The following is a 227,377-nucleotide window of genomic DNA, read 5'->3' as shown; positions in this document are numbered from 1 at the left end:
TGCGCCCGAGTGGATGCAGTTCCTCGACGGCTTCGTATCGGCCGTCTTCGAGTTCCTGTCTCGTCCGTTCGACCTCTATCCAGCCCGGATTGACGGTGTTCGCCCGGATTCCAAGCGGTCCGAGTTCGAGCGCCATCGCCCGCGTCATACCGTCGATCCCGGCCTTCACCGCGTTGTACGGGAAGTGCTCGGGCATCGTGACGAACGCGTGATTCGAGGAGACGTTGACGATACTTCCGCCCGCAGGCATGTGGTCGATGGCGTGCTTGGCGGCCAACCAGTACGCGCGGAAGTCGGTTTCCAGGACGAACGACCAGTCGTCGAGCGTCGCGTCTTCGACGCTCGTCTCGGTTTGGACGCCAGCGTTGTTGACGAGCACGTCGACGCCGCCGAACTCGTCGACGGCTCCCTCGACGAGCGACTCGATGGCTTCCGGGTCACGCACGTCGCACTGGATGAACGTCGCGTCGCCCGCCGTCGGTGCGTTGTGTATCTCTCGGGCGACGGCCTCGCCCGCCGCTTCGCTGCGACCGGAGACGACCACGTCCGCTCCTTCGGCCGCAAAGCGGCGACAGATTCCGGCCCCGATCCCGCGGGTCGAGCCGGTGACGATGGCGACTCGGCCGCTGAGGCGACCGTCGCGCGTCGGGAGACCGACGCTGCCGTTTTCGCCGCCGTCCGGGAGGTTCACCATTCGGCGACGCTCCCGTCGTCGTTACGCCACACCGGGTTGTGCCAGTCGACCGTCTGTTCGGCCTGCTGTTCGACGTACTCCTCGTTGACCTCGATGCCGAGACCGGGCGCGTCCGGGATGTCGACGTACCCGTCGTCGTAGTGGAACACGTCCGGATTCTGGAGGTAGTCGAGCACGTCGCTCGTCTCGTTGTAGTGGATGTTGAGGCTCTGTTCCTGGATGAGCGCGTTCGGCGAGCAGGCGTCGACGTGGATACAGGACGCGAGCGCGATGGGGCCGAGCGGACAGTGAGGTGCCACAGCGACATCGTACGCCTCGGCCATCGCAGCGATCTTCTTCACTTCGGTGATGCCGCCGGCGTGCGAGAGGTCCGGCTGGATGACGTCGACCGCCTGCGACTCGAACACCTCCTTGAAATCCCACCGCGAGAACATCCGCTCGCCCGTGGCGATGGGAATCGTCGTGTGGGCGGCGATCTCGGGGAGTGCGTCGTTGTGTTCCGGCAGTACGGGCTCCTCGATGAACATCGGGTCGAACGGTTCCAACGCCGCTGCGAGGCGTTTCGCCATCGGCTTCGAGACGCGGCCGTGGAAGTCGACGCCGATGTCGGTCTCCGGGCCGACGCGTTCGCGGACCTCTCGGAGTCTGTCGACCGCGGAGTCGACCGACGCGGGGTTGTCGACCCGACGCATCTCGGAGGTGGCGTTCATCTTCAGCGCGGTGAACCCCTCCGAGACTTTCTCGGCGGCGGCGTCGCCGACCTCGGAGGGTCTGTCGCCGCCGATCCACTGGTAGACGCGTACTCGACTCCGCGCTCGACCGCCGAGCAGTTCGTAGATGGGCGCGCCGAAATACTTGCCCTTGATGTCCCACAGCGCTTGGTCGATACCCGCGATGGCGCTCATCAGGATGGGACCGCCGCGGTAGAAGCCGCCGCGGTACATCCGCTGCCAGTGGTCCTCGATGGAGTGCGGGTCCTCACCGAGGAGGTAGTTGTCCATCAGCTCCTCGACGGCTCCCTCGACCGTCTTCGCGCGACCTTCGACGACCGGTTCTCCCCAACCGACCGTGCCGTCGCTCGTCTCGATGCGCAGGAAGAGCCAACGTGGCGGTACTTCGTACAGGTCGTAGTCGATTATCTTCGTCATAGTCTCTGTGTCGTTGTCGTGGGTTATCGTAGTTACCGCGAGCCGCGTCGCGGTGAGCCGTGGTGAGATGCGTGATCGCGAGTCACCGTCAGTCGGCGCATGCTCGGCCGAGCGCCGGCAGATACGCCTCGTTCGCTGCGATGAGCTCCTCGGTCATCTCGTGGATCTCGTCGAGGTTCAGCGCTGCGGCGGTGAGCGGGTCGAGTTTGACCGCGCGGTGGACCGCCTCGCGGTCCCCCTCCAGCGCACCCTGCACCGCGAGCTGCTGGACGCTGACGTTCGTCCGGACGAGGCCGACGAGCTCCGGTGGGAGTTCGCCGACCGAACACGGGTGGATGCCCGTCCCGTCGACGAAGCACGGCACCTCGACGCACGCTTCGTCGGGGAGGTTCTGTATCGCATTTGTGCGGTTGCTCACGTTGAGGTTGAACCGCCGCGGCGTATCTGTCTCCAGCGAGTGAATGATGCGTGAGGCGTACTCCTCGGAGCGCTCGATGCTGACCGTCTCGAGGTCGACGTCGGAGAACGCGCCGTCGCGCTCCGCCGAGCGCTCTTTCCAGCCTTCGAGATACGTCGCCGTCGCCATCCGTTCGGCGTAGTCGGTGCCCCGCATCCGGTCGATGGTCTCGCTCTCGGTCCGGAAGTAGGGGACGTACTCGCTGAGGTGGTGGCTCGACTCGGTCGGGAACGCGCCGAAGTGTCGCAGCATCTCGAAGCGGACGGTGTCGCGTCGGTACGTCTCCGGGTCTTCCATCGCCCCCTCCAGCCGCGGATAGAGGTCCTCGCCGTCGTGTTCACAGCGCAGGAACCAGGCCAGGTGGTTGATGCCGGCGACCCAGTAGTCGAGTTCCTCCTGCGGAACGCCGACGTAGTCGGCGATGGCCTCAGCAGTGTGCGGGACGCTGTGACAGAGGCCGACGGTTTCGACCTCGGTCGCCTCGAACAGCGCCCAGCAGAGAATCGCCATCGGGTTCGTGTAGTTCATCAGGAGCGCGTCGGGACAGAGCTCTTCCATATCCGCCGCGATGTCGAGCATCACGGGAATCGTTCGGAGTGCCCGGAAGATGCCGCCGGGGCCGAGCGTGTCGCCGATAGCCTGTTCGACGCCGTATCGCTCGGGGATGCGTATCTCGTTCTCGAACGGTTCGGTGCCGCCGACGTTGATCATGTTGAGGACGTAGTCCGCGCCGTCGAGCGCCTCGCGACGGTCGGTCGTCGACTCGATCGTCGCGTCGATGCCGCCGTTCTCGACCATCGCCTCTGCGACACGGGTCGTCCGTGCGAGACGGTGCCCGTCGACGTCCATCAGCGCGATAGTGCTGTCCGATAGGGCCTCGAACGAGAGGATATCGCCGACGAGTTTTCGGGCGAAGACCATACTTCCAGCGCCGAGGAACGCGACCGTAGGCATGTAATACCGTTTCACAAACGAGGTAGCATAAGCGTATCGTCGACAGAGTGCTGGAGGAACGTCGCCCGTGGACGGTAGCGGAACCTCTTTGTGTTGGATTACCACATTACGAGTACCACAGAAGTCGAAGTCTGTTACTTTCCAAAGCACGGGGACCCGAGTCGCTGGACCGGTAGTGCCGAACGAACATTCAAAGGCGGTATCGAGTACGTTCGTATGGGCAAGTTCGACTTCGCGTGGCTCGACTCGAGCGAAGCGACCGACGCGGGCGAATACGGGGTTGGAGGAATCACTGCGGTCGACCGTAGTCTTTCGCGACGCCGGCGACGAGAGCGTGACCTACATACGGTACTGGCCCGGCACAGGACTCGCGACACGCTTGACGAAGCGGACATCTCGCACACCGAGCATCTCCCGGACGGTGTTCACCTCACGGAGCACGGGGTACGTTTGGATGATATTTTTCCAACGACGTGCACACTCTCAATGTCCTCATAGACGCTGAGTAGGTAGTCGGCGAACCTAATATCGGTGGGTACGACGTGGCCCTCATCAACGCGGGCGGAGAGGAACGCCTCGAACCGAACGTTTGAGTGGGTGGACACGAGAGGTAAATCGAACTGGATGCCGCGAATAGGCCAACCAGCGACACCGGCGACCATGACTAACAGCTCGAAACAGACAGCGCACGCGCGAATCGTAGAGAACGGCGTCGTCGGTATCGTCCGCGGCGTCAACCCCGACCGAACCATCGAAGTCGTCGACGCGCTCGTCGAAGGCGGCGTCGACACCGTCGAGATAACCGCCGACACGGCGGGCGTGCTCGACACGCTCGGAGCCGTCGCCTCGACGTTCGACCGCTCGGAGGCGCTCGTCGGCGCCGGAACCGTGTTAGACAGCGAGACGGCGCGGGCGGTACTGCTCGCGGGCGCATCGTTCGTCGTCACGCCGAGTTTCGACCCCGGCGTCGTCGAGACGTGCAACCGCTACGGTGCGGTCGTCGCACCGGGGGTACAGACGCCCACCGAAGCCGTCCGCGCGCACGAGGCGGGCGCGGACCTGCTGAAGATCTTCCCGGCGTCGTCGCTCGGCCCCGACTACGTCCGCAGTCTCGGCGGGCCGCTCCCGCAGTTGCCGCTCGTCCCGACCGGCGGCGTCTCGCTCGACAACGTCGAGGCGTACGTCGAGGCCGGAGCCGCGGCCGTCGGCGTCGGCAGCAGCCTCGTCGATTCGGAGGCTATCGCTGCGGGGGCGTACGACGTGCTGACCGAGCGCGCAGAACGGTTCCGCGCAGCCGTCGACCGGGCACGGACGGAGTGAGACGCCGGCGGGAACCGGAACCAACCGGTTCGGGCGGTAGCTTTTCGGAGTCGTCGCCCCCTCGTATCGTATGGCGTTCACAGACTGGTTCACGGAGTACGCCGAGCGGGACTGGCAGCAGTCGACCGAGGGGACGGTTCGCTACGCGCTCGTCGGACTCGGGTGGTGGACGACGGACGTCGCACTGCCGGCACTCGAAGCGGCGGAACTCTGTGAGGCCACGGTTCTCGTCAGCAGTTCCGCCGAGAAGGCCGGTCGACTCGCCGACGAGCACGGTGTCGACCACGGCATCACCTACGAGGAGTACCACGACGGCGCGGCCGCGGACGCGTACGACGCGGTGTACGTCGCGACGCCGAACGCGTACCACCTCGAGTACGCGGAGACCGCAGCGGAACTCGGCAAGGGCGTCCTCTGCGAGAAACCGATGGAGGCGAGCGTCGAGCGCGCCGAACGGATAGTCGACGCGTGCGAGGACGCGGGCGTCCCGCTGATGGTCGCCTACCGGATGCAGACCGACCCGGCGGTTCGGCAGGCGCGCGAACTCGTCGAGGACGGGTTCCTCGGGGAGCCGGTTCAGGTGTACGGAAACAACTCGCAGCCGCTGTTGGAGATGATTCCCGACGAGAACCAGTGGCGACTCGACCCCGACCTGACCGGCTACGGGACGTCGGTGATGGACCTCGGCATCTACTCGATAAACACCACTCGCTACCTGCTTCGGCGCGACCCCGTGGCGGTCGAAGCCCGGATGTCGTCGCACCACGACGCGTTCGACGCCGTCCCCGACGAGCGGTCGTCGTTTCTCGCCGTCCTCGAAGGCGACGTACAGTTGGTCTCGACCGCGAGTCAGCGAGCGCACACGGATACGCAGTTGAAGATCACCGGCACCGACGGCCAACTCGAACTCCGGCCGGCGTTTCACGGCGAGTGTACGCTGTACGCCTCGGACGGCGACCTGACCGTCGAACTGTCGCACGACTCGTTCGGGGCGGTCGAAGAGACGACCGAGGAGTTCGACTACTTCGCCGACCGACTGCTCTCGGAGGCGAGAATCTACCCGGACGGCGAACACGGCCTGACCGATATGCGAATCATCGAAGCCATCCACCGAGCGGCCGACGAGGAGACGGCGATAGAACTCGATTGAGTCGGTCCAGCTGCGGTCTCCCCCGAGCATTTAGAACAAAAGTAATTGTACACATATCGCGACCCATCTTCCGGCTTCGACGTTCGCTCCGTTCACCCGTGTCGCCGAAGTAGCCGCCGGACGTGGCCTTCGGAGTACGTGACACCGTACCGCTCCTCGATGTACTCTCGAAACATCGCCGTCGTCCACTCGTCGGCGTCGTACCCCCGTTTCGACGGAGACGCGGCCGCGTCCGCTCGGAGTTCGGCGAGCGCCTCCGCCGCGAGTTTCGGCGGGCGTCCCGGTCGACTCTCGTCGACGACCGCCGCCTCGACTGGATCGCTCTCGAACCGCTCCAACCAGGAGTACAGCGTCGAACGGGGAATCCCGTACCGCTCGCTCAACTCGTCTACCGATTGGCCGTCTTTGTAGTCGAGGGCGACGACGAGCCGTTTCGCCTCCTTCGCGTCCGCGGCGTTCGAGAGCGCATCTCGGAGACGGTCCGTCGACACCTCGTCGAGTTTTCCCATGGAGTCGATACTCCCTCCTGTGTCTAAATACTTATGAACGATTTCCCTCCTCGACCTTTCAGATACGGAGCCGCCCGTACGCCGCGCCGTACTCGTGAACCGGTTCGCTGATGAGAGGATTCAAGACGCTCGGTCCGTTATTTATCGCTCAATGGAGGCGGAACGCCGACACCACGCTCACGTCCGCGTTCTCCGAGATGTCACACCCTCGCTGACGGGCGCGTCGACTCCGACGACGTTCCCGACCGAGCGGCGACGGCTCGACGTTCGCTGCACGATACCGACGGCCCGAGAGGATGTCGTCCGGAGCTACGACCTCCACGCCAACGCCAACTCCGTGAAGCTGGTCGTCTCCGAGGAGTTCGTCGACCTCGCCCGGGCGTTCGAGGAGTTCTGGTCACGGCTCGTCGAACTCCCGCTGCCGAATCGTAACTGAGCATGTCGGACGAAGATACACTCGAGGTGCTCCTCGTCGAGGACAACCCCGGCGACGTCCGACTCATCGAGGAGTTGCTCGACGAGGCGACCCGGCGGGCGGCGACGCTCTCCGATTCCGACTCCGTCGGCACGCCGCGACTGCGACGAACCGCTCGCTTGGCCGACGGACTGCAGCAGCTCGAAGCGTCGCGGGTCGACGTGTTGCTTCTCGACCTCGGACTCCCCGACAGCTCCGGAATCGACACGCTCGAAACGGTCCGCGACCGAACGAACGAGGTTCCGGTCGTGGTTCTCACCGGGCTTCACGACGAGAGCGTCGGCGTGCAGGCGGTCCAGCGGGGCGCACAGGAGTATCTCGTCAAGGACGAGCTGACGCCCCCGTTGCTGTACCGGTCGATTCGACACGCCATCGAGCGGAAAAAGTTCGACCGAACGCAGGCGGCGCTGCACGACGCGAGCCGAGACTTGGTGCAGGCCGAGTCGAAAGCCGAGGTGAGTCAGTTCGCAGTCGACGCCGCTGCCGACGTGTTCGAGCACTGCTGCATCGGTATCTTCCTCTTCGACGCGGAGACGAACGCGCTCGAACCGACGGCGGTGTACACCGACCACTTCGAGATGGATTCCGGCGACGTCCCGACCCTGCACCCGAACGAGGCGACGATCACGTGGCAGGCGTTCGTCGACGACGAGACCATCGTCTGCGAGGACCTCCAGGAGATCGATTACTTCCGCCGGCTCGACGTCCCGCTGCGGAGCGGACTCTGGGTTCCCCTCGACGGGCACGGCGTGCTCGTCATCGTCTCGGAGGAGGCCGGAGGTATCGACCAGCAGACCCAACAGCTGGCCGACCATCTGGCGGCGACGGCCGAGGTCGCGCTCGACCGCGTCGAACGCGAGGAGTCGCTTCGGAGACAAGAGCGCGAACTGGCGACGCAGAACCGACAGTTGGAGGAACTGAACCGGACGAACGACCTCATCCGCGAAATCGACCAGGTGCTCGTACAGGCCACGACGCGCGACGCGATAGAGCAGGCCGTCTGCGAGCTTCTGACCCGGACCGAGCGGTTCGCGTTCGCCTGGATCGGGGAAGTGGCGGACGGAGAGATCACCCCGCGCAGTTGGGCCGGCGCGGGCCCGGACTACCTCGATATCGTCTCGCTGTCGGTCAGCGACAGCGCCTCGCCGGCGGCGACGACGGCGTCGACGGGGGCCACGACGGTCGTCTCCAACGTCGCCTCGGGGCTTCGCGACGAACCGTGGCGAAAAGCCGCCATCGCGCGAGGGCTCCAGTCGGCTATCAGCATCCCGCTTCAGTACAACGAGCTGCCCTACGGCGTGCTGACGGTGTTCGCCACCGAACCGGACGCCTTCTCCGACCGTTCGAGACGCGTCTTCGAGCAGTTGGGTGAGACTATCGCCTACGCGATGAACTCCGTGGAGACGCGCCGGACGCTGCTGACCGACACGGTCGTCGAACTCGAACTGGAGATTCGCGAGACCGGTGGACAGTTCGAACAGCTCGCGCGCGAGGCGGGTTGTCACCTCCGCTACGGCGGTCTCGTCCCGCAGACGGACGGGACGACGCGAATCTTCTTCGACGCGACCGACGCGTCGTCCGACGTCGTCGTCGACGCCGCGGCCACCATCCCCGGAATCCGCGACATCGACTACATCGGCAGCGGAGACGACGCCGGCAGACTCCGCTTCGAGGCGGTCATCTCCGGGCCGACGGTTCCGTCGGTGCTCGTCGAGTGCGGCGGCATCGCTCGCTCGATTCGGGTCGAGGACGCCGTCACGCACGTCGTCGTCGAACTCCCGGACGCGACGGACGTTCGTTCGTTCGTCAACCGGGTCGAAGAGAAGTACCCCGAGACGAAGCTCCGCGCGCGACGGGACAAAGAGCGGACCGACCGACCTCGGCAGGCGTTCGGCACGACGCTCGAAGCCGAACTCACGCGTCGGCAGTTAGAGGTGCTCCAGACGGCGTATCACAGCGGCTACTTCGAGTGGCCGCGCGACCGAACGGGCGAGGAAGTTGCGACCGCGCTCGGTATCACGCAACCGACGTTCAACGCCCACCTCCGAACCGCGGAGCGAAAGCTCTGTGCGATGCTGTTCGACGACGGCCCCGTCTCCTCGGAGCGGGTGAACCAACACACGTAGTGTTCACCTCTCGGTGACACTACGAGTGTAGGAGCAGTCGATTTCCCCGAACGTCCCGATAGCTGTAGTATGGATGGAATCTCGACTCCGGCCGCCGGAGTCCGACAAATTCGCGGGGACCAAAACGCCACCGACGCGGTCGTTCTCGCGGTCGCGGAAGCGCGAAACGTCGACCCCCTGGAACTCGAACCGCTCTACAACGTCATCGACCCCGACGCCCTTGACGCGATCTTCTCCTCGGCCGGTCCGACGCACGACTCGGTAGAACTCGAGTTCGCGATGGCGGGCTGTCAGGTCACCGTTCGCGGGACCGGCGAGATACGCGTCGCGTTGCCACCGACCGAGGCGACCGCCGTCGTCGACCCGCTCGAGAACTGAGATGCAACGGTCCGAATCCGCCGACTCGACCCGTTCCGACAGTTTGGTTCGAGAGGCGTCCGACGCGGAAGTGGCTCCCGACGCAAACGGCGGGCGCAGCGACGACTCCCTTCGTGAGAGGGGCGTCGTCTCGCACAGGAGAAAGTGGTGCGAGTACTGCGGGGCCGCCATCGACACGAGCGAGTGGTACCCCGTCGTGACAGTGGGAGACGGCAACAGCGTGCTCCGAATCTATCCGCTCTGCGGCGACGACTGCCGCGAGCTGTGGGAGGAGGCGCACCACGGGGACTCGTCCGCGCCGTAGCGGACGACGCAGTCGACGCGTTCCGAACCGGGGGCGTCGGCTTCGACGACGCAGTCGACGCGTTCCGAACCGGGGGCGTCGACGCCCCGCTCGACGCCGGTGCGACGACCACAACCTCCGTTGCCACCTGCCGTAACCTGAAGTGCGTCGGCGGTTGAGTGCCAGCATGGATGTCGTCTCGAATCTGGTGTATCTTCTGGTCCTCCTGGCCGTCGGGCTCGGCCTCCGACGACTCGGCCTCCTCGACGACGCCCGCACGGACCGCCTCACGCAGTTCGCGTTCTACGTCGCGCTTCCCGCACTCGTCTTCACGTCGACGGCCTCGCAATCGCTCGGCGAGGTGCTCGAACCCCGCCTCGTCGTCGGATTCTGGGCCGTCCTCCTCTCGGCGGCGGCGGTCGGGTGGGTCGTCCATCGCCGGGAGTCGTCACCGGCGGTCCGGAGCGTCGCCGTCGTGCAGTCGTATCACTGCAACCTCGGCTTTCTCGGTCTACCGATAGTCGCGGCGACGTTCGGCGACGTCGTCACCGCGAAGGCGAGTCTCCTCCTCGGTGTCGGTGCGCTGACGCAAGTCCCGCTGACTATCGCGGTTCTCGTCTTCGTCAACAACGCCGACGCGGACCTGCGGAGCGAACTCCGGAATCTGTTCGCCAACCCCGTCCTCGTCGCGCTCTCCGTCGGGCTGCTCGCCTCGGCGTCGGGCGTCTCGGTACCGAGCCCCGTCTGGTCCGGTCTGGAGGCGCTCGCCGGATTTGCCCTCCCCGTCGCGCTCCTCGTCGTCGGTGCGTCGCTGTCGCTGGACGACACCGCCGTCGACTTCTCGACGGTGGGGTCGGTCGTCGCGCTCAAGATGCTGGTGATGCCCGCCATCGCGCTCGCGACGTTCTCCTTGCTCTCGGCGGACGTGTCGACCACCCGCGCGGGCGTGTTGATGTTGGCGATGCCGACGGCCGTCTCGACGTTCATCTACGCGACCGAACTCGGCGGCGATGCGAACCTCGCCTCCGCGAACGTGTTCGCGACGACTGTCGCGTCCGTCGGGACGATTCTCGCCGTGCTGCAGTTCGTCGGGTAGCTCCGCTTCACCCATCCGAGCGCGCCCGCGTCCGCGTTCGACGGACGCCTCAGAGCCTCCCGGTGACGATGTCGGCGACGCGCTGGCGGTCGAACAGGCGCTCGGATTCCGGAATCTCCGGGTACGGGTCGCCGTTCTCGTAGCCGGGCCACTCGCCGAACTGGTCGGGGTACAGCTGTTTTGCGGTCATCTCCAACTGGAAGAGGTTCATCAGCGGCCCCTGAACGGGGTTGCCCGAGGGGTAGACGCGGTCGTTCTGGACGGCCGTCAACTGCCCGCCCACGGGATGCTCTTCGAGCGTCCGTCGAATCTGTCCGACGTCGTAGTAGGAGGCGATTCCGAAGGGGTGCAGAATCGCGTCGGGGTCGATTTCGAGCATCGTCTCGTAGTCGTAGGTGGTCTCGTACGTCACGTCGTCGGCTGCGAACGCGTCATTCGCTTCGAGCGGTCGGGTGTGGGCGGCCGCGAACCCCGGAGCGTTGAGCTTCGAGGGGTAGAACGTCTCGTCCATGAGTATCACCGTACCGACCGAGGGTCGCTGGTCGGCGGGCGGGAGGTTCGACCGGATTCGTTCGAGCATCTCGTCGTAGACCGACCGGAGCGCCTCGAACCGCTGCCGCTCTCGGAAGACTTCGGACACCCTCCCCGAAATCTCCCAGAGGATGTAGTACTCGTAATCGTCCCGATACTCCTCGGGCGGCGGGCTGTGCGCCCGACTATAGGCGTTGCCGAACCACGGCGCGACGTTCGTCCGAATCTCGTCGACGTCGGACTGCTCCCAGCCGTCGAACGAGAGGACGAGAGACGGGTCGACCAAGTGGAGGTCGGAGTTCAGCTCGTAGACCAGCTCTTTGTCGACGTTCGCGCTCCCGGAGCCGGTGTTGAGCTGTTCGAGCCCGCTACGGTCGAAGGAGACGCCGTCGAGACGAGCGTAGTAAGCGTCCAACGTCCTGCCGCCGGCGTCTGCGTCGAAGCCGAGCGAATTCACCGCGTCGCCTCGCCCGTAGGCGACGGCCATGTCCGCGTACAGCAGACTGTACACCATCACGTTCTGGGGCACGCTGTCGAATTCGACTGTCCCGACCGGGGCCATCGACACCGAGTACGACCCTCCCGAATCCGTCGTTTCGGAGTCGGCTCCCGTATCCGTCTCTCCGACACTGCCGTCTCCGGACCCCGTCGTCTCCGGCGATTCCCCCTCGGCTCCGTCGTCGCTCGCACAGCCTGCGAGCAGTCCGGCACCGACGACTGCGCCTCCGTACTTGAGGTACGCACGACGCGTCGACTGGCTCCGGTCCGCTGAACCACGTTCCATGGATTTAGGCTAACCTAAAGAATGAAACCTGTTTCGGATTCCCCCCGCCGGTCGTCGCGCCTCGTCCCGCCTTGACGAGATTCGGCTGGGTCGTCAGCGAACGCGTTCGACGACTTCCTCGGCGAATCGCGTCAGTTCGGTCTCCGGGTTCCGACCGGGCGTCGAGACGAGCACGTGGTCGACGCCCATCTCGTCGAGCGTCGAGAAGTAGTCGGCGAACCAGTCGCTGCCGGCGCGGTAGCCGAGGTGGAGCGGTTCCGGTCCCGCCCGCGGGTCGTCGGCGAGTTCGGTTCGGACCGCCATCGCGTACGGTTTCCCGTCGGCGACGGTCCGCCACTCGTCGAGGTACGATTCGAGCGTGTTCGTCGGGAGGTGATAGAAGAACCAGCCGTCGCCGTGGTCGCCGATCCACTCGACGGACTGCCGGGCGTAACCGGTCGGGAGCAGCGGCAGCGTTTCCGTCGTCGGTTTCGGTACGAGGTCGAGCGACCCGTCGAGCGTCCCCCACGCCGAGTCGAGTTCGGGGAACTCCTCGCGCCAGACGGTCCGGAGTACGTCGACGCTCTCGCGGAACAGTTCGCCGCGCTCGTCGGCGTCGACGCCGAACGCCGGAAACTCGGGGTCGCGGTCGCCCGTCGCTACTCCGAGGACGAGGCGGCCGTCGGAGAGGCGGTCGATAGACGCCGCGCTCTTTGCGACGTGCAGGGGATGTCGAAGCGGAAGGACGACGCTGGCGGTGCCGAGTGCAATATCCGAGGTGTGGGCGGCGACGTGGCTCAGCCACGTCCACGTCTCGAACGTCTGGCCCGCGTCGCCGAACCGCGGCCAGTAGAGGGGGACGTCGCGCGCCCACAGCGCGTCGAATCCGACCCGCTCGGCGTGTGCCGCGAGCTCCATCTCCCGCGCGACCGGCGGGCTCGACTCCCGCGAGTCGGTGAGCGGGAAGCTGACGCCGAAGCTCAGGGTATCGGTACCGAACAGCCGGTCGTAGCCCGCGTTGCGGTGGTCCATCGTCACGTGTACAGTTCGGCCGAGCGCGTATTGGGGCTCCGGTCGGGGCGGCGTTTTCCGGTCCGCGGACGCGGAGACGAGAGAGAGCGAAGGACCGTCCGAGGGGTTCAGGCGTACGCTTCGAACTCCTTTCCGAACACCAGGAAGTACCCAGTTCCGACGAGACCGACCGCGGCGGCGACGGTGAACGCGAGTTCGGGACTGACGAAGTCCCAGAGATAGCCGCCGAGCGCGGCGCTGGGGATGACGATGGTGTTTCGCAGGAGGTAGTAGGTGCCGGTGACGCGACCACCCGCGCCCCGTTCGGCCGGACCGACGATGAGCGCCTTGTGCGAGGGGAGTCCCGCGAAGCGCAGTCCGGAGAAGGCGAAGACGAGCACCAGCGCGGGAGCCGTCTGCGGCGCGTAGATGAGCACGACCGGGAAGACGGCGTAGACGGCGAAGCCGAGGGCGACGACGGGCTTGAGTCCGACGCGCTCTGCGACTTTCGCGGCCGGAATCATCGTGAGCAGCGCGACGACCATCTCGACGCCCAAGAGGTAGCCGAAGAAGGCCTGCGGCGACAGGTCAACCGCGTACGAGAGGCCGCCGAGCGAGACGGTCGTGTCGAGGCCGACCCCGAATATCCGCGTTACCACGAGCACGAAGAACACGTAGACCATCCCGTTGGCGAAGCGGACGAGCGTGTCACCGACCAGAAGCGGTCGCAGTTCCTCGGGCATCTCTCGGAAGTCGCGGACGATGCGGTCGACTCCCTCGAAGGAGTCGCCGATGGTGTCGGAACCGGCGTCGTAGAGGAAGTGCTGGACGACCGTGCCGAGGACGCCGAAGACGACGGCGACGGCGAGGACGTACCGGAAGCTCACGGTGAACTGCGGGTGGAGACCGATGAGCACCGCCGCCAACACCGGTCCGACGAGGAAGGCGGTCCGGCGGAACGTCTCGGTGCTCGCGAACCCCTCGGCGAGGCGCGAGGGCGGCGTCGCTTGCTTGACGACCGCGAACGTCGCTCCCAGGCCGAACGATTTCCACGCCTGTGCGAGGAGCAGCCCGACGAAGATCCACATCCAGGGGCCGAGCGTGACGGAACCCACGGAGAGTCCGCCGATTCCGGGTGCGACGAGCCAGAACACGAAGCCGACGGTCGAGAGGAGGCCGAACAGCGTCAGCGCGTACCGCGAGCCGATTCGGTCCGAGACCGCACCACCGGGGTACGGATAGACGGCCGAGATGACGTTGCCGAACGTCCCGAACAGGCCGACGACGAAACCCGACGCGCCGAGCGCCACCATGTACTCCGGGAGAAAGCGGTTCGTCATCTGGAAGCCGAGACTGAACGCGAACATCGCCACCGAGAGGACGAGCACGTCGCGTTCGAGCGAGAGAAACTGGCGGAGCGGGTCGAGTACGTCGACGGGGTCCTCCTCTGCGGCCATGTGTCGCTCTCGCTGCTCGGTTGGCACGTCTCGTAGATAGGTTTTATCTATAGACGGGCGGGGCGAGCGTCTCGGGCTACGCCCGACAATGGCGAGAATGCTCGGTTTTCTCGAACCGCTTGGCTTCGAAGTGAAACCGACGATTTCCGGGGCATCAACCGTAATCCGCGCACCTGGCCGTAACGGGGGCCGCCGAGGCCCCACCCTTCGACGAGTGACGAAAGCGCGAGGCTGGAACGACACAGCACCTGTACAAGCCGTTTACGCGTTCCCTTCACGCTCACCGTCTCGGGAGTTGAACGAGGTAGTAAGATACTCACCACGTCCGTCCGTTGTTCGAACGTGACAAGATGCGTGCATCGGACGTGTGGCCCGGGTGTCGGCTCGGGAGGAGAGGGACACCCCGAACCACCCGTGGAGGGAAGTCGACCGCGGAGTCTGGACCCGCTGTGCCCGCGTCGGGTGCAAGCGCCGGCGGAGAGAGTGGATACCCTATCCTCGACGAGCGAGGGACGAGCGGCCCCGAGCGCGGTAGGGCGGGGTCGCTCACGGCGCCCTACTCGGTCGAACACCGTCCGGAGGAGTCGCCCGCGGAGACCGCTGCGTGACACCGTCCCCGCCGCGAGGCCCGACCCGTGAACGACCGGAAGCAGTCGCTCAGGCTCGTTTTGGCGACGCTCGCCGTCCTCTCGATACTCGGACTCGGACTCGGGTACGTTACCGCCGAGAGACCACTCGTCGACGAGGTTCGACCGGACGACGGCTGGCAACACGATTCGAGCCGAGTCGCGTCGGCGGACTCGGTGACAGTCATCGGCACCGACTCGAACTCGTGGCGCGGGCGACCCGGAGAGGTGACCACTCCGCGCGGGCGCGCGGAACTCGTCGCGGTCGACGGCGACGGAACGGTGCTCTACTACAACGACTCGCGCGACGTGTACTGGGACGTCGACCCGGTTCCGGGCACCGACGCGACGGTCGAAGCCGCGTTCGCCGACCACTTGGACGCGGACGCCTGTCCGACCGACTGGAACCACTCGCGGTACGCCGTCGACGAGACGACGTGGGAGCGCTACTACGATGTCCACGGCGAGAGCGGCCGCTGTACGCGAAACGGCGTCGACCGAGTGAATCTCACGACCGGCGAAACGACGACGGTCTGGACGGCGACGACGCCCGGACAGGAACTCACCCGGTTCCACGACGTCGACCGCGTGAACGAGACGCACCTCGCCGTCGCGGACATCTACCTCGACCGACTGTTCGTCGTCGAGCAGTCCAGCGGGGACATCGTCTGGACGTGGAACGCCTCCGACGAGTTCTCGACCGACGAGACCGGCGGACCGTACCCGAAAGACTGGAGCCACATCAACGACGTCGAACTCGTCGACGGCGGCGAACGGTTCATGGTCAGCATCCGCAACCACGACCGAGTGGTGTTCGTCGACCGGCAGCGCGGCGAGGTGGACGACAGTTGGACCCTCGGCGCAGAGGACGAGTACGACGTCCTCTACGAGCAGCACAATCCGGACTACATCCCCGAGTCCGAGGGCGGTCCCGCCGTCCTCGTCGCCGACTCCGAGAACAACCGCGTCGTCGAGTACCAGCGAGAAAACGGAACGTGGGTACAGACGTGGCAGTGGCGAGACGCTCGGACGCAGTGGCCCCGCGACGCCGACCGCCTACCGAACGGGAACACGCTCGTCACCGACTCGAACGGAAATCGCGTCGTCGAGGTCGACCGAGAGGGCGAAATCGTCCGCAGCGTCACCGTCGGTTTCCCGTACGAAGCCGAACGCCTCGGTACCGGAGACGAGAGCGCCGGCGGGTCTAGCGCGCAGTCCCTCGGTCTCGATTCGCGGACCGGGACCGAACGGAACCGACTGGGCGTGCTGGTAAAAGACGCCTTGCCGAACAAGTACCTAAACGGGCTGATGTACGCGACGCCCGTCTGGATGGGCCTCGCAGAGGTCGCGCTGTCGCTTCTCGCCGCGCTCAGCGTGATGCTCTGGATGTCGCTTGAAGCGGTTTGGCGAGTCCGGAGGTAACTGCGCGTCTCAGGTCGTTTGCCGGTCGAAGGGGAACTGCGACTCCTCCCACTCGCGGCGTTCGCGTATCTGATTCTCGCCTCGTTCGGTTATCGCGTAGTAGTTGGTTCGGCGGTCTATCGGTCCCTTCTCCACGTACTCTTTACTGACGAGCGTATCGAGGTTCGGATACAGTCGCCCGTGGTTGATGTCGTCGTCCAGATACTGTTCGAGCCGTTCTTTCGCCTGCTGTCCGGAGGGCTGGTCCATCCCCGAGATGACGTACAACAGGTCGCGCTGGAAGCCGCTTAGGTCGTGCATGTGATATAACTCTGCATTGTTGAATATAGCTCCTCGCAGTATCACAAATGCTGGTATTTCACGTTTCAAATAATAATTGGAGACTATATTCACTAAATCAGACAGCTACAACGTCGTCGTCTCCGTCGTAGAGCTCCCGCTGAATGTGGTAGATTCGACGACCGTTCGAGCGAAAGTGAGAGTGCCGGAACACGGTTCGGTCCGGCGATCGAACGACACCACGGCCAAGCAGGTCGTTCGGGGCGTACCACCCGAGTCGACGCAGTGACGTACGCCGAAGGGAGGTAACCCTACTACGAGGTGTGAGTTACAACTACAACAGTCCGCCGCCTAATAAAATTGGTTCGTGACCCCTCGTTCGACACACGGTGCTCACGTGTGGGGTACCGATACGCAGAAGCGTCGGTTCGGTCGGCTATCGGTCCTCGCTCAGCGGGACGTGTTCGCTGCCGACGAACGCCGAAGCGGCGTCGCTGTCGTCGGCGACGGTGCATCGGTCGACGAGCGAACGGACCCGACCGAACGACTCCGGCCGCGAGAACGGGTCGGCGTCGTCCCCGAGACGGGCCTCGCAGTGTCGAAGATACACCCGCATGCGGACGCTGTAGCCGGTCGGAAGCCACACCGATGCGGGCGAGGTATCCAGTTGTGCTTCCCAGCGGTCCGAGAGTCGGTCGAGTTCCGAGAGCAGCTGTTCGTGCGCCATTCGCAGCGAGAGTTCGTCGGTCGGCAACTCCGTCCGAACGCTCTCGACCGCGAGCGTCTCGCCGGCCGGCATCGGCGTCGTCGCCTCGCGGTCGAGAAGCGTCTTCAGCGCGGAGACGTCCTCCCAGAAAACCGTCACCGCCGAAACGTCTCTCGTCTCGTCGTAGAACCGTTCTCGCCGCCGCGTTCGCGACGACTCCCGCGGAGGGTCGGGGTTGTCGAGCAGATGTCGAAGGATGTCCATGTGCGGCGCTTCCTTTCACGCTGGTATAACTGTTCCCCCAAATCACACCGAGTGCAGACGCGTACTCGGGTCGTCCGCGAGCGGCTTCACGCTGACACTAAATTGGCGACTTTCGAGAGGAGGCCGATACTACCCCATTAGCGACGCGTGCCACACGTCACTCTCGCGTTCGAAGATTGGCGTCTCTTCCGTTACTACCGCTTGTCACACCGACCGATTGGCGTGAGTGGGGCGTTTCTTCTCGCGGAGCCCCTCAGGAACGTCGAGGAGGTCTGAACCGTCCCACCCTGCTCCACCGTCCACATTTGACCCAATGGTAACACCTAACGTGGATGAGTGAGACATCGCCACTGCAGCGTTACGCGGCGTTGCACAGACACCGCGCCGCGCCTGGTCACGCGGCGATGGTGACAATTCGTCAGACAGAATCAGCGGCCGAGTGGGAGTCACGGCCCGCCCGGCCTACCACTGATTCCTCGGTCACTGAACGACGGAGCGTCGGCTCTCTCATCATCGTCTCGAACGCCCGTTCGGACTGCCCATCGGAACCGATCACAGTCGAGTTTCGCCCCGCTCCGTCAACTACTCTCGATTTATCTACTACCTCCCGAAAATATTTATTCTAGCAAACACCTGAGTTTCTACTCTTCAATTATTGGGTGCGCATACAATTTCCACCGAACAATTTTATTACGAATTTGCGATAAAAATGGGTAATGGTCCCTATTTCGTTTCATTTGTGTCGTGACTGGTGAACTATAATCGAACTTTGGCCTACTTAGCGTACTACTTTCTAAAAGTACTGTATCTTGCTGATGCGTTAAACTACAACCGAGTTGAATGACTCTTCCAAAAAGCGGTTCGACCCCGCACTGCCGCGCTCACTCGCGGTGACATCCGCAACCGCCGTCTGCGAGTAACTGGTCGACGGTGAGTGTCTCCCCACAGATGTCACAGTGGACGTTGATGTCGACGAGCACGTCGATCTCACCGACTTCGAGTTCGCCGGCGGACACGAGCGATTCGAGGGAGTTCGCCGTCACGGTCTGCGTTCGACTTCTGAGGCGGCCGATGTTCGTGTCTATCTTTTCGGTTCGGTTCCCGGTCGTCGAACTGTCGCGGGAGACGCCTCGGTACTTCACTAGGTACGTGTGTACCGCCTGATGTGAGACAAAATCGGTCTTCACGGCGTCGACGTCGATGCCGTGCCGCTCGAGGGTCCGTTCGGCCTGTACTCTCGTCCCACTGGTCACTTCGTCGTCGGTCAAGAGCCGATAGTAGTTTTCGACCTCGCCGTCCAGGAGGCTCACCCCCGCCGATTCGAGGGCCGATTCGAGCAGTCGACGGTTGAACTCGGTCGCGAGTTCGCGGAGGCTCGACCGGTCGTCGCCGGCGGCGGTCCAGCGGACCTCGAGCATTTCGCCCAATCCGTCGAGGTCGTACACCTCTATCAGCCGTCCGACCTTGCACTGCCGGGGCGACCGACTCGTTTTCGACCGTCCGTCCGCCCCTTCCGTTCCGTTCTCCATGGTGTCTGCGTAGACGCGTTTATCGGTAAAACGTTCCGCATCGAGACACCGAGTTCCGACTCGCGCTGCGTCCGTCGGAGTGTTTATAGCACGGGCCGAGCAAACGAGAGTCGTGCCAACGAGTGACAACGAGTGCGGTCGCGGAGGAGCGACGGCCGTCCCGTCGACACCGGGGAGGGGGACCATCAGATGAGAGCCGTCGTCGTCGAGAAAGGCGAGTCCCGTCCGACGGTCAGGGACGTGCCCGACCCGACCCCCGAACCCGGGGAGGCTCTCCTACGGACGCTGCGGGTCGGTATCGACGGAACCGACCACGAGGTCATCCGCGGAAACCACGGCGGCTACCCCCCTGGTGACGACTATCAGATTCTCGGCCACGAAGCCGTCGCCGTCGTCGAAGACGCCAACGGGACCGAACTGGAGGAGGGTGAACTCGTCGTGCCCACCGTGCGCCGACCGCCCGGAGAGACGAACGACTACTTCGAGCGCGACGAACCCGACATGGCTCCGGAGGGGCTGTACGTCGAACGCGGCATCGTCGGCGCTCACGGCTACATGTCCGAGTTCTTCACGAGTCCGTCGGAGTTTCTCGTCCCCGTCCCCGACGAGTTCGCGGAGCACGGCTTCCTCGTCGAACCGATATCGAACACCGAGAAGGCGCTCGAACACGCGTTCGCCGCCCGTTCGGCGTTCGAGTGGGACCCGACGAGCGCGCTCGTCCTCGGGAACGGACCGCTCGGACTGCTGACGCTCGCCGCGCTGCAGACGCCGTCGCTGCCGTTCGAGCGCACGTACTGTCTGGGTCGCCGCGACCGGCCGGACCCGACCATCGACGTCGTCGAACGACTCGGGTCGACGTACGTCGACTCCCGAGAGACGCCGGTCGACGAGATTCCGGGGGCGCACGAGGCTGTCGACTTCGTCTACGAGGCCACCGGCTACGCGAAGCACGCCTTCGAAACCGTCGACGCGCTCGCGCCGAACGGCGTCGGCGCACTCCTCGGTATCCCGAACGACTGGGAGTTCGAAGTCGACGGCGGCCGCCTGCACAGAGAACTCGTGCTGGAGAACAAGGCGCTGTTCGGCAGCGTCAACTCTAACGTTCGGCAGTTCGAGGCCGCGAAGAAGCGATTCACCGAGTTCCCCGACTGGTTCGCCGACGCGCTCGTCACGGGCGTCTACTCGCTGTCGGAGGTCGACGCGGCGTTCGAGACGGGAGACGACGTCATCAAGACAGTCGTGGAGTTCGACACCCCGTGACCGCGGTGTCGTTCCTCGGACCGTACCGTCCGCGGCCGTCCCACGACGTTCGACGGACGGTGAGGGAGTAACTAGTTCGACCGCCCCGAGATGGACCGCCGAAGCTACTTCAAATCGTTTTACTTCCTCTACTTCGCGGCGTGGAGCGGGTTCGTCGTGTTCCGCAACGCGTACTTCGAGGATATCGGGTTGACCGGCGTGGAGATGGGTACCGTCGGCTTTCTCCTCCGGACGGCCGGCATCCTCGCGCTCCCCGCCTGGGGGCTACTGAGCGACCGCTTCGGCGCCCAGAAGCGAATTCTCATCGTCAGCGTCTGCGGCGCGGGTGCGTTGGGGTTGTCGTATCCGCAGGCTGCGGCGGTGTTTCCGCTCGTCGCGGCCGTTACGGTCGGGTTTGCGGCGTTCCGCGCACCGATTCGACCGGTGGCGAACGCCATGCTACTCTCTGCGGGACTGTCGTACGGAAGCGTCCGCGCGTACGGTAGCGTCGCCTTCGGTATCGCGGCGATCGGCGCCGGCATCGCCAGCGCGCGTTTCGGTTCCGTCGTCGTGTTCTACGCGTTCGGTGTCGGTATGGCGGTGCTCGCGCTCCTTCTCCTCCGGATACCGGTCGACCGAAGGCCGCCGACCGAGAGCGTCGGTCTCCGGGCGGCGTCGCTCCTGAGAGACCGAAACTTCGCCGCTCTAGTCGTCGCAGCGTTTCTGATGGGGACGCTGTTCCCGGCGGGAAGCGCGTACCTGTCCGTCTACGTCCGGAGTCTCGGCGGGAGCGACGCGCTCACCGGCATCTCCGTCGCCGCCAAGACGCTCGGCGAGGCGGCCGTCTTCCTCGCCGCAGCGCGGTTCACCACGTCGTACCGTCGGCTCCTCGCCGCGGGTGCCGCCTGTCACGTCGTTACGTTCGCGGCGTACGCGTCTGCGCCCGCGCCGGCGTTCGTCGTCGCCCTCCAACTGCTTCTCGGCGTCGGCTACGCGGCGTTCATGCTCGCAGCCGTGAACCTCGCCCACGAACTCGCGCCCGCCTCCATCGGGTCGACCGCGCAGACGTTTCTCACCGGGTTCGGCTTCGCCGCGGGGTCGGGCGTCGGCGAGCTCGCGTCCGGCCGTCTTCTCGATTTGGTCGGCGTCCAGTCGATGTACGCGTACGTCGCCGCGGTCGGACTCGTCGTCATCCTCGTGAGCGGGTTCCTCGACGGGTCGCTCGGTACCGACGGACTGCTTCCCGCTGACGGCTGACCGAGCGAGTATGGACAGGTGTCGACGGCGCCCGACGCGCTCGACCCTCGAAAACCGAGGGGCTCGGACCCGGTATCAGTCGGCGTTCCGCTCGTGAACGTCGAGCAGTAGCGCCGCCAGTTCCGCTCGGACGCCGTCGAAGAACTGTTTGCCTTTCTCGGCGCTGGCCAGCGAGGGGTCGCCGATAGCGCCGCTCTCCGAGTACGCCTCGAACGGTCGATACACCGACAGCGGGCCGCCTTCGAGCAGGTCGCTTCCGGCGAGGTCGTACGGTTCGTCCCAGTACGCCGCGGGCGCGTCGTCGCGGACGAGTTCGGGTCGGAGATACCGCATCATCGACGTCTCGAACTCGCCGCCGTGAGCCATCCCGCCACTGTCGCTCTCGCGCACCTCGTCGGCGAACGGAGCGGCGAGGTCGAAGTACGTCAGGCCGAGTGACTCGACGCCGGGATGGCTACGTCCGACGACGGTGACCGCGGCGTCGACGAGCGCCCGATTGCCGCCGTGACCGTTGAGCAGCAGCAGCGCGTCGAACCCGTTGTCCAGCGCGGCGTCGGCGACGGTGCCGAGCAGGTCCAAAAGCGTGCCGAACTCGCCGGTGAGCGTCCCGCCGAACGAGCGGTGGTGCGGCGAGTAGCCGGTCCAGACCGTCGGTGCGACCAACACCGGAACGTCGTCGGCGACTGCGGTTGCGCCCGCGACGGCGACCGCCGAGGCGAGAATCGAGTCCGTCGCGACCGGCAGGTGGTTTCCGTGTTGTTCGACGCTCCCGACGGGGAGGACGAGCACCGACCCGTCCCTCTCCCCGAGAGCGCGAATTTCGGGGGCGGTGCGCGCCGCGAACGCGACCTCGGCGCTCGATTCGACACCTGCGTCACTCTCGAACGACCCCAATCCGAACGTCATACGATGCGGTACTCCTCGACGACGCTCTGGTCGACATCGACGCCCAGCCCGGGCGACTGTGGCACGGTCAGCGCGCCGTCGGTTATCTCGAACGGCTCTCGAACCACGTCGGTCTCCCAGCCGTCGTACACCGAATCCGGCGGGAGCGTCAGACCCGGCAGGCCGTACGCGGCGTGGAGAATCGCCGCGGTCCGGACTCCGAGGTCGAACGCGCAGTGGTGCGTCGCCGGGATTCCGGCGTCCTCGACGATGGCGACCTGCTGTCGGAGTCCCGAGAGTCCGCCGGCGGGCGTCAGATCGAGGACGGCGACGTCCATCGCGCCGGCTTCGACGAGACGACGGAGGTTGTGAGGTAGGTAGGTGTCCTCGTTCGGCGCGATAGGCTGTCGCGTACGCGCTTGCAACGACGCCAGCGACCGATGAGTATCGACGCGAATCGGCTGTTCGAGGTACTGGAGGTAGATTCCGGCGTCAGCGAGCGCCGCCCCGACGCGGACGGCCTCGTCGACGGTCCACCCCTGGTTCGGGTCGAGTCGGAACAGGAGGTCGCCGTCGACGGCGTCGTGCATCGCCCGAACGCGCTCGACGTCGTTGCGCCAGTCGCGGCCGGCCTTCGTCTTCAACACAGAGTAACCCGCGTCACGAACCTCGACGGCGCGTTCGGCGGACTCCTCGGGCGGGAGGATGCCCAGGCAGTACGCCACGTCGACCGTTCGACTCTCGCCTTCGGCGGCGTACTCGCTTTGGTGCTCTCGGTGGCGCGTCTCGGTCTGAGCCGGTGCGGTCCATCCGCCGAGCAGTTCGTACACCGGCCTGTCGAGCGTCTTTCCGACGATGTCCCAGCAGGCGACTTCGACGGGCGCGAAGAACAGGTCGGCGTTGGCGTACTCGATGAACACCTGTCGGCGAAACGTTTCGACCTCGAACGGCGAGCGGCCGACGACGAACGGTTCGACGCCGTCCTCCAGAATCGAGACAGTGGCTTCCGGTGTGAGGAAGACGCGCATCTCGCCCCACCCGGAGACGCCCTCGTCGGTGTCGACGCGGACGAGTACACGGGTCATGCGCTCCAGGGAGTTGTGGTTCGTCACGTACGGTGCGACACCGCCCTCCTCGAAGGGGACGAGCGGAACGTCTACGGCGTACGCTTGCAGTCCGACTATCTCCATACTGCGGTATCGACCACTCTCAGGATAAAATCACCGGGGCCGACGACGTCGACGGCGACGACCGTCGGGCCCTGAACGACTCGCGCCGCGTCACACCGACCACGTCGCGTCCTCGTCGAGCGGGTAGATGGGGCGCGGAACCCGCTCGTAAGGCAGTTCGGAGAGCCGCTGGTTCGTCTCGCCGGGCGTCAGCGCGAACAGTCGCCGCGCGGCGACCGCCTTCCAGGCGGGACTCAGGTAGCCGCTCTTCAGGACGACCACTCCGCGGTCGTCCGGGTCGACGCCGAACCGTCGCAGAAACGCCGGGTCGCGGTGGACGTTCGTCCGCCGCTCGGCGACGACGACGTCCGCGCCGCCGAGCGAGACGAGCGCCGTTCCGACGCTCTCGGCACTGCCGTCGTCGCCGTCGTCGCTGTCGTCGCCGTCGCCCTCGGAGCCGCCGCCGTCCAACCGCACGACCTCGGCTTCCGCCACTTCCAGCGGCGCTCCGTCCGGATATCTGCGACCGAGTTCGAGCGACACCGTCGCCCCTTCGCCCGCCGCGCGACAGGTTCCGTAGCTGCCGGCGTCGGCGACGACGGCGAAGAGCGGCGTTCCGAGGTCGTCGCGGCCGATCGCCTCGGCGAGGAGATTCGTCGTGCTCTCGCCCGCGCCCGCGCCGGGGATGTCGCCCGTGTCGGCGACGACGACGGGTCTCGCGCCCGTCTGTGCGGCCTCGTCCAGCGCTGCTGACGGTGCGTGCGCCTCCGTCGTGAAGTCGAACTCGGCGCGCCGTCGCCAGAACGCCCGCGCGAGGTCGGTCGCGGTCTCGTCGACGACGGCCGCCGAGGAGGCGTCGCCGGTCACGAGCGCGTGACATCCGGCGTGGGGGTTGTCGGCCCACGGGAACCCCAGAAAGTAGTTGGCGTCGTAGACGCCGTCGACTCGGTCCGCCTCGCGGAGTCGGTCGACGAGCGTGCGCATCGGCTCGGCCTCCGACTCCGACCGCTCGCCGGCCAGGAGCATCGGGAGTCGCCGCCAGCCGAGCGCGAGCGACTTCTCGCCGCGGACGGCGTCGAGCAGTAGGTTCGCCGCCCGGACCCCCGTCTCCTCGACGTCCGTGTGCGGGGCGGTTCGGTAGCCGGCGACGCCGTCGAGACGGTCAACCATCCGGTCGGTTATCGTCGCGTGCATGTCGAGCGCCGCGGTCACCGGCACGTCGGGACCGACGCGCTCGCGGACGCCCGCGAGCAGTGCGCCCTCCGGGTCGGGTTCTCCCTCGACGAACATCGACCCGTGGAGGTCGAGACAGACCCCGTCGACGGGCTCGCCGTCGAGTCGGTCGAACAGTTCGCGCTTCATCCACTCGAACGCCTCCGCCTCGACGGTCGGTGCAGGGAGCGCGCTCGCGCCGACCGTCGGAACGACCTCGACGCCCTCGGCTTCGAGTGTCTCGACGATACCGCCGAGCGATCGGCCCACTCCGTCGGTTTCCAGTAGTCTCTCGCCGGTTGCGGTCGAGAACGTCTCGATGCCGGTCGACCCCTCGGCGAACGTGTTCGTCTCGTGGCTCACCGCGCCGACTGCGATTCGCATGCTCGCTACTGCGCAGTGCGACGTTATGAGTGGTTCGCCGCCGTCGGCGGCGGTCGAGAGGTGAAGAGCGGATGCGAGCGCCGGCGCCGGCTCAGTGCGGCCACGGCCGCATCGGCCAGAAGTACGCGAGCAGCGCCATCCCCAACAAGAGGATGCCCCCGATCTTCATCACCGGTCCGGCGTCCATCTCGTCGCGGACGAACGAGAGGTAGAGGACGCCGGCGGCTGCGACCAGGAAGACGAGCGCGCCGCCGACGATTGGCTCGTTCTGCCCGGAGTAGCCGAGGCGCAACACGACGGTAGGAACGTCGATGAACATCTACCCTTTCCCTCCCGTAAGCGCGATGCCCTCCATGAACGTCCGCTGGGCGAGCAGGTACGCCGCGAGAACGGGCAGTGCGGCGAGGATGACCGCCGCTAACAGCTGCCCCCACTGCGACCCGTATCGCCCGCTGAGCAGGCCGATACCGACCTGAAGCGGGTACATCGCCGAGTCGTTGAGGATGACCAGCGGCCAGAGGAACGCCCCCCAGACGAAGATGAACGTGAACACGCCGAGCGACGACAGCGCCGGCTTCGCCAGCGGTAGCATGATGCGCGTGTAGATCTGGAGCGTGCTACAGCCGTCCATCCTCGCGGCCTCGATGAGCGAGTCGGGTACGCCGAGGAAGAACTGGCGCATCATGAACGTCCCGAACGGGTTGGCGATGTACAGCACCATGATGGCCCAGTACGTGTTCGACCAGTTGATGGCGTTCATCTCCAGGTATAGCGGTACGAGCACCACCTGCGGGGGGATGACGAGCGTCCCGATGACGAGCGTGTACACCAGCGACTTGCCTTTGAAGTCACCCTTCGCGAGCGCGTAGCCCGCGAGCGTGTCCAACAGTAGCGTGAAGAACACGACGCCGACCGCGAGGATGAGGCTGTTGAATATCCAGCGGTCGAGCGGGTTCTGTACCCAGACGTTGACGTAGTTGACGAACGTCGGATCTGCAGGGATTATCTGCTTGATGGTGGTGAAAATCTCGTTCTCGGGCTTCAGCGAGGTGAGGAACGCCCAGATGAACGGAATCGTCATGACGGCGCTCGCGGTGATGAGGATGGCGTGGGCGACGACTTTCGCTACCGTGTCGTACCACGACCCCTCGTGCTCGACGCTCGGACGGTCGTCGTCGAACGTGAGCTCGTCAGTACTCAACGTCGTCACCCCACGTCCGCTGCTGGAGGATGCTCAGTCCGAAGACGATGAGGAACAGCACGACGGCGATGGCGCTGGCGTACCCCATCTCGAACTGCTGGAAGCCGGCCTGCCAGAAGTAGTAGACGATGGTGTACGTCGACCGCACCGGCCCGCCCTGCGTCATCACGTACACCTGCGTGTAGACGCGGAACGAGAAGATGAGCGTCACGATGAACACGAAGAACGTCGTCGGCTTCAGAAGCGGCAGCGTGATGTAGCGGAACCGCTCCCAGCGGTTCGCTCCGTCGACGATGGCCGCCTCGTAGTAGTCGTCCGGGATTCCCTTCAAGCCGGCCAGGAAGATGACCATGTTGAACCCGATGTGTTTCCAGACGCTCATCAGCGCGATGGACGCCAGCGCCGTGCTCGAACTCTGGAGCCACGATAGCTGTGGCAGTCCGATACCGCCCAGTATGGCGTTCAATAGGCCGTACTCGGGGTTGTAGAGCCACGTCCAGATGAGCGAGACGACGACCCAAGAGGTCACGACGGGGAGGAATATCGCCCCGGAGTAGAACTTCGTCCCGCGGAGATTCATGTTCAACAGCAGCGCCAGACCCAGTGCGATGGGCACGTCGAAGACGAGTAGCGCGAAACTGTAGCCGGCGGTGTTGATGATCGCGTTGTAGAAAATCGGGTCGTTGAACAGCCGTATGTAGTTGTCGAGCCCGACGAACGGGTGTTCTTGGGCCAACGGCGCCCACTCGTGGAGGCTGATGTAGAACGCGCCGATGAAGGGAATCAGGAGTATCGCCGCGAACAGAATCGCCTTCGGTAAGACGAGGGCGTACCACGAGAGGTCGGTCTCGGCGGTGTCGACGCCCATATCGGAGACGTAGCCGCTGAAGCGACGACGAACGCGCTGTAGCCCTTGTGACTGCGCCATAGTTAGAGTAACGCGTTGATGTCTTGGGCTGCTTTGTCGAGCGCCTGTTTCGGGTCCTCACCCTGCCACATCGACTGCGCCTGTGTGTGGACCGTGTCCCACATCTTCGACACCTCGGGGTGGCTCGGGAACGGCTTCGTGTTCTCCATCTCCTGGGCGACCGGTTCGAGTTTCGGGTTGTCCTCGAGGAACTGCTTGAACTCGTCGGTCTCGTAGGCGTCCTTCCGGCCGGGGAAGCCGCCCATCGACTCCGTGACGCTCCGCTGGACCTCCATCGAGTTGATGTAGTTCAGCCACTCCAGGCCGATCTCCTGGTTCGCGCCGCCGCGACTCGGGATGGTGTAGAAGACGCCCGCACTCCACGTGTGGCTCGTGTCGATCTGCGGGCCGCTCGGGTACGGGATGTACTGCCAGTCGAGGCCGCTGTCGCGCAGGCGCGGGTACATCCACGACCCGGCGAAACACATCGCCGCCTCCCCGGCGAGGAGGTCCTCGATGGCGTCCGTACCGCCGGGGTTGCGCGCGAGAACCGTCTCGTCCTCGACGATTTTCGGCTGCAGGTAGTTCGCCGCCTCGAGGGCGGCGTCGTTGTTGATTATCGCCTCGGTGCCGTCCTCGTTGAGGTAGCCGCTCCCGTTCGAGAGCGCGAAGCAGTCGAACCCCTCGCCCGCCGACATCGAGAACGCGGCCGTCCCCGACTCGCCGAGCGCGTCGATCCACGACGCGAACTCCTCCCAACTCGGGCGGTGCGTGGGGTCGGGGACCTCCAACCCCGCCTCCTCGAACATCGCCGTGTTGATCGCCACGAGACGGCAGTCGGCGTACCACGGGACGGCCCAGAGTGTACCGTCGTAGCTGGCGTTGCTGCGCGCGGCAGCGACGTAGTCGTCGGGATTGAACCCGTTCTCCTCGAGGTTCAGTGCGACACCCTGGTCGGCGAAGCGCGGCACCCAGAGCACCGACAGCGCCAGGCTGTCGGGGGCGTTCCCGGCCGGGATGGCCGTCGTCGCTTTCGCCAGATAGTTCTCGAAGGGGTAGTACTCCCAGCTGGCGTCGGATATCGTGTCGCTCTGTTCTGCGATTTCGCCGGCCTGTTCCTCTCGAATCGGCGCGAGCCCCGGGTCGTTCCACGCCCAGAACGTCGCCGAACCGTCGCCGCCGCCGCCGCCCGAGCCGTTACCGCCGCCGGAACCGTTGCCGCCGCCGGAACCGCTACTGTTGTCTCCGTCGCCGTTTCCACCGCTCGAACAGCCGGCCAACCCCGCCGCGCCCACCGAACCGGTCAGCGCGATGAGCTTTCGCCGGGTGAGATTTCTGTTGCTCATACTAACCTCAGAGGAACAAACAGAGGATATACAATAAATCTTTGGTACAAGATACCATATCGCACAACGGTCTCACCAGTAGCCGAACCGAGTGGACGCGTCGCCGCGGGAGACGACCGAACTCAGGCGCGGGCGTTGACGTCGGCGCTCGTCGCCGCGGAGACGTTCCGCGACTTGACGGTCTCGCCGGTCTCGGCGTCGAACAGGTGCATCTTCTCCTCGGGGATGACGACGTCGAGCGTCGTCCCCGGTTCGACCACCCGCTCGCCGTCGAGCGTCACCGTGTACCGCTCGTCGCCGATGTCGACGTAGACGTACGTCGTCTCGCCCATCGGCTCCGTCACCGAGACGGGGGCCCGAATCGCGTCGTCGCCGCCCGCGTCGGCGAGCTCGAAGCTTTCCGGGCGGATGCCGAGCGTCAGCGGCCCCTCGCGTCCGACGAGCTCCTCGCGTGTCGCCTGCGAGAGTTCGTACCGGAACGCGTCGTGGACGAGTGCGCCGTCGACGTACTCCACCTCGAAGAAGTTCATCGAGGGCGAGCCGATGAAGCCCGCGACGAAGCGGTTCGCGGGTTCGTAGTAACACTCCAGCGGCGTGCCGAGCTGCTGGAGCTCACCCCCGTCGAGGATGGCGATGCGGTCGCCCATCGTCATCGCCTCCGTCTGGTCGTGCGTGACGTAGATGGTGGTGATGCCGAGATTCTGCTGGAGGTTCTGGAGCTCGGTCCGCATCGTCGTTCGGAGCTTCGCGTCCAGATTCGACAGCGGTTCGTCCATCAGGAACACCTCGGGTTCGCGGACGATAGCGCGGCCGAGCGCGACGCGCTGCTGCTGACCGCCGGAGAGTTCGCCCGGCTTCTTCTCGAGCAGCTCTTCGATACCCATCATCTCCGCCGTCTGCTGGACTCGGCGCTCTATCTCGTCTTTCGACAAGTCTGTCGACATCTTGAGACCGAACCCGATGTTGTCGCGGGCCGACATGTGCGGGTAGAGCGCGTAGTTCTGGAACACCATCGCGATGTCGCGCTCGGTCGGCGGCTGTCGCGTGATGTCGTCGCCGTTCAGGAGTATCGTGCCGTCCGTGGTCGTCTCCAGGCCGGCGATGCACCGGAGCGTCGTCGACTTTCCGCAGCCGGAGGGACCGACGAAGATGAGAAACTCGCCGTCGTTGACGTCGATGTTCAGATCGTCGACCGCGACGATCGACCGGTCTCCGTCCGCGAACACCTTCTGGAGGTTGCGGATGTCTAACTTACCCATGGGAACTCACTACATGGCGAATTGCAATAGTCCATAATAAAATTACAGGGTAACTTCACCCGCTGCAGTGTCGGCGAGTGGGCCGGTCGAGCACCGCCCGCTCGCCCGTCTCGGCGGCCTCGCGCGCCGCGAGCGTCAGATTCAGGGTCTCTATCGCATCATCGTACGTCGACCGGACATCGACCGAGCGGGCGTCGCTGCCGGCGTCGTAACCCACCGACTCCGCGGTACGGGCTGCCGCGCGGAGGAACGCCTCGAACTCGCGGCGGTACCAGTCGCCGTCGGCCTCGAAGCTGACGGGTTCGCCGTCGACGGTACCCGAGAGCGTGTAGTCGAAGTAGTCGAGTTCGAGAAGCGCATCTTCGGCGGCGATACGCACCACGAAGCGCGATTCGGCGGTCCCACAGGCCGACGAGACGTGCGAAACCGCACCCGACTCGTGGTCGAGCGTCACCGACGTCGCGTCCTGAAAGTCGACAGCGTCGACGAGCAGACCGTCGGTCCCGCTGCCCGTCGCGGCGGTCGCCTCCCCGAGGAGGTAGCGGTGAAGGTCGTAGACGTGCGTCGACTGTTCGACTAACTGCCCGCCGGAGCGCGCGCGGTCGTACCACCACTGCGTGTCGGGGAGCGGTGCCCAGTACGTGCTGTCGACGTGGCCGATGCGGCGGTCCTCGAGCAGTTCGAGCGCGCGCTCGGTTATCCCGGCGTACCGACAGACGTAGCCCACTTGCGCCAGAATCCCCGCGTCGGCGACGTGACGCTCCGTCTCCCGCGCCGCGTCGACCGTCAGGTCTACCGGTTTCTCGACGAACAGGTCGACGCCGTACTCCGCGGCCGCCCGCTCGTACTCGCCGTGGGCGAACGGCGGAACCGCGACGACGAGCGCGTCGAGCGACTCCGACTCAACGAGTTCGACGCCGTCGGTGTACGCCTCGGCACCGCGGGGGGTCGCCGCCTCCCGCGCCCGCGCCTCGTCCACGTCGGCGACGGCGGCCAGTTCCACGTCGAGCGTGTCGCCGTTACGGTCCGTCAGTCCCCTTTCCAGCGCGTCGTCGAGCGTCTCCAGGTGAACCGAAGCGATACCTCCCGCGCCGACGAATCCGACTGAGAGTGTCACAGACTCACGTGACCCACACAGCGTGTTAAAGCTATCCGCTCGGAAGGTTCGAATCATCGATGTCGAGCCGTCGGCGATTCGGCGCGAGCGTCGGTGGAGTCGACGGCGGACCGCCACGCGAACCTATAAATCAGCGCGGACGGGAACTGGTGTGCATGAGGTTCGCACTCAACCAGATGGGGTTCCCCGAGCAGCGTCTCGAAGCGAACGTCGACCTGCTCGCGGAGGCCGGCTACGACGGTATCGAACCGAATCTGACCGCCGACGGACCGCTGTGGGACGACGGTGCGGTCGCCGACCTCGCCGACCGAATCGTGGCCTCCGGACTCGACGTTCCCGCGGTCTCGACGACGTTACACTGGGAGCGGCAGTTGTCGAGCGCGGACGAGGAGACGCGGGCGGCCGGCATCGAGGCGGGCGAGCGGATGATCGCGCTCGCGGACGCGTTCGACGCCGGCGCCGTCCTCGTCGTTCCGGCTATCGTCGACGAGGAGACGCGGTACGACGACGCCTACGACCGGGCGCTGGAGTCGGTGCGGCGGCTCGCGTCGGTCGGCGCCGAGCGCGACGTGACCGTCTGCGTCGAGAACGTCTGGAACGACTTCCTGCTCTCGCCGCTGGAGTTCGCCGGGTTCGTCGACGAGGCGTCCTCGGCCGGTCCGGTCGGCGCGTACTTCGACGTCGGAAACGTCAGACGGTTCGGCCGCCCCGAGCAGTGGATTCGAATCCTCGGCGACCGAATCGAGCGCGTCCACGTGAAAGATTACCGAACCGACGTCGACACCATCGACGGCTTCACGTACCCGCTGGAAGGCGACGTCGACTGGGGCGCCGTCGCTGACGCGCTCGCGGACGTCGGCTACGACGGCTGGGTGACCGCCGAGGTGCCGCCGTACCGGACCGCGCCCGAGCGGATGCCGCCGCGGGTGCGCGGCGACCTCGAACACCTGTTTTCGTAGTCGAGCACCGACCTCGATTCGGGAAGCGGCGGCGGCGCGAGCGGCCGACGGCAACGTCCGCGACACTACCGGCGCAACGTTTAATATCGGCTTGCCTGACTGACGTGTGTATGCATCTCACAGCAGTAGTCGCACATCCCGACGACGCCGACATCTTCTGCGGCGGCACGCTCGCAAAACACGCCGACCGCGGCGACGACGTCACTATCGTCTACATGACCCGAGGCGAGTACGGCGGCTTCGACACTACCGAGGCCGAAGTCGCGGAGACGCGCGAGCGTGAGGCCGAGGCGGCCGCGGAGACGCTCGGTGCGGAGGCGGTGTTCCTCGACTTCGAGGACGGACGCGTGACCTACTCGATGGAGAACCGGCTCCAGCTCGTCGACGTGCTGCGCGAGCATCGGCCGGACGTCGTCCTCACCCACTACCGAGACGACATGCACCCCGACCACCGGGCGACGTCGAGGCTGGTGACCGACGCGTACTACATGTGCTCGCTCCCGCTTCTGGAGACGGAGTACGAGCCGTGGGAACCGCGGAACGTCTACTACTTCGGGAAGCCGACGTCCTCGTTCGAGCCCGAGACGTACGTCGACATCGGCGACTATCAGTCGACGAAAGAGGACGCCATCCTCGAACACGAGTCACAGGTCGAGTGGCTCGAGGAACACGGCGGCATCGACGCCGAGTTCGACGGCCTCGTCGAGGGAGTCCGCGCCGAGGCGCGAGTGCTCGGTCGGACCAGAGGTGCGGAGTTCGCCGAGGGCTTCGTCGCGCTCCACAAGAGCGCGACCGAGTACCTCGACTGAGTCGCTCAGTCCGTTTCTGCGGCACGCCGTCGACCGAAGTCCGGCGAGCCGCTGCTCTCGCGAGCGTCTCTGGCGGTGATCGACCGGGAACCGAGTGAATTCTATGTGTGTTATTGACTCCCTACTCATTACAGACATAGCCGTGTAATGGCTTTCAGGTGAAACGAGGGGGGAGGGGGTACCGACGGACCGGACGAACTGTCGCTGCGTGCGACTCGGCTGTCCCGGCCCGCGTTGGTTCGACTCACTGTTCTCCGGTCCCCATCGACCGTCTCGGACTGCCGTCTTCCCGATGTGTTTATGAACGCCGTGCTGGTACTGTTATCGCATGACACGGTACGACGAATCGGTCGAGAACGCGGCGGCTCTCGGAGACGCCTTCGGTGCTCGAGACAGCATCTTCTCCGAGAAGGGGCAACTGGACGTCGGCTACGTTCCCGGACCCACCAACATCGTCGCCCGCAACGACGAACTCCGCCGCCTCGCGACTGCGCTCAACCCCGCCGTCACGAGCGGTACACCGAGCAACGTGTTTCTGTACGGGAAGACCGGCACCGGCAAGTCACTCTGCGCGCGCTACGCGACGACGCGAGTGGTCGAAGCCGCCGCGGAGAACGGTGTCGCGGTCGGTCGCGTCGTCGTCGACTGTTCGCAGGACGACACCGAAACTCGGGCGGTCAGGGCTATCGTGCGGGCGTTGAACGACCCCGACGCGACCGGTCTCACCGTCCCGGAGACCGGACTCGGGCGCTCGCGCTACTACCGTCTCCTCTGGCAAGTGCTCGACGCCCGATTCGACGTGGCGCTCGTCGTTCTCGACGAGATTGACCGGTTAGCGGACGACGACCTGCTCATGCAGTTGTCGCGCGCGACGGAGACGGGGAAGCTCGACTCCTGTTCGGTGGGCGTCGTCGGTATCAGTAACAAGATACGGTACCGAGACCGACTGCAAGAGCGGGTCAAAAGCAGCCTGCAGGAACGTGAAATCGTCTTCACGCCGTACGACCGCCGGGCCCTCCGCCAGATAATCCGAAGTCGGGCCGACGCGTTCCAGGCCGACACGCTCTCGGACGACGTGGTCTCGGAGTGCGCCTCGCTCGCCGCCGAGGAACACGGCGACGCGCGGAGAGCGATCAACCTGCTCCGACACGCCGGTGAACTCGCTGCGTGCGACGACGCCGACGCCGTCACCGTCGACCACGTCCGTCGCGCCGACAGCGTGGCCGAGCGGGACCGCGTCGAGGCGCTGTTGGCGGGTGCGACCACCCAGCAGAAGGCGACCTTGCTGGCCGTCGTCTCGCTGGCGCTCGTCGAGAAGACGCGGACGTTCGAGACTACCGACGTGTACGCCGCCTACGAAGACATCTGCGCGGAGGTCACCCTCGACGCGCTCTCTAAGCGCCGGGTCCACGACCTGCTGCGCGAGTGGGAGTTTCTCGAAGTGCTCGAAATCACCCGAACCGGCGGCGGACGCGGTCGCGGAAGTTTCCTCCGCCACCGGCTGCTCGAAGACCCCTCGGTCATCCGGTCGGTGTTCGACGAGAGCGACCGATTCGCCGGAGCGGGCTTCACCTCCGAGACGAACACCACCTGGTCGAACATTTAGGACCGTGTTGCCGCTACAGAAGTTTTAATATCTATAGTTCCGCACCTTGGAGGTGATGCAACGAATCGGGTTAGTGGGAAGTGGCTTCATGGCCACGACCCATGCTAACAGCTACCAAGAGATAGCTGGCGCGGAGATCGCCGCGGTCGCGTCGCTCGGCGACAACCGAGCGGAGTTCGCGGCGGAGCACGCGCCGGACGCCGACGTGTACGCCGACGCCGAGGAGATGATGGACGACGCCGACGTAACCGTCGTCGATATCTGTACACCGACGCCGACGCACCGACCGCTCGTCGAGGCCGCCGCCGCTCGCGGACTCGACACGTTCTGCGAGAAACCGCTCGCCCGTACCGTCGAGGACGCCGACGCCGTCGTCGACGCGGTCGAGGAGGCCGGAATCACCTTCATGACCGGACACGTTCTGCGGTACTTCCCCGAGTACGCCGAGGCGAAGCGACGCATCGACGCGGGCGAGATCGGGACGCCGGGAACGCTGCGCACCGAACGGCTCTCGTCGCCGCCGCGGTACGGCAGCAACTCCTGGTTCGGCGACAAAGCTCAAAGCGGCGGCGTTCTGCTCGACATGGCGATTCACGACTTCGACTACCTGCGCTGGGTCGCCGGCGAGGTCGACCGAGTGTTCGCCCGGACCACCGAGTGGGACGACGGGCACCTCAACCAGCACTCGTCGGTCGTCCTGCGCTTCGAGGACGGGGCGGTCGGTCACGTCGAGGCCTCGTGGGGGTACCCCGAGGGTTCGCCGTTCATCACCAGCTACGAACTCGCCGGCGACGAGGGGATGCTGGAGTTCGACGCCCGAGACGAGAACGCCGTCCGCGTCTCCGGCGGCGTGGAGGGGGCGAACGCGCCCGCGAGTCCGCTGGCGAAGAGTCCGTACACGGCCGAACTCGAACACTTCGTCGACTGCGTCGAGAACGGCGAGGACCCGGACATCTCACCGAACGACGCCCGGGAGGCGGTCAGAGTCGCGCTCGCGGCCATCGAATCCAGCGAGCGCGGCGAACCGGTGTCGCCCGCGGAGGTGCGAGCGTGACGGTTCGCATCGGTCTCTGTTCGGTCGCACACCTGCACGCAGACTCCTACGCCGCCCGTCTGACCGACCTACCGAACGCCGAGTTCATCGGCGTCACCGAGTCGGAGGAGCGAGAAGCCGAGGGTCGCGCGAAGGCCGACGAGTACGGCGTCGACTACCTCGACCCGGACGCGCTGCTCGACGGCGTAGACGGCGTCGTCGTCTGCTCGACGAACGCCGACCACCTCGCGTGGGTTCGGCGCGCCGCCGACGCCGGCGTCGACGTGCTCTGCGAGAAACCGCTCGCGCCGAGCGTCGACGACGCACAGCGGATGGTCGACATCTGCCGCCGCGCGGACGTACACCTCGGCGTCGCGATGCCGCTTCGTTTCAACCAACCGGTCCGGAACGCGAAGACGGCCGTCGAGAACGGTGCCCTCGGCGAGATTCGATTCCTGAGCGGGACGAACCGAGGGCAGATGCCCGGTAGCTGGTTCGTCGAGGAGGACGAGTCCGGCGGCGGCGCCGTGATGGACCACTCGGTGCACATCGTGGACATCGTCCGCTGGATAACGGGCGAAGACGTCCGGGAGGTGTACGCCGAGACGGACACGCGGTTCAACGACGTTCCCGTCGAGGACCTCAACCTGCTGTCGATGACCCTCACCGACGGGACGGAGTTCGTCCTCGACGGTTCGTGGAGCAAGCCCGAGCAGTGGGATTTCTGGGGCGACGCGACGCTCCGGCTCGTCGGCACCGAGGGCGTCGTCTCCATCGACTGCTTCGACCAGAAGATAAAGCAGACGCGCGACACCGGCGACCCCGGCATCCGGTCGGTGTTCTGGGGGTCGAACCCCGACGAGGGACTGGTCGCCGACTTCGTCGAAGCCGTCGCCGAGAACCGCCCGCCGACGAAGACGGGCGCGGACGCCGTCGCCGACGTGGCGGTCATCGAGGCCGCCTACGACTCCGCGAAGCGCGTCGAACCCGTCGACGTGGAGGCGACCGAACTCACGTCGACGACGAACTGAGTGTCCCGATACCGAACGCAGAACCGGCGGCTAGCAGAGTGACCTATCGCACGCGACGACCGACGCGGGTCAGTAGGTCACGTCGACGGGTTCGCCCCGTTCGACGGACTCGTAGGCGGCGGCGATGACGGCGGCGGTCCGAACGGCGTCGTCGAACGACGCCGCGACCGTCTGTTCGCCCCGTATCGCCGCGACGAACCCCCGGAGCAACGCGTTGTTCGGGTCCGCGCCCCAGTAGATCGACTCGTTGTACGGTTCGTGTCCCACGTCTCTGACGTGGCTGTATCGATAGCCGAAGCAGTCCGCCGACACCGTCTCCTTCGACCCGACGAGTTCCACTTCGGCGTCGCCCCAGAAGGGGTTCTTCTGCGGCGTGCTCCACGAGCCGTCGAGGAGGAATGACGCGCCGTTCGAGAGCGTCATCGACAGCAGATTCACGTCCTCGACGGGAATGTCGTAGAACCGCGTGTCCGTCTCGGCGTATACCTCTGTCACCTCCTCGCCGGTGATCCAGCGAACGATATCCACGATGTGGTCCGTGTGGTCGGCGACGGCGCCGCCGCCGGCGAGTTCCGGGTCGACGAACCAACCGCCGGGCATCCTCCCGCGGTTGACCCCCGACACCGAGAGGAGGTCGCCGACCGCTCCCGACTCGTAGCGCTCCTTGAGCCGCTGCATCGGCCGGCTGAACCGTATCGGCATCGCCATCATCGCCACCACGTTGCGCTCCGCGCAGCGGTCGCGAATCGACTTCGCCGCCGACAGCGACGTCTCGAGGGGTTTCTCACAGAGGATGGCGACGTCGTGTCGGAGCGCGAGATCTATCAGCTCCTCGTGGTCGGCGGTCGGCGAACAGACGACGACGCCGTCGGTCGCTCGCATCAGTTCGGAGTGCGACATCGCCGCCGTACCAACCGCGTCGGCGCGACGGCGCGTCCGCTCGGTGTTCCGCCCCGATATGCCGACGAGGTCGGCCGACGGGAGCTTCGAGAGCAACGCCGCGTACACCTCGGCGTTGACGTGAGCGGTCGAGCAGATACCGATGTCGACGGTCACTGCGACTCCTCCGTGAGCGTGACCGGTCGGTTCTCGGCGGCGGAGCGGCGCGCAGCGACGACGACCCGCGAGGGCGACGCCGGCGCGACGTTCGTCGGTTGCGCTCCGGTTCCACCGAGCCGGTCGAGGAACGCCCGGATCGCTCGCCCCCGGCAGTCGTCCTCCGGGGGGTCGACCGCCAGCGGCGTCGCTCCCGCTCGGAACGCGGTCGACGCGTCGTCCTCGTCGAAGTCGAGTCGGCCGTGCTTGCCGCTGTACTCGACGCCGACGCGCGGAGCGGGCGTCTCCGTCCGGTGCCACCGTATCTCGGCGGTCGCCCGACCGCCCTCCCGGAACGCGAGCACCGCGTGAGCGTGGTCGCATCGCTCGCTCTCTCGTACCCGGACAAACACCCGTTCGACGGGTCCGAACGTCCACTCCAGCACGTCGACGTCGTGTGCGAGGACCGAACAGAGCGCCTCCGTGTGCCCCGCGACGGCGCGAACGCCGTCGTACGAGACGTTCCAGCCGGGGCCCTCGAACGGTGCGGTCCGCTCGACTCTCGCGACACCGACCGGGCCGATACCGCCCGACTCGACGGTCGAGTGGAGGCGACCGTACATCCGCGAGAAGCGGTGCGGAGAGTGCGCGACCAGCCACCCTTCGCTCTCGCTCGCAGAGGAGACGAGTCGGTCGAACTGTTCTGCGTCGAGGGCAATCGGCGGATCGCAGCGAACCGGCACTCCCGCTTCGAGGGCGGTTTCGAGCGCGTCGACGTGGGATACCCCTGGTCCGCAAACGTCGATGCCGTCGACGTCCGTGCCGTCGGCCGCTTCGAGCGCCTCCGGGAGCGACTCGTATCTCGGCGCGGTCGACGCGTCAAGAGCGTCGGCTTCGTCTCGCTTCGGGGAGTCGTCGGCGTCGACGCTCCGGTCGTAGTCGGCGCTCCGGTCGTAGTCGACGTTCGACTCGATGTCGGTACCGACGACGCCGCGGACAGTCGCGTCGTCGAAGCGGCGGTACCGTTCGGCGTGCGCTCGCACCGCCGCCTCGGTTCCAACCGCGACGATGCGTTTCATGAGCCTACGTCGCGTAGCGCGCAGGATAAGTATTGTGACCCGTCAGGTGCCATCGACGAGCGTCCGGACGCGGTCGGCGCTCGATTCGAGCGTCGCTCCGGGGTCGGTCGTCAGCCCGTTCTCGTGGATCACCCAGTCGACGCCCGCGCCGGCGGCAGTGCCGACGCAGGATTCGAGGTCGACGACGCCCTCGTCGAGGTCGACGTGGAGCGCATCGTCGTCGCCGGGCACGGTGTCGGTGAGGTGGACGAGCGAGAGTCGCTCGGCGTAGCGGTCGAGGTACGTCACCGGGTCGACGCCGCCGTGACGTGCCAGTCCGACGTCGAACTCCAGACCGAGGTGGTCGTCCGAGCGGGCGGCGAACGCGTCGTAGGCGGTGTCGACCGTCGCGTCGTCCAGCGCAGCGAACTCGTAGGTGTGGTTGTGATAGTGCAGCTCGAAGCCGTCGTCGGCGAGACGGGCCGCCAGCGACGACAGGTCGTCGGCCGCTTTCGCGGTCGACGCGGCGGAGTCGAACCCCTCCTCGCCGTAAGAGGGGACGACGAGTCGGTCGCAGCCGAGCGTCCGGTACGCCTCGACCGTCGTCTCGTAGTCCGTCTCGAACGCGTCGAGTCCGACGTGCGCACCGACCGCCGAGAGGCCGGTTTCGGCGAGCGCGTCTGCGAGTGCGGACGGTGATTCGCCGCCGAGGCCGGCGAACTCGACGCCCTCGTACCCCGTCTCGCCGACGCGGCGGAGCGTTTCGGTCAACGGTTCGTCTAACTCGCGGAGCGTGTACAGCTGAATCGCCGGTCGGACCATCGGTTCGGGAGATGTGAGCCACCCACATAGCCGTTCCGCCCGTACCTGTCGAATTAGCCGTTCGACCCGTCGTCGTACGTCTTCGACGTCGTGCCGAGCGCGGCTCTGGCGTACGTTTCGTGCGCCTTGTGCCAGACGGGAACGTCGGCTATCTCCCAGTAGTCGAGCGCTTCGCCCTCGGGGGAGAGTTCGAGCGACCCGCCTTCGACCGTACAACGGTAGAGCAGGTCGACCCGGCCGTGCGGCCCGAACCGTTCGCTCGGTGCGTAGTGATAGACGTCGACCAGCTCGGTCACCGAGACGTCGAGTCCGGTCTCCTCGCGCGTCTCGCGGACCGCGGCCTTGGCCGGCGACTCGTTCGGGTCGACCCACCCGCAGGGGAGACACCACGTCCCGTCGTCGGCGCGGCGCATCAACAGAATCCGACCCGACGAGTCGAACACGGCGGCCTCGGCGCCGACTTTCGGCGTGACGTGTCCGAGTTCGGCGGCGAAGCGCTCCCGAACGTCGTCGGCCGGGAGGTCGAGCGCCGCTCCGTAGTACCGACACGTCAGTTCGAGTATCCGCTCGTACCGCTCCTCGTCGTAGGAGTCGTCGGCGTATCTGAGCCCGTTCTGGCTCAGCACTCGCAACTCGTCCAACAGGCGCATGAGGTCCATCGGGGGTTCGAGCGCCGGTTCGGGCGGATAGGTGATAACTGTCGTGGGGGGTGTGAGCGGAGCGGGTTCCAGCGCACGCGACACCCGGTGAAGGGGCGAGAGAAACCACTAAGAACGCGGGAGTCCTCGTCACGGACGCGCATGGAAGAGATACACACGGACGCAGCGCCGGCCAGCATCGGTCCGTTCTCGCAGGCGATTCGGGACGGCGACCGCATCTTCGTCTCCGGGCAGGGTCCCGTCGACCCCGAATCCGGCGACGTCGTCAGCGACGACATCGGCGAACAGACCGCACGGACGCTCGACAACGTCGCCGCCGTCCTCGAAGCCGGCGGAAGCTCGCTCGACAGCGTCGTGAAGGCGACGGTGTTCGTCACCGACATGGCGAACTACGACGCGGTCAACGAGGTGTACGGCGAGTACATGAGCGACCCGTACCCCGCCCGAAGCGCCGTCGAAGTCGCCGACCTCCCCATCGATATTGGCGTCGAAATCGAGGTCGTCGCGACGGTCGAGTAGTCGAACGGTCGGGTGATCGAACGGCCGACTCCGGCCGACGCCGACCGTCGACTGCCTCTCCGAAGACGACTACCCGAGGTGGCCCCGAATCCGCTCGACGACGTACTCAGCACCGTCGTCAGAGAGACACATGGGATTGATGGTGAATCCACCGTCGAGGAGGTCGTCGGAACCGACGAAGATACGCGGGTTCTCCTCCCTGAGCGCGCCGACGAGTTCGACTGCGTCGAGCGCGGCCGCTTCGGGGTCGACCTCGACGTACACTTCGGGAGCGACCATCAGTTTGCCACCCGGTTCCCGCCTCGTCGTCACGCCGCGGAGCCCTTCGAGGCCCGCCGAAACGATGTCGAGTCGGGCGTTCCACTCGGCCGTGAGCGCGTCCTGGTCCTCGTCGAGGAACGCTTCTAACGCCGCGATGAGCCCGACAAGCTCCTCTTTCCCGACTTTGAGCGGTCGCCCGATTCCCTGTCGAGGAACGCCGTCGAGCGACTCCTTGTCGAACAGTTCCGTCGGTGGTTCCCAGACGGATTCGGCGACGTGCATGTCGAGGTGCTGCAGCGCCGCCGAGCGGACGTACTCTCGCTTCCCCGCGAGGATGCCCGTCGTCTGCGGGCCGCGGATGGCCTTTCCACCGCTGAAGACGACCATGTCCGCGCCCGCCTCGACGAACGCCGAGAGGTTCTCCCGCGGCGGCACCTCGGCGGCGGCGTCGACGATGACCGGGACGCCGTGGTCGTGGGCCACCTCGACGACTTCGTCCAACGGCGGCGTGCTGTACACCTTCTGCATGTAGCCGACGGCGACCGTCTGTTCGGTTATCGCGTCGGCGATCTCCCACGGTTCGGTGCTGTTCGACCCCGTCCCGAGGTAGTTGTCGTTGTTACCGACGTCGACGATTCGTGCGCCCGCGGCGCGAAACGCGTGGTCGTAGCCGTTACGGTGGGTCCGGGGCATCACGATTTCGTTCGGAACTCCCTCGGTCTCCGGGAGTCTCGCCATCGTTCCGAGGTCGTCGCCGGCGATGGCCGCTGCGGCCGCGAGCGTCATGCAGGCGGCCGCACCGCTGCCGACGTATCCCGCCTCCGCACCGGTTACCTCGGAGATGAGTTCCCCCGCCCGGACCTGCAGGTCCGAGAGGCGGACGAACGCCTCCGCCGCCCGACTCATCGCCTCGACCGCCTCCGGTCGGATTCGGCTGCCGCCGATGCGTGTCTTCGTCCCCGCTGCGTTGACGACGTTCGGGACGCCCAACTCGTCGTAGATGGTGGATTCGTACTCCATAGCTCGGCTGTCGGCATCATCTCCGCGGGCATGGGTAATGAATCACCCTGCTGGACGACGCGACTCGCTCCGACGAGAGCGTCGTTCACCGCGGAGGTCCGTCGACGACGCCGTCGGCGGAAACGGAATCGACCGCGGAGAGACCGCCGTACGTCGCGGCGACGAACTCGGCTTCGACGGTCTCGCCGGGAGCGAGCGTCTTCATCGTACCGGACGTTCGCTGTCCCTCGGTATCGCCGGGATACGCCGTCGTCGGTTCGAGACCGACGTTGTACGTTCGGTTCCAGAATGGCGACTCGGCGTACCCGCCGAACGGCTGCCAGTACCACAGCGACTCGAACGGGTCCGTCGGGAACCGAAGCGCGAATCCGAGGTTGAGTTCCGGGTTCGTGAGCGCGTACCAGCCCTCGGACAGATCGATGGCGTAGGCGAGGTCGTGAATCTCGGCGTCCTGGCCCGGAACGTCCGTCGAGAGGTCTATCTCGCCGCCGTCGTGGCCCGGTGCGTTCGGCCAGTCGAACTCCGCTCCGCTCCGAAGGCGACGGTTCGGGTAGCCGTCACCGTAGTCTTCGACGACGCCGCGAGCGGCGGGGACATCCAGACGCGCATCGGGTGCAAGAAGCGGGGGACCGAGCGCGATGTGTTGCTGCCAAACGTAGTCGAGTTCAACCCCACCGTGGTTTGTCACCGTTTCGGAACAGCGTAGTTTCGATTCGTCGGCGTGGAGTGTGAGCTCTCGTTCGACGGAGAACGGATAGCGCACTAACTCTACTTCGAGCCGAACCGACACTGCTTCGTCGTCCGCGCGGGTGACGGTCGCATCCCAAGGGAGCAACGCGCTCTCGCCGTGGAGTCCGTACGCGCTTCCGGCGATCTCCCGCTCACCGCCGGCGTTCGGCAAGTTCGTCTGCCATCCGCCCGGATAGTGATCGTTCCACGTGGAGTTCGGTTCCGAAGGGAGATAGCGGGCAGTCGGTGCACTCCAGTTGTGCGGTGCGTGCCAGAGAACGTCCACGTCGGTTCGTTTGTCCCGCAGAGAGACGATGTCGCCTCCCTTCTCGGGAAGTAGTACGACTCTGAGCGACCGGTTTTCCAGCAGTACTGCGTCGAGACCTCGGTAGGTGAACGCCGTCGAGATTCGAGGGCTACTGTTCCAGTCGGGTAGCATTTCGAGTGACGATATACGACACACGTTAACAATGGTGTCGTTCTCCGACCGACGTACGGACAGCGTAGTACCCGACCGAGACGTGCGAACGAGCGACGAAGCGTCCCAACAACTGTATTGAAGTTTTGTGAACGAAAAACTCTCATACAGTTGGAAAACGATTGATTCGGAGCTGCTGCAAGCCACGTGGCGTTAGTGACAGTTTATCAGACAGAACCAGCGATAGTAGGAGTCGCGGGCCGCTCGCTCGGCTTCTGATTCTCGAGTGGACACGAAAGCGAAAACTCGCAGACGAATTGACACGATATGCTCGGCTAACACGTGACAGCGCTGTGGGGGGTTGTCGAATTTTCGACTGCTCACCCCCACGTATCTCTCATCGGGGTGAGAGCTGACTCACACCGGAATCACGGAAGCATTCGCCGCCGTTCTGTCCCCACGGACGGGGTTCTAGTGCGTTCAGTCGCACCGTTTTACGGCACTCGGTTTCCGTTCGCACGAATTCGAGAAGAGAGGACTCACGACCGTAGCCGCGAGCAGGTAACGGGCACTCGTGACCGTAGTTTCCCGACAAATTGATGTTTGTCTGGACGTTATCGTAGCTTGGGCGGAAGATACTGTGTTTGGTTAGGTTCTTGCACTGATACTTCCCCGCCCACTTTTCGATACTGACTCGTCTCGGCGCTCGGTACAGACGCGACTGCGGCGTCTCGAACCGCCAGTTCGACTACTCCCCCCGAAGGCGTCGTTAGCGGTTCTGTGACCGGTTCGAGGGCTCGCTCGGGAACTCGAACTCGTTGTCAGACGCCTCTTCGCTCGCTGCGAGCGCCTCCGCGGGTCCGTCCGACCGGTCGCCGTCTGACTGCGAGTGCGTACCGACGGTATCGATGTAGCCGTCGGCGTCCTCCGAACCAGCGCCGAGTTGGGCGCGAATCACGTCCGCGAACTCCGTCGAATCGTACACCTCGTCGACGGTGACGGTGAGACCGCCGGACGCGCCCGCCCTGACGTGGACGCTGCCGATTCCCGCCAGCGACTCCCGCATCGACCGTCGCTCCTCGACGGCGCGGACTTTCTCCATCGGCAGTTCGTTTCTGACGAGCGAGAGAAACCGGTACTCCTCCATCACGCGCTGGTTGGTCACGAGATACGTCGTGAGCGTGTTCCGCCAGTAGCGGTGGATACCGGTCGAAAAGAGGTACAGCCCCACCGCGAGCACTATCGTCGGATAGACGAGCGGGTACGCGGTGAAGTACAGAAGCGAGATACCGCCCGCGAGAAACGGGAGGGAGGCGGATGCCTGCGCCAGTGCGTTCCGCTGGGCGGGGTCCCTGTCGTCGACGAACCGTTCGCCCGTTCGCATCGTCGGGGCCGGCGGCGCACCGACGAACTGGACGTACAGACCGAGTCCGCAGACGAACAGGCCGAACAGTCCGAGTACGACGCCGGCTATCGGTGGCGCCGTCGCCTGCCCCTCGACGAGCGGGTACTGCGATTGGAACTCGTAGATGTAGCCGCCGACGGCGACGAACGGTAGCCCGAACAGCGCGCTCCAGGCGGCGGGAAGTCCTCGTGACATGGTCATCGACTCTTGAGCATCTCGTAGACGATTCCGAACACGGACGTGGCGATACCGACGAGCGTGAGCGTCGTCTCGTCCATCGCCGTTCCGCCACACTCGCTGAAGAACCCGCGTTGGCACGCGTCGCTCTCCGACCGGTCCGCGTCCGACTGGCCGCCGGACGCACCTTCGTCGGGCGTGAACGTCGCCGGCGGCGGCGTCTCGGTCGGCGTCTCGGTGGGCGCGTAGACGGTCACCGGCCGCGTCTGCAACGCCTCGTCGCCGACCCAGACGCCGTGGGTCGTCTCCTGTGAGGACAGCGGAACCGCGGCGCGTTCGACGCGCTCGTACTCCATCCGGAACCGCACCGTTCGCTGCTCGCCGATCGGAACGCGGACCCACTCGGTTGCGACGATGGCGTCGTCCAGCCGATACGACAGTTGCCCCTCGAAGTCGCTCGCTCCGACGTTCCGGACCGTCAGATTCGCCGTCACCGTCTCGCCCGGGCGGACGTCGCTTTTCGTCTCCAGTTCCTCGACCGCGAGCATCGACGCGTCCGAACTCGGTCCTTCGACGACGCGAACCTCGCCGCCGCGTCTCGACTCTCCGGTGACGACGCCGTGGCTGTGCGTGGTTCCGTTTGCGACCGGTCCGACCGCCGCCTCGACGTCGGCGAGCGCGATCTCGAAGGCGACCTGTCGCTGTTCGCCGCCGTCGACGGTGACCGCCTTCTCGCGCACCTTCGACCCGTCGAACTCGTAGCTCACGGTCCGAGTGATGGTCGTCTCGCCGGGGTTCTCGACCGTCGCGAGGACGATGTACGACTCGCCGTGTGAGAGTTCGGTCGGCGCGTCGAACGTCCGCGTCGTGAAGTCGACGTCGGGTGTCGCCCGGACCCGCGCGGCAGCGCCCTCCCCCGTCTCGTTTCGGACTCCGTGGACGTAGCTCCCGGGTGCGACCGACCCTCGCCGCTGTTCGACCGCCGAGAACGACGACGAGAACGTGACCCGCGTCGACTCGCCTGATTCGAGCGCGATTCGCTCCGAGGCGACGACGGTTCCGCCGAACGTGTAGTTGACCCGCTCGGAGCCGCTCGCGGGTCCGCGGTTCGTCACCGTCGCCGCGATGTCGATACCGTCGCCTCGCCGAACCGAGGACGGCGCCGAGAGGTTCGAAACCTCGAAACTCGTCCCCTCGCTCGCGCGTTCTCCGGGCGTCGCCGTCTCGGTCGGTGTCGCCGTCTCGGTCGGCGTTGCCGTCGGAGTCGACGTCGCTGTCGGTGTCGCGCTCGCGGTCTCTGTAGTACTGGTTTCGTTCTCGGTCTCGGTGTCGTCGCTCTCGGCTCCGCTGGTCGTCTGGTTTTGCGTCTGCGTGGTCGACTGGTGGAGTACGCCGCCTCGCTCGTTCGCCTGGACGGTCCTCTCGTCCGATTCGTGGACGGCGCTTGCCGCGACGGGCGCGCCAGCCGCGGTGAGGAGGGCGAAAACGAGCGCGACGGTGACGAGAAACGAGCCAATGTCGCGCGTGGATGACATTCTATCCGTGCATCTGAAGTAGTGTTATAAATAGTTTTTTCTATCGTAATTGTTCTGAGAATAAGTTGGAAATAGAGAGAGTACCTTGAGGAGAACATTCATCTAAACTGCCCTATCACGCTGTCCTGTATGCTATCGCACTATTCCGTGTAGTCTCTCCGCGTGTGCGCCCGTAGAGGGACTGGTGCCCGTCCGAAGACGCAAAGAACTGTTTGTGCTTACGTCGTGGTTATCCCCCCACCGGCCAATCTCTCCCTATGTCCCCGACACGACGAACGCTGTTGAAAACCGCCGGGTTGCTCTCCGTCGCGGCGCTCGCCGGTTGTACGTCGAACGCGGAAACCCCCGGAGGCGACGACTCGAACGGTCAGAACGGAAGCAACGACGCCGGTGACGACGGAAACGGCTCCGACCTGCCGGGCGGCAACGACTCCGGCGGTTCGGACGGGACGCGCCCGGCGGGTACCGGCGGTCCGGGCGTCGTCGTCTCTGACACCGACGACGCGCCCGAGGTGCCTGTCGCCCCGAGCGTCGAACTGACCGAGGACGTCGCCACCGACGACCATCCCCCGCAGCTCCGCGTGACGATTACCAACGAGAGCGACCGGACAGTCCGACTGGGCGAAGGTCGAGACGTGTTCTTCCAGTACGTCTCCGACACCGAGAACGATCTGATACTTCTGCCCGCGGGGGGCGAGTACGACGCCGAACCGGGGTGTTGGCGACTCGCCGAGCCGATCGCGATAACCAGCGAGTACCGAACGATCACCCTCGAACCCGGCGCGTCGAAGGAGGAACTGGTCGACCTCTACGCGACGCCCGGCGAAGACGCCTGTCTGCCGGTCGGCGAGTTCCGCTTCGAGGCGACGTACACCGTGCTCTCGGAGTCGATGGAGTCGGAGGAGCGGGCGACGTGGGGTTTCTCGCTCTCGCTGGAGTGACCCCGATTCGTCGGCGTCGCCGGTCGGATGCGACGGACTCTGCGCTACCGTCGCTGGAACTCGACCGGCAGCGACTCCACGCCGTAGATGAACGAACTCCGCGTCGGCGACAGTTCCGTCTCGGCCACGCGGAGGTCGGTCACGCGGTCGAGCAGCTCCGAGAGGACGACTTTCGCTTCGAGACGGGCTAACGGCGCGCCGAGACAGTAGTGCGTCCCGTGACCGAAGCCGAGGTGTTGGTTCGGCGCTCGGTCGGGGACGAACGTCCCCGCGTCGTCGAACGTGCGTTCGTCGCGGTTGCCCGACCCGAGCCAGACGACGATTCGGTCGCCCGCCTCGATCGTCGCGCCCTGCACCTCGACGTCTCTCGTGGCGATTCGCGTCATCGCCTGAACCGGCGACCGGTACCGAAGCACCTCCTCGATAGCCGTCGAGAGCGCCCGGTCGTCGCCGCGGACGGCGTCGAAGTGGTCGGCCTCGTCGAAGCACCGAACCGCGTTCGTGACGAGATTCGTCGTGGTGATGTTACCGGCGACGAGCAGGAGGATACACGTTCCGAGCGCCTCCTCGCGGGTGAGTTTCGACCCGTCGTCGAGCTCGGCGGTGACGATAGTCGAGATGAGGTCGTCGCGCGGGTTCTCACGGCGGTCCTCGATGAGTTCGAGGAAGTACCACGCCATCTCCATCTGGACCTGCTGCTGTTCTTCGACGTACGCCTGCGCGTCGATGTCGTCGCTCGCGGCCTCAACCAGCGTGTCCGACCACGTCTTGAACTGGTCGCGCTTCTCGGCGGGGACGCCGAGCAGTTCGGCGATAACCATCACCGGCACCGGATAGGCGAGGTCGTCGACGATATCCATCTCCCCACTCGCGTCGTCGAGTACGTCGTCCAGTATCTCCGTCGTCAACTCGCGTATCCGCGGTTCCAGCTGTCGAATCGCGCGCGGGCGGAACGGCTCCTCGACGACGCCGCGGAGGACGTCGTGTCGCGGCGGGTCCTCGAACAGCATCGTCTGGAGAATCAGCCCTTCGCCCTCGTTCTCGGGTTCGACGTAGTCGCTCGCCCGCTCCGGGTCGACCGAGAACGTCTCGTCGTCGTCGAGGACCCGCTTCACGTCGTCGTAGCGGAACACGTCCCACGACCCTCGGGACGCGTCGTAACGAACGGGCGCGTCGTCCCGCATCTCTCGGTACCACTCGAACGGTTCGAGCCACGACTCACGCCCGGCGAGTTCGTCGGGGAACGCTTGCAGCCCTTGCGGGTCGGCTGAGCTCATCACCGAAGGTACGACCGTCGGGTCAATCAACCTTCACGAACACCGTTTCGAATACGAATGTAGCACTGTCACGACAGTCACGCTGTCGCACGCCTCCGTCCGCTACTCGAACGTCGGCGACCGCCCCTCCAAGAACGCGTCGACGCCCTCGGCGTGCGACTCGGTCCCGTAGGCCTGTACTTGCAGATGCGCCTCCCGTTCCAACCCGTCGCGGAACGGTCGGCCGACGTTCTCGTGCAGTCCCCGTTTTATCAGCGCGAGCGTCTCTGTCGGTTTCGACGCGAGCGTATCGAGCAACGCGGAGACGGCGGCGTCCAACTCGTCGCCCGAGACGACGTCGTTGACGAGGCCCATCTCCAGCGCCTCCTCGGCGTCGAACAGTCGCCCGGTCATCGTCAGCTCCTTCGCCCGGCGGAGGCCCACCAACTGCGGCAGGAGCACGGTTCCGCCGCTGTCGGGGATGAGGCCGACGTTGACGAACACTTCGCCGAACCGGGCGCGCTCGGCGGCGACGACGAAGTCGCAGGCTGCGGCGACGTTCGTCCCGGCGCCGACGGCGTCGCCGTTGACCTTCGCGACGACCGGGAACGGGGCCGTGAGAATCGTCTCGACGACCGCGTTGAGCGTCTCGCTGACGCGAGTGTACGCCTCCGCGGGGGTCTCCTCCCGGTCGCGCATCGCTTCGAGGTCGCCGCCCGCGCTGAACGCTTTGCCCTCCCCGGTGAGAACGACCGCCCGCGCGTCGTCGTCGGCCGCGTCTTCGAGCGCTGCGACCAACTCCCGCGCCGTCGACTCGGTGAACGCGTTTCGCGTCGCCGGTCGGTCGAACGTGAGCGTTCGCACGCGCCCGTCGGTTTCGGTGCGTACCATGCAGAGTTCACCGAGCGGTCGGTGTTAAACGTGGCTCCCCGTCCGCGGCCCGACCGCGGCCCGACCCTCGTCGGGTCCTATGGTTTTTTCTCACTCTCGGTCCCTTCTCGGGGCATGACAGAGGCGTACGTCGTCGGCGCGGGGCAGTCACCGTTCGGGTCGTTTCCCGACGAGAGCTATCGCTCCCTGTTCGAGACGGCGTTCGACCGCGCGACGGCGAGCGTCGACGCCGAGTTCGACCCGCGACGGATCGACGAGGCGTTCGTCGGCACGCTCGGCGTCGGCGGCCGACAGCTCGGCCTGAGCGGGCCGGCCGTGACGGAGCACGTCGGTCTCCACGGCATCCCGACGACTCGCGTCGAGAACGCCTGCGCCGCCAGCGGCTACGCGTTCCGCAGCGCCGTCGCGGCGGTTCGGGCCGGACTGGCGGATATCGCGCTGGCCGGCGGGTACGAAGTGATGACCGACACGAGTTCCGACCACACGAAGTGGTGGCTCGGCGTCAGCGGCGAAACCGAGTGGGAACGGCTCTCCGGGACGACGTTCTCCGGCGTCTACGCCCAGATGGCGAGCGCCCACATGAGCGAGTACGGAACGACCGCGGAGGACCTCTCGCGCGTGGCGGTGAAGAACCACGCCAACGGCGCGCGGAACCCGAACGCCCACCTCGGCTTCGAGTGTTCGCTGGAGGACGCGATGGCCGCGCCGACGGTCGCCGACCCGCTGAACCTCTATCACTGCTGTCCGACGACCGACGGTGCGAGCGTCGTCGTCGTCGCCAGCGAGGAGGCGGCCTTCGAACTGAGCGACGCCCCGGTTCGCGTCGCCGGGATGGGCGCGTCGAGCGGCCACGTCGGTCTCTTTCAGCGCGACACGTTCACGAGCATCCCCGCGACCCGCCGCGCCGCCGAAGCCGCCTACGACGAGGCGGGAGTCGGTCCGAGCGACGTCGACGTCGCGGAGGTCCACGACTGCTTCGCCATCGCCGAACTCGTCGCGTACGAGGACCTCGGCTTCTGCGACCCCGGCGAGAGCGGCACGTTGCTCCGCGAGGGCGTCACCGACCCCGACGGGACTCTCCCGGTCAACACCTCCGGCGGGCTGAAGTCGAAAGGCCACCCCATCGGCGCGACGGGCACCGGCCAGATTACGGAGATATTCGAGCAACTCCGCGGCGAGGCGCACACGCAGGTCGACGGTCCGCGGTACGGCCTCGCGCACAACGTCGGCGGCAGCGGCGGCGGCGCGACGGTTCACCTGTTCGAGCGGACCGACGGAGGCGAGCGATGAACCGAATCGACGCGGTCGGCGTCGCACTCCCTCGCCTCCGAATCCCGACGGACGAAATCGCCGACGCGTGGGGTCGGTACTCGGGCGCTGGTATCGAGGAGAAAACCGTCGCGGCCGCCGACGAGGACGCGCTGACGCTCGCTATCGAGGCAGCCGAGTCCGCTCTCTCACGGGGCACCGCCGACGCTGCCGACATCGAGGCGGTCTCTCTGGCGACGACGACGCCGCCGCTCGACACGGAGGAGATTGCTCCGCGACTCGTCCGCGCGCTCGGACTGCCGCCGTCGACGGCGATACGCACGTTCACGCAGAGTACGCTCGCGGGTGCGCACGCCCTCGATTCGGGGTTCGAAGCCGACGGCCCCGCCCTCGTCGTCGCCGCCGACGCGCCCCGCGGCGACCCGGCGGACGCCGACCACCCGTTCGGTGCGGGTGCCGCGGCGTTTCTGCTCGCCGACTCGGGGTCCGTGGAGCGACTCGGTTCGGCGAGTCACGTCGACGAACTCGCGGGCATCAGTTACCGCGAACGCGGCACCGACGAACTGCGCGGGCTCGACGTCACGGGATACGAGCGGGGCGCGATTCGGGAGTGCGTAACGCAGGCGGTCGACGGACTGAGTACGGACGACGGCGGCGTCGAAGTCGACGCCGCCGCTGTCGACGGTGCAGCAGTGTTCCAACCCGATGCCCGGATGCCCTCGCGCGCGGCGGGCGACCTCTCGGTTCCTCGCGAGGCGCTCGCTCGGGGAACGGTCGTCGACCGAGTCGGCGACGCGGGTGCCGCGGGCGTGCCGCTCGGGCTGGTCGCCGCCCTCGACGCCGCGGACGACGGAGACCGGACGCTCGGGGTCTTCTTCGGAAGCGGTGGCGGGGCGACGGCGATGCTGTTCGAGGGACGCGTCGACGGCGGACTCGACGCCGAACTCGACGGTGGCTCGGCGGTCACGTATCCGGAGTACCTCCGCGAGCGAGGTTACGTCGGCACCGTCGACGTTGCTGGCGGCGGCGCACACGTCAGCCTTCCGACGTGGCAGCGGTCGCTCGACCAGCGCTACCGACTTGTGGCCGGGCGTTGTCCAGAATGCGAGGCGCTCACGTTTCCGCCGGAGGGAGCATGCGGAACCTGTCACCGGCGGGTCGAGTTCGAGCGCGTCGAACTCTCTCGAACCGGTGTCGTCCGCGCAGTCACCGCCATCGGCCACGGCGGCGCACCGCCGGAGTTCGCCGAACAGCAGCGACGCGACGGCGCGTACGACGTCGCGCTCGTCGAACTCGAACACGAGGGCGAGTCGGTGACGGTCCCGTCGCAACTGACCGACGTCGACTCCGGGACGGTCGACGTCGGCGACGAGGTCCGGGCGGTCGTCAGAAAACTGTACGAACAGGAAGGCGTGCCGCGGTACGGCGCCAAGTTCGCGCCTGTCTCTCCCTCGTCGCGACGAAGCGAGTAATCGACGGGCGATTCTCGCCGTTGCCCCGTCGTCGCGCCGGAATTACCGGTGTAGCCGGGAGAGAATTTATACTCGTTCCTCACCAATACCTCACGGGGTAGATATGTGTGAGCACACCACAACGGGGGGAGGACGCGAAGCATCGCCGATTGAGGGTTAACACGGACCAGGAGGCACGTTCCGGATTGGTCGAGTACTGCGTCTGCGGCGCAGTCGGTCTCGCGCTGACGACGGTTCTCGCTCTCGCCTTCTACTCCTGGTTAGCCGCGGTCGCGGAACCGCTCGGACTCCTCTCGTCGACGGCGATCGTGTTTGCGATTCTGTCGATGTGGTTGCTGTTGTGGGTGGTTTTCGGATCGATATGGGAGTGGCGAGCGGGGCGGCTCGGTCTGAGCGAACCGCCTCGGGGTTGAGCCTCGGGGCACTCGCCTCGCTCACCTGTAGACGACGGGTTCCTCGCTCACCTGCTCGACCCGGCCTCCCGACGCCAACGCCGAGAGATGCGCCGCCGCCTCGCCCGCGCCCATCTTCACGTGTATTCCCCGCATCTCGCCGAAGCGGTCGGTAGCGACGTCCCACGGCGTGAGGGGTCCCCGTTCCTCGACACAATCGTACATCTGTTCGGTTCGCGTCTCGTGGTGCGACAGAATCTCGTCGATTCGGTTGACGAGCGAGAGCTCCGTCCCGTGTCCGGGGTGCGCCGTCTCCGGTATCTCCGACCGTTCGGCCCGTTCGCGGAGCCGATTCAGCGTCTCCCGGTACGTCGCCAACGCGTCCTCGACGCGTGTGTCGCTGCCGCCGACGTTCGGGGTGTACGTCGGTAACACCGCGTCGCCGACGAACACCGTATCACTTCGGTTGTCGGCGAACGCGGCGTGACCGAGCGTGTGGCCGGGCGTGTGAAGCGTCTCGATACCCGCGACGACGTCGCCGTCGGCGAGCGCCTCTACCGGGTACGCGTCCGGCATCGGCGACGGCGTATCCCCACTCATCACCGTCTCGACCGTCTCTTCGGGAACGCCCCACTCGATTAGTCGCCGTGCGTCTCGCCTCACTCGATTCGCTCTCGCCGCCGCGTAGTCGGCGACAAGCGGCGCGTCGGATTCGTGCACGTACAGCGTCGCGTCGCTTGCCTCGCAGAGTCGGGGTGCGAGTCCGGCGTGGTCGGCGTGCCAGTGGGTGACGAGAACCGACGAGACGTCCGCGAGTTCGAGACCGGCCTCGCCGATGCCGGAGACGAGGCGGTCCCACGCGCCGTCGACCGGCGGTCCGGGGTCGACGAGGACGCCGCGGTCCGGGAGGACGTACGCGCTGTTCGTTCCCTCTGGGCTCCCCTCGCTAACCTCGATTCGGTGGGTTCGACTCACGTTCGCTCGGCTACGCGTGGTCGGGTCAAATGAGTGCCGACCGTCTCTCACGCGCCACTCGCTGTCTCGGAGTCGGTTCTCGGCGTCTCGGAGTCAGCTTCCGGTTTACGCAGAATTAATTACCGAGGACGCGACCGGTCCCGCGTGTCGTTTAGCTCGCTGCGGACGCTCCCCCGAGAGGCCGTCGTCGTTCTGAGTCTCGTGAGCGGTTCGCACGTCGTCAACCACATGTATCTCGTGCTCTTTCCGCCGATTCTCGGCGTGTTGGCGACGGAGTTCGACGTGACGCTCGCGACGCTCGGGTTCGCCATGGGCGCGCAGGCGTTCGTCAACACCGCGTTTCAACTCCCCTTCGGTTACCTCTCGGACACGTACGACCGCACGCTCACGCTCGGTCTCTGTCTCGTTATCGGGGGCCTCGGAGCGCTCGTTCTCGCGGCCGCGCCGACGTTCGAGTGGCTCCTCGCCGGTCAGATACTGCTCGGCGTCGGCGTCGCCGGTCACCACCCGGCGCACTACCCGCTCCTCTCGGACGCGACGACGGAGACGAACCGCGGTCGAGTGTTCAGTATCCACGGGTTCGCGGGCAACGTCGGCTTCGCCGCTCCGCCGGTGGTCATCGTCGCTATCACCTCGATCGCGGGGTTGAACTGGAGACACGCGTTCGCCTTCATCGGGGTTGTCGGGCTGTTGTACGCCGTCCTCGCCGTTTTCGTCCTCTACCGATACGTGCCCCGGTCCGTCCGTCGCCCGAACGTCGCCGGCGAGTCGGTCAGCGGCGGCGAGTCGGTCAGCGGTGTACAGACGGCGACGGAGACGCCGTCGTTAGGGAACCGACTGCGCTCCGGAGTCGTCGCGCTCCTCGACTCGCCGAAGATTCTCGCACTCGGTCTGCTGGCGCTCGTCGCGTCGACGGCGATGTGGGGTATCACGTCGTTCGTCGTCACGCTGCTCGAACAGGGGTACGGCGTCGAATCGTCGACGGCGAGTCTCACCCTCTCGGTGATGTTCGGCGTCGGGGCGGTGTTCATGCTCGTCGGCGGCGACCTGTCGGACCGCTTTGCGCCCGCCCCGCTCATTCTCGGCAGCTACGTTCTCGTTGCCGCGTTCGTCTTACTGCTCGCGTCGTTCGTCCTCCCGCCGTCCGCCGCCGTCGTCGCCGCTGTGGTCGGCGGGAGCGTCGGGAGTCTGAGCACGCCCGCCCGCGACAAACTGGCCGACGTCCTCTCGGCGCGCGCGGACCTCGGCCGAAACTTCGCCGTCGTCACCGTCGGCATCATGGTGGGCAGCACGATCGCGCCGCCGGTTTTCGGCGTGATAATCGAAGGGTTCGGCTTCCGGGTCGCGTTCGCATCCATCGCCGTGGTCGCGCTGGGCGTCGCTGCGCTCGTCGTCGGTATCGTCGTCAAGTGGGGCGACGACTACAGCATCAGTGAGTCTGCCGCTGCGGGAGAGTAACGAACCCTACGGCGATGGGTGAGCGACGTGCAGCGGGCCACAGCGCGTCACACCGTTCGAGCATCACCTCGAAAACGACTGCCGAAGTCGATGGACGCGAGTCCATCTCCCCCTTGACACCCGGACCGGGCGAGACCGGGTAGCCTTCGACAGTCATCTAAGGGATACAGTATGGAAATAATGAATGTAGTGCTTGTTAGTACTGGGTCGACGTCGGTTTCCTCGCCGAGCGAAAAAGGAGCGAGCGACTGCTGACCTACCGCCATCGGCGACTGTATCAGAAACGTGACTTTACGAGCAACTTTACGTAGGACTCTGGTTCGGTAGCGTATGAACGACCTCAGCGGCTTTCAGCGCGACCTGCTGTGGGTAATCGCAGGTCAAGAACGACCATCGGGTCAAGAAGTCAAGACGGAGTTAGAGGAGTACGTCGAAGGTGAAATCAACCACGGTCGACTGTACCCGAACCTCGACACGCTCGTGAACAAATCGTACGTCGAGAAGGGACCGATAGACCGCCGAACCAACTACTACGCGATAACCGACAAAGGGCGCGAGAGCCTCCGGTCACGGCGGGATTGGGAGGACCAGTACGTCTCGTTGGAGTGAACTACAGTGTCGGATTCATCCTGACTCCTCGGAGTCGGCGTTCTCCTCGAACCTGTGTATCGGCTCCCGTCTTTTCTAGCTGGGATTCGCTTCGTACGTCGGGCCGACTGCTACCGAGAGCGTCCGCGGTTTCGAGTGTAGAACGAGGCGCTCGTGCTCGCTCACCTCACCGTCGAGACTGTACGCGATTCTCTCGCTCGAAAGTCCCTCGACGGTCAGTTGACTCGCCCGGAGGTGGACCACGTGTTCTGTTCCCTTGCCGAACACGCGGTGAGCAGCGGCCTCGGCGAGGACGTTCTGCGGCGGCATCTCCTCGACGATGACCACGTCGAACAGCCCGTCTTCGGCGTTCGCCTGGCCGCCCTCCTTGGCGAACTGTCGGACGTTGCCGACGAGCACGCAGAGCGCTTCGCCGGTCCACGTGACCTCCTCGCCCTCCGAGACCGCTTCGACTTCCAGTTGCAAGCTCTCGAACTCGACCGTCTTCTTGATACCGGTGTAGAGGAACGCGAGCGACCCGAGACGCTCCTTCAGCGCGGCACTCGTCGCCACGCTGGTTTCGGCGGTCAGCCCGGCGACGGCCGAGACGACGAACGGTTCCTCGCCCGCGACCCCGAGGTCGATTCGCCGTTTCTCGCCGTTTTCGAGCAGGTTGAACCCCGCTTCCACGTCCTCGACGCCGACGTTTCGCGCGAAGATGTTCGCGGTTCCGACGGGAACGATACCGACGGTCACGTCTCCGAGTGCGTCGACTTCGAACAGTCCCGTCACGACCTCGTGAAGCGTCCCGTCTCCACCGGCGACGGCGAGTCGTCGGACGTCGTCGTCCGCGGCCTCGCGCGCGAGCGCCGCCGCGTCTCCCGGTCCGGCGGTCTCGACGACGTCGTACCCGTACTCGTCGGCCAGCGCGCGAACCGCGTCTCTGTGTTTACCGCCGCCGCTCGTCGGGTTCATCACGACGCGTCGGTGTCCGTTCGCGCCGACGAGCCGCGGGGAGTCGCCGTCTCGCGTCCGCGCCGTTCGGGGGCCGTTCTCGTTCACGTGCGCTATTCGTTTTCTGACGTGAAAACGGTGTTCCGTCTCTCGCACCCGGTGCTGTGATTGGCTGAATGTGTGCCCCGCGACCCGGCGCTATCCACCGATCGACACGATAGAAGGTGCAACATTTGACACTTAGTAGCTGTGTTTGATCTACCTTGTTCGGTGGCTACAATCGGTGTTCGTGTGGTTTATCGAAGTGTTCCAGACGCTATGATGTAAAAATATTGATTATTAATGGTGTCGTCATACTAGCATGGTATCTACTACCATCACCCCTCGGCAGACTCGTTCGCCGACTGCCCCGATGTCGCGGCGGGCCTTCTTGCGAGTTTCTGCAGGAGCCCTCGCCCTCGGCGCGCTCGGCAGTGCGTCGATAGAGTCCGTCACAGCGCAGAACGCCAGTCAGGTGTTCGCCGGAACGCAGTTCACCGATATCGACACCATCGACCCGCTCTCCGGACAGTCGCTCGGAGTTCAGTCGTTCCAGCATCCGGCGACGTTCATCGTCTCCGCACCGATCTCCGACGGCGTTTCCGTCGAGCAGAACCCGTTCAACCTCGTCGCCGGAGCCGACGACAAGGCTGCTCCGGGGGCCGTCGACGTCTGGTCGGCGGCTGTCGCGGAAGTGCCGTTCGACCCGTCGATTCCGAATCCGAACCCCGGTCCGCTCTTGCTGCAGTACTGGGAGATCCAGGGGAACCAGCAACTGACCGAGTTCGCCGGAACGTTCGTCGACTCCCACCGCGACAAGTCCGTCGCGTTGAACCTCGTCAACGCACCGACCGTGATCGCACCGGGGATTCCCCCGCTTCCGTTCCCGAAGGCGATAGCCGAAGGAGCGGTGTTGCAGGGCGTCACGGACGGCACGTCGGTGACGATGGTCGTTCAGGGAACGACCGTAGACCAGGCGAATCCGTTCGTCTCGCGTATCGACGCGACCAGAGTGCAGTGAGCCTCCGTCGCCGACTCACAGCAGTCCGGCGACGACGAGCAAGCCGGTCGCGAGGAGAGCCGCGAGGACGAACAGGTTCCACGTGCGGTCGACGGCCGACTTCGGGTCGTCCGTCTCCAGGGCGTCGGTCAGGCGCTTGGTCGCGACGTGGGCGACGCCCGCCAGCAGGAACCAGAGAGCGACCATCGAGAGCACCAGATGCCCGGCCCCCGTCGACTGGAGTCTCTCGAACGTGTACAGCGTCCCAGCGAGGTGGCCGCCCGTGAAAAGGAGGAGGAGGACCGCCGCGACAGAGAGGTAACTGAATCGCTTCGTAACTGCTCGCAGCGCCGGCGCATCGAGTACGCCGTTTCGCGCCGCCGGCAACACTGCTCCGACGAACAGGAGCGTCCCACCCGCCCACGCGCCGGCGAACAACGCGTGTACGACTCGTACCGTCGTATCGATGATTGCCATCGGTGAAGCGTTCGACTCCACGGATATATCTGTTTACGAACTATTTTCGACGAACGGACTACACCACCACGTCGACGCTTAGGAAGCGTTATGAGCGCCGTTCGCCGAATCTCGCGTATGGTCCCGAACACTCCTCTCGATTCCGACGCGGCGACGACACGCCGGCGGGTGCTCGCGCTCGCGGCGGCAACCGGCGGTGCGTCGCTCGCTGGGTGTCTCGACGAGACGCCGTCGACCGCGGGCGATAGCGACGAGGCGAGCGACTCCGGGGAGTCCGACGACTCAGGCGAGTCTAGTTCGACGACCGGGGACGCCGCCGACCCGGAGGCGACGGTCGAGGAGTGGATGAGCGACGGGCTCGGCTACGACGGCGTCGTCGACGAAACCGGCACCGGTCGGGTCACCGTCAGAGTCGGTGCCGACTCCGCGAGCGGACCGTACGCCTACGACCCGGCGGCGGTTCGCGTCTCCCCGGGAACGGTAGTCGTCTGGAAGTGGACCGGCGCCGGCGGCAGGCACAACGTGGTCGAACGAGACGGCGAGTTCGAGAGCCGTCTCTACTCCAGCGGTGACGCGACGTTCGAGTACACCGCAGACGCGCCCGGGACGTATCTGTACTTCTGTACCCCACATCGCGGAATGGGGATGAAAGGCGCCGTCGTCGTCGACGACTCGTAGTCGCCGGTGAGCTCTCCACCGCAGACGAGTCTGTAGAGGGCGAGCGTCGTCGAGAGGAGGTCGACACTACCGAAGAACCGACTGTCCGTGTTCGTGGTCGATTCGGTCGGCTAACGCTTGCGCCACCGGTCTGTCGGCGGCGGGTGCGGCGTCGTTTCGCGCGTGGAACCGGCATCTGAACCGGAGTTTCTCCAACTCGAATGCGGTGAACGCGAACGTCCCCGCTTCGATCTTCTCGACCAGCGCGATTTCGACGACCGGTTTCGGCAGCTCCGCGCTTTCGTCGCTGGCGACGTCGATATACTCGGTGAGGACGTGGTGGACCACCCACTGCTCTTCGAGGCTCAGTTCGAGTTCGACCGTTGGCGCGTCGTTAGTTATCGAGGGCATCGTTCGTTCTGTTACGATAACTAGTTAGTGACCACACTATCTAAGTCTTTGCTAACACGTAACATGGGTGGGTGACTCGCTCGGTCCAGAGGCGTAGACGGCAGAAAATCGAAAAACCGGGGTCGGTTAGAACGTGTAGTCGTCGCCTTCGTCGCGCATCGCCGGGTCCTGCTGGTCCGACACGGCTTGGTGGAACAGCTCCTCCTCCATCTGAATCTCGTCCTCCTCGACGGTGTCGTAGGTGGAGATGCCCATCGACAGCAGCTCTTCCATGGCTTTCTGGCGCGTCAGGAACTCGCCCTGTTCGACGAGTATATCGATGCGGTCGGAGAGGTCGTCCGGCAGCGTCAGCTCGACTCTGGACATACGAGCGGGGTAAGAAGATTCGAGCATATAGGTGGCCCGCTATCGTTCCGTTTTTCGTGTCATTCTGGATAAATAATATGATATTTTTCTCGATGCGTTCGAGGCGGCGGACCCGAGTTCGCCGCGGCCGTAGCGCGGACCGCGTCTGCGTGACACACACAAACCAGTTTGATATCCACCCGCTGCGACGACCCGGTACAGACCATGCCGATAGAACTGAACGGGGTGCACACCAGCGCTCGCGTGATGGTCGACGACGAGAGTCTGGTCGACGACAACTGCCTGGACCAGATACAGACGCTCGTCGACCACCCGGCGTTCACCGAACCGGTGCGCGTGATGCCGGACACCCACTGGGGTGCGGGCGCGCCGGTCGGCTTCACGATGCCGCTGGGCGAGCGAATCGTCCCGAACGTCGTCGGCGTCGACATCGGCTGCGGGATGTGCGTGACGAACCTCGGCGAGGACCTCCCGCTCTCGGACGCCGAACGCGAGCGGCGCGTCCGCGACGCCGTCCCGATGGGCCGGAGCGTCCACGACTACGACGACGCACCGCATCTCGTCGACGAGTTCCCGTTCGAGCGGACCAACGAGCGCTTCGAGCGGTTCGACGCCGCCTACCGCGAGCGGTTCGGGGAATTGGTCGACCCTATCGAGTTCGAGTTCGACGGCTACGATGGCGAGTACTTCAAGTCGCTCTGTCGCCGCGTGCTCGCCGATAGGAATCCGTCGATGGGACACATCATCCAGAGCGCGGGGACTCTCGGCGGCGGCAACCACTTCGTCGAGTTCGCCCGCGCGCGCGACTCGGGTGAGTACTGGCTCGTCATCCACAGCGGTTCTCGGTATCTCGGCCTGGCGGTCGCACAGTACTGGCAACAGCGGGCCTCCGAGTACCGCGCCGCCGACGCCATCCGCGAGTCTATCGCAGAGGGCGACGAACGCTTCCTGAAGTTCGACCCCGAGACGGTGAGCGACGCGGACCTCTTCGAGTGGGTCACCGGCGGGAAAGGCGAATCGTACATCCGCAAGGACCGCGTCCGCGAGGCGTTCGACGGGAAGGATATCGAACACGCGTTCGACAGGCTCGCCGACATCCGACCGTCGACCGACGAAGACCGCCCGGGGTCCGACCTCGACTGGCTGGAGGGCCGCGAGGCCCACGGTTACTTCGTCGACATGCTGTTCGCCCAGCAGTACGCCCGGTGGAACCGCGACCTGATGAGCGACGCCGTCTGCGAGGCGCTCGGCGTCGACGCGGTCGACCGGTTCCAGTCGACGCACAACTTCGTCGACTTCCGCGATTTGACCATCCGGAAGGGAGCGACCCCCGCGCGGGAGGGGCAGCGACTGGTCGTCCCGTTCAACATGGCCGACGGGTCGATACTCGCCCGCGGCAAGGGCAACGAGGCGTACCACTCGACGGCCCCGCACGGCGCGGGCCGCGTGATGAGTCGGACGGACGCCTTCGAGACGCTCTCGCTCGACGAGTTCGACGAGGCGATGGACGGCGTCTACTCCGAGTCCGTCGTCGAGTCGGTGCTGGACGAAGCGCCGATGGCGTACAAATCGGCCCAGTCCATCGCCGAGGCGCTCGAACCGACGGCCGAAATCGTCGACCGACTCGACGTCGTCCACAACCTCAAGGCGAAGTAACCGAGTTCGAGCCACGGTTCGCGGTCAGTTCCGCCCGACTCGACTCGGTTCCGGTAGCGTGACAGTCGACCAACAAGCTTACAACGACCACGCCCCGCGCTTCAGATGCGCCTGTCCCCGACAGATGCGCGAACGGGTTGGCCATTGGTACATCTCCAACTCCCGTTTTCTCTCACTCTTCGGTCGATTGGAGTCTTCTCTCTCGCCACCTCCGTCGTGACCGCTGTAGAGCGGCCACATCCGTCGTCTCCGCGGTGAGAGTACTCCGTCGCAGCCGCCTCCCGACGACTGAACGGTTTTGCCCGTCGGTTCTGTTCTCTCCGTATGCCCGATAGACGATACTACAGTTTCGAGGGAGTCGAACCGGAGATTCACGCCGACGCCGACGTGAGCCGCGAATCGACGCTCGTCGGCGACGTGACCGTCGCCGCCGACGCCAGCGTCTGGCCCGGCGTCGTCCTGCGCGGCGACATCGGCCCGGTGAACATCGGCCGGCAGTCCCACGTCGGCGACAACGCCGTCGTTCACGCGTCGACGGTCGGCGACCGGGTGATGGTCGGCCACGGCGCGGTCATCAACGAGGCGACGGTCGAAGACGGCTCGCTCGTCGGGTTCAACTCGACGGTGAACACCGGCGTCACGGTCGGCGAGCGAAGCGTCGTCGCCGCCGGGGCCGTGATACCGGAGCAGTACGATATCCCCGCCGAGTCGTTCGTCCGCGGTGTCCCCGCCCGCGTCACGCCGCTGGCCGACGAGCGAATCAGCGCCGAGGAGATATTCTCGACGTACTCCTCCGGCGAGTACGGTACTCTGGTCGACCGGCACGAGGAGCTGTTCGACGAGTAGCGACCGCGGCCCTCGCGTCCCGCGACGCGGAACGGACGGAGAGTCGTCGCTGGGGTAGTTTTGTATCGACGCGTCTCGAACACCCGCCTATCGATGATAGAGCGGCTCCTCGGGGACGACGTTCGGTCCTCCGGTCGGTATCTCGCGGAGGTAATCTACGGCGCGAACGACGGCATCGTCACGACGTTCGCCGTCGTCGCCGGCGTCGCCGGGGCGGCGTTGAAACCCTCTATCGTGGTAATTCTCGGCGTCGCAAACCTCCTCGCCGACGGGTTCTCGATGGGGATGAGCAACTACCTGAGTCGACGCTCGGAGATGGACTACCGAGCGACCGTCGACGACGGTGTTCCCACCGACGCCGACCCCGACAAATCGCCGGCAAACACCGCGTTCGTCACGTTTCTCGCCTTCGTCGCCGCGGGGTGGATGCCGCTCATCCCGTACCTGTTCGGCGTCGACCCGCTGTTTCCGTCCTCCGTCGTCGTCACCGGAATCGCGTTCTTCGGCGTCGGCGCGAGTCGCAGTCTCGTGACGAACCGTCGGTGGTACGTCAACGGAGCCGAGATGTTTCTCGTCGGGATGGCTGCTGCGACGGTTGCGTACGTCGTCGGCGCGCTGTTGAGCGGGTTCGCCTGACGCCCGGTATCGACGATAGCCGCCACAGTCGACTCGCCTTCCACCGACTCGCCTTCCACCGACTCACCCTCCTCCGACGCTCCACTTTCCGGCCCTCGAAAGAGCTGTAGACTTCCAGCAGTCGTCCATCGACCGAAGTTTCGGAGCCGTCGTGTCGACGAGACTACAGAGACGCGGCGTTTCACGCCCGATTTATACCGAGCAGACCCTGCTTCGAGCTATGGACGGCGGAATCCACGCACAAGTCGTAGTGAACGGCGTCGAAGGGTGTCCCGCCGCGTCTATGAGCGAGACGCTCGAAATCGAATCCGTCACCGTCGACCGACGCTCGGAGCTCCGGGGTGGGGCTGTCGTGGGGGACGTCACCGTCGGCGAAACCGCCGCCGAGGAGGAGACGCCCGAGAGCGTAGAGCGGGTGTTCGCCGACGAGACACGGTCGGTGTATCGGTTCGAGAACCCGGCGGGTGACTGCCCCTGCGGTCGCCTCCCCGACCACGACTGTCCCGTTCGTGAGGTTCGCGCCGACTCGGGGTCGCTCTCCCTGTCGTTTATCGCCCCCGACGTGCAGACTCTCCAGTCCATCGTCGCCGACCTTCAGTCCTGCTGTGACACGGTTCGCGTTCAACGACTGACGCAGTCGACGTCGAGCGCTCGGCGACGACTCCTGTTCGTGAACCGCCAGGCGTTCACCGACCGGCAGTACGAAGTGCTGCGAACGGCCCACGAGATGGGGTACTTCGCCCGCCCCAAACGAGCGGACTCGGCGACGGTCGCGGCGGAACTGGGAATCTCGGTGGCGACGTTCAGCGAGCATCTCGCCGTCACCCAGGAGAAACTTCTCGACCAGTTGCTGGCCGCTCACTGAGACGCGACGCGTGCTGTGTGAACGCATCACAGCCATTGATAAAAACCCGTGTGTCTTAGCAGGAATCCCTATCCGTCCGTCGAACGAAGCGGTAACCGCTCGATGTCTCAATCAATGTACCGAAGGATCGGCGGTAAAGACGCCGTCGAAGACGTCGTCGACGACTTCTACGACCGCGTTCTCGCCGACGAACGGCTCGTCGAATACTTCGAGGGAATGGAGATGGAACAGCTCCGTGCCCACCAAGTCCAGTTCATCAGTTCGGTCGCCGGCGGCCCGGTCGAGTACACCGGCGGCAACATGCGCGAAGCGCACGCCCACCTCGATATCGACGAAGCGGATTTCGACGCCGTCGGCGCTCACCTCGAACGCGCGCTGCGCGAAAACGGCGTCAGTGACGACGATATCGACGGTATCATGAGCGAAGTCGTCGCCCTCAAAGACCCGATACTCGGACGGCCCTGACGACCGCCTACCCCCCGAGAACGACGTTCGTCCCCTCCTTTTTCGGTAGCGCCAGCCTGCAGTAGCCGCCTGCTCCGTCGATACTCTCGACACTGGATAGCAAGGATTTTGTCGACCCGCGAATTACCGAGGAATACTACCAATGAATAAACCGGTGAACACGTATCTTGTCACGCAGGCGGACCTCTCTGCGGGACGGTCCAGCGAGACGGTAGTCCGCGAAGCCATCGAGGGCGGCGTCGACGTCGTCCAACTGCGGGAGAAACACGCCAGCGCGCGAGAACGGTACCGCCTCGCGCGGGTGTTGCGCGAACTGACGACCGAGGCGGGAGTCCCGTTCGTCGTCAACGACCGCGTCGACATCGCCGTCGCCGTCGACGCCGACGGCGTCCACCTCGGCGACGACGACCTCCCCGTCTCGGCCGCGCGGGCACAGCTCGGCGAGAACGCGCTCGTCGGCCGGTCGGTGTCGACCGTCGCGGCCGCGCGGCGAGCGGCCGAAGCGGGGGCGGATTATCTGGGCGTCGGTGCCGTGTTCCCCACGTCCTCGAAAGACGTCCCCGAGGACGAGTCGAACGTCGGCGTCGAGACCGTCGCGGCCGTCGCGGACGCCGTCGAAGTCCCTATCGTCGGAATCGGCGGCATCACGGCGGAGAATGCCGGAGATGTCGTCGAGGCCGGTGCCGACGGGGTCGCGGTCGTCTCCGAGATAACGAGTGCGTCCGACCCGGAGACGGCGACGCGCCGACTCGCTTCGGCCGTCGAGGCCGGGAGGCGGAAACGATGACCGACGGTCCTCGTCTCGACGTGGTCGGGACGCTCTCGGCCGTCGAAGCGGACGCACCGCTCGTCAACGCGTTGACGAACGAGGTCACGGTGAACGACGTGGCGAACGCCACGCTCCACTGGGGCGGCCTGCCGGTCATGTCCGACGACACGCGGGAGGTCGCCGATATGGTTGCGGGCGCCGACGGCTGTCTGTTGAACATGGGAACCGTCAGCGAACGCGGCGAGACGGCGATGCTGACCGCCGGTCGCGCCGCCAACGACGAGGGCGTTCCGGTCGTCGTCGACCCCGTCGGCGTCGGTGCGACGCCGACCCGCTCGGCGGTCGCCGACCGTCTCGTCACCGAACTCGACGTCGCGGTCGTCAACGGCAACCGCGCCGAAATCACCGCACTCACCGGTGAGGATGCGGAGGTGAGGGGCGTCGAGTCGGTCGGCGAGTACGCCGACATCGCGGAGACGGCGATCGCGTGCGCCCGGCGTACCGACGCGGTCGTCGTCGCCTCGGGCGAGACGGACATCGTCGCCGACGCGGAGACGGCGTACGAAGTCGACGTCGGGGACCCGATGATGGGAACCGTCGTCGGCACCGGGTGCATGCTCGGTGCGACGCTCGCGGTGTTCGCCGCCGCGACGGCGGACCCGCTTCGAGCGGCGCTCGTCGGAACCGCGGCGTACGGTCTCGCGGGCGAGCGGGCGGCCGCGGGGGAGTACGGCGAGTACGAAGGACCGGCGAGCTACAAAATCGCGTTCCTCGATGCGGTCGCCGGTATGGCGAACGACGACGAGTTCGACCTGAGCGGCCGCGTTCGGGAGGTGAGGTCCTGATGGGCGTGGTGGTCACGGGCGGTACCGGCGGTATCGGAACCGCTGTCGTCGAGGCACTCGTGGAGGACGGCGTCGTGTTCTCCTATCTGACCGACGGTGAGGGTGCCGATGCCCTCGTGGACGCTGCGCCGGAACGCACCGAGCGCAGTGCGTTCCACATGGACGTCACCGACACCGACTCGGTCATGTCGTTCTTCGACGCAGCGACCGACCGACTCGACGGTATCGACGCCGTCGTCCACACCGTCGGTGTCGTCGACCCGGCGACGATACGGGACTCGACGGAGGCGCAGTGGTCCCGTGTCGTCGAGACGAACCTCGTCGGGTCGTACCGCGTCGCCCGGGCGGCGGTTCCGCACCTACGCGACTCTGCGGGGTCGCTCGTCTTTCTCTCCAGTATCGGCGGCACCGCCGGGACCGTCGACACGAGCTACGCGGCGAGCAAATCGGGACTCCACGGACTCGTTCGCGCCCTGGCGCGAGAACTCGGCCCCGACGGCGTTCGCGTGAACGCTATCGCTCCCGGTCCGGTGGACACGTCGATGAACGACGCCATCGTCGACTACCTCGAGTCGACCGACTTCTCGGGCCACGAGAATCTCGACACTCACCACCCCGACTACGCGTGTTCGCCGGAGGAAATCGCGCGCGCCGCTCGGTATCTCCTCGACAGCTCGTTCGTCCAAGGGGAGATTCTCGACGTCAACGGGGGGATGCAGTTCCGATGACCTCGCCGGAGTCGTCTCAGTCGTCGGACTTCATCCCGGAGTTGCCGACGAAGCGACCGTACGCGTTGACGGTCGCCTCCAGCGACTCCGGCGGCGGTGCGGGGATACAGGCGGACTTGAAGACGATGACCCGACTGGGCGCGTACGGCGGGTCCGTCGTCGTCGCGGTCACCGCACAGCACACCCGCGGCGTCGACTCGACGTACGTCCTGCCCGACGAGGAGATTCGTGCCCAGTTCGACGCGGTTGTCGGCGACTTCGACGTCGGAGCGATCAAACTCGGGATGCTCGCGGCGGCCTCGGCGGTGGAGGTCGTCGACGACTGCCTTCGCGCGTACGACGGTCCGGTCGTTCTGGACCCGGTGATGGTCGCCACCTCGGGAGACCCACTGCTCGAAGACGACGCCGTCGACGCGTACACCCGTCTGTTCGAGCGAGCGACACTTCTCACGCCGAACGCCGACGAAGTAGAACGCCTCACCGGCGCGTACCCGGACGACGAGCGGTCGAGAGCGGAGGCCGCCGAGACGCTTTTCGGCTGGGGTGCAGATGCGGTCCTGTTCAAGGGTGGACACGTCGACACTGGCGCGAACGCCGTCAGGGACACGCTCGTCACACGCGAGCGAGTCGTTGAGTTCACGAACCCGCGCGTACAGACCGAGCGAACGCACGGGTCCGGCTGTACGCTATCGAGCGCTATCGCGTCTCGACTCGCGCACGGAGACGAGTTGTCGACGGCCGTCGAACGAGGCATCGAGTTCACCCACGCGACGATTACTCACCCCGCCGACGTCGGGAGAGGCCCGGGAAGCGTCGACCACCTCGCCGGTTCGACCCGCTGGGACGGAGCGCTCCGCTGAGTCGTTCGCGGTCGGACGGCATCGTTCGCAAAGTCTAACAGTTGATAATCTCTAAACCGTTGTCGGTGGTACGCCGACGTGGTTGTCGGTGTCGCCTCTGGTGAGCGGCGGGGACGGCCGGGGCGGGAGCCGTCGTCTGTCGCACCGACAACCGAGCCGGTGGGGGACCGGCTCTCGCCCGTCTGCAGGGGCGACGTCCGCGGTCACGTCGCCCCGCTGTTTACCCGATTTCGACGGCGATACGGCTCGAACTGCCGAATGAAACACTTCGAAAGAGATTAGTATCGGATGCCTAATTCTGTGGTGTTGGGAACGTACCCTCGATACGCACTCTCTCACTGACACACCACCCGCGTTGCGAGGGTTCCCACACTTCTCACCGACCGACGTGCTCTCGTAGCGTCCGCCACGTCCTCGAGTGCAGTTCTCGGAATTCCGCCCAGCGTCGCGGCTCCCGCCCCCGACTTTCGACGGTACTCCCGGTTCGGTACCGCCTCCTGGCGACTTCGTCGTCCTCGTCGATGTGTCGGTGTCTGGTGATGCGAATGCTCTTGAATCGAGACCCCTAACGAGGAGAGAGAATGGTCCACGCGAACGGCGACACCGGAACGGTAGCACTCGTCGGGACGGTTCACGTCACCGAAGAGAGCGGCGAGAACGTCCGCCGGGCGATCGAACGACGCGACCCCGACGTCGTCACCGTCGAACTCTGTTCGATGCGGCTGCGCCATCTGTACGCGCCGAACACAGCGAGACAGAAGCTCCGCAACCTCGCCGAGAGCTACCGTTCGCTCTCGCGGTCGGGGTTTGCGCTCAACGTGCTGTTCAAGCTCTCCCAGCAGTCGTACCACGACGACACCGGCGTCGACAGGGACGACCGCGACATGTTCGCGGCGATCGACGCGGCCGAGTCGTCGGGTCGACGAACCGCCGCTATCGACCGGCCTATCGAAGAGACGCTCGACGAACTCGCGGCGGTGGTACGCTCCGGCGCAGACGACACCTACGCGTCGACGAGGCGTCGAGCGGATCAAGCTGTAAAAGGCGAGTGGAGCGAGTTGGCTTCCGACCTCGTAGCCGACACCGCCCGACCGGTTACGGGCTTAGCGCAACTGCTCGGGCTTCACTTCTGGTACGGCACGCTGACCGCCGACAGCCCGGCCGCGAAGGCGGCCGTCATGGAACGACTCTCGCCGGAACAGGCGGCATCGTTCCAACACGCGCTCGAACGTCTCGCTCCCGGACTCGTCCGCGTGATGATTCGGGACCGGGACGCGTACATGGCCCGCCGTCTGGAGTACCTGCGGCAGCAGGGCGACGACGTGGTAGCCGTCGTCGGGAAGGCGCACGTCGAGGGAATCCGTCGTCATCTCGAAGACGGAACGTTCGCCGACGAGGCCGAGAAGCCACCGTTCGTCAGTTTGCGGTACCCCGAAGACGACGACCGAGAGTAGACGCGATTTCGGGTCCGGTCCGGCTCAGAACGGGTACTCTCGCTCCTCGCGCTGAATCGAGACCCACTTCGTCTCGGTCACCTCGTGGAGGATGGTGTCGCTGTTGTAGCCGCCCATCCCGGACGCCGCGGTACCGCTGAAGGGGACGTGCGCCTCGTCGTTGATCGGTTGGTCGTTGATGTGGACGTGGCCGGTCTCCATCCGGTCGGCGACGTCCATGGCGGTGCCGACGTCGCCGGCGTGGACCGACCCCGAGAGGCCGTGTTCGGTGTCGTTGGCGACCTCGACCGCTTCGTCCACGTCCGAGACGGAGATGACCGGTGCGATGGGACCGAAGTGCTCGTTGCAGGCGGCGGCCATGTCGTTGGTCACGTCCGATAGCACCGTCGGTGCGACGACCAGCGAGTCGTCCGTCCCGTCGACGTCGACCGTCTCGCCGCCGGTTTCGAGCGTCGCTCCCGCCTCGACCGTCTCCTCGACGTAGCCGAGCATCTCCTCGCGCTGGGACTCGTCGATGATGGGACCGACGACCGTCTCGGCGTCGTGCGCGCTGCCCGCCGCGAGTTCCTCGGCGCGTTCGGTGAGCCGTTCGACGTACTCGTCGTACACGTCCTCGTGGACGACGTGGCGGTTGATGGAGATACAGACCTGTCCCTGGTGGACGAAACTGCCGAACACCGCGCTGTCGACGGCGGCGTCGAGGTCGGCGTCGGCGGTGACGACGTGGGCGTTGTTGCCGCCGAGTTCCATCGCCTGGATGGCGAGGTTCTCCGCGGCGGTGGCGGCGACCTGTCGGCCGACCGCGGTCGACCCGGTGAACGCGACCACGCCGCTCTCGGGGTGTCCGGCCACGCGGTCGCCGATGTCCGAACCGCGTCCGGTGACGACGTTCAGGACGCCTTCGGGAAGTCCCGCCTCCTCGAACAGTTTGGCGATGAGAAGCCCCCCGGTGACCGGTGTGTTCGTCGCCGGTTTCAGCACCACGGCGTTACCGGTGGCGATGGCGGGTGCGACCGCTCGAATCGAGAGGTTCAGCGGGAAGTTCCACGGCGAGATGGCGGTCACGACGCCTTTGGGATTTCGCTGGACGATGTTCTCCTTGCCCGGAATGTTGGAGTCGGCGTGCTGGCCCTTCATCCGGTTGGGGAGCGTCGCCGCCTCGCTCACGTGGTCGCGGGTTATCTGCAGCGACGTCCGGCCCATGATCTCGGTCCCGCCGGCCTCGGTGGCGAGCAGTTCGACGATTTCCTCCTCGTGTTCGTCGAGAACGCCGAGCACCTTCTGGACGACCTGTCGACGTCGCGCCGGCGGCTGGTCGGCCCACTCCGCCTGGGCTTCGGCCGCGGCCTCGTAGGCGGCGTTCACGTCGGCTTCGACGCCCGCGGGCACCTCCCACACGGTCTCGCGGGTGGATGGGTCCTCGACGCCGATACTCTCGCCGCTGTCGGAGTCGACCCAGTCGCCGTCGATGTAAACTGCGTTCCAGTCAGCCGCCGTCGATATCTCGGTGACCATATCTCTCCGTACGTCCCTGACGGATAAGTCGCCCGAGCAAGCAGCGAGATGTTCGCGTAGCGACAGACCTAACCACACGAGGCGGTGACAACGATGTCACCGGGTAACGTCTCCGTTGTCGAATCACTATATACTCCGACGACGTACGACTCCCCGTGACTGGCACCGAGCGAGTACGGCACTCAGTCGGCGAAGACCGGCGGTCGACGAACCGGTCGCCCGTTTACATTTTCCCCGAACCGCGCTCCCAGCGACTCGCTCACACCACGACGCAGCGGATAAGACGCGAACCCCACCCCACCTATGGCACAATCGACACGAAACGCGGACGAATTCGGTGACCTGACGGCCAGCGCAAAGTTAGTTCACATGGTGCTGCAGCGGGAGTCCCCGCTCACGCAGACCGAACTCATAGACCGGACGGAACTGTCCTCGCGGACGGTCCGAAACGCCCTGGACCGACTGGAGTCGGCGGAGTTGGTGAACAAAGAGATTTGCCTCGAAGACGCGCGAAAGCGGGTGTACTCGCTACAGAGCACTAACTGACTCGACGGTGGATTCGAACTGAAGCGACCGGGCGTCGAACTACCGATTACTGGTAGTACGCTTCGCGCTCGACGACGGTCGCGAAACCGACGTTCTCGGTCACTTTCTCGATTTCGACGGTTACCCGTTCGTTCACTTCGGTATCGGGAACGATGACGACGTATCCGCGCTCGACGCGGGCGATACCGTCGCCCTGCTCGCCGAGCCCTTCGATGTCGACCGTTCGCTGCTCGCCGACTTCGACCGGCGGCGACGGTGGCTGCTGCGCGTCGGGCCGACTGCCGGCGTGACTCGACGACTCGGCGGTGTCTCGGTTCCCGGCGTGTTCGCTGTCGGCGTTCGTATCGAGAACTGCCAGTCGATACGTCTCACCGGCGGCCAACTCGCCCAGTTCTACCTCCTGTTCGGGAAGTTCGACCACGTACGAACCGTCCTGTTCTTCCACCGTCGCAGTGTACAGACACAATAAATCTCCAGAGACGTCCATTTTTTGCTCGCTTCTTCCCGTACGAGCACCACCATTGTTAATATACTGATTGTACAGATTAGCGCCAACGCCACAGTACGGTCGGCCCCGCGTCGGTCCCGTTCGCGCTCGAACGTGTCGGAATACGACAGACGACGCGGCGGCGTGCCGTCTTGCTGCCGGGCGAGGGCCTTTATACTCGCCGTTCCCTAGCGGTAGCCGTGGCATCCCCGTTCGATGTTTTAGCGGTCGACCCGGACGCGGACGACGAAGAAATCGAGCGTGCGTACCGGCGCCGGGTGAAGGAGGCTCATCCCGACCACGGCGGCTCCGCGAGGGAGTTCCAGTTGGTGTACACCGCCTATCGGCAGGTGATGGCGGGCAACACCGACGCCGAACTCGAAGTCGCGTCGGCGGACGACTCCGGCGAGCGCGAAACCGCTTCCGAGGCGGAGCCCCCGGAGGACCCCTCGCCCCCCGGTCCTGAAGCGGCAGAACCCGAAGAGTCGGGGTCGAAAATCGAGTTTCTCAACTACGAGGTGCTCGCCGACCACGGGTGGCAGATCGACGACGACGACCTGTTCGAGAAGGCCTCTGAGGCCGACCTCGCGCCCGACGATTACGGTCGGTTCTTCGCGCAACCGAGGGAGAACATCCTCGAAGCCGCCGAGAGCCGCGGCTTCTCCTGGCCGTACTCCTGTCGCGGGGGCGCGTGTGCGAACTGCGCCATCGCCGTCGTCGACGGGGCCGTCGAGATGCCGTCGAACCACATCCTCCCGTCGTCGATGACCGACAGCGGCATCCAACTCTCCTGCATCAGCGCACCCGTCACCGACGAGATGAAAGTCGTGTACAACGTGAAGAACCTCCCCGGACTCGACGAACTCCGTCTGCCGTCGGACCCGTTCGACAACGCGCAGTTGAACGACTGAGTTTCCCGTCGGCGTCGACGTTCGACCCTCGTCGACGAGGGTGGCGACAGCGTACCCGACGACGGCGGTGGAACTGGTCTCCTCGCTACCGACGAGTTCGACGACCGACCCATCGGGTGTCGGATCGACCGGAGCGTTGTGACTCGTCCGCGATGGGGTACAGAGTCGAGTACGAGTTTCGTGTCGACGCTCGGTGCCTATTTGCGTGCCTGGCGAGTACGTGAAACCGATGGTCGACGGAACGCGAATCGCGAGCGTCGAAGACGTCCCCGAGGTGGGGTCGTACCTGTTCACCGCCGAGGACGCCTTTACCAACGAACGCGAAGTGATTCTCGTCCGCTGCGAGAGAGACCCCGGCGTCGAAGCGTGGATAAACAACTGTACGCACGAGAACCAGCGACTCGACCGTGGGTCGGGTGCGGCTATGCGCGACGGCGAGATAATCTGTCCGAAGCACGGGTCGATGTTCGACGCCTGTTCGGGCGACTGCGACAACGGCGAGGCGGCGGGGACGACGCTACCGGATATCGAAATCGCCGTCGAAAACGACACCGTGTTTCTCACCGACGACAACTACACCTACCTGCACGAGGGCGGTACCGACGACGACGACGGCCCCGATTCGACGTCTCACATCGGATTCTGAACGTCGACCGCGTCGAACGGCGAACTCGGCGAACTCGGCGAAACCGACAGCGTCGGAATCCGCCAAATCGTGGCGCGAACCGAAGAGCGACGAGGACCGCGAGTCGTAACACCTATTTGTTTTAGGGAAGCCTAAAAACTATGGAACGAGACGAGCGTCTCACCGAGGGGGTTCGGAGATGAGTCGCATCGGTGTCGACGAACACGACAGCGAGTACGACGTCGCCGTCGTCGGTGGGGGCCCGGCGGGCTGTTCGGCGAGCCTCTTCACCGGCCGGTACGGCCTCGACACGCTTGTTTTCGACCGCGGTCGGTCCTCGTTGCAGCGATGCGCCCACCTCGAAAACTACCTCGGCTTCCCGGCGGGAATCGGCATCCGGCGGATGTACGAACTGATGCACGACCACGTCGAAGAAGCCCGGTGTACGCTCGTCTCTGACCTCGTCGAATCCGTAACTCGGAGAGACGACGGCGAGGGGTTCGTCGTCGACCCACAGGAAGGTGACGCCGTCACCGCGAGACGGGTTATCGCGGCCACACGGTACGACGGGTCGTACCTTCGACCGCTCGACGACGACGACGCGATGTTCACCGAGAGCGAGTACGACGGCGAGACGCACGAGGAGTTCGACCGCTCGTACGCCGGGGGAGACGGGACCACGCCCGTAGCGGGTCTGTACGTCGCCTCTCCGTCCGACGAGTCGGACCGACAGGCGATCATCGCCGCCGGTCGCGGGGCCCGCGTCGCGCTGACGCTAATCGAGGACGTCCGACGTGAGCGGGGCTACTTCGACGACATCGCAACGACGTACGACTGGGTCCGACGGGACGCCGAACTCACCGACGAGTGGGCCGACCGCGACCGGTGGCGCCGGTATCTCGACGCGCGGCGACCCGACGACCACGACGTCGATGCGTCGCGGTGGGCCGAGTTGCGCGACGCCCAGATCGAGCGTCGACTCGACGCGTACATCTCCGACGAGGCGATCGACGCGCGGGACGAGCGGAGTCAGCGTCGGCTGCTCGACTATATCGACGACGACCTCGTCTTGGAACGCGCCCGCGAACTCGACAGTTCTTGACCGTCTCTGCGCGGCGGCGGGTCTGCCCCCAACGGAGCGAGACGGACTGTCGGACGACCTTCGACGAGCGCACTCACACCGTACGTTCATCTATCTCGGTGGTTTCGAGATAAGTATGAATCGACAGATACTCGCCGGCCTCTGTCTGTCCGTCGCCGGTGTCGTCGGCTACGTCGTCGGCATCTCCGTGACGTACCCGGGCCGCGCGTTCTCTCTCACCGCGGTTATGGCCGGCATCGCGCTTCTCGCAACGGGGCTGACGGCGACCGAGGCCGAGCATCCATGAGCCTGCACGCGATGGTGTACACGGCGGCGGGCGTCGAGCGCTACGACGACATCGACGCGGCACTCTCGGCGACCGGCGAGACGTGGGTTCACGCCGACGGCTTCGAATCGAGCGAGATAGCGTCGCTCAAAGAGAGGTTCGGTATCCACCAGCTCGCTGTCGATGACGTTTTGCGCGAGCAGACGCGGCCGAAAGTCGCGGAGTACGACACTCACTCGTTCGTGTTGCTGAAGACTGCCCGACTCAGCCAGCGCGACGATTTCCAGTTCCACAAGGAGGTCAGAACCAAACCCGTCGGGTTCTTCATCGGCGAGGAGTGGCTGGTGACGATGTCGACGTCCGACGTCGATGTCGTCGACCTATCGGCGACGCAGTGGACGAAGAACGGTCGTCGGTTCGCGGACCGGGGGACCGACTTTCTCGCCTACCGAATCATGGACGCGATCGTCGAGCAGTATTACGACGTGCTCGACGAGATAGAAGACGACATCGAAGCGGTCGAAGAGCGCGTGCTGGAGACGCCCGACCCCCAGATGCTGGAGGTGTTGAACGACGTCCGCCGCGACCTCCTCGCGTTCCGGAAAGTCACGTGGCCCGCCCGCGAAGCGCTCTCGGTGCTCTCCCGAGGCGACGTTCCCGAAGTCGCCGAGCGCAACGAGAAGTACTTTCGAGACGTGCACGACCACCTCGTCCAGGTGGTCGACCTCACCGAGACGTACCGCGACCTCACGAGCGGGTCCAGAGATATCTATCTCAACGCCGTCTCGCAGTCGACGAACGAAGTGATGCGGACGCTCACCGTCGTGGCGACGATATTCATCCCGCTGACGTTCGTCGTCGGCGTCTACGGGATGAACTTCGCCGGTTCCCCGTACGCGATGCCGGAGCTCTACTGGAGGTACGGCTACCCGGCGACGATGCTCGGGATAGGAGTTCTCGCCGGCGTCATGCTCGTCCACTTCCGTCGTCAAGGCTGGGTCTGAGGCTGGCGGACCAGAGACGCGCAGATACGGCAGTTACAGTCGCAGCTCGTGTCCTAAAGCCGACGAAACCGGACCCGCATCGAGCGGTGATTATCGCCCGCGTTCCGTATTTTCTATCGCTCGGAGTTCGCCGCCGCAGGCCCCGCACCGATACGAGTCGACCTCGTCGACGAGTTTCGACCGCCGGTATCGGACGAGCTGGGTTCCGCACGCGTCGCAGCGTATCCACCAGTTCGGCTCGGCGAACCGCTCGCAGTGGACGTGCGTGTCGAGTTCGTCCGCGAGTTCCCGAAATCGGTCGCCGTGGGAGCCGTCGCCCCGTTCGTTGAGCAAGTGGACGTGGATGAGCTCGTGGCGAATCGTCTCGGCGGTCGCCTCCCACCCGTGCGTCTCGAAGAACTCCCAGGTCAACGAGACGGACTCCGGGACGCCGTCGCGGTAGCTCACCGCGCCCGCTCGCCGTTTCGCTCGCTTGCTCACCGTCCACTCCAAGTCACTCACCGAGGCGGTGAGTCCGTAGTGCTCGACGACGTCGCGGGCGTAGAGTTTCGAGACGGCGAGGAACTCGGGGACCGATGCCGTCGAATCGATCTCGTAGTAAGCGGTGTCGATAGCGTCCATATCGGGAGACTCGAACATCGTGGACCGCGAGCGATGCCCGCTCGGAGTCGGAGTTCGCTCGTAGCTCAGACTCGGGCGATAAATCGTTTGCTCACCGAGTCGGTGCCCGAGTACGGATACGATAGAGTTCTCAATAGCATTCTTAGCAAACGTTACTTCAGTGGGTGTTCAAGCAGCGGTATGAGCGAGACCCCGGTACGGTTTGGGTTTGTGTGCGTGCAAAACGCTGGCCGAAGTCAGATGTCGGCGGCCTTCGCGGAGCGGGAACGGCAACGCCGTGACCTCGAAAACCGCGTCGAGATTCTCACCGGCGGGACGATGCCGGCAGACGAGGTCCACCCGGAGGTCGTCGAAGCCATGCGGGAACGCGGCGTCGACCTGTCTGGACGCGTCCCGAGGGAAGTCTCCGACGAGGAACTCGACGAATGCGACGTCGTCGCGACAATGGGCTGTTCGACGCTCGAACTCGACGCGTCCGTCGACGTTCGAGACTGGGACCTCGACGACCCGCACGGACAGGACGTCGAGCGCGTCCGCGAGATTCGCGACGAGATCGAAACACGGGTGAGCGACCTCTTCGACGAGTTCTTCCCGGACGGATGACGTTCTTCTCGGCGTTCGCGCCGGGGAGGTTACGAGACGACGCCCGCTACTCGGACGACGACCCGTCGAGCACCTTCGCCGCGACCAAGACGGGGTCCCAGACCGGACTGAACGGCGGCGCGTACCCGAGGTCGAGTCGTTCGACCGCTTCGACGGTGAGACCGCCTTCGAGCGCCGTCGCGACCGTGTCGATTCTGATGGCCGCGCGGTCCGCTCCGACGATGCTTCCGCCGAGCAGCCGGCCGCTGTCGCGGTCGGCGACGAGCGTCACCGTCGTCTCGGCGTTGCCGGGGTAGTATCCGGAGCGCGACCCCGCGGTTATCGTCTCCGAGACGGGGTCGAAACCAGCATCTCGGGCGGCCTCGGGGTCGACGAACCCGGCCCGGCCGCACTCGAGGTCGAACGCCTTGACCACGGCGGTGCCCGCGACGCTTCCGACCGGCGTGGGGTCGCCGGCTACCGTCTGTCCGATAGCTCTCCCCGCTCGGTTCGCCGTGAGACCGAGCGGGACCCACACCGACTCGCCGGTGACCGTGTGCGGCATCTCCGCGCAATCACCCGCCGCGTAGACTCCGTCGACCGAGGTGCGGCCGTACTCGTCGACCGCTATCGCGCCGGACGCTCCGAGTTCGACGCCGGTCCCCTCGACCAGTTCGACGTTCGGCCGGATGCCGATACCGACGAGGGCGGCGTCGGTGTCGAGTTCGGTTCCGTCGGCGCAGACGACCGACGCGACGCGGCCGTCCGATTCGCGTAGTCTCTCGACCGCTGCACCGAGATGCAGCGTCACGCCGTTCTCTTCGAGATGCGGCGCGACGCGCTCGGAGACCGCCTCGCCGAACGGGGAGAGGAGTCGGTCGCCCCGCTGGAACAGGTGAACGTCGAGGTCCCACGCGGAGAACGCCTCCGCCATCTCGACGCCGACGTAGCCCCCGCCGACGACGGCGACCCGCTCGGGCGGTTCCATCGACCCGTACCGCGAGACGGTGGCTTCGTCGACGAACCCCTCGCCGCCGAGCGACTCCACGGTGAACGTCTCGGGGTCGGAGAGAAACGCGCGGACCGCAGCCGCGGAGTCGAGCCCGTGCATCGTGAACACGCCGTCGGCGTCGGTGCCGGGAATCGGCGCGGTGGAGGCACGACCGCCGGTAGCGACGAGCAGTTCTCGGTACGGCTGTTCGTACGTCGAGCCGTCCGCGTCTGCGACCGTCACGAGGCGCTCTTCCGGCTGTATCGCCGTCAACTCGGCTTCTCGGCGGAGGTCGATACCCCGCTCGTCGATCTCCTCCGGGGAGAGAGACAGGAGGTCGGTCAGGGTCTCGACGCTCCCTTTGACGAAGTACGGCGTTCCGCAGTGTGCGTAGGAGACCCACCGGCCCTTCTCGAAGACGACGACGTCACGAGACGGTGCCTCTCGCTTCAGTTTGCTCGCTGCGCTCAATCCTGCGGCGTCGCCGCCCACGACTACGAACGGGTCGGTCATCGTAGGTGATACACACACGCTCGAAAGAAAGTTATCCCGGTCGCGCGATTCGTTCGCACAGCAGCCGACTGCGAGATGGCCCGAGAGTGTGACGGAACGACGGCGGAAACGGACTACGTCCCGTCCGCACTCGACGGCTCTTTCGAGAGCACCGCGTCTTCGAGCACCAGCACGTCGAGACCCATCCCGTAGAAGTCCTTCAGCGCCTCTTTCGGCGTGTTCACGATGGGTTCGGCGTGGTCGTTGAACGAGGTGTTGAGCAGCACTGGTACGCCCGTAACCCGCTCGAACTCGCTGATGAGCCGGTGATACCGGGGGTTCTGGTCGGCGCGGACGGTCTGGGGTCTGGTCGTATCGTCGGCCGGATGCAGTACCGCCGGAACCTCGTCGACTCGGTCGTCGTGGACGTCGTCGGCCGTGATCATGTACGGGGCGGGACCGCCGGCGCGGAGGTAGTCGTCGGCCGCAGATTCGAGCATCGACGGGGCGAACGGTCGCCACTCCTCGCGGTGTTTCACGAACCGATTGACGCGGTCCCGCGAGTCGACGCTTCGCGGGTCCGCGAGGATGCTCCGGTTGCCGAGCGCTCGCGGACCGAGTTCGGTCCGGCCCTGAAACCAGCCGACGAGGGCGCCGTCGGCGAGCCGCTGTGCGACGTGTCGTTCGAGGTCGTCGGGTTCCTCGTAGGAGAGCTTGTTCGTCTCCAAGAGCGCCCGAATCTCGTCCATCGAGTACTCCGGCCCCCAGTAGACGTGCGTCTGTTCGGGTACGTCCGCCGGGTCGGCGTCGAGCCAGCCCGCACCGAGCGCCAGTCCGGCGTCGTGGGCGACCGGTTGGACGAACACGTCGTCGACGACGTCGGAGGCGACGAGTCGTCCGTTCAGTTTGCAGTTGAGCGCGACGCCGCCGGCGAGGGCGACGTCGTCGACGCCGAGTCGGCGAGCGAACGACTCGGCGATGTCCAGCACCGTCTCCTCGGTGAGCTTCTGCGTAGCGTAGGCGAGGTCCTTCTCGAACTGCGTGAACTCGCCGGGTTCGTCGCGCCACTCGCGGCCGAAAAGCGACTCCAGTCGGGAGACGCCCGCGTCGGTCCCCCACTCGCCGGTGAGCGCCGTCACGTCGTAGTCGACGCCGACGTCGACGAGCTCTCTGAGCCGGGACTCGATCTCGGCGTTCTCGGAGCCGTACGGTGCGAGCCCCATCACCTTCCCCTCGCCGTTGAACATGTGGTAGCCGAGGTACTCGGTGACGACGGCGTAGAACAGCCCGAGGCTGTTCGGGTGGTCGTACGTCCGAACGCGGGTCAGCCCCTCCTGCGTCGCGTGCCAGACGACCGTCGAGTCGTACTCGCCTTTCGCGTCGACGGTGACGACGACGGCCTCGTCGAAGCCCGAGGGGTGGAAGGCGCTCGCGGCGTGGCAGGCGTGGTGCGACCTCGTCTCTATCGGCGGCACCGGCGTCCCGATGTCGGCGAGCCTCGACTCCACCCGCCGTACCGGGTACAGCTGTGCCTGCGTCTCTTTGACGAGCATCTGTTCGACGGCTTCGACTTTCCGGAGCACGCCGGGTCTGCGGAGCGCCGAGCGGACGTAGTGCGGGAGGATGTTCCGCCGCAGGGAGGGGTCGTACGGGAGGACGACCGTTTCGACGTCGGAGAGTTCGACGTTCGCGTGGTCGAGACACGCCCGAATCGCGTTCTCGGGGAAGGTGTTCGGCGCGTGTTTACGCCTCGTGTATCGCTCCTCTTCGACCGCGAAGACGAGGCGACCGTCCTCGAACAGTGCGGCGCTGGGGTCGTGCTGCCCGTAGAGCGTGATAGCCGGCTTGAGCGAGAGTGTGTATCTGGTCATCGTGCGGGGGGTGAGTCGAACGGACCAACTCGACGGCGGGGGCCGTCGAAACTACGGTTCGAGTGTCCGTCTGCGCTCGAGACGCAGTGCTCCCGAGAGATAAGGGTTCAGGCGCGTTCACAGCGAGTGAGAACGCGCTGTCGAGTTTTTCTGTGGGCTCTGCGAGCGACTACGCGAAGCCGACAGACGGAGCGAACGACCCGCCCGACGAACGATGAACGATGAACGACGAACGACGAACGACGAACGACGAACGCCCGAATCGCACCGAGACAACACCCATCGCCCGACGAGAACTGACGCAAAGACGGCTTAGCGAGTCCATAAGAATATGTACGCGAGTGCAGTCGACGAGCGAACGATGCGGAACGAGCAACGCGGAAGCGAGATACTAGCACTGCTCGGAGACGACGTCAGTCGGACAATTCTCGCCGCAACGGACCGCCAGCCGTTGTCCGCACAGACGCTCGAAGAGCGCTGCGACGCGTCGCTGGCGACAATCTACCGCCGCATCGAGGACCTCTTGGCGCACCGGCTGCTCCGCGAGCGGACCGAACTCCGCCCGGACGGTAACCACTACAAGACGTTCGAGGCGAACCTCGAACAGGTCGACGTCAGCCTCGACGACGGGTCGCTCGCCGTCGACGTAGCCAGACGCGACGACGCTCCCGACCGGTTCCGCGGCATCTGGGACAGCATGCAACGAGGATTCGACTGATGCAGTCGGAACTGCTCGTGGCGAAGGCCATAGTCGTCGTCCTCGGACTCCTCATCGCGGTGCAGGGCTTTCGCGCCTCCCGGCGAGAGCAGAGCCGGCGGATGCTGTTCGTCGCCGGCGGTTTCGCGCTCCTCAGCGTGGGGTCGGTGCTCGAAAGCGTCTGCTACGACGTGTTCGAACTCTCCGTGTTCCTCTCCGGACTGGTCCAGTCTTCGGTTCTCGCCTCGGGAATGCTTCTGATTCTCGTCTCGCTGTTCGTCCCCGCAGCGGCGGGTCGGCCGGCGGAGAGTCGTTGAGCCGACTCCTCGTCGACTCGGAACTCCCCTGCGTGAACGCCGATGTCCAGGGCGCAACGATACGAGCGCGACGGCATCGCCGAACATAGCCACCGCGCACGTCCCCCGGAGAGCTAAGACGAACACTCCCGTACTGTCACGGAATGACGCTGGATGCCGAGCGGGTCTCGACGGTGACGTTCGACTCGTACAGTACGCTGGTGGACGTGGACGCCGCCGAGCAGGCGTTGGCCGAGCGGGTCGACGACCCGGAACCGGTCTCGAAGCTCTGGCGGTCGCGGTCGCTCGAATACACGTTCGTCGCCAACCAGGTCGACGCCTACCAGCCGTTCTACGAGATGAACCGCGACGCGCTGCAGTACGCACTCGACGCTCACGACGCCGATATCGGCACAGACGAGCGAGACGAGATTCTCGCGGTGTACCACGAACTGGACGTGTTCGACGACGTGAGAGACGGTATCGAGCGACTGCGCGACGGCGGCTACGACTGCTACGTCGTCTCGAACGGCGACCCGGAGATGCTCGAGTCGATGGTCGAACACGCCGACATCGGCGACCTCTTGGAGGACACCGTCAGCGCCGACGAGATACGGACGTTCAAACCCGCCGCCGACCTGTACAGACACGCCGCAGGCCGGACCGGAACGCCCATCGACGAGATCGCCCACGTGACCGCCGGCTGGTTCGACGTTATGGGAGCAAAGCACGCCGGGATGCAGAGCGTCTGGGTCGATCGGAAGGGTTCGCCGTGGGAGACGTTCGGCGGCGAACCCGACCTCACCATCGAGACATTCTTCGAGTTGGCGGACGCGCTCGGCGTCTGAGCGGACGGTTCCGGTCGTCGCTTCCCCGATAAGTCGAGGCCCGTGTTCGGTAGCAGACTGACCGTTCGTGTCCGTAGCCGAGAGTGTACAGCGTGCGGACCGTTGTCACGATTTTTCTCCCGTCGCCGCGTGTCAGACGTATGTTCACTCGGCGTGTCTCTACCGTCTTCGTCGTCGTACTTCTCGTCGTGCTGTCGGGTTGCGTCGGTGGTCAGGCGGTCGCGCCGTCGGAGCCGCGAACCGAATCGGCATCAGCGGCGGCCGCCGCGGCCACGCAGACGGCCGCCGTGTCGACGGCGAACGGGACGTTGGAGGTCCACTACATCAACGTCGGACAGTCCACGAGTACGCTCGTCGTCACGCCGGAGAACGAAACGATGCTCATCGATTCGGGCGACTGGCGCGACGACGGACGCCACGTGCTCGCGTATCTCCAGTCGCGGAACGTCACCCGGATAGACCACCTCGTCACCTCCCACGCCGACGCCGACCACATCGGCGGACACGCGGCCGTCATCGAGTACTACGAGTCGCAAGCCGACGGCGTCGGCGCGGTTTACGACCCGGGTATCGCGTCGAGTTCGCGGACGTACGAAGCGTATCTCGACGCGGTCGAGCGGTACGATGTCCCCCTCTACCGAGTCGCCTCGAACGATACGCTCCCGGTCGCGGGCGCGAACGTCTCCGTACTCGCGCCGCCCTCGGAGCCGCTCGCGGGCGGTGAACGGAACGAAAACAGCGTCGTCCTGATGGTGACTCACGGCGAACAGCGGTTCCTGCTCACCGGTGACGCCGAAGCCGCCGGCGAGGAGTACCTCGTCGAGACGTACGGCGAACGACTCAACGCGACCGTACTCCAGGCGGGACACCACGGGAGCGGCTCCAGCACGGGCGACGCGCTCCTCGACGCGAGTTCGCCGCGGGTCGCGGTCGTCTCGAGCGCCTACGAGTCGCAGTACGGACATCCGCACGAGGAGACGCTCGCACGTCTCGGCGAGCGCTCGATTCCGACCTACTGGACCGCAGTCCACGGGAACACCGTTCTCACGAGCGACGGGCGTAATCTGACGGTTTCGACGCAGCGAAACGCGACGACGACGGCGACCGAGTTGCGCACTGCACCCCCCGTCGAACCCGGGGCCACCGACCCGGTCGTCGAACGGATGACACTCACCGGCGGCGTCTCGGCCGCGTCGACGCTCGTCGCCACGGACGGTGGGGTGAACACGCCGGCGACGCCGGGGGCGTCGTCCGACGGTTCCGACTCGCCCGACTCGACTGGTGCGTCGGACTCACCCGACTCGGCCGAGGAGTCGGCGCCGACGGAGACGACAGCCCCCGACGACGAGGCGTCGGGTGGCGAGCTATCGCTCGCGGCGATTCGGGCCGACGCCCCCGGTGACGACCACGAGAACACGAACGGCGAGTATCTCGTCTTCGAGAACGCGGGCGACGAACCGCTCGACCTCACCGGCTGGACCGTCGAGGACGAGGCCGGTCACGCGTACACGTTCCCGACGGGATTCACGCTCGCCCCGGGGGCGCGGGTGACGCTCTACACGGGCGATGGCAGCGACACCGACTCCGAGCTGTACTGGGGGTCCGGCAGCGCCGTCTGGAACAACGGCGGCGATACGATACGCGTAAGCGACGACGCCGGGACGGTAGTGTTGGAGGAGCGTTACTGATGGACGACTCTACCCTACTCGTCGTCGACCGCTTCGAGGGAGACGACGCCGTGTTGTTGGTCGAAGAGGACGGCGAACTCGTCGACGAACTCGTGTTGCCGACGGCGATGCTGCCGACCGATGGCCAGCACCAGGACGCGATTCTCTCGCTCGCTCGCCCCGACGAGACGCGCGTCGAGCTCCGGTACGACCCCGAGATGACCGCCGAGCGTCGCCAGTCCGCGCAGGACCGCTTCGACCGACTCTCCCGGTCCTTGCCCGACGAGGAATCCGACGAAGCGTCCGACGAGTTGTGAGCCCAACGACGAGAGCGGAATCGACGGAGAAACGAGTCGCGCGAATCGTTAGCGCAGAACTTCCGGAAACGGAACGTTTGAGGCACCCTACGGAAAACCACGACCCGTGTCTCGCGCTCGTCTCTTCGGCTCTCTGTGTGGCCTCGTCTTTCTGCTGAATCTCGCCAGAATCGTCTTCGCACCGCTTCTGGACGTGTTCATCGCCGAGTTTTCCATCGGAGAGGGGACCGCCGGCCTCATCGTCACGCTCGCGTGGGTCGGGAGCGCGTCGCTCCGACTGCCGACCGGCTGGCTGCTGACCAAGGTCCCGCGCCACCACGTCGTCGTCGTCTCCGGCGTCATTCTCGCGCTCTCGTCGGGGTTCGCGGCCACCGCGACGACGGTTCCGCATCTCATGGCCGGCGCGTTTCTGATGGGCATCGCCTCCGGCGTCTACTTCGTCTCGGCGAACCCCCTCTTGAGCGAGTTGTACCCGCAGCGGGTCGGTCGCGTCATCGGCATCCACGGCGTGGCGAGCCAGATCGCGGCGGTGATAGCCGCCCCGCTCGTCGCGCTGACGTTGCTCGTCGACTGGCGGCTCTCGCTGTGGGCGATCGCCGTCGGCGCCGCCGTGGTGACCGCCTACACGTGGCTCGCGGCGAGTCGAATCGACATGCCGACGGCGGGGCAAGCGGACCGCGACTTCGTCGCCGGCGCGCTCTCCGAGTGGCGTATCATCGTCACCTCGCTCGCAATCGTCGGGGCGGCGGTGTTCGTCTGGCAGGGGCTGTTCAACTTCTACGAGCTGTACATGCAGTCGAAGGGGCTCTCCGACCAGGCGGCTGGGGCGATGTTGGCCGTCGTCTTCGCCGCCGGCGTTCCGGCGTTCTACGTCGGCGGCGACCTGGCCGACCGACTCCCGCAGATCCCGTATCTGCTCGGCGTGGTCGGCGTGTTCGCCGCCTGCGTGTACCTGTTGACGATGGTCGAGGGGCTGCTGGTCGTGGGCGTCGTCACCTGCCTGCTCGGGTTCGTCGCTCACGCCGTGTTTCCGGCGGTGGACACGTACCTCCTCGATACGCTCCCGGACTCCACCCGGGGGAGTGCCTACGCCGTGTTCAGTTCGGTCTGGATGCTGACGCAAGCGCTCGGTTCGTCCGCGGTCGGGACGCTCGTCGAGCAGGGATACACGTACGACACCGTGTTCGCGAACGCCGCGGTCGCACTCGGGCTCAGTATTCTCGTTCTCGTCGTGTTCGAGCGCGCGGGACGGCTGCCGAGTTAGTCGAAGGGCCGAAAACGGAGCCTCGGCGGTGCGACGCCGACGGTCGGAGCCGTCGGTCAGCGCTGTGAGTCCCGGAGGATGAACGGACCGATTGCGAGCGTCCGCTTGGCGATGGTCGCGATGCGGGCGATGTACGAGATGAGCAGGAGGAACGGCAGCGACGTGATCGCGAACGCGATCGACGCCCACCAGATGAGATTCGGGACGCCGAGCGTCCCGCCGGTGAGCGCGTTCCCGCCCAGATACGTCGTCGTGAACCCGGCGACGATGAGCGCCGGGACCGAGAGGTAGAGGATGTTCTGCGAGAGGCTGATGAGTTCCCACTCGAAGTACAGCGTCTTGATGTGTTCGCGGGCCGGTCCGAACATCGACAGCGACGTCTTCAGTTCGTCGAGAATCGACATCGCCTCCGCCGAGAGCGTGTCGACGTAGCCGTCCGCGAGACGCTCCACCTGGAAGATTTTCCAGCCGTAGTTGTAGTCGAGCGCCGCCGAGACGACGGTGTACGAGCCGAACGAGCGGCCTTCGAGTTTGTCCGCCGCGGCGTCGGCGTTGCCGATGAGGCTGGTCGTGAACTCGTCGACTTCGTTGCGGAGTTCGTCGTCGTCGGTGTCGGCGACCTCGTCGCGGAGTTGTTCGGCGTGCTCTCTGCTCTCGAGGATGAGTGCGCGAAGGAACGCAGACGGGTCCGCGGGCGTCGGCGAGCCGATCATCTCCTCGGTGTACTCGCGGAAGTCCATCGTGTTGCTCATACGCTGACGCTGGTCGCCGAGCGGGCCGTTCTCCTGGGAGATGACGATCTGCGAGATGGTCAACACCAGCGTGACGCCGGTGATGATCGCACTGATCATCGTCGAGAACACCGTCTCGACGGTGTCGGCGCTCTGCGCGTCGATCAGGAAGTACTGGTAGAAGAACGTCCCTCCGAACACGAACACGCCGAGTATCAGCATGGCGAGCAGCCCCGTGACGACGAGACGGGAGCCCTCGAGCATGAACCACGTCTTGATCTTCGTCTCACCGCTGCGCTGGCGCATCGTGTTCGCGGTGCTGATGTCCTCGTCGGCGGTGAGGTCGACGTTCGGGTCTTCCTCCCGCGTGTCGATGGTGTCAGAGCTCTCGTCGCTCATCGAACTGGTGGACGTGGCGCGTTCGAATCTGCCGTTGCGCGGCGCGAAACACCCGCCCGTACGTGCTCTTTGGTGGACGCGGGAGCGTCCGGACTCGTACGTGAACTCGGCATCGAACTGTCCGACGGGCCGACGAGAGAGAGCCGGCACTCGGCCTCCGAACGGCGTGTTCCTGTTTCGTTCATCTGTAGGTACGGTATCGACAACGGCCGTCCACTTGAGTTTGCGTCCGAAAGTTTCAGGTGCGAGAAACTCGCGTCGGGCGACGGAGTAGTACGAGCCCTCGAAGTAATAACCACTCCCGAGGTAAACGTGGATATGGAACGTCCGACAGCGTGGCCCCGAAAACTCGCAGTTTTCACCGTAGTGCTTCTGGCCTGCAGCGGCTGTCTCACCGTCCAGCCGACGGTGAGCCTCCAGACGAGCGACGCCACCGTCTTCGAGAACGTCTCGACGACCGACCGCTGGGGAACGGCGTCGGTAGACGCGTCAGTGACGTTGACGTCCGAGGCGACGACTCAGCGCGGCGTCACGAAGGTGAGCGTTATCTCCGAGAGCGGTAAATCGTTCTATACGACGACGGTCGACACCGGACAGACGGACGTCTCGGTCGTACTACCGACCGGTCAGACCGCACAGATCTACGCCGTCAACACCGTCAACGGAACCGTCGTCGCCAGACAGAACGTGACTATCGGCGGTTCGACGTACCCGTAACCGCCCGACTCTCAATCTCTCGGTGCCCAGATTCGGTTCCGCGCGGAGCGACGCTCAGCTTTAGGAGCGTCCGCGTACAATCTACGTCACATGAGCCGAGACGACGCCCGCTTCGAGTACGAGAGTCTCCGCGTCCCGCGCGGAGCGACGAAGAAGGAGTCATCCGACCCGAAAGAGGAGTTGAACGAGTACGCGGCCGACGGTTGGCGACTCGTCGAGACGGTCGAGTACGTCGGCGGCGGCACGAAGTACCTCATCCTCGAACGACCCGTCGAGTGAGCGGCTCCGGCTCGCGTTGAACTCGGTGAATGAACCTAATGAACACAACACGTGAACATCACGAAGCCGCCGAATTAACGGCGGCGAAGCTACGGTTTTCGCCGTCCATCACCGCTCGTGAACCGTTACGACGATATCTTCCTTCGGACGAGAGGTCACCGTCGGGATGACCTCGATGCTCCGGTCGGAGACGAGTTCGAGATGGAACCGCTGGTACATCATCGCGAGAATCAGGCGAGCCTCCAGCATCGCGAATCGGTCGCCGATACAGCGCCGCGGTCCGGCGGCGAACGGGAAGTAGGCCAGTCGCGGCAACGACCGCTCGAACTCGTCGGTCCACCGCTCCGGGTCGAACGCGAGCGGGTCGTCGTACCACCGGGCGTCGCGATGGACGACCCACTGGTTCAGCATGATCTTCGACCGCGGGGGGATGCGGTAGCCGCCGAGAACGTCGGCGTCGACGGACTCGCGGACGATACGGGGAACCGGCGGGTACAACCGCATCGACTCTTTGACTATCCGCTCGGTGTAGGTCAGTTCCGGCAGGTCGGCCATCGTCGGGAGGTCGCCGCCGAGTACGCGATCGAGTTCCGCGACGAGTTTCGCCTCGATCTGTGGGTGCTGTGAGAGCAAGAACGCGGTGTACGTCATCGACACGGCGGTCGTCTCGTGGCCGGCGGCGAGAAGCGTGATAGCCTCGTCTCGAATCTGTCTCTCCGAAAGTGGCTCCCCGTCCTCGTCGCGCGCCGCCAGAAGCATCGAGACCACGTCGTGGTCGCCGGGACTCCCCTTCTTCTGCTGGATGATGTCGTCGACGACGCGGTCGAGCGTGTCGCGGGCGTTCGCCATCCGCCGACGCGAGGGAAGCGGTACGTCCTCCGGGAGTAGCACGTTCGGCAGACTGGTCGTCGCGGGGAGAAACGCCTCGATAGCCGCTTCGACCTCGTCGACGTACTCGTCGATATCGACGCCGAACAGCGCCTTCGTGACGATTCGAAGCGTCAGCTCCATCATCTCCTCGTGAATCGAGTACGCCTCGCCGTCTTCCCACTCGTCGAGCACGTTCCCGGTGAGGTCGGTCATCATCTCCGAGTAAACCTGAATCCGGTCGGGGTGAAACGACGGTTGGACCAGCCGGCGGTTCCGTCGCCACTCCTCGCCTTCGCTGTTCAGGATTCCGTTGCCCGTCAGCGGCCCCAGAACCTTCTGAAACTCGTCGCCCTTCTCGTAGTTCTGGTTGTTGTGGACGAGGACGCGCTCGATGTCGTCGGGGTGGTTGAGTTGATAGACGTGCCCGGCGGGGTCTTCCCAGTGGACGACGTCGCCGTACTCGCGCGCCATTCGCTCGCTGAACGCCAGCCCACCCCGAATCGACGCGATGGCCGACCCGAGGAGCGGTAGCCCGTCGGGGCCGGGCGGATGTTCGTCGGTCGTAGGTCGGAGGTCGGAGGTCATCTATTCGTCTCTCTGCGCGCGAACCTCTTCGGTCTTTGTCAACTGCCAAAGAGTCCGGTGGAGTTTACTGTTCGAAACGAGTGTAGCCGAAAGACGTTCAGACGAGCACTTGAGCGAGGCCCCACGCGACGCCGAGTGCGAGCCCCGCACCGAGCAGGTTCGCACCGGCGTTTACGACCGCCCGGAGACGGTCACCCGTCTCCCAGAGCCGGACGGTCTGGACGGAGAACGAGGAGAACGTCGTGAACGACCCGCAGACGCCCGTTCCGAGCAGCAGCAGCGTCGTCGAGTCCACGCCCAGAAACGTCACGAATCCGAGAAGAAACGTTCCGAGTACGTTCACGGCGAGCGTTCCCAGCGGGAACTCGTCTGACTCCACGAGGCGGCCGACGTACTGTCGGAGGAGCGCGCCGACGGCTCCGCCGGTACCGACGACGTGTGCGGGGTCGAACTCGATCAACGCGACCACCGCCGGTCGACGACCCGAGCGGTCCGCCGCCCGACGAGCACACCGGCGAACCCGAGCGCGTAGTTGGCGACGACGTTCGCGACGAGCCACAGCGGCGGGGCCTGCGCCGACTGGAGCGCGAACGTGCTGTAGGTGGTGAACGAGGAGAGAAAGCCCGTCGAGACGACGGTGCGAGTCTCCTTCGTCAAGATGCCCGAATACAGTTTCTCGTAGAGAACAAACCCGAGAACCGCGCTGCCGACGGCGTTGACGACGAGCGTCCCGACCAGACCAGGGAGGACGAGGTCGGCGAAGTACCGGAGGTTCGACCCGGCGAACCCCCCGATTGCGACGAGTGCGAGCGATTCGAGTCGGACGAGCGGATGGCGAGTAGTCTCTGACATGGACGACGCTGGCGAGGAGGAGTCGTCGGCCGACGCGGTCGGCGGTTGGGTCGGGCAGACTCCATCGCCCGAGGTGTGGACACGAATCTCGTTCGGGGTGATAAATAGCTACTGGAGCACCGAACCCCCGCCAGCGGCGGTTCGATGGTCACGGTCTGTGACCTGCTTCGCGGCGAATGCGGCGGTGCCGACGCCGGCCGCGAGAGCGAGAGGGTCTTGCGCTGGTGGGACAATCCCGCATTGGCCTCGGGCCCTTCTGCCGTCTCAACAGGCCCCGCAGGTAGTTCTTCGCCGGTAGTAGAGGAGTCCACCGAGGAGGACGACACTCGCGGCGCCGAGTACCGGACGCAGCGGGTCGAAGAACGTCATGAGCGTGGACGAACCGAACAGCGTGAGCAGTACGACGTTGCAGACCGGGCAGCCGAACGCCAGAAACCCGACCACGAGTCCGCCGCCGGCGACTCGGTCGCCGACGGGTTCCTCGATGGTGGCTCGCTGGTAGACGAACGCACCCGCGAAGACGGCGGTCGTGAGCAGGAAGAGGTAGTCCAGCGGCGTACTCGGGACCATCCTGACGTAGACTGGGTTCGGTAAGAGACCGGTGACGGCGCCGAACAACAGGAAGGCACCGACGGCGACGCCGATACTCGTGGCGACTCGGCGTCGAGTCAAGGCCGTCATTCGACTCCCGCCTCGCCGCGAGCCGTCGACGATATCGAGCACGTCCGAGGGTCGCCCGCTCGCCCGAGGAAGAACGCCAACAGCAGTATTCCCTCGACTCTGAGGAGATTCCCGTCGAACGGGAGGACGGCCATCGCTCCGACGAACCCGAGCGCGCCGAGAACGCCCGCGCCGCAGGTCGCACAGCCGGCGGCGAGCAGTCCAGGAACGACCCCGGCGAGCGTTTCGACGCTCGCGCGACGCGCCCGCCGGACGAGCGCGACGGCGTTGGTCACCGCGATGCCGGTCAAGAGCGCGTACGCGACGAGGAGACTGATACCGACTCCCCCCGCACTCAGGTAGCTCTCTCGCGTCAGCGCGACCACCGCGTAGACGAGCCTCGACGGCGAATTTGCGAGTATCTGGAGCGAAAACTGCGGGAACGTGCTCAAGACCAGTACGACGTAGGTGGCGCCGGTCGCGACGGCGGCGGTCAGCAGTCGCGCGTACGAAGTGAGCGGGTACGCGAGCGCGCGCCGAAACCGACGGAACCAGTCGCCGACGGCAGTTCGGTAGTCGTTCATGCGTCTCGTACTCGGTCTATCGCCTTCGAGAACGTCTCGTACGGGTGAGCACCGACCATCTTTCCCGCCGTGTCCGACTTCCGGTTGTAGAGGACGAAGCCCGGTGTCCCCTGGATGTCCGAGGACCGGGCGGTGTCGACGTCGACGCTGACCGTCTCGCGCATCGCGTCGCTGCGCGTCTCGCGGCAGTCGCGGACGGCGTCGACCGAGACGCCATCCGTCTGTCTGGTGATGCGGTCGAACGTCTCCTCGTTCGCCCAGTCGTCTCCGGACTCCGACTGCGCCTCGAACGCGGCGCCGTGCCAGTTCCAGAAGACGCTCGGGTCGTCGTCGGCGACCTGCCGCCAGACGCAGCGACTCCAGACCGCCGCCGGCATCGAGTACTCGCCGATGTTCGGGTACAGAAGCGAGACGAGCCTCACCGTCCCGTCGTCGATGTAGTTCGCACCGATTTTGGGGAGCGTCTCCGTCTCGAATCGTTTGCAGAACGGACAGAGGTAGTCGGTCCAGTAGTAGATGTCGACCTGAGCGTCGGAGTCGCCCGCAACCGGACGCCCGGCGAGTTCGACGCCGTACCCGGTCGTCGAATCGTTCGTCGCGAACGACGACGGAACGTACTCTCGGCCGCCCGAACCCGAACGGGTCGCGAGATACGCGACACCGCCGCCGAACGCGACCGTGGCTCCGCCGGCGACGAGGGCGCGTCGCCGGGTAATATTGTCCTCAGAGTCCATGACTATACACTAATATGGAGCTATCTGAAGGTGTTTTCGGCTCACGACCGAGAGGAGTCGGTCGCGCGGCACCGATGGTGGACGCGATTGCGAAGACGGCGAGCAGTTGCAGCGCGAACTGTGACCCGTTTTGCCGTGTACCGTACGCGTACGACATCGGACTTCTCGGTCTTCAGTTGGCCGCGCAGTTGTTCGGCCCGAGTTCGAGTTCCTCGACGTCGTCGCCGGGCTGTTCCTTCCCCCAGTTGATCTGCTTGATTTCGTTGTAGTTCGCGGGTTCGTCCGCGAGGCTCTCGACGATGGTCTCGACGAACGCCTCCTCGTCGCCGTCTTCGACGTAGCTCAAGAGCTCGTTCGTCGACTCCGCGCGGAGCTCTCCGAGTTCCGTCGCGAGGGGACGGACCTCCTCGTCGCTGAAGTGGCCGGGGAGGACGACCGTTCCGTCGTCGAGGTCGGTCAGGTCGTCGAGGCTGTCGAACAGCCGACTCGCGGCCGTACGGACAGCGTCTTCGGAGCTATCTTCGAGGTCGGGTCGACCGACGCTCCGGAGGAACAGCGTGTCCCCCGAGAGGAGGGCGTCGCCGTACTCGAAGGAGACGCTTCCGGGCGTGTGACCGGGCGTGTGGCGCACGTCGAGTTCGCGGGAGCCGACTTCGATGGCGTCCCCGTCCGCGAGTTCGGTCACGCGGTCGAGGTCGGCGACGTCCTCGCGGTGGAGGTAGTAGGGGACGTCGAGTTCGCCCGCGAGGCGTCGCGCTCCCGAGACGTGGTCGGCGTGGGCGTGGGTGTCGGTGACGCCGACGATTTCCAAGTCGCGTTCCTCGGCGGCGGCGAGATACTCCTCGACGTACTGCGTCGGGTCGACGACGACGGCTTCGTCGCCGTCGTGGACGAGGTAGGAGACGCAGCCGGTTCCGGGGCGGACGATCTGAACGACGCCGTCGATGTCGAGTTCGTACTGACGGTGGACGCGGCCCCAACCGTTCATGCCGTCGTCGACGGATTCGGCGTCGTACCCGTGTTCGCGCAGGAAGTCAGCGGCGCGCGCGGACGTGACGCCAGCGATACAGACGACGATTATCTCCTCGTCTTCGGGGAGGTCGTCGAGGTGCGCCTCGAGGGTCGAGTAGTCGTAGTCGAGGAGTTCGTCGTAGATGGGCAGGTTGGTGCTCCCGGGAATTTGCCACTCGTCGTACTCCTCCTCTCGTCGAACGTCGAGGACGAACGGGTCCGACTCGTCGTCCGCCACTCGCTGGGCGACCGTCGACGGTTCGTATCCAGTATTGCTCATTACATCCACAACTATGAAGGCGAACCCAGTTAAATGCGTTGGTGATATCGGTCGCTCGACTGATGTATTCGGCCGGTTCGTACTCCGTCAGGTACACGGACGGCGATACGGTTGTGGGAGCGGTTCGGAATCTCGGTTCGAGCCGCGAGATGTCGCGTCGATGTTTCGGTTTATTCACAATACCACGGTCGCCCGGCGGTCGGTTTGGCGCCCGGTCGTGACGCGCGGTACAGACCCGAAATCGGAGCTCCGAACGACAGACGCCGGACGCTGGACGCCGGACGACGCGCTCAGGACGTGGTGAGTCGACACCACGTCCCCGTCCGGTTACCTCTGAGCCGGCAGACGGCGGCGAGGACGACCGCACCGCTGACGAGGACGGCCGCGCCGAAGATGAGGGCGATGCTCACCGTGTTCAGCAGTTCGACGCCGTAGGCGTTCCCGAGTTCCTTCGACGCCACGGCGACGCTCCCCGCGAGCAGCATCGCGGCGAAGTACCCCTTGATGGCGTCTTCGTCGACGAGTTTCGTCGCGCCAGCGCCGATGCGCGCCCCGAGGGCGCTTCCGGCCAGGAGTGCGACGACGACGGGCAGCGAAACCGCGCCGAGCTGTGCGTAGCGGAACGCCCCGAACGCCCCGGAGATGGTGATCTGGAGGATGTCCGTGCCGACGGCGACGGCCGCGGGAACGCCGAGACCGTACATCATCGCGGGCATCAGCAGGAACCCGCCGCCGACGCCGAGGAACCCGGAGAGCACGCCGATGACGAGTCCGACCGCGAAGATGATCGTCCCGGAGACGCGGACGTCACCGCGCAACGTCACCATCGGCGGGATGTGCAGCGACTGCACCCGGTCGGCGAGGTCGCGACCGTCTCCGTCGGCGCCGTCGGTGCTGTACGCGTCGCGCAGCGTGAACAGCCCGACAGTCGCCAGCAGACCGACGTACGCGACGCTGATGATGAGGTCGGCCATCCCGGTCGACTCCAGGAAGAAGACGACACTCTTGCCGCCTTCGATGCCGATAGTCATCGCGACGGTCATGATGACCGCGAGTTTGTAGTCGACCTGTCCGTGGTCGCGGTGGCGGAGCGCGCCGATGACGCTCGTCCCGAAGACGAACGCCAGGCCGCTCCCGACGGCGACCGTCGAGGGATACCCCAGCACCAGAAGCGCCGGCGTCACGAGGAACGACCCGCCCATCCCGAAGAACCCGAACAGGATGCCGATGAGGAGGCCGAAGCCGACGAACACGCCGACCATCGCGAGGCTCAGCCCGAGTAGTTCCATCGTCACTCCCCTCCAATCGCGTCGAGGACCGGTTCGCCGACGACCCTACTGAGTACGCCGTACCCGACGTACAGCGCGATGGCTTCTCCGAGGACGAGTCCGATGGTCGTTATCGCCTCCATCGACCCGCTCAGTGACTCGAATACGAACATTTCACGTGCTCCGATCTGTCTTGGTCTGTCGTTCAGTTACTGTGCAATCTCCATTACGCTCGTTCACCGAGCAAGTGTCTCGAAACATGGGAATCAGTCCGACGCGGTCGGCTCGACGGTCTCGGTCTCGTCGGCGCGAGACGAGCGGACGAACCCTTGTGCGTACGCGCCGAGGAACATCCCCAGTATCGCCCACAGGATGGTGACGTTCCCGAGGCCGACGCTCGCGTAGGCTGCGCCGGGACAGATCCCCGAGATACCCCAACCGACGCCGAAGATGACCCCGCCGACGGGGACGTTTCGGTCCATCGTCTTCAGCCGGCGGGTGTAGCCGCGGCCGGTGAGCGGGGCGCGGTCGAGATAGTTCGTGGCGACGAAGAACGTCAGCCCGGAGACGACGGCAGCGCCGCCCATCACGAACACGAGGCCGAAGTCTTCGAACTGGAGGAAGTCCAGCACGATTTCGGGTTTCGCCATCCCGCTGAGGCCGAGTCCGAATCCGAACACCAGCCCGCCGAGGAGGATGACGAGCGTGAACGCGAGTCCGCGTCCGTCGTCGGTGTCGGCGCTCATGGCGTCACCCCCAGCGCGGCGACGACCTGCGCGGTCCCGATGGCGACGGCCATGAACGTCGCGACGTTCACGAGCGAGGTCTCCGAGAGCGAGCCGATACCGCAGACGCCGTGTCCGGAGGTACAGCCCTTCCCGACGCGCGTCCCGACGCCGACGAGGAAGCCGCCGCCGAGCAGTCGCCACCACTGGACCTGGGTCGTCCAGCCGAACTCGCCGAAGGCGAGCGCGTACGCGGCGGCACCACCGACGATACCGAGCGTGAACACGACCCGCCAGTCGCGGGAGGTGACGTACTTCGTCTGGTTGAACCGGGAGACGTTCGAGACGTACGACAGCGTCGACTCGAGGAACGTACTCGCACCCGCGATGATACCCGTCCCGAGGTAGATGGTCGCGACGCCGAGTCCGATGAACAGGCCACCGACGGCGTACTGTGCGACGCCCCGCGGGAACAGGTCCGCGAACGCGAGCAGCGAAAATGTCGTCAAACTCATTGTGTCGTTGTAGCTCTCATCGAGTGTAGTCGGTCGTCGCCGCGTCGTCGTCGTCGATGCGCCTTTCGAGTGTCTTCGGGATGACCGATGTCACATCCGTCTCCGACTCGGGGGATGCGTGATTCATCTGTGCGCTCCAGTACCGCCTCGTCGCACATAAGAGTTCCCATAGAATTTCAGTAGTCATACAATACCATTTCTCGGATTATGGCGTCATGTGCGAGCATACGCGCCGAAGCGTATCACGAGGGCGAACCGGGCGGATACGGTCGTGCGTGTGATTTCCAATAATCGACACACTTTTTAGGAACAGGTGAGTATTGTGGGCCAAGCCCAATACAGAACGGGCAGATAGAGAATGAGTTCGGAATACACAGTCACCGAGACACTCGACGTGAAAGGCGAATCGTGCCCGATGCCGGTCGTGAAGACGAAGGGAGCCATCGACGGCCTGAGCGAGGGCGACGTCCTGGAGGTCCTCGCGACGGACTCCGGCAGCATGAGCGACATCGCGGGATGGGCGGAGACGACCGACGGCGTCGAACTCCTCGACCAGGAAGACGGCGGCGACGTGTTCAGACACTACGTGCGCAAGACCGAGTAATCATGAGTACGGAAACACCCGAGAGCTCCGAGACGAAAACGGTCGCCGACCCGGTCGACGTTCCCGAGGACGCCTCGGTGGCCGAGCTCGCGGCCGAGGTAGAGGAGCTACGCGAGGAGCTCGCAGACCTGAGAGCCGAGGTCGGCGACGACCAGAAATCGATGGTCATCGTCTCGACGAAGGGGACGCTCGACATGGCGTACCCGCCGCTCATCCTCGCGTCGACGGCGGCGGCGTTCGGCTGGGACGTCACCGTCTTCCACACGTTCTGGGGGCTCGACATCCTCCACGAGGAGAAGTCGAAGAATCTCAAGCTCTCGGCGGTCGGCAACCCGAGCATGCCGATGCCGAACGCCATCGCGTCGCTTCCGGGCATGGACTCGATGGCGACGAAGATGATGAACAAGAAGATCGCCGACAACGGGACGGCGACCATCGAGGAACTCATCGAGGTGTCGCTCGACCAGGGCGTCGACCTGCAGGCGTGTCAGATGACCATCGACCTCATGGACTACGACGAAAACGACTTCTACGACGGCGTCACCACCGGCGTCGGGGCCGCGACGGCTCTACAGCGCATGGCCGACGCGGACGTCCAGTTGCTAGTTTGAGCCGGATAGAGCGACGAACACACATCCAACGGATTCGAACAACATGAGCTACACGACGAAAACGCAAGTGAGCGGCTCGTTCGACGACGTCGTCGAGCAGACCGTCAGCGCGCTCGAAGACGAGGGGTTCGGCGTCCTCTGTGATATCGACGTCCGAGCGACGTTCGAGAAGAAACTCGACGAACAGTTCCGGAACTACCGCATTCTCGGCGCGTGCAACCCGCAACTCGCGCACGAAGGGTTGAACGACGAAATCGAACTCGGGGCGTTGCTCCCGTGTAACGTCATCGTCTACGAGGACGACGACGGAACGGTCACGGTGAGTGCGGTCGACCCGGCGCGACTCGTCGGCATCGCCGGCAATCCCGACCTCGACCCTATCGCCGACGAGGTCTCGACTCGGTTCGAGCGCGTTCTCGACTCGCTGTGAGCGTAGTTCGTTCCACCCGACTCACGCGGGCACCGCTTCCAGCGGCGGTACAACCATTTTCCTCCAGCAGCGAGAGAGACACTAAATGACTGATTCAGAGTCGAACCCCGACGCCGACGAGCGCGCAGACGCCCAGAGAGACGGCTACGACCACGACGAGTCGTTCGACGCGGCGAGCGAGGAGGCTCGGACGATGGGCCGCGGCTTCTTCGAGGAGTCCAGCGCCCCCGGGTCGGCGATGGCGCACCTCTACCGTGGCGAGATTCACCGGATGAAACTGTGGCGCGAGCGACTCGACCACACCTCGAACTGGGCGGTGACGCTCATCGCAGCCATCCTCACCTTCGCGTTCTCCGGTTCGGACCGCCCCCACTCGGTCATCCTCGTCGGCGTCGTGATGGTGACGGTGTTTCTCGTCATCGAAGCCCGCCGGTACCGGGGCTACGACATGTGGCGTTCGCGGGTGCGGATGCTCCAGCGGAACGTGTTCGCGTACTCCTTAGACCCGTCTCAGGGTATCGAGGACCCCGACTGGCGGCCGCGGCTCTCCCGCGATTACCGCGAACCTCGCGTGAAAATCTCCTACGAGGAGGCTATCGCCCACCGTCTGCGTCGGGTGTACCTCCCGATCTTCACCGTGTTGCTCGCGGCGTGGCTGTTCCGCACTGTCGTCACGTCCGGAACACAGCCGTGGCCCGCGAGTGCCTCGATAGGACCGGTATCGGGGACGCTTACCACGGGAGTCGTCGTCGCGTTCTACCTGGCGCTCGTCGCGGTCACGTTCCGCCCGCGCGTCTGGCAGGCGACCGGCGAACTCCGACGGAGCGAAATCGGCGCGTGGGACGACATCAAGTGAGCAGTTCCGGGACGGCGTCAGCAGGCGGGACGGCGGGCGAGTCGGCGGTCGGTCACGAACACAAGCGGTTTGTGGCCGACTGACCAAACGATCAGCGATGCAAGCCGACGAGATCGACCCGCAGGCGCAGGCTGCGGTCGCACGCCAGGACCGATTTCCGCTCCCGCACAGCCGCCGCGGGCTGAAGTTCCTCCGTCTCGTCTCCCGGCCGATAACGTGGATTCAGAACCGGAACCCGCCGAACGTCGGCGCGACCGTCGACCGAACGATTCCCGGCCCCGCCGGCGAACTCGATGCTCGCCTGTACCTCCCGGAAGGTGACGGACCCGTCCCGACGGTCGTGTTCTTTCACGGCGGCGGGTTCGTCCTCGGGAGCATCGGCACGCACGACTGGCTCTGCAGACAACTCACGCGCGAAAGCGGCTGCGCCGTCCTCTCGGTCGATTACCGCCTCGCACCCGAACATCCCTTCCCCGCGGCGGTCGAGGACGCCTACGCCGCCGTCGAGTGGGCGGCGGAGCACACGGACGCGCTCCGCGGAACCGGCGATATCGCCGTCGCTGGCGACTCCGCCGGCGGGAATCTCGCCGCCGTCACGGCGCTCGTGGCCGCCGAGAACGACGGCCCGGAACTCGCTCACCAACTCCTCATCTACCCCGCCGTCGGCATCGACGAGGGCCAACGGTCCGTTCGAGAGAACGCCGGAATCGTCCTCAGCGAAGCCGACATGGAGTGGTTCGGCGACTGCTACTACGGGAGCGACATCCACCGGCGGAACCCGTACGCAGACCCGACGAACGCCGCCGACGTCTCCGGTGTCGCACCCGCGACGGTCGTCACTGCCGGATTCGACCCGCTCCGAGACGGCGGCAAGGCATATGCCGAACAGCTCGTCGGCGACGGGGTTCCGACGCGCTACGAGAACTACGACGCTATGGTCCACGGCTTCATGACGATGCGCGACGTCGACCGGGCCCACGAAGCGATTTCGGACGTCGCTGGGGACGTGGTGGACGCACTCGGTGTCCGGTGAACCAAAATCGCCGCTTCCGCGGCCGCAGGCACCTGACGAGTTTCGTAACTACACCTACCGGTTCCCCTCCATAGCCTCCGCGTCGACGACCCGACCGAGGAACAAGACGGCGTCCGTGGGACGGTCCCGGATGCAGAACAGGAACGGTCGGTCGAACCGCAGTTCGCCCCAGTCCGGCGGCATGGATTCGACCATCACGACGGCCGTGGAAGCCGCGGCCTCGGTGCCCTCCTCGTCGACGGAGACGAACGTTTTGTGGGCCACCTGGTCGATCCGGAGATCGCCGCCATCTCCTTCGGCCATCCCGCCGAAGTCGGCGCTCCCCTCGAACGCTACCGGCATGCCGAGGTCTCGCAGCGTCTTCGAGAGGTTGGCTTCCGTCTCGAACTCGAACTTCGGAAGTACCAGATCACCAGCAGCGTCGCTCAACTCGTCGAAGATACCGAACAGTCGGTCGGCATCGAGATTCTGTTCGACGGCCTCGAACTCGCCCTCGTCGGGGAGAATCAACACCATCGAGACCTCCCCGCCGACGTACGGCAGTTCGATGGCCTGAGCGTCGGGTATGGACGCGTAGTTCGTCCGGAGGTTCTGGTGCATCATCGGGACGGTCGAATCGGTCCCATCCAGCCCGGTGAACGCGCCGTCTTCGGTGTCTTGGGGGTCGAACTCGAACTGCCAACTCGCCATGAAATAGATGGCGTTCGTGAGGACGAGAACCGTCGCGGGGGTGAGCGAACCCGGTTGCAACAACCCTTCGATACGGTCGTTGGTCGCGTCGGCGACCCAGTCGTTGATTCGCTCGCGCTCTCCGTCGGGGTCGTCGACGAAGTCGCTCCGGCGGAGGCCCGCAGCGTAGTGCTCCTCCAACAGGGCGAGGTAGTCCTCGTCGAAGGGGAAGTCCTCCCGACCCCAAAGCGCGTTAGCCACTGCGAGTTGGAAGGCGTCGACTTCCTCACCGTTCGTCCGGTCCTCGGTCGTCTCTCGCTCGTCGAGGGCGGCCCGAACGTCGGCGAAGGCCGGATGGAGCTCCTCGCCCAGCGTGTAGTGGAGGGTCTCTTCCATCTGCTTGCGAGTCTCACCGCGGGCACCGGCGTACGTCATCGCGAGCGCCGCCGAGACGCTGTACGGGGACAGAAACAGGTTCGTCTCCTTCTCCGAGGCGAGGTGTTTGTGGAGGTCGAAGGCGAACGCCGCGTTACCAGCGGCGAGGGCGGCCAATCGTTCGTCGTCGACGTCGGGCTCGCCGGTCGGCGGTTCGTCGCCCGACGGTTCATCGGTTGGCGTCTCCGTCGGTGTATCGACCGGCGTCTCGGCTCCTGACGGCGTCTGCTCGCCGTCGGTGCAACCTGCGAGCGTCGCAGCAGCGAGCACTCCCGACAGCGTCAGGACCTTTCGTCGGTTCATGTTCGCTCGCCTCATTCAAACGTGCAATTAAATGTCTTCTGTTGAGGAGATGCCCGTCTTGAATCGCAGTCGAGGGGGAGGACTACAGTTCCACGACTGTTCAAACCGCCTCGGATATCACAACAGAAAGCCCGACCGCAACCCAGATAGTACCGAGGACGACCAGCGGAAGCGAACCTCCATCCGGAGGTAGCACGTCGCTCTCACAGATACTCGGTGAACGCCGTGGCGAGTTTTTCCTCAGCGCGTCTGAGATGGTGTTCTGCGGTCCGACGACCCACACCGACCGCGTCCGCAATCTCCGCCGTCGTCGTACCGCGCGGTATCTCGTAGTACCCGTGCTCGTACGCGGTGAGAAACACCTCTCGCTGTCGTTTCGAGAGGTCCGGGAGGAGCGCGCTCGCCGAGAGCACGGGCGTTTCTGACTTCACCGACGTCAGTTCCTGTTTCGACTCGACCGTCACGTCGTGGTCCGCCGAGATATCGGCGTACAACGTCGTCAGGTTCGCCGGGTCCAACGCGAGCACGCGGACGACTTTCGCGCCGCGTTCGTACCGAAGCGGCGGGAGGAGGAGACAACCGTTTACGGCGATGTGACGTTCGATGTAGTCGTCCCGATACTCTTTCAGACACGCCTCGGTGACGATGGTCCGGTCGTCGCCGTTTTCGATTCGCTCGTGAACGCCGACCGTCGATTCGACGTGGTCGACGACGTCGGACTGCCGGTCGCCTTCGACGTGAAGTAAGTCGCAGTGGTCGTTACACCACAGTTCGATTCGAGTGTCGTTTCCCGCCGTCGCACTCGCGTACGGACTGTCGCTCCGGATTCGGAACACCGCCTTGTGCATCGTCTCGCAGTCGTGCTCCGTATTTAAATCCCTTTCCGCACGGACAGCCCAAACTATGGGGTCTACTCGTCTGTGGTATACGTATACATGGTCAAACACCACTCCGGAGACGAAGCGACGGACGACATCGGCGCGCCGTCGTCGCAGTGGCTCGACTACCAGGGTGCGCCGACGGGAACGGATATCGAGTGCGAAGGGTGGCGACAGGAGGCCGCCCTCCGCATGCTCAACAACAACCTCGACCCCGAAGTCGGGGAGAAACCCGAGGAGCTCGTGGTGTACGGCGGCACCGGCCGAGCGGCCCGCAGTTGGGACGCCTACGACGGTATCCTCTCGGAGCTCCGGACGCTCGCCGACGACGAGACGCTGCTCGTCCAGTCGGGGAAGCCGGTCGGCCGATTCACGACCCACGAACGCGCCCCGCGAGTACTAATCGCGAACTCGAACCTCGTCGGCGCGTGGGACAACTGGGCGCACTTCCACGAACTCGAATCGAAGGGGCTCATCATGTACGGACAGATGACCGCCGGGTCGTGGGCGTACATCGGAACCCAGGGCATCGTCCAGGGGACGTTCGAGACGCTGGCCGAGGCGGCCCGGCAACACTTCCCCGACCGCGAGGGATTGCGGGGGACGATCACGGTCACCGCCGGTCTCGGCGGGATGGGCGGGGCGCAGCCGCTGGCCGTGACGATGAACCACGGCGTCTGCATCGCCGCCGAAGTCGACGGGAATCGAATCGACCGGCGCATCGAGACGGAGTACTGCATGGAGAAGACCGACGACCTCGACGAGGCCGTCGAACTGGCCGAGAGAGCCGCCGAAAACGGCGAACCGCTTTCCATCGCCGTCCACATGAACGCCGCCGATATGTTCGACGGGCTGCTCGAGCGCGAGTTCGTCCCGGACCTCGTCACCGACCAGACGAGCGCGCACGACGAACTGGAAGGCTACTACCCGTCGGGCTACACCGTCGAAGAGGCCGACGCGTTGCGCGAGGAGGACCCCGAACGGTACGTCGAAGCGAGCCTCGACACGATGCAACGACACGTCGAGGGCATCCTCGCCATGCAGGAACGAGGAGCAGTCGCCTTCGAGTACGGCAACAACATCCGCGGACAGGTCCAGACCCATCGCGGAATGGAGAACGCGTTCGACTTTCCGGGGTTCGTCCCGGCGTACATCCGGCCGCTGTTCTGCCGCGGGAAGGGGCCGTTCCGCTGGGTCGCGCTCTCCGGCGAGGAGGCGGACATCCATCGGACCGACCGAGCGGTGAAGGAACTGTTCCCCGAGAAGGAGATGCTGCACCGCTGGATAGATCTCGCACAGGAGCAGGTGTCGTTTCAGGGGCTGCCGAGTCGCGTCTGTTGGCTCGGCTACGAGACCGACGACGAGGGGCTGACCGAGCGTGCGCGGTTCGCGCTCGAAATCAACGAACTCGTCGCCGACGACGAGATTGCAGCGCCGGTCGTCGTCACGCGCGACCACCTCGACGCCGGCAGCGTCGCCAGCCCGAATCGCGAGACCGAGGCGATGCGCGACGATTCCGACGCGATTGCGGACTGGCCGATTCTCAACGCCTTGCTCAACTGTGCGGCCGGTGCCGACATCGTGAGCGTCCACGACGGCGGCGGCGTCGGCATCGGCAACTCGCTGCACGCCAACAACCACGTCGTCCTCGACGGCTCAGCCCTCGCCGCCGAGAAGGCCGAGCGCGTCTTCACGACGGACCCCGGCATGGGTATCGTCCGCCACGTCGACGCCGGCTACGAAGACGCAGTAGCGGAGGCGGCGGCGTCAGGCGTCCACATCCCGATGCGGGAGGACCGATGAGTAGCCTGACCGAATCAACCGCCTGGTCGGGTACGTCGTCGGACCCCGCGGACGAACAGTTCGGCGATATCGTCGAGCGCGCGGACCTCGAAAGCGCAGACGCGTACGACGCCGTGCTCGTCGGGGAACCGTACGACGGCGCGGTCATCTCCCGACCCGGTGCCGCTGAGGGCCCGTCGGCTATCAGAGAGGCGCTGGCGACCGTGAAGACCCATCACTTCGACGCGGGGGCCGTCGAGAGCGTCGCCGACCTCGGCGACGTCGAGGTTCCAGCAGGGTCGGTCGCAGAGGTGCAAGACGCCATCCGGAGCGTTACCGAGACAGTTCACGAACTCGACGCCCTCCCTGTGTTCCTCGGCGGCGACAACTCGGTGACTGTCCCGAACGTCGCGCCGTTGCTCGAAGATGCGAGCGTCGGCGTCCTCAACGTCGACGCGCACCTCGACGTTCGAGAAGTTCGAGACGGACCGACGAGCGGGACACCCTACCGCCAGTTAGGCGAGGCCGGCCTCGACGCGTACGCTTGCATCGGTGCTCGGCACTTCGAGACCAGTTCGGTGTATCACGACTACGTCCGCGAGAACGGCGGCACCGTCGTGACGGCGGAGGAAGTCGCAGACGACGTCGTCGCGGCCGTCGACCGAGCGCTCTCCGGGCTCGGTTCGGTCGACCGACTCTACTGTAGCGTCGATATCGACGTTCTCGACGCGACGTACTGCGGATGTAGCGCACCGACGCCCGGCGGTCTCCTTCCGCGAGAACTGTTCCGACTCGTCCGCCTCGTCGGTTCCGACGAGCGAATCGCGGGCTTCGAACTCGTCGAATGTGCCCCCTCGCTCGACGCCCAGGGGCGGACCGTCGACGCCGCCGCCCGGACGGTTGCGCACTTCCTCTCGGGGTGGTCTTCGTGACCGACCTCGTCGTCTACGACGCATCGCAAGTCGTGACGCCGACCGACGACAGCGAACTGGAGACGGTTCGCGACGGCGCGGTCGCTGTCGACGATGGCGTGGTCGTCGCAATCGGACCGACAGAGGAGGTCGTTCGAGAGCACCCTCCGGAGAACGCGACGACGGCTATCGACGCCTCCGAGAAGACGGTGTTGCCGGGCTTCGTCGACCCGCACACCCACGCGCTGTTCGCCGGCGACCGCGCCGACGAGTTCTCCGCGAAGCTCGAAGGCGCGACCTATCAAGAGATTCTCGCGGAAGGGGGCGGCATCCTGCGGACCGTTCGAGCCGTGCGTGAAGCCGCTCGGGACGAACTCGTGGAGAACCTCCTCCGGCAGTTCGACGTGATGCTCGCCCACGGGACGACGACGATCGAGGTGAAATCCGGCTACGGACTCGACGTCGAGACGGAGGTGAAGATGCTCGAAGCCATCGGCGAAGCGGGCGACCGCCACCCGATAGACGCGGTCGCGACGTTCATGGGCGCCCACGCGGTGCCGGAGAACACCGACGCCGACAGCTACGTCGACCACGTCGTCGAAGAACAGATTCCCGCCGTCGCCGAGCGCGGCCTCGCGGAGTTCTGCGACGTGTTCTGCGAGGCCGGCGTCTTCTCGGTCGACCAGTCCCGGCGCGTCCTCGAAGCCGGGCGGGAGCGCGGCCTGAAGCCGAAGATTCACGCAGACGAGTTCGAACGGCTCGGCGGCGCGCAGTTGGCGTCCGAACTCGGAGCCACGAGCGCAGACCACCTCCTGCAGTCGACGACTGAGGACGTCTCGGCGCTCGGCGACTCGGGCGTGACGCCCGTCCTGCTGCCGGGAACCGCGTTCGCGCTCGCGACCGACTACGCCGACGCGGACGCGTTCGAGAGAGCGGATATCCCGGTCGCCATTGCGACCGACTGCAACCCGAACTGCTTCTCGCAGAGTATGGAGTTCGCCATCGAGCTCGCCTGCAACGGCATGCGGATGTCGCCCGCCTCGGCCGTCCGCGCGGCGACGAAGACGGCCGCCGCGGCGCTCGACCGAACGGACGGGGCAGGCACGCTCCAGAGAGGGGCGCCCGGCGACCTGGTCGTCGCCGACGTGCCCGACTTCGAGCACCTTCCGTACAACTTCGGCGTGCGGAACGTCGAGACGGTCGTCAAGGGCGGGGAGGTGGTCCGCCGTGACTGACGCTCCCGTCGTCGTCGACGGCGAGTCACTCACGCCGGAGGCCGTCGAACGCGTCGCGCGGAAGGGAGCGACCGTCCGTGTCCCCGAGAGCGCCCGCGAGCGCGTCCGAAAGTCTCGCGAACGCATCGTCGATATCGTCGACTCCGGTCAGGCCGTCTACGGCGTGAACACCGGCTTCGGCGAACTCGTGCAGGAGCGCATTCCCGGAGACGACATCGAGGCGCTCCAGCAGAACCTCGTCCGGAGTCACGCCGCCGGAACCGGCCGCGAACTCGACGACGAGGAGGTTCGGGCGATGCTCGTCACCCGACTCAACGCGCTCGTGAAGGGGTACAGCGGTGTCCGAGAGCGAATCGTCGACGTCCTGTCGAGGATGTTGAACGAGGGCGTTCACCCCGTGGTGAAAGCCAAGGGGAGTCTGGGTGCGAGCGGCGACCTCGCACCGCTGGCGCACCTCGCGCTCGTCGTCACCGGTGAGGGCGAAGCCACGGTAGACGGAGAGCGGCTTCCCGGCGACGAGGCCCTCGCGCGGAAGAACCTTGAACCGGTGACGCTCCGCGCGAAGGAGGGACTGGGGCTCATCAACGGGACGCAGTTGACCGTCGGGCTGGCCTCGCTCGTGGTCTGCGACGCCGAGCGGGCGATGCGTGCTGCGGACATCGCCGGCGCGATGACCACGGAGGCGACGATGGGGACGACGGCGAGTTCACACTCCAGCATCCAGCGCGTTCGACCCCATCGAGGACAAGCCGAAAGCGCGAAGAATATCCGTCGGCTCACTCGGGACTCCGAGATCGTCGAGTCGCACCGCAACTGCGACCGGGTGCAGGACGCGTACTCGATTCGCTGTCTCCCGCAGGTTCACGGGGCGGTTCGAGACTCGATTCGACACCTCCGGACGGCCGTCGAGACGGAGCTCAACAGCGCGACGGACAACCCGCTCGTGTTCGCCGCCGACGAAGCGGACGACCGGGCCAGCGGCACCGAAGCGGCCGCCGTCCTCTCCGGCGGTAACTTCCACGGACAGCCGCTGGCGCTGCGGCTGGACTACGTCACGAGCGGCCTCTCCGAGTTGGCATCGATCTCCGAGCGGCGAGTCGACCGGATGCTCAATCCCAACGTCCAGGAAGCGCACCTCCCCCCGTTTCTGACCGAACAGAGCGGTCTTCGTTCGGGATACATGATCGCGCAGTACACCGCCGCCGACCTCGTGAGTACGAACCGTTCACAGGGGCGGCCGTCCACGGACAACATCCCCGTCAGCGGAAATCAGGAGGACCACGTCAGCATGAGCGCGCAGAGCGCGTACGTCGCCCGAGAGACCGTCGAGTCGACGATGTGCGTCGTCGGCATCGAACTGGCCTGCGCGGCGCAGGCGCTCGATTTTGCGGGCGACCGAACTCCGGGTGTCGGAACGCAAGTCGCTCACGAGACGATTAGAGAGCATCTCGCGCACCTCGACGACGACCGGCCGATCCACCGGGACATGGAGGCGATGGCGGAGATTCTTCGTTCCGATGCGTTACTCGAGAACGTGGAGGCGGCGCTCGACGCGACGCTCGAGTGACCATCTCAGTATTCTTACCTTGCGACTGAGACGGCGTACACACCACCTCGATTCAGAGTGTCGTCGTACGTAGTAAGTGTACCACGGTGTGTTGTGCTGGAAATCAATCGGCACATACGGCCCTCTCAACGTGAATATATGGGTGAATCACGGAAAGTCAAGGAGAAAGCCCTGTGCTTTAGCGCGGGGATGAATCCGACACTACCTTTCACGAACCACCGTCGATAGCACAGCCTGATATTCCAACCGTTTCTTAAGATAGCGCACTCGATTACAGTTGTACTGGTCATGGTGACTGTCACCGCGAAGTTCCACAACCCATCCCTCTCACGGCGGAAAGAGTGGCAACAGGGCACTCGCCTCTATCGTGACACCAAGCAGTTCTGCATCGACGGATGGGAAAACGCTGACTTCGGGAAATCTGTGACCACAGCCAGCATTGACAACGACCTCTACTCGGCCATTCAGAACCAAGCCATTCGAGAGGCGAAATCCGACCACAACAAAGACGGAGAAGTTCGCTACCGAGAGAGTCAACCGTTCGCCGTCAACAACCAGAATTGGGAAATCGACACGACCGAGAACGGCACAGTCGTCGTCGGGTTTCCGTGTGTCTCTCAATGGTGGTACACGCCTATCGAAGTGTACGACGACATTGCCGACCCTGTAGACCGACTGGTTGAGGGTGACGCGAAGAAGACTCGGCTACAGGTCTACCGTCGTGGTGACGACTGGTACTGTACGTTCAACATCAAGTACGACGCCGACACGTCGGGTGAGACGCCCATCGGTGTCGATATTGGTGAACGGCACATCCTCGCTGTGACGGCCTACGGCGAGGACGAGTCGATGCTGGTGTCTGGTGGTGAGGCGAAGTATGTTCGACGCAAATATCGTTCCCTACGCGATTCGCTTTCGGAAGCGGGTGCGCTTCGCGCACGCAACCGTGTGGGTGACAAAGAACAGTGTCGAATCAAGGACTTGAACCACAAACTCTCTCGTCGCCTCATCACGTTCGCGGAACAGTTCGAGAACCCAGTCATTCGGATGGAAGACCTCAAAGGTATCCGCGAGAACAGTTCGTGGTCGGGCGTTCACTCGTGGCATTACCACCAACTTCAACAATTCATCACGTACAAAGCTGAACGCGCTGGTATTCGCGTTGAAAAGGTCGATGCGTACCACACGAGTCAGCGATGTTCGGATTGTGGTTCGATGGGAACCCGTGATGGCGACCACTTTTCGTGTTCGGAGTGCAGTCGTGGACGCCACGCAGACCTGAACGCTTCGGAGAATATCGCACAACGGGAGGGTGAACCATGCACGGCGTAACAGTTCGGCTGACGCGAACCGTGCTACCTCGCGGGCTGAAGAACCCGCCGTCGTTGACGCCCGCTGTATGCGGGGAGGAAGGTCCCTTTGACAGGGCTATACGCGCTGAAAAGCACACCATTGGTCACAACTTGGTGGCGACCTTCGACGGGTCACGCGAAAGCGTACTTGAACCCCGAGGAAACGCGCAACCTGAATATCCACTTCGTGGAATCCTCGCCCTTTAGGGCGGGGAGGATGTCAATGGACTGGTTTGATAGCCTCGACCGTCGCAGAGACGACGTAGTCGCTGACATCGTGGTCGTCATCCCACTCGCTGATGAACTCCTTGCTCTCTTCTTTCGACTCAATCTGAATTTGCTCGAAGCCTGCAGCAGACAGTATTTGCTCGAGTTCCGAGACCGGTGATGCGCCGGCGACACAGGACGCGACAGACTCCGGGTCACCACGAACATCGTCCGGTAACTCAGCGGTCAACACAACGTCAGAGATCGCGAGTCGACCACCTGGCTGAAGCACGCGATAAGCTTCGTCGAACACCTGCTGTTTGTCCGGGGAGAGATTCACCACACAGTTCGAGATAACGACGTCTACAACCTCATCAGCGATGGGTAGGTGTTCGATCTCACCGAGGCGGAACTCGACGTTCGTCGCGTTGTTTTTCTCGATGTTATCTCTGGCTTTCTCTATCATCTCCGGGGTCATGTCGACGCCGATGACGCGTCCCGTGTCCTCGACCTTTCGGGCTGCGAGGAAGCAATCGAAACCAGCACCGGACCCGAGGTCGAGCACGGTTTCACCGGACTGGAGGGAGGCGATAGCAGTCGGATTTCCACAGCCAAGGCCCAGGTTTGCTCCCTCAGCGACAGTCGTCGTCTCACTCTCCGAATATCCGAGTTGGCTGTTCAGTCCGCTTTGGCCGTCACGACAGCTGTCTGATGCGCTACAGCAACTCGACTCTTCGCTCGCAATCTGGGCATATCGTCGACGGACTGCACGACGTTGTTCATCGGGAGCCAATCCGGACGATCGGTTCTGTTCACTCATTGGACTCACCTCTGGTCTCGTCGAGCGTGTTCAGAATGGCTTCTGTCCGTGGGGTCGCTGCGTAGTATCGCCAGCGGCCCTCTTTGCGGCGTGAGACGAGGCCGGCAGAATAGAGTCGCGAGAGCGCTTGGCTGACTGCGCTTTGGCTGACACCGAGGGCGGGTTCAAGTTCGCAAACGCATACGCCACCGTCGCTGTCCGCGATGAGTCTGAGTGCTTCGTACCGGGTGTCGTTTCCGAGCGCCGAGAGGAGTTGGACATCTGTGGCGAGTTCTGACTCAGTGAGGGTGTGAGCTGCAGTGCAACACGCTCCATCGGCGTTGCGTGTCTCGTTCTTCTCGGGGGATGACGATTGGTGGCTCATTTTAGTATATGCTAATATTAGAGCCGGCTAATATAGATGTTTCGCGGCCTTCGACTACTACACGTCTGCTCGAGACAGCGGTAGCGAAGTACTCCCTCACACCGGAGCCGCCGAACGACGGCGAGTAGGGCGGGGGAGTTCACACCGGTTTTCGCCCATCTTTTGGTTTTCCTGACGACACCGCTCAGTCGACCCGGTTCACCAGGTCGGAGTCGGCTCCTCCCTCGTCGAGTCGGTCGAGGTTCTCGGCGAGGATGTCGGCGACGCGCTCGAAGTAGTGCGGCGTGTACCCGGCGACGTGGGCGGTGACGTACGCGTTTCCGAGCGACCAGAGCGGGTGGTCGCCGGGTAGCGGTTCGGGGTCGGTCACGTCGAGGGCGGCCGCGCGGAGGTCGCTCTTCCTGAGGGCGGTCACGAGCGCGTCCGTCTCCACGACCGGACCGCGAGCGATGTTGACGAGGACAGCGCTCGGCGGGAGCGCAGCGAGCGCGTCCGCGTCGACGAGTCCCCGTGTCGTCTCGGTCAGCGGACACGCCAGCACCAGAAAGTCCGTCCCGACCAGCGCGTCCGAGAACTCGTCGAAGCCGTACACCTCGTCGGTGGGGCCGCCCTTCTCCGGCGTGTAGCGGACGCCGACGGTCTCCACGTCGAACCCGGAGAGCCGCTCGACGACTGCGCTTCCGATGGCGCCGAGTCCGACCACGCAGACGCGTGAGCCCCGTAACTCGCCGAACGCCTGGAAGTGACGCCACTCGCTGCGCTCGTCGCGTCGAAGCCCCTCGTCGAGTCGGCGGGTGATCGCGAGCATCCATCCGATCACGTGCTCGGCGATGTTCGGTCCGTGGACGCCCGAGGCGTTCGTCACGGCGACGCCCCGTTCTCGGAACGCCTCCATGTCGAGTCGGTCGACGCCTGCGGAGGTGCACGCGAACAGGCGTAGCTCCTCGGCGCGGTCGAGGAGGTCGGACTCGAGGTCGCCGCCGACGATTATCTCCGCATCCGACATTAGCTCGCGCTCGGCGCGCGCCGACTCCGCCAACGCGACGGTGCGGTCGTCGACGCGCTCTCGAATCGCCGCGGCGCACTCTTCGGCCGGAATACCGTGTGCCGTGTGGTTCAAAACCACGATGTCTGCCATGGACGCCCATCGGAGTCGGCTTACAAATGTCCGCGGGTCGGCCGGACGCCGTCCGGAGCCGTCTCACCGCGTCGCGTCGAGGTCGTCACCGTCCGTCGACGCGGTCGCAGGGGAACGCGAGCACGTGCGAAACCATCCACCGCGTGGGCGACTCACTGCTGGACCGGGTATCGGCGTGCGAGCGACCCGGCGGGATTCGCAGCGAACCGCGCACTCATTGTCGGAGCCTGTGAACGGACGGTCGACCACCTCAATGCGCTGGCACTACCGACATTCGGTGCTCGCTCTCTGTATGTTCGCGTTCCTCGTGACGTACTTCGCGCGGCTGGCGATCAGCCCGGTGATTCCACTCATCACCGCGGAGTTCGAGGTCACGAACACGGCCATCGGGATGGCGCTGACGGGGATGTGGCTCACCTACGGTCTCGCACAGTTCCCGAGCGGTATTCTCGCCGAGCGGTTCGGCGAGCGCCGGGTGATACTCGTCTCCGTGGGCGGAACCGTGCTGATGGGGCTGCTGCTCGCACTCGCTCCGGTGTTCCCGCTGTTCGTCGCCTCCACCGTGGCTCTCGGAGCGGTCGCGGGACTCCACTACAGCGTCGCAACGACGCTCCTGTCCCGGACGTTCGACGACGTCGGCCGCGCGGTCGGAATCCACTCCGTCGGCGGCCCGTTGGCGGGACTGGTCGCGCCCGTCGCGGCCGCGTGGGTCGGGTCGCAGTACGGCTGGCGCCCCGCGGTCGCGCTCGCGGCGGTCGTCGGCGTGCCGGTGTTCGCGCTGTTCGCGTGGCGCGTCCGCCCAACGCCGCCACGACACCCCGGCCAGCGCATGCGCGAGCGCTTCGAACTCGGTTCGCTGACGGCGCTCGTGTCGCGACCGCCTATCGTGTTCACGCTGTTCATCGCCGCGCTCGGGACGTTCGTCGCCCAGGGCCTGCTGTCGTTTCTCCCGACGTTCCTCATCGAGACGCGAGGGACGACGGCGACGGTCGCCGGAGTCGCGTTCTCGGCGTTCTTCGTCGTTCGCGGCGGCGGTCAGATCGTCCTCGGCGAGCTCTCGGACCGTCTCGGCCGCGATTTCGCGCTCGGCGTGTCGATGTTCGCCGGAGGTGCGGGTCTCCTCCTACTCGTCGTCGCCCCCGGTCGCGTCGTGGCCGGCGTCGCGATCCTGTTGGCCGGAATCGGGTCGAGTTTCTTCGCGGCGCTCGATCCTCGCTTCATCGACAACCTCTCCGAGGCGGAGCGCGGCGCGGGCTTTGGACTCGTCCGCACGGTGTACACCATGCTCGGGTCGAGTGGGTCGGTCGGAGTCGGACTCCTCGCGGACACTTACGGTTGGGAGACGGCGTTCACGGTGCTCGCCGGGCTGTTTCTGATAACGACCGCTACGATCGCCGTCAACTCGGCGTTCGAATTGGGTTACTGACGGAGGATTCACAGCACAGTAGGCCCCGGTTGTCACGCCTGAGCCCGTAATCGCGATTGTGAGGTGTCTCGGGGGCAAGGCCCCGAGGCATCACCGTCTTGTCCCGCATCGCCACCGCAGGCGAATTTAAGCGGCACAGTTGTTCGGACCCAGTTCGAGTTCGGTCGCCTCGCCCTCGTCGTCGACGGTCTCTCTACCGGTGTTGATGGCGATAACCGTCTCGTAGTTCGGGGGCTTCTCCGGGGCGTCTTCGGTCAGTCGCTCGACGAACGCTTCGCGGTCGAGTCCGAGGAAGTCGAGTTCTTCGCGGAGATCTCCGAGTCGGGCCTCGAGCGGGTCGCCCGGCGAGCCGTTCTCGTAACGCCCGTCGCTCGTTACGGTGAGGTGGCCCGGCAGGATAGTGGTGTCGTCAGGGAGCGCGAGAATCGTCTCGTGAAGCGAGTCGTACAGCAGCTCCGCTCCGCGCGATGCGTCGTCCTCGCCGAACTGGAGTTCCGTCCGCCCGACGGAGTCGACGAACAGCGTATCGCCCGTCAACAGGAGTTCGCCGTCGACGAGGTAGTTCATCATCTCCGAGGTGTGTCCGGGCGTGTGGAGCGCCTCGATTTCGACGTCGCCGACTTCGACGACTTCCCCGTCCGACAGCGGCTCGTACTCGTACTCGACGCCGCGCTCGTCGGCCGCTTCGCCGAGGTGGTAGGGTACGCCGACCTCGTCGGCGAGCGCCGGACTGCCCGAGATGTGGTCGGCGTGGACGTGCGTGTCGAGCACGCGCGTTATGGAGAGCCCAGCGTCTTGGGCGGCGACTTTGAACCGGTCGGTCTGTCTGGTCGCGTCGACCACGACGGCCTCTTCCGCCTCCTTCGAGCCGACGACGTAGCCGAGACACCCCTTCGCTCGGCGCTGGACCTGCCGAACGACGAGGTCGTCGCCGGACGTCTCGATGGGGACGACCTCGTAGAGTTTGCTCCACTCCTCCATGCCGCCGGTGACGACCGAGACGTCGTCGTAGCCGCGCTCGTCGAGGTCGAACGCGAACGGTGTCGACGTCAGGCCCTTGCCGCAGATGGCGACGACCGGTTGGCTGTCGACCAGCGCGTCCACCTCGTCCAGTTGGTCCTCGCTCAGCCCCTCGTCGGGGTCGTACGGGACGTTCGCCGCGCCACGTACGTGCCAGGCCTCGAAGCTGTCCTCCGGACGGGTATCGACGAGTGTGAACTGTTCGTCCGCGTCGATTCTCTCCGCGAGCCGTTCTGCTGTGATAGTTTTGACCATGTTTCTCTCACCAGTGTGCTGTCCGAGTCTGTTGTCCGCTGGCTCTGTCGGTGTTCGCCGCCGTCTAGCGCGTTCGATTACGTCCTTCTTCGGGGAAAACGTTCCCACGTGGAATCAGGGACGTCTCGCAGTACGCCTCGCCGTCCGCGTAGTCGACGCCCGGCTGGATGAACGGGTACGGCCCGTCGGCGGGCGTGTTCTGGGCTCGGCCGCCGTCGTCGGCCGTCTCGACCAGACCCATCACCTCGTAATCGACGGGCGAGTGCTCTTCGAGGTACCCGACGATGACGTCGACCGGTATCGTCCCGTCGTCGACCTCGACGTCACGGAAGGGGAAGCCGCAGTTGCCGAGGTCGCGTTCGGGGTCGCCCGGCCGGCGGAACGTCGCCACCGAGTACGTCTCCTCCGGGTCGACCGTCTCGCCGTCGATGCGCATCTCGACGAGGCGGCGGCCGCGCTTGGCGGTCGGGTCGACGGTCACCTCGACGTTCGAGGAGAAGTTCCGGACACGGCCGTCCTCCTGGTCGTAGGGGTAGGGCGTGAAGTTGTCCTCGAGGAACGCCTCCATGTGGGACGTGAGCTGCTGTCCGTACGCGACGCCGCGGGCGACGGGCGTCGTCATCGGAAAGAACGTGTAGAGCTGGCCGAGGGTGATCTCCCCGGGCGGAATGGCAGTTCCGTACCGGAAGCCGTGCGAGACGGCGAGGTCGGTCTCGAAGTGAGCGCGCAACGCGTCGTTGAACAGCGTGTTCCACGCGCTCTCGAGGAACGACTGCCGGTAGAGCGGTGTCTCGGTCCGGCCGACGACCGTATCCAGCGGGCGGTCGAGCGTCCCCGCTCCGCGCTCGAACCCCGGGTCGTCCTCGTAGAACGGCGCGCGAACGGACTCGACCGTCTCTCTGGCTCCCTCGTCCGGGTCGGGCGTGTGCTCACCCCCCTCGGTCAGACAGTAGAGGTGGTGTCGGAACTGCACCTCGCCGTCGCGGACGCGGAGGTCCACGCGACCGAGTCCCTCGCCCATCCCGGACTCGACGACCACGGTGTCGGTCGCCTCGACGACGATGGGGTCGTAGGTGTACTCGTGGGTGTGGGCGCTGAACATCACGTCTACGCTCGTACAGTCCTTCGCGGCCTGCACCATCCAGGGGAGTCCGATTTCGGTCACGGCGACCACGACGTCCGCGCCGTCCTCACGAGCGGCCCGTGCGGACTCCTCGAGGAGTGCGGGATGCTTTCCGAAGCGGTACTTCCCGTCGTAGAACGCGGGGGCCATCCGGTCGACGTAGACGTTCGTCATCCCGACGACGCCGACCGAGACGGCTCCGACGTCGAGTATCCGGTACGCGTCGTACAGCAGGTCGTCGGTCTCCCAGTCGTAGAGGTTGTTCGCGAGGACCGGGGCGTCGAGCGCCTCCATCAGCTCTACGAAGATACCGTCCACGGCGGCCTCGTTCGAGTAATCCCAGTTTCCGGGGACGTAGACGTCGGGTTCGACGTGTTCGTTGATGGGGTCGAGCATCGCTCGCCCATCAGTGTAGGTCGTGACGGCGGAGCCGTGGAACGTGTCGCCACTCATCAGCGTACAGACATCGTAGTCAGCGCGGAGGGCGTCGAGTTTGGCAGCGAGGAGGGGGATGCCGCCTCCGCGTTCGATGACGTAATCGTCGTCTCCGAACTCGAAGTCGGGTTTGGACGTCGGGTTGTCGTAGTACACCTGATACCGTGGCAGGAGCTGGCCGTGGAGATCGCTGACGTGCGCGAAGACGACGTCGGGGTCGTCGGTGCTATCTCGTGCGGAACGGCCATCGAGGGACCGCCACTCGCCGACGGATGTCTCGTTACCCTTCATGGTGGTGCGTCTACACGTACGACCAGCAGTTGCTCATGATTTGTGGTTGTAATTCGGAATCCTGACAGAATCGCCCAGTCGGGCTCCAGAGAGCCCACGTCATCGGGCGGGCCGCGAGAGTCACCGCGTTCGGGCTCTCTCGCAGAAATACCTATGGGAGTGACGGTAGAACACCTGCGTATCGAAGGGTGGAGTACCGTCGACGTCGGTGAGTACAGTTCGGTCGACGAAGCGGTGAACGCCACCGCTACGCGGGACCCCGTAGTCTACGCCCTATCCAGTGGAGCCCATCGCCTCGACGAGGAGTTGCAGTTCGGTGAGCGGGCGGGCGTGGCGGTCGTCGGCGGGCCCGGTGCGACGATTCGAGTCGACGACCCCGAGATGAGTCGGGCGCTCACCTTCGTCGGCACGGAACGCGCGGTGGTCGAGAACGTCACCTTCGACTTCTCCGAGCCGGGAGTCGGCCCGAGAGCAATCGGGGCGACCGTCCCGGATGGACTGTTGGTCGAAGACGTCCGAGTCACCGGGCGGATAGACCGCTTGGAGCGCCCGCCCGCGTCGCTGATGTGGTTCAACGTCACGACGCCGGAAGGGACCGGTGTCGTCCGAAACCTCCGGATGGCCGACGGCTGTATCTACGAGTCCGGGACGCAGCAGCAGCACAACTATCGAATCGGCGTGAACGTCGAGGCCGACCACGAGGGCACGCTCCGACTGCAGGACTGCGAGGTGAGCGGCTTCGTCGACAACGGCGTCTACGCGAAGAGTTCGGGGCCCGGACGGACTATCATCGAAGGGGGGCAGTTCGAGAACAACGGGAACGGGAACATCCGACTGGGGGCCGGCGAGCACGGCGACGACGTCGTTCGCGATGCGAACGTCGTCCTCGACGGTGAGCACGTCGACCACACCGGGTGCGGCATCTGGGCGCAGGAGGGCCGCCCGCGTATCGAGGGCTGTACGATCACCGCGACGAACTGGGAGAACGACCTTCTGCGCGTCAGCGAGGGAGCTACCGTTCGCGACACAGTCATCGAGTCGGATGCGTCGTCGCGAGCGATAAAGGTCTCCGGAGAACGCGAGGACGAGATACTGATGGACAACGTCGTGATCCGCGATTCGGGGTCCGGGGAGGCGAGACAGTACTCGGTCCAAGTCGCCGACGGCGGGGCCGGCGTCACGTTCCGCAACTGTACGTTCCGGTTCGACCACGGCGCGTACGCGGACCGTCACGGGATTCACGTTGGAACACCGGGCGTCGTCTTCGACGGCTGTGAGTTCCGACAGACTGGCGACGCGAACGTCCTCCTGCTGCTGGGCGCCGAGCGCGCCGACATCAGATTCTCACGCTTCCGAGGCGGGACGCTCGGCGTGAACGGCGACAGTGCCGCGTCGGTGTTCGTGGGCAACCGGTACGACGACGTCTCGACGAATCTGGACAGCTTCGACTTCGACGACGGGTTCGACCCCGTCGGGTAGGATGGCGCCGAGCAGCACGGTCCGCTACCCTATCTCAGTCGCTGTCGAGTCGTCCGAGTGACTCCGATGCCCTGTCGCGGAGCTCTGAGTCGAGAGATTCCTCTTCGACGAGTATGCGAAGCGTCGAATCGCACTGCGGTGTCCCCAACGCATCGAGAGCGTCGCGGCGGAACTGTTCTTCGAGAGTCTCGTTCCGTACGAGCGCCGCCAGTTCGTCGCATTCGTTCGCCTGTTTGAGCGAGTGAATCGCATCACTGCGATCCGCATCGTTCGCCGATGGGTCGGTCGCAAGTTCGATACACTCTGTCGGTGTACGTGAGCTCACACGAGTTAGTCACCTCCCGAATAGATAGTTCTTGTATCGTCCGGTGTCGAGAGAGCAAGTCGTGGGCGCGTGAGCCACCTGTCTTCGGGTCTGCGGTGGATAGTACTGCAAACGCGGTTGTCGAAGTATCCTTCGGGCAGCACAGCTAGAGACCACAGTGATCCAGCCACGGCGTGATTTCCCCCTCACCGTGAACGACGAATACCATCCTGTGGGAGGACGAGGTTTATATTTCGTTGCGAGAGAAGCGAATTACTTTGAGAGAATAGGGGACCTCCCCGAGTACTCCCTCTCACAGAGTACAGTTCACAGTCGGCGAAGAGGACTCCGAGGACAGAGACTCCGACTGCCCCGGTGTGACGGTCGGACTACTCTCTCGCGAAGGGGGTGTTTCGCAACTTTCGAAAGTTAACCACAAATAGCGAAAAGATGGTCGTGGTACATTCCCGTGCGATGTCTCTTACAGAAACGCTATCCGACATAAGCCATCTGGATAATGAAGAGCGCGAGTGTGTCGAACTGTGTAACGAGGCCACTGAGGTCTGTGAGTGGTGTGCAGACGAGTGCGCTGGCGAAGGCGAGGAGATGGCCCGCTGTCTCCGCCTTTGTCGTGACGTCGCCGACATCGCCTCGCTGCACGCACGATTCATGGCCCGAGACTCCAACTACAGCACCGAACTCGCAGAGGTCAACGCAGGTGTCGCCGAGGAGTGCGCCGAAGAGTGTGACCGGCACGACGCCGAGCACTGCCAGGTCTGCGCCGACGTCCTACGCGAGTGCGCCGAAAGCTGTCGCAACCTGATTTCGTAGCAACACAACCCCACAGAGTTCAGTTCCCCGAGAGGATACCGACCACCCAAAGCGACTCAGAACGCGCAGATATGTCGTACACTCCACTCGAAGACTACGGCGTCATCGGAAATCTAGAAACCGTCGCACTCGTCGGATGCGACGGCGCTATCGACTGGTGCTGTTTCCCATCCGTCGACTCCTCGAGCGTCTTCGCCGCCATTCTGGACGACCAACGGGGTGGACAGTTCACTGTCCAACCGACGAAATCGTTCGAGTCACTCCAGGAGTACGTTGACCGGACGAACGTCCTCCAGACGCACTTTCGGACGGCGTCGGGACGAACTACGGTCACCGACTTCATGCCGGTCCCGGAGACCGCTCGGGCGACGAGTTCGCCGATGCAGGCAGTGTATCGTCGCATCGCGTGCGAAGACGGTCAGGCCGAACTCCACGTCGACTTCGCTCCACGGTTCGACTACGCTCGGACGGTCCCGACCGTCGAGTCCACGCCGCACGGTGTCGTTGCAGAATCAACCGACGAAGCAGCGTTCCTCTCCAGTTCGATTCCGCTGTCTGTTTCGGAACACGGCGCCGAAGCGACGATAACGCTCGAAGAAGGTGAGACTCGATGGCTTGCTCTCGGATATGGGTGCGAAATTCCAAACAATCCGGGGCATCATCAACAAGTCCTCGACGAGGTTGTCCGGTACTGGCGTGACTGGATAGACGACAGCTCCCCGACCGAGGAGTGTCCCGTGGGTGGGAAGTGGCATTCGAGCGTCGTGCGGTCGTCGCTCATCCTCAAGCTCTTGATAAATCACGAATCAGGAGCGATATGTGCGGCGCCGACGACGTCGCTTCCGGAGGATATCGGCGGTGTGCGAAACTGGGACTATCGATACAACTGGATCCGTGACGCCGCGTTCACCGTTCGGGCGCTCACCGAACTGGGGCACACGACCGAAGCGAGAGAGTACTTCGAGCTGTGTTTAGCGCACTGTTCGCGCGGCCCACCGTCGGACGTCAGCCCGGTGTACGGCGTTCATGGTGACCCCGTCCCGGACGAACGGACGCTCGATCACCTCTCGGGATACCGCGAGTCTGCCCCCGTCCGTGTCGGCAACGCTGCAGCCGACCAACATCAGATCGACGTCTACGGCGAGTTGATTCACGGAATCTACGAGACGTGTCGCTACGGGGAGTCCATCGGCGAGCAAAGCTGGAACGCGATGCGCAGCTTCATCGACTACGTGTGTGAGGGGTGGAAAGAGCCCGACGCAGGTATCTGGGAGATGCGAACCGACCGTCAGCACTTCGTTTACTCGAAGGTCATGTGCTGGGTCGCGCTCGACCGAGGACTCAAAATCGTCGCCAATACCGACCTCGACGGCCCCGTCGACCGCTGGAGAGAGAGCCGACGTGAGATCAAGGAGACCGTCCTCGAAGAGGGCTACAGCGAGGCGGCGAATAGTTTCGTCAGCGCGTTCGGCGACGAGGACCGGCTCGATTCGACGAGCCTGCTCATCCCTATCGTCGGTTTTCTGCCGATTGACGATTCGCGCGTGCAGTCGACGATAGACGCCGTGATAGACCGGTTAGCTGTCGGTGATGGACTGGTGAAACGGTATGAGGGAGACGACGGACTCCCCGGCGAGGAGGGTGCGTTTCTCCTCTGTTCGTTCTGGCTTGTCTCCGTGCTCGCCCAGTCCGACCGAGTCGACGAGGCAGAGACGCGCTTTCAGAGCGTGCAACGATACGTCAGTCCCCTCGGACTGCTTGCCGAGGAGGTCGACCCCGAACGTGGCATCCAGCTCGGAAACGTCCCCCAGGCGTTCAGTCATATCGGGCTTATCAACGCCTCGCTCGACCTCGCTGAGGCGAGGCAGCGCGGTACGAACGCGAACCGAAACGGAGCGACGGCGAACACGGACGTCGAGACTGATGCCTCGGCGAGCGATTCGACACAGGCGCGAGACGGGAGTGAGAAACTGTGACCGAAAACCAACACGACAGTCCGTCGAGTTCAGACCAAGGAGAAGGCGAGTCGAACGGAGAGATGCAAGAACCCGGCGAGATGATGCTCAACCATCCGCTCAAGGAGCCGTGGATACAGTACGGCGTCATCTCGCTGGGAATCTGGCTGCTGTTCAGTCCGCCCACGCTCGGATACGAGAGCGTGCTGATGACGTGGAGCGACATCGTCACCGGCGTGGTTCTGATCGGGTTGAGCGCGATAACGCTTCTCCGTGAGAACCCGTGGGCGTCGTACGCGAACAGTTTCGTGGGGCTGTGGCTGTTGGTGGCGCCACTCGTGTTTCACGCGCCGACGGCTGCCGCGTATCTGAACGACAGCCTCGTAGGTATCCTCGTGATCATGTTCTCCGTCATCATCATGATGCGCATGGAGATGGACGGGGCAACAGTTCCCTCCGGGTGGTCGTACAATCCCTCGACGGCGGCCCAGCGCGCGCCGCTCATCGCACTGGGATTCTTCGGTTTCTTCGCCTCGCGGTACATGGCGGCGTACCAGCTGGGACACATCGACGCAGTCTGGGACCCGTTTTTCGGGACCGGAACCGCACAGATACTCGAATCGCGCGTCTCTGAAGCTTTCCCCGTCTCCGACTCTGGACTGGGCGCCGTCGCGTACGCCATCGAGGCGTTGATGGGATTCATGGGCGACAAGAGTCGCTGGCGGACGATGCCGTGGATGGTGTCGTTTTTCGGCATCGTCGTCATTCCACTTGGTTTCGTCCAAGTACTGCTCGTCATCTCACAACCCTTACTCGTAGGCACGTGGTGTACGCTGTGTCTACTCTCAGCGTTCGGAATGCTGTGGATGATCTCGCTCACTGTCGACGAGGTCGTCGCGATGATGCAGCTCCTCAAGCGCCGCATGAGCGAAGGAGTCTCTTTTTGGCACGCGTTCTGGATGGGAGGTCACCTCTCCGAGGAGGACGCCGGCTTGCCCGAGGAAACCCGATCCGAACGAAATCGCCCTGCGGGCATGTTCTGGGGAGTTTCCCTTCCGTGGTATCTTCTCGGAGCGATGGCGCTCGGCTTCTGGATGATGCTCTCGCCGACCATTTTCGGAACGCAAGGACTGCTCGCCAGCAGCAGTCACCTCGTCGGCGCACTCGTCGTCTCGTTTTCGGTCATCGCGACGGGTGAACCCGCACGCGCCGTCCGTTTCCTCAACGTTCCGCTCGGCGCATGGATCGTCATCGCGCCGTGGCTATTCGGCGCACCGATGCTCGTAGCGGCGAACGGCGCTCTCGCCGGGGTGCTACTGATTGGTGCCAGCATCCCACGCGGGCCGATTCGAGACGAGTACGGCGATTGGTGGCCGCGGTACATCACCTGAAAACCGACTTTCGGAGACATACTAATGAATTCGACAACAGAATCAGACGCGGACGTCGTCGTAGTGACGGGCGCATCGGCCGGCGTAGGACGAGCGACCGCTCGGGCCTTCGCCGAACAGGGAGCGAAAGTCGGGCTTCTCGCCCGTGGCGAGGCCGGACTCGAAGGCGCACGCCAGGATGTCGAGGATGCGGGCGGGAGAGCGCTCGTCGTTCCGACCGACGTCGCCGACTCGGACCAAGTCGAGGCGGCGGCGGACGCCGTCGAAGATGCGTTCGGTCCGATCGATATCTGGGTGAACAACGCGATGACGTCTGTGTTCTCCCCGGCGGCAGAGATGGAATCTGATGAGTATAGGCGTGTGACCGAAGTGACGTACCTCGGCTGCGTCCACGGTACACAGGTCGCACTCGACCGCATGCGTCCCCGGAACGAGGGAACGATAATCCAGGTCGGGTCGGCACTTGCCTATCGCGGGATTCCGTTGCAGTCGGCGTACTGTGGCTCGAAGCACGCCATCCAGGGATTTACCGAGTCCGTGCGGACAGAGCTGATTCACGAGGACAGTGACGTTCAACTGTCGATGGTGCAGATGCCGGCACTCAACACGCCACAGTTCGAGTGGGTGAGGAACCGATTACCGGACAAACCACAGCCGGTACCACCGATCTACCAACCCGAAGTCGCGGCCGACGCGATCGTCTGGGCGAGCCACCACAACCGCGACGAGTTGTGGGTCGGTCGTTCGACGGCGAAGGCGATTTTGGGCAACCGGATTATCCCTCGTCAACTCGACAATCTCCTCGCTCGCTCTGGATGGGGGTCGCAGATGATAGACGAACCCGCAGACTCCGACGGAACTGATAACCTCTGGGACCCGGTTGACGACGAGACCGATTACGGCGCTCACGGGGCGTTCGACGAGCGTGCGCGGAGTCGGAGCTATCTCCTCTGGGCGTCGATGTATCTGCCCCACTTGCTCGCCGTCGCGGTCGCACTCGTCGTACTCCTCGGTGCTGCAATTTTCGAGTGGTGGCACGCTAACCACTCCGTTACCGACTCCGAGTCTACAGATGCGGGACGTGACCGGGTTCGATGAAACGGGTTTAGAATCACAGTAGCGCCGTCAGGAGGTCCTCACAGAGGTCGCTGGTGTCTCAGAGGCCAACGGATACCCGGGTCAACGTCTACATTGCAGCGGGAAAATTTGGAGGTAGCGCGGATTTCACTGCTCGCTAGCTTAGTGGGTCAAATCGCTCGTGTCTGTCTTGAGCGACGATAGCAGGACTTGAGTTCGGCGGGCGGACAAACGATGGCGCTCGCCACCCGTCAAGGTGGCTTTCACAGACAAGCGCACGGTTTTCGCAACTTCTCACTCATCTATAAAGTGGGCCGTTAGAACTACCATCGGTACGCGCAGTTCGCCGTACCGACGTACATTCGTTTCGCCGCTTTCTTTTCGTCTCCGTGCGACCGCAGCCGTCGATGGAGAAAACTCGAAAGCCAACTAACGAGCGAGACTGCCGAGGAGGCGAACTGAACGGTTCGATGAACAGCGAATTTCTGACTATAGACGGTGTTCACAATCCCTACCGCCTCCATCATCGGGAGAGGAACGTTGTGCAATGAACTGAGAATCAGCCCGCACAGCAACGCTTCGATTCTACGACTGCCATTGGCGACAAAAACCTGATAGGAACTGTTTGTCTCTTCGCAAATCCAGTTCCGTAGGGAGTTCGATACAGATTACATGTCACTCTCAGGGCGAAGTCGTTCTCTGAAGAACTCTATTAGCCCGTCCACGTAGCCAGTCCCCCAGACGGCGACGATTATCGCACCAACTCCGTTGAACACCATGTCGGTGACGATGTCGTCAATTCCATAGACGGTGACGAGTCCACCGAAGACGTATTCCAAAATCTCCCAGAACATACCTGCAGCGAGGACGAATACCACGATGAATACGGCCCGAAACTCCGATGGAACCTCAATATCTTCGGAATGCAGTTCCAACGCCCGGAAGGCTGCATAGCCTACCCCAGCGATGACCGTCGCAGAGATCATGTGTGTGATTTCGTCGTACCACTGGAATCGATCGTAAAAGCCGAGAAAGCCAATGACGTGGAGAATCATCGCAATGGAGATCCAGAGCACGAGACCGGCATCCATACAGTAGCCGTATTCTCGGCGGAGAAGTGCCGGAAGAAACGTCACACCAAGTCCAATGACAGCGGCCACGATGATCGCCATCTGAGATACCACTAGTCCGTAGACGAGCAATCCAGCCAGCGTGACTTGGAGAACGCGTACGAGAAGACGTTCGTGAGAATCGGACAATCCAAGTACGTCACTGAGCGTCATGTCGTCTCCCCCTGCTTCGATGATTCGCCGACGGAACCGATGGGCTCGAACCGTGCAAAGTACCACTGAAAAAGGCCACCTAAAACGAAGCCTACAATCGTAACAGTCACTATGTCATTTTGCAGTTCAGTTTGCGTACTCAGAAAGTTAGTGTTGAGCCACTGGTCAGAGTAAAACTGAGCGATGATCCAAACGGCCTGCAGCGCCATCGTCATCAGGACTGCAAACACGATTGCGAACCGACGGCTGAGTTCGACCGAGGTGAACACGTCGAGTTCGACGACGATGATAAGCGCGAGCGCTGCAATGGCGAGGTAGCCTGCAGTATTGGAGTAGAAATCGAACGCTCTCGCAAGCACAGCAACAGCAGCGACGGCCAGAAGTGACCAGGAGACGATTGCCGTCCAGTCGCGAGTCAGAAGCGCTGGTAGCGATATCACTACTGCGACGAATCCCGAGAAAACTCCCCAGAGAATCTCGTGAGTGAGAACGCTCGTAAGACCAGTCATTGCAACGGCTCCTGTGAGTATCCACCCGATGGTGGCGTTCACTCGTTTCCCGTGTATCAGTCGTTCGAGGGACACATGGTTGTGACTTCTCCCACGACTAAAGTCGTGGGCTTCCCTCACTGAATGTCGCAAAACAAGCCGACGGATTCTCAGTTGAGGCGACCGGATTCTCGCAGCGGTAGCTCCATCCAGTCATTAGACAGTCTGGTCATCTCCTCCGTAGTCATGATACAGCACTAGGTTTATACTGATCGGAGCGCTCCCTTCATGTATGAGCCTCGAAGAGACGGTTGATTACCTCGCTGAGGAACTTGACCTCGAGCGAAGTGCACACGTCCGAGAGGTCGGTCAGTCGGTCGCAGAGCTCCGCGACTGATCAAAACAGTTCTCTGAAATCCCGTTCGACGAGCCCAGACTCCAGATAGTCGATGAACTCCTGCTTTGTCGGCCCCGTTTTCTTGAGGAGGCTGATGGATAAAGGTTCTCTTAGAGCTAGTACCGGTTGAGGTTGCTCATGAGGAGTTTGCAAGTCGCAGGGGTTGGGTATTTAGGGTCTGTTTGGTCTGTTGAAATCCTACTGTGGTGATGATTTTCTGCGGTCGTGCTGAACAGAGGGCGCATCTCGGTCATTGGTTCGACACCCGGTGTGAGCTGCTCAAATCGCTCAGTACAGGCTGGGCAACTAGCAGTCATTTTCCGAAACCGAAGTAATGAATTGAGAGTGTGTCGATTTGGGAACAGTATGGGAGAGGACAGGAGAAAGGATCTGCTTAATGCCCTTCATCGACTCGCGGAGGAACTCGGTCAAACACCGACGACTACGGAGATGAATGACCGAGGGGGGTATTGGGCATCGCAGTACCAAAATGAATTCGGGGGGTGGAATGAGGCTCTTCGGGAGGCGGGGTTCGAGCCGAATCAGGTGTGGAAAGTGCCGACGGATGATTTATTGAACGAGATCAGGCGGCTGGCAAGGGAGTTGAATCGAACGCCGACGAAAGAACAGATGGATGATTGTGGGGAGTATTACGGTCGAAGTTATCTGAAGCGGTTTGGGAGTTGGAACGAGGCGGTTCGTCGAGCGGGATTGGAGCCAAATCAGCGAATTTCACAGTCTGCTTTCCGAGAGCCTCCTGACGCATGCCGGTTGTGTGGTGACGCTCCTGACGCTGGGTTGGACTTTCATCATTGGCGGTATGGTGAGAACAAAGTTGGGTGTTATCTCTGTCGTGCGTGTCACGATGATGTTCATGCTGGCGGTGCACGACCGGACAACAACCCAGGGTGGTTGATGGGCGCTGTCGAGAATTTAATTCGATGTCACGCGAAACATTCTGAGGAGACGGGTGTGCAAGCAATCACTACTCGATACAATATTCCTTCTGAGGGGCTTGTAGCGTCTGCGATGTCGAATGTAGAGATGTGATTAAAGTCCTAAATGATCAGGCACGGAGTCTGTATTCAAGAGTACTCCAAGAAAACCAACGCGATTTGGTAGAATCTATAGCGATAAGCTGGCACTTCTATTTGACGGATGGTTCAGATTCAAGAAGTCGAAATAAACGAGGCCTTCATAATGGGTACATGCTCTGTATCTTGCACGCCATTCCTATCAACTGTTGATGGTTTCAGCAGAGCCGGGTTTCTCAAACACGGCGTGTATAGCGTTATTGATCTGTTCTTCTGCTGCCTCTCAAACTACCTGCACCGATCTCGTTACCGATTAGCGTGTTTCTCGAGGAATGCCTCAACGAGGTCGCCATCTGGGTTGTACTCAATTTCTGATTCGAGGTTCAACAGCACTTTTGCAGCGAGAATGTAGGCCTCCTCCGTCGAGATTCCGTACATCTTCCCTAGCTCTTTCATACTCCCATGAACTCCCTCAGGAACATCTGCATTTGGCCGAGTCATCGTCTAACCAATAGTGGTCTTAATCAGAACAAAAGCCTTCGGGACAGTTAATCTCTCAGAAATCACAGATATGGCCGATAGTTTCTAATAACGATAGATACTACCTTCGGATAGAATACGACAGAATGTCTAGGAAAACAACCCTTAGGATACCTGAAGCATCTGAAATTGCAAAGAAGGCCACACGTTTCACAGGTGGATACACATTTATGTCAACTTTCTTGCGTCGCACTTGTCACACAGTGGTCGTCGCTGTGGTCCTGTTCGCAACTGCGAGTACGACAGTCGCTGCCCAAGAAGGAGTCGGCAATGGTATCTGTGGGACGCCACTCGCCGATACCATCAACCAAGCAGCCCCATTGGTCGTCGGGACGCTCATGATCGGCGCTGCAATTCTCTCCTACGTCCTCCACACTGCAGCCGGCTTCCCGAAAGACCCGCAAACAGTCCAATCATTCAAAAGCTGGCGTAACCGCGCTGGCATGAGTGCCGTAACAACGCCACTGTTCGCCGTCGTTATCGAGATGTTCATCGGATTCACCGGGACCTCTCTCGCAGACTGTGTCAGTCTCGTCCCCTTCTTCTGAGGGACGTTACACAGCAATTCACCACTCCATGACACAGAAACGAATCCTCCCGGTGATGTTTGTACTGACACTCATCGTGAGCGCTGGATTCGTCCCCATGCTCGCCGTCGCAGAAACACCGGCGAACTCACTCCAACTCGGAACACCAAGCGAACCAACGCCCACTGGTGACGACCAAGGTGAGAATAGCACCGCCACCAATGATGCAGGCTACTGTAGCGGTATCGACCCCGTGAGTGGCCAAGTCTGCAACGGTGTCGTTGACGCCGTTCGAGCCATCGCACAGGGATTCCTCGAGTTTTCTCGCGACGTCGCCGAATGGGCTGTCGAATTCCTCGTCTCTCGGCCAGTGCCGCTTCAAGATGGTGAGATGGAACTCGTCGACCGCCCCACAAATGCACCGATGGGAACGGCGTACGATATGTGGTTCTCGAAAGGACTTCCAATCGGGCTTGCCCTGTGGGGCTTCGCGATGATTCTGCTAAGACTCACCACGATTCTCCCAGGTGGGTCTGCTGCAGCACACCGAAGCAAGACACTCCGTCAGAAAGGTTGGTTCGGCTTGTTCTTCATCCTCGCTTCCTGGATCTGGGCTGCTGTAGTGCTGCATCTCTCACAGGGACTGATTCTCGCGGTCGCCCCCGAGGGCGCTGACCTCGTTGCGGACCTCGGATCGGTCGGGGGGAACGCTGCCGCAGCCAGCCTTGGCATTGTTCTCGTCTGGCTCTCATCAGGCGTGCTGTTCCTCTTGATTGCGCTCGTATTCGGCCTGTCGTGGGTGGCAGTGTTTGTCTTCGCCCCCGCACTCCCAATCTTCATCGCCCTCTCACTGGTCGATTTCGGGCCACTCAGCATCGTCGCGAAGGTCGGTGAAATCGGCCGTGATATGTTCGTCACCGTCGCGTTCCTCCCCTTCCCGACAGCGCTCGTGTTGGGCTTCGGGTATCCAATCATCAACGCCGCTCGGAGTGCAATGCCTGGAGCGACATCGATTGTCCCTGGTCTTGGCGTGTATGCGCTCTTGACGCTTTGTCTGTGGGTCATTGCGCTCCTATCGCCGATTATGTTGTTCATCGGCATGCGCTCGATGCGGCCGTTTTCGGCGATGGCTGCGGGCGTTCTCGGTGCTGTCTCCGCAACGAGTTTCACACGTGCGTCGGACAAGCTCGGAAACGCCGGAAGTGCAGCGACGAGCGCGGCGAGTTCAGCCGCCTCCAGTCCACGTGTAGACCCACTGAACGGTTCGCCGTTCTCGAGCGACAATGCGAGTTCGACCGCTACTGTTGGTGCGACAGACACGAGTGCGGTTAGTGCACTTGGGAATGCCTCGAGTGAGCTTGCCCGAAATGGTCACTCAGTAACGACGATTCTAGGTGTTTCAAGCGCGTCGGAGACATCCAGCGCTTCGCGAGAATCGATCACCGACTCTCGGATTCCTCCGAGCGTTTCTCTCAACAAGGTCACAACACGATCTGAATTGGATAGTGAACAGGATTACCGTGCGGGATATTTCCTCCCGAATGGAGAGTTCAAGGGAGTCGGTGGAACGAGCTCAAACCGTGATTGGACACTAGATACGGGATATGAACGGTTCGACAAAGCATACTCGGACAAGACAATTCTTCTTCAAGGGGCCGCCGACGAACAGTTCTACGATGTTCGAGATGTCGTAGAGAACGAAAGGTACAGTGGTCCATATTCGCACGCACAACAGAATGCTGAAAGTCGAGAGACGGTCTTCAACACGCGGGGGCAGCGCGAATGAGCCATCGCGACCCCTCACGACGAATCCTCGATGAATTCGGAACAAGCGACGAAATATTCGGCATCGAAATCGACTACAGCCTCAACGATCTGAAGTTGTTCATCCCCGCTGGGATAGTCTGTGGATTCATCCTCCTTGTGACACCACAGTGGCTCAATCTTGGTGGACTCATCGCAGCAACTGGACTTCTCCTCGTAACTGCTGCATTCGTATTCGTCACACCCAGTCACAAATCACCACAGGAGTGGTTGGCAGACATGATCAAATTCTCACGAACAGAGCACACCAAAACCGCAGTTGCTGAATCGCCGGCCAAACAGCCCGATTCACTTACGCAAGTGAAACGGTTTCTGCCAGTCTCAAATCTGGTTGAACGCACCGACGGGAACCTCGTTGCTGCACTCCAAGTGAGTCCAGCGAATCTCTCACTCGCAACCGACGAAGAGTGGGGAGCGGTAGCCAACTCCTTCGGAAGTATGCTAAACGCATTGGATTTCGACCTACAAATCCATTCAACCGCCCGCCCCGTTGAACCAGAGCGAATTACAGCCGGCTACCGCGAACGGCTCGACGACCCCGACGTCGTCGAAAATCCCGCCCTCGGAGACATCATCCGAGTCTACCACGAGAAGTTCCCCGCGGAATTCGTGAGTCGTGGAACCTGTGTCCGTGAGTATCACATCCTCATCCCAGTGAGCATCCACGAAGTGCAATTAGCCGAGAGAGGAGCTATCTCAAAGCTCAGTACGCTCCCAGTCATTGGTGGGTGTATTCGAATACTCGGAGCAGAGAGCACGCAACTCACCTACGAAGAGATTCGCGAACGACAGAAAGAGGAAATAGAGCGTCGACTACGGGCAGTTGAAAGCGGCATTCGAGATTTGGAAGGATGTGAGGTAGAACGAGTTTCAGCTGATGAGCTTTCTGCACTGATCGAAGAGTACTGGAGTGGCGAACGAACACACTACGGGCCAAGTTCGGGGCAACAGAACGAACGCGTTCGCTCTGTCCCCATCGTGACTGGCACTAATTCTGGGAGGTTCTGACGATGCTGAAAACACTCATTGAGCGGTTCACCCGTCTCGAAGCCAACGATACTGAGAAGAGTCACACTCGGGTTCACGCACAGAACGTCGCTCCGTCGAGTATCAAGCTCGAATCCGATATCACACAGACGGGCGAACGGTGGGCGAAGACCCTGTTCTTCGCTGATTTCCCGGCAGCGGCCACTCCTGGCTTGCTGGATATGCTGACAACGCATCCGAGTGCAGACATCGACATCTCAATTTACGCTAGTCCACGCGACTCAGAGCAAGCGATCAGTCAATTCGAGCGGGCGATTACCAATCTCGATGCGACGAGACGTGAAAAAGAACTACGCGGCGGTGCCTCACTCGGCGCAACGCAACGTCGACTCCAAGACCACAAGGAAGTCCTTGCACAGCTCACGGACGGTTCACAACGTGTCGTCGAGGTCGCGGTCTATCTCACGATTCGTGGGAACACGAAAAAGGAGGTCAAAGAGACGACCAACCGATTGCAATCGGAGCTGATGAAACAGCGTCTCGTCACGAAGTCTGTCGATTACACACAAGATAAAGGACTTGTGAGCAATAGTCCGATTGCGAAAGACACACTTGAGCAGACGACACCGATGTTGGGGAAGGCTGCTGGTGCACTCTTTCCGTTCTCTGCTGGGACGCTCATAGAAGAGAGCGGCGTGCTCGTCGGGTTCCATGCGTCAACGGACGCCCCAGTTGTCATGGATCGGTTCGACCGTGAGAACGGATACAATATCCTCACCGCAGCAAAGATTGGGTCGGGGAAATCGTTTGGAACGAAGCTGTTGAACTTGCGCCAACTCGCTAAAGATCCAGATACGATTCTCATCATGATTGACCCGTTAGAGGGTTTCCGGAGCCTCTCTGATGCTCTCGATGGGGAACATATCGTGGTTGGGGGTACTCGAGGCTTGAACCCCTTAGAAATCAAGCAGACACCGGCACGCGTACTTCAGGAAGTTCCTGATATCGATCCCTTCAGTCAGCGGTTCAGTAGCGTCATGGGCTTCTTTGACACGTTCTTTGCGCATGTTGGCAACGGGCTTGACAAGAAAGAGCGTGCAGTCCTTGGCACCACTGTTCGGGAAGCCTATCGCCGCAACGGAATCACATCGGATCCCTCGACACACGGCAATACGAGCCCGACGATTCGTGATGTAATCGGTATTCTTGCTGAGATTGCCGAGGATGCGGAGGCGTTTCTTGACTCGGTTGACGGGGAAGCAGCCGATCCGACCGAGCTGGAAGTTGAGAAGTGGCAAGAACGCGCTGCTGAACTCCGAATGTCGATGCGCCCGTTCATGGGCAATGGTGAATTCTCGAACCTTGCCGGTGAAACGGAAGTCAACATCTCCGGTGAGAAAGTCGTCTACCTAGACCTTCAGCAAGGTGAAGCAGACCGTGAGATTGCGTTGATGATGCAATTACTCTTCGATAGCGTCTACCAGCGAGCCAAAGAGACGGACAAGCGTGTCATCCTCGCTGTCGACGAGGCTCATTACCTCATGGAACACGAGGGAAGTCTACAGTGGCTCGACCGCGCTACACGGCACTCTCGACACTACGACTTGAGCATCCATCTCATAACACAGGAGCTCAAGGACTTCTTCATCCATCCACGAGCAGAAACCATCGCGAACAATTGCTCAATGAAAATCCTCCACCGGCTCCCAGGCCTCTCTGAGGAGAATCGCATGAAGCTTGGGCTGACGTCCCGCGAAGCAGAGTTCATTCGCAATGCAAAGCCTGGTGATCGCGACCGTGGGTACAGCCATGCACTCGTCTCGGTAGAGGACGAAGGAACCTACCCAGTCAAAGTGACCGCGTTGGAGGAAGAAGCTCAACTTATCGAAGCGGCTGACGACCCTCAAAATACCACTGATAGGGTGTAGTCATGCCAGACGATAACCCTCCTCCTGATTACAAGATGTTTGAGTCATTTCAGAAGGCTCTGGGAAGAGAGAGTTCTCACTGTGAAGTCTGTGGAAAAGTCGTCGATGGTCATGATATTGGTGATTTTAACGTTCTCCTATTGAAGAATAACGTCTTCACGGCGGAGAATCACGTCGTACTCTGTCGTGACTGTGAAGAGCGTGATGACTGGAAGGAATCCGTTCGAAAAAAGCGTGCAGCAGAGCAGCCACAGCCACCGACTTCGATTCAGGGAAAAATCCGACTCCTCCCAAAAACCATCCGGGACTACGTCACCGATCCAACGGCTCGATTCCTTTTCGGGCGTCGCCTCGGCGTTCTTGGAGTACTCCTCGGCGGGACCCTGCTGCTGATTCCCGTCATTGCTGCAGTGGTCGGCGCCCTCTTCGTCTCTCTAGATACCGGCATGCAATGGTTCGACCAGTCGATTGCAACACTCACAGCAGTAAGCTCTGTACCGATACGCACGCTCGCCTGGTCATCCACTGGCCTGCTCGGTGTCATCTACTTCACTCACATTGCCGAGCGTGAGCGCAACGATCCCACGGGCTGGGCTGGCGAGTGGAATCCACCGAAGTGGTACGCACTCGCGGTCTACTCTGTCATCGGGCTCTATGGTGCAGTTACACTCGTCCTCGTTGCATCCGGGGACGCGCCGGTCGGTCGTCGCTTCGGAGCTCGAATCTTCTGGTTCCTCGGATCGCTGGGGATTGCGTACCAGATTAAAGACGCCCTTCGATTAGACCTCGTTCGGATGGTCTGGGAGCCCCGCCGCGAACTCTGGGAGTTTCCCGCCCGATACGGATTCGTCCTTGCACTCACATCATTCCTTGTCGGCCCCCCTGCCTCACTTCCATCGTTCACCACGCCACTGTTGGCCGCACTGACACCGACTGTGAGCACTGCCTACATTATCGCCCGATTGCCCCACGACCGGGTATTTCGAGACAAGTGTATCGCCGCACAGGACCGCCTACTTGAGATCCTTCGTATTCGGAATAATGACGACAACTAACTCAATCCGACAGCTGCATCGCCCAGAGAACCTCCCAATTGTAGAGTCCGCACAGAGAGGTGTCTGCAAGTGACTCGTGAATACATTCGGGTGACGCCCACCTCCGAAACAGTCCACACGAGCACGATACCCACTGCAATCGAGAGTCTGCACAAGCTCACAGCCGAGCAGTCCTCGCTCACACAGCGGCTGAACCCCTTACACTCGAATCCACCACCGACGTTCGAGTTCCTCGTCGTGAGCGAAGGCGCGGAGGAGCCAGTTGAGTTCTACTACGGAGCCGAGAAACACCTTGAGACGCTTGAGGAACGCCTCACGCGAATCTATCCGTCGTCATTCGATATCTCCCGTGAATCCTTCAATCTCGAATCGAAATTCCTCACAGACGAGGTAACTGAGGAGGAGTTGTCGCCACGAGGAGTGCAGTGGAATGGTTCGAGCGTTCGCCGCAAGGATTGGATGATGCTGCTCACTCGAGGTGACAGAGAGTCATCGCTCTCTGACGATGGACCCTCGCTTCCACTTGTCTCGCTCATCGATGAACTCTCCGACATTGAGGCTCCGGTCGTCTTTCAAGTGCTCTTCCAGCGGAAGCCTGATTGGTCGTCTGCGGCTGAGAGCCGCAAGCTCGACCTCCGGAACCAGACGGACACACTCATCGACAAAGCCGTCAGCACCGTCTTCATTGACACGCGAAGCCTCGCCGAGAAAGAACAGTCTCTCAGCGACAATACGAGGCAACGTCTCGACGAAATCCGCGCGAAGAATCCGAAACGAACGTTCACCGTTAACCTCCAGGCGGTCGCTGTTCCACCGGCCGATACTGACGAGGCGACGGTTGACGCACAACTCGATGATTTGATGACCGTCTTTGACTCTATTGGTGGAGACTTTTACGAAGTCGAGCGTGAACGGCTTCGGGACAATGGTCGTCGTGAAACCACAAAACGAAACCACGCACTCGATACTCTGGACCGACTGCTCGATCGAGAGCTCATTACGGGCCGGGGTCGAACGACACCAGATTTCGTTTGTAATGGGCACGAACTCACGCAATTCATCACTATTCCCTCGGGGAGTGAACTCAGCGTTGAGGGATCACGCCGAACGCGCTCCGAACAAGAGAGTCAGGATTCACTTCCCCTGCCTCACCACGACCACATGTCGAGTCTTCGCGAGGGCATGGAGATTGGCTATGCCATCGATGAGAACGGCATTCCCGAAGACGAGTCGGTGTGTATACCAACATCGTCATTGGTCACACACTACCTCCGGGCGGCAACAACGGGTGGCGGGAAGTCGAAGGCACTTCTCAACGATATTCTCTCGGCGTACGCCAATACCGATGGGCCAGTTATTGTGCTTGACCACAAGGGCGACGGCCTCACAGAGAATTACATGCGTGCACACGGTCGCCGCTTCGGGATGGAAGATCTCGAAGAGAACGTGCTGCGCTTCACGCTTCCCGATATCCTGCCTGGATTCTCCTTTTTTGACCTTCGTCCAGCACTCTCGCGTGGCGTTCGGCGGACGGATGCTGTCAAGCGCAAAGCCGACCAGTACAGACAAATCCTCGAACTCGTCATGGGGAAGGACCGCTTTCGACGCGCAATCACCTCTCCGATTCTCATTGAGTCGCTCATCAAGGCGCTGTTCGACGAGGAGTACGGCCGTGAAAACGGGAGCTACCGAGAAAGCACCGACTTCTTCGGACACGAACAACTCGAGCACGCTTCTGATCAACTTGCGGCCGCCGGTCCGCCTAACCCAGATGAAGCAGTCTTACCGAAGACGACTGATGTCGCTGCCCAGCGCGCACTCCGTCGGCGGGTCAACACCGACGCACAGTCGTTCTCAGCAACGCTTGACGGGCTTAACAACCGTCTTGCATACATTTCGCTGGACGGTAATCTCCAACGAATATTCGACAACACTGCTCAGCAGCTCGATCTGCGAGAGGTCCTCGACAGCAACCAAATTATCCTGTTCGACCTCGGGGGATTGAGTGACGAGGCGGCGAAACTGCTGACCGGACTCATCCTCGCGATGCTCGAAGACGCCCTGCGGACGCACGAGGACGACCTGACCCAGCGCCCTAACGACTACGTGGTTAACCTCATGATCGACGAGGCCGCGTCTGTGGCCGCCTCTGACGTCCTCAACAATATGCTTGAGAAAGGACGGAGCTTCCGACTCTCGGTGGGACTGGCGATGCAGTTCCCCGAGCAGATGCAAACCGAGGGTGGGAGACGCCTCTACCTCAATCTGCTCAACAATATCGGGACGTTGCTCGTTGGGAAAATCAAGGTCGACCGCGAGTTGGCCAACGCGATGGCCCACGAGGAGTTGGACCCCGAAGCGTTCGCCAATCGGATTGGGTCGTTACCTCGGGGTGAATGGATTGCCCAACTCCCGAGTCCGACGTTTGGTGAAACGGGGCCGTACCCGTTCAACGTCAAACCACTCCCAATCCCAGCAGGCCACCCAGAGAGCGAGTCGCCACTGACGGCGTTCGAAGAACAGCGGTTCCAAGACGCCCTGTCTCGCGTACACGAGCGGACACAGCAGGAGTTCGGCGTCCCCCGAGACAACAGTCAGCCGACAGCGACAACGCCAGATGAACTTGGAGAGTTACTCGATGTCACTACTGATGATCTGGACGTCGCCATCGCGAAGACCGTCCGAAGTGTGCAACTCCGTGAAGGCGTTCGCAAAGACAACGAGTGGGTGAGTGTCGAGACCGTCGATGAGGCGCTCCGAGCGTTGTACGAGCGTGTCGAGGCTGAGCCACCGGCCTACGAGGAACTCACCGAGATTCGTAAACGGTCGCGACTGCTCGATACCGCGGTCGATATCGAGGCCGACGAACTCATCATCCGACTCACGGAGGCGGGTGAAACAGCAGCCGAACCCGACACAGGCGACGTGCAGTCCGCCGGTGGGGGCGACCACGATGATGCACTCTTGGAGATTGAACAAGCGCTATCACCGCTGGGATTCACCGTCTCGATTCTCACGCAAGACGGGAGTGAGAAACCGGACGCGAGAGCGACCCATCCGGACCTCGAAGCGCCGTTCGCAATCGAAGTCGAGACGACGACGCCAGAAAACCCAGCGAAGGTCCTCACGAACCTCCAGAAGGCTCAAGCGGAGAGTGCAGTTCCGCTCTTTGTCGTCCGACCCGGTGAGACAGAAACCTACTGGGCAAAACGAATTGAGACCATCCTCTCACCTCCGGTTCGTGAACTCGCGAACGGCGAGACGCGGTTCTATACGCACGATTCGCCGTTGACGTTCAATGGCGGAGCAACCGAACAGGGTGGCGTGACGGCCGTCCGACCAGCAAGCGGAGACGACGACTTTAAGCGTTCTGTGTGGGTGAAGGATGGAGACAAGATTGTCCTTCGCGATGGAAGTGGCACAGAACATCTTCGTGTCTCTGAGTGGGACAAAGTCACCAAAGATCGTGTACCAGCAACTTACAGTTACGACCACCCAGTGGAGGAGTATCTCGTCTATGAGCGTGGGGAGGTTCACGTCTATGAGTCGAAGGCGGCACTTGAGACCGACTGGGTGACAATCAAACGGCCGTTTATCCCAGCAGCGGAGTTGACGAACCCAACATACGGCACAGACAGCTATGCAATCGTCATTCTCCGTGAGGACGGTGAGCCGGTCGCCTATAGGGACGGTTCCACGAAGCCACTCGAAACACTCCTCAGTACATCGTTTGGCTCTGAGGCCGAGATACAGACAGCTGCATCCGAGGGAAGCGACGATGTAGCTTACCCTGATATCGAGGCGGGCTGGAGAGACGATCCGAACGTCGTCGCCGAACAGTTTGCCAAGGAGTGTTTGGTGGTCGATGAGGGGAACGAAGTCAAATCAGCAGCGGTCTATGAACGGTACAAAACGTGGGCTGAGAATCATAGTGCAACTGTCGATTCGAGGAGTTGGTTTGGCCGTCGCCTCAGTAATCAGATAGAATTTGAACGGGAGACGAAGCACCCAGATGGAGAGTCCACAGTCTACTATCTGGGCATTGCACTCCGTGATTTGGAGGAAATCAGATGAATCCCGATATCGTACGGTATAACGCTTCTACATTGCTTGCACCGCATTCGGAGAGTGCGTTACGGCAAACGGATTTTGCGATGCGGAGAAATCAGCAAAATCGCAAGACGTGGCGGCGTTCCACCCAATATCGTTATGCGGTATCAGAGACACCCGTTCAGGAAAATGCGGTATATGCGGTAGGACTGCGATATAGCACTTCTATTTGCGGTTTTTGCAATTCCGCATCGCAAAAACCAACTAGTATAGAGGGGGGTGAGGCCGTTGGAAGTGAGCGAAGCGAATCCAGGGAGATTTTTTCTGGCGCCAAAAGGGGCGCAGCTCCGAGAGGAGACACCCAATGACTGACGAACCTACCGAAGCTCTGACACAGGAATCAATCCCCGAAGAACTCGCTGAACGACCCCAGTGGGTGTGTTGGCGACAGGAGAAACGTGACGGGAAGAAAACGAAAATTCCGGTGGTCCCAGGCGTCGGGTCGTTCGCCTCGTCGACGGACCCCGAAACATGGGCAGACTTCCAGACTGCATGCGAGTATCTCGAACATGGTCGGGCGGATGGAATTGGATTTGTGTTCACCGAGGAAGACCCCATCGTCGGCGTCGACCTTGACGACTGTCGTGATCCCGAAACAGGCGACACTGACGGCGATGCACAGGACATCATCACGCGCTTGGATTCATATACCGAAATCTCACCATCGGGAACTGGGTATCACGTGCTCATTCAAGGCGCATTACCCGAGGGACGCAACCGACGTGGCAAAATCGAGTGTTACGACACAGCGCGCTTTTTCACCGTCACCGGCGACCGGGTGACAGGGACGCCAACCAAGGTGGCAACCCGACAAGACGCTCTCGAAGCAATCCATCGGGAGTATATCGCTGAGGAAACACCCACCCAAGCAACGAACAGGTCTATGGATGTTACACGACGTGATGAGTCTACATCTAGCACGTCACTCGACGACGACACACTCCTGGAAAAAGCGAAGAACGCCTCGAACGGGGCGAAGTTCGATCGACTGTGGAATGGGAATACGAGTGGATACGACAGCAACTCAGAAGCGGATATGGCGTTGTGTTGTCTGCTGGCCTTCTGGAGCGGCGGCGACAAGACCCAGATGGACCAGCTGTTCCGTCGGTCGGGGTTGACTCGCGAGAAGTGGGACGAGGTGCACTACGCTGATGGATCGACGTATGGAGAGAAGACTATCGAGCGTGCGATACAGACGACGTCTGAGTTCTATACGCCGTCGCAGAAAGAGACGACTAAGTCTGTTTCAGAGCCATCGGAGTCGCCCAAGGCTTCTGAAGATCGTAGTGATGCATATGTGAGTGAGAAGAATCGATTGTTGGCAGAGCGTGTGGGAACACTGGAGACGCGTATCAAGCGGAAAGACAAGCGGATCGAATGGCTTGAAGCGGAGGTCCAGCGACTGGAGTCGGAGCTCTCAGACGACGATACTGAGTCAGTGAGCAAAGCGGAGAGCCAACACGTGAGTAATGATGGGGAGCCAGGATCGGCGTCGTTGTGGAGGCGGACGAAGCGTCTGTTTCGAACAGACGCCGAGTAACAACACGATGGCGCCCACAGACGTTTAGGTTACCACAGCGCAATCATCTAGCCATGGCCACGGATCTCACCGAACGGGTGCAAGAAATCGCCGAAGCACGGGACATCCCCGAGTCAGAGATCCTCGAACAGGCGTTAGAACGCGGTGTCAAAGACCTCTGGATAGACCTCGTCCTCTTACGGTACGTGAACGACGAAATCGACCGAGAAACGGCGGTTGAACTCGTTAGACGTGACCGCGTCAAACGTGCAGAACGCGACCTGCAGGCAGTCGAAGACGATGTTCAGTGGGGTCTCAGTGCGTGACATGCAGCTGATAGCCGGTCACGGAAGCAGGTCAACCTAGAACCGTTTTTTCTCGCTTCAAAAACGCGGAGGCGAACATCAGTGAGTGAGTCATCAGATCAATCTGTAGAATCGGGCGGTCTTACGCCAAACGTCTCGAGCCACCAAACACGCGGCTCATCAACGCCGGTATCGTGACGATCAACGACATGGAGACGTTGCAAGCCTGCGTTGCCTACGAGAATGCAAACCGGGGACGCGTTCAGATCCTCCGCCGGCTTGAGCAGCAGGTTAACGAAATCCGCTCACAAGAGGACTGACGGGACATTTGGAGATGTCTGTCGGAGCCTTAGTGGGTAGTAGCTCGAATGATTGGCTCACCGAATTAGAGTTCAGACTATTAGAGTTCAAACTATTATAGTTCTACCCCTAACTTCGGAACACGTATGTATCTCCCACCACGACTGGGAGTATGGACCAGTTCGTCAATCGTGTCGATGAACTCGATCGGTTGCAGGCCCTCTATGAGAGTGACGCTGCAGAACTCGCAATCATCTATGGGCGCCGCCAGATCGGCAAGAGCGAACTCGTCCGCCAATCGATTGCCGACCGCGACGATGCCGTGTACTATCAGGCAGTTCAAGGAACAGCGACGACACAGCTCAGGCGATTCGTCGAGGCAGCAGCGACGACCTATCCAGACATCACGGCCGTCAAAGAGGAATGGGAACCGCTCTTAACGTACCTCACCGATAGAGACGCCATCATCGTCATCGACGAATTCCCGTACCTCATTGAATCGAACGAAGGGCTTCCGTCGGTCATTCAACACCTGTGGGATACAGCTGTCGACGAGAGTCAGGCGACGCTCGTACTCACAGGCTCTGCAATCGGCATGATTCATACCCACGTCCTCGATGGCGGTGCGCCACTCTACGGCCGAGTGTCCCAGACTCCGAATGGCCGCCTCGAACTCACCCAGCTGCCGTTTCGTTCTATCCAAAAGTTCGTGCCAACGTACGGTTCCGAAGAACGGGTGTTTGTATACGGCGTCTTCGGCGGCACACCCCGATATCTCAGCCCGCTCGATTCATCACAGAGCTTCGGAGAGAATATCATGCGGCTTTTGTGCGACCCGGATGGCCCACTCCACGACGAGCCCGAAACCGTCCTCCAGATGGAGCTCAACGAGGTAAACACGTATTTTTCTGTACTGGAATCGATGGCCAGCGGGAACCGCAGTCGAAACGAGATCGCCCAGGGAGCCGGCATCGAGAGCACGAACACGTCGTACTACTTCGACCGGCTGGAAACACTCCAGATCATCGAGAAACACCATCCAGCACTCGCTGACCCGGCACGCAGCAAGCGAACGCGATACCAGATTCGGGATCCCGTGTTCCGGTTTTACTTCCGCTATCTCTACGGCCGCGGGGGACAGTACGAACTCTACGGCGAGAATGCCTACGCGGATCTCATCGAACCGGAGTTGCCCGACTTCGTCAGCGAAACGTTCGAATCGCTCTGTCACCAGGCAGTGCCGGCGCTCTACTCAAACTACCAGCTCACACAGGTGCCAAGCCAGTGGTGGTACAAGGGCCGAGAGGTAGATGTCGTCGCACCAACTGACGAGTCAACGCTAATCGCTGGCGAAGCGAAATTCACCACCACCCCCCTCGGTTATGACGTGCTCACGGATCTCGAAGACGACGTGGAGCATATCGACTGGACACCCATCGGAGGTGGTGAGCCAGCGTATGAATTCGCCTTGTTCAGCCGTTCTGGGTTCAAACGCTCGGTCGAGGAGGCTGCAGACGAGCGTGATGATCTTTGTCTCTTCAATCTGTCCGATATCGTTACCGTTCTCGAGCGTAGAACCGACTAATGACTTCTCCCACGACTACAGTCGTGGGCTTCCCTCACTGTTCTAAAGCTTTTTGCAGAGGCGTCGAACTTTCTGCTTCGCCATACATGACTGGCGATATCGAATATCTTGCTAACCGCCGGGTATGAGCCAAGAGGAGAGCCAACACGTGAGTGATGATGAGAAATCAGGGTTAGCGCCGTTGCGGGGGGCAGACAAAGCGACTCTTTGGAAGTGGAGAGTGATTTTCTGACACAGATATCCGATTTGGAGACAATATATATGCGTTTAGGTCGCGAAGATGAGTCTATGGACGAGGAGAGACCGTCTGAAGATGGGGCACGTGGGCAGTGGCAGAAGAATCGGACGACGTTTCAGCGTGTCTACGACGTCCTCGTTGGGACGTACGAATCCGGGTCTGCAAAAGAGTTCGCTGAATGGGCAGATTGTTCGGAGAACGGTGCTCGAGAAGCGCTCTCGCAACTCGTCGAAATGGGGATTGCAGAGAAAACTGACACCCGGCCTGCTGGCTACAGGCGAAATCCATCGTACTTTCGGTGGAAGCGTATCGAAGAAATAGCTGGTGAATACAGCGCCAGTGAGTTGCGGCGTCGGGTTGACGAACTGATCGAGGAAGACCGCCAATTCCAAGATGAATATGGTGTTCCAAGCCCAGATGCAGTCGTCGAACCCGACAATGTAGAGCCTGATCATGAGTCGGTGCATGAGCGGTGGGATGATTTGAGCGAGTGGCGGACGGTTCGTCGTGACATTTCGGTGTTGAAGCAGGCGGTTCAGCGAGCCGAATCGACGCATGACGACCGGGCGCAAGCATAGCGTGGTTGATCGATCTGAAAGTCCAAGCAGGCCACTTGATGTGACGACACTGGAGTTACTGGCACAGCGAGCCGCAATCCATCCGCTGGTTCTTACGTGGCAGTTTCGACCTGACTCACTATCGCCGCGTGTGCTAGAACTCCAGATTGATGCCGAACAGTATCCGGCGTCAGTCACGGAGGTGCGGCTTGATATTCGGTGGTTCGAAGGCGGCGCATATTCGGTGCACTATTTGGAGATTTCTCAAGACAAGACGTGGCAATGTCGGTGGGATAAGCATCCGAAACCGAACGCTCCGACTGCCCACTATCATCCGCCCCCAGATGCTAGTGCTGCAGTGGAAGCCTCACCATTCGAGGATGAACACCACCTCGGTGTGCTTTTCGGCGTTCTAGACTGGGTTAGAGAGCGCGTACAAGAGCATCACAACAATTGAGCGTCTCACCGAGCCAAGACTGCGCAGACTGGAACCTCTGGTATCAGCAATGTCGACGAGGATGATCACCTGGAAGCGACTAATGATGAGGGAGAGTCAGAGACGACGTCTTGGAGGGCGGTGAACACAGTCATCCCTTCGACAGGGTGGACACCAAGTTTCGTTGCCGCAGTCCGCTGTGTGAGTTCACCGGCCATGATACGAAGCGTGTAGTGGAGTGCAGCGGCAAGTTTGGCGATTCCTTGGCGCTCAACGAAGACGCGGATATCCTCGGTATCAAGTTGTCGTCCAATCGCATCGACGAGCGTCGGCGTTGCGAGCACTTCCCCGTGTTCGGTGTCGAGCTGGAGTCGAATCGGATCAACCGTGACCGTTGCTGGCGTCACGTCCTCGTCCCGCGTGAGCACGCTCATTTCCTCAAGTTGTCCGATGTACTTGTACGTCGTCGAGTGCGCCATGTCGAGGTCAGTCTTGATGGCCTCAATCTCGACGGGGCCGTACCGGAGGATGTAGCTATAGAGGCGAGCGAGTCGCGGCGTGTTCAGCAACTCGGCGTAGGTGAGCAGATCATTGAATGTCGCCTCAGGGTTCGGCGTGGTTGCAATTCGGTCATCGGCAGACATCACAATCTATGTACTATGGATAGTGTATTAACTCTTGGTGAGGCCGTGTTCGAGTTCTCGGAATATGCACAGAGCGCGAGTGGGCTCCTGTCCTTGGCGCGAACTCAAGTTTTTGAGACAGGTCACTTACGTTAACCAACATGAGCCGCTAATACCGGTACTGTTGGTTAACAAAACCGCGAGCGTTCAGCGTTTCAAGGAACACGAAGGCGGCTTCGAGAGGTGAGTTAATGAGCTTCTCAAACGAATCTCTTCACGAGCATCATGAGCGAGCCACCGTCGATAGATCTCGTGGCCGAGTGGGAGGCTGAGCTCGAGCGCCGGACGACGGTCGAAAAGATATACGACGTCGCCCTCCAACTCAGGGAGCCACTGCGTGTCGCTGACATCGCAGACCGGGCAGGCATCACACCGGATACCGCACGGGAACACCTCAACTTCCTCACAGAACTTGGTGTTGTGAAGAACCCGAGCGACGACCCAGCTACCTACGAACGCAATGACGCCTACTTCGAGTGGCGACGAATCGACCAGCTCTGGACCGAACACAGTGTCGAGGAACTCCAAGAACGAATTCGTGAATTGACTGCCCGAATCGCAGACTACGAAGCGGCGTACGACGCGTCGACACCGGCAGCCGTTGACGCTGCCACTGTTGCAGAGGCGAGTGGTGACCGGACAATCGACGATGTGTGCAGTGACCTCCGTGATTGGGTGACCGCTCAAGAGGAGCGCAAGCTCACTAAACGAGCTCGCCTGCAACGCTGTCGCGGCGACAATCAACAATGAGACCCGTTGAGTCGGCTACCATCGACGATTCCATCCCCATTGAGACGATTCGGGGGATTCTTCGGGAGCACTTGGTGCAGTGTGCACTTTTCTTTGGTTCCCACACGACAGCAACAACCCATCCAACGAGTGACATCGACATCGCAGTCGAGTTGAAAACGACTCAGCGCGAGGATCCAGCGTACAATGATGCGTTCTTTAGTCTGAGTGCAGATTTGAGTGAGGCACTCGAAACAGATGACGTAGACCTCGTCGATATCCACACCCTCCCACCAGGCGTTGCTGCATCAGTCTTCGAGGAGGGAATCCTCCTTGTTGGCGACCCGGAACACGCCGAGGAACTTCGGCGGCGTGTGACCGACAGATCGTCTGATTCCCGGTCGCCACGCGAACGCTTCGACGACGCACTCACGAAGATTGATGCGCATCTCAGTGGGTTCAGTGGTCCGGCATCCGAGGAGCACGACCGACAGCGATGACGTATGTCCGATACTGATACCAGATACAACGTTCACGACTGTACTCAGAATCCAATCACGCATCGGTCGATGAGGTCTGTGTTCAAGACACCGGAAACGGTGGTGTCTGTATCAGATTCGCTAGTGTGTTAACCAACACAAATGGTATTGTTACGGAGTGTTGGTTAACAACATCACGAGCGCGTTGCGTCTTAGTTTCAAAGACTCGTATGAACGGGCTCAACCGGTGAGCCGAAGCCCAGCCGTCGATTCGTAGAGATAGCCTTTCAACAACAGTTGCTCAAGAAGATCCTCTGTCTCTGCCCGCTCAAAACCACCGTCAGTGAGGAGATCAACAGCTGCGTCGTGTGTAACTGTCCCGTCCTCATCGGTACCCTGCGCTATCAGTTCCAGAGCAGTTTGCTGTGACGGCGTCAGCGGGGTCGACGAATGCCGCATTATCTCTGTTTTTATTGGCGACCACCGAGACTGTTGGGATTGTGTTGGCTTCTTGGACTTCTGTTTGCTGTGTGAGCTCGGCGTTTCCGATTTCTCATCCTCGACATCGGATTGTCTAATATCAAATAATATATGCTGACAATACACGAAGTCAGGTCACATTCCGATGCCCTCCAACCGATACGACGACTGTCGCAGCAACTGGGAGAGTAGATGCTGATGCGACGCCGTAGAGTGCTCGCATCGATAGCGTGTGGGACAGGTATGCTGGCTGGCTGTGCTACCCGCGAGAGAGACAGCCGTAACTCGGTCTCAACGTCTCAGCCAACACCGCCATCAGACGTGACGACACTCACTGAGACGAAACCACTCCCCGAACCGAGTGACGTGTCTAGCTCTGCAGTTGCTCAATCGTTTGTTGAGACATACGAACAACGCTACGTGTATAACGAACTCGTCGGCGGATTCGGAAGTTCAGGCGGAGCGACGGAGATTACGGTTGAGCCAGCACGTGTCGCTGTCGTCCACACGACTGGCTCAGGGTACTACGTGTTGTCCTCATGTCGAGGGTCTGCCCGCTATTACCGTTCGGGTAGCTCCGCGAGTAGCGCAACCCGTAACGCTTCGAGTGTCGCCCACTTCGTGAGTAATGAGCGACACCGACGAATCCCGTTCAATGCCTATCGGTGTGAACGGCCTGTCGTTCAGGCGTCTACTGCGGACGATAGTGACGACCCACTTGCTCGGTTGCAGATCTATGATTTCGAGACTGAACCCGATTACGAGCACCCTGAGCAAGGTGGACGGACAGTCAACGTCACCGTCCGGAACGATAGCGGGGAGGCCATCCTTGAGCAGACGTATCAAACATCGCTTCCGTTGACGATTCAGCCTGCAGTCACCGAGACACCGGGGTCGTATACACTCGCTGCCTCGCTTGCCGATGGACCGACGGTTCAGTATGAATGGGACCTCTCAACACCGGGGACTCCTAGTTGGTGGGCACTCTGTCTGGTAATCACGGCTGGTGGTAGATTGACTGTCAAACGATGGTACCCAAATGAGGAGGTTGGCGTGCCGTCGAATGGCGTCTGTAGACACTAACACGAGACGTTCCGACCTCGTCGACGTGCTCGGAGTGTTTGCTCACTTCCGTATCGAGAGGTGTGGAGCGACAGTTGTGAATAAAAGCCTCTGAAAGCCCCTGGGCGCTCGACGGCTACACCTCGCTGCGGTCCTCGCTCCGCTGCGGTCCTTGTGTCGGCTCGCTCGCCGAACGCCCGGCCCCTTTCACTCCCACCCGGTGTAGAGTGGTCAGCGTCGTTTCCTCACTGTCTGTTCGGTGTGATGAACCGGTACGCCCGCTCGCCGTCTTCTGTAGTGACGGCGAAGTTCATGAGCAGAGCCTCTTGGAGTCCGTCTGTCGTGTACGCGGTGATGCGATAAGTGGTGTCGTCCTCGTTCTCAACTGTCAGCGTTGGTGGTGCGTCGATGAGTGCTCCAGCTGCAATAGAGAATCCGCTGAAGAGGATGAGGAGGACGAGGAATATCCGAATTCGTCGAGGGACCATACAGGTACCAGAACAGGCAGTACTGAAATATCCTTGTCTTACACTGGAACTAGCTTTTGGTGCTATGGGTGAGAATGACAAGACTCTTGAAAAATATCACTACTACCAGCCCGCCGACGCCATCATCGTCTACAATGAGCGCGACCTCAACCACTACCAACCACTCAACGGCCGTCCACTCACCCACTGGCACCAGTACGTCGCAAAGAAGCGCGGGTGGAAGTCAATGGACCAACTCGCCCACGCAGGACTCCAGATCGATGCCCAGCAGAAGGAGACGCAGGCGTGAACGCACGCGAAGAACTCCGCATGCATCTCTCACACAGATTCGAGGAGGAAGCCCACGAGTTCACTCGTAGGTCACTGACTTGCAGAACGGATAAACATCCGGACAGTCCAACAGTAGTCTTTGGTCAATCAATATCGATTGGTTCCTGTGATTTCGAACCGTGCACCTTCATCGCCCTCAGTGATTTCGATTTCCCATGTATGAGTTTCAACGATCCCTTTCACAATGGAGAGCCCATAGCCTGGGCTACTTTCGTCTGTCGAGTATCCTGACTCAAACACCGTCTCACGCTCAGCTGGTGGAATCCCAGGACCGTTATCCTCAACAAAAAAGCCATTATCGAGCAAGCCGACTCGGATCGTTGAAGCGTTTCCGTGGTCAAGGGCGTTCCAGAAGAGGTTCTCAAAGAGTCGTTGCAACTGTGACGCGTGCGCTCGGATTTCCGTGTCTGTGTCAACGATCAATTCCGTCGATTCCGAGGAGACAGTCTCCCATGCCTGTTCGACTATCTCTTGGATGGACACCACTGAGAGTGATAACTCTTCTCCGCGAGCCAATCGAAGCAGTTCGTCAATGAGGTTTCGCATTCGATTGTGTGCCTGTGTGACTTCTTCGAGATGCTCGAAATCACCCGTCTCTTGTGCCAATTGGAGTCTCCCTTCAGCCACGTTGAGGGGATTTCGAAGATCGTGTGAAACCGTGTTTGCAAACGATTCCAGAATATGGTTTCGACGCTTCAGTTCCTGATCACGCTCTCGCTTCTTTGTGATGTCCCGTGAGTGAACGAAAAGACCATGCTCGACGGGGTACGCTCGGACTTCAGTCCAGTATCCGAAGAGGTCAGAGTAGGTTTCAAACGCTGTCGGCTCGCCGGCTGACATCGCATTCTGGAAGAAGTCGTACACCTCTGTCTCAGTGGCCTCAGGGAACACATCCCAGAACTTCTTATCGAGAACCTCGTCAGCTGTCAAGCCAGTTCTGTCTGCAATCGTCTGATTCCAGTAGGCGATTCGCCAATCCGAATTGAGAATGTAGAACCCATCGGTTTGCTCGTAGAGAGCAAGCAGTCGGTCTTGGGCGATCCGCGCTCGTCGTTCGGATCGACGGTGGCTGACCGCGTTCTTGATGCGGTTTGCGAGTTGGTCGTATACTTCGGTCCCGCCTTTCTGGATATAGGACGTTACCCCTGCGTCTATCGCCTCGGAGGCGATCTCCTCGCTGCCCTTCCCCGTGAACAGGATAAACGGCATGTTGGGATACTCCTCGCGAACAGTGCTGAGAAGCTTGATTCCATCCATCTCGGGCATCTCGTAGTCGCTGATGATACAGTCAATGGGAGTGGTGGACAACTGGTGAAGCACCTCGCGTGGATTCGTTTCGGTACGTACCTCGAAACTGTCGGTTATCCGTTCTAGAAACTCCGCGGTCAACTCACTCACTTGTTGATCATCATCGACGTGAAGGACGAGTATTTGCTCATTCCTTGAGACACCGTTCTGCGTGATTGTGTCGCCCATTTTAGTACCTCCGGAACAGAACCGCTCAAGACGAGCAATCCACGTGGAAAGCGCGGATAGAGTCTCTGCGGTATCCATTGCCTGCCTTACAGAATACAAGGCAACAGACGCCATCTAGGCACTTGGTGTTCCTATTTGGACGATTTCAATAATAGATTTAAAAACTTTTGGAATATTTGAGAAAATATGGTGTATTGTCATGTTTTTTAAGCAGGAATATCAATAGAGTCAAATGAATGTTTCCACGCGTATCAATCGCTTTCAGTTTCGCCATACGTGACTGAGGTATATTGAGGCCCTCGCTGACTGATGGGTATGAACGAGAACTTCATCCCGTGTGACTGGACAGAACGCTTCGTGGAACTCACGGAAGTGATTCAGACACTGCGTGACTGCTCGACCGAAGAGGCGGAGTTGATGGCAAGCAAGGTACTCAGCCGTGCATACAGTTCGACATACTTGGTTAGGCTTACCGACGGTGGACGCTGCGCAGTCTATCAAGCAGAGTAGCGAATCAAGGGAGATCATAGCTCAATAGCAGCTAGCTGTTGTAGGCGAGGCGTCCTTTGGTGAGAATTATGAGGACCACCGCGACTATGGCAAAGACGATGACATTCAACGCACCACCATCGATAATAGTAGCGGCCCATCCCCCATAGCCCAAGCCACCGAAGATTGGTGTGAGAAGTCCGCTCGCCGCGTTTCCAGCAGCATGGAGGAGAATGACGATGAGAAGGCTACCACCAGTACCGTTGAAAACCCAAGTATAGATAAACGAACCCGCGATGGCGGTCAGCACGAACGCAACGAACCCAGAGAGCGTGATTGGCCCGAGAAACGGTGTGAAAAACGCGGGGAGGTGATACAGGCCAACGAGTACTCCGAGAACGAGCGTCCCCCAGATTGGGCCGTATTGTCGTTGTAACCGTGGGAGTGCAAAACCGCGCCAGCCAGGTTCCTCACCAATCGACGGTACGAAAATTCCCAGTAGCACGAGGGGAAGGAAGACGGTGAAGAAGAGTGACCAATTCTCAAGAAGTGCCGTGAGTGGATCGGTTCCAAGAATCGTAACGTATCCCGCGATGTACGCAAACATAAATCCGAACAGAGCGACCACGTACCATCGAAGGCCGACTCGCCATCGTTTAATCCCTCCCAGTAATCGACGCACGCCTACCCAACCCTCTATCACTGCAGTTACGAGAACAGCTGCGAGTAGAGGCCCCAAGGGTGCAATTACAAACATCACGATACCAAACGCATCCGGCAGCGTATACGGCAACAATTCCAAGCCACCGCGACTCTCGCTCACCGACCAGGGGAGAATAAACGCCCACGAGATGGCGTACGCTAATACAAAGAAGATCCCCAGTGGCGATCGGTAAACTATGGACTCTACTGATGTTTTCATTGTGCATCCTTACAGACGAGCGGTCAATGATTAGTCATTCTCCTGACAACCTGGAGTAGAGTTCTCATCGTGTATATTAGTAACCCACAACTTCGGTCGTGGGCTTTCTCCTCGAATCTGTGTAAAGTACCACGGGTCACCCGACCCGTGACACTCTCGCTGTATTCTTTAGAAGCAGAGACTCTCAGTCTGTGGCCTGAGCGTCAGTAGGTGATGCTACTCCTGGGAGGTTCGGGAGCGACAGATCGACGCGTCGGAGTAGCTGCGCGTTGATCGCGACAATTACCGTACTCAGCGACATCAGGAGGGCGCCCACGGCGGGGGACAGCAAAACCCCGATCGGCGCAAGGATGCCAGCTGCAAGCGGAATTGCGAATACGTTGTATCCGGCCGCCCAGACGATATTCTCCTGCATCTTTCGGTAGCTGGCCTTGCTGAGTTTCACGAGCCGAACCACGTCCATCGGGTTGTTCTGGACGAGGATGACGTCGGCCGACTGGACCGCGACGTCGGTGCCGCTCCCGATGGCGATTCCGACGTCGGCCCGCGTCAACGCCGGCGCGTCGTTCACGCCGTCGCCGACCATCCCCACGAGCTTATCCTGGTTTTGGAGCTCTTGGACTTTCACGTCCTTGTCTTCGGGGAGAACCTCGGCGAACACCGTGTCGATACCCAGTTCGTCGGCGACGGCATCGGCGACGTCCTGGGAGTCTCCAGTCAGCATCGCCACCTCAATTCCCAGGTCATGGAGGGCGTCGACGACGCGGAAACTCTCTTCACGGATCACGTCGGCCATCGCGAACGCGGCGATCAACTCTCCTTCGCGAACGAGATACACCACGGTCTGGGCGTTCTGGCCGGCGTCGTCAGCGAAGTGCTGGAGGTGGTCGGGAATCTCGCTATCGAGTTGGGTCAACAGGTTCGGCCCGCCGACGTACACCTCGTTTCCACCGTCGAACGCGTCCGACGAGCCTCCGGCAAAGCCGGAGACGTTAACGTTCGCGCGGACTCCTCGGCCTTTGATTGCCTCGAAATCGGTCGCGCCAGGAGTAGTTAGGTCTCGCTCGTTAGCGGCCTCGCGGATGGCGCGGGCGATCATGTGTTCGGAGTCGCTCTCGACGGCCGCCGCGAGCCTGAGTGCGTCGTCCTCGTCAACCCCGTCGACAGTCACCATGTCGACGACACCGTGCTCGCCTTCGGTGAGCGTCCCAGTCTTGTCGAAGATGATCGCGTCAAGATTTCTCGCTTCTTCCATTGCAATCCGGTCGCGGACCAGCATCCCGTTTCGAGCGGCGAGCGATGTATTGATTGCGACCACGAGGGGGATGGCGAGCCCAAGTGCGTGTGGGCAGGCAATGACAAGCACCGTCACGACGCGCTCGATGACGGTCGCGTCGAACGAGATCGCGACCGTCCACGCGATCGCTGTCACGACTGCCGCACCGAGGGCCACGTAGAACAGCCAGCCTGCCGCGCGGTCGGCCAGCACCTGTGTCTTCGACTTGCTCTGCTGGGCCTCCTCGACGAGGCGCATGATGCCCGCAAGCGTCGTCTCCTCGCCCGTCGCACCGACGCGCACGCGAAGGCTCCCGTCGCCGTTAATTGTCCCGCCGATGACCTCGTCGCCGGGTTCCTTCGAGACCGGTTTCGACTCACCGGTAATCATTGACTCCTCGACGTCCGAATCTCCTTCCTCGACGATACCGTCAGCAGGGACGCTTGCGCCCGGTCGGACGAGCACGAGGTCGCCTTCAGAAAGCTCACCAACAGGGACCTCTTCGGTCTCTCCATTGTCAGTGATGCGCTCGGCGGTATCCGGCATTAGTTTCGCCAGTTCGTCGACCGCGCTCGAGGCCCGGCGTACGGACCGCATCTCAATCCAGTGCCCCAGCAGCATGATGTCGATTAGCGTGACGAGCTCCCAGAAAAACGCCGACTGCGTCGGGAAGACCACGCTCGCGAGGCTGTAGACGAATGCGACGGTGATCGCCATCGAGATGAGCGTCATCATCCCCGGCGACCGGTCTTTCAGTTCCGGTACCGCCATCTGAAGGAACGGAACCCCACCGTACGCGAAGACGATAACCGCGAAGACGGGGTTGATCCACTCGCTGCCCGGGAACGCAGGGACGGAGAACCCGATCCACTCCTGCAGCATTTCGCTGTACAGGAGGACCGGAATCGACAGGAGCGTCGAGACAAAGAAGCGCCGGCGGAACATCTGCTCGTGGCCTTCGTGCATCCCGCCATGCCCCTCACCGTGCCCCTCGTGGGAGCCGTGGCCGTGCCCTTTGCCCTCGTGTCCAGTGTGCTCGTGTTGCTCGTGGACCGCTCTCTCACTCTCCGCAGCAGGGTGAGCCTCGTCCTCCAGTAGCTCCTGTTCTACCCGTTGTTCGTCAGCCTCGGCGGCTGTTTCATCGTGCTCGCCGTGTTCGTGCTGGTGACTGCGGTCGTCCTGCTGGTGTTCCCCTCCTGGGGGATTCTCATTTGTGTCTTTGTGGTCGTCCATAGATCATATCCTCTTTACAGGTGGACCCGCCGGCTCCCTGAATCTTCGCCCCTGAAACCGTACAGCAGGACCTGCGTAGACACACTTCAAAGACAACGGTAAGCCGGTGTCTCGAAGCGGTCCGTGCTATCCGCAAATCGATATACTCAGGCGCGAGCGGTGTACCCTGCGTCTTCGACGGCCTCTACGAGGGCCGTAACATTCGCCTCACCATCGACGCTTGCCTGTTCGCTCTCCCTGTCGACGGTCACGTCAGTCACGCCGGAGACCTCTTGGAGCGCCTCCCCGACCGTCTGCTCACAGTGACCGCACGACATTCCTTCCACGGTGATGGTTGTCGTCATACACGAATACATACGGTCCCCTGTCTTTAGCGGGTTTTCCCTTCGATTATGTTGGTATCGTGGGGCTCAAACCTTAGATTCAAAGTAACACCTGCGGCCGAAATGAACCAGATCTCGGAGACTCCAGCTGTCGATGGCGAGAGGCTCAGGTATTGTTGTGGCGCTCCCTGTACGTCTTCGCCGCTAAAAAGACATATACTGCGCCGATTGCCCGAATACCCGAGCGGAGTCGCGCGTTCCATTCTATCGACTCCGGACGTTTGTACAGAAGCGCGGTGGCAAATCTCCGATACAGGTCGGGAAACAGGAGAACGATCGCGCCGAACACTCCGGTAAGATTCTTGACCTCCTCCCGCGCCTAAAGACGCGGGTATGCGCTCGCACTATGAATCATACGTTATGGTACGACGAATACGGAGATAATACTCCTGTGACCCTCCACTATCGAGAACGAGACCAGTCCGATTAGTATCGGCTTCGAACCAAGTATGACGCACAGAGGCCGTTTTCAAATGGGCGTCTCGAATACTTAGGTTCGGGCATACAGGGCGTAGAGGATTGACAGCATCCCGGCCGCAGTGATGAGTGCTGCGACGAATCCCGCCTCGAAGATTGACACCTGGAGGAGTTCGAAGAGTACGCCTTCGAGGAGGCCGCCAAGCCCGACCAGCGCGAAGCCGTCGACGTACAGGGTAACTACGTGTGATGCCATTGGCACCTTAGAGGGAGGTCACTCTGATTGTTTTAGATTGTTTTGGCGGGATTCGAACTCTTCGTCCGTGAGATCGCCACGGGCGTACGCCAGACGTAATTCTTCCATCGCGGGATTGTGAGATGCTTGTGTTTCGCTCACCTGTCTAAAGAGGAGATAGCCACCGCCGAGAAGCGCAACGAGGAAGGCGAGTGGGACGAGCATTCCGATAACGGGCCACCAGCTGCCGGTACTACCGTACTGGCCCATCATTCCCCCGTATCCCATCATCCCGCCGAACCCCATCCCCATCGTGAGCAACGGAAAGAGGATGAACGCTCCGAGAATCAGGAGCAGCACCGTCGTTGTGTCCAGTTGATTCGATGAAGCCATCGAAGATTAGGCCTCCGACGCAGGGTCGAACTCATTTCTAACGGCTGCCAGTACACGATCGAATCGCTCAGTGACCTCGGTTTCGATGGAATCAAGCGCGTCGTTATCAGCAATCCCGACCAACTGCTCCGGATCGACCGCACTTACCACGATGTCGCCGTCATCGGTCTCATAGACGATGACGTTGCAGGGTAAGAGCGCACCGAGCTCGATTTCCTCGGTCAAGCCTTCGTATGCCAGCGGGGGATTACACGCACCGAGGATGCGATACTGACGGAACTCTTCGCCAAGCTTCTCCTTGAGTGTTGCCTGAATGTCGATATCACAGAGGACGCCGAATCCCCCGTCTGTGAGTGCAGCGTTCGTTGCCTTAACGACGTCGTCGAATTCGCCAGTGACTGATGTCTGTATTGTGTATTCCATGGAATATTATACCCCGTCCGTGGGGTTAACGGTTGGGTACCGCAACGGTGGGCGTTGGGAGTGTGATGTACCGGCTGGAACAGCAACTGTTCCAGTCATCCGGTGCGTTCGAGCTGATTTCGCCGTTGATCGAATTCGTCATCCGAGAGCTCCCCGCGGGCGTAGCGCTCACGGAGAACCGACAGCGACTGCTCTTCGTTCCCACCGGATCCTCGGTTGAGGAGCGCATAGGCGAGGTAGAGCGGGACGGCGATGAGGAGCCCCATCCAGAGGAGTCCCCAGAACCCCATCGCGCCGCCGAAGAGGCCCCAGCCGCCGCCCATCATGCCGCTGCCGTAGCTCCCGCCGCCGTGGGCAGTAGCTGTTCCAGTCACTGCGACCAGCAGCGGGACAGCGAGTATCGCGAGTCGACGAGCAGTGCGTCCGATGTGAGTGGGGGGTTGCGTCATGATTGTGAGTTGGTAGTGAGTTTCTGTATTCGGTTGAAACGATCGAAACGGTCAGGGCCGTCAGCAGTGGCCCTGCCCGTACATCCCGCCGTTGTAGTCGTCGTCAGCCATGTCCTGGGCCATCTCATTGACGGTCACACCCATGTTCGACTCCATCCATTCGACGCTACCAGGGCCCAAACGCCGCACGTCGCGCACATTTTGGTCGTCGCCTTCGGGACGGCTACGACGTGACACGCGTTCTCGAAGGACTCAAGCATTCCTCGGGCGCTGAGGTCTTCAACGAACACGGCGTCGTACTCTATAGTGTAGAAGTGCGCGAGTTTGTGCCTGTAGTCGCGCTTCTTGTTCGACATCCGGGCGTGGACTTGCGCGAGAGCGAAACGTTTCTCACGTTTGGGGGGCTCTCTCGCCGGATAACTTGGGTCGAGTCGCCCGACAGAGCGTCCGTCCGAGTCGTAGGCGAAGTTCAACACGCCGAGGTCAATTCCAACGGTGTCCCCGGAGTTGATGTCTTCGACGGCGGGTTTCTTAGATTCTTCAGCTTTGATGCAGAACGAGGCGTACTACCGTTGGAGACTCGGGCTTGCTATTGCTCGTGGTTCGCGTCGTTGTTTATCGGATTCATCCCACGACTAAAGTCGTGGGGTCTTCTCCTCGACTTTCTGTAAGACCGAGTATTAAGCGACGGATTGAAGAAGAGTACTTACAACACAAACAGTCTATTGTTTAGAGACACCCAAACCAAGCCCCTGAGACCTAACAGTCTACGCCAGAAAATATAGAGACCTCTATATAAATAAAGATATTTTGGAAATGGAAATGTTGGAATAATACCTAGTAAAGTAAGAGGCGTTTTAATCTTTCGCCAAGATAGTACCTTTGATGCCTCTTACACGGCGAACTGCAGTCCAGACATTGGTAACTGCCAGTGTGTTCGGTGTTGCTGGATGCCTTGGCTCGTCCAATACACGTAACTGGGATCTCGAAGAGAAAGCGGCAGTCACCAATGCCCAGCAGTACAATGCACCTGGGTGCGGATGCTGTAAACAGTACGCGTCGTACTTACGCAACAACATTGATGGGAAGCTTACTGAGACGGTTCCGGATGATATCGTTTCTATCAAAGAAAAGTATAATGTCCCCGAAAGCCTCCATAGCTGCCATACGCTCGTCTTAGAAGACTACGTCGTTGAAGGACACGTTCCAGCACAAGTAATCGCAAAGCTCCTCACAGAGAGACCGGCAATCGAGGGCGTCGCACTCCCCGGGATGCCAGCCGGGACACCTGGTATGGGTGGAACGAAACAAGAATCATGGACCATATACGTGATTGGTGGGGATCAAGCTCAAGAAAAGTACGTCGAAATCTAAGTTAGGTAAATCACCCTACTTCGTTCACCCAAGACGGGGTTCGCTCGTTGAGGGTAGGGCCACCGGCAATCAGTCGCCGGCAATTGGCCGGTAGCTCTCGTCGTTCAACGTCCCACCATTCACACGCACGTCTACTTAAGCCGGTTTCCTCTCGGACCCACTCGATTGCTACCGAAGTCCACGAACGGTTTGAGCGTGTGCTTTCAGAGATTTGAGGATCAGATCCCATCGGATCAATTCGGCATGATGACTATCCTCCTCTTGATTCTCGGAGCAACCGTCGTACTGCCGTTTTTCACAACGGGAGGGAATTTGGTGGTATGATGGGTGGTTACGGGCCAATTGGTGGCTGGTGGATGCTCCTTGCGCTGCTCGTTCCGCTTGCCTTTCTCCTTGTTCTTCTCGGTGGAGGCTATCTCCTCACCAAGCAAATGAGCGACTCCCAACAATTACGGAATCCTGCAATGGAAGAACTCCGAACAGCGTACGTCCGTAGTGACCTTACCGACGAAGAATTCGAGGCTCAACGACAGAGGCTCGAACAGTCGGAATAGCCACACTCAGGCGCTCATTCAGTTAGTGGCTGTGCCTGCCCTGTATATTGGTTTTGTATCTGCTTCTGGTTCATCTCTGCTGGACCATCTACTGTAGTGAACAGGAAGTGGGTGTATACTATCTTTTAGCAGCGAGAGAATCCCGCCGTTTACGGCGGGCGAGGATGGCACTGGAGATAACAATTGAAGCCATCCCGTGAGTAATGGCTTTCACGGGTTACTTATGAGGGCGGATCGGTAGGCCACTGGCGTTCATCAGATTCGACTAATTCCAGTAACGTTCGCCGTCGCATCTTCAGATCGTCAAGAGCAGTCTCGAATTCACTTTCTGAGACTGTTGGGATACCAGCATTGCGAACTGAGTCAAGGCTAAGCGGCGGTGGCGTACGTCCTTCAGGATCAACAAACGAACCATGCAGTGTCTTGAGATAACTTTCGATACTCGAACGGCCACTCTCGAGAATGATATTACTTGGTTGATGTTGGTCTGGAATTCCGACATGGAGTATCGTCAACGCATCATCTAGGACAGCGATACTTGTGATCGCTGCAGCATCAGAGCGTGCACTGTGAAAATAATGAAGAATTGGATATGCTTTGTGATTCGACGTAAGCCTATTTAGTTCGGTGATATGAGTATTGAGGAGGAGAGGAAGTTCTTCGAATTCCTGGCCATTCCATGCTGCTCGAATAACTTCGCCACCGCGAGTACCAAGCCCAGTAACGCCGATGGCAAAGGAGCGCTTCTGGGTAACTGCTCCCAACACAGAGAGGACGTACGTGACGCTAAGCGTTACAAAGAGCATGCCATTCGCCGTGACAAGGACCGTCACGATTTGCCAGATACCACCGTTCGGTGCGAATCCACCGTTTCCGAGGGTGAACATGGCATAGCCTGTGAAGTAGAGCTGGTCGAGCCACGAAACCGAACTGCCAGTAGTCGTATTGATGAGTGAGGTAGCTGAGCCAGCGAACACAAAGGTCCAACCAGTCCACAGTAACGCAATCCAAACGCCGAGACTATTCACGAGGATGAAGGGGCCAGCCAATGAAAGAAGGTAGCTGTTCCCGTCCGTAAGACGCCGGAGTGTACGCCATGTGCCGTCCATCAAACGTGAGGTGAGTGGTCCAGCACCACCTTCAATCCAGAGCGTCGTCCAGAGAATATCCACAGTAGCAATCACGAGCAAGAGAACGCCGAGGACAAGATATCCAAGACTCATCGTATCTACATCTATACCGGGCAGTACTAACTATCCTTTCATCGACTGAGGCTGGTTTTACAAAATTGGCGTCGTGTCGGCGTGTTGGAGGGCCGGTCGTTCAGTGGCTCCATCACTGCAATTGGAAGAACAAATGCCAGATATGTCATACCACCGAATCAATTGCAGCGGAGTGCAACTCAGCAAAGAAACTATATACATTTTGTCGTGGTAGTCGAGAAAGTAGATTTGGCTCTGTTGAAACCCTCAGCCGAGAGCAGAAGACGCGTGCTGAATAGAGAGGTTGCATCCATCTTGAAGGCCTCATTTGTTTCGCCTTCTCAACGCCGGACTACCTGCGAGGGGGATTTGAAATTTATCTGTCGAAAAATTACTTCTCGTTGTGTAATGATGTGAGTAACACCCGGACAGAGTAACGTTCCGAAAGCAACCAACGTAGCCCCGAACTCCAATAAGGAACATGCCGAAGGAAGATTCGAAATCAGAGAGTGAATCTAATGTCGTCGCTAAATGTGTCGAATGCGGCACTCTCTATCAAGCCGAAGAACTGGAAAATGATAATCACCGTCCAATCGGGACTGATGGAAGTTGTCAATGTGGGAGTGACGATTTTGAGCGTGCTACCTTCGAGCGATTCAAGTAACCACAGGGAGGTCGAGTCAAAGACTGATACGCGCTCTGTATTCAGCACGATTTCTGAAACCTGTCGCCGATTTACGATTTTAACAGAGCCGTAGATTTATAGGGTGGCGTTGTAGAAGTAGGCCTGCGGCCCCGAGGTTGACGCACCCATCCACAGCGCATGAGTCAAAAGGTGGCCTCGGGACCGCGTACGCGGCTTTTGCAAAACCTCTCTACAGGTCGTAGTACTTTCCGACACTCTTGTACGCTCTACAGGCACTTTTGAGCAGTACAGCGCAGAGTTTCCAGAGAGCTATATTGAAAGGGGGAATCTCGGGGGTGCCTCTGATCGTCGTAATGGGTGTGTCAGCACTACGACGCCCGATTTCGGTGATGCAGCACGCTACTGCATCTCTTACTATCGATTGCAGAAATATAATCTGACTGATTTGTTTTTGAGAGACAGTCTAGTGTAATATCATTCGTGCTTGAATCCCGAATTCACTCGTCGATAAGTCGAATACACTCAGTGGTAAATTGGTTCAAGTCTCGTCCGGCTTCTGGTTCGAGTGAAACCACGACACCGCGCTTTTGTCCTCGAGGGAAGTGCATGATGATGGCGTCCTCGAATCGACGACGTATGCGGTGATTTCGGCGATTGGGCGACTGCCCTCGAGGAGCGAACGCGCTACGAACGTGCCCGTCAGCAACGCGCCAGTACCGGCCGCCAAGAAATATAACAGACGGCGAGCGACGCTGCAAGGAAGAAACGACTATTGGCTAGCGCAGAAGAGTCGCAATTGTGACTGACGACGTCGCGTATCCTTCGGTCGGGCTCATTCTCGATTTCCACGAGCAGATCGTTGACGAGGGCGACGCCACAGAACCCGGCATTCGATCGGAGGATGCAATCGAGTCTACAGTGCAGTACGTCTCTAAAGGATACTTTGGGGAGGTTCCACAGACACTGCATGAAAAAGCGGTACATCTGATGCGGCTTCTCGTTGCAGACCATCCCTTTGTCGACGGGAACAAGCGAACGGCGCTCCGAACGGTGGTTGTCTTTTACATGCTGAACGGACACACGTTCGACTACGGCGACGAAATTCGCGCCTTACTTCACCGCTTTGCGACCAACGAAGCTGCTGTCGACACCGAAACAGCAGTCGTCTACTTCCGAGCGTGCGCTCGTCGCAACTGATAAAGGGACACACAGAGTATGTTCGAAACAGAGATGGCGTCCAGCACCGATTCCTCGGCGACGGTCGATAAAGAAGTTCGCCGACTATACGAGCGGTATCAGGCAGCCGAGAGTGACGCCGAACGCCACCAGATCGCCCTTGAGATGGGGAAACTTGATGGACGCCGCCACGCAGAGATCTACGCCGCACTCGAAGACGAGTAAACCATCCGAATTCGTCGCACTCCAGTCGGTATCGACGCCTGTTTTGAGTCCGCGAAACGCCATCGACCCACCCCAATCATGAAGACGGTAAGTGGGTTGTCCAGCTGCTGGCCGATGCGCTATCGAATCGCGCCCTCATGGCGCCACCTCGTACTCCTCAGCCAGTTCCTGGAAGTCGGGCCGTCCGCTGGGCACCGCTGGTGTCGAGATATGTGCAGAGGTCGTCGACGACGTCGTCGCTCCATCCACTCGAAGTATACTCCACCATCCTCACGGCAATAGAGCAACATATAGAGACACTCTAGCCCTAGCACGTGTTGAGAACAATCGAGAGATGCCTACTGGAGGAGACACCTGAAGATCTCAATGGGTATCGGTAAATGTGCAACAGCAGCGCTATTGTAACACAGTAGCCCTGAATTCCACGGTATTAGTATACCCATTCATATATTCACTATACATAGAGCTCGTGCCAGCGTTCGCACGTATACTATTCGCACTTGATCTTCCACGAGAGAGGTCGCATAGTCTCTACGTATACTTGATATAAAAACAGCTATACCAACAGGGACAGATAGTGGTATCACCGAGATGCCCACGAAAGAGCTTCCCGATAGTGCACCGGGAAAATACGTCCCCTATCATCCGAACCCATACTATTCACCGGAGCCGCTCCCAGTAGAGCCGAAGCTCGAACTCTCCGAACAGACACACAATCTGGTGGCCGATGCAGCGTATCAAATCGGTCGTGTCGACGGTATCAGCTCGACAGTCGACTTCTCCGCAGTTCTCTACACCTCTCTCATTCGTATCGAGGCCGTCGAGTCAGCACGTATCGAAGGGGCAGACGTCGCGTATCAAGACGTCGAAGCATACCACACAAAGCACCCTGCAGGTGATGGTGACACGACAATCGAGAAAGATCTGAAAGAGGCCCTCAATTACGAGACGGCGCTCACGTACGGCCTCGAGAAAGTCGAGAGCGGAGCGTCGATAACGCTCTCGCTGATCAAAGAACTCCATTCGGTACTGCTTGAGGATGTCCGAAACGAGGGTGACGTCGTCGGTGACTTCCGCGACCATATGGTTCATCTCACGAGCCCACAGCCAGGACAGCGTCCGTTCGTCCCGCCGACTCCGGAGGGACTCACTAGACTCATGCACTCACTTGAGTCATACATTCAGATGGGTGGACAGTACCATCCCCTCGTCGACGCCGGCATCATCCACTATTTCTTTGAGACGGTTCATCCTTTCTCGGATGGGAACGGTCGACTCGGTCGGTTACTCATCATTCTGTATCTGGCGAGCGAAGGGTACCTCGAAAGTCCATATATCTACCCGAGCGCATACTTCAATCGGCACAAAGTCGAGTACGTCGAGCGGATGCGTGCGGTGAGTGAGGACGGTGCATGGGACGAGTGGCTCACGTTCTTCCTCGAAGGACTCCGAAGTCAAGCCGAGACGTCGTACGACCGAACTCACCGACTCCGCGATCTTCAAGAGCGCTACGAGAAAGAGTACCCAGGCAGCACGAATACGGACACGTTCGCTCGGCAGCTACTCCAGTATCCGTACTTTACGGCGCCTGACCTTGTGGAGTATCTCGACATCTCACGTCGGACTGCCTACAAGGTCGTCGACGACCTCGAATCGGATGGCCTCATTGAGGAAGTGACCGGAAAAGAACGTGGGAAGGAGTACAAAGCAGTCGAGGTGTTCGACATTCTGGAGTAGGCAGCAGTGCCTCAGTTTCAATCTGATTGTGGATTTTTCCAGGTGTCGAATCAGTTGCACACCCCTTGAAGTTGAAATACCATGACGAAGGAAGCCATCCATAAGAGATGACTGACCACTACGCTGATTTAGAGGAACTACGACCACTTGGTGAAGCGACTCGCGTTCCCGACGACAAACTTTCTGGACGGGGGAACGCTGGGCGAGCAGAGGGACAACGAAGAGAGAGGTCGGAATTGTATCCAGATCGAACGAGATCGACACGGAGCGAGTGTTCCTCGTGCAGGGCGCCGATTCCTGCGAACCGTACCAAGTGTCGGTTCTGCCTCTCAAACCATCTCGATGGAACGAGCGACGAGAGGTCCACCTCAGATACGGAGTGGATACTCCTCCATGTCATCCATCTACTCGTCGAGGCGTCGACGTTCTACGCCGCCATCGCGAAGGGTGCTGCTGCGGCTAGGCTCCTCACGAAGGCTGACAGAGATCCAGCGGTCGACGACTGCCAACTAATCTACGACCTTGATACAAAGCCCGCCGCACAGCTGACTGACAAGTGGCCCTCGCTCCCCGAAGCAGTTCGATTCACCTCTGAAAGCGGTGAACAGCTACTCACAGCCGCTCGTGAACGGACGGGGCAGACAGAGTCAACGCAGTCGCGGCGTGAAGGGACACACACGACGTTCCTCTACGATGAGGGAGGGCACGACGTTAGTGAGGAAAGTCGGCTTACAGGCCTTCTTGAGAGTGCCGAGAACGACATCTGGTTGGTGCCAGCGATTGCACTCCAGCGTTCCGTCGACGACAACCATTCCGAGAATCGTCAACCCAGTGTTCCCTCGAAAACACGGCTTGAATGTCGCAAGTGAGGTCGAACAACTGAGCATCAGTTCCAAGAGTTCGAGTCGCTTCCAGATGCCGAGTGGTCTGGCCAGCCAATGTGGGAGTGCCAGGTGTGTCAGTCACCTTGTCACGGACCAACTCCTCAGTAGGATACTCTGTTGAACAAGAGCTTAACCAGCATAAAATGTATTACCCGATTTGTTGGTTAAGTCTGGTGTAGGACTCTGCCGGGCGGAATCAGTGTACCCGCCTCGTTGTGGCGAAAACGATCCCCTATCGGCGGACGGATGAGTCCGCTCGCTCCTGGGCAAACAGGTCAAGGACGACCTTCGAGCCGCCGAGTATGACGGGACCGACGAACAGACCAATCGCCCCAAACAGAACGATTCCCCCGAAGATTCCCACGACGATGGTCGCGACGTTGATTGCTCCGCTACGGTTGATAATCGCCGGGCGAAGATAGATGTCCGAGGCGCTGACCACCGATCCGTAGACGAAAAGCAGTACCGCTGCAGTGGGGCGGCCGATTGCGAGCAGATAGCCCGAAACCGGAAGCCAGACACCGAATGCCCCAACGAGTGGGAGCAACGTGAGGACAAATGTGGCCACGGTCAAGAACACAACTCCGGGCATACCAACGAGCGCCAATCCGATGCCGAGCAGTACCGCTTGGACCCCCGCGACGGCGACGTTCCCGATAACGGACGCCCACATGAGGCCGTCAAGTTCTCTAAGAAGTTCCCGCTCCACACGATCAGAGAGGGGGACAATTGACTGCAGCCATGTGACGAACTGTTCACCATCTCGCAGTAACGCAAAGAGTACGAAGACCGTCACGGTGAGTCCGATCAGCACACCAGGGAGACCGCCGATGACGGTTACCGCGCCGGTTGCGAGACGCTGCAACCCGGTAGCGATTGGCTCTTGATATGTCGCATACAACAGATCGAAGTCGATTACATAGCCAATAGTTTCGATTCGGTCCTGAATGATGTCCAGACTGAGTCCTCCTTCTTCGAGGGCGGTTAGCAGTCCCAGCCCCTGCTGAATTGCGATTGTGAGAAGATACGCGACCGGGATGAAGAGTACAAATACCGAAAGTAAAATGAGGGTGAGAGCAGCTGTAACTGCGCTCGTGTGGCGCTCGAGTTTCCGTTGTACGGGTGCGAGAACGTATGCGAGGACAATCGCGAGCAAGATATACTGAAGCTGTGTGAAAACGAAAAGTAGGCCGAGAACGCCGCTCACTATCGCCAAAATCGACAGTACAAGATGCTCCGAAAACCAATGCTGACGGTCTTCCTGTTCAGTCATATATGATATAATGATCCCTTCATTCATTATTTGTGTGTGTGCAGAATCGGGCCATCTGTCAATTACCCGTCCTAACCGCCTACGGCGGGGTGAGGACGGGGCTTGCGTGGCTTCCAGCTGGGTTGTACGCCCGTATGAACTACCCCACCCTACTCCCTCGGCGTGGTCCGAGAGAGCTTCGCTCTCTCGTCATCACGAGACGGCGAAGCCGTCTCGAACGACTACGCGCCTCGGTCCTTGAGGGTGGGGCCACCGGCAGAGCGATGCTCTGCCGAGGCCTCGAAAGACGCAAAGCGTCTTTCGGTGGCTTTGATGTGGACTCCCGGTAATCAGTCGCCAGCAATTGGCTGGTAAGGCTAGGCGATCAAAACTCGTGAGTTCTTCACCCGAATGATCAAAATCCATCTCGTTATAAAATTCGAGGACACTATCCACCTGAGGGCCCTACTCACCGGTAAATGACCAATTTTGTAGAGAGTATGAGAACACCGGCTTTGGAACACGAATCCTCGGACATTACCGCGGTGCTTGACAGGATTGATGGTTGCGTCGAGGAAATCAGTCATGGGTTTGAACGATGGGGCGACCCCTACGCCCGGGGACCGGGCCTCTATTTCGTCGTCGTGCGTGATTCAGTAGCCGGGTTCGTGGACCCACTGGGAGCGAACCGCTGGCCAGTCGAGGACTGTGCGAGTGTATTTGATAAAACTGATGCACTCCTTAAGGCAGCACGAGAAGTTGCCTTTTCCTGCGACGGCGCAGTCGTCATCCACAACGACGGGACGATTTAGGAGGAGATGGTCCGAGTCAGCCAGTTATCAACGGCTGAACGAACACGGATCGACGAACTTCCCTATGCGGGATGGATGGGTACCCGCCACATGAGCGCGCTGGAAACCGCGACCCGCGAGGAAGTGGTTGCGGCGATCACGCTCAGTGAAGAGGACGGACGAGTAACGTTCTTTACTGACGAGGGGTTCGAAGACTATCAAAGAACGATAGGCGACGAAAACTGACGAAGTGACGAATCGTCGTTCGTCTCGGAAGATGGAGGATACTGAGTAGGTTCGAGAAAGATGACATCCACTCAACAATATCCCTGAGGAGTTCATACTGACGAACGTCCACACAGTTATCCGAATTGGGCGTCTAGTTCAAAGGATGCCAGACGACAAACGAGGCCGAGACGAGAACATGGACGACGACCAGCGACAACAGCCAGAGCGGAAGCGAGAGGACGTACGCGACCGCGTCCGTGAAGACCGAGCGATGAGCGGTGACCCTGGTGGAAGACTTGGTGACCTTGATGAGGTACTTGAAGCCCAAGAGTATCCAACCACGACGGATAAATTGGTCGAGGCCTATGGTGACTACGAGATCGAAACGCAAGGCGGGACGGAATCCCTCGAAGAAGTGCTTGCCCAAACCGATAATCAAACGTACGATTCCGCTGACGACGTTAGAAGTCGGATACTGGGACTAATACATCGATAACCACTGTCGTCTCGGTATCCACTATTGTCTGTCTCCTCTCTGTTTACCCGCCAAGCCACCAGCCATAGAGCTGTGCCTGCTCGTCAGTGTCGGGATGCTTCTTCGAGTCGCCGTAGGTCTTCCCCTTAAGCAGCTGACGTTCGACCGCGTTCGCGGCAAGTCGAAGGGCGTGAGAGGCACCGTAGCCCTCCCCATCGGCCATGAAGTAACCGCGATCAGTGACTAGTCTGATCCGTGCCAGTACCAGCGGCACACCCCGACTTTGTTCCTTGTGCTCCTGCAGTTCGATGCTGGCCTTGATCACGCTCATCTCACCGTACTTCGAGGTCATGCCCTCGATCAGCGCGGAGACGTCGTCGTAGTCCATCCCCTCCAGCAGGTCGAGCCCGAACACCTGCACGGCGTTCCGATCATCGCGCTCCCAGGTGAGCGCCTCGATGACGTCCGTTTTCGTGATGATACCGGTCGGCTCGTCGGTGTCGTCGGCCGTGACGACGAGCGAGGAGATTTCCCGCTCGAACATCGTCTCGACGACCTCGTCGAGCGGTGCGCTTCGCTCAACCGTCGCGACTGCGTCGGACATCAGGTTCCGTACCGGCAGGTCGAGCATCCGGTCGGCATCGCCCTCGCGCGCGCCGAACCCCCCACGGTTCTGCCCCCCGCCACCGCGGCTACCGAAGCCGCTCGAGGAACCACCCTGGCTCTTATTTCCGCTCCGCGTCGTGAACTCGATGACGTCGTACAGGCTCAGCATTCCCACGAGGTCGTCCCCGTCGACGACTGGGAGATGGGCGATACCGGCTTCTCGAAGCATATTGAGCGATTTCCCGATCGTGGTTTCAGGGGTCGCACTGACCAACTCCGCCGTGTAGGCATCTTCGACAGTGGCGGCGTCGAGAAACGGACGGACTGCCTCGAGGACAGCATCGCCGGTCACCACACCGACAACACGGTCGTCATCGAGTACTGGGAGGGTTTTGGCATCGCTACCAATCATGAGCCGCGCAACGTCGCGAACGTCCTCGGTGCGGTCGACCGTCGGGACGTGCTGTGCCTGTGAGCCAACCTTCGCCGACGGCTGGTTGGACGACGACGCCAGCTGTCGGCGGCTGACGACACCGCGGTACTCGTCGCCGTCCGTCACGACGACGGCATCGAGTTCCTGGTTCTTGAACGCCCCGGCGACCTTCGAGAGCGGGGTTCCGATGTCAAACTCAGTGAACTCCGTCGAGAGAATCTCAGAGATATCCATGGTGTAACTCTCTAGTGGGAGGGGGGCTGGACGGTTATCTTTGTTCCACCCCAGATCCTAGAGGTGAAGATGTTCGGAGTTCATATTGAGTGATAATCGACCGGACAGTGCTCGAAACCGTGTTTTGGACACATTCTTGGGGGTGTACTGAACGCACAGTCTCGGAAGGATTTGGAATCGTCAATCACACTCGTCTCTCACTCGCGGACGTCGTACGGTCCAATCAGCGTCAGGAGATCTCGTTCCAATTCACCACCAACAAACTCGACGTGCCCCGTTTCAGCCTCGTAGTCGATTATCTGGGCCTCTTCCAATTTCGGGAGATGTGTATGGTGAAGTACAATCCGGACGCGTTGTCGGTGTTCGTCGGACACCCGGTCCACGTGTTCGTCTCGAACCCGATTTGCAACGCGATCTACGAGCACATCATATTCCAGTGTCTTCTCAGAAGCGTTGTCCAATGCGTTGAGGGTGGCGCGTCGGTGTTCGTTCGCTACTGCCGACAGAATCGTATCGGGGGAGATCGATCTCTCACGCTCCGAAGAACTGGTACCCTCATTAATTGACAGTATATCACGTGTCCCCAGCTCTCGACTCTCATCCATACCCACATAGCGTAGTCCCATCTGCCTGGCTCTGTCCCATGGTGCATAATGGAAACAGTCAGTCTATTTCCGCTGCTGACTCGGGCGTGAGAAGTGCGTACCTCCCGAACGTCCCAATGGCACGACGCAGTCGCTCCGTCACTGCTTGATCGGAAATTCCGAGTTCGTCAGCTAACTCTGCGGTCGTACACCCTCGTGGAATGTCGTAGTATCCCCTTCGAATGGCAAGCGTCAACGCTTCACGTTGGGGCTCACTCAGGCCGTACCACGGACCGGCCTCAGGGTCCGTCGGATTATATATGCGGGATAACTCCAGGGAGATGTGCGCGGCCTCACAGCAGTCCTGGCACTGACTCAATGCCTCGCGGTCTGAGAACCGTATCTCGAAATTCCACCCTTCCGGCGATCCAGTCGCACCCAGTATCTGCCCGTCGTGTTCCAAAATGCACTGAAAAAGGTGGTCTTGGCTCGCATCCCAGTCGAGCCTGATTAGCGTCCTGTCGTCGAACACGTCCACCTCTGTCACGCTGTTGACAGTTGGGTAGCATTCGACGGTCTCGAGAAAGCCGTTTTCGATCGGTTCGTAGACCCAGAAGAGCGGCACGGTGACGTCCCCACTCGGGACGAGCGTTTCGAGTTCGATTGCCGACGCATCCTCTATACTGAGGATTTGCCCGAGTTCAAAAGCATCGGATGGGATGCGAATCTCCGTTATTACACTCATGCTCGCTTGTGCGAGTAGATTGCCCGGTCGTACAAAAGGAGATAGCATGGTGTACCATGGCTTCCGGGGTGTCAAACGGACTCCCCGATTGCAGCATACACTATCCCGGCCAACAACGGTGCGTTGACTCGTCTCGAAGCCATGATACACCACCCATGCCGGTTATTCATCTGCCAGACGAAGGCTTCCGCATGGCGACTGTGATGGAGTTTACGAGTCCGGTAGCGGAGTTTCCGCTGGGAAGTGTGTTCGAGAACCTGCCGGGTGTGACCGTTGAACTGGAGCGATTGATTCCACACGAGACGCTGATTATCCCGTACTTCTGGGTGCGCGATGTAGAAACGGAGGATATCGAAGCTGCGTTCGAGGCACATTCCGGCGTGAGCAACATTCGGGTGGTCGATAGCGTCGAAGACGAGTATCTCATGCGTGCCGAGTGGGAGTCAGAGTACTTCGGCATCCTGAGTGCGCTTGCCAAGGCCAACGTCGTCGTGCTTTCCGGGATTGGAACGAAAGAGGAATGGCGGTTCGAGGTACGCGGTGAGAGTCAGGAGACGCTCGCTGAGTTTCGAGAGTACTGCCAGGAAAACGACATTCAGATATCGATCACCGCCGTCCACGCCATGCTTCCGATCCAGGGAGAGGGCTACGAGTTGACCGAGACCCAACGCGAGGCGCTGGTACTAGCCTACGAACGGGGCTACTTCGACTCCCCACGCGAGTCGTCGCTCGAAGAGATCGCCGACGAGCTCGGCATCACCCAGCAATCGCTCTCGTCACGCCTTCGACGCGGGCATCGACGCCTCATTGGAGCGACACTCAGCAGTTCTTCGTGACCGCTCGGACGGTCCGACTTTTAAATCTGCTGTATTATCAGTAGCCCTGTTGAACCGACTCAGACGGCTAGAATCAGGCTAGATGGGTACAACGATATCTGGGGTTGGAGTAGAAGCGGTTGAGTACGCTCAGGAATCTGGGACTGTTCGCACCCAGTTCAATCAGGAGAAGACACCTGCAAGTATGGCTGTTATCGCAACGTTGGCAGATGTAAGAGACACTGATCCGGTTGATCTGACCCCGCTCCAGTCCACTGTTGACCCCGAAGAGTTAGATTCGCTCGTCCGAGTTCGCAACGGGGCGAACGGAGATACCCACGTTACGTTCACGCACGAGGGGCACGCGATAACCGTGCACAGCTACGGTATGGTCGCCATCACACCAGAACACGAGCTCACAGCGGAGAAATACGAAAGGGGCGAGGGAAGATGACGTCTGAAGAGGCCTCGCTTACGTCAAAGGAGGAATTGAACGCGGAGTTGAAAGCACTCCTTCGCAGGGCATACGAGAGTGGAATCGATGTGGAAGGCGGATTCGAATGTCGGAATGGGGTCGAGCATCCTGACTGGGACGTGATCGTCACGGAAGTCGAAAAGAACGAGCATTCGGAGTGAACGACTTCGAGCGTGGCCGGATCGATAGCAACTACTTGACCTGTGAGTGACGAACGCTGTAACCAAGATCGCATCAAACGGGTACTCTCAGCGCAACAGCGGCGAGTATTACGTGCGCTCCTCGACGAGAGTTCGATGTCTGCTGACCCGATTCTTCGTAAGGGAGAGACTCTCAACTCAGGGGAGTACCTCACGATTTGTTACGAACTCCATCACGTCCTACTTCCCGAATTATCGGATGAAGGGTTCGTCGAGTTCGACAGGTTCGACGACAAGGTACGGCGAGGAATGAAATTCGACGAGGTACGTCGGTTTCTTGAACAGATCGATGACGGTCATGACGAGTAACCTGGTCCTGTAATCGATTTGCTGCTGAATGCGCGCTTTGGGCTTGCACGACTACTTGAACAACTATCAGAACTGGCAGAAGCCTCAGCGATCGGTACGCACATCCACTCACCGGGTGATCCAATCAAATCAGATTGAAATAAATTGCCTGTGGGCCTTTTTGTGACACTCTCATTGGATGCAATCAAAGCGGCTCTGTTGGAATTCTCAACCGCTGACGGTTCGCTGAGGTCGTGCTGACTAGAGAGCCTGTAGTCAGCACGCTGTTCGTGCAGTCTGGCCCGGGAACCGCTGACCGGCTACCTCGCCGGGGTCGCCACAGGGAGCAGACCCGAGGAGATTATCCGGCGAAGGAGGACAACGATACCGTTCTCCAGGCCGTTGGCGAAGATCGCCTGCTCGTGTGAGTCGTCGTGGTCGGCGTCCGGGTAGAAGGAACTGACCAGTAACGTCGTGCGGTCGACCAACAGCAGGCGGCTGATGGCAATCTCGTCGTCGCTCGCCGGTCCCAGAAGCCAGTCCAGTTCGGTTTCGAACACCTTCACGGATGGCATCTCTGTACCGAGTTTGTCGATGATCGCATCCGTTTCACCACCGATGATCACGTCGACGCCGCGGTCGACCGCGTCGTGGAGCCGCTCGTACAATGCCTCCGTCAGAAGTTCCTCCTCGACGATCAGCAGGACGATCTCCGAGTCGGCGTCCTCCAGCAGCGTGTGTGTCCGGGCCTCGATGCCGTCGTGGCCGGACAGTGTCCATACCTCCTGCATTCGGTCGCTGTCGTCGACCTTAGGTTGGAGATCAAGCGCTTCGAGGTGTGACTGGAGGGTGTCGATCCGCGTGTCGTACTGCTGCCGCAAGGTCGCGGTTGCCTCCTCGATACTGACCGCGCGAAACTGCTGGGGGTTCGAATGCTGTACTTCGACCAGCCCCTTTGACTCCAGCACTCGGACGGCGTCGTACACCCGGGTTCGCGGAACCTCCGAGATATTGCTGATTTCCTTGGCGGTCCCCGTCGAGAGTTGGGTCAATGCCAGGAAACTCCGCGCCTCGTACTCCTTCAGTCCGAGGTCCTGCAACAGACTCACCGTCTCGGCTTTACGTTGCTCAGCCGTCATTAAGTTGTCCTGTCATTGCCGACTGGTTGAGAGGGCTAATTCACGCTCGGACGGGATTTTGGTGACTGACTCTCCACACTTCGGGCAGGCGTCCATCGCTTTGCTGACGTACGTCCTCTCGCAAACAGGCCACGAAAACAGGGCCGTGGTGACTTCGTCCTCAGAATCGTCGCGAGTGGGCAGTGTCTCAGCCTGTGTGCGCCCACTGAGTCGGGAGAGCCATGTGTGGAGCCGGCTCATGGGTTACGGCCCTTCCGCGGGCAGTACGTCTTCATGGTCGGCCACAAACCGGAATAACGACGCGTTCTCGTCGAAGCTGGGCCCCCGCCGAATCGTGCGGGAGTCCGTATCCCACGCGATATAGCCTGCCTCGGAGAATTTGGGCAGATGAACGTGATACAGGGCTGTGTGTATCTCGGTGAGGGTGGCGTCGTCGACGGCGTCCGGGTCGCTGTCGGTGTGCCAGGCAGCAACCCGAGTGGCGAGGCGGTCGAAGGAGACTGAAGTCTCCTGCTCGTCGAGGTAGTACAGGACGTACCGACGAACGGGATCTACCAATATGCTGAGTGTATTGGTTACCGCCTCGGTTGACTGGGCCATACTGTGGTGAGGACGTACTAACGAATAACTCCTTTTTATAATAAAATTGTTATAATTGAAAAATACAACCTAAACATGTTATTGGTGGATATATTGAAGCAGAAATGTGGGTGAGTGAGACACAAACGCGAATGGATTTGAATTTTTCAAGCGAGTCCCCGGCTATCCTTGATCGGTGACCGACCCATCGTCGGTGTCGTCGTCCTGGCGCGCGTCGGGGGCCGGCCGTGGATAGAAGTGGTCCCATGATTGGACCTGCGTCTCGGAGATGATCTCAGAACTGTTGATTGTCAAGCCCAAGTCCGCCAGTTCGTTGCGGATCTCTTCGATTTCCCTGACCGTGTCGGCGACGACCTCGATGTGGACATTCCGTTCGCCCCCAAGCAAATCGCGGGTGGTCACCACACCGCGAACGTCGAGAATCTGTTCGGCCATTGTTTCCAGCTTATTCGGGTTGACCGTGCAGACAAACATGACGTGGAGGGGGTAGCCCGCTTGCTCGTAGTTGATCTCGGGGTGATAGCCTCGGATCACACCCCCGTCTTCGAGTTTGTCGAGGCGATTCCGGACCGTCGTGGAGGTCACATCCACCTTCTCGGCGATCTCCGTATCGGTCTGGCGGGCGTTAAGTTGGAGTTGGTGCAGGATGCTCCGGTCCACATCGTCGATTTGAACGTCGTCCATACCGTGTCCTTGGACGGGACGACTGAAAAGTCAGTATGGGCCCTTCACAGGCAAAGATTGAAGCAGTCCGTCGGCTCTGTTGAAAGCCTCAGTGAACCGCCTCGGGGTCAAGCCCCGAGGCACTCGCCTTGCGTTCTCTGTAGAAAGCCCTCGGCCGCTCGGCATCCCGCGACCACGCGAGACTTCGTCTCGCTGGCCCTCGTTCGCTTCGCTCACGAGAACGCCGCTGCGCGCCTCGTGCCTGCGGTGCTTTCGGGGTCGGAGGACAGCCGAGGCAGCCTCGCCCTTTATGAGTCCACCAGGGTAGTAGCTGGTTCGCCTCGCCACGCTCTAGGACCCCCCTTTGAATCTCGAGCTAATGCAGTCCTTAGCCATCAACAGCGTCGAGGTCGGGCTCGTCAAACTCGAGTGCCTCCACAACAGCTGCTGGCAGCTCCGGGCGCGGTGCCGATTCGTGGCGTTCGATCTTTTCGGTTTTACGGGTGTTTTCGTAGAGCGCGCGGGCGACTGGGAGACCGCGCAAATACTTGTAATTGTGCAGAATTTCGACACCTCGTTCCGTGAAGCCGTAGAACTTCGAGGGGAGGTCGCGTTTCCCCTCGCTCGGTTCGTACGTATAGCGTGCCAAGAGCCCGGCCTCGGTCAGCGTCTCAAGCTGGTCTTTGATGGCTGCTTGGCTCTTTCCGGTCATGTACTCGAGTTCGGCGAGCGACATGAGGTGGGCGGGATGGCCGAGAAGTTCCTGGATGATAAGGTGGCGCGTATCCTGAGACAGCAGCTCGAACAGTCGCTGCTGCTCCGCGAACGGCCCCGCATCGGCCGTTCCGCTGTGACTCTCGCTCATATACGTCCCTACGTCCAGCGGCGCTATAACAGTTAGGGTGATTCAAACTGGTTATCATCGAAAATCCCGAACTGGTTCAGAAGCGATAAGGCGTCGTAGTTTGAACCGGTGAGCGATGAGCGATCCAAGTCCACCGCCAGACGCTGCCGACATTATGACGGTGGTAAACGAGGCCGTTGGGGGCCTCGAACTCGAACCGGCGGAGAAGCGAGAAATTTGGCGCTTTGTCCGACGGGAGTTGCCGTATCTCTGGAGTCAGCGGACGTCGTACTTCATCCTTGGCAGCTATCGCGACCCCTACATCCGTCGACTCCGCGCTGTGCAGAACGAACTCACGAAGCAACTCGGTGCCTACCCGTTCAGTATGGGTGATCTCGTCGAACTTCCGACCGAGCGGCTCAACACGTTCGATATCATGTTCTCCTTGTTGGCGACGTACAGCGACTACATCGTCGCTGTCTTCGAGAAGGAAAGCGGCGGCGAAGCGCCGGAGTTAGGCGAGATCGACGACCCGCCGTATTTCGAGAAATCGTACGTGTTCCCGCGCGACTACTCGTGGGTTACCGACGCGAACCTCGAGTCGAAGCACCACGTCACTCAGGCTGCTCTCGAGATTGCGTTTACGGACGATCTGACGGAGGATGAAACCGAATCCAAAATCGATTCGCTCCTCGAGCGCGCACGAGCCACCGGCATCGACATCGCCGAAGACGATGTCTGGAACGCAATCGACGAGCGGTCGGACGAGGTGGAAGAACCAGCGGCGTACAGTTGGGTCCACCTTAGCAAGCTCCGCAAATTCGAATTACACGACCGGTGCTTCCCCTGGACGACGGAGGAAGAGCTCCGAACTGCAGTTGCCGAGCTCCCGTCGCCAACACCGCGTCCGGAGTGGGAGGAGCGCGATGAGTCCTGAGCATCTATCGCGACGCCTGTGACAGGTACCGTCGGCCGTGACTCCTCCGTCGAAGCCGATGTTCGCGAGTTCCTCGGCGGTGGTTAGCCGCGCGATGAAGTCGGACAGCGAACCGCTGACGGACGTCCCCAGGATCCTCCGCGTTTTGGTGGGCGAATGGATACGAACCGTCTCGTCGACGTCGCCGTCTGCTCCCGGTGCTGACATTCAAGTTCGCGAAACGAGCGCGCGCTACATCAGCTCGGCCCCTTCTTCGACATCTCGGAGAGAGGGAGAGTTCGCTTCCCTCACCGTATTGGGGATACAATCGCCATTCCAGACGGAGGGAGACGTCGAAAGAAACGGAAGTACGCTGTGTCGCCGCGTGGCGACTGCGTGGAAAGTTAGTTAGAGCGGACGACGTTGGTCGCGCGCGGGCCTTTCGGGGCCTGTTCGATGTCGAATTCGATCTCAGTTCCTTCCGCCAGATCCTCGCCGCCAACGTCTTCCATGTGGAAGAACACGTCGTCGTCAGAGTCGTCCGTCGAGATGAAACCGTAGCCGCCAGTGTCGTTGAAGAAATCAACTTTACCGTTTGCCATTGCAACCAAATCAAATTCTGCCACACGGTTAAGTCTTGGCATTCGTCTCTAATTACACAAATTTGCGCTACGAATATCACGCAACAAGATGCGTCAGTGGATATTTGACTACAAATTTGGTTATACGCCGATATAGTGTTGATTCGTCACATCGAGCGAAAACTTCCGTAGTATCCTCGTTTCTCGGTTCGAGGGAGGTCTGTCAGTACCCGACGCTCACGTCGCCACGTCGATTCGGTGCCCGGTACACGAACTCGTCGTACGCATCTTCGCGAACTTTCTCGGTATCAGCATCCGAGCGAGCCACGAACTAATCGGGATGGGAGACGACGAGCGAGCGGCCCGTGAGAGCGCCACTTCGAGAGGCTGAGCGACCGAGTGATTGCTGTTCAGGGGCGGCTCAGACCAACAACTGGATGTCGGCATCAGCCATGTCTTGAATCGCTGTGGCGGCGCCGACGCCGGTGGTGACGCCGTCGTAGAAGTCGTCCTCGTCGTAGTCCATGAGGTCGATGGTCATCTGACACGCCTGGAACTCCACGCCCATGTCGAGCGACGTCTCGATGAGTTCCTCGATAGTCGCCGTGTCGTTGTCCCGAATCTGCTTGTTCATCATCTTCGTCGTCACGCGGTCCATCCCCGGTAGCGAGCCGACGAGATTCGGCACCGGCATGTTCGGGTTGCCGACGGCACTCAGTTTCAGGTTCTTCGAGCGCTCCTCGTGGAGGATATCCAGGCCCCAGAACGTGTGGAAGACTGTCACCTCGTAGCCGAAGGCGGCGGCGGTGCTCGCGAGGATGAGCGGCGGGTACGCCATGTCGAGCGTGCCTTTCGTCGCGATGATCGACATCTTCTTCGACCCGTCTCCGGAGTCGGCCTCGACGGAACTCAGCCGCTCTTCGAGTTCCTCGATGCGGGTTTCCAGTTCCTCGCGGTCGAGCGAGTCGGTGGACGCGGTCGCGTCCCCGGGTTCGTTTGCGTCGGTGCTCATCGATTACTCCGTCTTGCGCACGTAGTGTTTGTAGACGTCGTCGCTTTCCTGCTGGTCGAGGAGCTCGACGCCGTCGGTGGTGTCGGCCCAGCCGCCGAGGTCGCTCGTGCTCCCGGGGTCCGTCGCCAGGACCTCGAGTACGTCGCCGACGCCGAGGCCGTCGACGGCCTGCTTCGTCTTCACTACCGGCATCGGGCAGTTCTGTCCTTTCACGTCCAGCGTTTCGCTAACTTCGTACTGAGTCATGATATTGACTTCATTTCCCAATATTGGATGCGTCCTAATAAGGATATTGGTAGTCGTGTTCTGCTCAGGCACAACCACTACCGGTGATGAGATTTCATCCGTTCTTTCGTCGTTCTCGAGGGCCTCCAGCGGGAAGAGTATTGTGGAGTAGTTGGAATACTATGCAAAGATTTATTGGTAGCCCACCGATACTGAGAAACGACGATGACCAGCGAAAACACATCGATTGACGAGGAATCGGTCGAGTCGGTCACCCCGAGCGAGCTGAAGGCGCGCATCGACGACGGCGAGGACGTATTCCTCCTCGACGTGCGTTCGGAGGACAACTACGACGAGTGGCGCATCGACGGTGAGACCGTCGAGAGCGTGAACTACCCCTACTTCGAGCTGCTCGACGGGGTTCCCGAAGACCTCCTCGCGGAACTTCCCGACGACCGCACGATCACCGTGCTCTGTGCGAAAGGCGGCTCCAGCGAGATGATCGCAGAGTTCGTCCAGGAGGAAGGCTACGACGTCAATCACCTCGAAGACGGGATGAACGGTTGGGCGCGTATCTACGAGTACGCCGAACTCGACGTCGATGTCGACGCGACCATCGCCCAGTACCGCCGTCCCTCCAGCGGCTGTCTGGCCTACCTCGTCGTCTCCGACGGCGAGGCCGCGGTCGTCGACCCGCTTCGTGCGTTCACGAACGAGTACGTCCAGGACCTGCGGACCCTCGGTGCGGAGCTCACCTACGCCATCGACACGCACGTACACGCCGACCACATCTCCGGTATTCGCACGCTCGCGGACGACACGGACGCGACCGCTGTACTGCCCGCCGCCGCGGCCGAGCGCGGTGTCGACTACGACATCGACTTCGAGAGAGTCACCGACGGCGAGACGCTCGCGGTCGGGAACGTCGAAATCGAAGTTATCCACACGCCCGGCCACACGACGGGTATGACCGCCTACAGGGTCGGCGACGTGCTGTTCACCGGCGACGGCCTCTTCACCGAGAGCGTCGCCCGTCCGGACCTCGAAGATCCTGAAGCCGCGAAACGGGCCGCGAAGACGCTCTACGAGAGCCTCACCGAGAAGGTGCTGCCGCTGCCCGACGAGACGATTATCGCGCCCGCGCACTTCAGCGACGCTGCGACGGCCCAGGAAGACGGTACGTACACGGCCGAACTCGGCGAACTGAAGGAGACGATGGCCGCGCTGTCGATGGACGAAGACGAGTTCGTCGAGTTCGTCGTCGCCGACATGCCGCCGCGCCCGGCCAACTACGAGGAGATCATCGCCGCGAACCTCGGCCAGGAAACGCCCGATGACAAGGCCGCGTTCGAGCTGGAACTCGGCCCGAACAACTGCGCCGCCAGCGAAGAGGCAATGACCAACTAAGATGAGCGAACTCGTTCCGCTGCTCGCGCTCGCCGACTTCTTCCCGCGAGGGATCTTGCCGTATCTCATCGGCGGATTGCTCGTCGGGCTGGGAGCCGCGACGATCTACCTCTCGACGGGTATCATCGCGGGCGCGAGCACGTTCCTCGAATCGACGCTCTCGTACGTCTCGGACGTGCCGCGGTTCAACCGCTTCAAGTACGTCCAGTCGCGCGGATGGCGACTCGTCTTCACTGCGGGCATCGTCAGCGGCGCCGCCGTCTACGTCCTCGTCTCCGGTGAGGGTATGTGGACGACCGACGTTCAGTGGTGGCGGCTGCTCTTCGGCGGCTTCCTCGTCGGCGTCGGGACGCGCCTCGGGAAAGGCTGTACGTCGGGCCACGGCGTCTGCGGCGTCGGGTCGCTGTCGAACACGTCGTTCGTCAACGTCGCGACGTTCCTCGCCGTCGCTATCGGTACCGCGCAGTTAGTGCAGGCGCTGGGGGTGTCGCCGTGAGCTCGGAGAGCCGCAGCCCGTGGTTCCTGCCGATAATCTACGTCGGCGGGCTCATCTTCGGATTCGGTCTGGCCATCAGCGGGATGGCGAAACCCGAAGTCGTGCTCGACTTCCTCCAGTTCGAGGATTTCGGGCTGTTGTTCGTGATGGGCGGTGCCGCCATCGTGACGGGCATCGTGTTCGCGATTGCGACGCGTAGCGACCGTACCGCGCCGCTGACCGGCAGTTCGTACGTTCGCCGCGTCAAAGAGTTCGACCGCAACGTCGTCGTCGGCGGTTCGATCTTCGGCGTCGGGTGGGGGCTCTCGGGTATCTGTCCGGGTGCCGCCTACGCCAGCGTCGGCATCGGGAATCTCCCCATCCTCTGGGCCATCGGCGGGATGTTCCTCGGCGCCTACGCGCAGGGCTACTGGCGGTCTCGACAGGCCGACTCCGATGCGGCGGTCGCCCCGAGCGACTGAGTTCGTTTTTCGGACGTTCCTTTCAGGTACTCACTGGACCGGCGGTAGCGATTCTCGTACTCGCGACCGGTTGTTAGCACGTTGCTTCGAGCCAGAGAGACATTCTCCTGTCGGCTCCCAACCGATATACCACTAATTTTGAAATTCTGTGCAAGGTTCAATCGTAACTGATGGTCGTCGACCCGCACGACGAGATGTCGCGCACGAGTACCGGACGCCTATCGAAGAGATTCTCGCCGCTCGTCTCGCCGCCTATCGTCGTCTATGAGATATCGATACGTTATCGAATAGATTAGAAATGAGTGTATTGCACAATACTCTCAAAAGTGTTAAATGGGGTCGTCGGATAGAGGGTACTGAACAGAAAAGCATGATGCATACAATACCAACGAATCAGGGACGCTCGAAGCCTGACCGTAACGGTCGTGACGGCCCGTGGTAGCGACCGAAGGTGCACTGACGGTCAACTTCGAATCAATCCGACTCGTGAGCTTAGTGCTCGTCGAAGCGGCCATCCTCTACGTAGGATACGGCGCGCTGGAGAAGGCGGTCGGCCCGGCCGTAACCGACATCATCACGGGTGAGGAGTAATCGTGGACGTCTTCGGAATCAGCGTGGCGTTGCTCGCGCTGTTCGTCGTCTTCGGACTCATGATCGGCGTCCTGTTCGGCTTCTTCGGCATGGGCGGGTCGTTCCTCGTGACGCCCGTCTTGCTCGTGATGGGCTACGAGCCGACGGTCGCCGTCGGGAGCGGTCTCGCGTTCGTGTTCGGGACCTCCGTCATCGCGACGCTCAAACACCGTGACCTCGGACAGGTCGACTACAAACTCGGCGTGTCGATGATTATCGGGACCACCATCGGTCTCGAAATCGGCAAGGAACTGGTCGTCGGCTTACAGGCACAGGGGAGCGCCGACGCGCTCATCAGCGTCATCTACGTGGTGCTGCTCGGCGGTATCGGCGCGTTCTTCACCTATCAAGAACTGACCGGCAACGACGATACTGACGGCGGCGTCAGTCACGACGCCGACGGTGACGTCGAAGCCGACGCCGACGACATCCCCGACATCGCCAAGAAGATTCAGTCGTACCACATCCCGCCGATGTTGAACCTGCGCGGCGGCGTGCAGGTGTCGCTGTGGGTCATCCTGGCGGTGGCGTTCGTGACCGGGCTGCTCTCGGGGTTCCTCGGCGTCGGCGGCGGCTTCATCCGCATGCCCGCGCTGTTCTACATCATCGGCGTGCCGGTTCCCATCGCCGTCGGGACCGACCTCTTCGAGATCGTGTTCTCCGGCGGTATCGGCACCTACCTGTACGCCTCGACCGGCGGGGTGAAACTCGACATCGTAGTACCGCTTTTGGCCGGGAGCGCACTGGGCGCTCGACTCGGCTCCGCGGCGACCAGCATCGTCCACGAGAGCGAGATCAAGATCTACTTCGGTCTGATGCTCCTCGGTGGCGCGGTCGCAGTCGCGTTCCGCCAGCTGAGCGGCTACCTCGGCATGGAAGTGCTCAACACCGCGAGCTTCGCCCTGATCATACTCTCGGCGCTCCTGGTCAGCGGAGCCGTCGTGTACTCGAGCATCAAGAACCTCCGCGAAGAAGAGGCTGGACCGACGGTATCGAGCAGCGACTAACCGCCCGACCGAACGCGTCGGTCGGCCGTCACCGTGGACGTTCGTTTTCCCGCGGCACTTTCTGACTCGTGAAACTGACGAGCGCAGAATTGTACGTCATATACACAACCCTTTTACCGGTCCGTCGTCTACCTAGGGTGATAACGATGCCAGATTCGATGTCAGAACAACTCCGACGGGACATGGAGTGCGAGGGTCTGCTCGAGTGCTTCCACGGCCTCAAACAGCTCGACAAGGACTGCTTCCAGACTCTGGTTCGGTCGACGGATCCGCTCACGGTGGACGAGATTGCCGCGGAGATCGAGCGCGAGCGCTCGACGGCCTACCGCGCGGTCCAACGCCTGTTGCAGGCCGGCTTCATCCAGAAGGAGCAGGTCAACTACGAACAGGGTGGCTACTACCACGTCTACTCGCCGACGGAGTCCACGGAGATTTCGAGGGAGATGCAGCGGATGCTCAACGACTGGTACGCCAAGATGGGTCAGCTCATCCAGGAGTTCGAGACGAAGTACGAAGAGACCGACACGACGGTCTCCGTCGAAGGCTGAGCGGCGCTCTCGGCGGGTTGGCCCCCGTTCTCTCGTCTGCTCTCACCCTCTTTCGCCCTCTTTCGCCCTCTTTCGCCTTCCCCTAACCCCTCGATTCGCCTTCGACAGAACTGATACAGGTGGTCGTCCGTTCGCCAGCCACAGTATTGTGGAGTATTTCCAAAACTCTTAACATCTACCGTCTCGTAACGACGAGTGATGACAGCAGAGTCCACCTCCGAAACGGGCACTCGCAACGAACCGGTCTACGTCGACGGACAGGCCGAACTGAACGACCTCGTCGCCGGCGGCGGCGTCGTCCTCGCGGACTTCTACGCCGACTGGTGCGGACCGTGTCAGATGCTCGACCCCATCGTCGAGACGTTGGCCGCCGACACCGACGCCACCGTCGCGAAAGTCGACGTCGACGCTAACCAGCAGCTCGCCGGGGCGTACGGCGTCAGGGGCGTTCCGACGCTCGTCCTGTTCGCAGACGGTGAACCGGTCGAAAAGGTGGTCGGGGTACGCGGTGCCGACCAGCTACGGGAACTGATCGAGAGCTACACCGAATAGATAAGCGACGAAACCCGAGACCTCGTCGTCGCTGGACCCGGCGTTGCCGACTCTCGGCGGCCGGATGCGCGGCGCGTGCCGATTCGACGTCGAGAAGTAGTCGAGTCGACTGCCGCGACGTCGGCCGTTCACGGGCGGCAGCTCTGACGACCGCTGCTTCGCCCGCCGCTGACGGCAGTCGGTCGCGCCGATAGCAGTGTTGGTATTTTAGCACCATACTATTAACACGTGTGGCGCTTATCGTCGGACGATGACCCACAGAGATCGCGCAGCAGACGCGGAGACCGCCGATGCCGGGACGACGGGTGTGTCCGAACTCCGGGCCGACGTACCGGCGCTGCAGGAAGGAACCTACATGAACTTCGGTGCGCACGGACCCAGTCCGCGCCGTGTCGTCGACGCGGCCGACGAATTCGTCCGATCTCACGAGTACGAGGTCCCGGTGGAAAGCGACCCTTACGAGGCGGCCTTCGACGAGTACGACCGTACCCGCGAGCGACTCGCCGCCTTCGTCGGCGCCGACCCCGACGAGATCGCGCTCACCGAGAGTACCACCGCCGGAATCAACGCTATCTCGAACGCCATCGACTGGGAGCCCGGTGACGTCGTCGTCCGGACCGACCTCGAACACCCGGCGGGGCGACTCCCCTGGCAGCGGCTGGAGCGAGACGGCGTCGAGGTTCGCGTCGTCGAGACGGAGGCGGGGCGAATCGACGTGGACGCGTTCGCCGAGGCCGTCGCCGACGCGAAGCTCGCCTGCTTCAGCGCCGTGACGTGGACCCACGGGACACGGCTGCCCGTGGCGGAGCTGGTGGAAGCCACCCACGACGCGAACGCGTTCGCACTCGTCGACGCCGTGCAGGTGCCGGGTCAGTTACCGATGGACGTCGGTGAGTGGGGCGCCGACGCCGTCGCAGCGGCCGGACACAAGTGGCTGCTGGGGCTGTGGGGCAGCGGGTTCCTCTACGTCGACCGGGATGCGGCCGAGAGTCTCGCCCCCCGGACAGTCGGGTACCGGAGCGTCGAAGCGCCGAGCGCGGACCCCTACGAGTACGCGCCGGGCGCACGTCGCTTCGAGGTCGGCTCGGCGAACCCCGTCCCCCACGTCGCCCTCCGGGAGGCTGTCGATCTGATCGACGAGGTCGGCGTCGACGAGGTCCGAGACCGGATTCGGCGGCTCGTCGAGAGATTCGTCGAATCCGTGCCCGCCGACAGACTCCGTAGTCCGGCGACGCCGGAGTCGGGGTTGGTGACTGTCGACGTCGACAATCCGGCGGCAACAGTCGAGCGCCTCGCGGACGAGAACGTCGTGATCAGATCGCTGTCCGAGCCGAGCGCGGTCCGCGCGTCGATCCACGCCGTGAACACGGCACAGGAGGTCGACTCGCTCGCCGAAGCCCTCGACTCCGAGTGGAACTGACGGCGGGTCGGACGCGGACGAACAGAGATCCGGGCTGAAATCAAACTTCCTGTTTTGTGCAGAATGCCACCGCCAGTGAAGCAGGCATTAGGCAGTTTCGGAGTTAGCTGAAGGTAGGGGACAATATTTAATAACCCGTGCCTTGTCATACCAAGACATAGGGAATAAGCGACCGAATAAACACGTCAAAATTTTGTAAACGTACTGAGTAAATCACAATTAATTCATGGACCGTCGAGCTATCGTCGTAATCGGCATCGTCCTCGCCGTCCTGCTTCCGATGTGGTTCGTCGGGCTACAGGGCGAACCGCCGTCGGAGGAGATTCAGATCGACCACAGCGTCAGCGAGTTTCGACCGCTGGACGGGTTTGTCGATACCCCGAACAAGCTCTCCCCGAGTCAGGTAGGGGTGATCGTCTGGGTCGCGCTCTTCGGCCTCGTCGGCGTGACGGCGTTCTTCCACCGATTCATGGACCGCGCCGCGAGGCCCACCGACGAAGCGGACGCGCCCCGAACCGACGGGAGCGGCCTCACGGCGCCCTGGATCGAGACCGAGGACCGGTGGATCGTCGCGTACCACCCGGCGAGCGACGCCGCCGAGGGACTGATCGCCATGGGCGGACTCACCGTGTTGACCATCACCTTCGCGGCGTTGATCGTCGGCGAGTACCTCACGTTGGCCCGGACCCAGTTCTTCGGCATCTACACCTTCGGTATGTTCATGTCGTTGACGGGTCTGACCGTCTCCTACTACGCCTGGTTTATGCCGCACGTCGAAGTGGCCGAGCGGAGGGATCACTGATGGACGAACACACGAGACACGAAAGCGATCTACGACCGTCTCCGACGGCAGACTCCGAGGGGGGCGCGGAGACGGACCGGGACGATACGGCACGGAGCGCCGATGGCGGCTGTCCCTGTTCCGGGTCGAAACCGGCCGAAACGCCGAGCATCTACGAGGACTTTTGGCGAAACAATCGGGCGGCGATGGAACGGCGGGACTATGCGAAGGCGCTGGCGACCATCGGTGGCCTGGCCGCCATCGGCAGCCTCGTCGCGCCACTCGCGGGGTTGACCCGCGTCTTCGAGCGTTCCTACACCGGCCCGGTCTACTCCGACGGCGTCGCCCTCGTCGACGACGAGGGTACACGAATCGAGGAAGGGCGACTGGCTGAGGGCGAACATATGACCGTCTTTCCGGAGCCGCGACCGGGCATCGACCGGGCTCCGACGCTACTCGTCCGGTTTCCGGAGAACGCCTACGGCGGCACGACCAGACTCGAGTTCACCGCCGGCGGCTACGCCGCCTACTCAAAGGTCTGCACGCACGCAGGCTGTATGGTCGCCGACCGCGACGGCGATACGTTGGTCTGTCCGTGTCACTCGGGCCGGTTCGACCCACTCTCGGGTGCCGACGTGACCGGCGGCCCGCCGCCGCGCCCGCTCCCACAGCTCCCGATCACCATCTCGGGCGACGGGGAACTCATCGCCGTCGGGGATTTCGAAGAACCCGTCGGAGCCGGGGGAGGGGAGTGAGATGAACCGACTCGACCGCCTCTACGGTTGGTTCGACGACCGGCTCGGTCTCGGTGAGGCCCAGACGTTCCTCGGAAAGGCGTTCCCCGCGGAGGATTCGTACCTGCTCGGGGAGGTCGCCGCCTTCTGTTTCCTGCTGTTGGTGCTGACGGGCATCTTCCTCGGCTTCTTCTTCGAGCCGAGTACCACGGACGTCGAGTACGAAGGGAGCGTCGCCGAGTTCCAGGGCGAGGAGATGCCCGAGGCGTTCGTCAGCGTCCTCAACATCACCTACGACGTGCCCTTCGGCATGTTCATCAGGCGGATACACCACTGGGCGGCCCACCTGTTCATCGCCTCCATCGGGTTGCACATGTTACGGGTGTTCTTCACGGGCGCGTATCGCAACCCCCGCGAAATCAACTGGCTCGTCGGGACCGGACTCGCCGGCCTCTCGATGGGGGCGGCCTACACCGGTTACGCGCTACCCTTCGACGAGTTCGCCAGTACCGCGGTGTCTATCGGCTACAACATCGCCATATCGATACCGTTGGTCGGCGAATCCGTCGGCCAGATCGTCTTCGGGGGTGATTTCCCCTCGAGTGCGACGGTGCCCAGACTCTTCTTCCTCCACGTGCTCGTGATACCCCTGCTGATCGCCGGGCTACTCGGCTTGCACTTCGCCATACTGATACGCCAGAAGCACACGGAGGCTCCGCGTGACGGGGACGTGAGCGGGCGCGAGCACGTCGACCGGGACGACGATAGCGTCGTGGTCGGGCTCCCGATGGTACCCAATCAGGCCGCGGTCAGCGCCGTCGTCTTCTTCCTGACGTTGGCGGTGCTGTCGTTGCTGGCCGGGTTCCTCCCCGTCCACAACATCGCGGAGTACGGCCCGACCGACCCGGCGAGTACGCCCTCTCTGGTGATGCCCGACTGGTTCCTGATGTGGGGGTACGGCTTCCTGAAGCTCACACCGGCCTGGATGAGTTTCGACCTGTTCGGCGTCCACGTCAGTTCCGAGTTCGTCGGCGGGCTCTTTCTGCCCGGGCTGGTGTTCGTCGCCGTCGCCGTCTGGCCGTTCGTCGACTACGAGTCGGAGCCGACTCACTTCGGAGCCAACCCCCTGGAGCGACCCTTCCCCACTGCAGTCGGCATCACGGGGGTCGTCTTCGTGATGCTGGCTTCGATCGCCGGCATGGACGTCATCGTCGCCGACCTCGTCGGGTCGACGACGGCGGCGATCAGGCCGTACCTGACGGCGATGTTACTCGTCGGTCCCGTCCTCGCCGGTCTCGCGACCTACGCCGTCCTCGGCGGCTTCGGCGACGACGGACGGGCCGGCGGCCCGGCCGTTAGCGACGGGGGCAGCGGTCGGGGTGGCGTCGAAACTGGAGCCGGCGACGCACCGGACGAGATGTCATCGACCGCCGACGAGGGCGGCAACCGACCAGAGGGTACCGATGAGTGACCACCACGGGGGCTGGAATCGAACGCTGTCCGAGCGCAAGTACCGGTGGGTGGATCGGGTGAGCAAACTACTCGGGGTCGCCCTGATCGGCGCCGGGCTCCACGTCGGCGGCGGGACGGCGACCGGCCTCACCGTCGCGGGGCTGGGCGTCGTCTTCGGACTGCTGACAGTGATCATCGATCGACAATGAGCAACAGTAACGACTTCCACGACGACTCGGAATCGGCTACCACAGACATCGACACGGCCCGCCGTGACTTCCTGAAGGGAATCGGCCTCGGTGCGGCGCTGGGCATCACCGGCGTCGGTCTCGCCGACCAGCACGGAGAGATGGATACGCTCCAGGTCGTCGACGACCCGATCGGCGACTACCCTTACCGCGACTGGGAGGACCTCTACCGCGAGCGGTGGGATTGGGACTCGACGGCCCGCTCGACGCACAGCGTCAACTGCACCGGGAGCTGCTCGTGGGAGGTGTACGTCCGCAACGGCCAGGTCTGGCGGGAGTCGCAAGCCGGCGACTACCCCCAGTTCGACGAGAGCGCGCCGGACCCCAACCCGCGCGGGTGTCAGAAAGGCGCCTGCTACTCCGACTACGTCAACGCCGACCACCGGGTGCTTCACCCCTTGCGGCGTACCGGTGAGCGCGGCGAGGGCAAGTGGGAACGCATCTCCTGGGACGAGGCGCTGACGGAGATCGCCGAGAAGGTGGTGGAGACGGTTCGGGCGGGGGAGTACGACGCCGTCAACGGTTTCACACCGATTCCCGCGATGAGTCCGGTCTCCTTCGCCTCCGGGAGCCGACTGCTCGACCTGCTCGGCGGCGTGACGATGTCGTTCTACGACTGGTACTCCGACCTGCCGCCGGGCGAACCCATCACGTGGGGCACTCAGACGGACAACGCCGAGAGTGCCGACTGGTACCACGCCGACTACATCATCGCCTGGGGTTCGAACATCAACGTCACGCGCATCCCCGACGCGAAGTACTTCCTCGAGGCAGCCTACAACGACACGAAACGGGTCGGCGTCTTCACGGACTACTCCCAGACGGCGATTCACTGTGACGACTGGCTGAGTCCCGAACCCGGCAGCGACCCCGCGCTGGCGCTGGGTATGGCCCGAACGATCGTCGAGGAGGGACTGTACGACGAGGCCCACCTGAAGGAACAGAGCGACATGCCGTTGCTGGTCAGAGAGGACACCGGCAAGTTCCTGCGGGCCAGCGAGGTCGCCGGCCTCGGCGGGGGAGTCGACGACCCCGAGAAGGTGTTCGTGATGCAGGACGGGAGCGGTACTCTGCGGGTCGCACCGGCATCTCTGGGCAACCGCGACGGCCAGCACGACGAGACGGCGAGCATCGAACTCGACTTCGACCCGCAGCTCTCGGTCGACACGTCCGTCTCGACGGCTGGCGGCGGCCAAGTGGCGGTTCGCTCGGTCTGGGAGAACCTCCGGGACGAACTCGCCCAATACACGCCCGAGCGCGTCAACGAGATCACCGGCGTCGGCCGCCAGACCCACCAGGAGGTCGCCCGCGAGTTCGCGACCGTCGAGCGGGGGAAGATCATCCACGGCAAAGGCGTCAACGACTGGTACCACAACGACCTGGGTAACCGCGCGATCCAGTTGCTCGTGACGCTGACGGGGAACCTCGGCCGGCGGGGCACCGGGTTCGACCACTACGTCGGCCAGGAGAAGATCTGGACGTACAGCGGCTGGCGGGACCTCTCGTATCCGACCGGCGACGTCCGTTCCGTCCCGACGACGCTGTGGACGTACTTCCACTGCGACATCCTCGAGAACGTCGACGAGAGAACGGCCCAGATGATTCAAGAGTCGATCGACCGCGAGTGGATGCCGGTGTACCCTGCCGAGCGCGACGACGGCACCCGCCCCGACCCCAGCGTCCTGTTCATGTGGCGGGGGAACTACTTCAACCAGTCCAAGGGCAACGTCGCCATCGAGGAGCAGCTGTGGCCGAAACTCGACCTGATAGTCGACATCAACTTCCGGATGGACTCCTCGGCGCTGTACTCGGACATCGTCCTGCCGACGGCTAGCCACTACGAGAAACACGACCTCTCGATGACGGACATGCACAGCTACGTCCATCCGTTCACGCCGGCGGTCGAACCGCTAGGCGAGTCGAAGACCGACTGGCAGATCTTCCGCGAACTGGCCGCGAAGATTCAGGAGGTCGCCACGGACCGAAACGTCGGCCCAGTCGAGGACCGGGGTCGGAACCGCGAGATAAACCTCCAGTCGGTCCACGACGACTACGTCCGAGACTGGTTGACGGGCGAGGACGGCGCCCTCGCGGAGGACCGGGCCGCCTGCGAGTTCATCCTCGAGAACTCCGAGGAGACGAACCCGGAGGGGACCGACGAGCAGATCACGTTCGACGATATCGACGAGCAACCGCGGCGCTTCCTCTCGGTCGGCGAGCACTGGACCTCGGATATCGAGGAAGGGGAACCGTTCACCGCCTGGCAGCGGTACGTCCAGGACAAACAGCCCTGGCCGACCTTCACGGGCCGCCAGCAGTACTACGTCGACCACGACTGGTTCCTCGAACTCGGCGAGCAGCTCCCGACCCACAAGGAGTCGCCGACGCTGCAGGACCGCGAGGAGTACCCCCTCCGGTACAACACGCCCCACGGCCGGTGGTCGATCCACTCGACCTGGCGGGACTCGACGAAGATGCTCCGACTCCAGCGCGGCGAACCCGTCGTCTACCTCAACCCTGAGGACATGGACGAACGGGACATCCAGGACGGAGACACCGTTCGGCTGTACAACGACGTCGGCGAACTGGAGATTCAGGCCAAGCGCTACCCGAGCGGCGAACCCGGAACGGCTCGGATGTACTTCGCCTGGGAGCGGTTCCAGTTCCCCGACCGCAACAACTTCAACTCGCTCGTATCCATGTACATGAAACCCACCCAGCTCGTCCAGTATCCCGAAGACACCGGCGAACACCTCTCGTTCCGCCCGAACTACTGGGGCCCGACCGGCGTCAACAGCGACGTCCGCGTCGAGATCGAACGGATCGGAGAGAGCGCCGACGCCAACGCCGACGAGGAGTCCGAGAGACCGGCCGCAGACGGCGAAGACGACGGCACCGAGAACGAAACCAGCGACGGAAACACGACAGCCAACGAGTCGGACAGTCAGCTCGACGGCGTCGCCGGTCCGACGGAAGGTGACGACCGATGAGCCAGACCGACGACGGCACCGACGTCCGCCTCGCCGACGGCATCGACCACCAGGTCGCGATGGTGATGGACCTGAACAAGTGCATCGGCTGTCAGACCTGCACCATCGCCTGTAAGACTAACTGGACCGACGGCGGCGGCCGCGAGTACATGTACTGGAACAACGTCGAGACCAAGCCCGGTTCGGGCTATCCGCGCGACTGGGAGGAGATGGGCGGCGGCTGGGACGAGGACGGCGAGGAGCGCACGCCCGGCGAGTTGCAGGACAAGGAGGCGTACGGCCGCGCCTGGGAGTTCAACCACGAGCAGGTGATGTACGAGGGGAGCGACGAGCCCCTGCGGCCGATGGAACAGCCCGACTGGGGGCCGAACTTCGACGAGGACGAGGGCGCCGGCGAGTATCCCAACTCCTACTACTTCTACCTCCCCAGAATCTGCAACCACTGCACCCACCCCTCCTGCGTCGAGGCCTGTCCGCGCTCGGCGCTGTACAAGCGCGAGGAGGACGGCATCGTCCTCGTCGACCAGGACCGCTGCCGCGGTTACCGCTACTGCGTCGAGGGGTGCCCCTATAAAAAGGTGTACTACAACGCGATGAAGAAGACCTCCGAGAAGTGCATCTTCTGCTACCCGCGCATCGAGGGCGAGGGGCCGGAGGGCGAGGTTCTGCCGCCGTCCTGTGCGGAGGACTGCCCACCCCAGCTCCGGCTGGTCGGCTACCTCGACGACGAGGAGGGTCCGATCCACAAGCTCGTCAACGAACACGAGGTCGCCGTGCGGCTCCACCCCGAGTACCGCACGGAACCGAACGTCTACTACATCCCGCCGTTCGCACCGCCACAGCACTCCGAGAGCGGCGAGTCCATCGAATCCGAGCGCATCCCGCGAAACTACCTCGAGGAGCTGTTCGGTCCCGACGTCCACGAGGCACTGAACACCATCGAGCGAGAGCGCGCGAAAGTCGAGCGCGGCGAGGAGAGCGAGGTCATGGAGCTGCTGACGACGACCGACACCACGGACCAGTACCGACTGGAGGTGTTCGACTGATGGGGTCCGACAGTCCGCAGACGCGTCTGACGGCGGCGACGCCGTGCTGGGGGAGAGCAGATGGAACGTAGACCGGCGCTCTTGGCGGCGTTGCTCGCCGCCAGCCTCGTGGTTACGACGCTCGCCGCGCCGGCGCTGGTGTCGGCCCGGCCGGCCTACGAGATCCCGGTGGCGGACGTAGACGACGGAGCCACGCTGGACACGGCCGACGGCGAGGAATGGACCCAAGCCCCGTCCGCCGGCGTGCCCCTCAGCAGTTCCGGTGCGGCCGTCCCCGGCGGTGACGAGAGTACGGTCGACGAGGTACGCGTCGCCAGTGCGCGGACCGACGAACGGCTGTACCTCCGCGTGTCCTGGGCCGACCCGACGCGGGATACCGCCGCCGGCGACGTGCGCCAGTTCGCCGACGCGGTCGCCGTCCAGGTGCCCGTCAACGAGAGCGCGCGGCCGCCGATCGCCATGGGTAGCACCGACAACCGGGTCAACGTCTGGTACTGGAACGGGCTGAACGTCAGCCAGGAACTGCTGGCCGGGGGACCGGGGACGACCACGGTCCTCGACGACAGCGACTTAGAGAGCAACGCGACGTACCGCGACGGTCGCTGGTACGTGGTGCTGTCGCGGCCGCTGACCGACTCCAGTGACGACCGGACGACCTTCTCCACCGAACGGGACGTCGACGTCGCCGTCGCCGTCTGGAACGGTTCGAGCATGGAGCGCTCCGGCGCGAAAGCCACCAGCGAGTGGTACTATCTCGCGCTCGGGCCGGGTCCAGAGGGGCCGCCGTACGAGACGATTCTCTGGCTCGTCGCCGGCCTCGGGATGGTCTTCACGACGCTGGTCACCATCGAGGGAATCCGCCGAACGAGGGGTGAGTGACCGTGGCGACCGACGACGACGACCGAATCGGGGGCGTCGCCCGGACGGGCGAACTGGCCGACGACCTCGACGTCGACATCGGCGCTCGCGGGGCCATCTACGCGCTGCTGGCGCGGCTGTTCACCGAGGCCGACGAGGAGTTGTACGCCGCGCTCTCCGACGGGACGGTCACCGCCGAGGTCGCCGCGCTCCTCGACCGGACGGCTCTCGACGTCGAGCCGCCGGACCTCACCGTCGAAGAGGACCGGGCGGACCTCTCGGCGCGGTACAACGACCTGTTCGTCGTCGGCTACTCGGAGGTCGTCGACAAGACGGACGGTACCGTCTACAACGAGGGACCCCCCGTCTCGCTGTACGAGTCCGACTACCGGCCGAACGTCTCCTGGAACGACGTCAACCTCGACCTGGCGCGGGCGTACGAGTACTTCGGCTGCAGGGTCGACCAGGAGGTTCGTCGCAACCACGACCACCTGCGACTCGAACTGGAGTTCATGGGGTATCTCTGTCGCCGCGAAGCCGCCGTCGACCCCGTTGTCACGGCCGCGCGTCTTGAGTTCCACGACCGTCACCTCCGGGTGTTCGCCGAGGGAGTGGTCGAGACCCTCGGGTCGGAGCCAGGGACCGGCCTGTACGGCCGCCTCGGCGATTTTCTCGACCGGTTCACCGCCGCCGACGTGGACGACTTGGCCGCCGACGTGGACGACTTGGCCGCCGACGTGGGCGACCGGGAGGAAGGGACGTGAGCAACGAACCGTCTAGCGAGCGGCCGAGCACGGGCGAAGAGCCCGGAGCGACCGTACGAACAAACTCGCAGAGTAGCCGCAACCGGGACTGGCCGCGTAGTGCCGTCGGTCGTGACCGTCTCGTCCTCGCAGCCAGCGTCGCAGCGCTTGGGACGGTCGCGTTCGCGACGACCATCGGCGTCGTTCGGAACTTACCCGCTCGACCGCTCGCCGTCCCGGGGCCCCTCCACTCGCTTGCGGTCGACGGGACGCCCGTCGTCGTCGCGGTGGCCCTCGTCGCGGTCGCACTGGCCACCCGACGGGACGAAGTCCGCGTCGGATTCCTCTTCGCCGGCGTGTTCGGGCTGTTGGCGACGGTCGGCGAGGGCGCGACCCTGCCGGCGGTCGCCGCCGTCGTCTTCGGCGGCGCCCTCGCGTTGTTCGGGGCCCTCGGCCGGCCCGCGACCTATCGCGAGGGGCGTCGAGTCGTCATCGGAGCGCTCGTCATCGCCGGCATTGCCGTCTCGTTGGCGAGCAACACCGGCGTGCTCGGGGCGGGGTTCCGCGGGGTCGGGGGGCTCCTCGCGCTCGGTGGCCTCGCGGCCCTCGGCGTCCGTGCTGAGGGCGACCGGGTCGCGCTCCTCGCCGGGGGTCTGGCGGTCGCCCTCGTCGTCTACGCGAGCGTTACGCGACCGTTCGCCGTCGGGAGCGGCCTGCTGGTGGGGTTCGCCGTCGTCGACGTGCCTCACCTGTTCGTCGCACTCGCACTCGGTGGGGGGACGGCCGCGGCGGTCGGCGGGCTCCGCCGCCGTGAGTACGGCTCGGCGACGGGTACCGGGCTCCTCCTGCTCGCGGGCGTCCCGGCGACGCTGCCGCGAGCGACGGCGGTGCTGCTAGGTGCGACGCTGGCGCTCACCTCGACCGGTCGGCTCGCCGGCGAGGATTCACGTGAGTGGAACGCGAAGGGTGGTCCGGAATGAGAGACCCCGACGAGGCGACCGACGGTCCGACGGATCCCCGCGTCCACCCGGAGCAGAGCCCGGGCTTCGGCGAGGAACCCGGTGGGTTGGCGGACATCGAGGTGAGCAGGGACGTGACGCTGGGCGAGGCGACGCCGCGGGAACTTCAGGCGACGGATCTGGGGCCGGTCGCCGACCACTCCGCCGCGGAACTGATCGAGGAACTGGCGTCGGGCGACCGCGTCGAGCGTCGACGAGCGGCGCTCGCGCTGGGCGAGGAGCGACCGTCGACGGGCGTCTTGGACGCGCTCGTCGAGATCGGACTCGCGGACGAGGATAGCGACGTCAGGCAGTTCGCCGTCGAGTCCCTCGGCAATCTCGGCGGCGACGGTGCGAGCGAGAAGGTGAGCGAGCGCTCCGGAAGGGCCGCCCGACAAGCCCTCGCTGACGAGGACCCCTGGGTCCGTGCGGAGGCGACAGTGGCGCTGGATCGTATCGACCGAATCGCCCACGAGCAACACCTCGAAACGTTACTCGAGGACGACCACCACGCCGTTCGGCGGAACGCGGCCATCTCTCTGTTCAAGATTCACGGTGCGGACACGTTAGAGACGCTGCTCGACCTCTCGTACGACGACAGCGAGCGAGTGCGAGAGTGGGCCGCCCACCTGCTGGCCGGCGTCGACGACGAGCGAGCGGAACGGCGACTGGAGGAGATAGCCGCCAACGAGGACGAACCGAAGGTCGTCCGAAGCACCGCGATGCGGTCGCTGGACATCGACGCCGGCAAGTTCCGGCGACAGTTCACCGGCGGCATAGAGAACGACAGCGCGGACCTGCCCGGCGAGAGCCGGCTCAACCGGCGACCGGACCTCTAACATGGCACAGGACGACCAACGCACCGACGAAACGGACGACCAGGATAGCGAAGAAATCACATCTATCGACGTGGACGAGGTCGAGACTGCGTTGCGGCAGGTCCGCGACCCGGAGGCCGACGTGACCGTCTTCGAGGCCGGCCTGATAGACGACATCCGGGCACACGACGGCCACCTCACCATCGATGCCGACCTGAGCGACTTCCCGCCCCAGGAAGCCCAGTCGGTGACAGAGACGTTGATGCGCGCGGTCTCGGACGTGCCCGGCGTCGCGCGCGCCCACGTCGAGCACGTCAAGTCGCGGCCGGAGATGGAGGGCCGAGCGGTCGGCATCGGTACTGCGGATCGCGTAATCGCCGTCGCCAGCGCGAAAGGCGGCGTCGGCAAGACGACCGTCGCAACGTCGCTGGCCTGTGCCCTCGCAGCGGACGGCCGAGACGTCGGGCTGTTCGACGCGGATATCCACGGCCCGAACGTTCCGGAGTTACTGTCGGTCAGTGGGCCGGTCTACTCCGACGAGGACGGCAACCCGATTCCGGTCGACGCCGACGGCCTCGAAGTGATGAGCGTCGGGCTGTTGTCTTCGAGCGCACCGCTGGCCTGGCGCGGGGCGATGGCCCACGACGCCCTCTCGGAACTATTCGAGGAGACCGCTTGGTCGGAGCCCGACACCGTCGTGCTGGACCTACCGCCGGGGACCGGAGACGTCGCGCTCACGACGCTTCAGGACGTCCCCGTCGACGGTGTCGTCTTCGTTACGACGCCGTTCCACGCCGCTGTATCCGATACGCATCGCTCCCTCCAATTGTTCGAGGAGAACGACGTCCCGGTGCTCGGCGTCGTCGTGAACATGGGCGAGTTCGTCTGCGAGGAGTGTGGCCACCCCCACGAGCTGTTCGAGGGTGCGGATCCAGTAGCGGCCTTGGAGGTGCCGGTGCTCGCGGAGATTCCGTTTACGCCGACGATGCAGGAGACGCCGCGACCGACGCCGGATGGAGTGACCGAGTACGCGCGGGAGTTGGGGACCGCAGTGCAGGACCGAATCGAAGAGATCTGGTCCGTGGACGTGCCAACGGGGGCCGTCGATCTGCGCGGTGTGCCGCCGGAGAAACGCCGTGAGCGCGTGAGAGAGGCGTTCGAGGGCGTGCAGACCGGCGAACAGTTCTTCGTCATCAGCGACCGCGATCCGACACCAGTGCGAGAGTATCTGCAGAAGGTGATCGGCGAGGAGGGCGAACTGGAGTCGTTCCAGGTGAAACGACAGAATCCGGAGACGTGGATGGCACGGACGCAGCGGCCGTAGAGAGCGGCCGTTCGGGCGCGATTTACCGCGGAACCGTCGCAGTACGGGGAGGAGTCCGAGAAACAGCGGTCGCTCGTCCGCGACGGTTTCGACCCCTTACCGACGGTCCGAGTTTACCGTCTCTTCTGACGGGTCCTCCCCAGTTCCCCGAAGTGCGAGAAACGCCGCGAACGCCAGCGGCGAGAGCGCAGCGCCGAGGATGCCGGCACCTGTGAGCGCGGTCGTCATCGGAACGTCGACGAGGCCCGCCATCGGATCCCCGACGACGATGGCGCCGCGCATCGCCTCCGGGGCGTGAGATGGACAGGTGTACTTGCTGATGCCGACGCCGTCGAATCGGAGCGCGAACGTCGACCCCGCCGCCTCCACCAGGTCGGCCTCGAAGTTTCCGTCGACGGACGCGAGGCTGTGTGCGTCGCCTTCCCCTGTCCACTCCCAGACGACCGTCGTCCCGGGGTCGATGCGGACCGCCGCCGGCTCGAACGCGAAGTTACCGCCGTTGCCCGCCGCCCCGACCGCGATACGAACCGCGTCCTGGCCGGTCATATCGACCGTCCCGTCGAAGTTATCGACACGGTCGAACCAGTCTCCGTAGTCGACCTCCGGCGGCGCGTCGCCGGCGCCGACGCCGCCGACGACGACGGCGCCTTTCATCCCCATCGACACGTGCGGGAGACACGAGTAGCGGCTGATTCCCTCGTTGTCGAACGTCTGCTCGAACGTCGCGCCCGCCTCGTCGAGCATCTCGCTCTCGTAGGCGTCGTCCTCGGCGAGCACGTTGTGGACGCCGCCCGCTCCGGTCCACTCCCAGACCACCGTCGCTCCGGGGTCGACGCGCACGGCCGCGGGTTCGTACGCGAAGTCACCGCCGTTGCCCGGCGCTCCGACGGTGACCGTGACGGTGGAGTTGCCCCGCTCGTCGACGATTCCGTCGTAGTTGTCGACGTTTTCGAACCACGCCTCGAACTCGTCGGGGTCGCTCGCGGCTCTCGCCGGTTCCGAGACCGCGCCGAGGGCGGCGGCTCCGAGCGTCACTCCGGCGCCGGCCCGAAGGAGCGTCCGTCGGCTGCAAGCGGGAGTCTGATTCGCTGCACTTGTGGTCATAGATGGAGAGAGCCGCCGTAACAAGTTAAATAAACTATCCAATTCTCGGTGAGTGGGAATCAGCCTCTTTTTATATAGAAATCCGACTCGAAGCCTGATATACCGGAGCAAAAACGATGACGTACACCACCACTCGACGCCGCGTATTGCAAGGGATGGCCGTCGGTACCGCCGGCGCACTCGCGGGTTGTACCGTCGGCTCGCCGACGAACGACTTGCAGGTATCGGGGCCGCTCGACGTCGGTATCGACGAGCCGTCACTCGGGGCCGCGAAGCCAGTCGACGTCGACCGCGTCGCCGCCGACCCGCGGGACGTCCCGAAGCCGATCACTCGGTCGGAGCCGGCGACGATACCCGTGGAACTGGAGACTCGGGAGGTCGTCGCGGAGATCGAACCCGGCGTCACGTTCACGTACATGACGTTCAACGACCAGGTCCCCGGCCCGTTCATCCGGACGCGCGTCGGCGACACGGTCGAGCTAACCGTCCGAAACCACGAGAGCAGCACGATGGCGCACAACGTCGACTTCCACGCCGTCCGCGGTCCGGGCGGCGGGGCGGAGGCGACGACGGTCAACCCCGGCGAGGAGAAGCACCTGCGGTTCAAGGTGACCTTCCCGGGTGCGTTCGTCTACCACTGCGCCGTGGCGAACGTCGATTACCACATCTCGTCGGGGATGTTCGGCCTGATCCTCGTCGAACCCGAGGAGGGGCTGCCCGAGGTCGACCGGGAGTTCTACCTCGGACAGATGGAGGTGTACACGAACGGGACCGCCGGTGACGAGGGCCACCACGAGTTCGACTTCGAGAAGATGGCCGCCGAAAATCCGACGTACGTCCTCATCAACGGCGAGAAGCAGGCCATCGGCCCGCAGAACTACGACGAGATGCGCGTTCGCACCGACGAGACGGTACGCATCTACTACGCCGTCGGCGGACCGAACCTCTTCAGCAGTTTCCACGCCATCGGCGGCGTCTGGGACGAGGTGTACGCGCAGGGCGCACTCGCCTCAGAACCGCAGCGCTACGTTCAGACGACGCCCGTTCTGGCCGGCAGCGCCGCCGTGGTTACGGCTCAGTTCCCGGTGCCCGGCGACTACAAGCTCGTCGACCACGCGCTCTCGCGGGTGGCTCGAAAGGGTGCGCTCGCGGTACTCAGCGCGGAGGGTCCGGCGAACGACGAACTGTTCGACCCCGAGGAGTGAGGCGAGACCGCACGCTCCGGCGTCGAACCCGTTCGAAACCCGTGTTTTCTCCCGGGCTCGCGGTTGAGCTCAGCCGTCTTCGGAACTCCGCGTAGCGAGCACGAGCAGGGCGGTGGAGTCGGTCACCGCGCGCGGTGACACCTCGCGGTCGCCGTCGAACCGAACGACGTCACCCGGTTCGAGTCCGAGCGTCTCCTCGTCGAGATCCAGAGCCAAGCGACCGGAGACGAGGTAGACGACGATCTGGCGGTCGGGATGGCTGTGCGCCGGCACGCGCTCGCCCGCGGCGAGACGGAGCCGGACCGTCTTCGGCTCCTCGCCCGGAAAGACGTTCGCGTGCGGGGTGCTCTCCAACTCGTCGAGCGAGCGAACCCGGGTCGCGGGCTTCTTCGGGAACCGGGCGACCCACTCCTCCGGGCTTCGTTGTTCCGATTCGTAGCCGGCGGCGTCGAACTCCGCCACCTCGGCCTGCATCTCGTAAAACAGCGGCTTCGGTTCGTGGTCGTTCACCAGTTCGAGCGCCTCACCGGGTTCGAGCGCGGCAAACGCGTGCAGAATCTTCGGGTGGCGCTCGGCCGGCGGCACGTCACGAACGTCGAGTGTCGTCATGCGACCCCGACTACGTTGGTTCGAAGAACGTAGGTTTCCCCGAACCCGTTCGGTTTCCGATTCACTACGCGTAGTTCGGCATCGAGGGGAACTCGCAACCGTCAGTTCGCCCGTGTCAGTCACCCACGGGTGAAATCGTGGGGTTCCGCCTCACGTCCGTGTGATTCTGACGTGCCACTCCTCGGGTCCAATCTGATTCGATTCGTAGTCGAACCCCTTGTTTTTCAAGACTACGTAGAGCGGCTTCGGCTCGAAGCTGTTGACCAAGAGGAGAGTCTCGTCGTCGTCGAGACCGGAGAGCGCACTCATGATGTCGCTGAACGGTTCACCGTCGATGGTTCGCACGTCGAGTCGTCGGGTCGCGTCGGCCGGAGTATCTGTACTCATCACCTGCGAGTATCAGATGCTAGCCGGTAGCGTTAGTGCCGATTATGTTCGGATACCGTCCGAACTGGAGCGGAGTCCGACTCCGCGGGGAGACGCCAGATCGCAGTCACGACGGCGTCTCCGTCGTCGACGGTGACGAACTCGTATCCGCGCTTCCGAAGCCTCGGAAACAGGTGTTGCGGGGCGCGGTCGTTGACCTGTACGAGTACGATGTCGCCGTCCAGTTCCGCGAGACGTTCGAGTGTTTGCTTGAGCGGGTGAGGCGGTCCGAGTTCCCGAACGTCGAGCACCTCGTACGGTCCGTCGAGTGGAGCACTCGTGTCGCTGAGCGGGTCGAGCCAACCGGATTTCCCGTTCATACTCTCTCGGACACGGCGAACGGCCCCGAGCCTTTTCCCGAACAAGTTCGGGAAGAACTCTTGTAGTAGTCGCGACTACGTCCGAACATATTCACTCCATGCCCCGAGCAAAACTCGACGTCAAACTCCCGGACGGTGTCTGGATCAGCGACCTTTCGCGCGACCTCCCCGAGACGACGTTCCGGGTTCTCGCCGCGCTCCCCGGCGACGAGAGCGGAGTCGGTCTACTCGAAGTGGTCGGCTCCGACCTCGCGGGAACTATCCGAGAGATGGAGTCGTTGGACGGCGTCACCGATATCGAACCGCTCGAGAGCACCGAGCGATCGGTCCTCGTGCAGTTCTCGACGACGCAGCCGCTCTTGCTCCTCTCGCTGCGAGAGGTTGGACTCCCGTTCGAGCTACCCATCGACATCGAAGCGGGGCGGGCTACGCTCGAGGTGGTCGCACCGCACGAACAGCTGTCGATGCTACGCACGCAGTTCGAACAGTTCGGCATGTCGTTCGACGTCGTCTACCTCTACGAGTCGGTCGACTCGGAACAGCTTCTGACCGAGCGACAGCGAGAACTGCTGGTCGCCGCGCTCCGGAACGGGTACTACGACACGCCCCGCACCTGCACCCTCACCGAACTCGCCGAGGAAGTCGGAGCCGCGAAATCGACGGTCAGCGAGTCGCTCCATCGCGCCGAGGAGAAAGTCATCAAACAGTTCGCCGAGAGGATTCCCCAGTGGAACGCGCCGTCGGACGCCGCCTGACGACCCGAGAGAGTACGAGCGAGGAGAACACCCGTCGTCACGCGTTCGAGAGCATCTCCGAACATATTCGCGACTAACTGGAGGGTGCCCGGTTTCGTATCCGCGTAGTATGAGCGTCGTTCCGGGAACCATCGACACCGACCAACAGCCGCCGATGACGATTCCGCTTCGACACTTCCTCGTGGGGCTTGCGTTGCTCCTTCTCGGCGGTCTGGCCGGCGTGTCGGCCGCCGCGGGCGTCCCCCTCGGACTCGTCAGACTCGCGCACGTTCACCTGTTGCTCGCCGGGTGGGTGTGCGTCACGATAATGGGTGCGATGACGCAGTTCGTCCCCGTCTGGTCGAACGTCCCGCTTTACTCTCGGCGCCTCGCTTCGGCGCAACTGTGGCTCGTCACCGCGGGCGTTCTCGGAGTCGCCGGCGCGTTCGTCTCCTCTCGGGTCTCCGTTCTGCCCGTCTTTGGGTTCCTCATGCTCTGCGGCTTCTGGACGTTCGTCTACAATCTGGGTCGGACGCTCGCCACGGTCGAGAGTCTCGACGTGACCGAGCGCCACTTCGCGCTCGCGCTCGGCTTTTTCGTCCTCGTCACGGCCGCCGGCTTGCTGCTCGCGCTCAACTTTGCCACGCCGATTCTTCCGATCGCCGGCGTTACCCACTCGCAACTGCTCGCTGCCCACGCTACGCTCGCGGTATTCGGCGCCGTGCTGACGACTGTCCTCGGCGCGCTCTACCAACTCGGCACGATGTTCACGCAGACGGAGCTCCGCGGCGTCGACCACTACCTCCGTCGTTTCGAGGAGACCGGCTACCCTCTCGGCGTGTTGCTACTCGCGACGGGGCGGCTGTTCGGGAACCTCGGCGTCGCTCGCGCGGGAGCGGCGCTCGTGCTGGCCGGGATTCTCTCGTTCGGCGTCATCCTCGGACGACGGCTCTACGAGACGAGGGTCGAACGGACGCCTATGCTCTCTCGGTACGCCGTCGTCGCCGCCGCGATGGCGCTGTGGGCTCTCGTCACCGTCCCGACGTGGCTTCGGAATCCGGTGTCCCCCGCGGCTCTCTTCGGACCCGAAGGCGCGTCTCATCTGCTCCTCGTCGGCGTAATCGGATTCGTCGTCATGGGTTCGCTGTACCACATCGTCCCGTTCATCGTCTGGGTCCACCGGTACAGCGACCGTCTCGGGTTCGAAAAAGTGCCAATGATAGACGACCTCTACGACCACCGCATCGCAGCTGCCGACTTCTGGACGATTCTGTTCGGGAGCGCCGTCGTCGCGCTCGATGCACCGCTCGGTCTGCCGTCTACTGTCGTCGTCGCCGGCGGCACAGTTGCACTGGTCGGGTTTGGATTGTTCGCGGCGAACCTCGCTCGCGTCGTGAAAAACCACGCACCGAACTCGCTCGTTGGCGTGTTCGTTCCGTCAGAGGGTGCCGACCAGGAGATGGTGGAGTCGGCAGCGACACCGGAGTCGGGAGCCTCCGACTCGCGGTGAGTAGTCGGAACTCGGACGGCCTACTGGACGTGGACGCGCGTCACGTGCCCGCCGCACCCGCACTGCTCGACGTACTCCCACGTCGCGTCGTCTCCAAACGCAGCTTCCAGTTCCGCGAACAGGTACGTCTCCGGATGCCCGTGGTCGCCATGCGTCACCAGATTCACGTGGTGGTCCGAGGCCGTATGCTCGACTGCGTCCTTCGCCTGAGCGACCACGAGTTCGCGGTCGGCGGCGTGCTGCGGCTTCTCGAGGTTCGCCGACCACGAGTTGTGGTGGACGCGGTCCGTGATGGGTTCGACCTCGTCGTGAGTGACTGATGTCATCAGTTTCGAGTACGACGCCAGTCGTAGAGAGAGATTCGCCGAACACGTTCGGGGCATCCTTCTCGGCGTTGAACGCTCTACTATCTCTCATGAGCAAGCAAGCAGCCGAGAGTGGTTCACTCGGGAGACAGCGTCTGACGACCGTTCACGTTCGACCGACCGGACACGTGCGTACCGCTATCGGGGAGCCGTCCTTCGAGTACACGTTCGAGGGGGAGACGCTCCGAGAGTTCCTCGCGGCGCTCTTCGAGGAGTACGACGTGGAGGAGATGCTGATCGCAGAGACGGTAGCGGACGCGACGGCTCACGGGTGGGCCAAACCGCCCGAAAAACTCCCCGGAGCCTGGCGGAAGAACCCCGAGGGCGAGCAGACGCGGGCGTTCGCTCGCGTCTGCGTAAACGGTCGGTTCAACGAGCACCTAGACGGGTTGGACACAGAACTGTCGGACGGTGACCGGGTCGCGCTCATGTATCCGTTCATATTCTGCTGTTGAGCTTCTGCGGTGTGCGTGGGAATCGAGCGTGTTGGCGTTTCGTACGGGCCGAGTCCGACCCGGACAAACGTCCGCCTCGGAACGGCCGAAATCGACCCCGAACCGGTTCGGGACGGGACTTTCGACGATTCGCCTCTCTGCTCTACTCGATGCAACCAGCATCGGCCGAGACCGGACGACAGGAGACGTTCGAGAGTTCCACTGCCGCGGTTGAGAGAGGTACTGGGCGGTATCTCGTGGCGATCTACTGGGCGACGACAGCGACGGATGGTCGGGTCCGAACCGGAGACGTGAGCTGCCGCCTCGGCGTCGCTCCGGCGAGCGTCACGGAGATGTTCGCGAAACTCACCGATGCGGGGTTCGTGCGATACGAACGGTACGACGGCGTCGAGTTGACCGAGCGCGGCGAACGGCTTGCGCAGAGACTCGCGTGGCGGCAGTGCGTCGTAGAGACGTTCTTCTGTCGCGAAACCGGAGCTCCGCTGGAATCGGACGTCGCTTACGACCTCGCGTACGCGCTCCCGATAGCGGGTATCGAGCGGCTGAACGCCCGCGTTCGCACTCCGTGTCCTCACGCCTGCCAATCCGTCGCAGGCGGTGTAGACGCGTGTCACCTCGCTGCCCGATTTTGCTGACCGGAGCTAAAATGGGTCTGTTCAGAACGGCGACTGCGAACCTCGCCCCCGCTCCGAGTCGTCGCTCGCACCGGATCCGTATCCGAATCCCTCGTCAGGTGGGACGTGCGTAACGCTGCCCGTCTCGAGGAACTTCGTTTCGAGATACTCGAGTTGAGCGTTGATCTCGTCGTGGCGGTGATGCATCTCGTCGACGCGCACGCGGACGAGGTCGTAGTCGTGGCGGTCGAGCAAATCGTTCCACGCGCGGAACGAGCCCTTGGTCAAGGTGTCGCTCTGCGGGCAAAATGGCGTTGTCGGCGTGAACTCCGCCAGAAGGACGGTCGGGTCGTCGGCGTCGGCCGCGTAGCGATACCCCGAGTCCGGGTGGCGGGCGTCGAGATTCAACTGCGCGAGGTTGTAGCCGAACGTCATATCGTAGACGCCCCGTTCGTCGAACAGATCCCGCGTCACGCGGTGAAACGCCACGTGTTCGTCGTCTTCGAGCACCCGATGGCCGCCGAGAAACGCCCCCGGAACGGGGATGTGTTCCGGAACGAAGTCGTCGTAATCGTCGAACAGTTCGTCGTCACCGTTCCCCCAGAAGGACGAGGAAAATCCTGGCATCTGTGTCCGTCTCTCGGCGTTAAACGGAGGTGTAGGTTGTGGCGAACGCGTTCGTGTGCACTCGTGGGACGAGGTGGATGAAATCCTCGACGACGGGGAACGTAAGCTGAACTCGAAAGTCTCGAACGCTCCACCGGTCTAGATAAGGTTGCGACTCGGTACCATATCAAAACCGTCAAATTCACACAGTTCTAGGTGTCGAATACGTGACCGTCACTGAGCCATCCTCGCTATCGACGTGTACTCTCCAGATTGAACGACGAGGTGGTCGTGGCAAAGCGGGTGCGCGGACACTCGAACGACACCTCCAGGACATACCTGGTGTCCGTGATGTCGACGTATCGTTCCGAAAAGGGAGCGCACAGATTACCTACGACGGGAGCATCACTTCCGAGCAAGCACTTAGACAAGCAGTCCGTGACCGTGACGTCTCGCTCCGAGATGATTCCGAGACACCGACGGACGACGTAGGCACTCGCTCAGAACTCAGACGGGAGGCAGTGTTCGTCGGCCTGACGCTCGTCGGCATGGTAACCGGCTTTGTGACGGGGTGGCTCAACGGCCCGCCGCTCCTTATGTGGGTCGGGTACGGCGTTGCGTACGTCTTCGGCGGATGGTACGGACTCGAAGGCGCAATCGAGACGCTCCGCCACCGCGCAGTCGATATCGACCTGTTGATGATTGTTGCCGCGCTCGGGGCGCTTTCGATAGGGGCACCATTCGAGGGGGCGATGCTCCTTTTCCTCTTCTCGCTGTCGAACACGTTACAACACTACGCCATCGGGCGCTCCCGCCGCGCGATCAAATCCCTCGTCGAGATGCGGCCGGACGAGGCACAACTCCTGCGTGATGGTGAGGAGGTCACCGTCCCAATCGACGAGGTGGATATCGGAGACGTGTTCGTCGTCCGTCCCGGTGATCGAATCCCGCTCGACGGCGTCGTTGCGGCCGGTGAAGGGACTGTCGACCAAGCCTCGCTCACCGGCGAGTCGGTGCCCGTACCGAAGGCACCCGGCGACGAGGTGTTCGGCGGGACGATAAACGAGAGCGGGAGCCTCGAAATCGAGGTCACGCGACGGGCCCACGAATCGGCTATCACCCGCCTCATCCACATGGTCGAGCGCGCACAGAGCGAGAAGGCCCCCACCCAGCGACTCATCGACCGCCTCGAACAACCGTACGTCCTCGGTGTGTTCGCCCTCACAGTCGCAGCGATCGGGATTCCGCTCGCACTCGGCGACGAGTTCACTAGCACGTTCTACCGGGCGATGACCCTCATGGTCGCCGCCTCGCCGTGCGCGGTCATCATCTCGACGCCGGCGGCGGTCCTCTCGGCGATCGCATCCGGCGGCAAACAGGGAGTTCTGTTCAAGGGCGGCGAACACGTCGAGACGGCGGCGAGCATCGACGCAGTCGCGTTCGACAAGACCGGGACGCTCACGCGGGGCGATACGCAGTTGACCGATGTCTCCGTCCGTGGCGACGTAGCAGACGGGGCGCTCACCGACGACGGTCTGCTCTCGCTCGCGGCCGCAGTGCAAGCCCGTTCGGAGCATCACCTCGCTCGCGCGACAGTGACGGCAGCAGAAGATCGATCACTCGGCGTCCCCGCCGCACGGCGGTTTCAGTCAGTTGCCGGGAAAGGAGTCCGAGCCGACGTCGAGGACGGAACCGTCCACATCGGGAACCGTAGTTACTTCGAGACCGTGCTCGGAGACACAGCAGTCGACGGTCTCGAACCGGGCTTGGAGCGACTTCGAACGCTGGAAGCAGAGGGAAAAACGAGCGTTCTCGTCGCCCGGGAGGACGATGACGACGTCGCCGTGTTGGGGTGGCTCGCCTTCACCGACACGGTCCGCCCCGATGCTGCGGAGATGATCGCCAATCTCCGCTCGCTCGGGGTGGAGCACGTCGTCATGCTGACGGGCGACAACGAGCGCGTCGCGCGACGAATCGCCGACGAAGTCGGTATCGACGAGGTACAGGCTGAACTGCTTCCAGAGGAGAAAGTGGCAACTATCGAGGACCTGGTCGCGCGGTACGAGAACGTGGCGATGGTCGGCGACGGCGTCAACGACGCGCCCGCGCTCGCCACGGCAACGCTCGGTATCGCGATGGGCGGAGCGGGGACCGACGTCGCGCTCGAAACCGCCGACGTCGTGTTGATGGGCGACGACCTCAGCAAGATTCCGTACGTCCTCGGTTTGGGGCGAAAGACCCGCCGGACGCTCGTCGTCAACCTCGCCATCGCCTTCGGTGCAATCGCACTGATGGTTTCCACGATCCTCCTCCGGGGCATCCCTCTCCCGCTCGCAGTCGTCGGCCACGAGGGTTCGACCGTCCTCGTCTCGCTGAACGGGCTTCGCCTGCTCGGCTACCGGGAGTGATTGGCCGGGGGCGAACCAATCGTACGCGGGTGGTTCGAGGTCGCCGGGACGGTCCGATAAAACCCGAGACGAACCGGTCCTGTCGTCACTTTCTAAGCGATTCTCTGAGCGCGATACTCAGATAGAGGAGACCGACGGCTCGAGTTCCGGGATACACCCACGACCGCCACTCGCAGTCGGTCGCATCCGCGTACGCCAACTCAGAGCCGTAGTCGACGTACGCCCTCGGGAACAGGAAAGCCAGCACTCCGATAAAACCGAGCAGCTTCTTGAAACCGGAGTAGGAGGCGTCAGAGCGCCACATGAGAACTAAGAAGAGCAGACCCTCGATTCGGGCACCCGGAACGACCCACGGTTCGTACTCACATTCGCCGGGGTTCTCGAGGGCAATCTGTTCTGCGGCAGCGATGAGCGCTTTCGGCGAAACGAGTTCTACGATACAGACTGCGGTGAGGATTTTGCGCAACATTGTCACGTGAGAGTGCCGCACCGATGGTGATGAATATGCGCCCTGTATCTAGCAACGCTGGTCGAAGTGGCTCGTAGCCACTAGTTTTGAATTCGAGGCTGTAGTCCGACACCCTCGGCTAAGAGCTCGTGCGACCGAAGCCCCTTTTCGTGTTCGTCGACGACGTGCTGAATCATCAGTTCGTCGACGCCGACACGGTCCGACAGCTGCTCTAAAAGCCCCGCGAGGGTTTCGGGACTTCCGGAAATCGCTCGCGGCCACTCTCCGGCATCCAGGGTGGCGGGCGTCGGTTCGGGGACACCACCCAGTTCGTCGATAGCCGTTTCGACTGACGGTCTCGTACCGACGACTCCACGTTGGAGTCGCTGGAACGACGCCTCGGCCACCGCTCGCAGCCGTGCGGCCTCCTCGTCGGTCGGCGCACAAACCGCGTTCACCGCGACTATCCCCTCCGGCTCCTCGACGCTCCCAGCCAGCCGTGACGGCGTGAACTGGTTGCGATACTCCTCGAACGCCTCGGTGGCGAACTGCGGTCGGATGAACGCCGCAAAGCAGTACCGAAGTCCTAACTTTCCTGCGAGCGCCGCACTCGACGGGCTCGACCCGAGCACCCACGGGACGGGCGGACCGTTGCCCGAGGCGGGAATCTGCAGTTTGCTGTAAGGGTGTCCGTCGGGGTACTGGTCGTAGAGATGGTTGACGACAGCCTCGATCTTCTCCGCGTGGTCCTCGTCGGGGTTCTCGACGTATCGGTCGGTTCCGAGCGCTCGGTCGGCCGCCGGCGATCCGTTCGCCCGTCCGAGTCCAGCGTCGATACGTCCAGGCGCGAGCGCGTCCAACGCACCGAACTGCTCGGCGACTTTGAACGGGCTGTAGTGGTTCAGCAGTACCGCGCCAGACCCGAGTCGAATCGACTCGGTCTCGCCGGCGAGACGCCCGAGTAAGACCTCGGGTGTCGTTCCCGCGAGCGTCTCTCCCATCCCGTGATGTTCGGCCACCCAGAACCGAGAGTACCCGAGACGCTCCGCCTGTCGGGCGGTCGTTATCGTGTTCGCGTACGCATCAGCCGCAGTGCCGCCACGGGGTACGGGGGACAAATCGACGACAGAAAGCTCCATATCTGGCTTCGGTGACTGCGAGGAATAACACTTGGCACTCGCCGTCGAGAGATTCGCGCGCTACTCGCACTCGTCAGAGAGACGCCAGTCGAGAAGCGGAGAGTCCGCGTTCACGCAGCCGGAGAGACCACAGACGCCGGCGTCGGCACCCGCCCGTTCGACGCCGGCCGCGACGCGGTTTATCTGCCAGTCGACGCTGTGGCCGGTCTCCGACTCGTGGTCGTCGAGGGCAACGCGTGCACGACCCAGATTTGCGAACGATTCTACGAGCGTGCAATCACGACACTCGATTACGATGTTCCCCTCGTCCATACCACTGATTTGGGCCTGAGCGACGAAAGCGCTCCGGTCGTACGCGCTCGTCAGAAACGGCGCGTGGTGAGGCGTCGTCCGCCCACGATTGATGTGAGCCGTCGTCCGTTCACGATTGAAGTCGTAGGTTCCCTCGAACGTGTGCGAGTCGACCGATTCGGGGATAGTCAGTCGGCGTTCTGGATGAAGTTCTGGAGGAGTCGATCGCCGAACACGAAGACGAGAACCGCCCCGACGAGGTTGAACACGAGGTCGCCCACCGTATCGCGGCGACCGTAGTAGACGAGCATCGGTTCGACTCCGAGGGCTCTCGACACCCGATGGATGAGAAACTCCATCGCCTCCCAGAACAGACCACCAACGACGATGGAGGCGAGGACGTCTCGGGTGGGATTGCGACCGCGGTGACGGGATGCGACGTGGACGAACCCCCCGAGAAGCGTGGCAGAGAGGACGTGGGTGAGGTGGTCCCACCACCACGTCTCGTCGTAGAGGTCGAGCATGCCGACAGCGTGAGCGAGCATCGTGCACTCGGTGTACACCCGCTGCCACGGTTGGTATTCGACGCCGTACACTCGTTCGACGACACTCGGGAGATACGTGCCCAAAAACATGAACGCGGTGTTCGCGACGGCGTTCGGGTTTCGTTGCCGGATTCCCTCGACGAACACGGCGACAGTCGCGCCTCTGATGATACACTCACCCAACTGCGTCGCCGAGGTCGGCGTGTCTCGTTTCATGAACAGAACCTACAGTCGGTACGAAATCAGTGAAGAAAGAGTTTAGTGACCGCTCGAACCGCGCGCAGAGCACCCGAGACAGGAGCGACGCCGAACTCGTTCCGCCGACCACGCGGGAAACCGAGCGTCTGCCGCCAAAACCACGAATAGTGTGTGAGCAATGCAATACCCATATTGGTCGGGCGCCGTCGATGAAACTCACGAGGAGACGCGGTTGGTTGGCTGTTCACCTTACGAAGGGGTAAACACAGTAACAGGACCGGCGAGTGAGAAACGTAGGAGCAGTGGTACGCGACATCTCGATGGACGTTAACAGTATTGTAAAAACGCGATCCTAACATCGGAGAGCTACCTATTATAGCAGTGATAGAACGAGACAGGGACCGTACGTGTAAATAGTGCGGTGACGAAAGCTCACGCGTTTGATTGAATGGTAGTGTTTGTAATATGCAATTCTATGTGGCGAACATCAGCACGCCTTCGACGTGTATCGTCCGAGTTCGACCGACGAGCGTTCGCTCCACGCGGTCACGGCGAACGGATCCGTCCAGTGACGCAGCTGTTCCGCCTCTCGAAGACGAACGGCGGCGACAGCTCTCGGGGAGAACCGAATCCGACGCCGTTCGTGTCGTGTGAACGCTTATCAACTACCGGTGGTTCAGGAGTGTTGCCCGCGGCATCGCCTAGTTTTCTTCCCTCACGGTCGTCGGTCCAAAAGGAAGCGGTCGGTCGAACCTGGGTCGACTCTCGTCCTACGTCACCGACTACCACGCGAAATAACAGAATTAGTTCTGTGATGGCAACGGGGCGTTACCAGACCGTCGGGCTATAAAAACGTTCGCGCGTCGCGAACTGGGGACGTGCGGCCGAGCGGTAATGTACCGACGCGACTCGGTTCGTCGGCCACTTCTCTGTGACGGGATATCCGTGGTTTTCGTACTTCTTACCTCGACGTGCAACGGTCCAACGATATACTTCCGCCGGGGTTCCGAGACAGAGTTCGTAATAACTGTTCGCGCTTCGGGAACGGTAGATCATCGTCAGGTCGTTTCTCCCGTCGGGGTGTGTGGTACGGAGCACCTGAGTCGGGACGAGAGAGGCTGGAGAGTGGATAAGACCGCGAAGCGGCGGCGCGAGTGCAGTCACAAACAGTTTTGGTGGTTCCGTCCGACCGATGGCTATGACGAACCGGGACACGGGACGGGTGCTCCAGACGACCGCGCTCTCCCTTCAGTTGGTCGAGCACATCCTCGAACTGGAGGGGGCGAGTCTGGCCGAACTCGCGGAGGCATCGGGGCTCGCGAAGAGCACCGTCCACAGTCACCTCAACACGCTCGCGAAGCACGGATACGTTATCAGCGAGGACAACCGGTACCATCTCGGCGCGAAGTTCTGCCACCTCGGCGACTACGTCAGAACCCGAAAGGAGTATCGCCGCATCGCCGAGGAAGCGATCGCTCACCTCTCGCAGGAGTCGGCGTTGGAGGCGGATTTCGCCGTCGAGGAGAACGGCCGGATCGTCTCGATGTACGGTGACCTCGACTTCACGAACTTCCCGCAGTTTCTCGTCGACGGGAGCCCCTTCCACATCCATACGACCGCCTCCGGAAAGGCGATCGTCGCCGAGTACCCGCGAGAGCGGGTCCGGGAGATCGTCGACCGATGGGGGCTTCCTGCGGCGACGGAGCGCTCGATTTCGACGGAGGAGGCGCTGTTCGAAGAACTCCGACAGGTCCGAGAGCAGGGGTACGCCGAGAGCGACGGGGAGGGTATCGAAGGTCTCTGGGCCGTCGGCAAGGCGGTGAAATCTCCCCGCGGGGAGGTGTACGGTTCGTTGAACCTCTCCGGTCCGTCCTACGCTATCGACGACGAGACGAAGGCAGCACAGGTCGAGTTGCTAAACAAGGCGGTAGCGACGTTCGAGCGGGAGGTGTCGGAGATGTACGGCGCGACATCTGGCGGGGAGGGTGCCTGACCGGCGAACCGAGAAAACGGTGCTGTCGGCGAATCGTCGACGGATTACGCCGGGACCGCGTCGTCCGGAACCACACCGTCGTTCGTCCATCCGCGGCGTTCGTAGTACTCGTCGAGCGCCGTCTCGAAGTCGGGGAGGTCGTACGGGAGCACGTCGTCAGAGCGGTCGAAGCCACGCTGGTTGTTGAAGTGGCGTTCCAGCGCGACGACCCGATCACCCACCTCGAGCAGTTCCTCGAACTCGGCGCCGAACAGCATCTCGTACCGCTCGGGCGTCATGTAGTCACGGGAGAACTTGCAGACGACGCCGCTGTCGTTGAGCGCCATCTGGTTCTCCTTCTCGATGAGGCGCCGGGGCTTGCCGTCGAGTCCGGTCGGGTCCATCGCGTCGTCCTCGGGGACGAGCGGGTACTCCTGCGAGTAGAAGACGGCGTACATGTGGTCCGCGCCGCGGTTCGCCACTGCGTACGACAGCCCCTGTCCGTGGAGGACGCGCCCCTCGTGGGCGGCGAAGTCGAGCCCCTTCACCGTCCAGTTCTCGACGCCGAGTTCGTCGTGGACGCGGTCGATTCCTTCGGCGAGGTCGTCGCCGACGCCCTCCCGATGGGCGATCTTCTCGACGAGGTCCCAGATGAGCTCCCGGTTGCCGAACTCGTCTTCGCTCGCGAGGTACGCGGCGACGGTGTTGCCCGCCGAGATGGCGTCCAGTCCGAGTTCGTCGCAGAGTTCGTTGGACTTCATCACGTCGACGATGTCGTCGACACCGGAGTTCGACCCGAACGCCATCGCCACCTCGAACTCCGGCCCCTCCGTCTCGACGCCGCGCTCCTCGTCTCTCGTCGGAAGCTTACAGGCGAACGCGCAGGCCGAACAGGTCCCTTTCTTGTACTTCTTCGACTCGACAGCGTCGCCGTTGATACCTTCGACGCCCTCGAACTGCTGCTCGGAGAAGTAGTACGAGGGCAGGCCGCCGATCTCGTTTGCGAGGTCCATCACCGCGACGGTCCCCTGGCGTTTCATGATGTGGTCGTCGGTCGCCGCCTCGCGGTGAATCTCCATCTGTCCGGACGGGACCTCGATGTCGGGCGCGGAGTCGCCCTCGAAGCTGATCGCCTTGACGTTCTTCGAGCCCAGCACCGCACCGAGTCCGCCGCGGCCAAACGCGCGCTCGTCGCTCGTCATGATGGAGGCGAAGCGGACGTGATTCTCGCCCGCCGGGCCGGCGACGGCGAGGTTCTCGACGCCGAGTCCGTGCTCGTCCTCCATGTACGCACCCACCTCGGAGACGGTCGCCCCTTCAAGCTCGGGCACCGCCTCGAACTCGACGCTCTCGTCGGTGACGTGGACGGCGAGTAGTTCGTCGCTCGCGCCGACGAGTTCGACCGCGGCGTACCCCGTATCGGCGAAGTTTCTGGACATGAACCCGCCGGCGTTCGACGAGACCAACCCGTCGGTGAGCGGCGAGACGCCGGTACAGTTCATCCGGCCGGTGAAGCTCATGTTCGACACCTGCATCGGCCCCGTCGTGAAGAACAGGCGATTCTCCGCGCCGAACGGGTCGACGTCGAACGGAATCCGGTCGTGGGCGAGTTTCGTCGCGACGCCGCGGCCGCCGATGTACGATTCGAGGACGTCGTCGACGTTCTCGGTTCGGCTCTCTCGGGCCCCGACGTCGACCGTCAGGAGCGGTCCAACTGTGTGCAACATTACCGTGATTGTCGCTCGCGCACCGCCAAAGTGGTTACGGATACTGTGTACGTCTTCCATGGGAACCGTGGACAACATTTTTATGACTGTTCCTCATGGTCTCGACCATGACCGCAGGGCCACCGATAGCCGAACTGCACTACGACGATGCACCGAACGTCGACTCCGTTCCGGGACCGAACTCCCGAGCGCTGCTGGAGAAACAGCGCGAGATCGACAGCAGTGCGGTGGCGTATCCCGAGGATATCCCCGTCGCCTTCGAGGAGGGGAAAGGCGCGACCGTCCGCGACGTCGACGGCAACACGTTCATCGACATGTTCGCCGGTATCGGCGTGTTGAACGTCGGCCACGCGAACCCCTACGTTCTCGAAGCCGTCCACGAGCAGGCGGACAAACTCGTCCACACCGTCGACTTCCCGACCGAGGCCCGCCTCGAACTCATCGAGAAACTCGACGAGATCGCCCCCGGTAGCCTCAGCGGCAACAGCAAAGTCGTCTTCGGCGGCCCGACCGGCAGCGACGCCATCGAGGCGTCCATCAAACTCGCGAAGTACAACACGGAGGGGACTGGACTCGTCGCCTTCCGCGGCGCGTACCACGGCGCGACCAGCGGCGCGATGAGTCTCACCGGCAACAAGGGGTTCAAAGGCAACTACACCCCGCTTCTCGCCGACGTGGTCCACGCGCCGTACCCGAACCCCTTCGAGCAGGGCAAGAGCCCGCAGGAGTCGGTCGACCACGCGCTCGAAGAGGTACAGGCCATCTTCGAGGACCCGTACGGCGGCCTCGCGAACCCGGCGGGCATCTTCGTCGAACCCATCCAGGGCGAGGGCGGCGTCGTCGCTCCGCCGAAAGGGTTCCTGAAGGGCCTCCGGGACATCGCCGACGACAACGAGGTGCCCCTCGTGTTCGACGAGATACAGAGCGGCCTCGGCCGCTCCGGGCAGTGGTGGGCCAGCGAGTGGTACGATGTGACGCCCGACGTGATGACCTCCGCGAAAGCGCTCGGCGGCACGGGCTTCCCGCTGTCGGCGACGATGTACCACGAGGACCTCGACACGTGGGGGTCGGGCGACCACGCCGGGACGTACCGCGGCCACGTCGTGGCGATGCGGGCGGGGACCCGCGCCATCGAGTACATCCAGGAACACGACCTGCTGGCGCACGCTCGCGACCTCGGCGACTACATCCGCACACGGCTCGAGGAAGTCGGCGAGAGCAATCCCCGAGTCGGCGAAGTTCGCGGCAAGGGGCTGTTCATCGGCGCGGCGCTCGTCGACGAGCAGGGACGCCCCGACGACGACGCGGCCGACGCCGTCCAGGATTACTGCTTCGAGCACGGCGTGCTCGTCTGGAAGGCCGGCCGCCACGGCAACGTGCTTCGACTGTTGCCGCCGCTCGTGCTCACGGAAGAGCTGGCCGAAACGGCGCTCGACGTCATCGTCGACGCGATAGAGACCGTCACGGCCGAGAAACAGCGCGTCTGAACCGACTCTCGACCGCGACCGGTTTCGACTGATTTCGACCGGACCGATTTCCGACCACACCCGACCCGAAGAATCCACAGAAGATGCCGACCCAACGAATCGTCACGGACGAAGCACCGCGCAACGACAACCCCTACTCGCAGGGCGTCACCGCCGGCGACACGCTGTACGTCTCCGGTTACGGTCCCGTCGACCCGGAGACAGGCGAAGAAGTCGACGGCGACGTACAGGACCAGACCGGGCGAGTGCTCGACAACGTCGCCGCCGTCGTCGACGAAGCGGGCGGTGACGGCCTCGACGACGTCGTCAAGGTGACCGTCTACCTGACGGACCTCGACGACTACGACCGGGTCAACGAAGCCTACGGCGCGAAGTTCTCCGGCGACCCGCCGGCGCGCGTCTGCGTCGAAGTCTCCCGCCTTCCGGGGGACGTCCGCGTCGAGATGGACGCCGTCGCGTATCTCGGATAGGAACAGCCGACCGGCAACCGCCCTTCAGTCGTTCAGTTCTTCTAATCGTCGGTCGCGTCGTTCGGTCGCAGTGTCGATCTGCTCGATGAACGCCGACATCTGCGCTTTCATCTCCGAGCGGACGTCGGCCGCCGAGAACTCGTCGGAGTCGGCGAGCAGTCTGGTGAACGCGCGCAGCTCCTCGTCGGTCAGGTCGGCGAACTCGCCGTACTCCAGTTTGTCGACGACTTCGTCGACGTCGATTCGGCCGACCGGTTCGACGTTGAAGTCGACGGTCACCATCCGGTAGTCGGAGCCGGCGAGCTCCTGTTCGGCCTTGTTGACGCCCTGCGCGAGCATATCCTTGAACGGCGTGTAGTAGCCCATCGTCCCGAGGTGGAGGAACGCGAGCATGTCGGTGATACCCTGCGTGTACGCGTCGCGGGCGTCGTCGTCGGGGTTGAACACCGTCTCTCGGTCTCTGTCTTCGAGATGTTCGAAGAGGATGGTGAAGTCGAGGACGGCGTTGCGCAGTCGGCGACGGATTCGGTTCCGTTTCTGCTTCTTCGAGTGTTCGGTGTAGTCGGTCTTCCGACCCAGGAGGTACTCTCTGTCGCTGGGGGTGAGGATGCCGCGCCCGCGGTCCGCCGAGTAGGCGAGGCCGCCTCGCGTCTCCGCGTTTCCGGGGGCGTCCGTCTCGTCGGGGGTGTTCTCCATACACAGTTCGTGTGGACGGGTGAAAGTAAGTATTACGACCATCAGCGACCGTACAGACTCGTTTTATTCGTTATCGGAGGATAGAGGCACCCCTCAGAATCTGTGTACTAGGGCGTTCGAACTCTCGTTTCGGTTGCCGTTCTCGCTCCTCGGCCTGCTTATCGACCGTCGACTCGGACGTGAACGCCGGGAATGTCGGGAACGCCCCTCTCGCGTTCGGTGGCCGCAGCGGACCGGAGGTCACAGCGGACCTAACCGTCGTTAAATTCAGAGAATAGTAAACGAATACCGTATCCAGCGGTTTCAGTAACCGTAATGTTTAACTGTTTCATTGTTGATAGCCATGACGTGCGACACCGCATAGCACAGTGAGCGTTGACAGGGGACAGGCTCATGCATCCAAGATATCATCCACGCGGCGAACGAAACGACGCACAGTGTGCGAACGACAAGACACCGCCCGATTCCGGTGGGTCGCAGCGTCCAAACGACGGAGCTCCCGTTCGGCGGGAGGGTGGTAACAGATGAGCGCGTCCGACGACCTGGGACCGTTCGGTCGCTTCCGAGAGGAGCTGGACCCGGTGGTGTTCCTCTTCGGTGCGACCCTGACGGTCGGCCTGATAGCGCTGTACTTCATCAACCCGAGCGGCGTCCAGACCGGCATCGACATCGCCAACGGCATCATGAACCAGTATCTCAACTGGGCGCTGTTGCTGATCGTCTTCCTCGTCGTCGTCTTCCTGCTGTTCCTCATCGTCGGTCCGTGGGGTAGCGCCACACTCGGCGACGAACCGCCGGAGTACAGCTTCTTCTCGTTCTTCGCGATGCTGTACTCCGCCGGGTTCGCCGCGGGCGTCGTCTTCTGGGGACCGACCGAGGCGCTGTTCTACTACGACAGCCCGTCGCCGCTGTTCGATGTGTCGGCCGGCTCGCCGGAGGCGATGGTCGTCGCGGTCCAGCAGACGCTGTTCCACTGGGCGCTCCCGCAGCTCGCGGTGTTCACCATCATGGGCATCGCCATCGGCTACTTCACCTACAACTACGAGCACATCCCGCTGCGGGTCTCCTCGGCGCTCGCACCGGTTCTCGGCAAGGACAACCTCGACGGCGTCGGGGCGAAGGTCGTCGACATCATCGCCGTCTTCGCGACCATCGGCGGCGTGGCGACGTCGCTGGGGTTCATCGGCAGCCAGTTCATCACCGGCCTCGACTACCAGTGGGGTATCGACCTCGGGAGCACCGGCGTCATCCTGGTCGTGACGGCGATGACGCTGATGTTCACGCTGTCGATGGTGCTCGGGGTCGACAAGGGCATCCGTCGGCTCTCGAACTTCAACATGATTCTGTTCGGACTCCTCACGGTGACGACGTTCATCGTCGGTCCGTCGGTGTTTCTCGTGCTGCTCGGCACGCAGGCGGTCGGCGGGATGATCACGGACTTCGTCTCGATGAGCCTCTTCACCGGTGCCGGCGCGATGGGCGCGGGGAACCCCGAGGCCACGGAGTGGATGAACGCCTGGACCGTCTTCTACTGGGCGTGGGCGCTCTCGTGGTCGCCGTTCGCGGGGCTGTTCATCGCGCGCATCTCGAAGGGTCGGACCGTCCGCGAGGTCGCGTTCACCGGCATCATCGCCACGTCGGCGGCGACCATCCCGTGGTTCACCGTCGTCGGCGGCTCGGCCGTCTGGGCCCAGCACAACGGCGTCACGGACCTGCTCGGTCCCATCGGCACGCACGGCGAGGCCGTCGCGGGCTACGCGCTGTTCGAGGCGTTCCCCTTCGGCTCGGTGTTCATGATCGCGTTCATGATACTCGTGACGACGTTCTTCATCACGTCGGCGGACTCCTCGACGCTCGCGGTGTCGATGATGACGACCGGCGGGAAGGCCAGCCCCTCGAGCATCAACCGAATCTTCTGGGGCGTCGTCCTCGGGATGTTCGCCGCGATTCTGATGACTCTCGGCGGCGTCAACGCGCTGCAGTCGGCGGTCATCATCACGGGCGCGCCGTTCGCGTTCGTCTGTCTGCTCGCACTGCTCGGACTCATCAAGGAGTTCGGGTCGAACCACGGCCGCGTGGTGCTCCAAGAGCGGACGACGCTGTTCGGCTCGCCGGGCGACGCCGACCAGACGTCGGCGCGCAAGAAGCCCGCGGCCGACGACGACTGACCGGCAGTCGTCGACCGCCACCTCTCGACCGCCTTTCGTCGAGGTCAGCGGCCGCTACGGGGTCGCCGACGCTGTCAGACCATAACAAGTTTTAATGTATGCCATACACGTTCTTTGTGTATGGACAGGGATACCGCGGAGCCCGACACAGCTACGCTTCCCGGACCCAACGCGCGCGACTGGATCGAGTTCCACACCGAACACGCGGCGCCGAGCGAGTACTCCCACGAGTTCGTCTGGGACGTGACCGCCGAGGCCGACGGCCCGTTCGTCACCGACGTCGACGGCAACGTTCTCCTCGACTTCACGTGTCACATCGGCGCGGCCCCGCTCGGCTACAACAACGAGAAAATCGTCTCGAAACTCCGCGAGTTCGACCTCGTCGAGCCGATGAAGATAGCCGGCCAGGACATGTACTTCGGTGCGGGGGCTGACCCCGAAACCGCCGAGTTTCCCGGCGCGAGCCACCTGATGGAGAAGCTCGTCGACGTGTCGAGTCAGTACGGGATGGACACGGTGTTCCTCTCGAACTCGGGCGCTGAGGCCGTCGAGAACGCGGTGAAGATAACGCACGACCACAACCCGGCCGCGAAGTACGCCTACGCGTTCGACGGGAGTTTCCACGGCCGCACTCTCGGGACGCTGTCGCTGACGTTCTCGAAGTCGGTGTACACCCGTCACTACCCCGAAATCTCGGGCGTCAAAACGATACCGTTCTGCGACTGTGCCGACGCGGACGACTGTGACTGCGGCTTCGTCGGCGCGAACGGCTCGCAGTTGCGCGACTCGCTCGAACCCGAGGGCGGCCACGTCGACCCCGACGAGGTCGCCTTCGCCGTCCTCGAACCCATCCAGGGCGTCGGCGGCTACCGCTTCCCGAACGAGGCGTTCATGGCCGAGGTGGGCGACGTCTGCGAGACGTACGACATCCCGCTCGTCGTCGACGAGATACAGTCGGGCGTCGGCCGGACCGGCGAGATGTGGGCCTCGGACCACTACCCCATCGAACCGGACGTCATCGCGAGCGCGAAGGCGCTACGCGTCGGCGCGACCATCTCGAAGAGCGAGATATTCCCCGCCGAGAAGAACCGACTCGGGTCGACGTTCGGCGGCGGCGACCTCCTCGCCTCGATGCAGGGGGCGTTCACGCTCGACGCCATCGAGGAACACGACCTCCTGGAGAACGCGACCGAGCGCGGCCGTCAGGCCAAAGAACTGCTGCGCGACAACGCGCGCGAGTACGTCGACGACATCCGCGGCAAGGGTCTGATGCTCGCCGTCGAGTTCGACACCAAGGAGCGCCGCGACGCCGTGGTTCGAGCGGCGCTGAAACGCGGTCTGCTCACCCTCGGCTGCGGGAAGAAGACAATTCGCCTGCTCCCGCCGCTGGATTCGACGGAGCGCGAAATCGAGATGGGTATCGGCATCTTCAACGAGGCGATTGACGACGTCGCCTCGAAGGCGCCAGCCTGAGACGGTCGGGAGCCACTCGAAGTTCCCGGCCTGAGACGGTCGGAGCCGCTCAAAGAGCGACCGGAAGGAAACAGCGCAAAAACGCGTGACGGCGTCGAACCGTCAGCTATACTCGTGCTTCGCTATACGTCCCTGTCGAGGCTGTGCCTCGCGACGCTGACGCCGTCCAACGCCTCGAGTTCGGCCACCACGTCGCGCAGGTGGTCGGGGCCGCTCCCCGCGACACCGAGGCGGACCGGCGTCCGATTGAGGTCGTCGGCCGCCGTGCGCCGGGTGCGTTCCAGCGCGTCGAGTTCCGCACCCTCCCGCTCGACGACGTCGGTCACGTCGCCGAGAGCCGTCGGCCACTCCGCGAGTTCCAGACGGAGTTCGGCGGAGCGGCCGAGTCGCTCCAGACCGACCCGACAGAGTTCGGCGTGGTCGGCGAGATTCGCGTTCCCGCCGGAGACCACCGCGACGACTCGCTCGCCCTCGACGTCGACGGCTCCCGAGAGAAGCGCCGCGACCGGAGCGGCTCCCGCCGCCTCGGCGACCGTTTTTGCTCGCTCGGCGAGGAGCGCCGTGGCGACGGCGATATCTCCGTCGGTCACCGAGACGACGTCGTCGACGCGCTCGCGGACGGCGGCGAACGTCTTCTCCAGCAGCCGGGCGTCGGCGATACCCTCCGCGACGGTGTCGACCTCCGAGAGCGTGTGTATCTCGTCGCGTTCGAGCGAGGGTTTGGCGTGGGCGGCCCCCTCGGGTTGGACGCCGACGACGCGAACGTTCGGATTATCGGCTTTCACCGCCGTCGCGATACCCGAAATCAGTCCGCCGCCGCCGATGGAGACGAGGACGGTGTCCACATCGGGCATCTGTTCGACGAGTTCGAGGCCGACGGTCCCCTGGCCGGCGATGACGCGCTCGTCGTCGAAGGGGTGGACGAACGTCAGATTCTCCGCCTCGGCGAGTTCCAACGCGTGCTCGTACGACCGTTCGTAGTCGCCGCCTTCGACGACGACCTCGGCCCCGTAGCCGCGCGTCGCGTCGATCTTCGCCGCCGGCGTCACCTCCGGAACGACGATGGTCGCGTCGATGTCGAGCAACCGTCCGGCGAGGGCGACGCCCTGTGCGTGGTTGCCGGCGCTGGCGGCGACCACACCGGTCTCCGTCTCCGCTTCGGAGAGTTGGGCCATCGCGTTGTACGCGCCGCGAATCTTGAACGACCCCGTCCGCTGGACGTTCTCCAGTTTGAGCCCGACCGCGTCGGCGCCGCTGCGCTCGGCGAACGTCGTCGACCCGTCGAGCGGCGTCCGGTGGACGACCTCTTCGAGTCGTTCGCGGGCGGCTTCGACGTCGGCAGCGGTGACGACTTCGTCGGCGGACGGTACGTCGCCCGACGACCCGGAATCGTCGGACTCTCCGGAGCCTTCCGGGTCGCCGGAGCCTTCCGGGTCGCCGGAACCTCCTGAATCTCCGGAGGGCGAGCTCACGGTCCGTCCTCCGCGACGGCGAGAATGGACTCCGTGAGCAGTTCGACGCCGGTTTCGAGGCTTCGCTCGTCGACGTCGAACGTCGGCGTGTGGTGACTCGTCGGGTGGTCGGTGCCGACGATGAGATACGACGCGAGGCCGCCCTCTCGTTGGACGCGCTGCATGAGGAACGTCGCGTCCTCGCTCGCGCCGAAGTCGGCGGTCGGGACGACGGTGTCGACGCCGTCGACCCCCCGGGCGACGTCGGCGACGACGTCGACGAGTTCGGGGTCGCTGTCGGCGCGGGGGCTCTCGCTCGCGACGGTGACGTCGGCCTCGCAGCCGTGCATCTCCGCGGCCGTCTCGAACGTCCGGGTGAGCTCTTCCTTGGCGTACTCCATCAGCGCCGTCGTCTCGCCGCGAGCCTCGGCGACCGCCTCCACGTCCTCGGCGACGATGTTGCTCGCCGTTCCGCCCTCGATTCGCCCGACGTTGATGCGGGTCATCCCGTCGGCGTGCCGCGGGATGCCGTAGACGTTCTGGATGGCGGTTCCGAGCGCCTGAATCGCGTTGTCGCCGTCCTGCGGCGCTTTGCCGGCGTGCGCGGAGGTCCCGTCGATGTCGACCTCGACGTGACACATCGCCAGCGGTCGCTCGATGCCGGCGACGACCTCGCCGGTCGGGTGGTCGAGACCGACGTGGACGGCGAACAGGTAGTCGAGTTCCTCGGCGTACTCGCTTTTCGCCATCGGACAGCCGCCGCCGGAGATCTCCTCGGCGGGCTGGAAGAACGCGACGAGTCGGCCCTCGAAATCGCTGTTCGCTATCGCTTCGACGGTGGCGAGCCCCCAGGTCATGTGGGCGTCGTGGCCGCAGGCGTGCATCGTCTCGCCGGTCTCCGAGCGGAACCCCTCCGCGACCGGGAGGTGGTCGCCGTCGTCGGACTCCTCGATGAACAGCCCGTCGATGTCGACGCGGAGACCGACCGTCGGTCCCTCGCCGCGGTCGAGAACGGCGACGGCGCCCGTGTTGCCGCCGGCCATCTTCTCCAGCAGGTCGTCGTCGACGCCGCGCTCTCGGGCGCGTTCGTACCACGTCTCCAAGCGGTCCTCGGGCGGAACGGCCATCCGGTCGCCGGGGTCGTACGCCTCCGGTCCGACCGCGAGTTCGTCGACGCCGATGTCCCGGAGTTCCTCGACCAGCCGGGCGGTCGTCCGGAACTCGCACCAGCCGGGTTCCGGATACCGGTGGAGCTCTCGTCGCAACTCGCTCAGTCGCGCTCGTACAGACTCGGCCATGCGCTAGTGTGACAGTGACCACGCACTTAACTGTGAACGATTTTCGTTGATGGCGGTTACACAAAAACACTAAGTCGCACTCTAACAATGGTACGACCATACGCGCCGGACGGATGCGCGGGTCGGGAGTGACGGCCAGTCCGACCGCCGCTGTCCGGCAGAGGAAACACTCAGATGACCACGAACCCCGACGTCGTCGTCCTCCGCGAGGGGACGGAAGGACTCTCGATGGAACCGTACGCCGAGCTGTTGCGCGAACGCCTCCCCGACCGGACGGTCGCGCTCGCCCGAACGCCGAAACAGGAACGCGAACTCGTGGCGGAGGCGCGAGTCGTCACCGGAATCGGCATCGACGAGGAGCAGCTCGCGCGCGCCGAACGCCTCGAACTGTTCGCCTGCACGTTCGCCGGCACCGACCACCTGCCGATGGACGCGCTCGAAGAGCACGGCGTCGCCGTCACCAACGCGGGCGGCATCCACGCGCCCGGTATCGCCGAACAGGCCATCGGAAACATGCTCACCTTCACCCGTCGGCTCCACGAGGGGTGGCGACGGAAGCAGCGTTCGGAGTGGCGTCACTTCCAGTCGCACGAGTTCGCCGACAGCACGGTCACCGTCGTCGGACTCGGCTCCATCGGTGAGGCGCTCGTCCAGCGCCTGCAGGGGTTCGAGGTCGACACCATCGGCGTCCGCTACACGCCCGAGAAGGGCGGACCGACCGACGAGGTCGTCGGCTTCGACGAGGACGCGATTCACGACGCGCTCTCGCGCAGCGAGTACGTCGTCCTCGCCTGTCCGCTCAACGACCTGACCCGCGGCCTCGTCGGCGAGGACGAGTTCGCGACGATGCGACCCGATGCGGTGCTCGTCAACACCGCTCGCGGCGGCATCGTCGACACCGACGCGCTCGTCTCGGCGCTTCGCTGGAACAAGATTCGCGGCGCGGCGCTCGACGTGACCGACCCCGAACCGCTACCGGCCGACCACCCGCTGTGGGACCTCGAAAACTGCCTCATCACGCCGCACACGGGCGGTCACACGCCGAAACACTGGGACCGCCTCGCCGACATCGTCGCCGAGAACGTCGACCGCCTCGACGCGGGCGACGAACTGGTGAACCAACTGCTCGCGCCGGAGTCGGCCTGAGCGTCGTCGATGACCGCGACAGACCCCTCAGCCGACCCGACCGCGACCGATTCTTCGGCCGACTCACCCGCGACCGACCCCGCCGTCGACCCGCGCGCGGAGTACGATTACGTCGGCGGCGACGTGGCCCGCCCCGGTCTCGTCCGCGACCTCCAGTCGCGCGTCGACGGCGACGTGCGTTTCGACGAGTACACTCGGCAACTGTACGCGACCGACGCCTCCGCCTACGAGGTCGTCCCCATCGGCGTCGTCTTCCCCACGTCGACGGCCGACGTTTCGGCAGTCGTCGACTACTGCGCCCGGCGTGGGATTCCGGTTCTCCCACGCGGCGGGGGTACGAGTCTCGCCGGGCAAGCCGTCAACGAGGCGGTCGTCCTCGATTTCTCCCGGTACATGGACGGCGTCGTCGATATCGACCCCGACGAGGAGAGAGCGACCGCGCAGGCCGGGACGGTTCTCGCGGACCTGAACGAGCGCGTCGCCCCCCACGGACTGAAGTTCGCACCCGACCCGGCGGCGGGCGACCGGAGCGTCCTCGGCGGCGCTATCGGCAACAACTCGACCGGTGCGCACTCGCTGAAGTACGGGAAGACCGACTACTACGTCGAGGAAGCGGAGGTCGTCCTCGCCGACGGCACCGTGACGACGTTCGGCGAAATCGAGGTGTCGGAACTCCGCGAGAAAGCCGACCCCGAGTCGAGCGCGTGGGGCGACACGGAACCGGAGAGCGACCTTCTCCCCCGAATTTACGCCGAGGTCATTCGCATCCTCGACGAGGAAGCCGACGAGATAGACGAGCGCTACCCCGAACTGAAGCGCAACGTCTCGGGATACAACCTCGACATGCTCGTCGACGAAGCCCGCGGCGAGCGTCGGACACCCGACGACTCGGGAGTCGACCCCGACAGTGAGGCGGGAACCGTGAACCTCGCGCGCCTGCTCGCGGGCAGCGAGGGGACGCTCGCGGTCGTCACCGAGGCGACCGTCTCGCTCGAACCGATTCCCGAGACGAAGGCGGTCGCGCTCCTGACCTACGAGGACGTCTACGACGCCGCCGCCGACGTCGCGCCCATCCTCGAACACGGCCCCGCCGCCGTCGAACTCATCGACGACGTGCTCATCGACCTCGCGCTCGAAACCGCCGAGTTCCGCGACGTGGCCGCGTCGCTCCCGGAGGGGACGCGCGGCGCGCTGCTCGTCGAGTTCTACGCCGACTCCGAGGCTGACGGCCGCCAGCAGGTCGCCGACCTCCTCGCCTCGCGCGTTCCATCGGCGACGCCCGAGACGACGCCGTCTGCGGGGGCCGAACTCGCCGACGACGCCCGCGCGTTCGCGGCGCTGGAAGCGCACGACGCCGAGGAGCGCGCCGGGCTCTGGAAGATGCGAAAGGCGGCCGCGCCGATTCTGCTGTCGCGGACGACCGACGAGAAACACATCTCGTTCATCGAGGACTGCGCGGTGCCCGCCGAACGACTCCCGGAGTACGTCGACCGGTTCCGCGAGGTCATCGACGAGTACGACGCGAACACGAGCTTCTACGCCCACGCCGGGCCGGGCGTCCTCCACGTCCGTCCGCTCGTCAACACGAAGACCGTCGAGGGGCTGGCGGCGTTCGAGCGTATCGCCGACGCGGTGACGGAGTTCGTCGTCGAGTTCGGCGGCTCGGTGTCGGGCGAGCACGGCGACGGCCGAGCGCGCTCGCAGTGGAACCGGAGACTGTACGGCGACCGCCTCTGGCGGGCGTTCCGCGACCTGAAGACCGCGTTCGACCCCGACTGGCTGTTGAATCCCGGTCAGGTCTGCGGCTACGACGAGTCGGAGACGCCGCCGGCGGACGTACCCCCGCGGGCGAACGTCGTCTCGATGACCGAGAACCTGCGGTTCGACCCCGACTACGAGTTCGACCCCGACTTCGACCCCGCACTCGAGTGGGAGAACGCGAACGGTTTCCAGGGGATGGCCGAACTCTGTCACGGCTGCGGCGGCTGCCGCGGGGAACAGGACACGACGGGCGGCGTGATGTGTCCGACGTACCGCGCCGCCGACGAGGAGAGCCTCTCGACCCGCGGGCGGGCGAACATGCTCCGACAGGCGATGAGCGGCGAGCTCTCCGAATCGAGTCACGACGTCGAGTTCATGCGCGAAATCGTCGACCTCTGCGTCGGCTGCAAGGGCTGTGCGCGCGACTGCCCGAGCGAAGTCGACATGGCGAAGCTCAAAGCCGAGGTCGAACACGCCCACCACGAGCGCCACGGTGCGAGCCTGCGCGACCGCCTGTTCTCGGAGGTCGACCGCCTCAACGCCCTCGGGTCGGCGCTCGCTCCCGTCGCGAACCTCGCACCGAAGCTCCCGGGCGCGCGGACGGTACTGGAGAAGACCGTCGGTATCGCGCGGGAACGGTCGCTGCCGACGTTCCACCGCGAGACGTTCGTCGACTGGTTCGACGAGCGCGGCGGCTCCCGCGTTCCGGCGTCGTCGGCCGACAGGCGGGTTCTCCTGTTCCCCGACACGTACACGAACTACAACCACCCCGAGGCCGGGAAGGCGGCCGTTCGCGTGCTCGAAGCGGCGGGCGTCCACGTCGCGCTCCCCGACGGCGTCACCTCGACCGGCCGGCCCGCCCACTCGAAGGGCTTTCTCGACCGCTCGCGGGAGCGCGCCGAGACGAACGTTGCGGCGCTGGCCCCCCGCGTCGCCGACGGCTGGGACGTCGTGCTCGTGGAACCGTCGGACGCGGTGATGCTGCAGTCGGACTACCTCGACCTGCTCGGCGGGTCGTCGAAGGAGGGCGACGCGGGTCGAGCAGTCCCCGTCGCGGACGTCGAAGCCGTCGCGGCAAACACCTACGGCGTGATGGAGTATCTCGACGCGTTCCGCCTCGACGAGGCGCTATCGCCGTCGGCACCCGCCGAGTCGCTGACGTACCACGGCCACTGCCACCAGAAGGCGACGCGGAAAGACCACCACGCCGTCGGCGTCCTGCGGCGCGTTGGCTACGAGGTCGACCCGCTGGACTCGGGCTGTTGCGGGATGGCCGGGAGCTTCGGCTACGAGGCCGAACACTACTCGATGAGCAGAGCTATCGGCGAGATTCTGTTCGACCAGGTCGAGGAGAGCGGCGGCGAAACCGTCGTCGCACCCGGCGCGTCCTGTCGGACCCAACTCGGCGACCGCGACGAGTCGGCACCGGAACCGCCCCACCCCATCGAGAAAGTCGCCGAGGCGGTCGGGCGCTGACGCGACAATCCTAGGGCCACAAAAATAGAGAGCGGTCGAACGGTCAGCGCGAACGCCGTATCAGGGCCACAGCCCGCGCGTCGCCTTCGCTTCGCCGATGCGCGATAGCGCGACCGCGTAGGCGCCGTCGCGCCACGTCAGGTCGCGCTCGTCGACCTCGGTACGGACGGCGTTCCACGCCTTCAGCATCTCCGTCTCCAGTTCCTCGTGGACGCGGTCGAGCGGCCACGTTCGGCGGTTGATGTCCTGGAGCCACTCGAAGTACGAGACGGTGACGCCGCCGGCGTTGGCGAGGATGTCCGGTATCACGGGAATCTCCCGCTCTTCGAGAATCGTGTCGGCGGCGAACGTCGTCGGTCCGTTCGCGCCCTCGACGACGAGCTTCGCCTGCAGATCGTCGACGTTGTCGGCGGTGATGGCGTTGCTGACGGCCGCCGGAATAAGCACGTCGACGTCGAGTTCGAGGAGTTCCGCGTTCGTGAGCGACTCCGGCGCGTCGTAGCCCGACACCATACCCGGGCGCTCGTCGTGTCCCTCGACGTCGTTCGTGTCGAGGCCGTCGGGGTCGTAGATGGCGCCGTTGACGTCGCTGACGGCGACGACCTTCGCGCCCCACTCGTCGAGGAGGCGGGCGGCGTTCGCACCGACGCTGCCGAAGCCCTGGACGGCGACGGTCGTCTCCTCGACGTCCCAGTCGTAGTAGTCGATGGCCTCGCGCGTGACGATGGCGACGCTCCGGCCGGGTGCCTCCTCGCGGCCGTGACTGCCGCCGATGGACGGTGGCTTACCGGTGACGATTCCGGGTGTCGTCTCGCCCTCCTGCATCGAGTAGGCGTCCATGAACCACGCCATCGTCTGTGGGTCCGTTCCCATGTCCGGCGCCGGAACGTCCTTTTTCGGCCCGATGACGTCGCGTATCTCCTCGGCGAAGCGCCGGGTGAGCCGTTCGCGCTCCCGGTCGGAGAGCGTCTTCGGGTCGACGGCGACGCCGCCTTTCCCGCCGCCGAAGGGGAGGTCCATCACGGCGCACTTCCAGGTCATCCACATCGAGAGGCCGATGCACTCCTCGGCGTTGACCTCCGGGTGATAGCGCAGGCCGCCCTTGTACGGCCCGCGCACGTCGTCGTGTTGGGCCCGGAAACCGGTGAACACCTCGAGCGTCCCGTCGTCGCGGCGCAGCGGGATGGAGACTTGCTGGACTCGGGTCGGGTGTTTCAGCCGCTCGACGACACCCGCGTCGATGTCGACGTTGGCGGCTGCGCGTTCGAGTTGTCGACGGGCGTTCGACAACGTCGATTCGGAGTCGGTCATCTCTGTGGAGTCCGTCGCCCGTTCAGTTTTCTCTGTCGGTTCTGTCGTCGTCATCTCAGGCGGTGAACAGCCGTCGGGGGAAGTCGGCGAGCGGTTCTGCTCCGTTCGACGTGACGTGGAACGTCTCGCTGAGTTCGACGCCGAAGTCGTCGAACCACAGTCCCGGGATGGTGTGGAACGTCATGCCCTCTTCGAGCACCGTCTCGTCGCCGGGACGGAGACTCGCCGTGTGTTCGCCCCAGTCCGGCGGGTAGCCGAGCCCCATCGAGTAGCCGATGCGGTCGGCCTTCTCGACGCCGTACTTCGCGATGGTGTCGCGCCAGGCTTTCTCGACGGACTCGCAGGTGACGCCGGGTTCGACGGCGTCGAGCGCCGCCTCCATCCCCTCGACGACGATCTCGGCGGTCTCTTCGACCTCCTCGGGCGGGTCGCCGACGAACGTCGTCCGCGCGAGCGGCGAGTGGTAGCGGTGTCGACAGCCCGAAAGTTCGATGAGCACCGGGTCGCCGTTCCGGAAGGGACGGTCGGTCCACGTCAAGTGCGGCGTCCCGGTGTAGTCGCCCGACGGCATCAACGGCACGATGGCGGGGTAGTCGCCGCCGTACTCGTCGGTGCCGTCGATGAGCGCCGAGTAGATGGCCTCCGCCGCCTCGTACTCGGGGACGCCCTCGCCGATGGCGTCGAGGCCGGCCTGCATCGCGTTCTCGGAGATGCGGGCGGCCTGTTTCATGTACTCCAGTTCCGCCTCCGACTTCTTCACGCGCACCCAGTTGACGAGCAGCGTGATGTCCTCGAAGTCGGCCTCGGGCAGGTTCTTCTGGAGGCGCGTGTATGACTTCGCGGTGAAGTAGTACGCGTCCATCTCCAGCCCGATTCGGCCGTCGTCGACGCCGAGTTCCGAGAGTATTTCGGCGAAGAAATCCATCGGGTGGAGGTCCCGCGGCGACTGGACGTGGTCGTCGCTGTACGGGCGGATGCTCTCCTCGGAGAGCCGCGTCGTCGCGCGCGCGCCCGTCGCGTCCATCTGTCGGCCGACCCACATGGGTTCGTCGCGGTCGGGGGTGAGGACGACGGCCTGGTGGACGTAGAACGACCACCCGTCGTAGCCGGTGAGGTAGTTCATGTTCGCCGGGTCGCTGACGACGGCGGCGTCTAACCCCTCCTCCTCCATCCGTTCTTTCGTCCGAGCGATTCGTCGGTCGTACTCCGCTGTATCGAACACCGCTTGAGCCATGACAACGTCTCGCGTTGACGGTTCGGGGAGGGACTGTATAACTTTTTTGTGTACGTTAGAAACGGATTCTGTGTACCCCTCGCCGAACGCGGACGAATAACGGGACCGGATTCGCGCCACCGTGACCCAGAAACCGCCTCGACGACGGTAGAACCCCTCGAAAACGGCGAACTTCCCCTGTCGCGGTAAGAGAGATTATCCCCGCTACGTGCGTACTGATAGCATGGCTACCGAACGACCGCGCAAGACCCGTCACGGGGAGATAGCGGAGATTCTTCGGGTGAAGGACGGCGGCGTGCGGGAGACGCGAGACGAGGCGGACAAGTACACCGTCGTCGGAGCCGCCCGACGACGGACGTTCGCGAACTGGTTGACGCCAATCGAGGAGCACTTCGTCTGCCACAGAAACGACATTCCGGCCATCGACGCCGAGGCGTGGACCGTCTCGCTCACCGGTCAACTGGCGGGAGCGGTCTCGGTGGCAGCCCTCAAAGAGGAGTTTCCGCGGGTCGCAGTGGCGCACACGATGGAGTGCGCGGGCAACGGCCGAGGGCAGCACCGACCGGAGACGGGGAGCGTTCAGTGGGGGTTCGAGGCCGCCGCCACCGCTATCTGGACCGGAGCCCCCGTCAGTTCGATTCTCCGCGCGAACGGCGTCACCGCTCCGAGCGATGGGTGGCTGACGGCTATCGGGGGCGACCTCTCGGACGACGGAGACGTGTTCGCGCGGTCGATTCCGCTCTCGAAGGCGTTCGACGACTGTATTCTGGCCTACGAGATGAACGGCGAACCGCTCCCGCGAGAGCACGGCTACCCGGTTCGACTCGTCGTGCCCGGCTGGTACGGCGTGAACAACGTCAAGTGGGTCGAGGAACTCAGAGTGATGGACTCGATGGTGACGGAAGGCTCGCTCGACCGCTCTGGTGAGCACGCGTTCTGGCAGCAGGTCGCTTACCGCATCCACCCGCGCGGTGTCGACCCCGACGCGAACGAATCGGTGGAGACGGTCGATACGTGGGAGCAACTCGAAGGGGCCGTCGACCACCCGTACACGTTCGACGGGAACGTGAAGTCGGTTATCGGAACTCCGGACGGAGAGAACGCGGTGACGCCGCGGGACGGCGCCGTCGAAGTTCGTGGCGTCGCGTGGGCGGGCGACGACGCGGTCGAACGCGTGGAGGTTTCGACCGACGGCGGACGGAGTTGGAGCGACGCGGAGCTGTTCGGCCCGGAGTACGCCGGCGCGTGGCGGCTGTTCCGGTACGACTGGCGCGCCGAACCGGGCCGACACGCGCTGCTGTCGCGTGCGACGGACGACCGGGGGCGACGACAGCCGGCGACGATTTCGGAACCCGACGACTGGCGCGACGCGCTCGACGAAGACGCCTACCCCTGGAACGAGGGCGGATACGCCGCGAACGCCTACGAACCGAACGGCGTCGAAGTAACGGTGCTCGACTCCGACGGCGGCAGTCGAACCGAGGGGTGAGTCACCCCCGATTCAGAGTTCGTCCGCCCAGGGCCAGTCTTTCGGCCCGCCCCACGGCCACGCGTCCGTCGCCTTCATCCCGACGTCGAAACCCTCGTCCAGACACGCCTGTTTAATCTCCTCGTCGTCGACGTGGTCGGTCTCGACGTCGCTCCGGGCGAGTCGCGCGACGCCCGCGGCACAGAGAATCGACATGTCGCGCAGGTCGCGCACGTCGAGTTTGTCGAGGGTGTCGCCGTGGGTATGGCCCCACCCGCGGCCGCTCCCGTCCGAGGACGAGCGACCCTGAGCGCCCGGGACGCCGCGCTGGACGAACGGCCAGTGGTCGCTGTTCGGTCGGATTCCGTCCTCGGTGTGGACGGGAATCTCGTACTCCTCGCTGACGGCGTCGAACGCGTCGGCTATCGCCTCGAAGCCGTGGCTGTGGATTTCGAGGTTCCGCGAGTAGCCCGCGCCGTCGACGTTGACGACGCACTTCACGTTCTCCAGGTCGTGGGTGTGGCTCCAGTAGTACGACCCGTAGAGGCCGGTCTCCTCGGCCCCGAAGACGACGAGGCGAACTTTCGTCTCCAACTCGTCCGCGACCTGTGCCAACATCTTCCCGACTTCGACGACCATTGCGGTGCCGAACCCGTTGTCGTTGGCGGCGGTCCCCACGTCGTGGCCGTCGACGTGCGCGGTGAACAGCACCTCCTCGTCGGTGTCGGGACCGACCGTCGCCTCGATGTTGCGCGAGGTGCCGCGGCCGACCTCGGCCTCGACCGAGAGGTCGGCCTCGACGGTGCCGGCGTCGCAGTAGCGCTGGAGTCGCGCACCGGTTTCCTTGCTCACACCGACGGCCGGAATCGGGCCGGGGCCGTTCACGCTGCCGATGTTGCCCGTCGGCGGCAGCGCTCCCTCGATGTGGTTGTAGAAGACGAACGCCGCGGCACCGGATTCGGCGGCGTAGTGGTACTTCTCCGACCGGTGGACCCACCGCCCGTAGTCGTCGGGGGTGAGACTGGACGCCATCGCGATGTCGCTCGAGAGGTCCACGCCCTCGAAATCCTCGGGCAGTCCGTAGCCCATGTCGACGAGTTCGCCCGTCACCTCGCCGGAGGGCGTCCCCGGCAGTTCGACGAGTTCGTGCGACCGACCGAACGTCGTCTCTCGGTCGCCGTGTTCGACGGCG

Annotated in this window: 228 protein-coding genes, 4 pseudogenes and 1 riboswitch (1 of these 233 cut by a window edge); of the genes and pseudogenes, 128 read left to right on the top strand and 104 right to left on the bottom strand. The window is 63.0% G+C overall.

The genetic code is table 11. From position 1 onward, the window contains the following. The 4 genes from DV709_RS16610 to DV709_RS16595 all read right to left on the bottom strand — a co-directional run. A protein-coding gene (locus DV709_RS16610) for an SDR family NAD(P)-dependent oxidoreductase (protein WP_117595556.1) crosses the window boundary here: on the bottom strand, positions 1–694 show its 5' portion. 149 nt of this gene lie to the left of the window's left edge; only the first 694 of its 843 coding nucleotides appear in the window; it begins with the start codon at positions 692–694; its stop codon lies beyond the left edge, outside the window. After that, positions 688–1,842, bottom strand: coding sequence for a galactonate dehydratase (dgoD, locus tag DV709_RS16605; protein WP_117595555.1), 1,155 nt, complete (start codon positions 1,840–1,842; stop codon positions 688–690). Before dgoD ends, DV709_RS16610 begins: the two co-directional genes overlap by 7 nt. An 88-nt stretch (positions 1,843–1,930) precedes the next feature. Then, positions 1,931–3,253 carry an alpha-glucosidase/alpha-galactosidase gene (melA, locus tag DV709_RS16600; protein ID WP_117595554.1) on the bottom strand — a complete coding sequence of 441 codons (1,323 nt, stop codon included), beginning with the start codon at positions 3,251–3,253 and terminating at the stop codon, positions 1,931–1,933. A gap of 425 nt (positions 3,254–3,678) precedes the next feature. Beyond that, a complete protein-coding gene (locus tag DV709_RS16595; RefSeq protein WP_117595553.1) occupies positions 3,679–3,915 on the bottom strand; it encodes a hypothetical protein in 237 nt (78 codons plus the stop codon). Here DV709_RS16595 and DV709_RS16590 point away from each other — a divergent pair. Further along, complete coding sequence (locus tag DV709_RS16590; protein WP_117595552.1) at positions 3,914–4,573, top strand: bifunctional 4-hydroxy-2-oxoglutarate aldolase/2-dehydro-3-deoxy-phosphogluconate aldolase; 660 nt, start codon at positions 3,914–3,916, stop codon at positions 4,571–4,573. The two genes, DV709_RS16595 and DV709_RS16590, sit on opposite strands and share 2 nt — an antisense overlap. Positions 4,574–4,643: 70 nt before the next feature. Further along, the gene (gene gfo6, locus DV709_RS16585; protein WP_117595551.1) at positions 4,644–5,723 is read left to right on the top strand and encodes a D-xylose 1-dehydrogenase Gfo6; all 1,080 of its coding nucleotides are present in this window, start codon (positions 4,644–4,646) and stop codon (positions 5,721–5,723) included. 92 nt (positions 5,724–5,815) lie between these two features. Here the strand turns inward: gfo6 and DV709_RS16580 are convergent, their stop codons facing one another. Further along, positions 5,816–6,232, bottom strand: coding sequence for a helix-turn-helix domain-containing protein (locus DV709_RS16580; protein WP_117595550.1), 417 nt, complete (start codon positions 6,230–6,232; stop codon positions 5,816–5,818). A 151-nt stretch (positions 6,233–6,383) separates the two neighbouring features. Between DV709_RS16580 and DV709_RS16575 the strand changes: the two genes are divergently transcribed. From DV709_RS16575 to DV709_RS16550, 6 genes are all read left to right on the top strand, one after another. Continuing rightward, on the top strand, positions 6,384–6,668 hold the full coding sequence (locus DV709_RS16575; protein ID WP_117595549.1) for a hypothetical protein: 285 nt from the start codon (positions 6,384–6,386) through the stop codon (positions 6,666–6,668). 2 nt (positions 6,669–6,670) lie between these two features. Beyond that, positions 6,671–8,833 (top strand): bacterio-opsin activator domain-containing protein, encoded by a 2,163-nt coding sequence (locus tag DV709_RS16570; protein WP_117595548.1) that lies wholly within the window; start codon positions 6,671–6,673, stop codon positions 8,831–8,833. Positions 8,834–8,902: 69 nt separating this feature from the next. After that, positions 8,903–9,211 carry a HalOD1 output domain-containing protein gene (locus tag DV709_RS16565; protein WP_117595547.1) on the top strand — a complete coding sequence of 103 codons (309 nt, stop codon included), beginning with the start codon at positions 8,903–8,905 and terminating at the stop codon, positions 9,209–9,211. Between the two features lies 1 nt (position 9,212). Continuing rightward, positions 9,213–9,515, top strand: a complete 303-nt coding sequence (locus tag DV709_RS16560) for a DUF7576 family protein (RefSeq protein WP_117595546.1) — start codon at positions 9,213–9,215, stop codon at positions 9,513–9,515. Then, positions 9,476–9,673 (top strand): hypothetical protein, encoded by a 198-nt coding sequence (locus tag DV709_RS16555; RefSeq protein ID WP_117595545.1) that lies wholly within the window; start codon positions 9,476–9,478, stop codon positions 9,671–9,673. The genes DV709_RS16560 and DV709_RS16555 overlap by 40 nt, the downstream gene beginning before the upstream one ends. Positions 9,674–9,681: 8 nt before the next feature. Beyond that, positions 9,682–10,590: an AEC family transporter gene (locus DV709_RS16550; RefSeq protein ID WP_117595544.1), complete on the top strand. Its 909-nt coding sequence runs from the start codon at positions 9,682–9,684 to the stop codon at positions 10,588–10,590. Between the two features lie 49 nt (positions 10,591–10,639). On the opposite strand, the gene DV709_RS16545 is transcribed toward DV709_RS16550, so the two are convergent. From DV709_RS16545 to DV709_RS16535, 3 genes are all read right to left on the bottom strand, one after another. Further along, a complete protein-coding gene (locus DV709_RS16545; RefSeq protein ID WP_117595543.1) occupies positions 10,640–11,905 on the bottom strand; it encodes an ABC transporter substrate-binding protein in 1,266 nt (421 codons plus the stop codon). A 93-nt stretch (positions 11,906–11,998) separates the two neighbouring features. After that, positions 11,999–12,916 (bottom strand): LLM class oxidoreductase, encoded by a 918-nt coding sequence (locus DV709_RS16540; RefSeq protein WP_198665761.1) that lies wholly within the window; start codon positions 12,914–12,916, stop codon positions 11,999–12,001. 107 nt (positions 12,917–13,023) lie between these two features. After that, positions 13,024–14,352, bottom strand: coding sequence for an MFS transporter (locus DV709_RS16535; RefSeq protein WP_117595541.1), 1,329 nt, complete (start codon positions 14,350–14,352; stop codon positions 13,024–13,026). Positions 14,353–14,987: 635 nt separating this feature from the next. Between DV709_RS16535 and DV709_RS16530 the strand changes: the two genes are divergently transcribed. Beyond that, positions 14,988–16,400, top strand: coding sequence for an aryl-sulfate sulfotransferase (locus DV709_RS16530; protein WP_117595540.1), 1,413 nt, complete (start codon positions 14,988–14,990; stop codon positions 16,398–16,400). 9 nt (positions 16,401–16,409) lie between these two features. On the opposite strand, the gene DV709_RS16525 is transcribed toward DV709_RS16530, so the two are convergent. The 3 genes from DV709_RS16525 to rdfA form a co-directional block, all read right to left on the bottom strand. Further along, a complete protein-coding gene (locus DV709_RS16525) occupies positions 16,410–16,700 on the bottom strand; it encodes a PadR family transcriptional regulator (protein WP_117595539.1) in 291 nt (96 codons plus the stop codon). A gap of 415 nt (positions 16,701–17,115) precedes the next feature. Next, complete coding sequence (locus DV709_RS16520; RefSeq protein WP_117595538.1) at positions 17,116–17,649, bottom strand: hypothetical protein; 534 nt, start codon at positions 17,647–17,649, stop codon at positions 17,116–17,118. 881 nt (positions 17,650–18,530) lie between these two features. Beyond that, entirely contained in the window at positions 18,531–19,178 is a 648-nt protein-coding gene (gene rdfA / locus DV709_RS16515) for a rod-determining factor RdfA (protein WP_232819780.1), read from the bottom strand. A gap of 189 nt (positions 19,179–19,367) precedes the next feature. Between rdfA and DV709_RS16510 the strand changes: the two genes are divergently transcribed. Next, on the top strand, positions 19,368–20,438 hold the full coding sequence (locus DV709_RS16510) for a glucose 1-dehydrogenase (protein WP_117595537.1): 1,071 nt from the start codon (positions 19,368–19,370) through the stop codon (positions 20,436–20,438). A 90-nt stretch (positions 20,439–20,528) separates the two neighbouring features. After that, positions 20,529–21,674: an MFS transporter gene (locus DV709_RS16505; protein WP_117595536.1), complete on the top strand. Its 1,146-nt coding sequence runs from the start codon at positions 20,529–20,531 to the stop codon at positions 21,672–21,674. A gap of 75 nt (positions 21,675–21,749) precedes the next feature. On the opposite strand, the gene DV709_RS16500 is transcribed toward DV709_RS16505, so the two are convergent. The 9 genes from DV709_RS16500 to DV709_RS16460 form a co-directional block, all read right to left on the bottom strand. Next, entirely contained in the window at positions 21,750–22,580 is an 831-nt protein-coding gene (locus tag DV709_RS16500; protein WP_117595535.1) for a creatininase family protein, read from the bottom strand. Beyond that, positions 22,577–23,749 carry a mandelate racemase/muconate lactonizing enzyme family protein gene (locus DV709_RS16495; RefSeq protein ID WP_117595534.1) on the bottom strand — a complete coding sequence of 391 codons (1,173 nt, stop codon included), beginning with the start codon at positions 23,747–23,749 and terminating at the stop codon, positions 22,577–22,579. The genes DV709_RS16500 and DV709_RS16495 overlap by 4 nt, the downstream gene beginning before the upstream one ends. A 90-nt stretch (positions 23,750–23,839) precedes the next feature. Beyond that, positions 23,840–25,324 carry a M81 family metallopeptidase gene (locus tag DV709_RS16490; RefSeq protein WP_117595533.1) on the bottom strand — a complete coding sequence of 495 codons (1,485 nt, stop codon included), beginning with the start codon at positions 25,322–25,324 and terminating at the stop codon, positions 23,840–23,842. A gap of 91 nt (positions 25,325–25,415) precedes the next feature. Next, positions 25,416–25,643 (bottom strand): hypothetical protein, encoded by a 228-nt coding sequence (locus tag DV709_RS16485; RefSeq protein WP_117595532.1) that lies wholly within the window; start codon positions 25,641–25,643, stop codon positions 25,416–25,418. After that, positions 25,644–26,534, bottom strand: a complete 891-nt coding sequence (locus DV709_RS16480) for a carbohydrate ABC transporter permease (RefSeq protein ID WP_117595531.1) — start codon at positions 26,532–26,534, stop codon at positions 25,644–25,646. Further along, the gene (locus DV709_RS16475) at positions 26,515–27,453 is read right to left on the bottom strand and encodes a carbohydrate ABC transporter permease (RefSeq protein WP_117595530.1); all 939 of its coding nucleotides are present in this window, start codon (positions 27,451–27,453) and stop codon (positions 26,515–26,517) included. The genes DV709_RS16480 and DV709_RS16475 overlap by 20 nt, the downstream gene beginning before the upstream one ends. A 2-nt stretch (positions 27,454–27,455) precedes the next feature. Next, positions 27,456–28,778, bottom strand: a complete 1,323-nt coding sequence (locus DV709_RS16470) for an extracellular solute-binding protein (RefSeq protein ID WP_117595529.1) — start codon at positions 28,776–28,778, stop codon at positions 27,456–27,458. Positions 28,779–28,900: 122 nt separating this feature from the next. Next, positions 28,901–30,037 (bottom strand): ABC transporter ATP-binding protein, encoded by a 1,137-nt coding sequence (locus DV709_RS16465; RefSeq protein WP_117595528.1) that lies wholly within the window; start codon positions 30,035–30,037, stop codon positions 28,901–28,903. A 55-nt stretch (positions 30,038–30,092) separates the two neighbouring features. Next, positions 30,093–31,154 carry a Gfo/Idh/MocA family protein gene (locus DV709_RS16460; RefSeq protein WP_117595527.1) on the bottom strand — a complete coding sequence of 354 codons (1,062 nt, stop codon included), beginning with the start codon at positions 31,152–31,154 and terminating at the stop codon, positions 30,093–30,095. 155 nt (positions 31,155–31,309) lie between these two features. On the opposite strand from DV709_RS16460, the gene DV709_RS16455 reads away from it, so the two are divergent. The 5 genes from DV709_RS16455 (at position 31,310) to DV709_RS16435 (ending at position 36,592) form a co-directional block, all read left to right on the top strand. After that, positions 31,310–32,113: a sugar phosphate isomerase/epimerase family protein gene (locus DV709_RS16455; protein WP_117595526.1), complete on the top strand. Its 804-nt coding sequence runs from the start codon at positions 31,310–31,312 to the stop codon at positions 32,111–32,113. A gap of 110 nt (positions 32,114–32,223) precedes the next feature. Continuing rightward, positions 32,224–32,922, top strand: coding sequence for a PIG-L deacetylase family protein (locus tag DV709_RS16450; RefSeq protein WP_117595525.1), 699 nt, complete (start codon positions 32,224–32,226; stop codon positions 32,920–32,922). 328 nt (positions 32,923–33,250) lie between these two features. Beyond that, on the top strand, positions 33,251–34,528 hold the full coding sequence (locus DV709_RS16445; protein ID WP_117595524.1) for an orc1/cdc6 family replication initiation protein: 1,278 nt from the start codon (positions 33,251–33,253) through the stop codon (positions 34,526–34,528). 55 nt (positions 34,529–34,583) lie between these two features. Then, positions 34,584–35,582 (top strand): Gfo/Idh/MocA family protein, encoded by a 999-nt coding sequence (locus DV709_RS16440; RefSeq protein ID WP_117595523.1) that lies wholly within the window; start codon positions 34,584–34,586, stop codon positions 35,580–35,582. Further along, entirely contained in the window at positions 35,579–36,592 is a 1,014-nt protein-coding gene (locus DV709_RS16435) for a Gfo/Idh/MocA family protein (RefSeq protein ID WP_117595522.1), read from the top strand. The genes DV709_RS16440 and DV709_RS16435 overlap by 4 nt, the downstream gene beginning before the upstream one ends. A gap of 69 nt (positions 36,593–36,661) precedes the next feature. Here the strand turns inward: DV709_RS16435 and DV709_RS16430 are convergent, their stop codons facing one another. The 4 genes from DV709_RS16430 to DV709_RS16415 are packed head-to-tail and all read right to left on the bottom strand — an operon-like array spanning position 36,662 to position 40,166. Continuing rightward, the gene (locus tag DV709_RS16430; RefSeq protein ID WP_117595521.1) at positions 36,662–37,648 is read right to left on the bottom strand and encodes a Gfo/Idh/MocA family protein; all 987 of its coding nucleotides are present in this window, start codon (positions 37,646–37,648) and stop codon (positions 36,662–36,664) included. After that, positions 37,645–38,706: a Gfo/Idh/MocA family protein gene (locus DV709_RS16425; protein ID WP_117595520.1), complete on the bottom strand. Its 1,062-nt coding sequence runs from the start codon at positions 38,704–38,706 to the stop codon at positions 37,645–37,647. Before DV709_RS16425 ends, DV709_RS16430 begins: the two co-directional genes overlap by 4 nt. A gap of 42 nt (positions 38,707–38,748) precedes the next feature. Next, on the bottom strand, positions 38,749–39,507 hold the full coding sequence (locus DV709_RS16420) for a sugar phosphate isomerase/epimerase family protein (protein WP_117595519.1): 759 nt from the start codon (positions 39,505–39,507) through the stop codon (positions 38,749–38,751). 53 nt (positions 39,508–39,560) lie between these two features. Further along, positions 39,561–40,166, bottom strand: coding sequence for an NUDIX hydrolase N-terminal domain-containing protein (locus DV709_RS16415; protein WP_117595518.1), 606 nt, complete (start codon positions 40,164–40,166; stop codon positions 39,561–39,563). 141 nt (positions 40,167–40,307) lie between these two features. On the opposite strand from DV709_RS16415, the gene DV709_RS16410 reads away from it, so the two are divergent. Continuing rightward, complete coding sequence (locus tag DV709_RS16410; RefSeq protein WP_117595517.1) at positions 40,308–40,685, top strand: Rid family detoxifying hydrolase; 378 nt, start codon at positions 40,308–40,310, stop codon at positions 40,683–40,685. Between the two features lie 69 nt (positions 40,686–40,754). Here DV709_RS16410 and DV709_RS16405 read toward each other — a convergent pair whose 3' ends face one another. The 4 genes from DV709_RS16405 to DV709_RS16390 form a co-directional block, all read right to left on the bottom strand. Next, positions 40,755–41,966: an aminotransferase class V-fold PLP-dependent enzyme gene (locus tag DV709_RS16405; protein ID WP_117595516.1), complete on the bottom strand. Its 1,212-nt coding sequence runs from the start codon at positions 41,964–41,966 to the stop codon at positions 40,755–40,757. 85 nt (positions 41,967–42,051) lie between these two features. After that, entirely contained in the window at positions 42,052–43,134 is a 1,083-nt protein-coding gene (locus DV709_RS16400) for an aldose 1-epimerase (protein ID WP_117595515.1), read from the bottom strand. A gap of 748 nt (positions 43,135–43,882) precedes the next feature. Further along, positions 43,883–44,719 carry a PH domain-containing protein gene (locus tag DV709_RS16395; RefSeq protein ID WP_198665760.1) on the bottom strand — a complete coding sequence of 279 codons (837 nt, stop codon included), beginning with the start codon at positions 44,717–44,719 and terminating at the stop codon, positions 43,883–43,885. Then, the gene (locus DV709_RS16390; RefSeq protein WP_117595514.1) at positions 44,716–46,230 is read right to left on the bottom strand and encodes a CARDB domain-containing protein; all 1,515 of its coding nucleotides are present in this window, start codon (positions 46,228–46,230) and stop codon (positions 44,716–44,718) included. The genes DV709_RS16395 and DV709_RS16390 overlap by 4 nt, the downstream gene beginning before the upstream one ends. A gap of 257 nt (positions 46,231–46,487) precedes the next feature. Between DV709_RS16390 and DV709_RS16385 the strand changes: the two genes are divergently transcribed. Next, the gene (locus DV709_RS16385; RefSeq protein ID WP_117595513.1) at positions 46,488–47,171 is read left to right on the top strand and encodes a hypothetical protein; all 684 of its coding nucleotides are present in this window, start codon (positions 46,488–46,490) and stop codon (positions 47,169–47,171) included. A 44-nt stretch (positions 47,172–47,215) separates the two neighbouring features. Here the strand turns inward: DV709_RS16385 and DV709_RS16380 are convergent, their stop codons facing one another. Then, a complete protein-coding gene (locus DV709_RS16380; protein ID WP_117595512.1) occupies positions 47,216–48,448 on the bottom strand; it encodes a cytochrome P450 in 1,233 nt (410 codons plus the stop codon). Between the two features lie 102 nt (positions 48,449–48,550). Then, the gene (locus tag DV709_RS16375) at positions 48,551–49,318 is read right to left on the bottom strand and encodes an enoyl-CoA hydratase/isomerase family protein (RefSeq protein WP_117595511.1); all 768 of its coding nucleotides are present in this window, start codon (positions 49,316–49,318) and stop codon (positions 48,551–48,553) included. Positions 49,319–49,432: 114 nt separating this feature from the next. On the opposite strand from DV709_RS16375, the gene DV709_RS16370 reads away from it, so the two are divergent. Continuing rightward, a complete protein-coding gene (locus DV709_RS16370; protein ID WP_117595510.1) occupies positions 49,433–50,608 on the top strand; it encodes a thiolase domain-containing protein in 1,176 nt (391 codons plus the stop codon). Further along, positions 50,605–52,059 carry a zinc ribbon domain-containing protein gene (locus DV709_RS16365; protein WP_117595509.1) on the top strand — a complete coding sequence of 485 codons (1,455 nt, stop codon included), beginning with the start codon at positions 50,605–50,607 and terminating at the stop codon, positions 52,057–52,059. The genes DV709_RS16370 and DV709_RS16365 overlap by 4 nt, the downstream gene beginning before the upstream one ends. 434 nt (positions 52,060–52,493) lie before the next feature. Here DV709_RS16365 and DV709_RS16355 read toward each other — a convergent pair whose 3' ends face one another. After that, on the bottom strand, positions 52,494–53,426 hold the full coding sequence (locus tag DV709_RS16355; RefSeq protein WP_117595507.1) for an MBL fold metallo-hydrolase: 933 nt from the start codon (positions 53,424–53,426) through the stop codon (positions 52,494–52,496). 144 nt (positions 53,427–53,570) lie between these two features. Between DV709_RS16355 and DV709_RS16350 the strand changes: the two genes are divergently transcribed. Both DV709_RS16350 and DV709_RS16345 read left to right on the top strand, forming a co-directional pair. After that, on the top strand, positions 53,571–54,884 hold the full coding sequence (locus DV709_RS16350; protein ID WP_117595506.1) for an MFS transporter: 1,314 nt from the start codon (positions 53,571–53,573) through the stop codon (positions 54,882–54,884). A gap of 330 nt (positions 54,885–55,214) precedes the next feature. Further along, positions 55,215–55,493: a PadR family transcriptional regulator gene (locus tag DV709_RS16345; RefSeq protein ID WP_117595505.1), complete on the top strand. Its 279-nt coding sequence runs from the start codon at positions 55,215–55,217 to the stop codon at positions 55,491–55,493. A 75-nt stretch (positions 55,494–55,568) separates the two neighbouring features. Here the strand turns inward: DV709_RS16345 and DV709_RS16340 are convergent, their stop codons facing one another. Beyond that, entirely contained in the window at positions 55,569–56,534 is a 966-nt protein-coding gene (locus DV709_RS16340) for a diacylglycerol/lipid kinase family protein (RefSeq protein WP_232819778.1), read from the bottom strand. Between the two features lie 322 nt (positions 56,535–56,856). Here DV709_RS16340 and DV709_RS16335 point away from each other — a divergent pair, with 322 nt between their 5' ends. Continuing rightward, positions 56,857–57,486, top strand: a complete 630-nt coding sequence (locus tag DV709_RS16335) for a hypothetical protein (RefSeq protein WP_157972766.1) — start codon at positions 56,857–56,859, stop codon at positions 57,484–57,486. A 15-nt stretch (positions 57,487–57,501) separates the two neighbouring features. Here the strand turns inward: DV709_RS16335 and DV709_RS16330 are convergent, their stop codons facing one another. Then, complete coding sequence (locus DV709_RS16330) at positions 57,502–57,942, bottom strand: CopD family protein (RefSeq protein WP_117595503.1); 441 nt, start codon at positions 57,940–57,942, stop codon at positions 57,502–57,504. Positions 57,943–58,059: 117 nt separating this feature from the next. Here DV709_RS16330 and DV709_RS16325 point away from each other — a divergent pair, with 117 nt between their 5' ends. Then, a complete protein-coding gene (locus tag DV709_RS16325) occupies positions 58,060–58,620 on the top strand; it encodes a halocyanin domain-containing protein (protein WP_117595502.1) in 561 nt (186 codons plus the stop codon). A 66-nt stretch (positions 58,621–58,686) separates the two neighbouring features. On the opposite strand, the gene DV709_RS16320 is transcribed toward DV709_RS16325, so the two are convergent. Next, complete coding sequence (locus DV709_RS16320; RefSeq protein WP_117595501.1) at positions 58,687–59,010, bottom strand: DUF7853 family protein; 324 nt, start codon at positions 59,008–59,010, stop codon at positions 58,687–58,689. A 126-nt stretch (positions 59,011–59,136) separates the two neighbouring features. Beyond that, on the bottom strand, positions 59,137–59,376 hold the full coding sequence (locus tag DV709_RS16315; protein WP_117595500.1) for a DUF7120 family protein: 240 nt from the start codon (positions 59,374–59,376) through the stop codon (positions 59,137–59,139). A 204-nt stretch (positions 59,377–59,580) separates the two neighbouring features. On the opposite strand from DV709_RS16315, the gene DV709_RS16310 reads away from it, so the two are divergent. The 10 genes from DV709_RS16310 to DV709_RS16265 all read left to right on the top strand — a co-directional run bounded on the left by DV709_RS16310 (position 59,581) and on the right by DV709_RS16265 (position 68,500). Beyond that, on the top strand, positions 59,581–61,032 hold the full coding sequence (locus tag DV709_RS16310; RefSeq protein WP_117595499.1) for an RtcB family protein: 1,452 nt from the start codon (positions 59,581–59,583) through the stop codon (positions 61,030–61,032). 324 nt (positions 61,033–61,356) lie between these two features. Then, positions 61,357–61,878 carry a gamma carbonic anhydrase family protein gene (locus DV709_RS16305; RefSeq protein ID WP_117595498.1) on the top strand — a complete coding sequence of 174 codons (522 nt, stop codon included), beginning with the start codon at positions 61,357–61,359 and terminating at the stop codon, positions 61,876–61,878. A 93-nt stretch (positions 61,879–61,971) separates the two neighbouring features. Beyond that, positions 61,972–62,514 carry a VIT1/CCC1 transporter family protein gene (locus DV709_RS16300; protein ID WP_117595497.1) on the top strand — a complete coding sequence of 181 codons (543 nt, stop codon included), beginning with the start codon at positions 61,972–61,974 and terminating at the stop codon, positions 62,512–62,514. Between the two features lie 220 nt (positions 62,515–62,734). Next, on the top strand, positions 62,735–63,379 hold the full coding sequence (locus tag DV709_RS16295; protein WP_117595496.1) for a helix-turn-helix domain-containing protein: 645 nt from the start codon (positions 62,735–62,737) through the stop codon (positions 63,377–63,379). A 102-nt stretch (positions 63,380–63,481) separates the two neighbouring features. Continuing rightward, entirely contained in the window at positions 63,482–63,844 is a 363-nt protein-coding gene (locus DV709_RS16290) for a group I truncated hemoglobin (protein ID WP_117595495.1), read from the top strand. Between the two features lie 142 nt (positions 63,845–63,986). After that, the gene (gene thiE, locus DV709_RS16285) at positions 63,987–64,631 is read left to right on the top strand and encodes a thiamine phosphate synthase (RefSeq protein ID WP_117595494.1); all 645 of its coding nucleotides are present in this window, start codon (positions 63,987–63,989) and stop codon (positions 64,629–64,631) included. Next, complete coding sequence (gene thiM, locus DV709_RS16280; RefSeq protein WP_117595493.1) at positions 64,628–65,458, top strand: hydroxyethylthiazole kinase; 831 nt, start codon at positions 64,628–64,630, stop codon at positions 65,456–65,458. Before thiE ends, thiM begins: the two co-directional genes overlap by 4 nt. Continuing rightward, the gene (locus DV709_RS16275; RefSeq protein ID WP_117595492.1) at positions 65,458–66,186 is read left to right on the top strand and encodes an SDR family NAD(P)-dependent oxidoreductase; all 729 of its coding nucleotides are present in this window, start codon (positions 65,458–65,460) and stop codon (positions 66,184–66,186) included. The genes thiM and DV709_RS16275 overlap by 1 nt, the downstream gene beginning before the upstream one ends. Beyond that, positions 66,183–67,046 (top strand): bifunctional hydroxymethylpyrimidine kinase/phosphomethylpyrimidine kinase, encoded by an 864-nt coding sequence (gene thiD / locus DV709_RS16270; protein WP_117595491.1) that lies wholly within the window; start codon positions 66,183–66,185, stop codon positions 67,044–67,046. Before DV709_RS16275 ends, thiD begins: the two co-directional genes overlap by 4 nt. A gap of 581 nt (positions 67,047–67,627) precedes the next feature. Next, the gene (locus tag DV709_RS16265; protein ID WP_117595490.1) at positions 67,628–68,500 is read left to right on the top strand and encodes a TraB domain-containing protein; all 873 of its coding nucleotides are present in this window, start codon (positions 67,628–67,630) and stop codon (positions 68,498–68,500) included. A gap of 24 nt (positions 68,501–68,524) precedes the next feature. Here DV709_RS16265 and DV709_RS16260 read toward each other — a convergent pair whose 3' ends face one another. Beyond that, the gene (locus tag DV709_RS16260; RefSeq protein WP_117595489.1) at positions 68,525–70,015 is read right to left on the bottom strand and encodes an aldehyde dehydrogenase family protein; all 1,491 of its coding nucleotides are present in this window, start codon (positions 70,013–70,015) and stop codon (positions 68,525–68,527) included. A gap of 303 nt (positions 70,016–70,318) precedes the next feature. Here DV709_RS16260 and DV709_RS16255 point away from each other — a divergent pair, with 303 nt between their 5' ends. Next, the gene (locus DV709_RS16255; protein ID WP_117595488.1) at positions 70,319–70,561 is read left to right on the top strand and encodes an HTH domain-containing protein; all 243 of its coding nucleotides are present in this window, start codon (positions 70,319–70,321) and stop codon (positions 70,559–70,561) included. Between the two features lie 46 nt (positions 70,562–70,607). On the opposite strand, the gene DV709_RS16250 is transcribed toward DV709_RS16255, so the two are convergent. Then, on the bottom strand, positions 70,608–71,048 hold the full coding sequence (locus DV709_RS16250) for a TRAM domain-containing protein (RefSeq protein ID WP_117595487.1): 441 nt from the start codon (positions 71,046–71,048) through the stop codon (positions 70,608–70,610). A gap of 200 nt (positions 71,049–71,248) precedes the next feature. Between DV709_RS16250 and fer the strand changes: the two genes are divergently transcribed. From fer to corA, 5 genes are all read left to right on the top strand, one after another. Next, positions 71,249–71,959 (top strand): ferredoxin Fer, encoded by a 711-nt coding sequence (gene fer / locus DV709_RS16245; RefSeq protein WP_117595486.1) that lies wholly within the window; start codon positions 71,249–71,251, stop codon positions 71,957–71,959. A gap of 229 nt (positions 71,960–72,188) precedes the next feature. After that, complete coding sequence (locus DV709_RS16240; RefSeq protein ID WP_117595485.1) at positions 72,189–72,605, top strand: Rieske (2Fe-2S) protein; 417 nt, start codon at positions 72,189–72,191, stop codon at positions 72,603–72,605. A 178-nt stretch (positions 72,606–72,783) separates the two neighbouring features. Beyond that, positions 72,784–73,686, top strand: a complete 903-nt coding sequence (locus DV709_RS16235; RefSeq protein ID WP_117595484.1) for an NAD(P)/FAD-dependent oxidoreductase — start codon at positions 72,784–72,786, stop codon at positions 73,684–73,686. A 115-nt stretch (positions 73,687–73,801) separates the two neighbouring features. Next, positions 73,802–73,972, top strand: a complete 171-nt coding sequence (locus tag DV709_RS18125; protein ID WP_198665759.1) for a hypothetical protein — start codon at positions 73,802–73,804, stop codon at positions 73,970–73,972. Beyond that, the gene (gene corA, locus DV709_RS16230; RefSeq protein ID WP_198665758.1) at positions 73,969–74,955 is read left to right on the top strand and encodes a magnesium/cobalt transporter CorA; all 987 of its coding nucleotides are present in this window, start codon (positions 73,969–73,971) and stop codon (positions 74,953–74,955) included. The genes DV709_RS18125 and corA overlap by 4 nt, the downstream gene beginning before the upstream one ends. 90 nt (positions 74,956–75,045) lie before the next feature. Here corA and DV709_RS16225 read toward each other — a convergent pair whose 3' ends face one another. After that, positions 75,046–75,576, bottom strand: coding sequence for a SprT-like domain-containing protein (locus DV709_RS16225; RefSeq protein ID WP_157972765.1), 531 nt, complete (start codon positions 75,574–75,576; stop codon positions 75,046–75,048). Between the two features lie 180 nt (positions 75,577–75,756). Here DV709_RS16225 and DV709_RS16220 point away from each other — a divergent pair, with 180 nt between their 5' ends. Next, entirely contained in the window at positions 75,757–76,179 is a 423-nt protein-coding gene (locus tag DV709_RS16220) for an arsenate-mycothiol transferase ArsC (protein WP_117595482.1), read from the top strand. 46 nt (positions 76,180–76,225) lie between these two features. On the opposite strand, the gene DV709_RS16215 is transcribed toward DV709_RS16220, so the two are convergent. Both DV709_RS16215 and DV709_RS16210 read right to left on the bottom strand, forming a co-directional pair. Beyond that, positions 76,226–77,662, bottom strand: coding sequence for an FAD-dependent oxidoreductase (locus DV709_RS16215; RefSeq protein ID WP_117595481.1), 1,437 nt, complete (start codon positions 77,660–77,662; stop codon positions 76,226–76,228). Between the two features lie 113 nt (positions 77,663–77,775). Continuing rightward, entirely contained in the window at positions 77,776–79,512 is a 1,737-nt protein-coding gene (locus DV709_RS16210; RefSeq protein ID WP_117595480.1) for a carbamoyltransferase family protein, read from the bottom strand. Between the two features lie 331 nt (positions 79,513–79,843). Between DV709_RS16210 and DV709_RS16205 the strand changes: the two genes are divergently transcribed. The 6 genes from DV709_RS16205 (at position 79,844) to DV709_RS16180 (ending at position 84,601) form a co-directional block, all read left to right on the top strand. After that, positions 79,844–80,230: a winged helix-turn-helix domain-containing protein gene (locus DV709_RS16205; RefSeq protein WP_232819776.1), complete on the top strand. Its 387-nt coding sequence runs from the start codon at positions 79,844–79,846 to the stop codon at positions 80,228–80,230. Continuing rightward, positions 80,230–80,526, top strand: coding sequence for a DUF7521 family protein (locus tag DV709_RS16200; protein ID WP_117595479.1), 297 nt, complete (start codon positions 80,230–80,232; stop codon positions 80,524–80,526). The genes DV709_RS16205 and DV709_RS16200 overlap by 1 nt, the downstream gene beginning before the upstream one ends. 143 nt (positions 80,527–80,669) lie before the next feature. Further along, complete coding sequence (locus tag DV709_RS16195; RefSeq protein WP_117595478.1) at positions 80,670–81,353, top strand: haloacid dehalogenase type II; 684 nt, start codon at positions 80,670–80,672, stop codon at positions 81,351–81,353. A gap of 140 nt (positions 81,354–81,493) precedes the next feature. After that, entirely contained in the window at positions 81,494–83,041 is a 1,548-nt protein-coding gene (locus tag DV709_RS16190) for a lamin tail domain-containing protein (protein ID WP_117595477.1), read from the top strand. Further along, the gene (locus tag DV709_RS16185) at positions 83,041–83,337 is read left to right on the top strand and encodes a DUF3006 domain-containing protein (RefSeq protein ID WP_117595476.1); all 297 of its coding nucleotides are present in this window, start codon (positions 83,041–83,043) and stop codon (positions 83,335–83,337) included. The genes DV709_RS16190 and DV709_RS16185 overlap by 1 nt, the downstream gene beginning before the upstream one ends. A gap of 106 nt (positions 83,338–83,443) precedes the next feature. Next, positions 83,444–84,601, top strand: a complete 1,158-nt coding sequence (locus DV709_RS16180) for an MFS transporter (RefSeq protein ID WP_117595475.1) — start codon at positions 83,444–83,446, stop codon at positions 84,599–84,601. Between the two features lie 56 nt (positions 84,602–84,657). Here DV709_RS16180 and DV709_RS16175 read toward each other — a convergent pair whose 3' ends face one another. Beyond that, positions 84,658–85,731, bottom strand: a complete 1,074-nt coding sequence (locus DV709_RS16175) for a hypothetical protein (RefSeq protein ID WP_117595474.1) — start codon at positions 85,729–85,731, stop codon at positions 84,658–84,660. Positions 85,732–86,049: 318 nt separating this feature from the next. Here DV709_RS16175 and DV709_RS16170 point away from each other — a divergent pair, with 318 nt between their 5' ends. Both DV709_RS16170 and DV709_RS16165 read left to right on the top strand, forming a co-directional pair. Beyond that, positions 86,050–86,448, top strand: coding sequence for a hypothetical protein (locus DV709_RS16170; protein ID WP_117595473.1), 399 nt, complete (start codon positions 86,050–86,052; stop codon positions 86,446–86,448). A gap of 90 nt (positions 86,449–86,538) precedes the next feature. Next, positions 86,539–86,727: a DUF4177 domain-containing protein gene (locus DV709_RS16165; protein ID WP_117595472.1), complete on the top strand. Its 189-nt coding sequence runs from the start codon at positions 86,539–86,541 to the stop codon at positions 86,725–86,727. Positions 86,728–86,835: 108 nt separating this feature from the next. Here DV709_RS16165 and DV709_RS16160 read toward each other — a convergent pair whose 3' ends face one another. The 11 genes from DV709_RS16160 to DV709_RS16115 all read right to left on the bottom strand — a co-directional run bounded on the left by DV709_RS16160 (position 86,836) and on the right by DV709_RS16115 (position 94,811). After that, positions 86,836–88,182, bottom strand: a complete 1,347-nt coding sequence (locus tag DV709_RS16160; protein ID WP_117595471.1) for a cytochrome P450 — start codon at positions 88,180–88,182, stop codon at positions 86,836–86,838. Between the two features lie 97 nt (positions 88,183–88,279). After that, the gene (gene crcB, locus DV709_RS16155) at positions 88,280–88,642 is read right to left on the bottom strand and encodes a fluoride efflux transporter CrcB (protein WP_117595628.1); all 363 of its coding nucleotides are present in this window, start codon (positions 88,640–88,642) and stop codon (positions 88,280–88,282) included. After that, the gene (locus DV709_RS16150; protein WP_117595470.1) at positions 88,639–89,034 is read right to left on the bottom strand and encodes a CrcB family protein; all 396 of its coding nucleotides are present in this window, start codon (positions 89,032–89,034) and stop codon (positions 88,639–88,641) included. Before DV709_RS16150 ends, crcB begins: the two co-directional genes overlap by 4 nt. A gap of 9 nt (positions 89,035–89,043) precedes the next feature. Then, positions 89,044–89,112: riboswitch (Fluoride riboswitch) on the bottom strand. 186 nt (positions 89,113–89,298) lie between these two features. Continuing rightward, a complete protein-coding gene (locus DV709_RS16145) occupies positions 89,299–89,715 on the bottom strand; it encodes a hypothetical protein (protein ID WP_117595627.1) in 417 nt (138 codons plus the stop codon). Next, positions 89,712–90,278, bottom strand: coding sequence for a hypothetical protein (locus DV709_RS16140; protein ID WP_117595469.1), 567 nt, complete (start codon positions 90,276–90,278; stop codon positions 89,712–89,714). Before DV709_RS16140 ends, DV709_RS16145 begins: the two co-directional genes overlap by 4 nt. Beyond that, positions 90,275–91,012 carry a DsbA family protein gene (locus DV709_RS16135; RefSeq protein WP_117595468.1) on the bottom strand — a complete coding sequence of 246 codons (738 nt, stop codon included), beginning with the start codon at positions 91,010–91,012 and terminating at the stop codon, positions 90,275–90,277. The genes DV709_RS16140 and DV709_RS16135 overlap by 4 nt, the downstream gene beginning before the upstream one ends. 172 nt (positions 91,013–91,184) lie before the next feature. Then, positions 91,185–92,303, bottom strand: coding sequence for an MBL fold metallo-hydrolase (locus DV709_RS16130; protein ID WP_117595467.1), 1,119 nt, complete (start codon positions 92,301–92,303; stop codon positions 91,185–91,187). A gap of 290 nt (positions 92,304–92,593) precedes the next feature. Further along, positions 92,594–93,592: a sulfite exporter TauE/SafE family protein gene (locus tag DV709_RS16125; RefSeq protein ID WP_198665757.1), complete on the bottom strand. Its 999-nt coding sequence runs from the start codon at positions 93,590–93,592 to the stop codon at positions 92,594–92,596. A gap of 2 nt (positions 93,593–93,594) precedes the next feature. Continuing rightward, on the bottom strand, positions 93,595–93,744 hold the full coding sequence (locus DV709_RS18120) for a DUF7512 family protein (RefSeq protein WP_198665756.1): 150 nt from the start codon (positions 93,742–93,744) through the stop codon (positions 93,595–93,597). Between the two features lie 93 nt (positions 93,745–93,837). Beyond that, complete coding sequence (locus DV709_RS16120; RefSeq protein WP_117595466.1) at positions 93,838–94,317, bottom strand: YeeE/YedE family protein; 480 nt, start codon at positions 94,315–94,317, stop codon at positions 93,838–93,840. Beyond that, positions 94,314–94,811 (bottom strand): YeeE/YedE family protein, encoded by a 498-nt coding sequence (locus DV709_RS16115; RefSeq protein WP_117595465.1) that lies wholly within the window; start codon positions 94,809–94,811, stop codon positions 94,314–94,316. Before DV709_RS16115 ends, DV709_RS16120 begins: the two co-directional genes overlap by 4 nt. A gap of 358 nt (positions 94,812–95,169) precedes the next feature. Between DV709_RS16115 and DV709_RS16110 the strand changes: the two genes are divergently transcribed. From DV709_RS16110 to DV709_RS16090, 5 genes are all read left to right on the top strand, one after another. Next, on the top strand, positions 95,170–95,415 hold the full coding sequence (locus tag DV709_RS16110; RefSeq protein ID WP_117595464.1) for a sulfurtransferase TusA family protein: 246 nt from the start codon (positions 95,170–95,172) through the stop codon (positions 95,413–95,415). 2 nt (positions 95,416–95,417) lie between these two features. Then, positions 95,418–96,026, top strand: a complete 609-nt coding sequence (locus tag DV709_RS16105) for a DsrE/DsrF/DrsH-like family protein (protein ID WP_117595463.1) — start codon at positions 95,418–95,420, stop codon at positions 96,024–96,026. Positions 96,027–96,069: 43 nt separating this feature from the next. Then, complete coding sequence (locus DV709_RS16100) at positions 96,070–96,456, top strand: DUF302 domain-containing protein (protein ID WP_117595462.1); 387 nt, start codon at positions 96,070–96,072, stop codon at positions 96,454–96,456. Positions 96,457–96,649: 193 nt separating this feature from the next. Beyond that, the gene (locus tag DV709_RS16095) at positions 96,650–97,312 is read left to right on the top strand and encodes a DUF2270 domain-containing protein (RefSeq protein WP_232819784.1); all 663 of its coding nucleotides are present in this window, start codon (positions 96,650–96,652) and stop codon (positions 97,310–97,312) included. Between the two features lie 97 nt (positions 97,313–97,409). Beyond that, positions 97,410–98,345, top strand: a complete 936-nt coding sequence (locus DV709_RS16090) for an alpha/beta hydrolase (RefSeq protein WP_117595461.1) — start codon at positions 97,410–97,412, stop codon at positions 98,343–98,345. Between the two features lie 54 nt (positions 98,346–98,399). On the opposite strand, the gene DV709_RS16085 is transcribed toward DV709_RS16090, so the two are convergent. Further along, the gene (locus tag DV709_RS16085) at positions 98,400–99,752 is read right to left on the bottom strand and encodes a serpin family protein (RefSeq protein WP_117595460.1); all 1,353 of its coding nucleotides are present in this window, start codon (positions 99,750–99,752) and stop codon (positions 98,400–98,402) included. A gap of 203 nt (positions 99,753–99,955) precedes the next feature. Continuing rightward, a complete protein-coding gene (locus DV709_RS16080; RefSeq protein WP_117595459.1) occupies positions 99,956–100,600 on the bottom strand; it encodes a helix-turn-helix domain-containing protein in 645 nt (214 codons plus the stop codon). Positions 100,601–100,687: 87 nt separating this feature from the next. Here DV709_RS16080 and hutU point away from each other — a divergent pair, with 87 nt between their 5' ends. From hutU to DV709_RS16055, 5 genes are all read left to right on the top strand, one after another. After that, on the top strand, positions 100,688–102,433 hold the full coding sequence (hutU, locus tag DV709_RS16075; protein WP_117595458.1) for a urocanate hydratase: 1,746 nt from the start codon (positions 100,688–100,690) through the stop codon (positions 102,431–102,433). Then, positions 102,430–103,344 carry a formimidoylglutamase gene (gene hutG, locus DV709_RS16070; protein WP_117595457.1) on the top strand — a complete coding sequence of 305 codons (915 nt, stop codon included), beginning with the start codon at positions 102,430–102,432 and terminating at the stop codon, positions 103,342–103,344. Before hutU ends, hutG begins: the two co-directional genes overlap by 4 nt. Further along, positions 103,341–104,558, top strand: a complete 1,218-nt coding sequence (gene hutI, locus DV709_RS16065; RefSeq protein WP_117595624.1) for an imidazolonepropionase — start codon at positions 103,341–103,343, stop codon at positions 104,556–104,558. The genes hutG and hutI overlap by 4 nt, the downstream gene beginning before the upstream one ends. After that, entirely contained in the window at positions 104,551–106,125 is a 1,575-nt protein-coding gene (hutH, locus tag DV709_RS16060; RefSeq protein WP_117595456.1) for a histidine ammonia-lyase, read from the top strand. The genes hutI and hutH overlap by 8 nt, the downstream gene beginning before the upstream one ends. Positions 106,126–106,407: 282 nt before the next feature. After that, positions 106,408–107,457, top strand: coding sequence for an RNA-guided endonuclease InsQ/TnpB family protein (locus DV709_RS16055; protein ID WP_117595455.1), 1,050 nt, complete (start codon positions 106,408–106,410; stop codon positions 107,455–107,457). Positions 107,458–107,697: 240 nt separating this feature from the next. Here DV709_RS16055 and DV709_RS16045 read toward each other — a convergent pair whose 3' ends face one another. After that, a complete protein-coding gene (locus DV709_RS16045; RefSeq protein ID WP_117595454.1) occupies positions 107,698–108,504 on the bottom strand; it encodes an arsenite methyltransferase in 807 nt (268 codons plus the stop codon). Continuing rightward, a complete protein-coding gene (locus DV709_RS18455) occupies positions 108,497–108,709 on the bottom strand; it encodes an ArsR/SmtB family transcription factor (protein WP_394338698.1) in 213 nt (70 codons plus the stop codon). The genes DV709_RS16045 and DV709_RS18455 overlap by 8 nt, the downstream gene beginning before the upstream one ends. On the opposite strand from DV709_RS18455, the gene DV709_RS18450 reads away from it, so the two are divergent. Continuing rightward, positions 108,647–108,781, top strand: a complete 135-nt coding sequence (locus DV709_RS18450) for a hypothetical protein (protein ID WP_394338700.1) — start codon at positions 108,647–108,649, stop codon at positions 108,779–108,781. The genes DV709_RS18455 and DV709_RS18450 overlap by 63 nt on opposite strands. A 271-nt stretch (positions 108,782–109,052) precedes the next feature. On the opposite strand, the gene DV709_RS16035 is transcribed toward DV709_RS18450, so the two are convergent. Continuing rightward, positions 109,053–110,006 (bottom strand): D-2-hydroxyacid dehydrogenase, encoded by a 954-nt coding sequence (locus tag DV709_RS16035; RefSeq protein WP_117595452.1) that lies wholly within the window; start codon positions 110,004–110,006, stop codon positions 109,053–109,055. Positions 110,007–110,259: 253 nt separating this feature from the next. Between DV709_RS16035 and DV709_RS16030 the strand changes: the two genes are divergently transcribed. Continuing rightward, positions 110,260–111,432: an MFS transporter gene (locus DV709_RS16030; protein ID WP_117595451.1), complete on the top strand. Its 1,173-nt coding sequence runs from the start codon at positions 110,260–110,262 to the stop codon at positions 111,430–111,432. A 126-nt stretch (positions 111,433–111,558) separates the two neighbouring features. Here DV709_RS16030 and DV709_RS16025 read toward each other — a convergent pair whose 3' ends face one another. Further along, the gene (locus DV709_RS16025; protein WP_117595450.1) at positions 111,559–112,707 is read right to left on the bottom strand and encodes an MBL fold metallo-hydrolase; all 1,149 of its coding nucleotides are present in this window, start codon (positions 112,705–112,707) and stop codon (positions 111,559–111,561) included. A 64-nt stretch (positions 112,708–112,771) separates the two neighbouring features. Next, positions 112,772–114,556: a 5'-nucleotidase C-terminal domain-containing protein gene (locus DV709_RS16020; RefSeq protein ID WP_117595449.1), complete on the bottom strand. Its 1,785-nt coding sequence runs from the start codon at positions 114,554–114,556 to the stop codon at positions 112,772–112,774. A 153-nt stretch (positions 114,557–114,709) separates the two neighbouring features. Here DV709_RS16020 and DV709_RS16015 point away from each other — a divergent pair, with 153 nt between their 5' ends. The 5 genes from DV709_RS16015 (at position 114,710) to DV709_RS15990 (ending at position 121,614) form a co-directional block, all read left to right on the top strand. Continuing rightward, complete coding sequence (locus DV709_RS16015) at positions 114,710–116,035, top strand: right-handed parallel beta-helix repeat-containing protein (protein ID WP_117595448.1); 1,326 nt, start codon at positions 114,710–114,712, stop codon at positions 116,033–116,035. 778 nt (positions 116,036–116,813) lie between these two features. Continuing rightward, positions 116,814–117,170: a four-helix bundle copper-binding protein gene (locus DV709_RS16005; RefSeq protein WP_117595623.1), complete on the top strand. Its 357-nt coding sequence runs from the start codon at positions 116,814–116,816 to the stop codon at positions 117,168–117,170. Positions 117,171–117,241: 71 nt separating this feature from the next. Next, on the top strand, positions 117,242–119,146 hold the full coding sequence (locus tag DV709_RS16000) for a glycoside hydrolase family 15 protein (protein ID WP_117595446.1): 1,905 nt from the start codon (positions 117,242–117,244) through the stop codon (positions 119,144–119,146). A 62-nt stretch (positions 119,147–119,208) separates the two neighbouring features. Beyond that, complete coding sequence (locus DV709_RS15995; protein WP_117595622.1) at positions 119,209–120,516, top strand: vitamin K epoxide reductase family protein; 1,308 nt, start codon at positions 119,209–119,211, stop codon at positions 120,514–120,516. 24 nt (positions 120,517–120,540) lie between these two features. Continuing rightward, complete coding sequence (locus tag DV709_RS15990) at positions 120,541–121,614, top strand: SDR family oxidoreductase (protein ID WP_117595445.1); 1,074 nt, start codon at positions 120,541–120,543, stop codon at positions 121,612–121,614. A 647-nt stretch (positions 121,615–122,261) separates the two neighbouring features. On the opposite strand, the gene DV709_RS15985 is transcribed toward DV709_RS15990, so the two are convergent. Together DV709_RS15985 and DV709_RS15980 are read right to left on the bottom strand one after the other, a co-directional pair. Continuing rightward, the gene (locus DV709_RS15985; RefSeq protein WP_117595444.1) at positions 122,262–122,876 is read right to left on the bottom strand and encodes a hypothetical protein; all 615 of its coding nucleotides are present in this window, start codon (positions 122,874–122,876) and stop codon (positions 122,262–122,264) included. Beyond that, complete coding sequence (locus DV709_RS15980; RefSeq protein WP_117595443.1) at positions 122,873–123,460, bottom strand: hypothetical protein; 588 nt, start codon at positions 123,458–123,460, stop codon at positions 122,873–122,875. The genes DV709_RS15985 and DV709_RS15980 overlap by 4 nt, the downstream gene beginning before the upstream one ends. 667 nt (positions 123,461–124,127) lie before the next feature. Between DV709_RS15980 and DV709_RS18445 the strand changes: the two genes are divergently transcribed. Continuing rightward, positions 124,128–124,811, top strand: a complete 684-nt coding sequence (locus DV709_RS18445) for a homing endonuclease associated repeat-containing protein (RefSeq protein WP_394338696.1) — start codon at positions 124,128–124,130, stop codon at positions 124,809–124,811. Positions 124,812–125,101: 290 nt separating this feature from the next. On the opposite strand, the gene DV709_RS17840 is transcribed toward DV709_RS18445, so the two are convergent. Then, positions 125,102–125,296, bottom strand: a complete 195-nt coding sequence (locus DV709_RS17840; RefSeq protein WP_157972763.1) for a hypothetical protein — start codon at positions 125,294–125,296, stop codon at positions 125,102–125,104. 125 nt (positions 125,297–125,421) lie between these two features. Here DV709_RS17840 and DV709_RS18240 point away from each other — a divergent pair, with 125 nt between their 5' ends. The 11 genes from DV709_RS18240 (at position 125,422) to DV709_RS15920 (ending at position 140,291) form a co-directional block, all read left to right on the top strand. After that, positions 125,422–125,883 carry a hypothetical protein gene (locus DV709_RS18240; protein ID WP_232819775.1) on the top strand — a complete coding sequence of 154 codons (462 nt, stop codon included), beginning with the start codon at positions 125,422–125,424 and terminating at the stop codon, positions 125,881–125,883. Between the two features lie 28 nt (positions 125,884–125,911). Beyond that, positions 125,912–127,648, top strand: a complete 1,737-nt coding sequence (locus tag DV709_RS15965) for a hypothetical protein (RefSeq protein ID WP_117595441.1) — start codon at positions 125,912–125,914, stop codon at positions 127,646–127,648. Continuing rightward, complete coding sequence (locus tag DV709_RS15960; protein ID WP_117595440.1) at positions 127,645–128,694, top strand: hypothetical protein; 1,050 nt, start codon at positions 127,645–127,647, stop codon at positions 128,692–128,694. The genes DV709_RS15965 and DV709_RS15960 overlap by 4 nt, the downstream gene beginning before the upstream one ends. 2 nt (positions 128,695–128,696) lie before the next feature. Next, the gene (locus tag DV709_RS15955) at positions 128,697–130,601 is read left to right on the top strand and encodes a VirB4 family type IV secretion system protein (protein ID WP_117595439.1); all 1,905 of its coding nucleotides are present in this window, start codon (positions 128,697–128,699) and stop codon (positions 130,599–130,601) included. Positions 130,602–130,603: 2 nt separating this feature from the next. Beyond that, the gene (locus DV709_RS15950; protein ID WP_117595438.1) at positions 130,604–131,656 is read left to right on the top strand and encodes a hypothetical protein; all 1,053 of its coding nucleotides are present in this window, start codon (positions 130,604–130,606) and stop codon (positions 131,654–131,656) included. Between the two features lie 69 nt (positions 131,657–131,725). Further along, positions 131,726–135,730, top strand: coding sequence for a conjugal transfer protein (locus DV709_RS15945; RefSeq protein ID WP_117595437.1), 4,005 nt, complete (start codon positions 131,726–131,728; stop codon positions 135,728–135,730). A 340-nt stretch (positions 135,731–136,070) separates the two neighbouring features. Beyond that, positions 136,071–137,306 carry a phage NrS-1 polymerase family protein gene (locus DV709_RS15940; RefSeq protein WP_117595436.1) on the top strand — a complete coding sequence of 412 codons (1,236 nt, stop codon included), beginning with the start codon at positions 136,071–136,073 and terminating at the stop codon, positions 137,304–137,306. A gap of 53 nt (positions 137,307–137,359) precedes the next feature. Continuing rightward, positions 137,360–137,611, top strand: coding sequence for a hypothetical protein (locus DV709_RS15935; RefSeq protein ID WP_117595435.1), 252 nt, complete (start codon positions 137,360–137,362; stop codon positions 137,609–137,611). Between the two features lie 92 nt (positions 137,612–137,703). After that, on the top strand, positions 137,704–137,910 hold the full coding sequence (locus tag DV709_RS18440; RefSeq protein ID WP_117595434.1) for a hypothetical protein: 207 nt from the start codon (positions 137,704–137,706) through the stop codon (positions 137,908–137,910). Between the two features lie 152 nt (positions 137,911–138,062). After that, positions 138,063–139,475, top strand: coding sequence for an ATP-binding protein (locus DV709_RS15925; RefSeq protein ID WP_117595433.1), 1,413 nt, complete (start codon positions 138,063–138,065; stop codon positions 139,473–139,475). A 288-nt stretch (positions 139,476–139,763) separates the two neighbouring features. Then, positions 139,764–140,291, top strand: a complete 528-nt coding sequence (locus tag DV709_RS15920; protein WP_117595432.1) for a DUF7342 family protein — start codon at positions 139,764–139,766, stop codon at positions 140,289–140,291. A gap of 501 nt (positions 140,292–140,792) precedes the next feature. Here the strand turns inward: DV709_RS15920 and DV709_RS15910 are convergent. Beyond that, positions 140,793–141,350, bottom strand: coding sequence for a DUF7437 domain-containing protein (locus tag DV709_RS15910; protein WP_117595431.1), 558 nt, complete (start codon positions 141,348–141,350; stop codon positions 140,793–140,795). Positions 141,351–141,614: 264 nt separating this feature from the next. On the opposite strand from DV709_RS15910, the gene DV709_RS15905 reads away from it, so the two are divergent. Both DV709_RS15905 and mntA read left to right on the top strand, forming a co-directional pair. Continuing rightward, positions 141,615–142,139, top strand: a complete 525-nt coding sequence (locus DV709_RS15905; protein ID WP_232819774.1) for a DUF7342 family protein — start codon at positions 141,615–141,617, stop codon at positions 142,137–142,139. Beyond that, a complete protein-coding gene (gene mntA, locus DV709_RS15900; protein WP_117595430.1) occupies positions 142,136–142,618 on the top strand; it encodes a type VII toxin-antitoxin system MntA family adenylyltransferase antitoxin in 483 nt (160 codons plus the stop codon). Before DV709_RS15905 ends, mntA begins: the two co-directional genes overlap by 4 nt. Before the next feature lie 219 nt (positions 142,619–142,837). On the opposite strand, the gene DV709_RS15895 is transcribed toward mntA, so the two are convergent. Both DV709_RS15895 and DV709_RS15890 read right to left on the bottom strand, forming a co-directional pair. Further along, complete coding sequence (locus DV709_RS15895) at positions 142,838–143,056, bottom strand: hypothetical protein (RefSeq protein WP_117595429.1); 219 nt, start codon at positions 143,054–143,056, stop codon at positions 142,838–142,840. A gap of 1,328 nt (positions 143,057–144,384) precedes the next feature. Further along, positions 144,385–144,627, bottom strand: a complete 243-nt coding sequence (locus DV709_RS15890) for a hypothetical protein (RefSeq protein ID WP_198665752.1) — start codon at positions 144,625–144,627, stop codon at positions 144,385–144,387. 64 nt (positions 144,628–144,691) lie between these two features. On the opposite strand from DV709_RS15890, the gene DV709_RS15885 reads away from it, so the two are divergent. Further along, positions 144,692–144,916, top strand: a complete 225-nt coding sequence (locus tag DV709_RS15885; RefSeq protein WP_117595428.1) for a hypothetical protein — start codon at positions 144,692–144,694, stop codon at positions 144,914–144,916. A 128-nt stretch (positions 144,917–145,044) separates the two neighbouring features. On the opposite strand, the gene DV709_RS15880 is transcribed toward DV709_RS15885, so the two are convergent. From DV709_RS15880 to DV709_RS18435, 9 genes and pseudogenes are all read right to left on the bottom strand, one after another. After that, complete coding sequence (locus DV709_RS15880; protein ID WP_198665751.1) at positions 145,045–146,433, bottom strand: response regulator; 1,389 nt, start codon at positions 146,431–146,433, stop codon at positions 145,045–145,047. Between the two features lie 541 nt (positions 146,434–146,974). Beyond that, complete coding sequence (locus tag DV709_RS15870; RefSeq protein WP_157972762.1) at positions 146,975–147,550, bottom strand: CPBP family intramembrane glutamic endopeptidase; 576 nt, start codon at positions 147,548–147,550, stop codon at positions 146,975–146,977. A 478-nt stretch (positions 147,551–148,028) separates the two neighbouring features. Next, positions 148,029–150,353 carry a heavy metal translocating P-type ATPase gene (locus DV709_RS15865; protein ID WP_117595424.1) on the bottom strand — a complete coding sequence of 775 codons (2,325 nt, stop codon included), beginning with the start codon at positions 150,351–150,353 and terminating at the stop codon, positions 148,029–148,031. A gap of 146 nt (positions 150,354–150,499) precedes the next feature. Then, positions 150,500–150,697, bottom strand: a complete 198-nt coding sequence (locus DV709_RS15860; RefSeq protein ID WP_117595423.1) for a heavy-metal-associated domain-containing protein — start codon at positions 150,695–150,697, stop codon at positions 150,500–150,502. 529 nt (positions 150,698–151,226) lie between these two features. Continuing rightward, a complete protein-coding gene (locus DV709_RS15850) occupies positions 151,227–151,409 on the bottom strand; it encodes a DUF7521 family protein (RefSeq protein WP_117595422.1) in 183 nt (60 codons plus the stop codon). Between the two features lie 18 nt (positions 151,410–151,427). After that, positions 151,428–151,781, bottom strand: a complete 354-nt coding sequence (locus tag DV709_RS15845; protein WP_117595421.1) for an SHOCT domain-containing protein — start codon at positions 151,779–151,781, stop codon at positions 151,428–151,430. Between the two features lie 6 nt (positions 151,782–151,787). Beyond that, positions 151,788–152,204, bottom strand: a complete 417-nt coding sequence (locus tag DV709_RS15840; RefSeq protein WP_117595420.1) for a DUF302 domain-containing protein — start codon at positions 152,202–152,204, stop codon at positions 151,788–151,790. A gap of 95 nt (positions 152,205–152,299) precedes the next feature. Then, positions 152,300–152,653, bottom strand: a complete 354-nt coding sequence (locus DV709_RS15835) for an SHOCT domain-containing protein (protein WP_117595419.1) — start codon at positions 152,651–152,653, stop codon at positions 152,300–152,302. Between the two features lie 179 nt (positions 152,654–152,832). After that, a pseudogene (locus tag DV709_RS18435) lies at positions 152,833–153,219 on the bottom strand (RNA-guided endonuclease TnpB family protein); the annotation flags it as partial. A gap of 319 nt (positions 153,220–153,538) precedes the next feature. On the opposite strand from DV709_RS18435, the gene DV709_RS15825 reads away from it, so the two are divergent. After that, positions 153,539–154,027 carry a DUF411 domain-containing protein gene (locus DV709_RS15825; RefSeq protein WP_117595417.1) on the top strand — a complete coding sequence of 163 codons (489 nt, stop codon included), beginning with the start codon at positions 153,539–153,541 and terminating at the stop codon, positions 154,025–154,027. 320 nt (positions 154,028–154,347) lie between these two features. Next, positions 154,348–154,581: an SHOCT domain-containing protein gene (locus DV709_RS15820; protein WP_232819773.1), complete on the top strand. Its 234-nt coding sequence runs from the start codon at positions 154,348–154,350 to the stop codon at positions 154,579–154,581. Between the two features lie 221 nt (positions 154,582–154,802). On the opposite strand, the gene DV709_RS15815 is transcribed toward DV709_RS15820, so the two are convergent. Beyond that, positions 154,803–155,804 carry an ion channel gene (locus DV709_RS15815; RefSeq protein ID WP_117595416.1) on the bottom strand — a complete coding sequence of 334 codons (1,002 nt, stop codon included), beginning with the start codon at positions 155,802–155,804 and terminating at the stop codon, positions 154,803–154,805. A 1,250-nt stretch (positions 155,805–157,054) separates the two neighbouring features. Between DV709_RS15815 and DV709_RS18430 the strand changes: the two are divergent. The 3 genes and pseudogenes from DV709_RS18430 to DV709_RS15795 form a co-directional block, all read left to right on the top strand. Next, positions 157,055–157,165 (top strand): annotated as a pseudogene (locus DV709_RS18430) (DUF7342 family protein); the annotation flags it as partial. A gap of 62 nt (positions 157,166–157,227) precedes the next feature. Next, positions 157,228–157,626 (top strand): type II toxin-antitoxin system death-on-curing family toxin, encoded by a 399-nt coding sequence (locus DV709_RS15800; protein WP_117595414.1) that lies wholly within the window; start codon positions 157,228–157,230, stop codon positions 157,624–157,626. 18 nt (positions 157,627–157,644) lie between these two features. Further along, positions 157,645–157,830 (top strand): hypothetical protein, encoded by a 186-nt coding sequence (locus DV709_RS15795; protein WP_117595413.1) that lies wholly within the window; start codon positions 157,645–157,647, stop codon positions 157,828–157,830. Positions 157,831–157,965: 135 nt separating this feature from the next. Here the strand turns inward: DV709_RS15795 and DV709_RS18345 are convergent. Further along, positions 157,966–158,068, bottom strand: a pseudogene (locus DV709_RS18345) (transcriptional regulator TrmB); the annotation flags it as partial. Between the two features lie 353 nt (positions 158,069–158,421). Here DV709_RS18345 and DV709_RS15790 point away from each other — a divergent pair. Both DV709_RS15790 and DV709_RS15785 read left to right on the top strand, forming a co-directional pair. Next, a complete protein-coding gene (locus DV709_RS15790) occupies positions 158,422–159,567 on the top strand; it encodes a Fic family protein (protein WP_117595412.1) in 1,146 nt (381 codons plus the stop codon). 107 nt (positions 159,568–159,674) lie between these two features. Then, positions 159,675–160,559: pseudogene (locus DV709_RS15785) on the top strand (biosurfactant protein 1). A gap of 124 nt (positions 160,560–160,683) precedes the next feature. On the opposite strand, the gene DV709_RS15780 reads toward DV709_RS15785, so the two are convergent. Next, on the bottom strand, positions 160,684–161,724 hold the full coding sequence (locus DV709_RS15780; RefSeq protein WP_198665750.1) for an AI-2E family transporter: 1,041 nt from the start codon (positions 161,722–161,724) through the stop codon (positions 160,684–160,686). Positions 161,725–162,218: 494 nt separating this feature from the next. Between DV709_RS15780 and DV709_RS18230 the strand changes: the two genes are divergently transcribed. The 3 genes from DV709_RS18230 (at position 162,219) to DV709_RS15770 (ending at position 163,218) form a co-directional block, all read left to right on the top strand. Continuing rightward, the gene (locus DV709_RS18230) at positions 162,219–162,515 is read left to right on the top strand and encodes a hypothetical protein (protein ID WP_232819772.1); all 297 of its coding nucleotides are present in this window, start codon (positions 162,219–162,221) and stop codon (positions 162,513–162,515) included. 90 nt (positions 162,516–162,605) lie between these two features. Next, entirely contained in the window at positions 162,606–162,740 is a 135-nt protein-coding gene (locus tag DV709_RS18225; protein WP_232819771.1) for a hypothetical protein, read from the top strand. A 145-nt stretch (positions 162,741–162,885) separates the two neighbouring features. Further along, positions 162,886–163,218, top strand: coding sequence for a DUF5789 family protein (locus DV709_RS15770; protein ID WP_117595411.1), 333 nt, complete (start codon positions 162,886–162,888; stop codon positions 163,216–163,218). A gap of 43 nt (positions 163,219–163,261) precedes the next feature. Here the strand turns inward: DV709_RS15770 and DV709_RS15765 are convergent, their stop codons facing one another. The 3 genes from DV709_RS15765 to DV709_RS15755 all read right to left on the bottom strand — a co-directional run bounded on the left by DV709_RS15765 (position 163,262) and on the right by DV709_RS15755 (position 165,799). After that, positions 163,262–164,470, bottom strand: a complete 1,209-nt coding sequence (locus tag DV709_RS15765; RefSeq protein WP_117595410.1) for a CBS domain-containing protein — start codon at positions 164,468–164,470, stop codon at positions 163,262–163,264. Between the two features lie 197 nt (positions 164,471–164,667). Then, positions 164,668–165,075 (bottom strand): DUF7344 domain-containing protein, encoded by a 408-nt coding sequence (locus DV709_RS18115; protein WP_198665749.1) that lies wholly within the window; start codon positions 165,073–165,075, stop codon positions 164,668–164,670. Between the two features lie 58 nt (positions 165,076–165,133). After that, a complete protein-coding gene (locus DV709_RS15755; RefSeq protein WP_117595409.1) occupies positions 165,134–165,799 on the bottom strand; it encodes a helix-turn-helix domain-containing protein in 666 nt (221 codons plus the stop codon). Between the two features lie 191 nt (positions 165,800–165,990). Between DV709_RS15755 and DV709_RS15750 the strand changes: the two genes are divergently transcribed. The 3 genes from DV709_RS15750 (at position 165,991) to DV709_RS15740 (ending at position 167,250) form a co-directional block, all read left to right on the top strand. Next, positions 165,991–166,635: a helix-turn-helix domain-containing protein gene (locus tag DV709_RS15750; protein WP_117595408.1), complete on the top strand. Its 645-nt coding sequence runs from the start codon at positions 165,991–165,993 to the stop codon at positions 166,633–166,635. A gap of 184 nt (positions 166,636–166,819) precedes the next feature. Beyond that, positions 166,820–167,068 (top strand): HalOD1 output domain-containing protein, encoded by a 249-nt coding sequence (locus DV709_RS15745; RefSeq protein ID WP_198665748.1) that lies wholly within the window; start codon positions 166,820–166,822, stop codon positions 167,066–167,068. Beyond that, positions 167,065–167,250 (top strand): hypothetical protein, encoded by a 186-nt coding sequence (locus DV709_RS15740; RefSeq protein WP_117595406.1) that lies wholly within the window; start codon positions 167,065–167,067, stop codon positions 167,248–167,250. The genes DV709_RS15745 and DV709_RS15740 overlap by 4 nt, the downstream gene beginning before the upstream one ends. A 647-nt stretch (positions 167,251–167,897) precedes the next feature. Here the strand turns inward: DV709_RS15740 and DV709_RS15730 are convergent. From DV709_RS15730 to DV709_RS15715, 4 genes are all read right to left on the bottom strand, one after another. Continuing rightward, the gene (locus tag DV709_RS15730) at positions 167,898–168,716 is read right to left on the bottom strand and encodes a TrmB family transcriptional regulator (protein ID WP_117595404.1); all 819 of its coding nucleotides are present in this window, start codon (positions 168,714–168,716) and stop codon (positions 167,898–167,900) included. A gap of 243 nt (positions 168,717–168,959) precedes the next feature. Next, a complete protein-coding gene (locus DV709_RS15725) occupies positions 168,960–169,316 on the bottom strand; it encodes a DUF7344 domain-containing protein (protein WP_117595403.1) in 357 nt (118 codons plus the stop codon). A 162-nt stretch (positions 169,317–169,478) separates the two neighbouring features. Next, positions 169,479–170,000, bottom strand: coding sequence for an Lrp/AsnC family transcriptional regulator (locus tag DV709_RS15720; protein ID WP_117595402.1), 522 nt, complete (start codon positions 169,998–170,000; stop codon positions 169,479–169,481). A 367-nt stretch (positions 170,001–170,367) separates the two neighbouring features. Further along, a complete protein-coding gene (locus DV709_RS15715) occupies positions 170,368–170,844 on the bottom strand; it encodes an ArsR family transcriptional regulator (protein ID WP_117595401.1) in 477 nt (158 codons plus the stop codon). 115 nt (positions 170,845–170,959) lie between these two features. Here DV709_RS15715 and DV709_RS15710 point away from each other — a divergent pair, with 115 nt between their 5' ends. Further along, positions 170,960–171,760, top strand: coding sequence for a hypothetical protein (locus tag DV709_RS15710; protein WP_117595400.1), 801 nt, complete (start codon positions 170,960–170,962; stop codon positions 171,758–171,760). 383 nt (positions 171,761–172,143) lie between these two features. Here the strand turns inward: DV709_RS15710 and DV709_RS15705 are convergent, their stop codons facing one another. From DV709_RS15705 to DV709_RS15695, 3 genes are all read right to left on the bottom strand, one after another. Next, positions 172,144–172,341, bottom strand: a complete 198-nt coding sequence (locus tag DV709_RS15705; protein WP_117595399.1) for a cold-shock protein — start codon at positions 172,339–172,341, stop codon at positions 172,144–172,146. Between the two features lie 400 nt (positions 172,342–172,741). Continuing rightward, positions 172,742–173,332 carry a DsrE/DsrF/DrsH-like family protein gene (locus tag DV709_RS15700; protein WP_117595398.1) on the bottom strand — a complete coding sequence of 197 codons (591 nt, stop codon included), beginning with the start codon at positions 173,330–173,332 and terminating at the stop codon, positions 172,742–172,744. A gap of 3 nt (positions 173,333–173,335) precedes the next feature. After that, positions 173,336–173,578, bottom strand: a complete 243-nt coding sequence (locus tag DV709_RS15695; RefSeq protein ID WP_117595397.1) for a sulfurtransferase TusA family protein — start codon at positions 173,576–173,578, stop codon at positions 173,336–173,338. A gap of 204 nt (positions 173,579–173,782) precedes the next feature. Here DV709_RS15695 and DV709_RS15690 point away from each other — a divergent pair, with 204 nt between their 5' ends. The 19 genes from DV709_RS15690 to DV709_RS15605 all read left to right on the top strand — a co-directional run bounded on the left by DV709_RS15690 (position 173,783) and on the right by DV709_RS15605 (position 192,070). Next, positions 173,783–174,964, top strand: a complete 1,182-nt coding sequence (locus tag DV709_RS15690; RefSeq protein ID WP_117595396.1) for an MBL fold metallo-hydrolase — start codon at positions 173,783–173,785, stop codon at positions 174,962–174,964. Position 174,965: 1 nt separating this feature from the next. Continuing rightward, on the top strand, positions 174,966–175,460 hold the full coding sequence (locus tag DV709_RS15685) for a YeeE/YedE family protein (RefSeq protein ID WP_117595395.1): 495 nt from the start codon (positions 174,966–174,968) through the stop codon (positions 175,458–175,460). After that, positions 175,457–175,921: a YeeE/YedE family protein gene (locus DV709_RS15680; RefSeq protein WP_117595394.1), complete on the top strand. Its 465-nt coding sequence runs from the start codon at positions 175,457–175,459 to the stop codon at positions 175,919–175,921. The genes DV709_RS15685 and DV709_RS15680 overlap by 4 nt, the downstream gene beginning before the upstream one ends. 456 nt (positions 175,922–176,377) lie before the next feature. Continuing rightward, positions 176,378–176,512, top strand: coding sequence for a DUF7512 family protein (locus tag DV709_RS18110; RefSeq protein ID WP_449272245.1), 135 nt, complete (start codon positions 176,378–176,380; stop codon positions 176,510–176,512). After that, entirely contained in the window at positions 176,512–177,558 is a 1,047-nt protein-coding gene (locus DV709_RS15675) for a sulfite exporter TauE/SafE family protein (RefSeq protein ID WP_269801705.1), read from the top strand. The genes DV709_RS18110 and DV709_RS15675 overlap by 1 nt, the downstream gene beginning before the upstream one ends. Positions 177,559–177,704: 146 nt before the next feature. After that, complete coding sequence (locus tag DV709_RS15670; protein ID WP_117595393.1) at positions 177,705–178,106, top strand: helix-turn-helix domain-containing protein; 402 nt, start codon at positions 177,705–177,707, stop codon at positions 178,104–178,106. Positions 178,107–178,304: 198 nt separating this feature from the next. After that, entirely contained in the window at positions 178,305–178,658 is a 354-nt protein-coding gene (trxA, locus tag DV709_RS15665) for a thioredoxin (RefSeq protein ID WP_117595392.1), read from the top strand. Between the two features lie 355 nt (positions 178,659–179,013). Continuing rightward, complete coding sequence (locus DV709_RS15660; RefSeq protein ID WP_232819783.1) at positions 179,014–180,078, top strand: aminotransferase class V-fold PLP-dependent enzyme; 1,065 nt, start codon at positions 179,014–179,016, stop codon at positions 180,076–180,078. Positions 180,079–180,304: 226 nt separating this feature from the next. Further along, entirely contained in the window at positions 180,305–180,880 is a 576-nt protein-coding gene (locus tag DV709_RS15655) for a hypothetical protein (protein WP_117595390.1), read from the top strand. After that, on the top strand, positions 180,880–181,614 hold the full coding sequence (locus DV709_RS15650; protein WP_117595389.1) for a QcrA and Rieske domain-containing protein: 735 nt from the start codon (positions 180,880–180,882) through the stop codon (positions 181,612–181,614). Before DV709_RS15655 ends, DV709_RS15650 begins: the two co-directional genes overlap by 1 nt. Position 181,615: 1 nt before the next feature. After that, the gene (locus DV709_RS15645) at positions 181,616–183,064 is read left to right on the top strand and encodes a cytochrome b (protein WP_117595388.1); all 1,449 of its coding nucleotides are present in this window, start codon (positions 181,616–181,618) and stop codon (positions 183,062–183,064) included. Then, entirely contained in the window at positions 183,057–183,254 is a 198-nt protein-coding gene (locus DV709_RS15640) for a hypothetical protein (protein ID WP_117595387.1), read from the top strand. The genes DV709_RS15645 and DV709_RS15640 overlap by 8 nt, the downstream gene beginning before the upstream one ends. Further along, positions 183,251–186,283, top strand: a complete 3,033-nt coding sequence (locus DV709_RS15635; RefSeq protein ID WP_117595386.1) for a nitrate reductase subunit alpha — start codon at positions 183,251–183,253, stop codon at positions 186,281–186,283. The genes DV709_RS15640 and DV709_RS15635 overlap by 4 nt, the downstream gene beginning before the upstream one ends. Next, positions 186,280–187,329, top strand: a complete 1,050-nt coding sequence (gene narH, locus DV709_RS15630; RefSeq protein WP_117595385.1) for a nitrate reductase subunit beta — start codon at positions 186,280–186,282, stop codon at positions 187,327–187,329. Before DV709_RS15635 ends, narH begins: the two co-directional genes overlap by 4 nt. A gap of 60 nt (positions 187,330–187,389) precedes the next feature. After that, entirely contained in the window at positions 187,390–188,208 is an 819-nt protein-coding gene (locus DV709_RS15625) for an ethylbenzene dehydrogenase-related protein (protein ID WP_117595384.1), read from the top strand. Between the two features lie 2 nt (positions 188,209–188,210). Then, positions 188,211–188,951 (top strand): molecular chaperone TorD family protein, encoded by a 741-nt coding sequence (locus tag DV709_RS15620; protein ID WP_394338697.1) that lies wholly within the window; start codon positions 188,211–188,213, stop codon positions 188,949–188,951. Further along, positions 188,948–189,910: a phosphate ABC transporter permease gene (locus DV709_RS15615; RefSeq protein ID WP_117595383.1), complete on the top strand. Its 963-nt coding sequence runs from the start codon at positions 188,948–188,950 to the stop codon at positions 189,908–189,910. The genes DV709_RS15620 and DV709_RS15615 overlap by 4 nt, the downstream gene beginning before the upstream one ends. Further along, positions 189,907–190,767: a HEAT repeat domain-containing protein gene (locus DV709_RS15610; RefSeq protein ID WP_117595382.1), complete on the top strand. Its 861-nt coding sequence runs from the start codon at positions 189,907–189,909 to the stop codon at positions 190,765–190,767. The genes DV709_RS15615 and DV709_RS15610 overlap by 4 nt, the downstream gene beginning before the upstream one ends. Position 190,768: 1 nt before the next feature. Then, positions 190,769–192,070: a P-loop NTPase gene (locus DV709_RS15605; RefSeq protein WP_117595381.1), complete on the top strand. Its 1,302-nt coding sequence runs from the start codon at positions 190,769–190,771 to the stop codon at positions 192,068–192,070. 96 nt (positions 192,071–192,166) lie between these two features. Here the strand turns inward: DV709_RS15605 and DV709_RS15600 are convergent, their stop codons facing one another. Further along, positions 192,167–193,174 (bottom strand): halocyanin domain-containing protein, encoded by a 1,008-nt coding sequence (locus DV709_RS15600; RefSeq protein WP_117595380.1) that lies wholly within the window; start codon positions 193,172–193,174, stop codon positions 192,167–192,169. A 116-nt stretch (positions 193,175–193,290) separates the two neighbouring features. On the opposite strand from DV709_RS15600, the gene nirK reads away from it, so the two are divergent. Then, positions 193,291–194,379: a copper-containing nitrite reductase gene (nirK, locus tag DV709_RS15595; RefSeq protein ID WP_117595379.1), complete on the top strand. Its 1,089-nt coding sequence runs from the start codon at positions 193,291–193,293 to the stop codon at positions 194,377–194,379. Positions 194,380–194,448: 69 nt separating this feature from the next. Here the strand turns inward: nirK and DV709_RS15590 are convergent, their stop codons facing one another. From DV709_RS15590 to DV709_RS15580, 3 genes are all read right to left on the bottom strand, one after another. Further along, a complete protein-coding gene (locus DV709_RS15590) occupies positions 194,449–194,988 on the bottom strand; it encodes a DUF2249 domain-containing protein (RefSeq protein ID WP_117595378.1) in 540 nt (179 codons plus the stop codon). Between the two features lie 150 nt (positions 194,989–195,138). After that, positions 195,139–195,375, bottom strand: a complete 237-nt coding sequence (locus tag DV709_RS15585; protein WP_117595377.1) for a DUF2249 domain-containing protein — start codon at positions 195,373–195,375, stop codon at positions 195,139–195,141. A 32-nt stretch (positions 195,376–195,407) separates the two neighbouring features. Further along, on the bottom strand, positions 195,408–195,734 hold the full coding sequence (locus tag DV709_RS15580) for a DUF2249 domain-containing protein (protein WP_117595376.1): 327 nt from the start codon (positions 195,732–195,734) through the stop codon (positions 195,408–195,410). A 98-nt stretch (positions 195,735–195,832) separates the two neighbouring features. Between DV709_RS15580 and DV709_RS15575 the strand changes: the two genes are divergently transcribed. Then, the gene (locus DV709_RS15575) at positions 195,833–196,489 is read left to right on the top strand and encodes a helix-turn-helix domain-containing protein (protein WP_117595375.1); all 657 of its coding nucleotides are present in this window, start codon (positions 195,833–195,835) and stop codon (positions 196,487–196,489) included. Between the two features lie 109 nt (positions 196,490–196,598). Next, on the top strand, positions 196,599–197,978 hold the full coding sequence (locus tag DV709_RS15570; RefSeq protein ID WP_232819770.1) for a hypothetical protein: 1,380 nt from the start codon (positions 196,599–196,601) through the stop codon (positions 197,976–197,978). Positions 197,979–197,998: 20 nt separating this feature from the next. On the opposite strand, the gene DV709_RS15565 is transcribed toward DV709_RS15570, so the two are convergent. After that, positions 197,999–198,304, bottom strand: coding sequence for a CGCGG family putative rSAM-modified RiPP protein (locus tag DV709_RS15565; protein ID WP_117595614.1), 306 nt, complete (start codon positions 198,302–198,304; stop codon positions 197,999–198,001). Between the two features lie 89 nt (positions 198,305–198,393). On the opposite strand from DV709_RS15565, the gene DV709_RS15560 reads away from it, so the two are divergent. Together DV709_RS15560 and DV709_RS15555 are read left to right on the top strand one after the other, a co-directional pair. Next, entirely contained in the window at positions 198,394–198,798 is a 405-nt protein-coding gene (locus tag DV709_RS15560; RefSeq protein WP_117595374.1) for a MoaD/ThiS family protein, read from the top strand. Positions 198,799–198,947: 149 nt separating this feature from the next. Further along, a complete protein-coding gene (locus DV709_RS15555) occupies positions 198,948–199,433 on the top strand; it encodes a metal-dependent transcriptional regulator (RefSeq protein ID WP_117595373.1) in 486 nt (161 codons plus the stop codon). A gap of 21 nt (positions 199,434–199,454) precedes the next feature. Here DV709_RS15555 and DV709_RS15550 read toward each other — a convergent pair whose 3' ends face one another. Next, positions 199,455–200,039, bottom strand: a complete 585-nt coding sequence (locus tag DV709_RS15550) for a hypothetical protein (protein ID WP_198665745.1) — start codon at positions 200,037–200,039, stop codon at positions 199,455–199,457. A 206-nt stretch (positions 200,040–200,245) separates the two neighbouring features. Here DV709_RS15550 and DV709_RS15545 point away from each other — a divergent pair, with 206 nt between their 5' ends. After that, positions 200,246–202,426 carry a heavy metal translocating P-type ATPase gene (locus DV709_RS15545; RefSeq protein ID WP_117595372.1) on the top strand — a complete coding sequence of 727 codons (2,181 nt, stop codon included), beginning with the start codon at positions 200,246–200,248 and terminating at the stop codon, positions 202,424–202,426. Between the two features lie 85 nt (positions 202,427–202,511). Here the strand turns inward: DV709_RS15545 and DV709_RS15540 are convergent, their stop codons facing one another. From DV709_RS15540 to DV709_RS15525, 4 genes are all read right to left on the bottom strand, one after another. Then, positions 202,512–202,895 carry a hypothetical protein gene (locus tag DV709_RS15540; RefSeq protein WP_117595371.1) on the bottom strand — a complete coding sequence of 128 codons (384 nt, stop codon included), beginning with the start codon at positions 202,893–202,895 and terminating at the stop codon, positions 202,512–202,514. An 80-nt stretch (positions 202,896–202,975) separates the two neighbouring features. Further along, complete coding sequence (locus DV709_RS15535) at positions 202,976–204,013, bottom strand: LLM class flavin-dependent oxidoreductase (protein WP_117595370.1); 1,038 nt, start codon at positions 204,011–204,013, stop codon at positions 202,976–202,978. 60 nt (positions 204,014–204,073) lie between these two features. Further along, on the bottom strand, positions 204,074–204,325 hold the full coding sequence (locus DV709_RS15530; RefSeq protein WP_117595369.1) for a DUF7542 family protein: 252 nt from the start codon (positions 204,323–204,325) through the stop codon (positions 204,074–204,076). Between the two features lie 167 nt (positions 204,326–204,492). Then, complete coding sequence (locus DV709_RS15525) at positions 204,493–205,065, bottom strand: hypothetical protein (protein ID WP_117595368.1); 573 nt, start codon at positions 205,063–205,065, stop codon at positions 204,493–204,495. Positions 205,066–206,245: 1,180 nt separating this feature from the next. Between DV709_RS15525 and DV709_RS15520 the strand changes: the two genes are divergently transcribed. After that, positions 206,246–207,040, top strand: coding sequence for an IclR family transcriptional regulator (locus DV709_RS15520; RefSeq protein WP_117595367.1), 795 nt, complete (start codon positions 206,246–206,248; stop codon positions 207,038–207,040). Between the two features lie 44 nt (positions 207,041–207,084). On the opposite strand, the gene DV709_RS15515 is transcribed toward DV709_RS15520, so the two are convergent. Next, complete coding sequence (locus tag DV709_RS15515; RefSeq protein WP_117595366.1) at positions 207,085–208,746, bottom strand: aldehyde ferredoxin oxidoreductase family protein; 1,662 nt, start codon at positions 208,744–208,746, stop codon at positions 207,085–207,087. Between the two features lie 107 nt (positions 208,747–208,853). Between DV709_RS15515 and DV709_RS15510 the strand changes: the two genes are divergently transcribed. Both DV709_RS15510 and DV709_RS15505 read left to right on the top strand, forming a co-directional pair. Then, positions 208,854–210,233, top strand: coding sequence for an aspartate aminotransferase family protein (locus tag DV709_RS15510; protein ID WP_117595613.1), 1,380 nt, complete (start codon positions 208,854–208,856; stop codon positions 210,231–210,233). A gap of 83 nt (positions 210,234–210,316) precedes the next feature. Further along, positions 210,317–210,703, top strand: coding sequence for a Rid family detoxifying hydrolase (locus DV709_RS15505; RefSeq protein WP_117595365.1), 387 nt, complete (start codon positions 210,317–210,319; stop codon positions 210,701–210,703). A 24-nt stretch (positions 210,704–210,727) separates the two neighbouring features. On the opposite strand, the gene DV709_RS15500 is transcribed toward DV709_RS15505, so the two are convergent. After that, positions 210,728–211,399, bottom strand: coding sequence for a hypothetical protein (locus DV709_RS15500; RefSeq protein ID WP_117595364.1), 672 nt, complete (start codon positions 211,397–211,399; stop codon positions 210,728–210,730). Between the two features lie 524 nt (positions 211,400–211,923). Here DV709_RS15500 and DV709_RS15495 point away from each other — a divergent pair. Both DV709_RS15495 and DV709_RS15490 read left to right on the top strand, forming a co-directional pair. Continuing rightward, on the top strand, positions 211,924–213,567 hold the full coding sequence (locus tag DV709_RS15495) for a BCCT family transporter (RefSeq protein ID WP_117595363.1): 1,644 nt from the start codon (positions 211,924–211,926) through the stop codon (positions 213,565–213,567). Positions 213,568–213,687: 120 nt separating this feature from the next. Beyond that, on the top strand, positions 213,688–215,040 hold the full coding sequence (locus tag DV709_RS15490) for an aminotransferase class III-fold pyridoxal phosphate-dependent enzyme (RefSeq protein ID WP_117595362.1): 1,353 nt from the start codon (positions 213,688–213,690) through the stop codon (positions 215,038–215,040). A gap of 122 nt (positions 215,041–215,162) precedes the next feature. Here DV709_RS15490 and ilvA read toward each other — a convergent pair whose 3' ends face one another. Further along, complete coding sequence (gene ilvA, locus DV709_RS15485) at positions 215,163–216,512, bottom strand: threonine ammonia-lyase (protein ID WP_117595361.1); 1,350 nt, start codon at positions 216,510–216,512, stop codon at positions 215,163–215,165. After that, the gene (locus DV709_RS15480) at positions 216,509–217,789 is read right to left on the bottom strand and encodes an amidohydrolase (RefSeq protein ID WP_117595360.1); all 1,281 of its coding nucleotides are present in this window, start codon (positions 217,787–217,789) and stop codon (positions 216,509–216,511) included. The genes ilvA and DV709_RS15480 overlap by 4 nt, the downstream gene beginning before the upstream one ends. A gap of 174 nt (positions 217,790–217,963) precedes the next feature. Here DV709_RS15480 and DV709_RS15475 point away from each other — a divergent pair, with 174 nt between their 5' ends. After that, positions 217,964–218,935 carry a D-2-hydroxyacid dehydrogenase gene (locus tag DV709_RS15475; RefSeq protein WP_117595359.1) on the top strand — a complete coding sequence of 324 codons (972 nt, stop codon included), beginning with the start codon at positions 217,964–217,966 and terminating at the stop codon, positions 218,933–218,935. A 9-nt stretch (positions 218,936–218,944) separates the two neighbouring features. After that, positions 218,945–222,172 (top strand): FAD-binding and (Fe-S)-binding domain-containing protein, encoded by a 3,228-nt coding sequence (locus tag DV709_RS15470; protein ID WP_117595358.1) that lies wholly within the window; start codon positions 218,945–218,947, stop codon positions 222,170–222,172. A 60-nt stretch (positions 222,173–222,232) separates the two neighbouring features. On the opposite strand, the gene gdhB is transcribed toward DV709_RS15470, so the two are convergent. Both gdhB and DV709_RS15460 read right to left on the bottom strand, forming a co-directional pair. Then, the gene (gdhB, locus tag DV709_RS15465; RefSeq protein ID WP_232819768.1) at positions 222,233–223,483 is read right to left on the bottom strand and encodes a glutamate dehydrogenase GdhB; all 1,251 of its coding nucleotides are present in this window, start codon (positions 223,481–223,483) and stop codon (positions 222,233–222,235) included. 55 nt (positions 223,484–223,538) lie between these two features. Beyond that, on the bottom strand, positions 223,539–224,717 hold the full coding sequence (locus DV709_RS15460) for a M24 family metallopeptidase (protein WP_117595356.1): 1,179 nt from the start codon (positions 224,715–224,717) through the stop codon (positions 223,539–223,541). Between the two features lie 223 nt (positions 224,718–224,940). Here DV709_RS15460 and DV709_RS15455 point away from each other — a divergent pair, with 223 nt between their 5' ends. Next, positions 224,941–226,206 (top strand): sulfite oxidase, encoded by a 1,266-nt coding sequence (locus tag DV709_RS15455; RefSeq protein ID WP_117595355.1) that lies wholly within the window; start codon positions 224,941–224,943, stop codon positions 226,204–226,206. Positions 226,207–226,218: 12 nt separating this feature from the next. Here DV709_RS15455 and DV709_RS15450 read toward each other — a convergent pair. Then, the coding region (locus DV709_RS15450; RefSeq protein WP_117595354.1) for a M28 family peptidase at positions 226,219–227,377 on the bottom strand (1,159 nt) is incomplete at its 5' end.

Source organism: Haloprofundus halophilus (genome assembly GCF_003439925.1).
GTDB classification, from domain to species: domain Archaea; phylum Halobacteriota; class Halobacteria; order Halobacteriales; family Haloferacaceae; genus Haloprofundus; species Haloprofundus halophilus.
This window is presented reverse-complemented; position numbering and strand designations above follow the sequence as displayed.

Bases quoted from the DNA above. Each gene is read 5' to 3' on its own strand.
- DV709_RS16525 (WP_117595539.1), bottom strand. From the start codon at position 16,700: ATGCACGACCTAAGCGGCTTCCAGCGCGACCTGTTGTACGTCATCTCG.
- DV709_RS16025 (WP_117595450.1), bottom strand. From the start codon at position 112,707: ATGGTCAAAACTATCACAGCAGAACGGCTCGCGGAGAGAATCGACGCG.
- DV709_RS15955 (WP_117595439.1), top strand. From the start codon at position 128,697: ATGCTGAAAACACTCATTGAGCGGTTCACCCGTCTCGAAGCCAACGAT.
- DV709_RS16470 (WP_117595529.1), bottom strand. From the start codon at position 28,778: ATGAGCAACAGAAATCTCACCCGGCGAAAGCTCATCGCGCTGACCGGT.
- DV709_RS18225 (WP_232819771.1), top strand. From the start codon at position 162,606: ATGAGCGCGCTGGAAACCGCGACCCGCGAGGAAGTGGTTGCGGCGATC.
- DV709_RS18240 (WP_232819775.1), top strand. From the start codon at position 125,422: ATGTCTAGGAAAACAACCCTTAGGATACCTGAAGCATCTGAAATTGCA.
- thiE (WP_117595494.1), top strand. From the start codon at position 63,987: ATGAATAAACCGGTGAACACGTATCTTGTCACGCAGGCGGACCTCTCT.
- DV709_RS16015 (WP_117595448.1), top strand. From the start codon at position 114,710: ATGGGAGTGACGGTAGAACACCTGCGTATCGAAGGGTGGAGTACCGTC.
- DV709_RS16395 (WP_198665760.1), bottom strand. From the start codon at position 44,719: ATGACCATGTCACGAGGACTTCCCGCCGCCTGGAGCGCGCTGTTCGGG.
- DV709_RS15505 (WP_117595365.1), top strand. From the start codon at position 210,317: ATGCCGACCCAACGAATCGTCACGGACGAAGCACCGCGCAACGACAAC.
- DV709_RS15575 (WP_117595375.1), top strand. From the start codon at position 195,833: ATGCCCCGAGCAAAACTCGACGTCAAACTCCCGGACGGTGTCTGGATC.
- DV709_RS15905 (WP_232819774.1), top strand. From the start codon at position 141,615: ATGAGCGAGCCACCGTCGATAGATCTCGTGGCCGAGTGGGAGGCTGAG.
- DV709_RS18115 (WP_198665749.1), bottom strand. From the start codon at position 165,075: ATGGATGAGAGTCGAGAGCTGGGGACACGTGATATACTGTCAATTAAT.
- DV709_RS15565 (WP_117595614.1), bottom strand. From the start codon at position 198,304: ATGACATCAGTCACTCACGACGAGGTCGAACCCATCACGGACCGCGTC.
- DV709_RS15825 (WP_117595417.1), top strand. From the start codon at position 153,539: ATGCCTCTTACACGGCGAACTGCAGTCCAGACATTGGTAACTGCCAGT.
- DV709_RS15950 (WP_117595438.1), top strand. From the start codon at position 130,604: ATGCCAGACGATAACCCTCCTCCTGATTACAAGATGTTTGAGTCATTT.
- DV709_RS16000 (WP_117595446.1), top strand. From the start codon at position 117,242: ATGTCGTACACTCCACTCGAAGACTACGGCGTCATCGGAAATCTAGAA.
- DV709_RS16120 (WP_117595466.1), bottom strand. From the start codon at position 94,317: ATGAGCGCCGACACCGACGACGGACGCGGACTCGCGTTCACGCTCGTC.
- DV709_RS15645 (WP_117595388.1), top strand. From the start codon at position 181,616: ATGAACCGACTCGACCGCCTCTACGGTTGGTTCGACGACCGGCTCGGT.
- DV709_RS15650 (WP_117595389.1), top strand. From the start codon at position 180,880: ATGGACGAACACACGAGACACGAAAGCGATCTACGACCGTCTCCGACG.
- DV709_RS15860 (WP_117595423.1), bottom strand. From the start codon at position 150,697: ATGACGACAACCATCACCGTGGAAGGAATGTCGTGCGGTCACTGTGAG.
- hutU (WP_117595458.1), top strand. From the start codon at position 100,688: ATGGTCAAACACCACTCCGGAGACGAAGCGACGGACGACATCGGCGCG.
- DV709_RS15750 (WP_117595408.1), top strand. From the start codon at position 165,991: ATGGCGACTGTGATGGAGTTTACGAGTCCGGTAGCGGAGTTTCCGCTG.
- DV709_RS15780 (WP_198665750.1), bottom strand. From the start codon at position 161,724: ATGACTGAACAGGAAGACCGTCAGCATTGGTTTTCGGAGCATCTTGTA.
- DV709_RS15940 (WP_117595436.1), top strand. From the start codon at position 136,071: ATGACTGACGAACCTACCGAAGCTCTGACACAGGAATCAATCCCCGAA.
- rdfA (WP_232819780.1), bottom strand. From the start codon at position 19,178: ATGGAGAACGGAACGGAAGGGGCGGACGGACGGTCGAAAACGAGTCGG.
- DV709_RS15745 (WP_198665748.1), top strand. From the start codon at position 166,820: ATGGCTGTTATCGCAACGTTGGCAGATGTAAGAGACACTGATCCGGTT.
- DV709_RS15995 (WP_117595622.1), top strand. From the start codon at position 119,209: ATGCAAGAACCCGGCGAGATGATGCTCAACCATCCGCTCAAGGAGCCG.
- DV709_RS15920 (WP_117595432.1), top strand. From the start codon at position 139,764: ATGGACGAGGAGAGACCGTCTGAAGATGGGGCACGTGGGCAGTGGCAG.
- DV709_RS15890 (WP_198665752.1), bottom strand. From the start codon at position 144,627: ATGGTCCCTCGACGAATTCGGATATTCCTCGTCCTCCTCATCCTCTTC.
- DV709_RS15670 (WP_117595393.1), top strand. From the start codon at position 177,705: ATGCCAGATTCGATGTCAGAACAACTCCGACGGGACATGGAGTGCGAG.
- DV709_RS16410 (WP_117595517.1), top strand. From the start codon at position 40,308: ATGGAAGAGATACACACGGACGCAGCGCCGGCCAGCATCGGTCCGTTC.
- DV709_RS16545 (WP_117595543.1), bottom strand. From the start codon at position 11,905: ATGGAACGTGGTTCAGCGGACCGGAGCCAGTCGACGCGTCGTGCGTAC.
- DV709_RS16485 (WP_117595532.1), bottom strand. From the start codon at position 25,643: ATGTTCATCGACGTTCCTACCGTCGTGTTGCGCCTCGGCTACTCCGGG.
- DV709_RS15835 (WP_117595419.1), bottom strand. From the start codon at position 152,653: ATGACGCAACCCCCCACTCACATCGGACGCACTGCTCGTCGACTCGCG.
- DV709_RS16580 (WP_117595550.1), bottom strand. From the start codon at position 6,232: ATGGGAAAACTCGACGAGGTGTCGACGGACCGTCTCCGAGATGCGCTC.
- DV709_RS15520 (WP_117595367.1), top strand. From the start codon at position 206,246: ATGACGAACCGGGACACGGGACGGGTGCTCCAGACGACCGCGCTCTCC.
- DV709_RS15795 (WP_117595413.1), top strand. From the start codon at position 157,645: ATGTTCGAAACAGAGATGGCGTCCAGCACCGATTCCTCGGCGACGGTC.
- DV709_RS16405 (WP_117595516.1), bottom strand. From the start codon at position 41,966: ATGGAGTACGAATCCACCATCTACGACGAGTTGGGCGTCCCGAACGTC.
- DV709_RS15705 (WP_117595399.1), bottom strand. From the start codon at position 172,341: ATGGCAAACGGTAAAGTTGATTTCTTCAACGACACTGGCGGCTACGGT.
- DV709_RS16425 (WP_117595520.1), bottom strand. From the start codon at position 38,706: ATGAAACGCATCGTCGCGGTTGGAACCGAGGCGGCGGTGCGAGCGCAC.
- DV709_RS16265 (WP_117595490.1), top strand. From the start codon at position 67,628: ATGGTCCACGCGAACGGCGACACCGGAACGGTAGCACTCGTCGGGACG.
- thiD (WP_117595491.1), top strand. From the start codon at position 66,183: ATGACCTCGCCGGAGTCGTCTCAGTCGTCGGACTTCATCCCGGAGTTG.
- DV709_RS15990 (WP_117595445.1), top strand. From the start codon at position 120,541: ATGAATTCGACAACAGAATCAGACGCGGACGTCGTCGTAGTGACGGGC.
- DV709_RS16400 (WP_117595515.1), bottom strand. From the start codon at position 43,134: ATGCTACCCGACTGGAACAGTAGCCCTCGAATCTCGACGGCGTTCACC.
- DV709_RS16035 (WP_117595452.1), bottom strand. From the start codon at position 110,006: ATGGCAGACATCGTGGTTTTGAACCACACGGCACACGGTATTCCGGCC.
- DV709_RS15635 (WP_117595386.1), top strand. From the start codon at position 183,251: ATGAGCAACAGTAACGACTTCCACGACGACTCGGAATCGGCTACCACA.
- DV709_RS16130 (WP_117595467.1), bottom strand. From the start codon at position 92,303: ATGAGCAATACTGGATACGAACCGTCGACGGTCGCCCAGCGAGTGGCG.
- DV709_RS15610 (WP_117595382.1), top strand. From the start codon at position 189,907: ATGAGAGACCCCGACGAGGCGACCGACGGTCCGACGGATCCCCGCGTC.
- DV709_RS16005 (WP_117595623.1), top strand. From the start codon at position 116,814: ATGTCTCTTACAGAAACGCTATCCGACATAAGCCATCTGGATAATGAA.
- DV709_RS18445 (WP_394338696.1), top strand. From the start codon at position 124,128: ATGGGAGAGGACAGGAGAAAGGATCTGCTTAATGCCCTTCATCGACTC.
- melA (WP_117595554.1), bottom strand. From the start codon at position 3,253: ATGCCTACGGTCGCGTTCCTCGGCGCTGGAAGTATGGTCTTCGCCCGA.
- DV709_RS16160 (WP_117595471.1), bottom strand. From the start codon at position 88,182: ATGACCTCCGACCTCCGACCTACGACCGACGAACATCCGCCCGGCCCC.
- DV709_RS16365 (WP_117595509.1), top strand. From the start codon at position 50,605: ATGAACCGAATCGACGCGGTCGGCGTCGCACTCCCTCGCCTCCGAATC.
- DV709_RS15530 (WP_117595369.1), bottom strand. From the start codon at position 204,325: ATGGACGAGGGGAACATCGTAATCGAGTGTCGTGATTGCACGCTCGTA.
- DV709_RS15600 (WP_117595380.1), bottom strand. From the start codon at position 193,174: ATGACCACAAGTGCAGCGAATCAGACTCCCGCTTGCAGCCGACGGACG.
- DV709_RS16445 (WP_117595524.1), top strand. From the start codon at position 33,251: ATGACACGGTACGACGAATCGGTCGAGAACGCGGCGGCTCTCGGAGAC.
- DV709_RS16325 (WP_117595502.1), top strand. From the start codon at position 58,060: ATGGTCCCGAACACTCCTCTCGATTCCGACGCGGCGACGACACGCCGG.
- corA (WP_198665758.1), top strand. From the start codon at position 73,969: ATGAGCCTGCACGCGATGGTGTACACGGCGGCGGGCGTCGAGCGCTAC.
- DV709_RS16235 (WP_117595484.1), top strand. From the start codon at position 72,784: ATGAGTCGCATCGGTGTCGACGAACACGACAGCGAGTACGACGTCGCC.
- DV709_RS15605 (WP_117595381.1), top strand. From the start codon at position 190,769: ATGGCACAGGACGACCAACGCACCGACGAAACGGACGACCAGGATAGC.
- DV709_RS15770 (WP_117595411.1), top strand. From the start codon at position 162,886: ATGCCAGACGACAAACGAGGCCGAGACGAGAACATGGACGACGACCAG.
- DV709_RS16590 (WP_117595552.1), top strand. From the start codon at position 3,914: ATGACTAACAGCTCGAAACAGACAGCGCACGCGCGAATCGTAGAGAAC.
- DV709_RS15690 (WP_117595396.1), top strand. From the start codon at position 173,783: ATGACCAGCGAAAACACATCGATTGACGAGGAATCGGTCGAGTCGGTC.
- DV709_RS16215 (WP_117595481.1), bottom strand. From the start codon at position 77,662: ATGACCGACCCGTTCGTAGTCGTGGGCGGCGACGCCGCAGGATTGAGC.
- DV709_RS16240 (WP_117595485.1), top strand. From the start codon at position 72,189: ATGGTCGACGGAACGCGAATCGCGAGCGTCGAAGACGTCCCCGAGGTG.
- DV709_RS15525 (WP_117595368.1), bottom strand. From the start codon at position 205,065: ATGAAACGAGACACGCCGACCTCGGCGACGCAGTTGGGTGAGTGTATC.
- DV709_RS16330 (WP_117595503.1), bottom strand. From the start codon at position 57,942: ATGGCAATCATCGATACGACGGTACGAGTCGTACACGCGTTGTTCGCC.
- DV709_RS15660 (WP_232819783.1), top strand. From the start codon at position 179,014: ATGAACTTCGGTGCGCACGGACCCAGTCCGCGCCGTGTCGTCGACGCG.
- DV709_RS16250 (WP_117595487.1), bottom strand. From the start codon at position 71,048: ATGGACGTCTCTGGAGATTTATTGTGTCTGTACACTGCGACGGTGGAA.
- DV709_RS16390 (WP_117595514.1), bottom strand. From the start codon at position 46,230: ATGTCATCCACGCGCGACATTGGCTCGTTTCTCGTCACCGTCGCGCTC.
- DV709_RS16090 (WP_117595461.1), top strand. From the start codon at position 97,410: ATGCAAGCCGACGAGATCGACCCGCAGGCGCAGGCTGCGGTCGCACGC.
- DV709_RS16440 (WP_117595523.1), top strand. From the start codon at position 34,584: ATGCAACGAATCGGGTTAGTGGGAAGTGGCTTCATGGCCACGACCCAT.
- DV709_RS15535 (WP_117595370.1), bottom strand. From the start codon at position 204,013: ATGGAGCTTTCTGTCGTCGATTTGTCCCCCGTACCCCGTGGCGGCACT.
- DV709_RS16565 (WP_117595547.1), top strand. From the start codon at position 8,903: ATGGATGGAATCTCGACTCCGGCCGCCGGAGTCCGACAAATTCGCGGG.
- DV709_RS17840 (WP_157972763.1), bottom strand. From the start codon at position 125,296: ATGACTCGGCCAAATGCAGATGTTCCTGAGGGAGTTCATGGGAGTATG.
- DV709_RS16100 (WP_117595462.1), top strand. From the start codon at position 96,070: ATGAGCTACACGACGAAAACGCAAGTGAGCGGCTCGTTCGACGACGTC.
- DV709_RS16540 (WP_198665761.1), bottom strand. From the start codon at position 12,916: ATGGACCACCGCAACGCGGGCTACGACCGGCTGTTCGGTACCGATACC.
- DV709_RS15490 (WP_117595362.1), top strand. From the start codon at position 213,688: ATGGACAGGGATACCGCGGAGCCCGACACAGCTACGCTTCCCGGACCC.
- DV709_RS15655 (WP_117595390.1), top strand. From the start codon at position 180,305: ATGGACCGTCGAGCTATCGTCGTAATCGGCATCGTCCTCGCCGTCCTG.
- DV709_RS15720 (WP_117595402.1), bottom strand. From the start codon at position 170,000: ATGGACGACGTTCAAATCGACGATGTGGACCGGAGCATCCTGCACCAA.
- DV709_RS15960 (WP_117595440.1), top strand. From the start codon at position 127,645: ATGAGCCATCGCGACCCCTCACGACGAATCCTCGATGAATTCGGAACA.
- DV709_RS16495 (WP_117595534.1), bottom strand. From the start codon at position 23,749: ATGGAGATAGTCGGACTGCAAGCGTACGCCGTAGACGTTCCGCTCGTC.
- DV709_RS16385 (WP_117595513.1), top strand. From the start codon at position 46,488: ATGTCCCCGACACGACGAACGCTGTTGAAAACCGCCGGGTTGCTCTCC.
- DV709_RS15850 (WP_117595422.1), bottom strand. From the start codon at position 151,409: ATGGCATCACACGTAGTTACCCTGTACGTCGACGGCTTCGCGCTGGTC.
- DV709_RS16195 (WP_117595478.1), top strand. From the start codon at position 80,670: ATGACGCTGGATGCCGAGCGGGTCTCGACGGTGACGTTCGACTCGTAC.
- DV709_RS16210 (WP_117595480.1), bottom strand. From the start codon at position 79,512: ATGACCAGATACACACTCTCGCTCAAGCCGGCTATCACGCTCTACGGG.
- DV709_RS16505 (WP_117595536.1), top strand. From the start codon at position 20,529: ATGGACCGCCGAAGCTACTTCAAATCGTTTTACTTCCTCTACTTCGCG.
- DV709_RS16570 (WP_117595548.1), top strand. From the start codon at position 6,671: ATGTCGGACGAAGATACACTCGAGGTGCTCCTCGTCGAGGACAACCCC.
- DV709_RS15555 (WP_117595373.1), top strand. From the start codon at position 198,948: ATGCAACCAGCATCGGCCGAGACCGGACGACAGGAGACGTTCGAGAGT.
- DV709_RS16150 (WP_117595470.1), bottom strand. From the start codon at position 89,034: ATGTCAGAGACTACTCGCCATCCGCTCGTCCGACTCGAATCGCTCGCA.
- DV709_RS16300 (WP_117595497.1), top strand. From the start codon at position 61,972: ATGATAGAGCGGCTCCTCGGGGACGACGTTCGGTCCTCCGGTCGGTAT.
- DV709_RS16140 (WP_117595469.1), bottom strand. From the start codon at position 90,278: ATGAACGACTACCGAACTGCCGTCGGCGACTGGTTCCGTCGGTTTCGG.
- DV709_RS15725 (WP_117595403.1), bottom strand. From the start codon at position 169,316: ATGGCCCAGTCAACCGAGGCGGTAACCAATACACTCAGCATATTGGTA.
- nirK (WP_117595379.1), top strand. From the start codon at position 193,291: ATGACGTACACCACCACTCGACGCCGCGTATTGCAAGGGATGGCCGTC.
- DV709_RS15460 (WP_117595356.1), bottom strand. From the start codon at position 224,717: ATGGCTCAAGCGGTGTTCGATACAGCGGAGTACGACCGACGAATCGCT.
- DV709_RS15500 (WP_117595364.1), bottom strand. From the start codon at position 211,399: ATGGAGAACACCCCCGACGAGACGGACGCCCCCGGAAACGCGGAGACG.
- DV709_RS15515 (WP_117595366.1), bottom strand. From the start codon at position 208,746: ATGTTGCACACAGTTGGACCGCTCCTGACGGTCGACGTCGGGGCCCGA.
- DV709_RS16205 (WP_232819776.1), top strand. From the start codon at position 79,844: ATGTACGCGAGTGCAGTCGACGAGCGAACGATGCGGAACGAGCAACGC.
- DV709_RS16200 (WP_117595479.1), top strand. From the start codon at position 80,230: ATGCAGTCGGAACTGCTCGTGGCGAAGGCCATAGTCGTCGTCCTCGGA.
- gdhB (WP_232819768.1), bottom strand. From the start codon at position 223,483: ATGACCGACTCCGAATCGACGTTGTCGAACGCCCGTCGACAACTCGAA.
- trxA (WP_117595392.1), top strand. From the start codon at position 178,305: ATGACAGCAGAGTCCACCTCCGAAACGGGCACTCGCAACGAACCGGTC.
- DV709_RS16415 (WP_117595518.1), bottom strand. From the start codon at position 40,166: ATGGACCTCATGCGCCTGTTGGACGAGTTGCGAGTGCTGAGCCAGAAC.
- DV709_RS15765 (WP_117595410.1), bottom strand. From the start codon at position 164,470: ATGGATATCTCTGAGATTCTCTCGACGGAGTTCACTGAGTTTGACATC.
- DV709_RS15700 (WP_117595398.1), bottom strand. From the start codon at position 173,332: ATGAGCACCGACGCAAACGAACCCGGGGACGCGACCGCGTCCACCGAC.
- DV709_RS15880 (WP_198665751.1), bottom strand. From the start codon at position 146,433: ATGGGCGACACAATCACGCAGAACGGTGTCTCAAGGAATGAGCAAATA.
- DV709_RS15570 (WP_232819770.1), top strand. From the start codon at position 196,599: ATGAGCGTCGTTCCGGGAACCATCGACACCGACCAACAGCCGCCGATG.
- DV709_RS16500 (WP_117595535.1), bottom strand. From the start codon at position 22,580: ATGACGTTCGGATTGGGGTCGTTCGAGAGTGACGCAGGTGTCGAATCG.
- DV709_RS16170 (WP_117595473.1), top strand. From the start codon at position 86,050: ATGGAACGTCCGACAGCGTGGCCCCGAAAACTCGCAGTTTTCACCGTA.
- DV709_RS16190 (WP_117595477.1), top strand. From the start codon at position 81,494: ATGTTCACTCGGCGTGTCTCTACCGTCTTCGTCGTCGTACTTCTCGTC.
- DV709_RS15470 (WP_117595358.1), top strand. From the start codon at position 218,945: ATGACCGCGACAGACCCCTCAGCCGACCCGACCGCGACCGATTCTTCG.
- DV709_RS15935 (WP_117595435.1), top strand. From the start codon at position 137,360: ATGGCCACGGATCTCACCGAACGGGTGCAAGAAATCGCCGAAGCACGG.
- DV709_RS15740 (WP_117595406.1), top strand. From the start codon at position 167,065: ATGACGTCTGAAGAGGCCTCGCTTACGTCAAAGGAGGAATTGAACGCG.
- DV709_RS15840 (WP_117595420.1), bottom strand. From the start codon at position 152,204: ATGGAATACACAATACAGACATCAGTCACTGGCGAATTCGACGACGTC.
- DV709_RS15510 (WP_117595613.1), top strand. From the start codon at position 208,854: ATGACCGCAGGGCCACCGATAGCCGAACTGCACTACGACGATGCACCG.
- DV709_RS16185 (WP_117595476.1), top strand. From the start codon at position 83,041: ATGGACGACTCTACCCTACTCGTCGTCGACCGCTTCGAGGGAGACGAC.
- DV709_RS16315 (WP_117595500.1), bottom strand. From the start codon at position 59,376: ATGTCCAGAGTCGAGCTGACGCTGCCGGACGACCTCTCCGACCGCATC.
- DV709_RS16080 (WP_117595459.1), bottom strand. From the start codon at position 100,600: ATGCACAAGGCGGTGTTCCGAATCCGGAGCGACAGTCCGTACGCGAGT.
- DV709_RS15895 (WP_117595429.1), bottom strand. From the start codon at position 143,056: ATGCGGCATTCGTCGACCCCGCTGACGCCGTCACAGCAAACTGCTCTG.
- DV709_RS16125 (WP_198665757.1), bottom strand. From the start codon at position 93,592: ATGGAACTACTCGGGCTGAGCCTCGCGATGGTCGGCGTGTTCGTCGGC.
- DV709_RS15550 (WP_198665745.1), bottom strand. From the start codon at position 200,039: ATGCCAGGATTTTCCTCGTCCTTCTGGGGGAACGGTGACGACGAACTG.
- DV709_RS15715 (WP_117595401.1), bottom strand. From the start codon at position 170,844: ATGAGCGAGAGTCACAGCGGAACGGCCGATGCGGGGCCGTTCGCGGAG.
- DV709_RS16550 (WP_117595544.1), top strand. From the start codon at position 9,682: ATGGATGTCGTCTCGAATCTGGTGTATCTTCTGGTCCTCCTGGCCGTC.
- DV709_RS16255 (WP_117595488.1), top strand. From the start codon at position 70,319: ATGGCACAATCGACACGAAACGCGGACGAATTCGGTGACCTGACGGCC.
- hutG (WP_117595457.1), top strand. From the start codon at position 102,430: ATGAGTAGCCTGACCGAATCAACCGCCTGGTCGGGTACGTCGTCGGAC.
- DV709_RS16310 (WP_117595499.1), top strand. From the start codon at position 59,581: ATGCCGATAGAACTGAACGGGGTGCACACCAGCGCTCGCGTGATGGTC.
- DV709_RS15910 (WP_117595431.1), bottom strand. From the start codon at position 141,350: ATGTCTGCCGATGACCGAATTGCAACCACGCCGAACCCTGAGGCGACA.
- DV709_RS15730 (WP_117595404.1), bottom strand. From the start codon at position 168,716: ATGACGGCTGAGCAACGTAAAGCCGAGACGGTGAGTCTGTTGCAGGAC.
- DV709_RS15815 (WP_117595416.1), bottom strand. From the start codon at position 155,804: ATGAGTCTTGGATATCTTGTCCTCGGCGTTCTCTTGCTCGTGATTGCT.
- DV709_RS15480 (WP_117595360.1), bottom strand. From the start codon at position 217,789: ATGGCCGAGTCTGTACGAGCGCGACTGAGCGAGTTGCGACGAGAGCTC.
- DV709_RS16175 (WP_117595474.1), bottom strand. From the start codon at position 85,731: ATGAGCGACGAGAGCTCTGACACCATCGACACGCGGGAGGAAGACCCG.
- DV709_RS16345 (WP_117595505.1), top strand. From the start codon at position 55,215: ATGAACGACCTCAGCGGCTTTCAGCGCGACCTGCTGTGGGTAATCGCA.
- DV709_RS16450 (WP_117595525.1), top strand. From the start codon at position 32,224: ATGCATCTCACAGCAGTAGTCGCACATCCCGACGACGCCGACATCTTC.
- gfo6 (WP_117595551.1), top strand. From the start codon at position 4,644: ATGGCGTTCACAGACTGGTTCACGGAGTACGCCGAGCGGGACTGGCAG.
- DV709_RS15625 (WP_117595384.1), top strand. From the start codon at position 187,390: ATGGAACGTAGACCGGCGCTCTTGGCGGCGTTGCTCGCCGCCAGCCTC.
- DV709_RS16220 (WP_117595482.1), top strand. From the start codon at position 75,757: ATGAGCGAGACCCCGGTACGGTTTGGGTTTGTGTGCGTGCAAAACGCT.
- DV709_RS16560 (WP_117595546.1), top strand. From the start codon at position 9,213: ATGCAACGGTCCGAATCCGCCGACTCGACCCGTTCCGACAGTTTGGTT.
- DV709_RS15820 (WP_232819773.1), top strand. From the start codon at position 154,348: ATGATGGGTGGTTACGGGCCAATTGGTGGCTGGTGGATGCTCCTTGCG.
- DV709_RS15885 (WP_117595428.1), top strand. From the start codon at position 144,692: ATGGGTGAGAATGACAAGACTCTTGAAAAATATCACTACTACCAGCCC.
- DV709_RS15585 (WP_117595377.1), bottom strand. From the start codon at position 195,375: ATGAGTACAGATACTCCGGCCGACGCGACCCGACGACTCGACGTGCGA.
- DV709_RS16105 (WP_117595463.1), top strand. From the start codon at position 95,418: ATGAGTACGGAAACACCCGAGAGCTCCGAGACGAAAACGGTCGCCGAC.
- DV709_RS16535 (WP_117595541.1), bottom strand. From the start codon at position 14,352: ATGGCCGCAGAGGAGGACCCCGTCGACGTACTCGACCCGCTCCGCCAG.
- DV709_RS16520 (WP_117595538.1), bottom strand. From the start codon at position 17,649: ATGGACATCCTTCGACATCTGCTCGACAACCCCGACCCTCCGCGGGAG.
- DV709_RS16115 (WP_117595465.1), bottom strand. From the start codon at position 94,811: ATGAGTTTGACGACATTTTCGCTGCTCGCGTTCGCGGACCTGTTCCCG.
- DV709_RS16295 (WP_117595496.1), top strand. From the start codon at position 62,735: ATGGACGGCGGAATCCACGCACAAGTCGTAGTGAACGGCGTCGAAGGG.
- DV709_RS15455 (WP_117595355.1), top strand. From the start codon at position 224,941: ATGGCTACCGAACGACCGCGCAAGACCCGTCACGGGGAGATAGCGGAG.
- DV709_RS16320 (WP_117595501.1), bottom strand. From the start codon at position 59,010: ATGCCCTCGATAACTAACGACGCGCCAACGGTCGAACTCGAACTGAGC.
- DV709_RS15685 (WP_117595395.1), top strand. From the start codon at position 174,966: ATGAGCGAACTCGTTCCGCTGCTCGCGCTCGCCGACTTCTTCCCGCGA.
- thiM (WP_117595493.1), top strand. From the start codon at position 64,628: ATGACCGACGGTCCTCGTCTCGACGTGGTCGGGACGCTCTCGGCCGTC.
- DV709_RS15710 (WP_117595400.1), top strand. From the start codon at position 170,960: ATGAGCGATCCAAGTCCACCGCCAGACGCTGCCGACATTATGACGGTG.
- DV709_RS16085 (WP_117595460.1), bottom strand. From the start codon at position 99,752: ATGAACCGACGAAAGGTCCTGACGCTGTCGGGAGTGCTCGCTGCTGCG.
- narH (WP_117595385.1), top strand. From the start codon at position 186,280: ATGAGCCAGACCGACGACGGCACCGACGTCCGCCTCGCCGACGGCATC.
- DV709_RS15580 (WP_117595376.1), bottom strand. From the start codon at position 195,734: ATGAACGGGAAATCCGGTTGGCTCGACCCGCTCAGCGACACGAGTGCT.
- DV709_RS16455 (WP_117595526.1), top strand. From the start codon at position 31,310: ATGAGGTTCGCACTCAACCAGATGGGGTTCCCCGAGCAGCGTCTCGAA.
- DV709_RS16260 (WP_117595489.1), bottom strand. From the start codon at position 70,015: ATGGTCACCGAGATATCGACGGCGGCTGACTGGAACGCAGTTTACATC.
- DV709_RS15985 (WP_117595444.1), bottom strand. From the start codon at position 122,876: ATGACGCTCAGTGACGTACTTGGATTGTCCGATTCTCACGAACGTCTT.
- DV709_RS15540 (WP_117595371.1), bottom strand. From the start codon at position 202,895: ATGTTGCGCAAAATCCTCACCGCAGTCTGTATCGTAGAACTCGTTTCG.
- DV709_RS16095 (WP_232819784.1), top strand. From the start codon at position 96,650: ATGGGCCGCGGCTTCTTCGAGGAGTCCAGCGCCCCCGGGTCGGCGATG.
- DV709_RS16380 (WP_117595512.1), bottom strand. From the start codon at position 48,448: ATGAGCTCAGCCGACCCGCAAGGGCTGCAAGCGTTCCCCGACGAACTC.
- DV709_RS16225 (WP_157972765.1), bottom strand. From the start codon at position 75,576: ATGGACGCTATCGACACCGCTTACTACGAGATCGATTCGACGGCATCG.
- DV709_RS16165 (WP_117595472.1), top strand. From the start codon at position 86,539: ATGAGCCGAGACGACGCCCGCTTCGAGTACGAGAGTCTCCGCGTCCCG.
- DV709_RS15845 (WP_117595421.1), bottom strand. From the start codon at position 151,781: ATGGCTTCATCGAATCAACTGGACACAACGACGGTGCTGCTCCTGATT.
- DV709_RS16595 (WP_117595553.1), bottom strand. From the start codon at position 3,915: ATGGTCGCCGGTGTCGCTGGTTGGCCTATTCGCGGCATCCAGTTCGAT.
- DV709_RS16305 (WP_117595498.1), top strand. From the start codon at position 61,357: ATGCCCGATAGACGATACTACAGTTTCGAGGGAGTCGAACCGGAGATT.
- DV709_RS15965 (WP_117595441.1), top strand. From the start codon at position 125,912: ATGACACAGAAACGAATCCTCCCGGTGATGTTTGTACTGACACTCATC.
- DV709_RS15865 (WP_117595424.1), bottom strand. From the start codon at position 150,353: ATGGACGACCACAAAGACACAAATGAGAATCCCCCAGGAGGGGAACAC.
- DV709_RS16145 (WP_117595627.1), bottom strand. From the start codon at position 89,715: ATGACGGCCTTGACTCGACGCCGAGTCGCCACGAGTATCGGCGTCGCC.
- DV709_RS16375 (WP_117595511.1), bottom strand. From the start codon at position 49,318: ATGGTACGCACCGAAACCGACGGGCGCGTGCGAACGCTCACGTTCGAC.
- DV709_RS16030 (WP_117595451.1), top strand. From the start codon at position 110,260: ATGCGCTGGCACTACCGACATTCGGTGCTCGCTCTCTGTATGTTCGCG.
- DV709_RS15475 (WP_117595359.1), top strand. From the start codon at position 217,964: ATGACCACGAACCCCGACGTCGTCGTCCTCCGCGAGGGGACGGAAGGA.
- DV709_RS16020 (WP_117595449.1), bottom strand. From the start codon at position 114,556: ATGAAGGGTAACGAGACATCCGTCGGCGAGTGGCGGTCCCTCGATGGC.
- DV709_RS16045 (WP_117595454.1), bottom strand. From the start codon at position 108,504: ATGAGTGAACAGAACCGATCGTCCGGATTGGCTCCCGATGAACAACGT.
- DV709_RS16575 (WP_117595549.1), top strand. From the start codon at position 6,384: ATGGAGGCGGAACGCCGACACCACGCTCACGTCCGCGTTCTCCGAGAT.
- DV709_RS18120 (WP_198665756.1), bottom strand. From the start codon at position 93,744: ATGTTCGTATTCGAGTCACTGAGCGGGTCGATGGAGGCGATAACGACC.
- DV709_RS15590 (WP_117595378.1), bottom strand. From the start codon at position 194,988: ATGACGACACTCGACGTTCGTGACGTGCCGCCGGCCGAGCGCCACCCG.
- DV709_RS15790 (WP_117595412.1), top strand. From the start codon at position 158,422: ATGCCCACGAAAGAGCTTCCCGATAGTGCACCGGGAAAATACGTCCCC.
- DV709_RS16135 (WP_117595468.1), bottom strand. From the start codon at position 91,012: ATGGACTCTGAGGACAATATTACCCGGCGACGCGCCCTCGTCGCCGGC.
- DV709_RS15925 (WP_117595433.1), top strand. From the start codon at position 138,063: ATGGACCAGTTCGTCAATCGTGTCGATGAACTCGATCGGTTGCAGGCC.
- DV709_RS15755 (WP_117595409.1), bottom strand. From the start codon at position 165,799: ATGAGTGTAATAACGGAGATTCGCATCCCATCCGATGCTTTTGAACTC.
- DV709_RS16475 (WP_117595530.1), bottom strand. From the start codon at position 27,453: ATGGCGCAGTCACAAGGGCTACAGCGCGTTCGTCGTCGCTTCAGCGGC.
- DV709_RS16290 (WP_117595495.1), top strand. From the start codon at position 63,482: ATGTCTCAATCAATGTACCGAAGGATCGGCGGTAAAGACGCCGTCGAA.
- DV709_RS15495 (WP_117595363.1), top strand. From the start codon at position 211,924: ATGAGCGCGTCCGACGACCTGGGACCGTTCGGTCGCTTCCGAGAGGAG.
- DV709_RS15560 (WP_117595374.1), top strand. From the start codon at position 198,394: ATGAGCAAGCAAGCAGCCGAGAGTGGTTCACTCGGGAGACAGCGTCTG.
- DV709_RS16275 (WP_117595492.1), top strand. From the start codon at position 65,458: ATGGGCGTGGTGGTCACGGGCGGTACCGGCGGTATCGGAACCGCTGTC.
- DV709_RS18125 (WP_198665759.1), top strand. From the start codon at position 73,802: ATGAATCGACAGATACTCGCCGGCCTCTGTCTGTCCGTCGCCGGTGTC.
- DV709_RS16510 (WP_117595537.1), top strand. From the start codon at position 19,368: ATGAGAGCCGTCGTCGTCGAGAAAGGCGAGTCCCGTCCGACGGTCAGG.
- dgoD (WP_117595555.1), bottom strand. From the start codon at position 1,842: ATGACGAAGATAATCGACTACGACCTGTACGAAGTACCGCCACGTTGG.
- DV709_RS15640 (WP_117595387.1), top strand. From the start codon at position 183,057: ATGAGTGACCACCACGGGGGCTGGAATCGAACGCTGTCCGAGCGCAAG.
- DV709_RS16490 (WP_117595533.1), bottom strand. From the start codon at position 25,324: ATGCGAATCGCAGTCGGCGCGGTGAGCCACGAGACGAACACGTTCGCC.
- DV709_RS16420 (WP_117595519.1), bottom strand. From the start codon at position 39,507: ATGGTCCGACCGGCGATTCAGCTGTACACGCTCCGCGAGTTAGACGAA.
- DV709_RS16465 (WP_117595528.1), bottom strand. From the start codon at position 30,037: ATGGGTAAGTTAGACATCCGCAACCTCCAGAAGGTGTTCGCGGACGGA.
- DV709_RS15695 (WP_117595397.1), bottom strand. From the start codon at position 173,578: ATGACTCAGTACGAAGTTAGCGAAACGCTGGACGTGAAAGGACAGAAC.
- DV709_RS16110 (WP_117595464.1), top strand. From the start codon at position 95,170: ATGAGTTCGGAATACACAGTCACCGAGACACTCGACGTGAAAGGCGAA.
- DV709_RS16370 (WP_117595510.1), top strand. From the start codon at position 49,433: ATGACAGAGGCGTACGTCGTCGGCGCGGGGCAGTCACCGTTCGGGTCG.
- mntA (WP_117595430.1), top strand. From the start codon at position 142,136: ATGAGACCCGTTGAGTCGGCTACCATCGACGATTCCATCCCCATTGAG.